The organism is Jiella endophytica, from assembly GCF_004519335.1.
Taxonomy (GTDB): domain Bacteria; phylum Pseudomonadota; class Alphaproteobacteria; order Rhizobiales; family Rhizobiaceae; genus Jiella; species Jiella endophytica.
The window spans coordinates 452,814-634,990 of the sequence record NZ_SOZD01000004.1 but is presented as its reverse complement, the minus strand read 5'-3'; the positions used below and the strand labels follow the sequence as shown (position 1 = coordinate 634,990).

141 protein-coding genes, 1 tRNA gene, 3 pseudogenes and 1 riboswitch (1 of these 146 only partly in view) are annotated in these 182,177 nt (G+C 66.5%); of the genes and pseudogenes, 73 read left to right on the top strand and 72 right to left on the bottom strand.

Features of this window, described 5'->3' with window-relative positions:
* The first annotated feature begins 442 nt into the window (after window positions 1–442).
* From E3C22_RS15875 to E3C22_RS15855, 5 genes are all read left to right on the top strand, one after another.
* Window positions 443–721, top strand: coding sequence for a type II toxin-antitoxin system TacA family antitoxin (locus E3C22_RS15875; protein ID WP_134762992.1), 279 nt, complete (start codon window positions 443–445; stop codon window positions 719–721).
* Between the two features lies 1 nt (window position 722).
* A complete protein-coding gene (locus tag E3C22_RS15870) occupies window positions 723–1,214 on the top strand; it encodes a GNAT family N-acetyltransferase (protein WP_134762991.1) in 492 nt (163 codons plus the stop codon).
* Between the two features lie 270 nt (window positions 1,215–1,484).
* Window positions 1,485–3,020 (top strand): M16 family metallopeptidase, encoded by a 1,536-nt coding sequence (locus E3C22_RS15865; protein ID WP_134762990.1) that lies wholly within the window; start codon window positions 1,485–1,487, stop codon window positions 3,018–3,020.
* Window positions 3,021–3,043: 23 nt separating this feature from the next.
* A complete protein-coding gene (locus E3C22_RS15860; RefSeq protein ID WP_134762989.1) occupies window positions 3,044–4,375 on the top strand; it encodes a M16 family metallopeptidase in 1,332 nt (443 codons plus the stop codon).
* A 10-nt stretch (window positions 4,376–4,385) separates the two neighbouring features.
* Window positions 4,386–5,267, top strand: a complete 882-nt coding sequence (locus tag E3C22_RS15855; RefSeq protein WP_134762988.1) for a patatin-like phospholipase family protein — start codon at window positions 4,386–4,388, stop codon at window positions 5,265–5,267.
* A gap of 116 nt (window positions 5,268–5,383) precedes the next feature.
* On the opposite strand, the gene E3C22_RS15850 is transcribed toward E3C22_RS15855, so the two are convergent.
* The 4 genes from E3C22_RS15850 to E3C22_RS15835 all read right to left on the bottom strand — a co-directional run bounded on the left by E3C22_RS15850 (window position 5,384) and on the right by E3C22_RS15835 (window position 9,067).
* Entirely contained in the window at window positions 5,384–6,799 is a 1,416-nt protein-coding gene (locus E3C22_RS15850; protein WP_342635629.1) for an MFS transporter, read from the bottom strand.
* Between the two features lie 78 nt (window positions 6,800–6,877).
* Window positions 6,878–7,186, bottom strand: coding sequence for a HigA family addiction module antitoxin (locus E3C22_RS15845; RefSeq protein ID WP_134762987.1), 309 nt, complete (start codon window positions 7,184–7,186; stop codon window positions 6,878–6,880).
* Between the two features lie 12 nt (window positions 7,187–7,198).
* Window positions 7,199–7,477 (bottom strand): type II toxin-antitoxin system RelE/ParE family toxin, encoded by a 279-nt coding sequence (locus E3C22_RS15840; RefSeq protein ID WP_134762986.1) that lies wholly within the window; start codon window positions 7,475–7,477, stop codon window positions 7,199–7,201.
* 387 nt (window positions 7,478–7,864) lie between these two features.
* A complete protein-coding gene (locus tag E3C22_RS15835; protein ID WP_134762985.1) occupies window positions 7,865–9,067 on the bottom strand; it encodes a hypothetical protein in 1,203 nt (400 codons plus the stop codon).
* A 207-nt stretch (window positions 9,068–9,274) separates the two neighbouring features.
* Here E3C22_RS15835 and E3C22_RS15830 point away from each other — a divergent pair, with 207 nt between their 5' ends.
* From E3C22_RS15830 to E3C22_RS24905, 4 genes are all read left to right on the top strand, one after another.
* A complete protein-coding gene (locus E3C22_RS15830) occupies window positions 9,275–9,619 on the top strand; it encodes a DMT family transporter (RefSeq protein ID WP_134762984.1) in 345 nt (114 codons plus the stop codon).
* Between the two features lie 2 nt (window positions 9,620–9,621).
* On the top strand, window positions 9,622–10,173 hold the full coding sequence (locus E3C22_RS15825) for a TetR/AcrR family transcriptional regulator (protein WP_134762983.1): 552 nt from the start codon (window positions 9,622–9,624) through the stop codon (window positions 10,171–10,173).
* 252 nt (window positions 10,174–10,425) lie between these two features.
* Window positions 10,426–10,848, top strand: a complete 423-nt coding sequence (locus tag E3C22_RS15820; protein WP_134762982.1) for a VOC family protein — start codon at window positions 10,426–10,428, stop codon at window positions 10,846–10,848.
* Between the two features lie 413 nt (window positions 10,849–11,261).
* Entirely contained in the window at window positions 11,262–11,393 is a 132-nt protein-coding gene (locus E3C22_RS24905) for a hypothetical protein (protein WP_280987888.1), read from the top strand.
* A gap of 411 nt (window positions 11,394–11,804) precedes the next feature.
* On the opposite strand, the gene E3C22_RS15815 is transcribed toward E3C22_RS24905, so the two are convergent.
* Complete coding sequence (locus E3C22_RS15815; RefSeq protein WP_134763048.1) at window positions 11,805–16,655, bottom strand: NAD-glutamate dehydrogenase; 4,851 nt, start codon at window positions 16,653–16,655, stop codon at window positions 11,805–11,807.
* Between the two features lie 212 nt (window positions 16,656–16,867).
* On the opposite strand from E3C22_RS15815, the gene E3C22_RS15810 reads away from it, so the two are divergent.
* The gene (locus tag E3C22_RS15810) at window positions 16,868–17,446 is read left to right on the top strand and encodes a peroxidase-related enzyme (protein ID WP_134762981.1); all 579 of its coding nucleotides are present in this window, start codon (window positions 16,868–16,870) and stop codon (window positions 17,444–17,446) included.
* A gap of 76 nt (window positions 17,447–17,522) precedes the next feature.
* On the opposite strand, the gene E3C22_RS15805 is transcribed toward E3C22_RS15810, so the two are convergent.
* The gene (locus E3C22_RS15805; protein WP_134762980.1) at window positions 17,523–18,101 is read right to left on the bottom strand and encodes a flavodoxin family protein; all 579 of its coding nucleotides are present in this window, start codon (window positions 18,099–18,101) and stop codon (window positions 17,523–17,525) included.
* Window positions 18,102–18,131: 30 nt separating this feature from the next.
* Entirely contained in the window at window positions 18,132–18,482 is a 351-nt protein-coding gene (locus E3C22_RS15800; protein WP_134762979.1) for a DoxX family protein, read from the bottom strand.
* Window positions 18,483–18,620: 138 nt separating this feature from the next.
* On the opposite strand from E3C22_RS15800, the gene E3C22_RS15795 reads away from it, so the two are divergent.
* From E3C22_RS15795 to zapE, 8 genes and pseudogenes are all read left to right on the top strand, one after another.
* Window positions 18,621–19,214, top strand: a complete 594-nt coding sequence (locus tag E3C22_RS15795; RefSeq protein WP_134763047.1) for a TetR/AcrR family transcriptional regulator — start codon at window positions 18,621–18,623, stop codon at window positions 19,212–19,214.
* 245 nt (window positions 19,215–19,459) lie between these two features.
* Window positions 19,460–19,879: an antitoxin Xre/MbcA/ParS toxin-binding domain-containing protein gene (locus E3C22_RS15790; RefSeq protein WP_245515018.1), complete on the top strand. Its 420-nt coding sequence runs from the start codon at window positions 19,460–19,462 to the stop codon at window positions 19,877–19,879.
* Window positions 19,876–20,353: pseudogene (locus E3C22_RS15785) on the top strand (RES family NAD+ phosphorylase). Before E3C22_RS15790 ends, E3C22_RS15785 begins: the two are co-directional and overlap by 4 nt.
* Window positions 20,354–20,996: 643 nt before the next feature.
* A complete protein-coding gene (locus E3C22_RS15780) occupies window positions 20,997–21,248 on the top strand; it encodes a hypothetical protein (protein ID WP_134762978.1) in 252 nt (83 codons plus the stop codon).
* A 6-nt stretch (window positions 21,249–21,254) separates the two neighbouring features.
* Entirely contained in the window at window positions 21,255–22,145 is an 891-nt protein-coding gene (gene pdxY, locus E3C22_RS15775; RefSeq protein WP_134762977.1) for a pyridoxal kinase PdxY, read from the top strand.
* Between the two features lie 131 nt (window positions 22,146–22,276).
* Window positions 22,277–22,924: a carbonic anhydrase gene (locus tag E3C22_RS15770; protein WP_134762976.1), complete on the top strand. Its 648-nt coding sequence runs from the start codon at window positions 22,277–22,279 to the stop codon at window positions 22,922–22,924.
* Between the two features lie 240 nt (window positions 22,925–23,164).
* Window positions 23,165–23,737, top strand: a complete 573-nt coding sequence (locus tag E3C22_RS15765) for a protease inhibitor Inh/omp19 family protein (RefSeq protein WP_134762975.1) — start codon at window positions 23,165–23,167, stop codon at window positions 23,735–23,737.
* A gap of 306 nt (window positions 23,738–24,043) precedes the next feature.
* Window positions 24,044–25,222: a cell division protein ZapE gene (zapE, locus tag E3C22_RS15760; protein ID WP_134762974.1), complete on the top strand. Its 1,179-nt coding sequence runs from the start codon at window positions 24,044–24,046 to the stop codon at window positions 25,220–25,222.
* Between the two features lie 85 nt (window positions 25,223–25,307).
* Here the strand turns inward: zapE and E3C22_RS15755 are convergent, their stop codons facing one another.
* From E3C22_RS15755 to E3C22_RS15735, 4 genes are all read right to left on the bottom strand, one after another.
* Entirely contained in the window at window positions 25,308–25,472 is a 165-nt protein-coding gene (locus tag E3C22_RS15755; RefSeq protein ID WP_083592076.1) for a DUF1328 domain-containing protein, read from the bottom strand.
* 716 nt (window positions 25,473–26,188) lie between these two features.
* Window positions 26,189–28,015: an NAD(P)/FAD-dependent oxidoreductase gene (locus E3C22_RS15745; RefSeq protein ID WP_134762973.1), complete on the bottom strand. Its 1,827-nt coding sequence runs from the start codon at window positions 28,013–28,015 to the stop codon at window positions 26,189–26,191.
* Window positions 28,016–28,305: 290 nt separating this feature from the next.
* Entirely contained in the window at window positions 28,306–28,587 is a 282-nt protein-coding gene (locus tag E3C22_RS15740) for a hypothetical protein (protein WP_134762972.1), read from the bottom strand.
* A 326-nt stretch (window positions 28,588–28,913) separates the two neighbouring features.
* Window positions 28,914–29,303, bottom strand: coding sequence for a septal ring lytic transglycosylase RlpA family protein (locus E3C22_RS15735; protein ID WP_134762971.1), 390 nt, complete (start codon window positions 29,301–29,303; stop codon window positions 28,914–28,916).
* Between the two features lie 415 nt (window positions 29,304–29,718).
* Between E3C22_RS15735 and E3C22_RS15730 the strand changes: the two genes are divergently transcribed.
* From E3C22_RS15730 to E3C22_RS15720, 3 genes are all read left to right on the top strand, one after another.
* Window positions 29,719–30,894, top strand: coding sequence for a phosphoserine transaminase (locus E3C22_RS15730; RefSeq protein WP_134762970.1), 1,176 nt, complete (start codon window positions 29,719–29,721; stop codon window positions 30,892–30,894).
* A 469-nt stretch (window positions 30,895–31,363) separates the two neighbouring features.
* Window positions 31,364–32,971 (top strand): phosphoglycerate dehydrogenase, encoded by a 1,608-nt coding sequence (gene serA / locus E3C22_RS15725; RefSeq protein ID WP_134762969.1) that lies wholly within the window; start codon window positions 31,364–31,366, stop codon window positions 32,969–32,971.
* A 275-nt stretch (window positions 32,972–33,246) separates the two neighbouring features.
* On the top strand, window positions 33,247–33,921 hold the full coding sequence (locus E3C22_RS15720; protein WP_134762968.1) for a GNAT family N-acetyltransferase: 675 nt from the start codon (window positions 33,247–33,249) through the stop codon (window positions 33,919–33,921).
* Between the two features lie 204 nt (window positions 33,922–34,125).
* Here E3C22_RS15720 and E3C22_RS24665 read toward each other — a convergent pair whose 3' ends face one another.
* Entirely contained in the window at window positions 34,126–34,551 is a 426-nt protein-coding gene (locus tag E3C22_RS24665) for a hypothetical protein (protein WP_206026974.1), read from the bottom strand.
* A 173-nt stretch (window positions 34,552–34,724) separates the two neighbouring features.
* Complete coding sequence (locus E3C22_RS15710) at window positions 34,725–34,934, bottom strand: cold-shock protein (RefSeq protein WP_134762967.1); 210 nt, start codon at window positions 34,932–34,934, stop codon at window positions 34,725–34,727.
* A gap of 547 nt (window positions 34,935–35,481) precedes the next feature.
* On the opposite strand from E3C22_RS15710, the gene E3C22_RS15705 reads away from it, so the two are divergent.
* Window positions 35,482–36,708: an ABC transporter substrate-binding protein gene (locus E3C22_RS15705; protein ID WP_134762966.1), complete on the top strand. Its 1,227-nt coding sequence runs from the start codon at window positions 35,482–35,484 to the stop codon at window positions 36,706–36,708.
* Window positions 36,709–36,986: 278 nt separating this feature from the next.
* Here the strand turns inward: E3C22_RS15705 and E3C22_RS15700 are convergent, their stop codons facing one another.
* Window positions 36,987–38,201, bottom strand: a complete 1,215-nt coding sequence (locus tag E3C22_RS15700; RefSeq protein ID WP_134763045.1) for a ubiquinone biosynthesis hydroxylase — start codon at window positions 38,199–38,201, stop codon at window positions 36,987–36,989.
* Window positions 38,202–38,431: 230 nt separating this feature from the next.
* Here E3C22_RS15700 and tesB point away from each other — a divergent pair, with 230 nt between their 5' ends.
* The 16 genes from tesB to glgB all read left to right on the top strand — a co-directional run bounded on the left by tesB (window position 38,432) and on the right by glgB (window position 61,576).
* Window positions 38,432–39,301: an acyl-CoA thioesterase II gene (gene tesB, locus E3C22_RS15695; RefSeq protein ID WP_134762965.1), complete on the top strand. Its 870-nt coding sequence runs from the start codon at window positions 38,432–38,434 to the stop codon at window positions 39,299–39,301.
* Between the two features lie 256 nt (window positions 39,302–39,557).
* Window positions 39,558–39,917: a hydroxyisourate hydrolase gene (uraH, locus tag E3C22_RS15690; RefSeq protein ID WP_134762964.1), complete on the top strand. Its 360-nt coding sequence runs from the start codon at window positions 39,558–39,560 to the stop codon at window positions 39,915–39,917.
* Window positions 39,917–41,419 (top strand): xanthine dehydrogenase small subunit, encoded by a 1,503-nt coding sequence (gene xdhA / locus E3C22_RS15685; RefSeq protein ID WP_134762963.1) that lies wholly within the window; start codon window positions 39,917–39,919, stop codon window positions 41,417–41,419. Before uraH ends, xdhA begins: the two co-directional genes overlap by 1 nt.
* On the top strand, window positions 41,419–43,833 hold the full coding sequence (xdhB, locus tag E3C22_RS15680) for a xanthine dehydrogenase molybdopterin binding subunit (RefSeq protein WP_134762962.1): 2,415 nt from the start codon (window positions 41,419–41,421) through the stop codon (window positions 43,831–43,833). The genes xdhA and xdhB overlap by 1 nt, the downstream gene beginning before the upstream one ends.
* An 83-nt stretch (window positions 43,834–43,916) precedes the next feature.
* Complete coding sequence (locus E3C22_RS15675) at window positions 43,917–44,174, top strand: type II toxin-antitoxin system HicA family toxin (RefSeq protein ID WP_134762961.1); 258 nt, start codon at window positions 43,917–43,919, stop codon at window positions 44,172–44,174.
* Window positions 44,171–44,509 (top strand): type II toxin-antitoxin system HicB family antitoxin, encoded by a 339-nt coding sequence (locus E3C22_RS15670; protein ID WP_134762960.1) that lies wholly within the window; start codon window positions 44,171–44,173, stop codon window positions 44,507–44,509. The genes E3C22_RS15675 and E3C22_RS15670 overlap by 4 nt, the downstream gene beginning before the upstream one ends.
* Before the next feature lie 358 nt (window positions 44,510–44,867).
* Window positions 44,868–45,689 (top strand): xanthine dehydrogenase accessory protein XdhC, encoded by an 822-nt coding sequence (xdhC, locus tag E3C22_RS15660; RefSeq protein ID WP_134762959.1) that lies wholly within the window; start codon window positions 44,868–44,870, stop codon window positions 45,687–45,689.
* Between the two features lie 70 nt (window positions 45,690–45,759).
* Entirely contained in the window at window positions 45,760–47,346 is a 1,587-nt protein-coding gene (locus E3C22_RS15655) for an ABC transporter ATP-binding protein (RefSeq protein WP_134762958.1), read from the top strand.
* A 41-nt stretch (window positions 47,347–47,387) separates the two neighbouring features.
* Window positions 47,388–48,473 carry an ABC transporter permease gene (locus tag E3C22_RS15650; RefSeq protein ID WP_134763044.1) on the top strand — a complete coding sequence of 362 codons (1,086 nt, stop codon included), beginning with the start codon at window positions 47,388–47,390 and terminating at the stop codon, window positions 48,471–48,473.
* Window positions 48,470–49,393: an ABC transporter permease gene (locus E3C22_RS15645; RefSeq protein WP_134762957.1), complete on the top strand. Its 924-nt coding sequence runs from the start codon at window positions 48,470–48,472 to the stop codon at window positions 49,391–49,393. Before E3C22_RS15650 ends, E3C22_RS15645 begins: the two co-directional genes overlap by 4 nt.
* Window positions 49,394–49,430: 37 nt before the next feature.
* A complete protein-coding gene (locus E3C22_RS15640; protein ID WP_134762956.1) occupies window positions 49,431–50,513 on the top strand; it encodes a BMP family ABC transporter substrate-binding protein in 1,083 nt (360 codons plus the stop codon).
* Between the two features lie 426 nt (window positions 50,514–50,939).
* Window positions 50,940–52,202 carry a urate hydroxylase PuuD gene (locus E3C22_RS15635; RefSeq protein WP_134762955.1) on the top strand — a complete coding sequence of 421 codons (1,263 nt, stop codon included), beginning with the start codon at window positions 50,940–50,942 and terminating at the stop codon, window positions 52,200–52,202.
* Window positions 52,203–52,292: 90 nt separating this feature from the next.
* Entirely contained in the window at window positions 52,293–53,687 is a 1,395-nt protein-coding gene (guaD, locus tag E3C22_RS15630; RefSeq protein ID WP_134762954.1) for a guanine deaminase, read from the top strand.
* Window positions 53,688–53,953: 266 nt separating this feature from the next.
* The gene (locus tag E3C22_RS15625) at window positions 53,954–55,996 is read left to right on the top strand and encodes an alpha-1,4-glucan--maltose-1-phosphate maltosyltransferase (protein WP_134762953.1); all 2,043 of its coding nucleotides are present in this window, start codon (window positions 53,954–53,956) and stop codon (window positions 55,994–55,996) included.
* 28 nt (window positions 55,997–56,024) lie between these two features.
* Window positions 56,025–59,357, top strand: coding sequence for a maltose alpha-D-glucosyltransferase (treS, locus tag E3C22_RS15620; RefSeq protein WP_134762952.1), 3,333 nt, complete (start codon window positions 56,025–56,027; stop codon window positions 59,355–59,357).
* Window positions 59,354–61,576, top strand: coding sequence for a 1,4-alpha-glucan branching protein GlgB (glgB, locus tag E3C22_RS15615; protein WP_134762951.1), 2,223 nt, complete (start codon window positions 59,354–59,356; stop codon window positions 61,574–61,576). The genes treS and glgB overlap by 4 nt, the downstream gene beginning before the upstream one ends.
* 46 nt (window positions 61,577–61,622) lie before the next feature.
* Here the strand turns inward: glgB and E3C22_RS15610 are convergent, their stop codons facing one another.
* The 3 genes from E3C22_RS15610 to E3C22_RS15600 all read right to left on the bottom strand — a co-directional run bounded on the left by E3C22_RS15610 (window position 61,623) and on the right by E3C22_RS15600 (window position 66,403).
* Window positions 61,623–62,810: a GGDEF domain-containing protein gene (locus E3C22_RS15610; RefSeq protein WP_134762950.1), complete on the bottom strand. Its 1,188-nt coding sequence runs from the start codon at window positions 62,808–62,810 to the stop codon at window positions 61,623–61,625.
* A 318-nt stretch (window positions 62,811–63,128) separates the two neighbouring features.
* Window positions 63,129–64,001 carry a transglutaminase family protein gene (locus E3C22_RS15605; protein ID WP_134762949.1) on the bottom strand — a complete coding sequence of 291 codons (873 nt, stop codon included), beginning with the start codon at window positions 63,999–64,001 and terminating at the stop codon, window positions 63,129–63,131.
* Entirely contained in the window at window positions 63,998–66,403 is a 2,406-nt protein-coding gene (locus E3C22_RS15600; RefSeq protein WP_245515017.1) for a circularly permuted type 2 ATP-grasp protein, read from the bottom strand. The genes E3C22_RS15605 and E3C22_RS15600 overlap by 4 nt, the downstream gene beginning before the upstream one ends.
* Before the next feature lie 393 nt (window positions 66,404–66,796).
* Here E3C22_RS15600 and E3C22_RS15595 point away from each other — a divergent pair, with 393 nt between their 5' ends.
* Entirely contained in the window at window positions 66,797–68,710 is a 1,914-nt protein-coding gene (locus tag E3C22_RS15595) for a PhoX family protein (protein WP_206026973.1), read from the top strand.
* A gap of 76 nt (window positions 68,711–68,786) precedes the next feature.
* Here the strand turns inward: E3C22_RS15595 and E3C22_RS15590 are convergent, their stop codons facing one another.
* Window positions 68,787–69,722: a polyprenyl synthetase family protein gene (locus tag E3C22_RS15590; protein ID WP_134763042.1), complete on the bottom strand. Its 936-nt coding sequence runs from the start codon at window positions 69,720–69,722 to the stop codon at window positions 68,787–68,789.
* A gap of 457 nt (window positions 69,723–70,179) precedes the next feature.
* Between E3C22_RS15590 and E3C22_RS15585 the strand changes: the two genes are divergently transcribed.
* From E3C22_RS15585 to E3C22_RS15570, 4 genes are all read left to right on the top strand, one after another.
* Window positions 70,180–70,407, top strand: coding sequence for a putative signal transducing protein (locus tag E3C22_RS15585; RefSeq protein WP_134762947.1), 228 nt, complete (start codon window positions 70,180–70,182; stop codon window positions 70,405–70,407).
* Window positions 70,408–70,411: 4 nt separating this feature from the next.
* Window positions 70,412–71,248: a tRNA1(Val) (adenine(37)-N6)-methyltransferase gene (locus tag E3C22_RS15580; RefSeq protein WP_167591791.1), complete on the top strand. Its 837-nt coding sequence runs from the start codon at window positions 70,412–70,414 to the stop codon at window positions 71,246–71,248.
* 68 nt (window positions 71,249–71,316) lie between these two features.
* The gene (locus tag E3C22_RS15575; RefSeq protein WP_134762945.1) at window positions 71,317–72,228 is read left to right on the top strand and encodes a S49 family peptidase; all 912 of its coding nucleotides are present in this window, start codon (window positions 71,317–71,319) and stop codon (window positions 72,226–72,228) included.
* A 127-nt stretch (window positions 72,229–72,355) separates the two neighbouring features.
* On the top strand, window positions 72,356–72,550 hold the full coding sequence (locus E3C22_RS15570; protein WP_425364989.1) for a hypothetical protein: 195 nt from the start codon (window positions 72,356–72,358) through the stop codon (window positions 72,548–72,550).
* A 37-nt stretch (window positions 72,551–72,587) separates the two neighbouring features.
* Here the strand turns inward: E3C22_RS15570 and E3C22_RS15565 are convergent, their stop codons facing one another.
* Window positions 72,588–72,950 carry an Mpo1-like protein gene (locus tag E3C22_RS15565; RefSeq protein WP_134762944.1) on the bottom strand — a complete coding sequence of 121 codons (363 nt, stop codon included), beginning with the start codon at window positions 72,948–72,950 and terminating at the stop codon, window positions 72,588–72,590.
* A 178-nt stretch (window positions 72,951–73,128) separates the two neighbouring features.
* On the opposite strand from E3C22_RS15565, the gene E3C22_RS15560 reads away from it, so the two are divergent.
* Window positions 73,129–74,118 carry a glycine--tRNA ligase subunit alpha gene (locus E3C22_RS15560; RefSeq protein WP_134762943.1) on the top strand — a complete coding sequence of 330 codons (990 nt, stop codon included), beginning with the start codon at window positions 73,129–73,131 and terminating at the stop codon, window positions 74,116–74,118.
* 153 nt (window positions 74,119–74,271) lie between these two features.
* Here the strand turns inward: E3C22_RS15560 and E3C22_RS15555 are convergent, their stop codons facing one another.
* Window positions 74,272–74,685 carry a type II toxin-antitoxin system VapC family toxin gene (locus E3C22_RS15555; RefSeq protein ID WP_280987910.1) on the bottom strand — a complete coding sequence of 138 codons (414 nt, stop codon included), beginning with the start codon at window positions 74,683–74,685 and terminating at the stop codon, window positions 74,272–74,274.
* An 11-nt stretch (window positions 74,686–74,696) separates the two neighbouring features.
* On the bottom strand, window positions 74,697–74,948 hold the full coding sequence (locus tag E3C22_RS15550) for a type II toxin-antitoxin system prevent-host-death family antitoxin (RefSeq protein ID WP_134762941.1): 252 nt from the start codon (window positions 74,946–74,948) through the stop codon (window positions 74,697–74,699).
* Window positions 74,949–75,525: 577 nt separating this feature from the next.
* Between E3C22_RS15550 and E3C22_RS15545 the strand changes: the two genes are divergently transcribed.
* The 5 genes from E3C22_RS15545 (at window position 75,526) to E3C22_RS15525 (ending at window position 82,187) form a co-directional block, all read left to right on the top strand.
* The gene (locus E3C22_RS15545) at window positions 75,526–78,942 is read left to right on the top strand and encodes a helicase-related protein (protein WP_134762940.1); all 3,417 of its coding nucleotides are present in this window, start codon (window positions 75,526–75,528) and stop codon (window positions 78,940–78,942) included.
* Window positions 78,932–79,372, top strand: a complete 441-nt coding sequence (locus tag E3C22_RS15540) for an RNA-binding S4 domain-containing protein (RefSeq protein ID WP_134762939.1) — start codon at window positions 78,932–78,934, stop codon at window positions 79,370–79,372. Before E3C22_RS15545 ends, E3C22_RS15540 begins: the two co-directional genes overlap by 11 nt.
* 247 nt (window positions 79,373–79,619) lie before the next feature.
* A complete protein-coding gene (gene fdxA / locus E3C22_RS15535; RefSeq protein ID WP_134762938.1) occupies window positions 79,620–79,958 on the top strand; it encodes a ferredoxin FdxA in 339 nt (112 codons plus the stop codon).
* A 465-nt stretch (window positions 79,959–80,423) separates the two neighbouring features.
* Window positions 80,424–81,035 (top strand): CarD family transcriptional regulator, encoded by a 612-nt coding sequence (locus E3C22_RS15530; RefSeq protein ID WP_134762937.1) that lies wholly within the window; start codon window positions 80,424–80,426, stop codon window positions 81,033–81,035.
* Window positions 81,036–81,320: 285 nt separating this feature from the next.
* A complete protein-coding gene (locus tag E3C22_RS15525; protein WP_134762936.1) occupies window positions 81,321–82,187 on the top strand; it encodes an RNA polymerase factor sigma-32 in 867 nt (288 codons plus the stop codon).
* Between the two features lie 184 nt (window positions 82,188–82,371).
* Here E3C22_RS15525 and E3C22_RS15520 read toward each other — a convergent pair whose 3' ends face one another.
* Entirely contained in the window at window positions 82,372–82,803 is a 432-nt protein-coding gene (locus E3C22_RS15520) for a pentapeptide MXKDX repeat protein (protein WP_134762935.1), read from the bottom strand.
* A gap of 355 nt (window positions 82,804–83,158) precedes the next feature.
* Between E3C22_RS15520 and E3C22_RS15515 the strand changes: the two are divergent.
* From E3C22_RS15515 to E3C22_RS15485, 7 genes and pseudogenes are all read left to right on the top strand, one after another.
* Window positions 83,159–84,747: pseudogene (locus E3C22_RS15515) on the top strand (sodium:solute symporter).
* A 419-nt stretch (window positions 84,748–85,166) separates the two neighbouring features.
* A pseudogene (gene gltB, locus E3C22_RS15510) lies at window positions 85,167–89,804 on the top strand (glutamate synthase large subunit); the annotation flags it as partial.
* Between the two features lie 503 nt (window positions 89,805–90,307).
* A tRNA-Ser gene (locus E3C22_RS15505) sits at window positions 90,308–90,397 on the top strand.
* 491 nt (window positions 90,398–90,888) lie between these two features.
* Entirely contained in the window at window positions 90,889–91,941 is a 1,053-nt protein-coding gene (locus tag E3C22_RS15500) for an ABC transporter substrate-binding protein (RefSeq protein WP_134762933.1), read from the top strand.
* Window positions 91,942–91,946: 5 nt separating this feature from the next.
* Window positions 91,947–92,771: an ABC transporter permease gene (locus tag E3C22_RS15495; RefSeq protein ID WP_134762932.1), complete on the top strand. Its 825-nt coding sequence runs from the start codon at window positions 91,947–91,949 to the stop codon at window positions 92,769–92,771.
* The gene (locus E3C22_RS15490) at window positions 92,768–93,559 is read left to right on the top strand and encodes an ABC transporter ATP-binding protein (protein WP_206026971.1); all 792 of its coding nucleotides are present in this window, start codon (window positions 92,768–92,770) and stop codon (window positions 93,557–93,559) included. Before E3C22_RS15495 ends, E3C22_RS15490 begins: the two co-directional genes overlap by 4 nt.
* A complete protein-coding gene (locus tag E3C22_RS15485; RefSeq protein ID WP_134762930.1) occupies window positions 93,556–93,846 on the top strand; it encodes a DsrE family protein in 291 nt (96 codons plus the stop codon). The genes E3C22_RS15490 and E3C22_RS15485 overlap by 4 nt, the downstream gene beginning before the upstream one ends.
* A gap of 105 nt (window positions 93,847–93,951) precedes the next feature.
* Here the strand turns inward: E3C22_RS15485 and E3C22_RS15480 are convergent, their stop codons facing one another.
* From E3C22_RS15480 to E3C22_RS15435, 10 genes are all read right to left on the bottom strand, one after another.
* Window positions 93,952–94,722, bottom strand: a complete 771-nt coding sequence (locus E3C22_RS15480) for a short-chain dehydrogenase/reductase (protein ID WP_134762929.1) — start codon at window positions 94,720–94,722, stop codon at window positions 93,952–93,954.
* Entirely contained in the window at window positions 94,722–95,618 is an 897-nt protein-coding gene (locus E3C22_RS15475) for a polysaccharide deacetylase family protein (protein ID WP_134762928.1), read from the bottom strand. Before E3C22_RS15475 ends, E3C22_RS15480 begins: the two co-directional genes overlap by 1 nt.
* A complete protein-coding gene (locus E3C22_RS15470) occupies window positions 95,615–96,388 on the bottom strand; it encodes an ABC transporter ATP-binding protein (RefSeq protein ID WP_134762927.1) in 774 nt (257 codons plus the stop codon). The genes E3C22_RS15475 and E3C22_RS15470 overlap by 4 nt, the downstream gene beginning before the upstream one ends.
* A gap of 11 nt (window positions 96,389–96,399) precedes the next feature.
* Window positions 96,400–97,293, bottom strand: coding sequence for an ABC transporter permease (locus E3C22_RS15465; protein WP_134762926.1), 894 nt, complete (start codon window positions 97,291–97,293; stop codon window positions 96,400–96,402).
* 90 nt (window positions 97,294–97,383) lie between these two features.
* Window positions 97,384–98,385, bottom strand: a complete 1,002-nt coding sequence (locus E3C22_RS15460) for an ABC transporter substrate-binding protein (RefSeq protein WP_206026970.1) — start codon at window positions 98,383–98,385, stop codon at window positions 97,384–97,386.
* A gap of 4 nt (window positions 98,386–98,389) precedes the next feature.
* Entirely contained in the window at window positions 98,390–99,217 is an 828-nt protein-coding gene (locus E3C22_RS15455; RefSeq protein ID WP_134762925.1) for an enoyl-CoA hydratase, read from the bottom strand.
* 2 nt (window positions 99,218–99,219) lie between these two features.
* Entirely contained in the window at window positions 99,220–100,401 is a 1,182-nt protein-coding gene (locus E3C22_RS15450; RefSeq protein ID WP_134762924.1) for a CaiB/BaiF CoA transferase family protein, read from the bottom strand.
* Complete coding sequence (locus E3C22_RS15445; protein WP_134762923.1) at window positions 100,398–101,759, bottom strand: amidase; 1,362 nt, start codon at window positions 101,757–101,759, stop codon at window positions 100,398–100,400. Before E3C22_RS15445 ends, E3C22_RS15450 begins: the two co-directional genes overlap by 4 nt.
* A 144-nt stretch (window positions 101,760–101,903) precedes the next feature.
* Window positions 101,904–102,818, bottom strand: a complete 915-nt coding sequence (locus tag E3C22_RS15440; RefSeq protein ID WP_134762922.1) for a LysR family transcriptional regulator — start codon at window positions 102,816–102,818, stop codon at window positions 101,904–101,906.
* Window positions 102,819–102,942: 124 nt separating this feature from the next.
* On the bottom strand, window positions 102,943–104,076 hold the full coding sequence (locus E3C22_RS15435; protein WP_134762921.1) for a CaiB/BaiF CoA transferase family protein: 1,134 nt from the start codon (window positions 104,074–104,076) through the stop codon (window positions 102,943–102,945).
* A gap of 118 nt (window positions 104,077–104,194) precedes the next feature.
* Here E3C22_RS15435 and E3C22_RS15430 point away from each other — a divergent pair, with 118 nt between their 5' ends.
* Complete coding sequence (locus E3C22_RS15430) at window positions 104,195–105,139, top strand: LysR substrate-binding domain-containing protein (protein WP_134762920.1); 945 nt, start codon at window positions 104,195–104,197, stop codon at window positions 105,137–105,139.
* 98 nt (window positions 105,140–105,237) lie between these two features.
* Complete coding sequence (locus E3C22_RS15425) at window positions 105,238–106,086, top strand: HTD2 family dehydratase (RefSeq protein ID WP_167591790.1); 849 nt, start codon at window positions 105,238–105,240, stop codon at window positions 106,084–106,086.
* A 25-nt stretch (window positions 106,087–106,111) separates the two neighbouring features.
* Here the strand turns inward: E3C22_RS15425 and E3C22_RS15420 are convergent, their stop codons facing one another.
* On the bottom strand, window positions 106,112–106,900 hold the full coding sequence (locus E3C22_RS15420) for an HpcH/HpaI aldolase/citrate lyase family protein (protein ID WP_134762918.1): 789 nt from the start codon (window positions 106,898–106,900) through the stop codon (window positions 106,112–106,114).
* A gap of 238 nt (window positions 106,901–107,138) precedes the next feature.
* On the opposite strand from E3C22_RS15420, the gene E3C22_RS15415 reads away from it, so the two are divergent.
* Both E3C22_RS15415 and E3C22_RS15410 read left to right on the top strand, forming a co-directional pair.
* The gene (locus tag E3C22_RS15415; protein WP_134762917.1) at window positions 107,139–108,296 is read left to right on the top strand and encodes an acyl-CoA dehydrogenase family protein; all 1,158 of its coding nucleotides are present in this window, start codon (window positions 107,139–107,141) and stop codon (window positions 108,294–108,296) included.
* Complete coding sequence (locus E3C22_RS15410) at window positions 108,296–109,612, top strand: MmgE/PrpD family protein (RefSeq protein ID WP_134762916.1); 1,317 nt, start codon at window positions 108,296–108,298, stop codon at window positions 109,610–109,612. The genes E3C22_RS15415 and E3C22_RS15410 overlap by 1 nt, the downstream gene beginning before the upstream one ends.
* A 219-nt stretch (window positions 109,613–109,831) precedes the next feature.
* Here the strand turns inward: E3C22_RS15410 and E3C22_RS15405 are convergent, their stop codons facing one another.
* The 5 genes from E3C22_RS15405 to E3C22_RS15385 all read right to left on the bottom strand — a co-directional run bounded on the left by E3C22_RS15405 (window position 109,832) and on the right by E3C22_RS15385 (window position 115,212).
* Window positions 109,832–111,337 carry an AMP-binding protein gene (locus E3C22_RS15405; protein ID WP_134762915.1) on the bottom strand — a complete coding sequence of 502 codons (1,506 nt, stop codon included), beginning with the start codon at window positions 111,335–111,337 and terminating at the stop codon, window positions 109,832–109,834.
* A 66-nt stretch (window positions 111,338–111,403) separates the two neighbouring features.
* Window positions 111,404–112,690 carry a TRAP transporter large permease gene (locus E3C22_RS15400; RefSeq protein WP_134762914.1) on the bottom strand — a complete coding sequence of 429 codons (1,287 nt, stop codon included), beginning with the start codon at window positions 112,688–112,690 and terminating at the stop codon, window positions 111,404–111,406.
* Window positions 112,690–113,205, bottom strand: a complete 516-nt coding sequence (locus E3C22_RS15395; protein ID WP_134762913.1) for a TRAP transporter small permease — start codon at window positions 113,203–113,205, stop codon at window positions 112,690–112,692. The genes E3C22_RS15400 and E3C22_RS15395 overlap by 1 nt, the downstream gene beginning before the upstream one ends.
* 78 nt (window positions 113,206–113,283) lie before the next feature.
* The gene (locus E3C22_RS15390) at window positions 113,284–114,267 is read right to left on the bottom strand and encodes a TRAP transporter substrate-binding protein (RefSeq protein ID WP_134762912.1); all 984 of its coding nucleotides are present in this window, start codon (window positions 114,265–114,267) and stop codon (window positions 113,284–113,286) included.
* Between the two features lie 57 nt (window positions 114,268–114,324).
* Window positions 114,325–115,212, bottom strand: coding sequence for a dihydrodipicolinate synthase family protein (locus tag E3C22_RS15385; RefSeq protein ID WP_245515014.1), 888 nt, complete (start codon window positions 115,210–115,212; stop codon window positions 114,325–114,327).
* A gap of 157 nt (window positions 115,213–115,369) precedes the next feature.
* Between E3C22_RS15385 and E3C22_RS15380 the strand changes: the two genes are divergently transcribed.
* The 5 genes from E3C22_RS15380 (at window position 115,370) to E3C22_RS15360 (ending at window position 119,740) form a co-directional block, all read left to right on the top strand.
* Window positions 115,370–115,735, top strand: a complete 366-nt coding sequence (locus E3C22_RS15380) for a tautomerase family protein (protein WP_134762910.1) — start codon at window positions 115,370–115,372, stop codon at window positions 115,733–115,735.
* A gap of 83 nt (window positions 115,736–115,818) precedes the next feature.
* Window positions 115,819–116,961, top strand: coding sequence for an acyl-CoA dehydrogenase family protein (locus E3C22_RS15375; protein WP_134762909.1), 1,143 nt, complete (start codon window positions 115,819–115,821; stop codon window positions 116,959–116,961).
* Window positions 116,958–118,523, top strand: coding sequence for an acyl CoA:acetate/3-ketoacid CoA transferase (locus E3C22_RS15370; protein ID WP_134762908.1), 1,566 nt, complete (start codon window positions 116,958–116,960; stop codon window positions 118,521–118,523). Before E3C22_RS15375 ends, E3C22_RS15370 begins: the two co-directional genes overlap by 4 nt.
* Entirely contained in the window at window positions 118,520–118,981 is a 462-nt protein-coding gene (locus tag E3C22_RS15365) for a MaoC family dehydratase (protein ID WP_245515013.1), read from the top strand. The genes E3C22_RS15370 and E3C22_RS15365 overlap by 4 nt, the downstream gene beginning before the upstream one ends.
* Before the next feature lie 81 nt (window positions 118,982–119,062).
* Window positions 119,063–119,740, top strand: a complete 678-nt coding sequence (locus E3C22_RS15360; protein WP_134762907.1) for a GntR family transcriptional regulator — start codon at window positions 119,063–119,065, stop codon at window positions 119,738–119,740.
* Between the two features lie 72 nt (window positions 119,741–119,812).
* Here E3C22_RS15360 and E3C22_RS15355 read toward each other — a convergent pair whose 3' ends face one another.
* The 3 genes from E3C22_RS15355 to E3C22_RS15345 are packed head-to-tail and all read right to left on the bottom strand — an operon-like array spanning window position 119,813 to window position 122,642.
* Window positions 119,813–120,787 carry a TRAP transporter substrate-binding protein gene (locus E3C22_RS15355; protein ID WP_134762906.1) on the bottom strand — a complete coding sequence of 325 codons (975 nt, stop codon included), beginning with the start codon at window positions 120,785–120,787 and terminating at the stop codon, window positions 119,813–119,815.
* A gap of 53 nt (window positions 120,788–120,840) precedes the next feature.
* A complete protein-coding gene (locus tag E3C22_RS15350; protein WP_134762905.1) occupies window positions 120,841–122,121 on the bottom strand; it encodes a TRAP transporter large permease in 1,281 nt (426 codons plus the stop codon).
* The gene (locus tag E3C22_RS15345) at window positions 122,118–122,642 is read right to left on the bottom strand and encodes a TRAP transporter small permease (RefSeq protein WP_206026969.1); all 525 of its coding nucleotides are present in this window, start codon (window positions 122,640–122,642) and stop codon (window positions 122,118–122,120) included. The genes E3C22_RS15350 and E3C22_RS15345 overlap by 4 nt, the downstream gene beginning before the upstream one ends.
* 412 nt (window positions 122,643–123,054) lie before the next feature.
* Between E3C22_RS15345 and E3C22_RS15340 the strand changes: the two genes are divergently transcribed.
* Window positions 123,055–123,759, top strand: coding sequence for an HpcH/HpaI aldolase family protein (locus E3C22_RS15340; RefSeq protein WP_206026968.1), 705 nt, complete (start codon window positions 123,055–123,057; stop codon window positions 123,757–123,759).
* Window positions 123,760–123,800: 41 nt separating this feature from the next.
* On the opposite strand, the gene E3C22_RS15335 is transcribed toward E3C22_RS15340, so the two are convergent.
* The 8 genes from E3C22_RS15335 to E3C22_RS15300 all read right to left on the bottom strand — a co-directional run bounded on the left by E3C22_RS15335 (window position 123,801) and on the right by E3C22_RS15300 (window position 130,530).
* On the bottom strand, window positions 123,801–124,721 hold the full coding sequence (locus E3C22_RS15335; RefSeq protein ID WP_134762903.1) for a LysR family transcriptional regulator: 921 nt from the start codon (window positions 124,719–124,721) through the stop codon (window positions 123,801–123,803).
* A 27-nt stretch (window positions 124,722–124,748) separates the two neighbouring features.
* Complete coding sequence (locus E3C22_RS15330) at window positions 124,749–125,042, bottom strand: DUF4286 family protein (RefSeq protein ID WP_134762902.1); 294 nt, start codon at window positions 125,040–125,042, stop codon at window positions 124,749–124,751.
* 82 nt (window positions 125,043–125,124) lie between these two features.
* Window positions 125,125–126,054 carry a dihydrodipicolinate synthase family protein gene (locus E3C22_RS15325; RefSeq protein ID WP_134762901.1) on the bottom strand — a complete coding sequence of 310 codons (930 nt, stop codon included), beginning with the start codon at window positions 126,052–126,054 and terminating at the stop codon, window positions 125,125–125,127.
* Window positions 126,051–126,491 carry a MaoC family dehydratase gene (locus E3C22_RS15320; RefSeq protein ID WP_134762900.1) on the bottom strand — a complete coding sequence of 147 codons (441 nt, stop codon included), beginning with the start codon at window positions 126,489–126,491 and terminating at the stop codon, window positions 126,051–126,053. The genes E3C22_RS15325 and E3C22_RS15320 overlap by 4 nt, the downstream gene beginning before the upstream one ends.
* A 5-nt stretch (window positions 126,492–126,496) precedes the next feature.
* The gene (locus tag E3C22_RS15315) at window positions 126,497–126,901 is read right to left on the bottom strand and encodes an acyl dehydratase (RefSeq protein WP_134762899.1); all 405 of its coding nucleotides are present in this window, start codon (window positions 126,899–126,901) and stop codon (window positions 126,497–126,499) included.
* A 22-nt stretch (window positions 126,902–126,923) separates the two neighbouring features.
* Entirely contained in the window at window positions 126,924–128,084 is a 1,161-nt protein-coding gene (locus E3C22_RS15310; RefSeq protein WP_134762898.1) for an acyl-CoA dehydrogenase family protein, read from the bottom strand.
* Between the two features lie 81 nt (window positions 128,085–128,165).
* On the bottom strand, window positions 128,166–129,368 hold the full coding sequence (locus E3C22_RS15305; protein WP_134762897.1) for a CaiB/BaiF CoA transferase family protein: 1,203 nt from the start codon (window positions 129,366–129,368) through the stop codon (window positions 128,166–128,168).
* 184 nt (window positions 129,369–129,552) lie between these two features.
* Window positions 129,553–130,530, bottom strand: a complete 978-nt coding sequence (locus E3C22_RS15300) for a GlxA family transcriptional regulator (protein WP_134762896.1) — start codon at window positions 130,528–130,530, stop codon at window positions 129,553–129,555.
* Between the two features lie 281 nt (window positions 130,531–130,811).
* Here E3C22_RS15300 and E3C22_RS15295 point away from each other — a divergent pair, with 281 nt between their 5' ends.
* From E3C22_RS15295 to E3C22_RS15280, 4 genes are all read left to right on the top strand, one after another.
* Window positions 130,812–131,717: a beta-keto acid cleavage family enzyme gene (locus E3C22_RS15295; protein ID WP_134762895.1), complete on the top strand. Its 906-nt coding sequence runs from the start codon at window positions 130,812–130,814 to the stop codon at window positions 131,715–131,717.
* A gap of 5 nt (window positions 131,718–131,722) precedes the next feature.
* On the top strand, window positions 131,723–133,315 hold the full coding sequence (locus tag E3C22_RS15290) for a carnitine 3-dehydrogenase (protein WP_134762894.1): 1,593 nt from the start codon (window positions 131,723–131,725) through the stop codon (window positions 133,313–133,315).
* Between the two features lie 41 nt (window positions 133,316–133,356).
* Window positions 133,357–134,295 (top strand): choline ABC transporter substrate-binding protein, encoded by a 939-nt coding sequence (gene choX, locus E3C22_RS15285; protein ID WP_134762893.1) that lies wholly within the window; start codon window positions 133,357–133,359, stop codon window positions 134,293–134,295.
* A gap of 198 nt (window positions 134,296–134,493) precedes the next feature.
* Window positions 134,494–134,919, top strand: a complete 426-nt coding sequence (locus E3C22_RS15280) for a nuclear transport factor 2 family protein (RefSeq protein WP_167591789.1) — start codon at window positions 134,494–134,496, stop codon at window positions 134,917–134,919.
* Window positions 134,920–135,033: 114 nt separating this feature from the next.
* On the opposite strand, the gene E3C22_RS15275 is transcribed toward E3C22_RS15280, so the two are convergent.
* From E3C22_RS15275 to E3C22_RS15175, 21 genes are all read right to left on the bottom strand, one after another.
* Window positions 135,034–136,377 carry an HlyD family type I secretion periplasmic adaptor subunit gene (locus E3C22_RS15275; RefSeq protein ID WP_134762891.1) on the bottom strand — a complete coding sequence of 448 codons (1,344 nt, stop codon included), beginning with the start codon at window positions 136,375–136,377 and terminating at the stop codon, window positions 135,034–135,036.
* 57 nt (window positions 136,378–136,434) lie between these two features.
* Complete coding sequence (locus E3C22_RS15270; protein ID WP_134762890.1) at window positions 136,435–138,252, bottom strand: type I secretion system permease/ATPase; 1,818 nt, start codon at window positions 138,250–138,252, stop codon at window positions 136,435–136,437.
* A gap of 380 nt (window positions 138,253–138,632) precedes the next feature.
* On the bottom strand, window positions 138,633–143,774 hold the full coding sequence (locus tag E3C22_RS15265) for a beta strand repeat-containing protein (protein WP_280987908.1): 5,142 nt from the start codon (window positions 143,772–143,774) through the stop codon (window positions 138,633–138,635).
* Window positions 143,775–144,342: 568 nt separating this feature from the next.
* A complete protein-coding gene (locus E3C22_RS15260; protein ID WP_134762888.1) occupies window positions 144,343–151,437 on the bottom strand; it encodes a calcium-binding protein in 7,095 nt (2,364 codons plus the stop codon).
* A gap of 393 nt (window positions 151,438–151,830) precedes the next feature.
* On the bottom strand, window positions 151,831–152,295 hold the full coding sequence (locus E3C22_RS15255) for a hypothetical protein (RefSeq protein ID WP_167591788.1): 465 nt from the start codon (window positions 152,293–152,295) through the stop codon (window positions 151,831–151,833).
* 104 nt (window positions 152,296–152,399) lie between these two features.
* On the bottom strand, window positions 152,400–156,344 hold the full coding sequence (locus E3C22_RS15250) for a S8 family serine peptidase (protein ID WP_134762886.1): 3,945 nt from the start codon (window positions 156,342–156,344) through the stop codon (window positions 152,400–152,402).
* A 126-nt stretch (window positions 156,345–156,470) separates the two neighbouring features.
* Window positions 156,471–156,785 (bottom strand): hypothetical protein, encoded by a 315-nt coding sequence (locus tag E3C22_RS15245; RefSeq protein ID WP_167591787.1) that lies wholly within the window; start codon window positions 156,783–156,785, stop codon window positions 156,471–156,473.
* Window positions 156,786–157,197: 412 nt separating this feature from the next.
* Window positions 157,198–158,691: a M48 family metalloprotease gene (locus E3C22_RS15240; RefSeq protein WP_134763037.1), complete on the bottom strand. Its 1,494-nt coding sequence runs from the start codon at window positions 158,689–158,691 to the stop codon at window positions 157,198–157,200.
* 224 nt (window positions 158,692–158,915) lie between these two features.
* On the bottom strand, window positions 158,916–159,593 hold the full coding sequence (locus E3C22_RS15235) for a thiamine ABC transporter ATP-binding protein (protein WP_134763036.1): 678 nt from the start codon (window positions 159,591–159,593) through the stop codon (window positions 158,916–158,918).
* Between the two features lie 86 nt (window positions 159,594–159,679).
* A complete protein-coding gene (locus tag E3C22_RS15230) occupies window positions 159,680–161,305 on the bottom strand; it encodes a thiamine/thiamine pyrophosphate ABC transporter permease ThiP (protein WP_134762884.1) in 1,626 nt (541 codons plus the stop codon).
* 262 nt (window positions 161,306–161,567) lie between these two features.
* Window positions 161,568–162,605, bottom strand: a complete 1,038-nt coding sequence (gene thiB / locus E3C22_RS15225) for a thiamine ABC transporter substrate binding subunit (RefSeq protein WP_134762883.1) — start codon at window positions 162,603–162,605, stop codon at window positions 161,568–161,570.
* Window positions 162,606–162,658: 53 nt separating this feature from the next.
* A riboswitch (TPP riboswitch) is annotated at window positions 162,659–162,758 on the bottom strand.
* A gap of 292 nt (window positions 162,759–163,050) precedes the next feature.
* Window positions 163,051–164,868, bottom strand: a complete 1,818-nt coding sequence (gene edd / locus E3C22_RS15220; protein WP_134762882.1) for a phosphogluconate dehydratase — start codon at window positions 164,866–164,868, stop codon at window positions 163,051–163,053.
* A gap of 193 nt (window positions 164,869–165,061) precedes the next feature.
* Window positions 165,062–165,766: a 6-phosphogluconolactonase gene (pgl, locus tag E3C22_RS15215; RefSeq protein WP_134762881.1), complete on the bottom strand. Its 705-nt coding sequence runs from the start codon at window positions 165,764–165,766 to the stop codon at window positions 165,062–165,064.
* An 81-nt stretch (window positions 165,767–165,847) separates the two neighbouring features.
* The gene (gene zwf, locus E3C22_RS15210; protein WP_134762880.1) at window positions 165,848–167,326 is read right to left on the bottom strand and encodes a glucose-6-phosphate dehydrogenase; all 1,479 of its coding nucleotides are present in this window, start codon (window positions 167,324–167,326) and stop codon (window positions 165,848–165,850) included.
* A gap of 244 nt (window positions 167,327–167,570) precedes the next feature.
* Window positions 167,571–170,183: an HWE histidine kinase domain-containing protein gene (locus E3C22_RS15205; protein WP_134762879.1), complete on the bottom strand. Its 2,613-nt coding sequence runs from the start codon at window positions 170,181–170,183 to the stop codon at window positions 167,571–167,573.
* Complete coding sequence (locus E3C22_RS15200) at window positions 170,180–170,827, bottom strand: heme oxygenase-like domain-containing protein (protein ID WP_134762878.1); 648 nt, start codon at window positions 170,825–170,827, stop codon at window positions 170,180–170,182. The genes E3C22_RS15205 and E3C22_RS15200 overlap by 4 nt, the downstream gene beginning before the upstream one ends.
* 361 nt (window positions 170,828–171,188) lie before the next feature.
* Window positions 171,189–172,475 carry an NAD(P)/FAD-dependent oxidoreductase gene (locus tag E3C22_RS15195; protein ID WP_134762877.1) on the bottom strand — a complete coding sequence of 429 codons (1,287 nt, stop codon included), beginning with the start codon at window positions 172,473–172,475 and terminating at the stop codon, window positions 171,189–171,191.
* A gap of 15 nt (window positions 172,476–172,490) precedes the next feature.
* The gene (locus tag E3C22_RS15190) at window positions 172,491–173,921 is read right to left on the bottom strand and encodes a glutamine synthetase family protein (RefSeq protein WP_134763035.1); all 1,431 of its coding nucleotides are present in this window, start codon (window positions 173,919–173,921) and stop codon (window positions 172,491–172,493) included.
* Window positions 173,922–174,220: 299 nt separating this feature from the next.
* On the bottom strand, window positions 174,221–174,445 hold the full coding sequence (locus tag E3C22_RS15185) for a ribosome modulation factor (protein WP_134762876.1): 225 nt from the start codon (window positions 174,443–174,445) through the stop codon (window positions 174,221–174,223).
* 396 nt (window positions 174,446–174,841) lie between these two features.
* Entirely contained in the window at window positions 174,842–175,891 is a 1,050-nt protein-coding gene (locus E3C22_RS15180) for a threonine aldolase family protein (protein WP_134762875.1), read from the bottom strand.
* A 79-nt stretch (window positions 175,892–175,970) separates the two neighbouring features.
* On the bottom strand, window positions 175,971–176,657 hold the full coding sequence (locus tag E3C22_RS15175) for a pentapeptide repeat-containing protein (protein ID WP_134762874.1): 687 nt from the start codon (window positions 176,655–176,657) through the stop codon (window positions 175,971–175,973).
* Window positions 176,658–177,031: 374 nt separating this feature from the next.
* Between E3C22_RS15175 and pyrC the strand changes: the two genes are divergently transcribed.
* The 3 genes from pyrC to E3C22_RS15160 all read left to right on the top strand — a co-directional run bounded on the left by pyrC (window position 177,032) and on the right by E3C22_RS15160 (window position 178,883).
* Complete coding sequence (pyrC, locus tag E3C22_RS15170) at window positions 177,032–178,081, top strand: dihydroorotase (protein WP_134762873.1); 1,050 nt, start codon at window positions 177,032–177,034, stop codon at window positions 178,079–178,081.
* Window positions 178,082–178,227: 146 nt separating this feature from the next.
* Window positions 178,228–178,437, top strand: a complete 210-nt coding sequence (locus tag E3C22_RS15165; RefSeq protein ID WP_134762872.1) for a hypothetical protein — start codon at window positions 178,228–178,230, stop codon at window positions 178,435–178,437.
* Complete coding sequence (locus E3C22_RS15160) at window positions 178,434–178,883, top strand: hypothetical protein (RefSeq protein WP_134762871.1); 450 nt, start codon at window positions 178,434–178,436, stop codon at window positions 178,881–178,883. The genes E3C22_RS15165 and E3C22_RS15160 overlap by 4 nt, the downstream gene beginning before the upstream one ends.
* A gap of 102 nt (window positions 178,884–178,985) precedes the next feature.
* Here the strand turns inward: E3C22_RS15160 and E3C22_RS15155 are convergent, their stop codons facing one another.
* Window positions 178,986–179,993 carry a DUF4424 domain-containing protein gene (locus E3C22_RS15155; RefSeq protein ID WP_134762870.1) on the bottom strand — a complete coding sequence of 336 codons (1,008 nt, stop codon included), beginning with the start codon at window positions 179,991–179,993 and terminating at the stop codon, window positions 178,986–178,988.
* A gap of 247 nt (window positions 179,994–180,240) precedes the next feature.
* Window positions 180,241–182,177, bottom strand: the 3' portion of a protein-coding gene (locus E3C22_RS15150; RefSeq protein WP_134762869.1) for a TRAP transporter large permease. The gene runs 142 nt beyond the window's last position; 1,937 of the gene's 2,079 nt are visible here — the last part of the coding sequence; its start codon lies beyond the right edge, outside the window; its stop codon occupies window positions 180,241–180,243.

The following is a 182,177-nucleotide window of genomic DNA, read 5'->3' as shown; positions in this document are numbered from 1 at the left end:
CCATCTTCGCCTCCACGGGACATCTCCATGGATGCTTCCAGAATCAATCAGAGCCAAAACCGCAAGCCCGATCAGCTTCAAATCACCGCCGGCCATATGCGATTCGCCTGCCCTTGAGGGGGAGATGGGTGGCAACCCAGAGGGGGGTGCAGCGCCGACATCGCAAAAGCCTGGCGCCCGTCGCGCCCCTCTGCCTCGTGAGCCTGTCGAAGGGCGGCATCTCCCCCGCAAGAGGGGAGATCAGGCCAATCGCGAATGCGGCCACCCGCTGCAAGCGATCGCCCTTTACACGGGCCGGGCGGGTTTGATGGGATGCGGCTTGACCGCAGGTTAACCCGTAATGCGCTCCCGTGAGCGCGGGCGGATTGCGCGGTTTTCGTTGAAAAACCCCACGTTCGTCGGCACAATCTTTGGATCGAGGCAGCATTCAACGGACCGGACGATGACGAACACGGAGGGTAAGGGCGACACGCTGAAGGTTCGCATGGACGCGGTGACGCTCTCCATGATGGACACCGCGCGCGCCTATCTCAAACTCGACAAGAGCAAATTCATCCGGGAGAGCGTCCGCGAGAAGGCAGAATCGGTCATCGCCGAGCACCAGAAGACGCGCTTTTCCGCTGAGGACTGGACGGCGTTCTTCGGCGCGCTCGATGCGCAGGCCGCACCGACGCCGCGCATGAAAAGGGCGGCTGCAATGTTCCGCGACATACAGAAATAGCGTGGAGTTTGTCGCGCTCGATCCGAAGGGCCACGACCGCAAATCATTCGATTGCGGCGTCCCGGCGCTCGACCTCTATCTCCAGCGCTACGCCAACCAGGATTTGAAGCGCAGCCTGACGCGCATCTACGTCCTCGCCGACGGTCCCGCCATCATCGGCTACTATTCGATCGGCGCCCATTCCGTCCGCCGCGATCACCTGCCCGAAGACCTCAAGGCCGGCCCGTACGAAGAAATCCCGTTTCTCCTGCTCGGACGGCTCGCCGTCGATACACGCTGGCAAGGCCAGGGCTATGGCGACGCGCTCATCGTCCATGCCTTCCACACCACCCGGCAAGCGGCGACGCAGATCGGCATCCTCGGCATGATCGTCGAGGCGAAGGACGAGACCGCCGCCGTCTTCTATGAGGGGTTCGGCTTCCGGCGTCTCATCGGCACGGCCCACCGCCTCGTGCTGCCGATCACGGCCATGGATGCGCTGTTGGATACGTGATCGTCTGGCGTGAAACGTGGGTCCCGCGCCTTCCCACTCACGGCAAACCCGACGGGATGAAGGCTATTTTCTGGAAAAGCGTCACGAGGCCGCCTCTGCTTCCTGCGACCTGAGCGCCCATAAACTCGCCATTCTCCCTCGTCATACCGTGCGTCCGGCGCTTCGCGGCTCGATCCGTTTTCGATCTGACGAAACCGTAAGTGGCCAGCGAGCTGCCGCTTCGGCATAGTTGCGCAGACTGCATTCCAGAAGACGAGGATCATCGACCACATGACCAAGGCGATGCGGGCCCTTTCGGCCACTGCCCTTGCGGGCGCTCTCGCTTTCACCCCGATTTTCGGCGCCTTTGCCGAGACCGCGACGAAGACCGGCAGCGAGGCGAAGGCCGACGCGCCGGCCACCGCCAGGTCCGACGCGGTCGCCGGAACGCCGGCCGATCACGAGACGGTCGAGGAGCGCATCACCGAGTTCTCCCTCGATAACGGCCTGCAGGTGGTTGTCCTGCCGGATCACCGCGCCCCCGTCGTCACCCAGATGGTCTATTATCATGTCGGTGCGGCGGACGAGGCGCCGGGCGAGAGCGGCATCGCCCACTTCCTCGAACATCTGATGTTCAAGGGGACCAAGACCCATCCGGAGGGCGAGTTTTCCCGCGCCGTCGCCGATATCGGCGGCCAGGAGAACGCCTTCACCACCGACGACTATACCGGCTACTACCAGCAGGTCCCGGCGTCGGCGCTGGAGATGGTGATGGGCTACGAGGCCGACCGCATGGCCAACCTCGTCCTGACGGACGCGGTGGTGAAGCCCGAGCGTGACGTCATCCTCGAGGAGCGCCGCATGCGGATCGACAACGATCCGGGCTCGCAGCTGCAGGAGGCGGTGCAGGCGGCGCTGTTCCAGAACAGCCCCTACGGTATCCCGGTGATCGGCTGGCGCCGCGAGATGGAAGAGCTGTCGCGGGCCGATGCCATCGCCTTCTACGACAAGTACTACACCCCCAACAATGCGACGCTGCTGGTGGCCGGCGACGTGACGGCGAAGGAGGTCAAGGACCTCGCCGAGGCGACCTACGGCAAGGTCAAGCGCCGGGCCGATCCCGGCGACCGCGCCCGGGCGCTGGAGCCCGAGCCGCTCGCGGCCCGCACGGTGACGCTGGCCGACGAGAAGGTGACGCAGCCTTCCATGCAGCGGACCTATCTCGTCCCCGGCGAGACCATCGCGGCGCCGGGCGAGGCGGAAGCGCTCGACGTCCTCTCCGACATTCTCGGCGGCGGCACCACCTCGCGGCTCTATCGTTCGCTGGTGGTCGAGAAGGGCATCGCCGCCGGCACCGGCGCCTATTATTCCGGCACGGCGCTCAAGGAGGGCCAGTTCGGCGTCTATGGCATGCCGCGCGGCGAGGCGAGCATCGCCGACATCGAGACGGCGATCGACGCCGAGATCGCCGAGATCGTCAGGAAGGGCGTCACCGAGGCCGAGCTCGAGCGGGCGAAGAACCGAGTGCGCAAGAACATGATCTATCTGCGCGACAGCCAGACGGCGATGGCAAGGCGCGTCGGCGCGGCGCTGTCAACCGGCCGGACGCTGAAGGACGTCGAGACCTGGCCGGACCGCATCGAGGCGGTCACCGTCGCCGAAGTCAATGCCGTGGCGCGCAAGTATCTGACGCCTGAGCGCTCGGTCACCGGCTATCTGAAGCCGAAGGAGGCCGTGACGGCCGCCGCCGAGACGGGCGAGGCGAAGCCTGCCGGCGACGTCGAGGGCGAGAAGCCCGCCGCCGCCGCCGCTCCGTCGCGCTCGTAACCGCCCGTTCCCGAAAGATCGTCATGACCATCGCAAGCCTCTCCCCGCGCGTCCGTGGCCTCGTCGCCGGCCTGTCCTTCGGCCTCCTCGCCTTTTCGGCGGCGCCCGCGGCCGCCGTCGACATCCAGGAGGTCGTCAGCCCCGGCGGCATCAAGGCGCTCCTCGTCGAGGACCATTCCAACCCGCTGATCGCCGTCAACTTCGCCTTCAAGGGCGGCGGCTCGACCCAGGATCCCGAGGGCAAGGAGGGGCTTGCCAACCTTCTCACCGGCCTCCTCGACGAGGGCGCCGGCGATATCAAGAGCGCCGACTTCCAGGCCAGGCTCGACGATCTCGGCGTCTCGATGAGCTACGACACGAGCTACGACAACTTCACCGGCTCGTTCCGCACCATCACCGATTTTGAGGACCAGGCCTTCGATCTCCTGCATCTGGCGCTGACGGAGCCGCGCTTCGACGAGGAACCGGTGAACCGCATCCGCGGCCAGATCGTCACCGGCATCCTCGCCAACCGCAACGATCCCGACGAGATCGCCTCCAAGGCCTTCCGCGAGACGGTCTTTGCCGGCCATCCCTATTCGCGGCCGACCGACGGCACGCCCGAAGCGCTGGCGAAGGTGACCGCCGCCGATCTGGAAAGTTTCCGCAAGAAGGTCTTCGCCAAGGACGATCTCGTCGTCGGCGTCGTCGGCGACATCACGCCGGAAGATCTGAAGACCCGCCTCGACCAGGTGTTCGGCGATCTTGCCGCCAGGGCAGAGCTGACGAAGGTGCCGATGGCCGAGCCGGTCCTCGGCAAGACCGTTTCCGTCGACCTTGCCGTGCCGCAGACCAACATCCGCGTCGCGATGCCGGGCGTCCTGCGCTCCGACAAGGATTTTTTCGCAGCCTACCTGATGAATCACGTCCTCGGGGGTGGTTCCTTCACCTCCTGGCTCTATGAAGAGATCAGGGAGAAGCGCGGCCTCGCCTACGGCGCGTCCAGCTATCTCGCCACCTACGACCACGCCGGCATCCTCGGCATCGCGACGGCGACGCGGGCGGATGCGGCACCGCAGACCGTCGACATCATCCGCAAGGAGATCGAGCGCATGGCCAAGGATGGTCCGACCGAACAGGAACTCGAAAAGGCCAAGGCCTATGTCAAGGGCTCCTATGCGGTGCGCAATCTCGACTCCTCGCTTGCCGTCGCCCAGACCCTCGTCGGCATCCAGCTCGACGATCTCGGCACGGACTATATCGACAAGCGTCAGGCGATCATCGACGCGGTGACCCTCGACGACGTCAAGGCGGCGGCAAAAAAGCTCCTCGACGCCAAGCCGACCGTCGTGACGGTCGGGTCCGCCGGCGCCTGAGGCGGGCGGCATGCGGCTCGGCCTCGCACTCGGCGGCGGCGGCGCGCGCGGCCTTGCCCACATCCACGTCCTCGAGGCGCTGGACGACCTCGGCCTTCGTCCGGTGCGCATCACCGGCTCGTCGATCGGCGCGATCATCGGCGCCGGCTACGCCGCCGGCATGCCGGCGCGGGACATTCGCTCCTACATGCTCGACTGTTTCGTCAGCCCGCGCATCGTCATCGGCCGGCTGTGGCAGACGCGGCCGGTGTCGCTGCAGGAATTCCTGAGCGACGGCGGCTTCCGCATCGGCCAGCTGAATGCCCGCCGGGTGATCATGGCCTTCATGCCGCCGGACGTGCCGCTGACATTCGAGGAACTGCAGATCCCGCTCGGGGTGATGGCGACGGATTACTTCGCCAGGGCCGAATGCGAACTCGACAGCGGCGACCTGCGCAGCGCCATCGCCGCCTCGGCGGCGATCCCGGCGGTATTCCGCCCGGTGCGCCGAGACGGCCGGGTGCTGGTCGACGGCGGCATCTACAATCCCTTGCCCTTCGACCGGCTGAAGGGGGTCGCCGACTTCACTATCGCCGTCGACGTCAATGGCGGGCCGGATGGCGACGGCAGCCGCATGCCCACCCCCGTTCAGGCGATGATCGGCGCCTCGCAGTTGACCATGCAGTCGATCATCGACACCAAGCTGACGATCTCGCCGCCCGATCTCCTCTTCCGCCCCGCGGTGTCGCGCTACGGCGTCCTCGACTTCCTGCGCTCGCGGGAGATCCTCGCCGCCACCGAGAGCGTGCGCGACGAGGCCAAGCGGGCCATCGAGCGCCATGTCGAGCACCGGCTGAAGGGCCACCGCATGCCGATGCCGCGGATCGAGGCGGCGGCCGGGCCCTCGCGCTGAGGGCGGAGCGTCATGGCTGTGCGGTCCCGCGAGCACTGCCGATCCCCTCATCCTGAGGTGCGAGCGCAGCGAGCCTCGAAGGGCGATGGGAGCGGCGAGTGACGCCGCCCGCTGTCCTATGCCTGCCTCGTCTCCCGCGGCCCCCTCGTCCGCAGCACCAGCACCAGCCCGACGACGAAGAAGGCGATCAGGCTCGCCATGCCGATGCGCGAGGCGGTGACCGGATGGAAGCTTCCTGCCGCGACCTGCGTCGCCCCGGCGACGACCGCCGGTGCGAGGAAGGACGTCGCCCGGCCGATGAAGGCGTAGAAGCCGAAATAGCGGCCGGCCTCTTCCGGGGTGACGGATTTCGCCATCCAGGAGCGCGACGAGGCCTGGATCGGCCCGAAGGCGAGGCCGATGAGGAGGCCGAAGACGATGTAGCTCCGCTCCGCCCCGCTGGCGAAGACGCCGCGGCCCTCGGCCGGCGGATCGAAGCCGAGGAGGCCGAAGAGCGTTGCGTCCGGACTGGTCGAGATGATCCCGATCGTGGCGATCGACAGGGAGAGGATGGCCATCACCACGACGGCCTTGGACCCGAAGCGCCTGTCGAGCATGCCGGCAACGAAGCAGCTCGGAATGGCGACGACGTTGAGGATGATGCCGAACAGCCCGCTCTGGATCAGCGTCCAGCCGAACATGCCGGCGGCGAAGGAGCCGCCGAGGACGATGAGGGCGTTGACGCCGTCCTGATAGATCATTCGGGCAAGCAGGAACTGAAACAGCGGCCGGCGGGTGCGGATCTCCCGGAAGGTCGCGGCAAGGTCGCCGAGCCCCTGGCGCATCGCTGCCGAGACCCTTTCGCCCTTCGGCCGGTCCGGCGTCAGGAAAAACATCGGCAGGATGAAGACGAGATACCAGAGCGCCGCCAGCGGCGCCGTCGCCCGCGCGCCTTCGCCCGCCGCCGGATCGAGGCCGAAGGCTGGGGGCAGGCCGAGAAGGGTGAGGCCGGTGTCCTTCGAGCCGGCGAGAAAGGCCAGCGCCGCGATCAGGAAGACGATGCCGCCGGCATAGCCGAGGCCCCAGGCGATGTTGGAGATCCGGCCGATCTCCTCGTTCTTCAGGAGCCGCGGGATCATCGCGTCGTTGAAGACGATGGAAAATTCCGCCGCGGCGGTCGCGACGACGATGAAGAGCGTCGCGACGAACAGCGATGATCCGGGGGCCGAGAACCACAACAGGCAGAGCGCCGCGATCTTGAACGCGGCAAAGCCGCCGATCCAGGGCTTGCGCGGGCCGGCGCGGTCGGCGACGGCGCCGAGAAAGGGCGAGCCGACGGCGACGAGGACGCCGGCGATCGCCGCGGACAGGCCCCACCAGGCCTGACCCGTCGCCGGGTCCGGCGCCAGTTGCGAGACGAAATAGGGGCCGAAGACGAAGGTGAGGACGACGGTGAAGAAGGGCTGGGCGGCAAAGTCGAAGGCCATCCAGCCCCAGACGCCGGGCCGCTTGAGGGCGGGGCGCGCCTCGCGCGTCAGATCATCCGATGTCACGTGGCAAGCCCCCGGCTGTCGGTGCGGGGCGGTCGCAGCCGCCCCGATCTGCGAGGTAGAGGGTCGCCCGGCCGGCGGTCAAGCGACGCCGAGTTTCTTGACCCGGCTGACATCCACGTCCCGTTCGGCATGCCAGGCATCGTGGGCCGCCTGCATGCGCAACCACACCCCGGCGCCGTCGCCGAAGAATGTTCCGAGCCTTGCCGCGACATTCGGGGTCACGGGCTTGGACTCGTTGAGGATGTCGTAGAGATGCTGCCTCGAAATATCGAGGGACCGAGCAATCTCGGCCTTGCTCTGGCCGATGTCCGCCAGAAGATCGGCCAGAAGCGCTCCGGGATGGGAGGGACAGCGGTTCGCCCCCCTGACGGCATTGTATTCGGCCATACCATCCTCCGATCAGTGGTATTGTTCGAAATCCACGCGGTAGGCGTCACCGCCCTCAAATTCAAATGTCACGCACCACGGACCATTGATGTGGACGGAGTAGCGCGTCGGCGAAAATCCCAGCAGTGGATGAAAGTTGAAGCCGGGCAGGTTCATCTCGTCGAGGGACGATATGGCCTCCAGTCGATCGAGCCGGAGCAGCAGGCGCTTGTGCATCTTCTTGTCGATCTTGGCAGTCGTTCCACGCGACCACAACTCTGCCAGTCCCTTGCTGCGAAACGTCCTGATCATCGATAGCATCCGGGCGGGCAACGGCTTCGGTCGACGAAAGAGATGTAAGCGAACCGTTGACATGCGTCAACTGATCGCTGACAGCGACTTTCCGACGTCTTTGCCGGAAACATAACCTCACCCCGGTGGATGCTCTCCGATGACTCGTGCCATGGCGATGCGAGTGTGCCGGGGCAGACGACGACGCGATCGCTGACGCAGGAAATTTTAAGCGACGCGCGTCCATTCGGTCGCGCAAACCACGCTCCAACTTGTTGAATCTCCGCGTCGCGCTTTCCGAAAGTCGATTCCGATCTGCGGGCCGATGCTGGTGGGAGCATACGAGGCGACGCTCGACTGACGACGGGTCGCATTTCTGCCGGCCATCCGCCCCCTCCGCCAACCCCGTCACTGCGCGGTGGCGCGGCTCGCAAGCGTGAACACCACCTTCTCGGCCATGTCCCTGGCGAGGCGCTTCAACGTGTTGGCGACGAAGCGTCTGACGCAGGCCGGCTGCGCCGGCACGCTGCCGATCGAGGCAGCGCAACCGGTGAACATCTCGCCGGAGGTCTCGAACTTGCCATCGGCCACCATTTCGCCGGCGGCCACGTCGAAGAGCTTGAATTTGATCGCCGCCTCGAGCTGCATCACCTGGGTGAAGTCGTCGGGCCCAGCTTTTGCCGTCGGCGTATAGACGAGCAGGTAGTCGGCCTTGCCCGCAAGCCTTGCAGCGGCTTTTCCGATATCCGCCTCTTCGGTCTCGCCGCCGCCGGAAAACCGCTTCGCGACGTCGTCGTCGGCTTGGCGGAACGCCTGTTTCGGATAGGTCGATGGCAGGGAAGCGACGACCTCGCGCAGGCCCTCGAGCACGGCTATTTCGTTGTATGGCGAGCGAAGTGCGGCCTCCGGCCTGCGGTCGACCGCGACGATGATGCCCGGGCCATTGAAGATCGGCGGGCAGGCGGCCGCGCCGACGATCTTTGCCGGCAGACTGTCGACCAGGTGCGGATAGGCGCTGCCGAGCGCAGCCTCGAAACAGGCGATCGCCGCCTTCCGGTCGGCCTCCGCGGCCTTGCCGGACAGATCGTCGGCATTGCAGCGTCCGCCATCGAGTTGCGCGGCGGCTTCCGAGCCCTGGAGAAGAACGGTTTCGCTGGCCGGGTCGAGCAGCCTGTAGCGGATTTCGGCGGCCATTCGCGGCTTGCCCGTATAGGGGTCGGGATAGCCCGTCCCCGAGAACGAGTGGACCAGCAGCAGCCCGTCTGCCGAGGCGGCGACCTCGGCGATCTCCGCCTCGCTGATCTCGTTCGCCGACTGCAGCGTCCTTGCCGTCACGAGCTGCGACTCGCCAGCCGTCACCAGGCGGGTGACCCTGTCCGGGCAGGTCATCCTGCGGCCCTTCGCGATCTTTCGAAGGGCGCCCAGCATCGCGCCGGAAACATCCGGCGAAAGGGTGTCCGGCTCGCCCGCAAGCTGCACCGGGAAGAGCGCAATCACCGCGGCCGCACCGTCCTCGGCCGAAGCCTCGCCCCATGCCAGGCAGAGACCGACCGCCAGCGCGGCCCGCCGCAACTGCGATGCGACCGTACCGGCAGACCTCGCATGCAGCATCGGCTTTCACTCCAATCTTCCGCAAGGGAAGATCACTATAGCCGGCAGGTCCGATGCCGCAAGTTCGCCCCAGCCCCAGCCCCAGCCCCAGCCCCAGGCCCAGCCGCGGCCGCCCGCGGCCGTCCGCACACCACTCCTCCACTTGACGGGAAACATACCGCGTGGTTGGTATCTGGCTCCACTTCATTCTTCCGATCGGTGACGGCGATGACCTCGGCCTTCCTCGCATATGGCTATCTCGCCTTCGCCATCATCTGCGAGGTGACCGGCACGTTCTTCCTGCAGCGGTCGGCGCAGTTCACCCGGCCGCTGCCGACGCTGGCGATGGCCATCCTCTACACGGCGGCATTCTTCTTTCTCGCCCAGGCGCTCCGGGGGATGCCGCTCGGCGTCGCCTATGCCATCTGGGCCGGGCTCGGCATCGTGCTGACAGCGGTCGTCGGATGGGCGGTCTTCCATCAGGCTCTCGACGCAGCCGCGATGGTCGGCATCGCGATGATCGTCGGTGGCGTCGTCGTGATGCAGGCCTTCTCCCAGGCCGCGACCCACTGACGATGAGCAACGCCCGCCGCAAACAGCCGGAGGTCGTGCGGCGCCGGCTGCTCGATTGTGCGGAGGCGCTGGCGGTGGAGAGGGGGCTTGCCGGCATCACGGTGCAGGCCGTGGCCGATGCCGCCGGGGTGACCAAGGGCGGGCTGTTCCACCATTTCCCCACCAAGCAGGCCCTCGTCGAAGGCATGGTCGCCGATCTTCTCCACCGTCTGGACAGGGAGATAGACGCGGCGATCGAAAAGGATCCCGAACCGCGGGGAAGCTTCACGCGGGCCTATGTCGACAGCGTCTTCGTCGGTCGCGAGTTCGGTTTCGATACGCCCTGGGCCGCCCTCTCGGTGGCGATGGTCGCAGAGCCGCATCTGCGGCGGCTCTGGGCAGGCTGGCTCGACGAGCGCCAGCATCGGCATCAGGACACCGACGACGACCCGATGCTGGAGGTCGTGCGGCTGGCAGTCGATGGCGCCTGGCTCAGCGTCACGATCCGCGAAGGCGAAGCCGCTTCGGACATCGCGGAACTGCGCCAAAGGCTCATCGGCCTGACCCGCCGATAGGCCTCTCAGCCGGTTTCGCATGCCCGATCCCGAAGGACAGGTCGATCCGCCCTTGTCCGGCTTTCCGGCCCGCGCCTTCGTCGCGTCTTGATCGCGGCGGCAAGATGAACGAGGATGGGGGCGTCTGAAACAGGTTAGGTCGGTGCGGTTGGCCCGGCCCCCGCCCAAGCGGGTCCTTCCGTCGCGATGGCGACGGCCCAAGACCTTCAATGTCCGACGCAACCCTGCGCGGACAAGCGAAAGGGCTTGGATATGCAACAACAGATCTCCGTCGTCACACTCGGCGTCGCATCGCTCCCTCGGTCCCGTGACTTCTATGTCGGGGGCTTCGGATGGTCGCCGGTCTTCGAGAACGATGAAATCGCCTTCTATCAGATGAACGGCCTGATGTTTGCCACCTGGACAAATCCGGGCCTCGATGGCGACATGCAGCGCGAGAGCGCATCGGCGCCGAGCGCCTTCGCCCTCGGTCACAATGTTGAAAGCGAGGCCGAGGTGCGCGCCGTTCTGCAGCGGCTCGTCGAGGCGGGCGGAACGCTCCTCAGGGAGGCGGGCGCGCCGCCGCATGGCGGCTATCGCGGCTATGTCGCCGATCCGGACGGCCATGCCTGGGAGATCGCCTGGAATCCCGCCTGGCCGATCGACGAACGCGGCCTGGTGACCTTCGGGGTCTGAGACCGAGTCGGGCAGCCGGCGGACACTACGAGGCGGGAGCAGCAGCCGAAAGAAATCTCCCGCCTTTCGTCAGACGGCATGCTACAGAATCGGTCCGAAAATCGGATTCGATTTTCGGTGAGCTCGATACATGAAATCAGGGTGTTACGGCACGGCGCGTCCTGTCCAGCCGACCCGAAGATCGCAGCGGATTTTCGGCAGGCGCAGGATCGAAGTGCCGGCGCGTCGCATGCCCCCGGAAGCGCCGTGCGTCCGAATGGACGCACAAAAGACGCTCTCTGTTATTGGATCACCGCATCGTGCTTTCCGAAAATCGAATCCGATTTTCAGGCCGATGCGGTAGGCCGGACGGCGCTCTGAAATTCCGTGTCGCGCTCCGACATTCACCATCGCAACCTCGAAGGACCACAGCCATGGCTAAGGGCCAGATGCGCAGCAACAAGGAAGTCCGCAAGCCGAAGGCCGACAAGAAGGCCAAGGCAGCGGCGCCCGCCACCGTGCCCGGCAAGTTCGCCGCGCCGCAGTCGGGCGACAAGAAGAAGTGAGCTTTCGCCGGCTCCAAATAGCGCCGGCAAGCTGGGCCTTAAAGGCCGGAGGCCGCAAAGCAGGGGAGAGGCGTTGATCGGACGCTTCGGTTTGTGTCTTCCGGATTAGGCCTTTCCGCATTCGCCCATCCCCTCCCGGTCCGGCGATCAGCGGATCGCGCGGCTCATCGACCTTGCAGAATGGGTGACGGCATCAACACCTCGTCATCCCGGGCTTGCCCCGGGATCCATTCCAAATCGTTGCCGTCTTTGCGGCGGTCGTTTGCGAAGCACTGTTTTGCCTTCACCAAACAGGCCGCTTCACCGCTGAGGAATGGATCCCGGCTCAGGGGCCGGGATGACGAAGCTTCAAGCTTGGCGACCATTCTTCCATGCCGAGGAAGTCCGCCCAAAGGTGTGAAGCTTGCAGGATCACACCTGCGCCGCGAGATCCGACAGGAGGCCGGCGGCGACGGTGAGCCGCGCCACCGACGTCTCGCCGGAGCCCGCCAGCGCCACGAGCTGGCTGCGGATGCGGTCCACCGCGGCATGGCGATCCCTGGCCCAGCTCTCGGCGTCCTGGCCGCTCTTCAAGGTTGCGGCCGTCAGCTGGCGCCGTGCCCTGGCGATCTGGCTCTCGGCCCGCTGCAGAGCCAGCGTCTCGAAATAGTCGCTGGAATCGAGGCGGAACAGCGCCGCCTCCAGACGCCCGACCTCGAACAGCCGGGTGATCTCGAAATAGCTCTCCACCGTCTCTTCGAGCGGCCGGCCCGTCTCCCTCGAGACGGCCGCTATGTCGGGGATCAGCGCCACCAGCGGCAGCATGGCGACGGCCTCGGCGAGATCCTGCGGCACGCCCTGGCGCGCCCAGTCGGCAATCCGCTGCTCGGCCTCCTGCCGGGCGGCGTCGGAGGCGATCTCGCCGAGCCGGTCCTTCAGCTGGCCGAGGGCGTCGCGGCTCTCGATGGCGACGCTGGTCAGGCCCGCCTCGAAGCTCTCATTGAGGACGTACCAGTTGGTAAGCCGGCGCAAGAACCAGCCGACCTGGCGGTAGAGGGCGTTCTGCAGCCGGCCCGGCAGCTTGGCGTCGAGGGCGTCGATGCGTTCGTAGAGATCGCGGATGTCGAAGCCGTCCTTGGCGGCGACGAAGGCCTGGACCACCGAGGCAGGCGGCGCGCCGGACGATTCCTCGACGGTGGTGACGAAGGTCGGTCCGGTGCGGTTCACCACCTCGTTGGCGAGCACCGTCGCGATGATCTCGCGGGCCAGCCGGTGGCCCTTGATGTCCCGCGAGTAGTCGCGGCGCATCGGCGCCGGGAAATAGTCGTGCAGCCGGTCTTCCAGATAGGGATCGTCCGGCAGCCCGCTGGCGACGATGTCGTCGAAGAGGGTGATCTTGGCATAGGCGAGAAGGACGCCGATCTCCGGCCGCGTCAGGCCCTGGCCGGTGCTTCGAAGGTCGGCGATGGCGGCCTCCGACGGCAGCGTCTCCACCGCCCGGTCGAGCAGGCCGGCGCCTTCGAGAACGCTCATGAAGCGCGACTGCAGCGCCAGCGCCGAGACGCCGTCGCGCTGCTCCAGCGAGATCGCCAGGGTCTGTTCGTAATTGTTGGCGAGGACGAGGTCGGCGACCTCGTCGGTCATCGAGGCGAGCAGCCGGTCGCGTTCCTGCCGCTCCAGCCTGCCGCCGCTCATCGCTCCCTTGAGGGCGATCTTGATGTTCACCTCGACGTCCGAGGTGTTGACGCCGGCGGAGTTGTCGATGGCGTCGGAGTTGATCCGTCCGCCGCGTCGGGCGAACTCGATGCGGCCCTTCTGGGTGACGCCGAGATTGGCGCCTTCGCCGATCACCTTCGCCCGGACGTCGAGGCCGGTGACGCGCACCGCATCGTTGGAGCGGTCGCCGACATCGACATTGCTTTCGCTCGAGGCGCGCACATAGGTGCCGATGCCGCCGAACCAGAGGAGATCGACCGGGGCCTTGAGGATCGCGGTGATGATCTCCGGCGGCGTGCCCTCGTTGCGGTCGAGGCCGATGGCGGCAGCCGCCTCGTCCGACAGGTGGATCACCTTCTCGCGCCGCGAGAAGATGCCGCCGCCATGGGAGATCCTGGTGGCGTCGTAGTCCTGCCAGGAGGAGCGCGGCAGCTGGAACAGCCGTTTGCGCTCGGCAAAGGCGCTCGCCGCATCGGGGTTCGGATCGATGAAGATGTCCCGGTGGTCGAAGGCGGCGATCAGCCGGGTCTTGTCGGACAACAGCATGCCGTTGCCGAAGACGTCGCCCGACATGTCGCCGCAGCCGGCGGCCGTGAAGCTCTCGGCCTGGATGTCCCAGGCGCCGTCCTCGTCGCGGCCGTCGCGCTCGATCTCGCGGAAATGCCGCTTGACCGCCTCCCAGGCGCCCCTCGCGGTGATGCCCATGGCCTTGTGGTCATAGCCGGCCGAGCCCCCGGAAGCGAAAGCGTCGTCGAGCCAGAAATCCTCCGACTGGGCGATGGCGTTGGCGGTATCGGAGAAGGTTGCCGTCCCCTTGTCGGCGGCGACGACGAAATAGGGGTCGTCGCCGTCGTGGCAGCGCACGCGATCCGGCGTCACCACGTCGTCGCCGACGATGTTGTCGGTCACCGACAGGAGCGAGGCGATGAAGACCACATAGGCCGAGCGGCCGGCGGCGAACCACTGGTCGCGCTGCGAGGCGTCCGGCAGGCGTTTGGGATAGAAGCCACCCTTGGCGCCGACCGGCACGATGACGGCATTCTTCACCTGCTGCGCCTTGACGAGGCCGAGCACCTCGGTGCGGAAGTCCTGGGCCCGGTCGGACCATCGAAGGCCGCCGCGCGCCACCGGCCCGAAGCGCAGATGCACGCCCTCGACGCGGGCGTCGAAGACGAAGATCTCGCGAAACGGCACCGGCGCCGGCAGGCCCTCGACGGCGCGGGAATCGAACTTGAAGGCCAGCGCCGGCTGGACCCGGCCTGGCTCGGAATCGGCCTCGGCACTGATCCCGTCGACGGCGAAGTAGTTGGTGCGCAGCGTCGAAAGGATGGCGTTGAGGAAGCGCCTGACGATGCGGTCCTCGTCGGCCGAATCGACGTCGTCGAGCGCCTCGAGGATCTCGTGAAGGATCGGCGCGACGCCGCGCGCCCTGGCGCGGCGCTCCTCCCGGTCTTCCGGCTCGTCGGAGTCCTCCGGTGCTGTATCTCCCGCGCTGCCCGCCCGCTCGGGATCGAAGGCGGTCTCGAACATCTGCCACAGCGCCTTGGTGATCCCCGCATGGCGGATCAGCGCATTGGCGAGATAGTCCGGCGAATAGGCGAGCCCCACCTGACGCAGATAGCGCGAATAGGCGCGCAGGACGTTGGCCTTGCGGAAATCGAGCCCGGCCTCGAGGACGAGGGCGTTGAAGCCGTCATTCTCGATCTGCCCGCGCCAGACCGCGCCGAACACGTCCTCCAGCGCCTTGCCGTCGTCGTCGAGGCCGATTGGCTTGCCGCCGCCGGCGCGCACGAGGTCCATGTCGTGGAGATGCACGGCGTCGCCGTCCGGCCGGGCGAGCCGGAAGGTCCGCTCGGAGACGACGGAAAAGCCCATGTTTTCGAGGATCGGCACCCTGGTCGACAGGGCGACTGCCCGGCCGAGATGGTAGATCTTCAGCCGCACCGTATCGGCGGTGTCGCCGTCGCGGCGGTAGAAGTCGACGAAAAGCGGCGCCTCCTCGGACAGCTTCTCGATGACGGCGACGTCCCGCACCGCTTCGGCCGGCGAGACGCTGTCGCGGTAGGTGCCCGGCAGGCCGCTGGCAAAGCGCCGGTGGTGGACCGGCGCGCCGGCATGGCCGAGGGCGGCGATATACTCGTCCTCCCAGTTCTTCGCCATTTCGGCGATGCGCGCCTCGAGCCTTGGGATGTCGACGTTGGGCGTCGGATCGCCGGCCCGCCCGACGATGATGTGGACGCGGGCCAGCAGCCCCTCCGGAAAGGCCGGATAATAGGCCGAGACATGGCCGTCATAGGTCTCGGCGAGAAGCTGGCCGATCCGCTCGCGGAGCCTCGAATCATACCGGTCGCGCGGCACATAGACGATGATCGAGGCGAAGCGGTCGAACTTGTCGACCCGCGGCAGCACCCGCACCCGCGGCCGCTCGCCGAGCTCGACCACCGTCGCGGCGTAGCGCTCCAGAAGCTCGGCGTCGATCTGGAAGACCTCGTCGCGCGGATAGGATTCGAGCGCGTTGAGAAGCGCCTTGGCCGAATGCGAGCCCGGCCGGAAGCCGGACTTGTCGATCACCGTCTCGGCCTTCTGCCGGACATAGGGGATCGTCAGGATCGAGCGGGTATAGGCGGTCGAGGTGAACAGGCCGACGATGCGGAGTTCGCCGGTCAGCCGACCGTCATCGTCATATTGCTTGACCCCGACATAGTCCATGTAGGCCCGGCGGTGCACCCGCGAGCGGGCATTCGCCTTGGTGACGATCAGCGGCGCCGGCGCCTTCAGGAAGTCGCGGATTTCCGGCGTCGTCACGAGGGGGCGGCCCGGCCGGCCGAGAATGCGGATGTCGGGGTCGGAGAGGATGCCGAGCGCGTCGCTCTGGCGCCGCTCCAGCATCTCGCCGTCGCGCTCGCCGTGATAGTCGTAGTCGCAGGTGCCGAGGAAGATGAAGTTGTCGTCGCGCAGCCACTCGAGCAGCCGCGCCGCCTCTTCGGCAGCCTGGCGCTCGCTTTCGGGAAGGCTTGCCGCCCGCCGCGTCAGGTCCTCGACCGCCCGGTTGACCCGCTCGCGCATCGGCACGAAATCGCGGTTGGCATGGGTCACCTGGGCAAGGATCGTCGCCAGCGCCTCGGAAAGGCCAGAGCCCGGGTCGCCGCCGGCCAGCGGGTCGACGGCGAACTGGATGAGGCTGGTGCGGGTCGTCCCCGCCCGCGTCTCCTCGCCCACCCTCGAGGCGGCGAAATCGGCGAGGCTGCCGTCCTCGCCGCGGCTGACGTCGAGGATCGGATGGGAGATGTAGTGGATCTCGTTCGCCCGCTCGGCGATCTCGGCGGTCAGCGAATCGAACAGGAATGCCATGTCGTCACAGGCGATGGTGACGAGTTCCTGCGGCTCACCCTTGTGGCGGAAGTCATCCGGCCGATCGATCCACACCAGCGGCCTGCCCGGCCGGTGGGCGGCCAGCGCCTCGGCGCCGGTGCGGGCGGCGGCGGCGAGAGCCGCGGTGTCGAAGGCCTCGAGATCCTCCACCGGCGGGCGGGCAAACAGCAGCGGCGCGAGCTTTGCCCCCGGCATGTCCTCGCCGATCGCCCTTGCGACGGCGCCGACGACCTCGATCTTCTTCGGGTTGCTATCCTCGCTCACGTCGCCGACCCTCCTCGCGCGCCCCTGTCTGTGGCATCAATCATAGGTCAGGACGCCCAGACTGCGAGGCTCGGTCTGCCCGGCAAGGGCGGCCGGATGCCGCAGGACGCGACGTCAGCTGCGGCGTCAAAGGGAGGAAAACGATGAGCGAAAAACCCGACCGGCCGGTGACGGCCCTCGATCTCGGCCTTGCCGAGCCGCTGTCGGAGCGCACGAGGGCCTATTTCGACAAATGCGAGGAGAAGCTCGGTCTCGTCCCGAACGTCCTTCTCGCCTACGCCTTCGACGAGGCCAAGCTCGAAGCCTTTTCGCGCTTCTACAACGAGGTGATGCTGGCCGACAGCGACCTTTCCAAGCTCGACCGTGAGATCATCGCCGTCGCCGTCTCGGCGATCAATCACTGCCATTACTGCCTCGCCGCGCACGGCGCCGCGGTGCGCGAACTTTCCGGCGATCCGATCCTCGGCGAGACGATCGCCCAGAACTGGCGCGCCGCCGGCCTCGACGAAAGGCGGACGGCGATGCTGGATTTCGTGACGACGCTTACCGAGCGTCCCGACCTGATCACCGAGGCCGACCGCGAGGCGCTGAGGAGGGCCGGCTTCTCCAATCGGGCGATCTTCGACATCGCGCAAGTCGCCGGCTTCTTCGCCATGTCGAACCGCGTCGCCGCGGCGAGCGACATGCGCCCGAACGCGGCGTATCACGGCATGGGAAGATGAAAGGAGGAGACGGCGGAACGGCTCGGAAGCGATGTGGAAGCTTCCGCGATCGGCGCCTTTCGACGCGGTTTTCCGATCAGCTGCGCCGCTCGGCGTCGAACCGCCGCGCCGTCTGCGCGATGCGCGCACCGTAGAGACGCGCCGTCTCGAGATCGCCTTCAGACATCTCCTCCGGCGCGGCGTCGGCATCCGACTGGGCCATCGGCGCAAGGTAGGAGCCCATCCGGTTGATGTCGTCGCGCACCGCGGCCTTGGTGTTGGCCGGCTTCAACGCCAGCGACACCCACAGGCCGCCATGCTGCCCGGCGAGCAGCACGAAGTAGTTCAGCGTGTTGAGCTTGTCGCCGTTGAGGCTCGCACTGTTGGTGAAGCCGCCGAAGACCTTGTCCTGCCATTTCCCTTCGAACCACGCGCCCGAAGAGGCATCGGCGAATTTTTTGAACTGCCAGCTTGGCCCGCCCATGTAGGTCGGCGAACCGAAGACGATGGCATCGGCGGCATGCAAGGTCGCCCATTGCTCGTCCGAAAGATTGCCCTCAGCGTCAATCGGCAACAGGGCGGCATTCGCCCCCTTTGCGATCGCTTCGGCCATGCGTTGCGTGTGGCCGTAGCCGGAATGGTAGACGACAGCGGTCTTAACGGCGGTGTCGGACATGAGACATTTCCTTTGTGGGATGGAGCTTTTTCAGGCGGTCTGGCCGAGAGCGGCCAAGGCAAGGAGAAGCAGGAACAGGATCGGCGGCGGCAGGTGGCCGTAAAGCCGCCGCGAGAGGATCGCCCACACTGCGGCGGCCATGATGCAGGTGCCGAGGGCGACGCCGAAGACGCGGGTTGCCGGCAAGAGCAGCAGCATGGCGACTATGAGTTCGAGAACGGCCGTGACCCGGCACCACCAGCCGGGAAAGCCGAGATTGGTGAAACTCGCGCGAATTTTGGGATGACCGGTGGCATTGGCGATGCCGCCCGCCGCGAAGGCTGCAGCGGCAAGCCAGGCCGCAAGCGGTTCGCCCGACGCGGTAACGATGGAATCGAACATTCGAAACTCCCTGCAGAGCGGTCGACTCTTGCGATCCTTGTTACGCTACATATTCTAGCATCGCTAGATTAACAAGGGTCCATAGAAAATTTCCGTGCGTTGACGATATCCTGCGCGATCGATCAGGAAGGGCCGGCTTTGGGCATCACCGAACGCAGGCTCCGCGAAAAGGCGGAGCGGGAAAGCCGCATCGTTGCGACCGCTCGCCACATTGCCGAGGAGGAGGGCTGGCCGGCGGTGACCATCCGGCGCCTCGCGCAGGACATCGAATACAGCCAGCCGGTGGTTTATTCCCACTTCGCCAGCCGCGATGCCATCGTCGGCGCGGTGGCGCTCGAGGGCTTTGCCGATCTCGCCGAGACCCTGCGCGCAGCGGCCCACACGACCGCGTCGCCCCGCAAGGCTCTCGAAGCCGTGGCGACGGGCTTTTTGGATTTCGCCTTCGCGCGGCCCGCGATCTACGAAGCGATGTTCGTTCTGCCGACCGGCCTGCGTTTTGCCAAATCGGATACGCCGCCGCCTTTGCGGACGACGTTCGGGGCGCTGATGGCGGTGATCGCCCCGTTTTGCGACGATCCGGAGCTTGCGACGGAGACCTTCTGGGGCGCCCTGCACGGCCTGGCGGAACTCGACCGACACGGCCGCATCCGGCCGGCCTTCAGGGCTCAACGCATTGCGCTCGTCGTCGACGCCATTTGTCATGGGCCGGACAACGGACCGGCGGGCGCCTGAGAGTGAGCCGCCCCATGCAGGGTGTTTGCGCTATGTTCCGATTTCAAGCGCCACTTGCGGCGAACGGCGCCGGGAAAGCGACCCGAGCGTGGCCGAACGGTTCAAGGCAGGCGGAGCAGATCGGCGAAGGCGCACGGCCAAGGCGCCGGAGCGATTTCCCCTGTAGAGGTTCCACCATGCGGGGTCGCGTTGCAGTCAGTCCATCTGAAGCATATATTTGCCTCGACCGAGGCAGGGGGCGTAAGGTGACAGTATCGATCGAGGCTCTGCTCGGCATCGAGCGTGGACACTCTGCCATTTCCTTTCTCGCGGCGATCGAGGAGGGCCTGCCCGTCACGGCCCTCGACCGGCTGGCCGAGACTGTCGCGCCGGATGACGTCCGGATCAAGGTCCGCCTGATTCCGAAGGCGACGCTCGAACGGCGTCGCAGATCTGCGAGCAAGCGCCTGACCCGCGAAGAAGGCGATCGCCTGGCGCGGCTCGCCAAGGTGTTCAGCTTCGCGCTCGAGGTCTACAAAAGCCCTGAGAAGGCCCGCGAGTTCCTTGGCCGGCCGCATCCGATGCTCGACGGCAAGCCGCCGCTCGACATCGCACTCGGCACCAGCCCGGGCGCGGACCTCGTCGTCAATCTCATCGGACGCACGGCCTATGGTGGCGGGGTGTGAGGGGAGGTCGAACCGACAGGGTTCTCACCGCCTATCGCATCGGCGATCCGGACGGTGCCCATCCGATCTATGGTGCCGACGGCGCGCGCCTTTATCCGGGGCGGTGGAACACGTCGGCGAGCCCGGTAATCTACACGTCCCAACACTACTCGACCGCAATGCTGGAAAAGCTGGTCCACGCCAATTCGGTACTGCCGCCCAATCAGCATTATATTCGGATCACCATTCCGAACGGCACCAGCTACGATCTTCCAGCCTGAAGCGCATCCGGGCTGGGACGGCGCGGACGAGCGCATCTGCAAGGCTGTGGGAAATGAGTGGTACGAGGAAGCACGCAGCGCCCTCCTTCTCGTCCCCTCGATCCCCGCCCGGATCGAGCGCAACATCCTGATCAACCCTCGCCACCCGGATGCCGGCGGGATCACCCATGAGCTGCCCGAGCCGGTATGGTGGGACGAACGATTGTACGGTTGAAGGCCGGTCGGCAGCGCGCTTGTGAAGTCCCTGTTTTAGGCCCTCCGCCATCCGGCAAAAAACTTATCCCCGCCCCCTGACACCGCCCGTACAATCTCGGCACCGTCTCCCCGAAGGGACACGAATGATCGCCGGGATCGTTCGGGGAGGCGGGCGGTGTCCGCGGCGTGGCCCCTTCCGGAGGGTGTCCGCGTCCCGGACGGGTTCGAGGCTCCGCTGGCCCCTCGCGTAATACGGCGCGGGTGCGGATCGGTCCGCTTGAGGTCGCCGCGCTGAAAAGGTGCGGCGGGCGAAGAGCCAGCAGCCGGTGTTGCCTGCCCGAGGTCGGCGTTTCGGCTTGAAAAGGCCGAGGCGCAAGACAGGGCGGATGAGCCGAGAAGACCCCGAAAAGACACCGCGCGGAGCGCCGGAGGCGAGCCGTTGAAATACCAACCTACGGAGGCTCGCCTCCGGCGTTCCGCTGTCCGCCTGTCGGGCGGAAAAGACCCGGCTCCTCAGGGAGAGGGGTGCATCGCATGGGCGAAAACCGGGGCGCGCCGCGCCGCCGGGCGCCTGCGCTTGCCCATCAGGGGCCGCGCGCGCCTTGAAGCGGTCGACCTTTGCCCCTGTTGCCCTCGGCGGTCAGATCGGCGACAAGATTTCCATGAGCGGCAACGAAAGCGAAGACCAGCGCGAAGCCCAGCGGATCCTCGAGCGCGTGCGCCAGGAGACCGATCCGCAGATCGGCGCCCACACCCAGGCGATCTTCACCCGCACCGGCGATCACTTCATGGCCCGCGACGTCGACCAGTCGGACCGGATCGAGGTGATCGGCAGCCGAATCGGCCGCATCGCCAGCGTCGCCGGCTTCGTCGTCCTGGCGCTGCTCCTTGCCAGTCAACTTCTTCAGGGCTGAGGCGTGATGGCCAAAGAGAGCATTGCCGCGGCCGACCGGCCGGCCGTCATCTCGATCTCCAGCCACGTCGTGCGTGGCACCGTCGGCAACCGCGCCGCCGCCTTCGCGCTGGAATCCCTCGGCTTTCCGGTCTGGTCGGTGCCGACGGTGACGCTCGCCTGGCATCCGGGCCACGGCCCGGCGACGCGCATCGTGCCGCCGCCGGAAGCCTTCGCCGCGATGATGGCCGAACTTGCCGCCGCGCCCTGGCTCGGCGAGGTCGGTGCGGTGCTCACCGGCTATTTCGGCGCGCCCGACCAGATCGAACCGGCGGCGAGACTGATCGAGGCGGTGCGCGCGAAGAACCCGAAGGCCGTCGTCCTCTGCGATCCGGCGACCGCCGATGGTGGCCGGCTCTACCAGCCGCGCGAGATGCTCGAGGCGATTTCCGGCCGGCTTCTGCCGCTCGCCGATATCGCGACGCCCAACCGCTTCGAGCTGGAATTTTTGACCGGCCTCGAACTCACCGACAATCGCGAGCTGATCGAGGCGGCGAGCGCGCTCGGGCCGCGCACGGTCGTCGTCACCTCGGCCTTTCCGATGCTGAGGGGCGGCACCGGCAATCTGCTCGTCGACGACCGCGAGACCATGCTCGCCGAGCACCGTCTGGTGGAGAACGGGCCGAAGGGCGTCGGTGATCTCACCTCGGCGGTGTTCCTTGCCCGCATCCTTGCCGGGGCGACGCTCGAAAAGGCGCTGCAGTCGACGACGGCGACGGTGTTCGAGCTCATCGCCCGCACCGCCAAGCGCGGCGCCGACGAACTGACCATCGAGACCGATCTCGACAGCCTGAAGCATCCGATGGCGATGGTGCAGATGCGCCGGCTCGGCCGCTCGCAGCCCAAGCAGCCGGCCTGAGATCTGGTTGCCCTTGCCGTGTCGGCTGACCTACCGGAGCGTGAAAGAGGCCAGCCTCTTTTCATTTTGCCGGGACTGTGCCAGCAGAAAGATCCAGCGTGCGATGCAGCAAGACGTTGGAAGGAAACCCCATGTCCAGCCTACTTCCCGATCATCTGCTTGATGGCTACCGGTCTTTCATCGAAAAGCGCCTGCCCGGCGAGCGCCAGCTGTTTCGCCAGCTCGCCGACGAGGGCCAGCACCCGAAGACCATGGTAATTGCCTGCTGCGATTCGCGCACGGCCCCGGAAACGCTGTTCGACTGCGCACCGGGCGACATCTTCGTCGTGCGCAACGTCGCCAATCTCGTCCCGCCCTACGAGCCTGACGGCGAATATCACTCGACCTCGGCGGCGCTCGAATTTGCCGTCAATTCGTTGAAGGTCGAGCACATCGTCATTCTCGGCCACGGCAATTGCGGCGGCATCCACGCCGCGCTGTCGCCCTCGGCCGAGCCGCTGTCTGCCGGCGACTTCATCGGCAAGTGGATGAGCCTGCTCGACCCCGCCGCCAAGGCGGTCGGCGCCAACGAGCTGATGACCGGGCGCGAGCGCCAGTCGGCGCTGGAGCGCATCGCCATCCGCTATTCGCTGCGCAATCTGCGCAGCTTTCCCTTCATCGCTGCGCTCGAGGCGGAGGGGCAGATCACCCTGCACGGCGCCTGGGTGGATATTTCCTCGGGCGAACTCTGGGCGATGAGCCCGGATAGCGGCGACTTCAGGAAGACGATCGACGAATAGTCCCGAAGCTCCGACGTCCCCGGAGCGGCCGAGCTCGGCGAGCGGTCCGTCGATGGCCAATAAGGATCGCCGCCGCCTCGAAATTGCGGCGGTTATCGTGGATTGCCGGGTCAAATCACGGATTTCTGCCGGGTTTTGACGCAATGATGCCTTGCCTTGCCCCTAGTCCCTCCGCTTTATGGGCAGGAAGAAGATCCGAAGGTCCCGCCGGACCGGATCGTATTGGGGGAATGAATTTCGATGCTACATCCCATCAGGATCGGTGCCGTGACGGCCGCGCTGCTTGTGGCAGCCGGCTGTTCGCGCTCGATGTCGCCTTATTCCGACAACGGCCCGCCGCCGCTGGCGCCGGTTCCGACCGGCCAGGTGGCAGCCAACCAGCTGCCGCCGCCCCCGCCGCCACCGCCCCCGGGAGACGGCTTCGGCAACGGTGAGACGATGAGCAGCGACGCGGAGATGTCGCCGGGTGGCAATCAGGGCGACCTGTCGGCCTCGCCCGACCAGAATACCCAGGTGGCCAGCGCCAGCCGGCCGGCACTGTCACGGAATTCCGTGCTCGGCGCCTACAAGGTGACGACCGACGGCGGCAACTGCCAGATCATCCTGTCTCTGACCAAATGGTCGGGCGGCTATCGCGCCGCTTCGCGCGGCTGCCCCGGCAAGGTCGCCGACGTCTCGGCCTGGGACGTCTCGGGCAGCCAGGTGGTGCTGAAGGATTCGGCCGGAACGAACGTCGCCAATTTGAACTCGTCGGGCGATGCCCGCTACGAGGGGCGGACCACCGGCGGCCAGAGCATCACCCTCTACCGCTGACGTTTCGGCCCGCATGGGCCGACGGTACGGGGAACGAGCAGAGGAGCCGCCGGCGATCGATCCCGGCGGCTTCTTTTTTGGCCCCAGCCACCACGCTTGCCGACAGACGTGGATTGGGTGATTCAAGGAGGTAGAGCGTCATTTGTGCGTCCGTTGGGGCGCGCGGCGCTCAAAGACCATTTCGCCTGCGATGGTTGTCGTCTCGCCGCGAAGGACGATAATGCTGCGATGCGGCAAGGCTCTGCCGGTCGGGGTGGGCTTCTGCGACGCGACTGAACGACGCGTGAAAAGGGAACGACAGCACCGATGGCCCCCAGCGCAACCGTCGAGCCGAAGTCGCGGCCGGGCCCGGTCCGCTCCGCTTTGGAGCGGCTGATCACCTCAGGCGAGATCGAGGCCGATCCCCTGCAGCGCCGGCTCGCCGACCGGCTCGACGCCCTCGATCGGCGGCTCTCCGCCGAGATTGGCGCCTCGAAGAAGAGCGCGCTTGGCTGGCTTTTCGGCCAGAAGCGCGAGGCGGAGCGTGTCAAGGGCCTCTACGTCTTCGGCGATGTCGGCCGCGGCAAGACCATGCTGATGGACATGTTCTTCCGCCAGAGTTCCGTGGCGGCCAAGCGGCGGGTGCATTTCCACGCCTTCATGGGCGAGGTGCACGAGCGGATCGGCGAGCACCGGCGCGCCCACAAGAAGGGCGAGGCGAAGGGCGACGACCCGATCCCGCCCGTCGCGGAAGCCATCGCGGCAGAATCGCGCCTGCTCTGCTTCGACGAATTCACCGTCACCGACATTGCCGACGCGATGATCCTGTCGCGCCTGTTCAAGGCGCTTTTCGCCAGGGGTCTGGTGCTCGTCGCGACGTCGAATGTCGCGCCGGACGATCTCTATCCGAACGGCCTCAACCGGCCGCTCTTTCTGCCCTTCGTCGCGGTGCTGAAACAGCATGCCGAGATCTTCGAGCTCGCCGGCGAGGAGGACTATCGGCTCGCCTTCCTCGGCGAGGAAGACATCTATGTCGAGACCAGCGATTCCGGGGCGGACGGGCGGATCGACGCCGCCTGGGAGCGGCTTCTCGACGGTGCCAGGGAGACGACGGCGTCGCTTTCGGTCAAGGGCCGGACGATCCCGGTGCCGCGGGCCGGCAACGGCGCCGCGAGATTCTCCTTCGACGACCTGATGAAGCGGCCGCTCGGGGCGCAGGACTATCTGGCTCTGGCCCGGCGGTTCCACACCGTCGTCGTGGAGGACGTTCCGGTCATGGCCGAGGCCGAGCGCAACGAGGCCAAGCGCTTCATCACCCTCGTCGATGCGCTCTATGACTGCGGCCGCCGGCTGGTCGTCTCTGCCGAGGCACCGGCGAACGAGATCTATCGTGCGAGGAACGGCACCGAGGCCTTCGAATTCGACCGGACGGTGTCGCGCCTCTTCGAGATGCGTTCCAAGGATTACCTGGAAAAGGCGGCATCTGCCGAGGCCCGCGACGACTGAGGATCGTGGGAGTTGTCACTGCGCAAAAAAAGCCGCCCCGTTCGAAGACGAGGCGGCTTTGGTAGCAGCGTTCAGCAGCTGAGCGTCAGAGCGCGCGGCGGCGACCGAAGATCAGCGACAGCACGAACAGAACGATCGCCACGAAGAAGATGATCTTGGCGATGCCGACCGCGGTGCCGGCGATACCACCGAAGCCAAGAACCGCCGCGATCAGGGCGATGACGAGGAAAGTAATAGCCCAACCGATCATGGCTGGTACTCCTTTTCACTAAGATGTTGGTTGCCAAGAGAACGGCCCGGCCTCGGGAAAGTTGCAAAGGCTGCAATGATTCTTTTTCGCGCCGGCAGGCTACTGCGGTCGCAGAGAGTGGTTTTAAAGAATACGACCGGAAATTGCTGAAGGTGAGCCGTGGGCATAGCGACCGAACGCGTCGGGCACTGGCAGGGGTCGTCTCGCCGCTCGGCCGAGGATCAGATTTGCAGCGTAGGCGCGGCTGCCGCTTTCCGGCGAGCGGATGCGCCTGCCCACCCCCCTCTGTCCTGCCGGACATCTCCCTCTCAAGGGGGGAGATTATTCCTGCATCGACGCTTTGCCCTTCCACAGACGATAGCCGTTTGCATGATCGTTGAAAGGGTGCTGAGCGGCACTGACGCAGCCGATCTCCCCCCTTGAGGGGGAGATGTCCGGCAGGACAGAGGGGGGTATCCGACTTTCGACTAGCGAAAGAGCAGGTGAACCTTTCACCTCACCATGCCGCACGAAACAGCGGAAAGCGGCGCTGCGATGGGTGGGGGCATTTCCTCCTCAAGGCGGAAATGCCCGCTCTTCGACCGGCTTGAGGCTGGGGTATCGCTGGAAAATTTCCGCCGGCTCGCGGGCCATGCGAAAATCGACATCCGCAGCGAGGCAGCCACCGCGTCCGGCCCGTGGTCAGGGCAGTTCGCGGCAGGCTCGCCCCGCGTCGGTCAGCGGCCGAGATGGTGGGTCTGCTGCAACCCCCAGACCGGCGTCGGGATCCCCTCCATCCGCGCCTTGAGCTGGAGCGCGAGATAGAGCGAATAATGCCTGGACTGGTGGAGATTGCCGCCGTGGAACCACAGGTGCTCGATCTGGGTCGGCTTCCACATGTTGCGCTGTTCGCCTTCCCAGGGCCCCGGGTCCTTCGGCGTTTCCGAGCCGAGGCCCCAGACCTTGCCGACCTTGTCCGCCGCGTCCTGGCCGACGAGATCGGCGACCCAGCCGTTCATCGAGCCGTAGCCGGTGGCATAGACGATGAGGTCGGCGGGAAGCTCGGTGCCGTCGGCGAGCCTCACCCCCGTCTCGGTGATCTCTTCGACCTGGCCTGCCTTCAGCTTGATCTTGCCGTCGATGATCAGCTGCGAGGCGCCGACGTCGATATAGTAGCCTGAGCCCCGCCGGAGGTATTTCATGAAGAGGCCGGAGCCGTCCGGCCCCCAGTCGAGCTGGAAGCCGGCCTTTTCCAGCGCCGCGTAGAAGGCTTCGTCGACCTCTCGGATCTTGTCGTAGATCGGGATCTGGAACTCGTGCAGGATCTTGTAGGGGATCGAGGCGAAGATCATGTCCGCCTTGTGGGTGTCGATCCCGGATTTCAGCGCCCGCTCGGAATAGAGATCGCCGAGGCCGTATTCCATCAGCGGCTCGGACCGGACGATATGGGTGGTCGAGCGCTGCACCATGGTGACGTCGGCACCGCCTTCGTAGAGCGCGGCGCAGATGTCGTGGGCCGAGTTGTTCGAGCCGATGACGACGACCTTTTTGCCCCTGTAGGCGTCGGGGCCGGGATGCTGCGAGGAATGCTGCTGCTCGCCCTTGAACCGGTCCTTCCCGGGAAAGGCGGGAATGTTCGGCTTGCCCGACATGCCGGTGGCAAAGACCAGTTCCTTCGGCCGGAGCGTGACTTCCTCGCCGTCCCGCTCGACGACGACCTCCCATTCGCCCTTGTCCTCGTCGTAGCGGGCGCTCCTGGCGGTCGTCTTTGCCCAGTAGTTCAGCTCCATCACCCGGGCGTACATTTCCAGCCAGTCGCCGATCTTGTCCTTCGGCGAAAACACCGGCCAGTTCTTCGGGAACTGCAGATAGGGGAGGTGGTCGTACCAGACCGGATCGTGCAGGCAGAGCGACTTGTAGCGCTTGCGCCAGGAATCGCCCGGCCTGTCGTTCTTCTCGACGATGATCGTCGGGACGCCGAGCTGGCGCAGCCGCGCGCCGAGGGCGATACCGCCCTGGCCGCCGCCGATGATCACAGTGTAGGGCTGGGTACCGTAGCCGAGATCGCGCGCCTCTTCCTCGCGCTTTTCGAGCCAGCTCCTGCGATGGGTATCCGAGCCGTGCTCGGCGCCCATCGGGCGGCGCTCGCTCATCGGCTCCTCGAAACCTTTCAGCTCGGTCATCGCCGTCAGGAAGGTCCAGGCCTTGCCGTCCTTCAGCCGAACGACCCCTTCGCCGCGGGCGACGGCGGTCTCGAAGGTGAAGAAGCCGGTGACGAGACCGCCGGCCTCGCTCGGCTCTTCACTCAGCCTGAAGTTTCGCGGATTGACGCTGGAGAGAACCGCCGAGAGCATCTCGCGGACGCCTGCGGGGTTTTCGACCGTCCTGACGTTCCAGGTGAAGGCGACGAGATCGCGCCAGTAGCTCGTCGCGGCAAACAGCGATGCCGCCGTTTCGGCGTCGTTTGCGACGAGCGCGTTCTCGAAGTCGTTGAGCCAGGCTTCGGCCTTGGCGCGTGCGGGATTTGCCGCCGCTTCGGACGGACGCTCCAGTGTCTCGCTCATATTTCCTCCCAGGTGACTGACGCTGGCGCGAGAAGACGCGCCGATCATCGGCCGGTGCCCTTCTGACCATCGTCGGACCGTCCGCCTATTCTGGCGGTTTCAAAGGGTCCGGGGTCCTCCGGCCGAAAGTCTTAAGACTATGGGAGTGTGCGCCCGGCAATCGACGGACGCAAGCGGCACTGCGTGGCGCCGGTTTCGATGGGCTGCCCGAGGGGAAACGGGGCAGGCGCGGTTCCGGCGGGAGATCGGCCGCGGTCGCTCCTTGCCGAAACTTGCGGGGAGAATGCGGATTATTTGTTGCGGTCTTCGGGGAAGAAGACCGGGCCGACCATGCGGATTCCGCTCGAGGTGCGCCGGATCTTCGGTGCCGTCTTGGTCTCGACCGGCTCGCCGAGCGCCTTTTCGCGGGAGGTGGGGATTGGCAGGTCTGCAAGATGAAGTGATGAAACTTCGAAGCTCTTTTGAGAAGAATTGTCTTGAGCGAGCGCCGGAAGCGGCGCAAAGCCGATCGCTGCTGAAATGACGGCACACCTGAATGCTGGCGAAATCACGGGCTGCTCCTCGATGATCATGATGATCGCGCTCGATCGACTTGCAACATAAAGGCGGGCCCGGCGCCTCCGGTTCCCGCGAAATTTGAAATGAGGCTGATTTTTGACGCGCTCACAGGCGCCCGAGCGCGGCGTCGCGGGCGCTGCAGGCCTGAAAAAAATTTCGATAGTCCGGTCTGGCAGAAGCGGCGCGAAGAGGACTGGCGCTCGCTGGAAAATGCCTGGCCGCAGAACGGCTTGATGAAACTGGCTGAAAAATTTGGGTGGGAGAGCCTCTGCTCACCCATCCCCCTCGCTGATCGAGACGACGATGCCGTCTCTCCCCCTGTTCGTTCTTTCGGCGGTCCTTAGAGGACGTCGATCTTCACCGGTGCGGTGCCGGAGTTCAGCATCCCGATGCGGGAGGCGGCCGCCCGCGACAGGTCGATCACCCGGCCATGGGCATAGGGCCCGCGATCGTTGATCCGCACCACCACCGACTTGCCGTTGCGCCGGTTGGTGACTCGCACCTTCGTGCCGAAGGGCAGGGACTTATGGGCGGCGGTCATGGCGTTCATGTTGAAGCGTTCGCCATTGGCGGTGCGCCGTCCGTGAAAGCGCTTGCCATAGTAGGATGCGTTGCCGGCACGGGCCTGCTTGGCACCGGCAAAAGCCTCGGCGGAAACGAGCGGCGCCTGGGTGAGCGCCGGCGCTGCGAGAAGGGCAACCGCCAGGGCGATGGTCTTCGTGATGTTCATCAAGTCTCTTTCGCTGATGTCGTCGGGTTTTGGCTGGCCGCTCTGTCGTCAACGGATTTGACCAAACAATGATCAGAAATCGGCGAGAGGAAGATTTTTTCCGGGCAGGCGGAACCTTTTCCAGTTTGCCGCAACCTTCTGGCCGCGAAGTGGAAAATTATGATCGTGCGGCGGCTGGAATGCGACATCGGTGTCGCATTTGCGCGAATTGCGGCAGCCGTCACGCGTGACGAGCGAGCGTCCGGCGAGACCCCGCAAAGCCCTGCCGTGCCAGGCAATACCGCCCGTCCGGCGGCCGCGGCAGGTTGCCGCCCGGCATTGGTCGGCGCTTGCGGCGGGGTCGGCTTTGAGCTATCAGCCGCGGCGGGACACCTCTCCCCAACGAGAGGCGCCTATCTGAAAGGGTAGCTACAAGATGGCACAGACTTTGAAGCCGGACCTGCGTCCGGCCAATCCCCGCTTTTCGTCCGGACCCTGCGTGAAACGACCCGGCTGGTCGCTTCAGGCGCTGGAAGATGCCGCGCTTGGGCGCTCGCATCGCGCCAAGATCGGCAAGTCGAAACTTGCCAAGGCGATCGACGGAACCCGCGAAATCCTCGGCGTTCCCGCCGACTATCGGATCGGCATCGTGCCGGCGTCGGACACCGGCGCGGTCGAGATGGCGATGTGGTCGCTGCTCGGGGCGCGCGGCACCGACGTCCTCGCCTGGGAATCCTTCGGCTCGGGCTGGGTGACCGATGCGGTCAAGCAGCTGAAGCTGTCCGACGTGCGCAAGTTCGAGGCGCCCTATGGCGAGATCGTCGACTTCGCCGACGTCGACTTCGACCGTGACGTCGTCTTCACCTGGAACGGCACGACGTCGGGCGTGAAGGTGCCGAATGGCGACAAGATCCCTGCCGATCGCGCTGGCCTCACCATCTGCGACGCCACCTCGGCGGCTTTCGCCCAGGACCTTCCCTGGCAGAAGCTCGATGTCGTTACCTTCTCCTGGCAGAAGGTGATGGGCGGCGAGGCGGCCCACGGCATGCTGATCCTCTCGCCGAGAGCCGTCGAGCGGCTGGAGAGCTACAGCCCGGCCTGGCCGCTGCCGAAGATCTTCCGCATGACCAAGGGCGGCAAGCTGATCGAGGGCATCTTCAAGGGCGAGACGATCAACACCCCCTCGATGCTGGCGACCGAGGACTATCTCGACGCGCTTGCCTGGGGCAAGCAGATCGGCGGGCTCGAGGCGCTGAAGGCCCGCGCGAACGCCAATCTGAAGGTGATCGAGGACTTCGTCGCCGCCAATGACTGGATCGGTTTCCTCGCCCAGCGGCCGGAGATCCGCTCCAACACCTCGGTGTGCCTGACCTTCACCGATCCCGACCTCGTCGCCGAGAGCGAAGACGCCCAGAACGCCTTTGCCAAGGGCGTCGCCTCGCTGCTCGAGAAGGAGGGCGTCGCCCTCGACATCGGCGCCTATCGCGACGCTCCGGCCGGCCTCAGGATCTGGTGCGGCGCGACCGTCGAGGCCACCGACCTCGAAGCGCTGATGCCCTGGCTCGCCTGGGCCTATCAGACGCAGAAGGGCGAGCTGAAGAAGGCGGCCTGAGGGCCGGCGTCTCCTTATCCCTCGTCCTGAGGTGCCACCATTGGTGGCGTCAACGGGCGAGGGATGACGGGCGCTCCGCCCCTCGCCCTTCGAGGCTCGCTTCGCTCGCACCTCAGGATGAGGGGCTCGGGACGGTCGCCGCTCGCATCAGGTCTCATGCGTCGTCATCCCGGGCGTGAGCCGAGTTCGACGCTGCGAGATCCAATTCTTCGGTCGGCTCGTCCGCCCGGCATTTCCGGGCTCTGGCCGAACCCCAACGCTTCGTCATCCCGGGCTTGACCCGGGATCCATGCTTCGCCGTTTCGGCGGCAGTCCGGTCGAGGACGAGCCTCGACCCGATCAGTTCAGGTTCTGCGGTTTGGAATGGATCCCGGCTCAAGGCCGGGATGACGAACCTTCCAAGATCCGCGTCTTTCATCCTCACGGCGCAGGCCACGTCGCCGGCGCCGCACCGTAAAGGACCAACCCCATGGCACCTCGCGTTCTCGTTTCCGACGCGCTTTCCGAAACCGCCGTCCAGATCTTCAAGGACCGCGGCATCGAAGTCGACTTCCAGCCGCAGCTCGGCAAGGACAAGGACAAGCTGCTCGAGATCATCGGCAACTATGACGGCCTCGCCATCCGTTCGGCCACCAAGGTCACCGAGAAGATCATCGACGCGGCGACTAATCTGAAGGTCGTCGGGCGCGCCGGCATCGGCGTCGACAACGTCGACATCCCGGCGGCCAGCCGCAAGGGTATCATCGTGATGAACACGCCCTTCGGCAATTCGATCACCACCGCCGAACACGCCATCGGCCTGATGTTCGCCGTCGCCCGCGAGCTGCCCGCCGCCGACGCCTCCACCCAGGCCGGCAAGTGGGAGAAGAACCGCTTCATGGGCGTCGAGATCACCGGCAAGACGCTCGGCGTCGTCGGCTGCGGCAATATCGGCTCGATCGTCGCCTCAAGAGGCGTCGGCCTGAAGATGCGCGTCGTCGCCTTCGATCCGTTCCTGTCGACCGAGCGGGCCGCCCAGCTCGGCATCGAGAAGGTCGAGCTCGACGAACTGTTCAAGCGCGCCGACTTCATCACCCTCCACACGCCGATGACTGACAAGACCCGCGGCATCATCAACGCGGCGGCGATCGCCAAGATGAAGGACGGCGTCAGGATCATCAACTGCGCCAGGGGCGGCCTGATCGTCGAGGCGGACCTTGCCGAAGCTTTGAAGAGCGGCAAGGTGGCGGGCGCCGGCGTCGACGTCTTCGAGACCGAACCGGCCAAGGAGAGCGTCCTCTTCGGCCTGCCGGGCGTCGTCTGCACGCCGCATCTCGGCGCCTCGACCTCCGAGGCCCAGGAGAACGTCGCGCTGCAGGTGGCCGAGCAGATGTCGGACTATCTCCTGCGCGGCGCAGTCTCGAATGCGATCAACATGCCGTCGATCACCGCCGAGGAGGCGCCGATCCTCACCCCCTTCGTCAAGCTCGCCGAATGCCTCGGCGCTTTCGTCGGCCAGGTGACGGAAGAGCCGATCAAGTCGGTCGAGATCGTCTATGACGGCACGGTCGCGACGATGAACACCAAGGCGCTCACCTCGGCGGCGCTCGCCGGGCTGATGAAGAGCCAGACGCCCGACGTCAACATGGTCTCGGCGCCGGTGATGGCGAAGGAGCGCGGCATCCAGGTGACGGAATCGCGGCGCGACCAGTCCGGCGTCTTCGAGACCTATATCAAGCTGACGATCACCACCGAGAAGCAGACCCGCGACGTCGCCGGCACCGTCTTCTCGGACGGAAAGCCGCGCTTCATCCAGATCAAGGGGATCAATCTCGACGCCGAGATCGGCCGCTACATGGTCTACACCACCAACAACGACGCGCCGGGCATCATCGGCCTGCTCGGAACGACCTTCGGCCAGGCGAATGTCAACATCGCCAACTTCCAGCTCGGCCGCAACCGGCCGGGCGGCGACGCCATTGCGCTGCTCTATGTCGATTCGCCGGTGCCGGAGGAGGTGCTCGACGCGGTGCGCGCCCACAAGGCGATCGCCAGCGCCAAGCCGCTGACCTTCGACGTCGCGGAAGTCACGGCCTGAGGGCGAAGCATCTGCCCGGTCTCCCGGCAGCGTGATGTGAGAAACCGGATGTGCCGGCGACCTTCGTGTCGCCGGCACATTTTTTCGTGTGCGGGCTGACGACACCGCTGGTATCGACGATGGGCGGCCAGAGGCATTGACCCGAAGATCGGCACCGGTCCCCGCCGGGCACGACGATAGGGGGAGGGTCCCTCTTGCGTCCAATCGCACAAACGGCGCTCCAGCCCCGGCGCGCCAGGTGAGCATGGTGCAGAGCGTCACGCAGAGAGATACAGATGAGCCAGTCAGAGACCGTTTCGATCCGCGTTCCAGCCGGCCTGCCGGAGCGGACCGTTCTCGAAGGACGTTATGTCCGGCTCGAGCCCCTCGACGCGGAGAGGCATGCGGGCGACCTCTTCGACGCCGTCGCTGCCAATGCCGATGCGAGGCATCGCTGGCTGTTCGAACATGCGCCGGCCGACCGACCGGCGATGCGGCAATGGGCGGAAAGGGCCGCCGCGTCGAAGGATCCGCTGTTCTCGGCGGTGGTCGACAGGGCGACGGGCCGGGCCGGCGGGCGCCAGTCGCTGATGCGGATCACCCCCGATCATGGCGTCGTCGAGATCGGCAATATCCTCTGGGGCGAGGGGATTGCCGGCACGCGGCTTGCCACCGAGGCGCTCTATCTTTCGGCCGTCTACGTCTTCGAGACGCTCGGCTATCGCCGCTTCGAATGGAAATGCAACGACCTCAACGAGCCGTCGAAGCGCGCGGCCAGCCGCTTCGGCTTCAGTTTCGAGGGCGTCTTCCGCCAGCACATGGTGGTAAAGGGCGAAAACCGCGACACGGCGTGGTTCGCCATGCTCGACCGGGATTGGGCGGATCTGAAGGTCGGCTACGAGGCCTGGCTCGATCCCGCCAATTTCGACGCCAAGGGGCGGCAACAGCAGAAATTGAGCCTGCCGCGCTGATACCGGCCGTCTGGCGACGGACCATCGATCGCAGGCACAGGGCGGCGCTGACGCTTTGGCCGCGCTCGTCGCACCGGCGGACGTCCGCTGCCGCCTTTTGGGGGCATGTTGTGAAGCAGGCCCGCAGGGCCGCGGCGTCGTTTCGATAAGTTAGAGTGTCAGTGGCGCGTCCGGTTGGACGCTCGACGCTCTGCTCAGAGCGGCTCAGCTGCGGCCGCGCTTGACGGTCCTCTTCGCAGCGGCGCGCGGGGCGGGCGGAGCCGCTTTCACCTCTTCGGCCTCGCGTGCCAGCCGCAATGCCCTGAGCTTTGCCGACTTCTCGCGCTGGGCGTCGGATTCCTGACGGATCAGCGTCATCGCCGATCCCTTTTCATGGCGGTCGACCGGCGCGCCGAAGACGCGTTCGGCCCGTGCCAGGACTTTTTCGTTCATGATTGTCTCGCTTTTGGTCGTCGGGTGCCCGCGCATCCATCGGTGGTGCAGCGAGGCCCCGAAATCAGCCCGCCGCGTGATTGTCGCGCGATCCGTGTCGGATGGTCGGGCTTGGTTTGTAAGATAGGGCGACGAACCGATCCGAACAATCGTTCCGGCAATTTGTCCGGTTTTAGACCCGGCGCCTGTCGCGGCCATTCTCGGCGGGCGCTCGCGGCGCTACGGCGCCTTTCCCACAAGAGTGGGAGCAGCGGAACGGCCGTCATCTTTGCCATCCGCCGAAACGAAAAAAGGCCGGGCGGGCCCGACCTTCCTCTTCTACCCGTCGACGCTGCCAGTACATCCGTGGTCAGCGTGTCGGAGCAAGTGGCTTAGACAGCCTGCAGATTGTCGGCCGAGGAACGGCCGGTGCGGCGGTCGGTGACCACCTCGAACTGCAGCTTCTGCCCCTCGACGATGGTGCCGAGGCCGGCGCGCTCGACGGCGGTGGCGTGGACGAACACGTCCTGCGAGCCACCCTCCGGCGCGATGAAGCCGAAACCCTTCTGGGTATTGAAAAACTTGACGGTACCAACAGGCATGACGATCTCCTTCGTATCGACATATTGATCGGATCGAGCCGAGTGCCCGAGCCTTGTTTTCGATTTTGAAGAGAAGATCAGTCGGTGCGCCCCTGTCCCTTGGTGGTGATGACTCACCTGATGCCGAAGCGGCGGGCGCGGAACCGAAATTTTACAAGCAAGATCGATGACTTGAATATGGACTTTTATTGTGTTCGCCGCAAGGCGGCGGGCAAATTTTAGTTTTCGCGGGCAGCCGATGCGACGAATGCGGCCAGGCGCCCGTTCGATCCCGGGACCGGAAAGGTGACCGCGATGGTCGCGGACGGCAACTCTTCTCGGGATTCCGCTCGTCCCGCATCCGGAAGGCTGCCGATCAGGCCGCGAGCTGATGCCTTTTCGAAGATCGGCCGCTCCGGCAATCTCCGTTTGCCCTTTCGGCAGGACTCCGCCACTCTGTCGGCCGGGCACTGCGGCGGGCCGGCGATCGGCCCGCGCCAATGCGGCTGGGAGGCCGTTGCGGTTCGGCGCATTGCTCCTGAGAGTTTCGTTCCGGGAGGAGACACGCATGCAATTTCTGAAGACGATGCTTCTGGCAGGCGCTGCCACAGCGCTCGCCACCGCGGCGATGGCGCAGGATGGCAAGGGGATCAGCGACGACGCCGTGAAGATCGGCATGATCCTCGACATGTCCGGCGCCTATTCCGCCCTCGACGGCCAGGGCTCGGTCGCCGCCGTCCAGATGGCGATCGACGAGATGGGCGGCAAGGTCGCCGGCAAGCCGATCGAGCTGATGTCGGGCGATCACCAGAACAAGGCCGATATCGGCTCCAACATCGCCCGCCAGTGGGCCGACCAGGAGCATGTCGACCTGATCCTCGGCGGTGCCAATTCCGGCGTCGGCATCGCGCTGCAGGGGATCACCGCGGAGAAGAACGTCGCCTATATCAACAATGGCGGTGCCACCAACGCGCTGACCAACGAGAATTGCGCGCCGGAGACCGGGCTCCACTGGACCTACGACACCGACGCTCTCGCCAACGGCACCGCCGTCGCGATGGTGAAGGAGGGCAACAAGTCCTGGTACTTCATCACCGCCGACTACACCTTCGGTCACAATCTCGAAAAGACCGCCGCCAACGCCGTGAAGGCCAACGGCGGCGAGGTCGTCGGCGACGTCGCGGCGCCATTCCCGACGCCTGACTTTTCGTCCTTCCTCCTGCAGGCCCAGGGCTCCGGCGCGCAGGTGATCGGCCTTGCCAACGCCGGCACCGACACCCAGAACTCGGTCAAGCAGGCGCAGGAATTCGGCATCGTCCAGGGCGGCCAGAAGCTCGCCTCGCTGCTGCTCTTCATCACCGACGTCGACGCCCTCGGTCTCGACGCGGCGCAAGGCCTGACGCTAACCACCGGCTTCTACTGGGACTTCGACGAGAAGTCCCGCGAGTGGAGCGCCAAATACGAGGAGAAGACCGGCCAGAAGCCCTCGATGGTGCAGGCCGGCATGTATTCCTCGGCGCTGCAGTATCTGAAGGCGGTCGACGCGGCCGGCACCGACGATCCGAAGACGGTGGTTGCGAAGCTGAAGGAAATGCCCATCGAGGACGCCTTCGCCCGCAACGGCAAGGTCCGCGCCGACGGGCTGATGGTCCACGACATGTATCTCGCCCAGGTGAAGACGCCGGACGAGAGCAAGGAGAAGTGGGACTACTACAAGATCATCCGCACGATCCCCGGCGACGACGCCTTCCAGCCGCTCGACAAGGGCAGCTGCGAAGCGGCGAAGAAGATGTGATGGACTGACGGCAATGGTCCGCGGGCCTTTGGCTCGCGGACGACGGGGCCCTGCCCATCGGCGCTGGCCAGGATGCAAGGCCCATCGACGCTTCGTCATCCCGGCCCCCGAGCCGGGATCCATTCCTCGGCGGCGAAGCGTCGATCCGGTTCAGGATGCGTGCTCGGGTCGGATGCGACTTGGCGGCTCGAACGATTTGGAATGGATCCCGGGTCAAGCCCGGGATGACGAGGCGTCGAGGGGTTTGGCGGACCTGAGCGGTCGCACTGCTGTCACGCTCAGATCGCCTCGCCCCTCAACAGGCGCGGGCTCGGCCCCTTGGTCAGCCCGGCGGCCTGGCCGATGAAGAAATCCTTCAGCGCAGGCGCGCGGTCGACCAGCGACAGGCCGAAGGAGCGGGCCATGCGCAGCACCGAATTGTCGTTGGAGAAAAGCCTGTTCAGAACGTCCGTGGTGACGCCCATCTGGACGGTGTCGAATCTCCGCCAGCGCTGATAGCCCTCCAGAACGTCGAGCGCGCCGATGTCGAGGCCGCGGCGCTCGGCGTCGACGACGGTTTCGGCCAGCGCCGCCGCGTCCTTGAAGCCGAGATTGAGCCCCTGGCCGGCGATCGGATGGATCCCGTGGGCGGCATCGCCGGCGAGCGCAATGCGCGGCTTGACGAAGTCGCGGGCGAGCGTCAGCCCCAGTGGAAACGCGCGGCGCGGCCCCTCGACGGTGAGCGCGCCGAGCTTGTGGCCAAAGCGCTGCTCGAGCTCCAGTTCGAACACCATGTCGTCGGCATCGACGAGGCGCTCGGCCTCGCGGGTCGGCTCGGTCCAGACCAGCGAGGAGCGATTGCCCTTCAAAGGCAGGATGGCGAAGGGGCCCGAGGGAAGGAAATGCTCCTCGGCCCGGCCCTCATGTGGGCGCTCGTGGCCGACCGTCGCGACGATGCCGGACTGGCCGTAGTCCCAGTGCAGGGTGCGGATGCCGGCCATGTCACGGATCGCCGACTTCACGCCGTCGCAGGCGACCAGCAGCCGGGCGGCGAGCGTCGAGCCGTCCGAAAGGCGCACGTCGACATGGCCGACGGCCTCGGAGATGCCGGAGACGGCGATGCCCTGGCGGATGGCGATGCCGAGCTCGCCGGCGCGCTGCCTCAGGGCGCCGTTGAGCGCCACATTCGGCATCATGTGAGCGAAGGGCTCGCCCGGCTGCGCCTCACCGCCGAAGGTCAAAAAAACCGGGCGGATGGCGTCGCCGGTCCTGGAATCGGTGACGATCATCTCGGTGATCGGCTGGGCCTCGTCGCGGATCTGAGTCCAGATCCCCAGCTGTTCGAGCATGCGCACGGCGGCGGCGGCAACCGCCGACGCGCGGCCGTCCTTTTCCCAGACACCTTCCGGCGCTGCGTCCGCAATGGCGATATTCAGATGCGGCGCGGCCTGCTTGATCGCGACAGCGGTCGTCAACCCGACATAGCCGGCGCCGGCGACGAGGATGTCGACCATCCCGGTCGGCGTTTCGAAGGGTGTCTCGCTCATCGTCTCGTCTCCGATCTGCACCGGCCCCCGGAGGAGCGCGCAGGATTTCGTCTGGCTGCGGCGCCGGAGCGGGAGGCGGCCTTGCGGCTCTCTCCTCCATCTGCGACGTCCCCCAAGAGGGATCGACCCCGCAAGCCTTTGCGATCTCATTGAGCGCATTGTAGGAACCACAGCGCACCCGCCTGGAGTATCTATGGATGAGCGACCCGGTTGAACAGCTTCTGGCGATCCTCGACCTCGAAAAACTCGAGGAGGATCTCTATCGCGGCGTCAGCCCGGACAATGGCTGGCAGCGGGTCTTCGGCGGCCAGGTGATCGCCCAGGCGCTGTCAGCCGCCATCCGCACCGTTCCCGAAGAGCGCGGCTGCCACTCGCTGCACGCCTATTTCATGCGGCCGGGCGATCCGGCGATCCCGATCGTCTATGCCGTCGACCGGATCCGCGACGGCCGCTCCTTCACCACCCGGCGCGTGGTGGCGATGCAGCACGGCGCGGCGATCTTTTCGCTGTCCGCTTCGTTCCAGAGGCACGAGGCAGGCTTCGAGCACCAGCTGGCGATGCCGGACATCCCCAAGCCGGACGAACTGCCCGACGCCAAGGCGCTGGAGGAGACGCTGCTCCAGAACGCCTCGCCGGCGGTCAGGCGCTACTTTCAGCGGCAGCGGGCGATCGAGTTCCGGCCGATCTTCATGGAACACTACCTGTCCGACGACCGGCTGGAGCCCTATCAGCACGTCTGGGTGCGCTGCCGCGGCGAGATCGGCGACGATCCGATGCTGAACACCGTCATCCTCGCCTATCTTTCCGACATGACGCTGCTCGACACCGCGCTGTTCGCCCATGGCCTGTCGGTCTTCGACGAGCGGGTGCAGGCGGCGAGCCTCGACCACGCCATGTGGTTCCATCGGCCAGCGAGGGTCTCGGAGTGGATGCTATATACGCAGGATTCCCCATCCTCCTCCGGCGGGCGCGGTCTCACCCGCGGCTCGCTCTACGGGCTCGACGGCACGTTGATCGCCTCCGTCGCGCAGGAGGGGCTGATCCGCCCGCGGCGCGGGGAGACATAGCCTGTCGAGACGGCGCGCGGCGTATCCGTTGCCGTTGTGTCGTCGGCAGCCACGCCGAAAGGGTAGGACCCTCACGCCACCCGCCGCGCAATCCTGCGACCTCACCGCGTGACCATTCCGCCGATCGGTGATGCGCCGGGGACGATCGCAACGCAGGGACCGTTTGCGGCGCGTGCTGAACCGGCGCGCTTGCACTGGCCTCGCCCGACGTTGCACATTGCCTGACCAGATGGTCAAAAAATCGGGAAGGCTCATCATGCCGGATGCGGCGCGGCTCACGACCCATGTCCTCGACACCATGCATGGCCGGCCGGCCGCGGGTATCCGCATCGAGCTCGCGCGATACGAGGGCGCCGGCACCGCGACCCTGAAGACCGTCTCGACCAATGACGACGGGCGCGTCGACGCGCCGCTGTTGTCCGGGGAGGACCTGCGGCCCGGCGAATACGGGCTGACATTCTTCGTCGCGGAGTATTTCCGCAAGGCTGGGGTCGATCTTCCCGAACCGCCCTTTCTGAACGTCGTGCCGATCCGCTTCGGCATCGCAGGGCCGGCGCACTATCACGTGCCGCTGCTGATCAGCCCCTATGCCTACTCGACCTATCGGGGAAGCTGATGCCGCAAGCGCCGAACCTCTCTCCCCGGCCGATCCGCTTCCTGCTCAATGGCGAGAAGCGCGAGGTGACCGGCGAGACACCGACGACCACGCTGCTCGACTATCTGCGCGGACCCGAGCGCCTGACCGGCACCAAGGAAGGCTGCGCCGAGGGCGACTGCGGTGCCTGCACCGTGCTGGTTTCGGAGCCGGACGGCTCCGGCGGCATTTCCCGCCGCTCGGCCAATGCCTGTATCCAGTTCCTGCCGGCCATGAACGGCCGGGCGATCGAGACCATCGAGCATCTCGGCCGCGATGGCCTGACGCCGCTGCAGACGGCGATGGTGGAAAACCACGCCAGCCAGTGCGGCTTCTGCACCCCCGGCTTCGTCATGCAGCTGCATGCCGGCTGGCTCACCGGCGCGCTCACCGACCGCCAGTCGGTGAAGGACGCGATCTCCGGCAATCTGTGCCGCTGCACCGGCTACGGCCCGATCGTCGAGGCCGGGCTCGAGATCGCCGGCGAGCCCGTGCCCGATACGGCTGCGGAGGACGCTGCGCTGTCGGCGGGGCTGGCGGAAATGGAGGGCGAGGGGGTCTTTGCCTATGAGGCGAGAGGCCACCGGTGGTACGCCCCGACCAATGTCGACGATCTCGCCGACACCTATGCCGCCAATCCCGACGCCGTCCTCGTCGCCGGGGCGACCGATGTCGGCCTCTGGGTGACAAAACAGTATCGCGAGCTGCCGGTGATGATCGACGTCAGCCATGTGCGCGACCTGAAGGTGATCGAGGAGGCGGCGGGCCGGGTCTATTTCGGCGCGGCGATCACCCATCGCGAGGCGCGCGACGTGCTCGCAGGCATCCATCCTGATCTCGGCGAAATGCTGCGGCGCTTCGCTGGGGCGCAGATCCGCAATGCCGGCACGATCGGCGGCAACATCGCCAACGGTTCGCCGATCGGCGACCTGCCGCCCTGTTTCATCGCCCTCGGCAGCCGGTTGTTCCTGAGGAAGGGCGACGACCTGCGGATCGTACCGCTCGAGGATTTCTTCATCGACTACGGCAGGCAGGACCGGGGCAAGGGCGAATTCGTCGCCGCCGTAGAGGTGCCGCGGCTTGCCGACAACCAGCGCTTCTTCGCCCACAAGATCTCCAAGCGCTTCGACTCGGACATCTCGGCGGTGATGGCGGCTTTCTGCCTGACCTTTGACGGCGATGTGGTGAGCGAGGCGCGGCTTGCCTTCGGCGGCATGGCCGGCATTCCGAAGCGGGCGAAGGCGGCCGAGGCGGCGCTGATCGGCCGGCCCTTCGACGGCGTCGCGGCGAGGGATGCGATGGCGGCGATGGCGGAGGATTTTTCGCCGCTGACTGACATGCGGGCATCGAGCGACTACCGGCTGAAGACGGCGCAGAACCTTCTGAAGCGCTTCCAGCTGGAGCTTTCCGGCGCGGCGAGCGCCCGCATCGCCGTAGTCGGCCCGGACGCCCTTGACCTCGCCGCGATCGGGGGAGCGGCGTGATGGACCAGACGAGGATCCAGGACCGCTCCGGCGCCGGCGAGCCGGGGCTCGCCGAGCTGAACGAGCGCCCGCCGAGCCACGAGACCCGCATCAAGGGTGGGGTGGCGACGCCGACCGCCCATGACAGCGGGATCAAGCATGTCACCGGCGCCGCCCGCTACACGGATGACGAACTTGAACTGCCGGGCACGTTACAGGTCTTCATTGCCATGTCGGCCCGCGCCCATGCGCGGATCACCCGGCTCGACCTTGCGGCCGTCAAAGGCGCACCCGGTGTCGCCGTCGTGCTGACGGCGGCCGACATTCCCGGCCAGAACGACTATTCGCCGGTCTTCGGCGACGATCCGATCTTCCCGGCGCTCGAGGGAGAAGCTGCCGTCGTCCAATATGTCGGCCAGCCGCTCTTTGCCGTCGCCGCCGAGACCGAGCTGCAAGCACGGGCGGCGGCGAAGCTCGCGGCGGTGGAATATCAGGATCTGCCGGCGGCGATCTCGATCGACGAGGCGATCGCCCATGCCGACGAGGCCGGCGAAGACCTCTTGCCGGCCTACGAGATGCGGCTCGGCGATGCGGAGGCCGCGCTCGAATCGGCGCAGATGCGCGCGAAGGGCCGCGTCGAGGTCGGCGGCCAGGATCACTTCTATCTGGAAGGCCAGATCGCTTATGCGGTGCCCCAGGAGGACGGCGACATCTTTGTCCGCTCCTCCACCCAGCATCCGTCCGAGGTTCAGCACAACGTCGCCAAGATGCTGGGTGTGCCGGACCATGCGGTGACGGTGGAGTTGAGGCGCATGGGCGGCGGCTTTGGCGGCAAGGAAAGCCAGCCGGCGCTGTTTGCCGCCGTCGCGGCGCTCGCCGCGACGAAGACCGGGCGGCCGGCGAAATGCCGGCTCGACCGCGACGACGACATGGAGATGACCGGCAAGCGCCACGAAACGCGCATCAACTACGATCTCGGCTTCGCCGCGGACGGGACGATCATCGCCGCCGATTTCGAGCAGGTCGTGCGCTGCGGCTATTCCCGCGATCTTTCCGCGGCGATCGCCGACCGGGCGATGTTTCATGCCGACAACGCCTATGACCTGAAAGCCGCGCGGATCCTGTCGCGGCGGCTGAAGACGCACACCGTTTCCAACACCGCCTTCAGGGGCTTCGGCGGGCCGCAGGGCATGGTCGGCATCGAGCGGGCGATGGACGAGATTGCCTTTCTGACCGGGCTCGATCCCCTCGACGTCAGGAAGCGGAACTTCTATCCGGCCATCGGCGAAGAGCCGGCGGCGACGCCCTACCACATGAAGGTCACCGACAGCGTCATCGCCGAGATCGTCGAGGCGCTGGAAGCCTCCTCGGACTACCGGGTCCGACGCGAGGCGGTGCAGGCCTTCAATGCGAAGAGCCCGATCCTGAAGAAGGGCCTTGCCCTGACGCCGGTGAAGTTCGGCATCTCCTTCACGACCACCCATCTCAACCAGGCCGGCGCCCTCGTCCATGTCTATAAGGACGGTTCGGTGCATCTCAATCACGGCGGCACCGAGATGGGCCAGGGGCTGTTCGTCAAGGTGGCGCAGGTGGTCGCCGAAGAGTTCCAGATCGATCTCGCCCGGGTGAAGATCACCGCGACCACCACCGCCAAGGTGCCGAACACCTCGGCGACGGCGGCCTCCTCCGGCTCCGACCTCAACGGCATGGCGGCGCTGAACGCCGCCCGCACGATCAAGGACCGGCTCATCGGCTTTGCTTCGGAGCGCTACCACGTGCCGCCCGAGCAGGTGGTGTTCCAGGCAAACCGGGTCTTGATCGGCAACATGGAGAAGCGCTTTTCCGATCTCGTCGGCGAGGCCTATCTCGCCCGCATCTCGCTGTCCTCGACGGGCTTCTACGCCACTCCGGAGATCGAATACGACCGGGAGAAGGCGAGCGGCCGACCCTTTTACTATTTCGCCTATGGGGCGGCCTGTTCGGAAGTCGTCATCGACACGCTGACGGGTGAATATCGGCTGCTGCGTGCGGACATTCTGCACGACGTCGGCAAGTCGCTGAACCCGGCGATCGACATGGGCCAGATCGAAGGCGGCTTCATGCAAGGGGTTGGCTGGCTGACCACCGAGGAGCTCTGGTGGAACGACAAGGGCCGGCTGATGACCCACGCCCCCTCGACCTACAAGATCCCGACCGCCAACGACCGGCCGGACGACTTCAGGATCGCCATCTGGGAGAAGGGCGAGAACCGCGCCGAGACCGTCTATCGCTCGAAAGCCGTCGGCGAGCCGCCCTTCATGCTGGCGATCTCGGTGTTCTCGGCCCTGACTGACGCGCTGATCGCGGCGGGAGAGGGCAGGGCGTTTCCGCGGCTCGACGCCCCGGCGACGCCGGAGCGTGTGTTGAAGGCGGTGGAGGATGTGCGGGGTGGATAGCCGAATGTCCACCCGGCTGCAAACGCCTCAAAGTTCGGCCGGATTATCTTGTCGATGGTACTAATTAATGGTACTAAATTGAGATGAGGAGGCGACATCGGCGGACGCTTCATGCGATCTTCGCACGGCCCGTTAGCGGTACGATCCGCTGGGACGACATTGAAGCACTGCTGATTGATCTCGGTGGTCGGCTCGAAGAGCGGGCAGGGTCGAGGGTCGGCGTGATCCTGTTTGGCGAAATCCGTGTCTTTCATCGTCCGCACCCTCTCCCGGAAACCGACAAAGGTGCGGTCGTGTCGATCAGGAAATGGCTCGAATCGAACGGGGTAAGGCCGTCATGAACAATGTGATGGAAATCGATGGTCAGAAGGCGGTCGTCACGTTCGATCCAGAAATCGGGATGTTTCGCGGCGAATTCGTGAACCTGAATGGCGGAGCGGATTTTTACGCCACGAGCGTCGATGGATTGAAGGAGGAGGGACATCTCTCCCTCAAGACTTATCTCGAGATGTGCACCGAGAACGGTATCGAGCCGTTTCGCGGCTTTTCGGGAAAATTCAACGTCCGGATCGAAGCGGGGCTGCATGAGGCAGCCGTAACCGCCGCGAGAGCACAGCAGAAGAGCCTCAATGAGTGGGTCGGAGAGGCGATCGAACGTGCGACGCAGGATGGATGAGTGGCAGGCTTGAGTGAAATGACAAGTCTCTCGGCTCGCCAATGCCACTCTCGAGCAGTCCGAGGCGATGCGGGGAAGGGTCGTTTGACGTAATGGCGCCGCGGCACCCCCCTCTGTCCTGCCGGACATCTCCTCAAGGGGGGAGATTGGAGGCGGCGCGGCTTTCACCTTTTCCAGAAACGTGGCTGCCGCGACGAACGCCGGATTTGAGGCAGCGGCGTCGGCGCGAGATCGATCTCCCCCCTTGCGGGGGAGATGTCCGGCAGGACAGAGGGGGGCGCGACAGGCTGCAGACGTCTGATCGGCTCGCAAGCGTCAATAGCCGCAGCGGTCCGGGATGCAATCTGGCGCGCACGGAATGACCCGTCTCCTCGCCGCTGCCCATGCAGCCCAAGAACGTGCCGATCCCGCCTTTCTCGTCACCGTCGAGACGGCTCTCGGCTCGACGCCCCGCGAGGCCGGGGCGCGGATGCTGGTGACCGCGCAAGAGGTCGCCGGCACGATCGGCGGCGGCCGGCTTGAATTCGACGCAATCGACCAGGCAAGGGCGATGATCGCCGCCGGCGAGACGGAAGCGGCGATCGACGTGCCGCTCGGGCCAGAGATCGGCCAGTGCTGCGGCGGCCGGGTGGGACTGTCCTTCCAACGGCTCGATGCGGCGCTGCTTGCGGCGATCGCGGCGGATGACGAGCGGGCGAGGGCAAGGCTTCCGGCCGTCATGATCTTCGGTGCGGGGCATACCGGCCGGGCGCTGGCGACGGCGATGGCGCCGCTGCCGCTTGCCGTCGGCCTCGTCGATTCGCGGCCGGAAACGCTTCGCGGTCTGCCGCAGGCCGTGCGAGCGGTCGCCGCCGCGATGCCGGAAGCGCTGGTCGAGGACGCGCCGCCCGGCGCCGCCTTCGTCGTGATGACCCACGAGCATTCCCTGGACTTCCTCATCGCCGCCGCCGCGCTCGCCCGGGGCGATGCCGCCTATGTCGGCATGATCGGCTCGGCCACCAAGCGCGAGCGGTTTCGCCGCCATCTGGCCGAAGAGCGGCGCGAGGCCGATGCCGCCCGCCTCACTTTGCCGATCGGCGGGGCGGGCCTGCGCGACAAGCGGCCCGAGGTGATCGCCGCGCTCGCCGCCGCGGAGATCGCCACTTGCCTGTTAAAACATCAGGGAGAAACGCTGCCGTGAAGCTTGGCATGAGCCGGTTGCGGATGCCATAGTGAAGCGGCGTCGAACGGTTGGGCAGGGATCGGGGTTGATGACAGCGACGGCGGTCTCGCCACGTCTGGAACTGAAGGGAATTTCCAAGCGCTTTCCCGGCGTCGTCGCCAACGACCACGTCTCGTTCCAGGTGCCGGCCGGGGCGATCCATGCGCTGCTCGGCGAGAACGGCGCCGGCAAGTCCACCCTCGTCAAGATCATCTACGGCGTGCAGCAGGCGGACGAGGGCGAGATCGTCTTTGACGGCAAGCCGGTTCGCATCGGCTCGCCGCGCGAGGCGCGCAGCCTCGGCATTGGCATGGTATTCCAGCACTTCTCGCTGTTCGAGGCGATGACCGTGCTGGAGAACATTGCGCTCGGCATGGACAATCCGCCGCCCCGGCGCGAGCTGGAGGCGCGGGTGCGCGAGGTGCTCGCCTCCTACGGGCTTTCCCTCGACCCCCACCGCCATGTCCATACGCTGTCGGTCGGCGAGCGCCAGCGCATCGAGATCGTCCGCGCGCTCCTGCAGCAGCCGAAGCTCCTGATCATGGACGAGCCGACCTCGGTGCTGACGCCGCAGGAAGTGGAGCAGCTCTTCGAAACGCTGCGGCGCCTGGCGAGCGAAGGCTGCTCGATCCTCTACATTTCCCACAAGCTCCACGAGATCAAGGCGCTCTGCGAATCCGCCACCATCCTTCGCGGCGGCAAGGTGGTGGCGAGCTGCGATCCGCGCGAGGAATCGGCACGCTCGATGGCCGAGCTGATGATCGGCGGCAGCCTCAAGGACCTGTCGCAGAAATCCTCCGGCGCGGCCGGCAAGGAGCGCTTCGTCGTCTCCGCGCTGTCGGCGCCGGGCGAGCCGCCTTTCGGCACCAGCCTGAAGGAGGTTTCGTTCGCGGTTCGCTCGGGCGAGATCTTCGGCATCGCCGGGGTCGCCGGCAACGGCCAGAACGAGCTCCTCGCCGTTATTTCGGGCGAGGACGCCGCCGGCATTTCGGGCTCGATCCGGCTCGACGGGACGGAACTTGCCGGCCTGTCGGTCGGCGCCCGGCGCCGGGCGGGGCTCGCCAGCTCTCCGGAAGAGCGCAACGGCCACGCCGCCGTGCCGGGAATGAGCCTTGCCGACAACGCGCTGCTTTCGGCGCGAAGCCGCATGGGCCTTGCCTCCGGCGGCGTCATCCGGGCGAAGGCGGCGCGCGACTATGCCGGGCGGGTGATCGAGGCCTTCTCGGTCAAGGCGACCGGACCGGGCGCTGCCGCAGGGAGTCTTTCGGGCGGCAACCTGCAGAAATTCGTCATGGGCCGGGAGATCATGCAGGACCCGGCAGTGCTCGTCGTCTCGCAGCCGACCTGGGGCGTCGATGCGGGGGCCGCCTCCTTCATCCGCCAGTCGATGATCGATCTCGCCAGACAAGGCGCCGCCGTCGTCGTCGTCAGCCAGGATCTCGACGAGCTGCTCGAGCTTTGCGATCGCCTGGCGGTGATCAACGAGGGACGGCTGTCCGAGCCGATGGACGTCAAGGGCATTTCCATCGAGCGGGTCGGGCTCCTGATGGGCGGCATCCATGGCGGCCAGGCGGCCGAAACGAGGGTCGGGGCGAAGGCCGAGGCCCACGAAAGACGACCGGAGCCTGCCCTGTGAGCCTGTTGCGTCTGGAGCCGAGGCGGCAGGAAAGCCGTGCGATGATGCTGGCGGCGCCGGTCATCGCCGTCGTCCTGACGCTCATCGTCGGGGCGGTGCTCTTCACGCTGCTCGGCCATGACGGGTTCGGCGCCGTCGTCGAGATCTTCGTCAAGCCGCTGTTCAATCTCTATCGCTGGCAGGACCTCCTGGTGAAGGCGGCGCCCTTGGCGATGATCGCCACCGGCCTTGCCATCGGCTTTCGCGCCAATGTCTGGAACATCGGCGCCGAGGGCCAGTACATCCTCGGCGGCCTCGCCGGCACCGGCGTCGCGCTGGCAACGCTCGACATGTCCGGCTCGTGGATCCTGCCGCTGATGCTTGTCTGCGGCATTCTCGGCGGCATGGTCTGGGCAGCGGTCCCGGCGATCCTCAAGACGACGCTCGGGGTCAACGAGATCCTGACCAGCCTGATGCTCAACTACGTCGCCATCCAGCTGCTGTTCTATCTAATGCGCGGTCCCTGGAAGGACCCCGAGGGCTTCAATTTCCCGCAGACGGCGATGTTCTCCGCCGACCAGACACTGCCGATGATCGTTCCCGGCACGCTCATCCATCTCGGCGTACCGCTGGCGGCGGCGGTTGCGCTCACCGCCTTTGCGGTGATGACCCGTACGATCACCGGCTTCCAGATCAAGGTCGTGGGCCTTGCCCCGAAGGCGGCCGCCTTCGGCGGCTTCGGGGCCGCCTCGACGGTGTGGATCGCGCTGATGGCCGGCGGCGGGCTCGCCGGTTTCGCCGGTATCCTCGAAGCGTCGGGCCCGTTCGGCCAGATGGTGCCGCAGTTTCCCACCGGCTACGGCTACACCGCCATCATCGTCGCCTTTCTCGGCCGGCTGAACCCGCTCGGCATCCTCGCCGCCGCCCTCGTCCTGGCGCTGACCTATGTCGGCGGCGAAAGCGCCCAGACGACGATCGGCCTGCCCTCCGCGGCGACCGGCGTCTTCCAGGCGATGATGCTGTTCTTCCTGCTCGCGACCGACATTCTGGTTCGCTACCGGGTGGTCTCCGGCCGTGCCGCGCCGGCGCCGAAGGCGGCTGCGGCGAAGGAGGCGGAGCCCGCCAAGGGCAAGGCGGTGGCGGCATGAATCTCGACCTTCTCGTCGCCATCCTGATGACCGTCGCCGGCGCCGCGACGCCGCTCCTGATCGCCGGACTCGGCGAACTCGTCGTCGAGAAATCCGGCGTCCTCAATCTCGGCGTCGAGGGGATGATGCTGATCGGCGCGGTCACCGGCTTTGCCGTCGCCACCTCCACCGGCATCCCCGTGCTGGGCGCACTGGCGGCGATGGGAGCGGCGGCGGCGGCCTCGATGATCTTCGCCGTCCTCGTCCTGACGCTGATGGCCAATCAGGTGGCGACGGGCCTTGCCCTGACGATCTTCGGCACCGGCGTCTCGGCGCTGATCGGCGCGCCCTTCGTCGGCATCACCACGCCGACCTTCGGGACGATCTTCCCCGAGGCGCTGACCGCCTCGCCGCTTCTGCGCCTCGTCTTCGGCCATTCGCCGCTGGTCTATTTCGGGCTGATCCTCACCGTCGCGGTCGCCTGGTTCCTCAACCGCTCGCGCGCCGGGTTGATTCTTCGGGCGGTCGGCGAATCCGATTCCGCCGCCCACGCCATCGGCTATCCGGTGCTGAAGGTGCGCTATCTCGCCATCCTGTTCGGCGGGGCGATGGCCGGGCTCGCCGGCTCCTACTATTCGCTGGTGCTGACGCCGATGTGGGCCGAGCGGCTGACGGCGGGCCGCGGCTGGATCGCCATCGCCCTCGTGGTCTTCGCCTCCTGGCGGCCGGGCCGCATGCTGGCCGGCGCCTATCTTTTCGGCCTCGTCATCACCATGGAGCTGCAGGCGAAGGCCGCCGGCTTCAACATGTTCGCGCCCGAGCTTCTGGCGGCGCTCCCCTATCTCGCGACGATCGCCGTCCTCGCGATCATCTCCGCCGCCAAGCGCGGCGGCGCAAACGCTCCGGCCTGCCTCGGAAAGCCCTTCCGGGCGGCGGCCTGAACCGATCCTTCGACGATTTACAACAGGAGATCCCGTGATGTTCGAAACCAACCGCCGCCGCCTTCTCGCCGGTGCCGCGACGCTTGCCGCGACCTCCGTCGTCGGCCTTCCGGCGCGCGCCCAGGGCAAGGACAAGGTGAAGGCCGCCTTCGTCTATGTCGGCCCGGTCGGCGACTACGGCTATTCCTTCGCCCACGACCAGGGGCGGAAGTTCCTCGAGAAGGAACTCGGCGACAAGGTGGAGACGAGCTTCGTCGAGAACGTCGCCGAGGGGCCGGATGCCGAGCGCGTCATCCGCCAGCTGGCGCAGGGCGGCAACGACATCGTCTTCACCACCTCCTTCGGCTTCATGAACCCGACGCTGAAGGTCGCCAAGCAGTTTCCAAACGTCGCCTTCGACCATGCCACCGGCTACAAGACGGCCGACAACATGGGGGCGTACAATTCGCGCTTCTATCAGGGCCGCGCCGTGCTCGGCACCATCGCCGGCATGATGTCGAAGGCCGGCCAGGGCGGCTACATCGCCTCCTTCCCGATCCCCGAGGTGGTGATGGGCATCAACGCCTTCACCCTCGCCGCAAGGGCGGTCAATCCGGACTTCGTCACCAAGGTCGTCTGGGTGAACTCCTGGTACGATCCCGCCAAGGAAGCCGACGCCGCCAAGGCGCTGCTCTCCCAGGGTGTCGACGTGATCAGCCAGCACACCGACTCGCCTGCGCCGCTGCAGGCGGCCGAGGAGGCGGGCGTCATCGCCTTCGGCCAGGCCTGGGACATGTCGAGCTTCGCGCCGAAGGCCCACATGACGGCGATCGTCGATCACTGGGGGCCGTATTACGTCGACGAGGTGAAGAAGCTCCTTGCCGGCGACTGGAAGCCGCGCGACATCTGGTGGGGCATGCAGGAGGACATCCTCGAAATGGCGCCGTTCAACGACGCCATGCCCGACGACGTGAAGGCTGCGGCCCAGAAGATCGTCGACGAGACCAAGGCCGGCACCTACGAGGTCTTCACCGGGCCGATCAAGAACCAGGCGGGCGAGGAGAAGGTCGCGGACGGCGAGAAGATCCCCGACGGCGACCTCCTCAAGATGGACTGGTACGTCGAGGGCGTGCAGAGCTGAGGAGCGGGGCGTAAGACCTCGGCCCCGCCGGTCCCGGGACACTCAGCCGGCCAAAAGGCCGGCTGAGCTCGAAGGGTCGCTGAGCGGTGTGCAGGGGGCTTCTCTGACGGTTGTGCCGAGGCACCCCCCTCTGTCCTGCCGGACATCTCCCCCTCAAGGGGGGAGATCACCAGCTTCGCCCAATCTGCCTCGTCGTCCTAGTTGCTGGTGCCGGCTTCGACGCTGAAGGTCAGCCGCGAGGGCATATGCAGGGTCGATCTCCCCGTTTGAGGGGGAGATGCCCGCCCTTCGACAGGCTCAGGAGGGCAGACGGGAGCGAGCAGCGCCGGCGCGTTTATTGGCCGGAAAAGGTGGCTGTTCGGGCGCGAGCCGTCCCGGCGTCCGGCCCGATCCGATGTCGCGCAAATCCAAGGACCCGATCCCTCGATGTGGACATACCTCTCCGAATGGCTGCAGTTCGCGGTGCGCTGGGTGCATGTGATCACCGCTGTCGCCTGGGTCGGCTCGTCCTTCTATTTCATCGCCCTCGATCTCGGCCTGAGGCGTCGCCGCGAGCTGCCGCAGGGGGTGGCCGGCGAAGCGTGGCAGGTGCATGGCGGCGGCTTCTACAACATGCAGAAATACATGGTGGCGCCGGACGAGATGCCGGACGAGCTCACCTGGTTCAAATGGGAGAGCTATTCCACCTGGCTGTCCGGCGCGGCGCTGCTGTTCCTCGTCTACTACCTCCACGCCGACCTCTTCCTGATCGATCCTCAGGTCGCCGACCTGCCGGTCTGGGGCGCCAGCCTGATTGGCATTGCCGGCCTCGCCCTCGGCTGGATCGTCTACGACCTTCTCTGCAAGTCGCCGCTGAAGAACAACGACACGGCGCTGCTCGCCATTCTCTTCGTCTATGTGGTCGCCTCGAGCTTCCTGTTCAGCCAAGTCTTCTCAGGCCGCGGCGCGATGCTCCACACCGGCGCGCTGATCGCGACGATCATGACCGCCAACGTCTTCTTCACCATCATTCCCAACCAGAAGATCGTCGTCGCCGACCTGATGGCCGGCCGCAGCCCGGATCCCGCTCTCGGCAAGGCGGCCAAGCAGCGTTCGCTGCACAACAACTACCTGACGCTGCCGGTGATCTTCCTGATGCTCTCCAACCATTATCCGCTCGCCTTCGCGACGGAATGGAACTGGGTCATCGCCGGGCTGGTGCTGCTCATCGGCGCGGTGGTCAGGCACTTCTTCAACACCATGCATGCCACCGGCGAGAAGCTCTGGTGGTGCTGGCCGCTCGCCGGGATCTTCTTCATCATCGTCATCACGCTGTCCGGCGCGCCCGGCTGGCGCAGCAACGCGAGCGATGACGCGAGCGAGACGGCGAAACGCCAATGGTCGGGCGACCCGCAATATGCCCTCGCCAATTCGCCGCATTTCGAGGAGGCCGAGGCGATCGTCCTGTCGCGCTGTTCCATGTGCCACGCCAGGGAGCCGCTCTGGCCGGGAATGATCCATGCGCCGAAGGACATCCGCCTCGAGACCGGCGACGAGATGATCCACTACGCCTCGCTGATCGAGCGGCAGGCGGTGCGCAGCCATGCGATGCCCCCCGGCAACGTCTCCGGCCTCGAACCCGCCGAGCGCGAGCTCCTCGCCCGCTGGCTTGCCGACGGCAAGGCGCCGGGGCTCGCCAAGGGACTGTGAAGCCAGGGGAAATCTGACAAACGGGCTTTGACGGCGTGGCCGCAAGCGGGGGGCTGTGAGGGACGGCGCGGCGGCGCTATCATCGCGGCGATGACTTCGAGACCCGGCACCCTGGCGATTCGTGCGCGGCTTCTCTCCTTCGATGCCGATCCGGCCGTCGACGGCGAGGCGGCCGCCATCCGCTATGTCGAGGACGGCATCCTCGTCATCAGGGACGGGATCATCACCGAGATCGGCGAGGGGCCGAGCCTCGCCCGCCGGCTCGAGCCGGGCGTGCCGCTCATCGACCACCGGCCGCATCTCGTCATGCCGGGCTTCATCGACCCGCATCTCCACCTGCCGCAGACCCAGGTGATCGCCTCCTATGGCGCCGAACTGATGGAGTGGCTGGCGAAATACACCTTCCCCGAAGAGCTGCGCTACGGCGATTCCGGCGTCGCGGGAGAGGCCTCGCGCTTCCTGCTCGACACGCTGGCGGCGAACGGCACCACCACGGCGGCCGTCTATTGCACCACCCATCAGGTCAGCGCCGAGGCGTTCTTCCACGAAGCCGGGCGACGGAACCTGAGGATGATCGCCGGCAAGGTGATGATGGACCGCAACGCCCCGCCGGGCCTCCTCGATACGCCGCAGTCCGGCTATGACGAGACGAAGGAACTGATCTCGGCCTGGCACGGCCACGGGCGGCTGGAGGTGGCGATCACGCCGCGCTTTGCGCCCACCTCGACCGAGGCGCAGCTGGAGGCGGCCGGCGCACTCGCGTCCGAATTCCCGGATCTGCCGATCCAGACGCATCTTTCGGAGAACCACGCCGAGATCGCCTATGTTGCCGAGGCCTTTCCCTGGTCGAAGGACTACACCGACGTCTATGAACGCTACGGCCTCGTGCGGCCCCGGGCGCTCTATGGCCACTGCGTCCATCTGTCAGGGCGCGAACGCGAGGCTCTCGCCGAACAGGGCGCCTCGGCGATCTTCTGCCCGACGTCGAACCTCTTTCTCGGCTCGGGGCTCTACGATCTCGCGGCCTCGCGCGCTCTCGGGCTGAAGACCGGCATCGCCACCGACATCGGCGGCGGCACCTCCTATTCGATGCTGACGACGGCGGCCGAGGGCTACAAGGTGCTGGCGCTGAAGGGCCAGAAGCTGCCGGCCTTCGAGGCCTTCCACATGCTGACGGCGGGCAATGCCGCGGCGATGGGCATCGAGACGCGGGTCGGCCGGCTGGCGCCGGGATTGGAAGCCGATGTCGTCGTCCTCGACAGCCATGCCACCGCGCCGCTGCGCCGCCGCATGGAGCGGGTGGAGACCCTCGCCGAGGAGCTGTTCGCGCTGATGGTGCTCGGCGACGAGCGGGCGACGGTCGCGACCTATGCGATGGGCCGCAAGATCCACGACCGCTATCACGCCGGCCAGCGCGGCCTTGCGCCGAAGCTCGACCAGCCGGCGATGCCACGCCAGCCCCAGGGCGGCGAGTCGGCGCAGTAAAGGCCGGGCGGCCGAGGGGCGCGACCAGCGTAAAGACTTCGGCCCGTCTTGACGGTGCCCCGGTCGCCTCGGCGCGGAAGTGGCGCCGGGTGATCGTCGAAGCGCGCGGTTTTTTCCCTTTCCCCGGCTGAACTTCCCGCCGCCCTCCGGCGTTGCGACTGGAAATGCAACCCAGCCCGCCTATCCCTTTAACCGAGTGCTGACCGGCCGCCGTGCCAGCCGCGGTGGCTTCCATCCGACCGGATACCTCTCAAGAAGGTTCGTTCATGGCCGACCTCGAACTGCAGCCGAAAAAGGCGAAGAAGTCCGCGAAAGCGAAGAACGCCGAGAGCGAGGCGCTGCTCTTCGCCCTCGCCGAGAACCGCGTCGCGATCGAAGGCGTCGAGCCGGAGATCGACGCCGGACGCTTCGCCGTGAAGCGGATCGTCGGCGAGCCGTTGACCGTTTCGGCCGACATCTTCTGCGACGGCCACGACAAGATCGACGCGGCGCTGATCTACGGCCCGGCCGAGGTCGATCCGTCGCAATGGTCGGAGGTGAAGTTCCAATTCGTCGAGAACGACCGCTGGCAGGCGACCGTCAGCTTCGACGAGCCCGGGCCCTATCGCTACTCGATCGTCGCCTGGCGTGATCTCTATGCGTCTTGGCGCGACGAGGCGAAGAAGAAGCGCGACGCCGGCAAGCTGACCGACCTCGAACTCATCGAGGCGCGCGATCTGATCAAGAAGGCCGCCGATTCGGGCCGCGGCTCCAAGCAGGACCAGCGTGCCCTCGCCAAGCTCGTCGAACGCCTGGAAAAACTCGCCGAGAAGGGCGATCAGGACGGCCAGTACGTGCTGATGGAATCCGAAGAAGCGACCCTGATCCTCCAGGCCGCCGGCCACCGGACCCATCTGTCGCGCTACCCGATCGACGTTCCGGTCTGGGTCGATCGCGAGCGGGCGGCCTTCTCGGCCTGGTACGAGCTGTTTCCGCGCTCCCAGTCCGGCGACGTCAACCGCCACGGCACCTTCGACGATGTCATCGCCCGGTTGCCGGACATTCAGGAGATGGGTTTCGACGTCCTTTATTTCCCGCCGATCCATCCGATCGGCTCGACCAACAAGAAGGGCAAGAACAACTCGCTGACGCCGGAGCCGACCGATCCCGGCAGCCCCTATGCGATCGGCTCGAAAGATGGCGGCCACCTCGCCATCCATCCCGAACTCGGCAGCTTCGACGACTTCCACCGGCTGATCGCCGAGGCGAAGAAGCACGGCCTCGAGATCGCCCTCGACATCGCCCTCAACGCCTCGCCCGACCATCCCTGGATCAAGGAGCATCCGGAATGGTTCGACTGGCGGCCGGACGGCACGATCAAATATGCCGAGAACCCGCCGAAGCGCTACGAGGACATCGTCAACTTCCACTTCTATCGCGGCGCATTGCCGTCGCTCTGGTATGCGATGCGCGACATGTTCCTGCACTGGATGGAGCATGGCGTCCGGATCTTCCGCATCGACAACCCCCACACCAAGGCCTACCCGTTCTGGGAATGGGTGATCGGCGAAGCGCGCAAGGTCGACCCCGGCGTCATCTTCCTCGCCGAGGCATTCACCCGGCCGAAGGTGATGAAGCGCCTTGCCAAGGTCGGCTACAACCAATCCTATTCCTACTTCACCTGGCGGAACGAGAAGTGGGAGCTGCAGGAATATCTGACCGAGCTGACCACCGAGGAATGCGCCGAATACATGCGGCCGAATTTCTTCGTGAATACGCCGGACATCAATCCGATCTACCTGCAGACCTCGGGACGGCCCGGCTTTCGCAGCCGCCTCGCGCTGGCCGCCTCGCTCGGCGGCAATTACGGCGTCTATTCGGGCTTCGAGCTCTGCGAATTCCTGCCGATCCCCGGCAAGGAGGAGTATCTCAACTCGGAGAAATACGAGATCCGCGCCTTCGACTGGCATGCCGAAGGCAACATCCGTGACGACATCGCCTTCTTCAACAGGCTGCGCAACGACGAGGCGGCGATGAAGGATTTCCGCTCGCTCGCCTTCTTCAATTTCTGGAACGACCAGGTCCTCTATTACGGCAAGCGGACGAAGGACCTCTCGTCGTATCTTCTCTTCATGGTCAATCTCGATCCGCACCACGATCAGGGCGGCCATTTCGAAGTGCCGCTCTGGGAGTTCGGCCTTCCGGACGACGGGACCATCCACGCGACCGACATGGCGAGCGGCAACAGCCTCGCCTGGACCGGAAAGATCCAGCACTGGTGGCTGAATCCGCAGGACAGGCCATATGCCGTCTTCAAGCTCACGCGATAAGAACCAGAACGCCGAAAGCGCCCGCTTCATGAACGAGATTGCCGCCATCGTCACGCCGGAGACCACCTCCGGGCCGGACCTCAACGCCCCCGACTGGTACAAGGACGCGATCATCTATCAGGTCCACGTCAAGACCTTCGTCGATTCGAACGGCGACGGGGTCGGGGACTTCGCGGGGCTTCTGTCGCGGCTCGACTACATCCAGGAACTCGGCGTCACGGCGATCTGGCTCCTGCCGTTCTATCCTTCGCCGCTGCGCGACGACGGCTACGACATCTCCGACTACCGCTCGGTCAACCCGTCCTACGGCAATCTCGAAGATGTCGAGAAGCTGATCGACGAGGCGCACAAGCGCGGCATGCGGGTGATCACCGAGCTGGTCATCAACCACACCTCCGACCAGCACCCCTGGTTCCAGGCGGCCCGGCGCGCGCCGAAGGGAAGCCCCGAGCGGGACTTCTACGTCTGGGCCGACGACGACAAGGGCTACGATCTCACCCGCATCATCTTCACCGACACCGAGACTTCCAACTGGACCTGGGACCCGGTGGCGCAGCAATATTTCTGGCACCGGTTCTTCTCCCACCAGCCGGACCTCAACTTCGACAATCCGAAGGTGATGGAGGAAGTGCTCGCCACCATGCACTTCTGGCTCGACAAGGGCGTCGACGGGCTGCGGCTCGACGCGATCCCCTATCTCGTCGAGCGCGAGGGGACGAACAACGAGAACCTCCCCGAAACCCACGATGTCCTGAAGACGATCCGGGCCGATCTCGACAAGCATTATCCGGACAAGATGCTGCTCGCCGAGGCGAACCAGTGGCCGGAGGACACGCGGCCCTATTTCGGCGAGGGCGACGAATGCCACATGGCGTTCCACTTCCCGCTGATGCCGCGCATGTACATGGCGCTGGCCCAGGAAGACCGGCATCCGATCACCGACATCATGCGCCAGACGCCGGACATTCCGGAGAATTGCCAATGGGCGATCTTCCTCAGGAACCATGACGAGCTGACGCTGGAAATGGTCACCGAGGAGGAGCGCGACTATCTCTGGTCGACCTATGCCGCCGACACCCGCGCGCGCATCAATCTCGGCATCCGCCGGAGGCTGGCGCCGCTGATGGGCAACGACCGGCGCAAGGTGGAGCTTCTCAACGCGCTGCTGATGTCGATGCCCGGCACGCCCGTCGTCTATTACGGCGACGAGATCGGCATGGGCGACAACTACTATCTCGGCGACCGCGACGGGGTGCGCACGCCGATGCAGTGGTCGGCGGACCGCAATGGCGGCTTCTCGCGCGCCGATCCGCAGCGGCTGTACCTGCCCGTCATCCAGGACGCCGTCTTCGGCTACCAGGCCGTCAATGTCGAGGCCCAGTCGAACAACCCGGCCTCGCAGCTCAACTGGATGCGCCGGCTGATCCAGGTCCGCCGCACCAAGGAAGCCTTCGGCCGCGGCGAGATCACCTTCCTTTTACCGTCGAACCGCAAGATCCTCGTCTATCTGCGCGAATATGCCGATGAGCGGGTGCTGTGTGTTGCCAACCTTTCCGGCTCCGCCCAGGCGGTCGAGCTCGACCTCTCCGCCTATGCCGGCTGCGTGCCGATCGAAATGCTCGGCCTGTCGCAGTTCCCGCCGATCGGGCTCAACCCGTACATCCTGACCCTGCCGGCCTACGGTTTCTTCTGGTTCGACCTCGCCGACGGCAACGCCGCTGTTCAGCGCTATCCGGCGACGCCGACGCCACTGCCGGCCTTTTCGACGCTGGTGGCCCAGGGCGATCTGCGGGCCACCATCGGCGGGCGCAATCTCACCGAGCTGAAGTCGGTACTGCCGGCCTATGCCGCCGGCCAGCGCTGGTATGCCGGCAAGTCGGCACGGCCGCGCTCCCTCGACGTCACCGTCCTCGGGACGCCGACGCCCGAGAGCCGCCGCCACCTCTTCACCGAGCTGAAGGTCGAGACCGCCGAGGGCGAGCAGAACTATCTCCTGCCGCTGGCGGTGCGCTGGGGCGAACAGCATCTGTCGACCCAGGATCCGGACCTTCCCTACACCATCGCCAAGGTGCGCCAGGGGCCGCGGATCGGCGCCCTGATCGACGGCACCCGCAGCGCCGAATTCGCCAAGCTGATGATCGCGCTGATCGCGGCGGACGTGAACGTCTCGCTCGCCGCCGGCGACCTCGTCGTCGAGGCGTCGGCGAGCGAACGCGAGGGTCTCGCCAAGACGCTTCTCGTCGAGGAGGAGGGCATCCGCGTCCTTTCGGGCGAGCAGTCCAACACCTCGCTGCTGATCGGCTCGGACGCGATCCTGAAATATTATCGCCGCCTGCGTGACGGCATCCAGCCGGAGCTGGAGGTCACGCGGTTCCTGACCGAGAAGACCGACTTCGAGGCGGCGCCGGCGCTCTATGGCTCGATCGAACTGGTCCGGCCCGACGGCAGCCGCACCGCCATCGCGGCGCTGTTCGAGCAGGTGCAGAACCAGGGCGACGCCTGGACGGTGATCGTCGAGGCGCTCGCCCGCTATCTGCGCGATCACGCCTATGCCCAGCAGCCGCTCGCCGACGAGAACCTCGAGGTCGGCGCCCTCAGCGAGCCCAAGCTGCAGATCCAGATCGATCCGGCCGAGGTGCTCGGCCGGCGGACCGGCGAGATGCATGCGGCGCTCGCCACGAAGACCGGCGATGCCGCCTTCGATCCCGAGCCGCTCGACGACGACAGCTACATGGCGATCGTCGGCGAGGCCAAGAAGGACGTCGGTGACGCGCTGGCGGTTCTCGCCAAGTCGAAGCCGAACCTGCCGCCGGAAGAGCTCGACAATGTCGAGCGCCTGCTCGGTGCGGAAAAGGACATCCTCACCTGGTTCGACCGGTTCGGCGGGCTGAAGGTCGACACCCACCGCACGCGGATCCATGGCGACTATCACCTCGGCCAGGTTCTCGTCGCCAAGAACGACGTCGTCATCCTCGACTTCGAGGGCGAGCCGGGGCGTTCGCTGGAAGAGCGGCGTGCCAAGACCTCGCCGCTGCGCGACGTCGCCGGGATGATCCGCTCCTTCGACTATGCCGCCTTCGCCGCCCGCGACAGGGCGGGACCCGTCGACGAGACCACCGCCGAGCGGCTGCGCGACATGGCCGTCGGCTGGCGCGACGAGGTGACGGAGGCGTTCCTTTCCTATTGGAGCGCGGCGTCGGGGATCGCCTTCGACGAGCCGACCCGCCAGCTGCTCGACCTCTTCGTCCTGCAGAAGGCGTTCTACGAGCTTCGCTACGAGGCCGCGATGCGGCCGGCATGGTTGTCGATTCCCCTGCGCGGCATCGTCTCACTTCTCGAGAAACGACAGGTTCTGAAATGACATTGACCCCCGCAACACCCCCCGCCGGCGTCGAGCATTGGCCCGAAGAGCACCAGGCCTGGGAGATCGGGCGCGGTGTCCATGGCGATCCTTTCTCGGTCCTCGGACGATTTGCGACCGAAGGCGGAGCGATCGTGCGCGTCTATCGGCCGGGTGCGCACTACGCCAAGGTGATCGACGGCGCCGGCAAGGAGCTCGCGATCCTCGAAAGCTTCGGTCCGGAAGGCTTCTTCACCGGCTATGTGCCGGGCCTCGACGGAGCCTCCGCCTACCGCATGCGCTACAGCCATGGCGGCGGCCAGGAGTGGGACGAGGAAGACCCCTATCGCTTCGGTCCGATCCTCGGCGATCAGGACGTCTATCTGCTCGCCGAGGGCAGCCACTACCGCTTCTACGAGAAGCTCGGCGCCCATCCGGCGACGATGGACGGGACCGACGGCGTCGCCTTCGCCGTCTGGGCGCCGAGCGCCCGGCGGGTTTCGGTGGTCGGCCACTTCAATTCCTGGGACGGTCGTCGCTCGGTCATGCGCAAGCGCCACGAATGCGGCGTCTGGGAACTGTTCATCCCGGGGCTCGGCCGCGGCGAGGTCTACAAGTTCGAGGTGATCGGCCCCGACGGCAACATTCAGCCGCTGAAGGCCGATCCGGTCGGCTTCCGGCAGGAGGCTGCGCCGTCCACCGCCTCGATCGTCGACGGGCTCGTCGATCACGAGTGGCAGGACGGGGAGTTCCAGTCGCATTCCGCCGAGTGGCAGAACCGCGAGAAGCCGATCGCCATCTACGAGGTGCATCTCGGCTCCTGGCGCCGCGGCGCCGACAACGCGATGCTCGACTTCGACGAGATCGCCCGCGAGCTGGTGCCTTACGTCAAGGACATGGGCTTCACCCATGTCGAGTTTCTCCCCGTGTCCGAGCATCCGTTCTACGGTTCCTGGGGCTATCAGCCGATCGGCCTCTTCGCGCCGACCTCGCGCTGGGGTTCGCCGGAGGCCTTTGCCCGCCTCGTCGACGCGCTGCACCAGGAAGGCATCGGCGTGCTGCTCGACTGGGTGCCGGGGCATTTCCCGACCGACGTCCACGGCCTCGTGCGCTTCGACGGCACGGCGATCTACGAGCATCCCGATCCGCGGCGCGGCTTCCACAAGGACTGGAACACGCTGATCTACGACTACGGGCGGCCGCAGGTCAGGAATTTCCTGGTCGCCAACGGCATGTACTGGCTCGACCAGTTCCACATCGACGGGCTGCGCGTCGATGCCGTCGCCTCGATGCTCTATCTCGACTATTCGCGCAATCACGGCGAATGGGAGCCGAACATCTATGGCGGACGGGAAAACCTCGAGGCGATCGCCTTCCTGAAGGACGCCAACGAGCGGATAGGCGAGTATTTCCCCAAGACCACCACCCATGCCGAGGAATCCACGGCCTTTCCGGACGTCTCGAAGCCGACCTATGCCGGCGGCCTCGGCTTTCACTTCAAGTGGAACATGGGCTGGATGCACGACACCCTGCATTACATGCAGGAGGACCCGGTCAACCGGCGCTACCACCACCACCACATGACCTTCGGCATGGTCTATGCCTATTCGGAGAACTTCGTGCTGCCCCTCTCACATGACGAGGTGGTGTACGGAAAGGGCTCGCTGCTCGGCAAGATGCCCGGCGACGAGTGGCAGAAATTCGCCAATCTCAGAGCCTATTTCGGCTTCATGTGGACCCATCCGGGCAAGAAGCTCCTGTTCATGGGCGGCGAGTTCGGCCAGTGGGCCGAGTGGAACCACGACCAGTCGCTCGACTGGCATCTCCTGGAGTCGCCCGCCCATGCCGGCGTCCAGCGGCTGGTGCGCGACCTCAACACGCTCTACCGCGAGGTGCCGGCGCTGCATCAGCTCGACTGTGATCCGGGCGGTTTCGAGTGGGTCGATACCGCCAATGTCGAGGAGAGCGTCATCGCTTTCCTACGCAAGGATCGCGACGGCCGGCAGGTGCTGATCGTCTCGAACTTCACGCCGATCCCGCGCCACGACTACCGCGTCGGCGTCGCCAAGGAAGGCACCTGGACCGAGCGGCTGAACACCGACGCCGAGATCTATGGCGGTTCCAATGTCGGCAATCTCGGCGCCAAGATCGCCGAGGACCATTCGGTGCACGGCCGGCCCTATTCGATCTCGCTGACGCTGCCACCGCTCGGAACCGTCGTGATGGTTCACGAGGGATAGTCGACCCGCCAGCACCCGTCGGGCGGGTCCGGCCGGGTGGGGGAGGCTAAGCGGACAGCCGGTAGACGGCGGCCTCAGCCGTCGCCGGCTCCTTGCCGAGATCGACGCATTCGACCCGGTTGCGGCCATTTGCCTTCGCCCGGTAGAGCGCCTCGTCGGCAAGGTCCAGCAGCCGGACGAGCGCCCGGCCGTGGCGCGTCGTGACGAGGCCGATGCTGACCGTCGCCCGGGCGGCCGACTCCTCGTCGCCGATCCGGGTCGCCGCAAGGGCGATGCGGATGGCTTCGGCGGCGCGCAGACCCTCGGCTTCGTCACGGTCGGGCAGCACCAGCGCGAATTCCTCGCCGCCGAGCCGGGCAAAGGTGTCGGCCGGGCCGAGCTGCGCCATGACGATGTCGGCGAAATGCTTCAGCACCGTGTCGCCGAAGCCGTGGCCATAGGCGTCGTTGATCCGCTTGAAGTGATCGAGGTCGAGGACCATCAGCGTCGTCACCCGCCGCTCCGACGCATGGCGGACGGCCATCTCAGCCTTCATCTGGAAGGCCCGGCGGTTGTCCGCGCCGGTGAGGAAGTCGGTCTCGGCGAGCTTGATTAGCGAGGACTCGCGCTTCTCGCGCAGCAGCGCCAGCATCAGATAGCCGAGCAGCACCGAGGTCCAAAGGCCTTCGATGATGACCACCTGGAAGCCGAAGGACCTCGCCGCGTCGCTGATCGGCCCGAAGGCGCCCGCCGCCCACACCGTCCTGACGCAGAAGAAGCCGGCGCGCAGCGCCATCACCACCGCAAGCGCCCTTGCCAGCCGGTTGATCCTGCTGGTGAAGCCGATCCAGGCGCTGACGCCGGAAATGAAGGCGGTGGCGACCGACATGGCGATGACGCGGGCGTCGAAATCGGCGGCGATCGGCACGAAGCCCCAGAACAGCAGCCAGACGAGACCTGGAACCAGTGCGAGAGGAAGGCTCGGGCGGCGCCCGGCGAACTCGCCGATGCCGGCGCAGATGACGCTGTAGGAGGCGAGAAACAGGGCGTTGGACAGGCCGATCGACAGGATGTCGAGGCCGGGATATTCGCGGAACGGGAACAGGCAGGCGCCGACGGCGCTGAGCAGGAAGCCCGCGCTCCACCAGGCAGCCGCGGGATCGCGAAAATTCCGCCATTCGGAAAGCATCGCGACGCCGGCGATGAGGCAGGTCCCCATGGCCAGAAACAGGACCAGCTGGATGTTGACGCTCATGGTCTTTTCACCGCCGAAACGCTGCGGGGACTAGTGGATTGAACTTGACATTCGACTCCCGTCCGTTTCGATCGCCGTATCGAATGTCAAATTCGAAAAATCCACCAGCAACAATAATTTAGATCGTGGTGTTTCGACCAAGACATTGGGTTCGGCGCCTGACATATCCGGGGATCAAATGTCTTGATCACACCACTCCGGCGTTGTGACCGTAACTGACGAAATCTTTCAGTCTCGTTGATAATATAATCGAGATTGTCGCACGACTGGCATCTTCGTGAACGGCGCGTCGTCGGTCCGCCGGCGCGGCTTCAACCGTCAGCCGATCGGGATGACATCGACGAAATGGTCGGTCTCCTGCGGGCCGGCGGTGACGAAGGTGCCGCCGATCGGCAGCGCGTCGGAATAGTCGCGGCCGACGGCGACGACGATATGGTCGTCGCCGGCGAGGATGCCGTTGGTCGGGTCGAAACCGACCCAGCCGAGTTCGCCCCCCAGCCAGACGTCGACCCAGGCATGCATCGCATCGGCGCCCTCGAGGCGCGGCTGGCCCTTGGGCGGCTCGGTGCGCAGGAAGCCGCTGACATAGCGGGCCGGGATGCCGTTCGCCCTGAGGCCGGCGATCATCACATGGGAGAAGTCCTGGCAGACGCCGCGCCGGGCGGCGAAGGCTTCGGCAACGCTCGTTCCGACGCTGGTGGCGCCGGGAACGTAAGCGAAATCGTCGCGGATCCGCCGGGTCAGTGCCATCACCGCCTCTCCGGCGAGGCCGTCGCCGAGCGTCTCGGCGACATAGGCGGTGAGCGGCGCGACGGGTGCGATCAGCCGGCTCGCGCCCAGATGATTGAGCGGCGAGGTGCCGTCCGCCGTCGCCACGGCGAGCGCCTCCTCGGCGAGGGAAGGCGCGCTCGGCGAAAGCTCGAGGGCCGGCACCGGGCGTTCGACGGCCACCTCGGCCTCCATCAGCACGGCGAGCTCGGTATGCGGGGCGAAAAAGGCGATCGCGTCGACGTCGTTGCCGAAGAAGTCCCGCTCGCGGGCGTGCTCGTCGGGCCGCGGGGTGATCGCCAGCCTGACGTTGCGCGGCGCCTGGCCGGCATCGGCGTGCGGCCGCACCCGCAACAGATGGCGGGCATCGGTGACGGCGGCGGGGTAGTCGTAGGTGATCTTCAGCCGGATCGCGTATCTCATTCCGGCCCCCCGCTCCATTCGGCCGCCGCCCGCGGGCTCGATAGCAGGTAGCGCTGGGTGAGAAGATCGGAGATCAGCGCCAGATCGGCGGCGACCCGGTCGAGAAACGCCGTGTCGACCTCCAGGGCGTCGGCGGTCTGGAGCCGCACCCGCAGACGCGCGAGCCGGCGCAGCAGGAGATCCGGCGTCTCGCCGAGATGGACGCCCGGCAGGGCGGCGGTGACCTCGGCGAGCGTGTTCACCTGGAAGGCCAGGGATCGCGGATTGAGCGGATCGAGGACGGTGAGGTCGACGACCGTCTGCTGCGACAGGTCCACCGAATAGCGCCGGCGATAGGTGACGGAGGAATCGGTGAAGGTGAGGAGCGCCTCGAGGGCGCCGACCGGCGGCGCCTCGGCGACCAGCGCGGACGCCACCGCCGCCGTCGCCTGGCCGCGCTCGAGCGCCCGGCCGCACTGCATGAACCGCCAGCCGGTGAACTGGTACATGTTTTCGTGGGCGAGTCCGGCAAAGCCCGACAGATGGGTGAGGATGGCGCTGGTGAGCTCGACGATGTCCTCCTCCTCCTCGGCGATCGCCTCGAGGATCAGCGCGACGATATCTTCGAGCGTGCGCCAGGCATCGGGCGAGAAGCGCTCGCGGATGCGCGAGGCAGTGTCCGCCGACTGGCGGCCGAGGGCGAGGAGCCCGCGCTGGGGATGGCCGTCCTCGATCTCGACGCCGTATTCCCGCAACAGGACGGCGAGCCGGGCCTCCAGCTCGCCGGCGCTCCAGCCCTCGCTGTTGCGGGCGGCATGGAGGCGCAGGAGCCGCGTCGCCGCCTCGCAGCGCTCGGCATAGCGGCCGAGCCAGAAGAGATTGTCGGCGGCCCGGGCGGGAAGTGCGCCGGGCAGGCGGCGGGAGAAGCGGTCGCCTTTCGGGCCGAGCAGTGTGACCGGCTTGGCGGCCGTCGTCGATGGCACCCAGACGTCGATCGAGCCGCCACCTCGCTGCATCGAGATGACGCGGGCGTCGCGGGAATCGGCGACCCGGGCAAAGCCGCCCGGCATGACGTGCCAGCCGTCCTCGTCGCGCATCAGGAAGGCCCGCAGCGTCACCGGCCGTGGCTCCAGTCCCGCCTTGCCGTAGACCGGCGTCGTCGAGAGCGCAGCGATCTCCTGGCCGACGATGCCGATTCCCTCGCGCGCCGTGGCGGGCACGTCGCGGTGGCGCTCGCCCGGCCGCGCCGCCGTCTCGCCCATCACCGGAAAGGCCGGAGCGCCGGCAAAGGCCGGCCCGAGCTGCAGCCGCGAAGCATTTTCGGCGACGTAGCGGCGGATCTTCTCCTCGCCGCACCACCAGGTGGCGATCGTCGGCAGCGACAGCTCTTCGCCGAGAAGCCGCGCCGCCAGCGGCTTCTGGAAGGCGAGAAGGGCCGGCGTCTCGAGAATGCCGGAGCCGAGGGCGTTGACGAGGGCGAGCGCTCCCGAGCGGACTGCCCTGACGAGGCCGGGCGTGCCGATCCGCGAGCCGCCGAAGAGCTCCAGCGGGTCGCAGAAATCGGCATCGAGGCGCCGCCACAAGACGCTGATCGGCTGGAAACCGTCGACGGTGCGGACCTCCGCCCGGTCGCCATGGACGACGAGGTCGCCGCCCTCGAGGAGGAGCAGGCCGAGATAGCGGGCGAGATAGGCGTGTTCGTAATAGGTCTCGTTATGGGGACCGGGGGTGAGAAGGCCGATGCGGGTATGCTCCGGGCCGCCGAGGGCGAACAGCATCTCGCGGAACTTCCGGAAGAAGCCGGCGAGCCGCTCGACATTGAGGTCGCGCGAGACGTCCGGAAAGGCCTTCGACGTCGCCACCCGGTTCTCCAGCGCGAAGCCGGCGCCGGAGGGGGCCTGGGTGCGGTCGCCGAGCACCCACCAGCGCCCGTCCGGCCCGCGGCCGAGATCGACGGCGATGAAGGACAGGAGCGGCGCGCTGCCGCCGGCCTGGCCCGCAAGCGGGTGCAGGAATTCCGGATTCCGTCCGACCAGAATGCCCGGCAGGAGCCTTTCGCCGATCACGAGCTGCGGGCCGTAAAGGTCGGCGAGCAGGGCTTCGAGGAAGCGGGCGCGCTGGACGAGCCCGGCGCAGAGCTCCGCCCACTCCGCCCGGTCGAGGACGAGGGCCGGGTGGCCGAGCGGCCATTCGTGGCTCTGCTCGACGCCTTCGCCATAGACCTGGTGGAAGACGCCGGCCTCGGAAAGATACTGCCGCGCCGAGACGAAGCGCCGCCCGAGCTCGCCCTCAGACATCTTCCCGAGCCGCGCCATCAGCGGCGCGTAATGCGGCCGCACCGCTCCGTCCGGCGCGATCATCTCGTCGCGGGACTTTTCGGCGATGGCGGCGTAGCGGCGCAGGATGTCGGGGTGGATGGCCACGTCTTTCCGGAAGCGGGTGTCGTCGGTGTTGACGCTATAGCACTTTCGCCCCGCCGTGGCGTGCCGGCTGGGGATAAACGCCGCCGCGCCGGCCTGATCGGGCCGGCGACGGTCCGCTTGCGGCGAGACGTGACGATTCGCTCATGGAACGGTCGCCGGGATGGCCATTGCCCTATGGGCAGGATGCCCACGCACCTTGCCGGTCATCTGCTCCAGAAGACGCAATATTGCGAAAGATATCATGGTGTTGCGGTCAACCCGCGACTGTCATCGGAGTGCAAAGACCCTGGAATAATTCTAGTCGGTAACGTCATCCGACATTACGAAATTGTAATATTCAGAGAAGGGGTATTCTCTATGAGCGAAAACCTTTCGCTTTCGCGGCGGTCCGTCATGAAAGTCCTCGGCGGGACTTTCATTGCTCTTCCGATCGCCAGGCTGGCTGGCGCCGAAGCCTTCGTCGGCACGGCCCATGCGGCGGCGGCCGGCATGCCCGGCACGGCGAAGTTCGAGGGCATGGCTGCGCCGGCCCTGAGCGATCCCGAGGCCATGGCCCGCGTGACGGTGGGCTCCAAGCTGACGCTCAAGGGCGCCGACGGGGCCGCCAAGTCCGCCGACCTTTCCTACCAGGCGTTCTTCAAGACCGGCGACAAGGTGCCGTCGAAGGACGGCGAGATGGTGGTCGCCGGCGGCTATTACGACATCCACGGCCAGCCGATCATGGACACTTCCGAGGCCGGCACCTCGCGCCAGATGTTCTCGGACTGCCCGGACGGCATGACCCTGCTGCAGCCGATCGAGGGCGCCGACAAGGCCGCTCTCGGCGTCACCGGCAACCCGGTCTTCGCCGTCGTGCAGTTCGAATATACCAGCCGCAACCTCGCCAAGGAGGACATGTACGGCCGCCTGCCTTCGCCGATCGCGGTCATGACCTTCGACCAGGATCCCGACACCGGCCATCTCAAGCTGGTTCGCTATGACAATGTCGACACCGCGCCCTCGCACGGCCTGTGGATCACCTGCGGCGCCTCGCGCTCGCCCTGGAACACCCATCTGTCGTCGGAGGAATACCCGACCAACGCCTTTGCCTGGGACGAGGACGAGCAGTTCCTCGCCTATATCGCCAATCTCTACGGTGATCCGGAGGCCGCCAAGGATCCGGCCAAGGCCAACCCCTATCTCTACAACCACATCCCCGAGGTGAAGGTCGCGGCCGACGGCACCGGCACCGTCACCAAGCACTACTGCCTCGGCCGGATCTCCCACGAGCTGGTGCAGGTCTGCCCGGACAGCCGCACCGTCCTGATGGGCGACGACTTCACCAATGGCGGCGCCTTCATGTTCGTTGCCGACAATGCCGAGGATCTTTCCTCCGGCAATCTCTATGCCGGCAAGTGGCACCAGACCGACGGCAAGGGCCCCGGCGCGGCGGATCTCACCTGGATCCATCTCGGCCACGCCACCAGCGACGAGGTCGAGACATTCGCCAAGACCCTCAAGGCCACCGACATCATGGAGCGCGTGACCGAGGATCCGAAGGACGCCTCCTTCACCAAGATCCCCTATTCGGGCAAGACCGAATGGGTGAAGCTGAAGCCGGGCATGGAACAGGCCGCGGCCTTCCTCGAGACCCATCGCTACGCCGCGCTCAAGGGCGCGACGCTCGGCTTCACCAAGTGGGAAGGCACCACCGTCAATGCGGCCGACAAGAAGGCCTATGTGGCGATGAGCTACATCTACAAGACGATGACCGACGGCTCGACCGACATCAAGGTCGAGGGCCCGGCGGCCGGCTCGGTCTACCAGCTCGACCTTGCGGACGGCGTCAAGGACGACGCCGGCAAGGCGATCGATTCCGAATGGGTTCCGGTCCACATGGCCGGCCTGCCCGGCGTGACGGGCGAGGACCTCAAGGAAGCCGACGCCCTCGGCAACAAGGCCAATCCCGACAAGGTCTCCAACCCGGACAACATCAAATATTCCGAGGACATGCGCACCCTCTTCGTCGGCGAGGACAGCGGCATGCACGTCAACAACTTCCTGTGGGCCTACAATGTCGACACCGGCGAGACCGCCCGCATCCTTTCCACCCCGTCGGGGGCGGAATCCACCGGCCTGCAGTCCGTCGACAACATCAATGGCTGGACCTACATCATGTCCAACTTCCAGCACCCCGGCGACTGGGAAAAGGGCCTGCACGACAAGGTCAAGGATGTGCTCGAGCCGCTGATCAACGCCAACTATGCCGACCGCTACGCCGCGCAGGTCGGCTATGTCGCCGGCATGCCGCAGGCCAAGGGCGTCTGAGCAGCACCCGACTGGCCAAAAAATGCCGCCGCCCCGATGAAGGGGCGGCGGCACCGGCCGGGAAGTGGGGCTGCCGTCAGTTCAGCCGGTCGACGCAGAAATCGACGACGCCGAGCATGGCGTCGCGGGCCGGCGAATGCGGCAGCGTTTCGGCCGCCGCGAATGCCGTCTCGCCATAGTCGCGGGCCCGCTCGATGGTCGTCTCGAGGGCGCCGTGGCGCTGCATCAGCTCCTTGGCCCTTGCGAGTGCCGCATCGTCGTTTTCGCCGGATTCCATCGCCGCGCGCCAGAACGCCTTCTCTCCGGCATCGCCCCGCTCATAGGCGAGGATCACCGGCAGCGTGATCTTGCCCTCGCGGAAATCGTCGCCGGTGTTCTTGCCGAGATCGGCGAGGCTGCTGCGATAGTCGAGGACGTCGTCGACCAGCTGGAAGGCCAGGCCGAGATTGCGGCCGTAGTCACGCATCGCCTTGCGCTCCGCCTCGCCCTTGCCGGCGAGCACCGGGCCGACTTCGGTCGCGGCGGAAAACAGCGCCGCGGTCTTGGCGTCGATCACCGCGACGTAGTCCGCTTCGCTGGTGGTCATCTGCTTGGCGGCGGCGAGCTGCCAGACCTCGCCCTCGGCGATCACCGCGGAGGCCGCCGAAAGGATCGCCAGGGCGTCGAGCGAGCCGACCTCGACCATCATCTTGAAGGCCTGGCCGAGCAGGAAGTCGCCGACGAGGACGCTCGCCTGGTTGCCCCAGATGGTGCGGGCTGTGCTCTTGCCGCGGCGCATGTCGCTTTCGTCGACGACGTCGTCGTGAAGGAGCGTTGCTGTGTGCATGAACTCGACGCTGGCGGCGAGCTTGACGTGAAGGTCGCCCTGATAGCCGTGGGCAAGCGCCGAGGCGATGGTCAGCATCGGCCTGAGCCGCTTGCCGCCCGAGGAGATCAGATGCTCGGCGATCTCGGGAATCAGCGTGACGTTCGAGCCGGCCATCGACAGGATGAGATCGTTGACCCGGCCCATGTCGTCCCTGGTCAGCGCCAGTATCGGGTCGATCGACCCTTTGGTCTGCCGCTTCGCGGCGCGGATGGCCAGGCTCAAGATGCTTCTCCGTTGATTCGAACTCTCGGCACTGTCGCGCTGCAATAGGACTTCAAACGCCGCTCGGGCAAGGCCGCTCCGGCCGGAGGGTCGGATCGGGCGCGGAACCGGCGATCGGGAGCGCTGTCACCCTGCCGTCCTCATGACCGCAGAAGCCGACGCGGCGCACCCTCCGCCTTCCCCGGCAAGATGGCACGGCGACGGCGCGCGTCCATCGGCGGCCGGGACGGGGCGAGGGCTTTTCGCATCCCCTGGCGCTGCACCGCCCGGCCGGCCGCGGCAGTTTCTTCCCGCCCGGCCTCGACAAGCGGCCGCGCCATGCCGGAAAATGGCCGCGGCCCCGCTTCTTGGCGCGGCGAACAGCGGGAGAGAATGCACCATGAAGGAACTCGTGCGGTCCAACGACGCGGTTCTCATATCCTTCGTCGATGCGCTGCTCAAGGACGCCGACATACCGCATTTCGTCGCCGATTCGCATATGAGCATCCTCGACGGCTCGATCGGCGTGCTGCCAAGACGCATCCTCGTCGATCCCGACCATCTCGACCAGGCACGGCGGATCCTGCGCGATGCCGATCTCGGCCACGAGATCTCGGCGGCGGGCTGAACCGGTGACCGGCGTGCCCGGAGACCCGCCGGCGGAGGGTGCCAGCGAGAGGCCGGCCGTCGCGGCGCCCGAGACGATCGACGGCCGCGAGGTCCGGCGCGACGGCTTTTATGGCGGCCGCTTCACGGTGTTCCAGCCGAAGGGCTGGGGCTATCGCTCCGGCCTCGACGCTCTTCTGCTGGCCGCCTGCTTTGCGCCTGCGACCAGTGGCCGGATCGTCGATCTCGGCGCCGGCTCGGGCGTCGTCGGCATGGCTGCGGCGGAGCGCGCGGCGGAAGCCACCGTGACGCTGGTCGAGGCCGAGCCGGTCATGGCGTCGCTCTGCCGGCACTCCCTCGCAATGGCGGAAAACTCTGCGCTCGCTGCGCGGCTTTCCGTCGCCGAGATCGACATTTCGGCAAGGCGCGCCGAGCGGGAAGCGGCTGGCCTCATGGACTGCGCCTTCGACCTCGTTCTCACCAATCCGCCCTTCCACCCGGCGAACCACCGCCGCTCGCCGGATCCGGTCCGCGAGCGGGCGCTGTCCGCCGGAATGCCGCTCGAGCGCTGGCTCGCGGTGGCTGCGGCGCTGCTCGCGCCGAAGGGCAGGCTCGTCACGGTGCTGCGCGCCGATCTCCTCGGCGGGGCGATCGCCGCTCTGGAGCCCCGCCTCGGCGGGCTCGCCGTCGTGCCGGTCCACACCAGGATGGGCGCGCCGGCCGAGCGCATCCTGATTGCCGGCACCAGGGGTTCGAAAGCGCCGCTGCGGCTTCTGCCGGGGATTGCGCTCGGCGATGCCGACGGCGCCTCGACGCCGCTGTCGCGGGAGATCGCCGCCGGCACGGCGGAGATCGCCATCTGAGCGGGCACTCCGCTCGGCATACGAGGATGTGTCCAGCCGACATTTGCGAAGCCGTGCCGAGTGCTTACATGCCTTTGCAACGACATTCGACCGCATCAAAGGCGACCTCCTTGGCCAACCTCCTCAAGAAACTTCTCCCCAAGCGCTTTCGCAAGGAGGGCGTCACCATCCCGGTGGTGAAGCTCTCCGGCACCATCATGGCCGGCGGCTCGGCGCTGAGGCAGGGGCTGTCGATCGCCGCCGTGGCGCCGCTCCTTGAAAAGGCTTTCGGCGAGAAGAGCGCCCCGGCGGTCGCCATCGTCGTCAATTCGCCCGGCGGCTCGCCGGTGCAGTCGCGGCTGATCTACAAGCGCATCCGCGACCTCGCCGAGGAAAAGGAAAAGACCGTTCTCGTCTTCGTCGAGGACGTCGCGGCCTCCGGCGGATACATGATCGCCTGCGCCGGCGACGAGATCATCGCCGATCCGTCCTCCATCGTCGGCTCGATCGGCGTCGTCTCGGGCTCCTTCGGCTTCGTCGAGGCGATCCAGAAACTCGGCATCGAACGGCGCGTCCACACCGCCGGGCAGAACAAGGCGACGCTCGACCCCTTCCAGCCGGAAAAGCCGGAGGATGTCGCGCATCTGAAGTCGCTGCAGCTGGAAGTCCACGACACCTTCATCGATCTGGTGAAGGCGCGGCGAGGCGCCCGCCTTCAGGAGGACGACCAGCTGTTTTCCGGCCTGTTCTGGTCCGGCAAGCGGGGCCTCGATCTCGGCCTCGTCGACGCGCTCGGCGACATCCGCGAGACGTTGCGGCTTCGCTATGGCGACAGCGTCAAGCTCGAGCTGATCAGCCAGGGGCGCTCGCTCTTCGGCCGCAAGCCGAAGGGCATCAGCGCCGGCTTCGAGCCGGACCTTGCGAGCGTCGGCGCCGGCTTTGCCGACCGGCTGGTCGCCATTGCCGAGGAGCGGGCGCTGTGGGGCCGCTTCGGGCTTTGAGCGTGGCAGGCGATCATCGCCCTTGGGTGTCCTACTCTCGGAGCGCCGGAGCGGGGCGCGCCGCAGATGGTGAATTGCCGCAACCGTCTTCAGGGCGCATAATGCTTTGCGAAGGTGTCTCTTGGAGATGATGGAAGCGATGCCCCAGTTGATCCTCCTGGGCCTCGTCGGCGCGGCTGCCTGGCTTGGCTACAAGCAGATGGCCAAGGATGCCGAGGCGGTTTCCCAGCGCAACCGCCAAGCCGAAGCGGAAGTGCGCAACGGCGCGCAGGGCACCCTGGTGCGCGGCCCCGACGGGATCTATCGCGTCCGCAAGGATTAGTGCCGAACGCATCGCCGCGACCGGTCGAGGCGTCGGCTCAGCGGGCTTCGTCGATCCGGTGGCCTGGACCTGACGAAACGCCCGCGGCCTTCAGATGCGGGCCGAGGCGGCCGGAGATCCAGAGGAAGAACATCCGAAAATCCGAGAGGAGCGACCAGAGCGGATAGGTGAAGGTCGCCGGCCGGTTCTTCTCGATCGCCATATGGCCGATCCAGGCGAAGAGATAGCCGCAGACGATTGCGGCGAGGATCAGCCAGGGTCTTCCCGCGAGTAGCGCAATGACCAGAAGGCACAGCGCCATCGCCGTGCCGGTATAGTGCAGGATGCGCGTCTGCTCCGAGGCATGTTCGCGCAGATAGTGGTGCCAGAAGGCCGGATAGGTGGTGATCCTGTCTGCCATCGTCTCCTCCCAGAGCTCCGTCGTCCTCTCCCGTCGGACGACCACCCGGAATTGTGGGCCGCGGCCTGCCCCGCGGCAAGTGCCGCCTTGACCGGCCGCGCGCCGGCATGGCAACTCGCGTCCGACCCCTTTTCGCCCGCCCGCAATGCCGGTGGGCTCATGCCGGACCGCTTCGATCATGTCGGATATGCCTCCACACATGGACCCGCGCCGCTCCTTCCAGGCGCTGATCCTGACGCTCCACCGCTACTGGGCCGATTACGGCTGCGTGGTGCTGCAACCCTACGACATGGAGGTCGGTGCCGGCACCTTCCATCCGGCGACGACGCTCAGGGCGCTCGGGCCGCGGCGGTGGAACGCCGCATACGTTCAGCCGTCGCGGCGGCCGAAGGACGGGCGCTATGGCGAGAACCCCAATCGGCTGCAGCATTACTACCAGTATCAGGTGATCCTGAAGCCGAACCCGTCGAACCTGCAGGAGCTCTATCTCGGCTCGCTGAAGGCGATCGGCATCGACACCGGCCTCCACGACATCCGCTTCGTCGAGGACGACTGGGAGAGCCCGACGCTCGGCGCCTGGGGGCTCGGCTGGGAATGCTGGTGCGACGGCATGGAGGTCTCGCAGTTCACCTATTTCCAGCAGGTCTGCGGCATCGAATGCGCCCCCGTCGCGGGCGAGCTGACCTACGGGCTCGAGCGGCTGGCGATGTACGTCCAGAACGTCGACAACGTCTACGACCTCAATTTCAACGGCCGCGAGGGGGCCGAGAAGGTCACCTATGGCGACGTCTTCCTGCAGGCCGAGCAGGAATATTCCCGCTACAATTTCGAGATGGCCGACACGAAGATCCTGCATCAGCACTTCATCGATGCGGAACACGAGTGCAAGGCCATCCTCGCGGCGGGTGACCCTTCGAGGCCGCCTTCGGCGGTACCTCAGGGTGAGGGGGGCGAGGCAACCAGCGGGGCCGCGCAGCTGCATCGCTGCGTCCTGCCGGCCTACGACCAGTGCATCAAGGCCTCCCACGTCTTCAACCTGCTCGACGCCCGCGGCGTGATCTCGGTGACCGAGCGCCAGAGCTACATCCTGCGCGTCCGCAACCTGGCGAAGGCCTGCGGCGAGGCGTTTCTGCTCACCGACGCCGGCGGGGCGAATTGGCGGGGCTGATCCGCTTTCCCGGCGTTGCGGCCAGACAGTGTTTTGGCAGCGAAGGTCGCCGAGAGCATCGGCCCGAAAATCGGAATCGCTTTTCGGCAAGCACGATGCACTGATTCTCGAAGTTGGAGCGTCCTTTGCGCGTCCGAATGACCGCGTGTCGCTCTAGCCCGGACCCTGCGCGAATGGATCGATGACCGTAATCTCGGGAAAGCGGAAATCCCGCGTGTTCCTGGTGAGCACCACGAGGCCATGGACGGCGGCGGTCGCCGCCAGCAGGCTGTCATAGCTCTCGGTGCCTGCCTCGGCCTGCATGGCGCCGCAAAGCATCGCCTGCGCGGCGCCGAACGGCAGGATGCGGCCGTCATAGGCAGGCAGGACCCTGCCGGAGAGCCAGCGGTCCAGGACGGCCGCATCGTCGGGGGCGCGGCGCTGAAGGCGCAGGATGCCCCGGCGGATCTCGAGAATGGTGATCGCCGACAGGAAGAAGGCGCGCTGCGGCACCTCCACGAACCACCGCTGCACGAGCGGATCGGCCCGACGGCCCTTGCGCGCTTCCGAAAGGACGTTGGTGTCGATGAGGTAAGTGGTCAGAACGTGACCTTTCGGCCATCAAGGGCCGGGCGCTCGAAGTCGATGTCGATGCCGGCGGCGTCGTCGCTGGCGAGGAGATCGAGCATGGTGGGGCCGGCGGTCTCGCCGCTCATCCGCCGGAAGTCCTCGTAGCTCATGAGGACGAAGGCAGCCTTGCCCCGATCGGTGACGACCACTGGCGCGACGGCGGCGGCGCGCTTTGCCGCCCCGATGTCCTGATTGAGTTCACGCGACGAGATCGTGACCATAGGCGCTCCACTGTAGTAACAAGAAAATATGTTACTACATCGAGCAGGTCAAGCGGGCAACAGGGCGATCGTTCGGGGCAGGGGCAGCGCTTGCTATTGGCGTGATCTCCAACACTTGCGGGGGAGATGCCGCCCTTCGACAGGCTTATAAGGCAAATGGGGTACGACAGGTGCCAAGCGCATGCGATGTCGGCGCCGCACCCCCCTCTGAGTTGCCACCCATCTCCCTCGCAAGGGGGGAGATCGAAGCGTCAGCGGCGGCGCATGCCTTCAGACGATCGCCCTGAAACAGGCAGGCTCGGGATTTCGCAGCCCTTGCGTTCCCGATCCCCGACGACAAGGCGGGCTCGGCCCGCGGATCGCCGGCCGAGCTTGCGGTGCCAGGAAGGACATCGTCGCCTGCCGCCGCAGCGGCGGGCGGGCTTGGGCCGGGTGATGCCGCGTCCCATGCGGTAGCCGCATTCTCGCTTCGTGTCATAGCCGAGGCTTTTGCATTGCATGCCAACGCACTACGTTAGCGCAACAACAGCGAGATCCTTGTGCTCGCTTCCCGCCGCGATCCGCAATCGACGGGCTCATGAGCCGACTGACCTTCGCTTCCCATCCAGGCCCCGCCGCAACCCGTTCCGCCGAAAGCGCCGTCACCGCGGTGCTCGGGCCGACCAACACCGGCAAGACCCATCTCGCCATCGAGCGGATGATCGCCCATGGCTCTGGCACCATCGGCCTGCCGCTGAGGCTTCTGGCGCGTGAGGTCTATCAGAAGGTCTGCGACCGGGTCGGCGTCGGTGCCGTGGCGCTGATCACCGGCGAGGAGAAGATCCGCCCGCCGAAGGCCCGCTATTTCGTCTGCACCGTCGAGGCGATGCCTCGCAATCCCGGCACCGCCTTCGTCGCCATCGACGAGGTGCAGCTTGCCGGCGATCTCGAACGTGGCCACGTCTTCACCGACCGCATCCTGACCGCCCGCGGCTTCCAGGAGACGCTGCTGCTCGGCGCCTCGACCATGCAGGGGGTGCTGAAGCAGCTGATCCCGGGCCTTTCCACCCAGACCCGGCCGCGGCTGTCGAACCTCGTCTATGCCGGTTCGAAGAAGATCACGCGGCTGCCGCGCCGCTCGGCGATCGTCGCCTTCTCGGCCGACGAGGTCTATGCCATCGCCGAGCTGATCCGCCGCCAGCGCGGCGGTGCTGCCGTGGTCCTCGGGGCGCTCAGCCCGCGCACCCGCAACGCCCAGGTCGAGCTCTACCAGAACGGCGAGGTCGACTATCTCGTCGCCACCGACGCCATCGGCATGGGCCTCAATCTCGATGTCGACCACGTCGCCTTCGCCCAGGACTGGAAGTTCGACGGCTTCCAGTACCGCCAGCTGACCGCGGCCGAATATGGCCAGATCGCCGGACGGGCCGGGCGGCATGTCCGCGACGGCACTTTTGGCGTCACCGGGCAGGTCTCGCCGCTGCCGGACGAGCTGGTCGAGGCGCTGGAGGCGCATGCGTTCACCTCGGTCAAGGTGCTGCAGTGGCGGAGCGGCGACCACGACTTTTCCTCCCTCGACGCCCTCAAGGCCAGCCTCGAGCGGCTGCCGGACAGCGATGCCCTGACCAAGGCGCTGCCCGCCGTCGACCAGCGGGCGCTGGAGTTCCTCTCGAAGGTCCCGGACGTTGCCGAACGGGCCCGCGGGGCGAAGCGGGTCGAGCTTCTGTGGGAGACCTGCAAGCTGCCGGACTACCGGCGCATCGCCCCCGCCCAGCATGCCGAGATCATCGCCTCGATCTATACCGACGTCGTCGAGAACGGCCGGGTCTCGGAGGACTACATGGCGGCGCAGGTCCGCCGGGCGGACCGGACCGAAGGCGATCTCGACACGCTGTCCCAGCGCATCGCCGAGATCCGCACCTGGACCTATATTTCCCACCGGCCAGACTGGCTTGCCGATCCGACACACTGGCAGGAAAAGACACGCGATATCGAAAATCGCCTGTCCGACGCTTTGCACGAGCGGTTGACGAAACGGTTCGTAGACCGCAGGACAAGCGTCTTGATGAAGCGGCTGAGAGAGAACGCGTTCATGGAAGCAGAGATCGCCAGCGATGGGACGGTGTCGGTCGAAGGCCACGCCGTCGGCGAACTGCAGGGTTTCCGTTTCTCCGCCGACAGCAAGGCGGACGGCGCCGATGGCCGTGCGGTGCGCACGGCTGCGCAGAAGGCTCTCGCCGGCGAGTTCGAGAAGCGGGCGGAGCGTTTCGCCAATTCGCCGAACGGCGATCTGGCGCTCGGCTCCGACGGCCTGGTGCGCTGGCTCGGCGCGCCGGTGGCGATGCTGACGGCGGGCGAGGATCCCCTAAAGCCCCATGTCGTGCTGCTTGCCGACGAGCAGCTCACCGGCCCGATGCGCGACATGGTCGCCCAGAGGCTCGATCGCTATGTCACCTATCAGGTCTCGACCGTCCTGAAGCCGCTCGCCGATCTGAAGCAGGCCGAGGGCCTGGAAGGCGTCGCGCGCGGGCTCGCCTATCGCCTCGTCGAGGAATACGGCATCCTGCAGCGCCGCGACGTCTCCGAGGAGGTGCGGGCGCTCGACCAGGGTGCGCGGGCGGCGCTGCGCCGCTACGGCGTGCGCTTCGGCGCCTACCACATCTTCGTGCCGACGCTGATCAAGCCGGCACCGGCCAGCCTTCTGACGCTGCTCTTTGCGGTGAAGAACGACGCCCGCGACAAGCCGGGCTTCGGCGACGTCACCCATCTCCTGTCGACCGGCCGCACCTCGGCCGTCGCCGACACCACATACGATCCGATCTTCTACAAGCTCGCCGGCTACCGGCTGCTCGGGCGCCGCGCGGTTCGCGTCGACATTCTGGAGCGGCTCGCCGATCTGATCCGCCCGGCGCTGTCGTGGAAGCCCGGCGCCGGCAGGCGGCCGGACGGCGGCTTCAACGGCTCGCAGTTCCTGGTCACTCCGGCGATGATGTCGATCCTCGGCGCCACCGCCGACGACATGGAAGAGATCCTGAAGGGTCTCGGCTACCGCTCGCAGCCGATGCAGGCGGAGACCGTCGAGACCGAGCTTTCCCGCCTCGACGAGGAGGCGCTCGCGAAAGAAGCCGCCGCGAAGGCCGAGGCCGAGAAGAAGGTGGCGGAAGCTGCCGCCAGCGCCGAGGCGCCGCAGGTGCCCGAGGCAGCAGCGGAGATTTCCGGAAGCGAGATTGGCGGAAGCGAGACTGCCAGCACTGCGGCCGCAGCGCCCGAGGGCACGGAAGCCGCCGCCGAACCGGCTCCGGCCGGGATGGCCGGGCCGCCCGCGGCGAGCGAAGAACCGGCGGTCGCGGCCGGCGACGCCGACGAGAGCCTCGGTGCAGCTTCGGATGCAGCCGTTGCCGCCGAGGATTCCGAGATCATCGCAGCGGAGACCCACGCCGCAGAGGCCGCAGCCCCGGAGACCGCTGAGGCTCCGGAGGACGCTGCCTCAGGGTCGGCTGCGGAAGACATGGCTGCTGCAGCATCCTCGGATGCCAACCCCTCCGCATCGCAGGCCCCGACCGCGGAAACGGCAGAGGCAGCACCCGCCGGAGCCGAGGCGGCCGCTGCCGAGGCGGCAGAACCGCGGGTCATTCAGGTCTGGCGGCCGAGCCGCAGCGACCATTCCGGTCAGAACCGCCAGGGCCGACGCGGCCGGCGTCACGGCTCGGGCGAGAGCCATCGCGGCGAGGCGCGGCAGAATTTCGGGGCCGGCGAGGGCGGTGGCGAAAGGCAGCAACGCTACGTTGGCGGCGAGGGTCGCGGCGAAGGATCGGAGCGCCAGCAGCGTCACGGCAAGGGCGGCCCGAAAGGCAAGAAGCGCCACGGCAAGGACTTCGGCGAGCGCGAGAACCAGGGTTCGAACCGCCCGCCGCGGGACGACGGCGGCAGCCGGCGGGACCGGGGACCGCAGCGCATCGACCCGGATTCGCCCTTCGCCAAGCTCGCCGCGCTGAAGGAAAAGCTTGGCCGCTGACGGCAAGGAGACGGGCGAGGGAGCCGCGTCCGCCGGCGCCCAGCGCGTCGACAAGTGGCTGTTCTTCGCCCGGGTGGTGAAATCCCGGACCCTTGCCCAGAAGCTCGTCCTGTCCGGCGGCGTCCGGGTCAATCGCGACAAGATCGATGATCCGGCGCGGCGACTGCGCGTCGGCGACACGCTGACGATCTCCTATGCCCGCGCTGTCCGCGTCCTGAAGATCCTTCATCCAGGCGAGCGGCGCGGTCCGGCGAGCGAGGCGGTGCTGCTCTACGAGGATCTGACCGGACCGTCCGAGGGGCAGGCGGGCACCGCTGGCGCTGCGCCGGAGCCGTCGCTCCGGCCGGACGCGCCGGAAAAAGGCGCCCCGCGACCGTCGAAGAAGGATCGCCGCGCGCTGGCGAGGCTGAAGGGCGGCGATCAGCCGTAACGGTCGGCCGGCGCTCTGCCGGAGATCTGCGCCGGGCGGAGTGAGCGGGCCAAGTGGGCGGCCGAGGTCGCCAGCGAAGTGGAATGACTTTGCCGAAACGGCCGATCCGACGACAAGCTTTGCGCTTGCAAGCGAAATGGCGAGTGGCTAGGTCCTGAGGAAAATTGGTGACGCCCCTGCCGCGATGCAAAAGAGCGGGCGAGACTGCGGCCGCTGCCGATCGACCGGCCGCCGAAAAGGATGACAGATGACCTACGTCGTGACCGACAATTGCATTCGCTGCAAATATATGGACTGCGTCGAAGTGTGTCCGGTCGACTGTTTCTACGAAGGCGACAACATGCTCGTCATCCATCCGGACGAGTGCATCGACTGCGGCGTCTGCGAACCCGAATGCCCGGCCGAGGCGATCAAGCCGGACACCGAGCCGGGCCTCGACACCTGGCTGACGCTGAACGCCGAATATGCGGACAAGTGGCCGAACATCACGATCAAGCGTGACGGCCCGGCGGACGGCGAGAAATTTGACGGCGAGGAAGGCAAGCTGGAGAAATATTTCTCCGCCGAGCCCGGCCAGGGCGACTGAACCGCCCCCCTTGTAACATCCGGCGAGCCAGAGGAGTTATCTGGCGGCTTTGCCGGACGTGGTTAAGATCGGCATTGATGCCAGTGGCTGAAGCGTCCTGAATCCGGGCGATTCGGCCGCTGCGTTGCACAATTGCGGCATCCCCCCGAATTCCTTGAATTTTCCGCCGGAATATTGTAAGCTCTAAAACACAGTCGGGTGCCAAGGCACTGCAACGTCCCGTACCGATCCGATGGTACTGGGCGGTTTCCGAAAGGACGTTTCCCCCACAGCAGCCATGACGTCGGTCCCCGCAACGGATCGGCATCGATCATGCGGCCTGCAAGATGGTGGGTGTCCCGGCCGAACCGCGGCTGCGATCAGTCGATCCTGCTGGAGGGATCGTCGCAAACCGGTGGCTTCCGAGCCACCGCCCGTGTCTAGCGGCTGTTTCGGCCCGGCACAACAGGGAGTTAGAAAAAGCGTATGAGCAGTCAGAAGAAGGCAACGGTCAGCCAGGGCTTTCGGACCGGTGAAAGCATCGTCTACCCTGCGCACGGTGTCGGCCAGATCGTCGCGATCGAGGAACAGGTGGTTGCGGGCATGACGCTCGAGCTGTTCGTCATCGACTTCGAGAAGGACAAGATGCGGCTCAAGGTTCCCGTTGCGAAGGCGAAGTCCGTCGGCATGCGCAAGCTGTCCGAGACCGATTTCGTCGAACGCGCGCTGAAGGTGGTCCAGGGCCGCGCGCGTGTGAAGAAGACGATGTGGAGCCGCCGGGCTCAGGAATACGACGCCAAGATCAATTCCGGCGACCTGATCCAGATCGCCGAAGTGGTGCGTGACCTGTATCGTGCCGAGAGCCAGCCCGAGCAGTCCTATTCCGAACGCCAGCTCTACGAGGCGGCGCTCGGCCGCATGGCCCGCGAGCTCGCCGCCGTCAACGAGGTTTCCGAGACTGAGGCCGTCCGGCTGATCGAGGTCAATCTCAACAAGGGGCCGAAGCGCGGACCGAAGGGCGCCGCGGAAGCCGACGCCGATGCCGACGACGCGGACGATTCCGACGACGCCGGCGCGACGCAGGAAGAGGCCGCCTGAGCTTTTTCGCCGGCCCGAAAGGGCGGGTGACCCGAGACATTCGCCACCAGGACCGGCCGCTTTCGCAGCGGCCGGTCTTTTTTTTGTCGTCGCGCGATGTTACAAAAGCTGAAGAAAGCGTTATCGCAATGAAACGCTTGCCTTTTTCCCCTCCCTTTCTACATCGCTCCAAAAAGTTTGCCCTTTTGGGAACGTTAGCCCGTCTGGCGCGTTTCATCAGGACCCGGAGCGTGCGTTCCGTACGCCAGAGGCATCAAAAGCCGTTCTGACCGACCGGAGGGTCCCATGAAGTCACAGTCTGCTCGTCGCACCATGATCCGCGCTGCGATGGCCGCGCCTTATCTGCAGCGGGAGGAAGAGTACGAGCTGGCCGTCCGCTGGAAGGAGAACGGCGATCAGGAGGCCCTCCACAAGATCACCTCGGCGCATATGCGGCTGGTGATTTCCATGGCTTCGAAATTCCGGCACTTCGGCCTGGCGATGAGCGATCTCATCCAGGAGGGCCATGTCGGCCTGCTCGAGGCGGCCGCCCGTTTCGAGCCGGAGCGCGAGGTCCGCTTCTCCACCTATGCCACCTGGTGGATCCGCGCCTCGATCCAGGACTACATCCTGCGCAACTGGTCGATCGTCCGCGGCGGCACTTCTTCGGCCCAGAAGGCGCTGTTCTTCAATCTGCGCCGCCTGCGCGCCCGCCTCAGCCAGGGCTCCGAGAGCCTTTCCGGCACCGCGATGTACCGCGAGATCGCCACCGCCCTGAAGGTTTCCGAAGGCGACGTGGCGCTGATGGACTCCCGCCTTTCCGGCCCGGACTCCTCGCTCAACGCCCCCCTCATCGAAGACGAATCCGGCTCTGCCGACCGGCAGGATTTTCTCGTTTCCGACGCGCCGCTTCCCGACGAGATGGTGTCGAGCTCGATCGACGACGAGCGCCGGGTCACCTGGCTGAACAGTGCGCTCGACGTTCTGTCCGAGCGCGAGCTGAAGATCATCCGCGAGCGCCGGCTGCAGGACGACGGTGCGACTTTGGAGGCGCTCGGCACCAAGCTCGGCATTTCCAAGGAGCGGGTCCGCCAGATTGAGACCCGGGCGCTGGAGAAGCTGCGGGTCGCCCTGCTCGAGACGAATGGCGACCGCGCTGCCTATGTGAGCTGACACCGGTCACGCATTCTCAAGAACGAAAAAGCGGAAGGGCCCGACGGTCCCTCCGCTTTTTTCTTTTGCCGGGCGGGCCGATCCGGCGGCCGAGGCCTCTCTCGCGGGCGGCTGCCGATCTTGCTGCGCCCGCCGGGAGGTCGACGCCTTGCCGGCGAGCCCGAACGCGCGTGCGCTTTCCGAACTACTTCGCGATCTTTTCGCATTCCGCCATGGTCGAGGAAGCGGTCGCCTCCATCATCATGGTCTTGCCGTCCTCGCCGGTCATGAAGAGCATGCAGTGGCTCACCGCCGTGCCGTGCTTCATCATGTTGTCCATCATCATCTTGTCGTCCATCATGGCGGTGCCCATGTGGCCGTCCGGCATGACGGCCATGACCTCGCCAGGCTTCATCATCGTCATCATGGCGCCGGACGACATGGCATCCGACTTCATGCCGTCGGAGCCCATCGCGTCGGACTTCATGGTGTCCGACGACATGCTGTCCGAGGACATCGTGTCGGACTTCATGGTGTCGGATTTCATCGTATCGGACTTCATCGTGTCCTGGGCGAAGGCAGGAGCAGCGAAAGCGGCGACGGCGAGGGCGGCGGCTGTCAGGGTGAGATTGCGCATGGTGTGATCCTCCTGTGAGAACGCCGGGATGGCGCTCGCAGAAGGCTTCGGCCCGGGCCGGGCCGGCGTTACGCTGCGCGAGCCTGAAGCTATGACTTGTCCGTGAGCAAGCGATGCGGCGGCCGCGCCGGCCCGCTGAAGAGCCGTCGGCAGATTCTCCCGAGCGCCGGGCGTCCGAATGGACGCTGCAAGTAATTGAATCACCGCATCGTGCTTGCCGACAATCGATGCCGATCTTCGGGCCGATACCGTCGGCCGCCCGCGACGCTGAGGGGGTTGACGGCAGGACCGACGCATCAACTTAAAATCATGAAAACAAAAGACGACAACCCGAATCTTGGGAGGGACATCGGGGATGGAGGAAGCACGCTACAGCCTGCATTGGCTCGACTATCTGATCGTCGCCATCTATTTCGCCGGCATCATCGCCCACGGCGTCTACATCTCGCGCAGGCAGAAGGAGGGCGCCGACGGCTATTTCCTCGCCGGCCGCAGCCTGCCCTGGTATCTCATCGGCTTTTCGCTGTTTGCATCGAACATGTCCGGCTCGAGCTTCGTCGGGCTGATGGGCGGCGCCTACGAGAACGGCGTCGTCATCTTCAACTACGAATGGACGGCCGCCTTCGTCCTGATCATCTTCGCGATCTTCATCCTGCCGTCCTATCTGCGCGCCAGGGTCGCGACCGTGCCGGAATATCTCGAGGAGCGCTACGACGTGCGCTCGCGCCGGGCCTTCTCGCCATCCTGTTCATCGACACCGCCGGGGCGCTCTATGCCGGCGGCCTCGTCATCTCCAACACCTTCGGTTTCCTCAACCTCTGGACCGCCGTCGCCGTCCTCGCGCTGGTCGCCGGCCTCTACACGATACTCGGCGGGCTTTCCGCGGTGGTGGTCACCGACACGGTGCAGGCGGTGCTACTGATCGTCGGCGCCGCGGTGCTGTTCTGGATCGGTCTCGACGAGATCGGCGGCTGGAGCCAGCTCTTCGAGGGGCTCGACGAAAGCAAGACCCGGCTGATCCTGCCGCTGGACAACGATTTCCTGCCGTGGGCGGGCCTGTGGGGTGTCGTTCTCCTCGGCTTCTACTACTGGACCATTAACCAGTTCGTCGTGCAGCGCACCCTCGGCGCGAAGGACCTGCGGGAGGGCCAGGACGGGGCGTTCTTCGCCGGCTTCCTGAAAATCCCCAACCTGTTCCTGATGGTGCTGCCGGGGCTCATCGCCCTGAAGCTCTATCCGGACCTCGAGACCCCGGATCTCGCCTTTCCGACGCTCGCCTTCGAACTGATGCCGATCGGGGTACGGGGACTGATCATGGCGGCGCTGATCGCCGCGATCATGTCCAGCCTCGACAGCGCGCTGAACTCCGCCGCGACCCTGGTTACGCTAGACTTCGTCAAGCCGCTGAAACCGGACATCTCGGACGAGACCATGGTCAAGCTCGGCCGTATCGTCACCGGCATCGCCATGGTCGTCGGGGCGGTCTACGCGCCGTCGATCGCCGGCTTCGAGAGCCTGTTCGGCTATTTCCAGTCGTCGCTGAGCTATGTCGTGCCGCCGATCGTGGTGGTCTACGTTTTCGGCCTCTTCGTTCCCTGGCTGAACGGCAACGGCGCCTTCTGGACGATCATCCTCGGCCTTCTCGTCGGTGTCCCGCTGTTCGTCTCCAAGGAAGTCACCGACCTTTGGGGCGATGCCGGCCTGCCGGACATTCACTACACGATCATGTCGAGCCTGATCATGCTCGCCGCCATCGTCACCCATGTCGCGATCAGCGCCGCGACCCGTCGGCCGACGAAGGAGAATATCGGCGATCTCGTCTGGGACAGCGGCGACACTGCCCGGACCTTCTTCCATTGGGAAAGCCCGATCTGGCTCGACCGCACGGTGCTCGCCATGGCGCTCACCCTCGCCATGACGGCGATGGTCGTCTGGCTGTGGTGATGCAGGAGACGGCACTCTGACGCCGCGGCAGACCTCGGCCCGGAGACGTGGCTAAGACGGCTTCCGGCTCGTCTTGCCGCCGCCCCCGACATCTGCCATATTGCATCGGATAGGACAGGGGTACTGCCATATTGCAGCCCTCCACGCGAGAAAGCGCAATGCTCTGCGTCGATTGGCGCGGCGTGGTTCTATCCTGACAGAGCCGGGCATGGCAAAAGGCCAGTCCGAGACATGACGATCCGGCAATCTCGAGCTCGCGGCAGTGCCGCCACGGAGCGGGAGATCTGCGGCGGGTCCAGTTCGCGCGGCCAAATTTCCGGCTGCGCCCGATGGGAGACGACGAGATGACGCATGCAAAGCGCGAGCTGACGCCATCTGACGCCAATCTTTCGGCTGCCGCGGCCGAGCCTCGCCGGATCGGCCTGCCGAAGAAGCAGGGCCTCTACGATCCGAGGAACGAGCACGACGCCTGCGGCGTCGGCTTCATCGCGCATATGAAGAACGAAAATTCCCACGCGATCGTCGAGAAGGGCATCGAGATCGTCCAGAACCTCACCCATCGCGGCGCCGTCGGCGCCGATCCGCTGATGGGCGACGGCGCGGGAATGCTCGTCCAGATTCCCCATCGCTTCTTCGCCGAGGAGATGGCCGGGCAGGGGATTACCTTGCCGGAACCCGGCCATTACGGCGTCGGCCACATCTTCATGCCGCAGGACGCCGAGAAGCGCGCCCATATCGAACAGGTGTTCGAGGAGGCGACGCGCGAGGAGGGGCAGACCGTGCTCGGCTGGCGCGACGTGCCGGTGTCCAACGAGAGCCTCTCCAAGGCGCCGGAGATCGTCGCGACCGAGCCCGTCCACCGGCAGATCTTCATCGGCCGCTCGGCCTCGATCGCCAGCGAGGACGATTTCGAGCGGCGGCTCTACATCCTGCGCAAGGTCGTCTCGAACCGCATCCAGGCCGAGACCGAGGGCGAGGACATCGGCTTCTACGTCGTCTCGCTGTCGGCGCGGACCATCGTCTACAAGGGGATGTTCCTCTCCTACCAGCTCGGCGCCTACTACAAGGATCTGGCCGACGAGCGCTTCGAATCGGCGCTCGCCCTCGTCCACCAGCGCTTTTCGACCAACACCTTTCCGTCCTGGAAGCTCGCCCACCCTTACCGGATGGTCGCCCATAACGGTGAGATCAACACGCTGCGCGGCAACGTCAACTGGATGGCGGCGCGCCAGGCCTCGGTCGATTCCGAGCTCTTCGGCAACGACATCTCCAAGCTCTGGCCGATCTCCTACGAGGGCCAGTCCGACACCGCCTGCTTCGACAATGCGCTCGAATTCCTCGTCGAGGGCGGATACTCGCTGACCCATGCGATGATGATGCTGATCCCCGAGGCCTGGGCCGGCAACAAGCAGATGGCGGCCGAGACCAAGGCCTTCTACGAATACCACGCGGCGCTGATGGAGCCGTGGGACGGGCCGGCCGCCGTCGCCTTCACCGACGGCAGGCAGATCGGCGCGACCCTCGACCGCAACGGCCTCCGCCCGGCCCGCTACATCGTCACCGACGACGATCTCGTCATCATGGCCTCGGAGGCGGGCACGCTCGCCGTCGACGAGAGCCGCATCGTCAAGAAGTGGCGGCTGCAGCCGGGCCGCATGCTTTTGATCGACCTCGAAAAGGGCCGGATCATCGACGACGGCGAGATCAAGCACGAGATCGCCGGGGCGAACCCCTATCGCGACTGGCTGAAGAACACCCAGATCATCCTGGAGGATCTGAAGCCCGTGGCGCCGCGCGCCTCGCGCTCGGACGTCTCGCTGCTCGATCGCCAGCAGGCCTTCGGCTACACCATCGAGGACACCCGCACGCTGATGGCGCCAATGGCGACCACCGGCCAGGAGGCGATCGGATCGATGGGAACCGACACGCCGATCTCGGCGATGTCGCAGCAGTCGAAGCTGCTCTACACCTATTTCAAGCAGAACTTCGCCCAGGTCACCAACCCGCCGATCGATCCGATCCGCGAGGAACTGGTGATGTCGCTGGTCTCCTTCATCGGGCCGCGGCCGAACATCTTCGATCTGGAAGGCTCCTCCCGCAAGAAGCGGCTGGAGGTGCGCCAGCCGATCCTGACCAATGGCGATCTCGAGAAGATCCGCAATATCGGCCATACCGAGGATCGCTTCGACACCAAGACGATCGACATGACCTATCCGTCCGAACAGGGCGCGGCGGGCATGGCGGGCGCGCTCGACCGGCTGTGCGAACGGGCGGAAGCCGCCGTCGTCGGCGGCTACAACATCATCATCCTCTCCGACCGCCAGGTCGGTCCGGACCGGCTGCCGATCCCGGCGCTGCTCGCCTGCGCGGCGGTGCACCATCACCTGATCCGCAAGGGGCTGAGGACCGCCGCCGGCCTCGTCGTGGAATCCGGCGAGCCCCGCGAGGTGCACCACTTCGCCTGCCTCGCCGGCTACGGCGCCGAGGCGATCAACCCCTATCTCGCCTTCGACACGCTGCTCGAGATGCATCGCAAGGGCGAGTTCCCGCCGGAGGTCGACCCGACCGAGGTCGTCACCCGCTACATCAAGTCGATCGGCAAGGGCATCCTCAAGGTCATGTCCAAGATGGGCATCTCGACCTACCAGTCCTATTGCGGCGCCCAGATCTTCGACATCGTCGGGCTGAAGAGCGAATTCGTGAACCGCTATTTCACCGGCACCGCGACGACCATCGAGGGCGTCGGCCTCGACGAGGTCGCCCGCGAGAGCGCCGAGCGCCATCTCCTCGCCTTCTCGGACGATCCGGTGCTGAAGCGCTCGCTCGCCGTCGGCGGCGAATATGTCTACCGCATGCGCGGCGAGAGCCACATGTGGTCGCCGGATGCCGTCGCCACCCTGCAGCATGCCGTGCGCACCGGGTCCTTCGAGAAATACGAGGACTATGCCAGGCAGGTGAACGAGGCGGCGGTCGAGACTTCGACCATCCGCGGCCTGTTCCGCATCAGGTCGGCTAAGGAGGCCGGCCGCCAGCCTGTGCCGCTCGACGAGGTCGAGCCGGCCAGCGAGATCGTCAAGCGCTTCTGCACCGGGGCGATGAGCTTCGGCTCGATCTCCCGCGAGGCCCATACGACCCTGGCACGGGCGATGAACGCCATTGGCGGCAAGTCGAACACCGGCGAGGGCGGCGAGGAGTCCGATCGCTTCCTGCCCCAGCGCGACGGTTCGGCCAATCCCGAGCGCTCGGCGATCAAGCAGATCGCGTCGGGACGGTTCGGCGTGACGACGGAATATCTCGTCAATGCCGACATGCTGCAGATCAAGGTGGCGCAAGGGGCCAAGCCCGGCGAGGGCGGCCAGCTGCCCGGCCACAAGGTGGATGCGACCATCGCCAAGACCCGCCATTCGACGCCGGGCGTCGGGCTGATCTCGCCGCCGCCGCACCATGACATCTATTCGATCGAGGATCTCGCCCAGCTGATCTACGATCTGAAGAACGTCAATCCGGCCGCCGACATCTCGGTGAAGCTCGTCTCCGAGGTCGGTGTCGGCACGGTGGCGGCGGGCGTCGCCAAGGCGCGAGCCGACCACATCATCGTCGCCGGCTATGACGGCGGCACCGGCGCCTCGCCGCTGACCTCGATCAAGCATGCCGGCAGCCCCTGGGAAATGGGCCTGGCCGAGACCCAGCAGACGCTGGTGCTCAATGGGCTGCGCTCGCGGGTGTGCCTGCAGGTCGACGGAGGTCTGAGGACCGGGCGCGACGTCGTCATCGGCGCGCTGCTCGGCGCCGACGAGTTCGGCTTTGCCACCGCGCCGCTGATCGCCGCCGGCTGCATCATGATGCGCAAGTGCCACCTCAATACCTGTCCGGTCGGCGTCGCCACCCAGGACCCGGTGTTGAGGAAGCGCTTCAAGGGCACGCCCGAGCACGTCGTCAACTATTTCTTCTACGTCGCCGAGGAGGTCCGCCAGATCATGGCCGGGCTCGGCGTCACCCATCTCGCCGACCTCATCGGCGAGACCCAGCTCCTCGACAAGAAGGAGCTGATCGAGCACTGGAAGGCGAAGGGCCTCGACTTTTCCGGCATCTTCTTCAAGCCGAAGGGCGAGCCGGCGCGGCTGCGCTGGACCGAGCGCCAGAAGCATCCGATCGACGACATCCTCGACCGCAGGCTGATCGCCGAGGCCGAGCCGGCACTGACCGCCCGCCAGAAGGTCGAGATCGAGACCAAGATCATCAATGTCGACCGTTCCGCCGGCGCGATGCTCTCGGGCGAGCTTTCCAAGCGCTTCGGCCTGAAAGGCCTTCGCGACGACACCATCACGGTGAAACTCACCGGCACCGCCGGCCAGAGCTTCGGCGCGTTTCTCGCCCGCGGCATCACCTTCGAGCTCACCGGCGAGGCCAACGACTATGTCGGCAAGGGGCTTTCCGGCGGCAAGCTGATCGTCCGGCCGAAGCCCGAGGCGCGCATCGTGCCGGAGGAATCGATCATCGTCGGCAACACCGTCCTTTACGGTGCGATCTCCGGCGAGTGCTATTTCCGCGGTGTCGCCGGCGAGCGCTTCGCGGTGAGGAATTCCGGGGCTGTTGCCGTCGTCGAGGGCGCCGGCGACCATGGCTGCGAATACATGACCGGCGGCGTCGTCGTCATTCTCGGCAAGACCGGCCGCAACTTTGCCGCCGGAATGTCTGGCGGCGTTGCCTATGTCTATGACGAGCTCGGCGATTTCGCCGAGCGCTGCAACATGGCGATGGTCGATCTGGAGCCTGTCCCGGAGGAGGACGATCTTCTGGAAAAGCTCCACCACCATGGCGGCGATCTGCAGCACAAGGGCCGGGTGGACGTTTCCTCCGACATGACCCGCCACGACGACGAGCGGCTGTTCCAGCTGATCTCCAATCATTTCCACTACACCGGCTCGACCCGGGCGAAGGAGATGATCGACAATTGGGAGAGTTTCCGCCCGCGCTTCGTCAAGGTGATGCCGGTGGAATATCGCCGGGCGCTGCAGGAGATGGAAAAGATGCGCATGGGCGTCGCCGCGGAGTGACGGCGGCGGAGCTTGGCCTCGCAGGCGGGGCCCGAGCGCCGTGCCGGGCCGCATTGCTCCCGCCGCTTTGCAGCGCCTTACGCGCCATGTCTCGATGACGTCGATTGGGTCGTCAGCGAGAAGGCCCGATGGGGTTCGATCGTGCCGATTGAGAGCGCCGTACGTCCGAATGGACGCACGGCGCTCTGAGTGATTGGATCACCGCATGGTGCTTTTCCGAAAATCGATTCCGATTTTCGGGCCGGTGCTGTAATGCGCTTCGTCCCGCCCACGCCGCTTCGGCCCGAGAAAACGCCGAAGGGCGACGGTTTTGGCTTGTCACGGGAAAGGTTGCGCTGATAAGAGACGCCTCGCGCCGGCGACGTCGACCCCGTCCCGGCAACACCGTTGGCACGCCTCAGGCGCGCCCGGCATGGTGATCCGCCATTTGGCAGATCATCCCGTCCATATGCTGTGCGGCCATGCGCGACGAGCGGCCGGCCGCCCGGTTCGGACGCCCCTTTGGAGAGGTGGCAGAGTGGTCGAATGCACCGCACTCGAAATGCGGCATACGGGCAACCGTATCGGGGGTTCGAATCCCCCCCTCTCCGCCATTCTTACCATGTCCGGCCCGGAGACATGGGTAACAGATCGTTCCTGAGACATGGGTGACAATCTCGTGCCGAACGGATTGTCGATGGCTTGCAGGATGCTCTGAACCGGGTCGAAATATCCAGATCGTCTGCGTGAGCTAACAAGTCAGATGCCGTCGCCGGCTTACCTGATTTCGAGCCTCTGACCAGGGCCATGACGGTCGAGGCGCAGATCTTCTCCTGTGCATGCAGGCGTAACCGCATGTGGTGACGAGGACGTCATTATCGTGGGGACAGGCATTTGACCCGATAACACAGCGCGTGAGAGCCTGGCGGTCACGAGCCGGGACATCGGGGTCGCCGATCCCGACTGCGACGCCGAGCCATGGTTTCGGTATCAGCATAATTTCCCAATCATCGACCGCAATTCGAACGCTCGTTGCTCGCTTCTTGCCCTTCGACGCCGCAGATACCGGCCAATCGAAACGTCCTGTTCGAAAGACGAAGTCCTCATGAACCGCATTCTCCAGATCGTCGCGCTCACCGCGGGCCTTTTTGTTGCCGGCGCGGCTCAGGCCCAGGACGAGGTTCCGGTCGAGATCGGCTATCTCCCGATCCTTCCGGATGCCCAGCTGTTCGTTTCGCTGGAGAACGGCGCCTTTGCGAAAGCCGGGATCAAGCCGGATCTGGTCGAGTTCCAGGAAGGGCCGGCGATGGTGCAGGCGCTGCTCTCGGGGCAGCTCGACGCGGCCTATTTCGGCATCGGACCGGCCATGGTCGCTTCGGCGCGGGGCGCCGACATCAAGGTCGTCGCATCCAACATCGTCGAGCAGATCAGCTTTATCGCCGTCGGCGACCTCGCCGGTTTCGCCGCCGATGGTGTAAAGAAGCAGACCTTTGCCGACTTCGCCGCGAAATACGGCCGCAAGGCCAAGATCTCGACCTTCCCGACCGGCTCGGTGCCGGACACCGTCCTGAAATACTGGCTGACGAAGCAGCTCGGCGCTTCCGTGGGCGACATCGATATCATCCATCAGGGCGCGGCGCAGGTGCAGCAGGCCCTTTTGACCGGCGCCGTGGACGGAGCGGCCATCCTGGAGCCGGCGGTGTCGCTCGCCTTGTCTCGTGATGCGGACGCCACGGTTCTGGCGTCGGGGTCCGAGATGTTTCTCGGTCAGCCCGGGGCCGTCCTCGCGGTTCGCGGGGCGCTGATCAAGGAGCATCCCGAGCTGGTTGAAGCCATGGTCGCTGCGCAGCGCGATGCGACCGAGGCGCTTCGCGACAAGGCTCCGGGCGCCGCCGAGGCCGTGGCGAAGTATGTCGGTGGCGGGCGGTTGCCGCTGGATGTCGTGCGCAAGGCGCTCGAACGCTCGCGCCAATCCTTCGTCGCGGATCCCAACAAGATTGTCGAAGGGACCGTCGCGATGCGCGATTTCCAGAAGGCGCAAGGCACGTTGCGGGAAGATGTCGATGTCGAGAAGCTGATCGATACGTCGTTCTATGATCGGCTTACGGCGGCGGACGGTCAGGAGGCGCCCGCAGAGCCTGAAGCCGCGGCGCAATGAAACGCATGGCGTTGATCAACGTCCCGGCGGACAAGACGGCAGGGCGCGAGTCCTCTATCCAGGCAGGCGATCTACTCATCCACGCCCGGCGGATCGGTCTCGGTCTGGCCGGGGTGATCGTCTTCGTCGGCATATGGAAGCTCGCCTTCGACTTCGACTGGGCGCCGCGCGGAACCCTGCCGGATCCCTCCGCCATCTTTCCCGCTTTGCGCGGCGAGATCGAGAGTGGGCGGCTGTTTCCGGCGGTCGGATCGAGCCTGATCCACTATGCCTGGGGCCTGTCGATGGGGACGGGTCTCGGCCTCGTCGTCGGTCTCCTGGCCGCCGTCAACCGCGTCTTCGACGACATGCAGAGGCTGCTCGCCCGGATCCTTCGTCCGATCCCGCCGCTCGCCTGGGTGGTCTTCGCCATCGCCTGGTTTCAGGTCAGCCACGCCGGCGCGGCCTTCGTCATTTCGATCGGCGTCTTCTGGGTGAACTATTTCGCGACCTATTCCGCGGTCCGCAATGTCGATCCGCGCTTTTACGAGCTGGCGCGCGCCTTCGGCCGCAACCGGTTTATCGACGTGACATTCGCCATCACCCTGCCGGGCGCGGCCTCCGGAATTCTGGCCGGTGTCAGGACCGGCGTCGGGCAGGCCTGGATGACGCTGATCGCCGCCGAGCTGCTGGGCGTTCCAGGCATCGGCCAGGAGATGAACGCGGCAGCCGGCGTCGGTGCCTATGACGCGGTCGTCGTCTACATGCTGATCATCTCCCTGATCTACGGGCTGATGGACTTCGCCTTTTCGCTGGGCGAGGGATGGCTTCTCAGATGGAGGCCGGCTTGAACCCGCAAACCGTGAAGGAACAGCCCGCGCGTCCCATCGTCCTTGGCGTCGAGAATGCGAGCTACAGCTATCGCAAGGACGCCGCGCCGGTGTTTTCGGGACTCGATCTGTCGCTGCGGGCGGGCGAGTTCGTCTCGCTCGTCGGCGGATCGGGGGTCGGCAAGTCGACCGTGCTGCGCTGCCTGGCCGGCCTGTTGCCGCTCGACGGCGGGCGCCTTCACCTCGACGTCGAGCAGGTCGAAGGAAGTCGGCGACGCTCCGTCGTCTTCCAGGACAGCCGGCTCCTGCCTTGGCGTACGGTGGGCGAGAACATTGCTTACGGGATCGAGGGGCTCGGCCTGTCGAAAGGCGAGCGGTCCGACCGGATCGATGAGGTTCTGTCGCTGGTCAACATGCTGGGCTATCGCGACCGCTGGCCGTCGGACCTGTCAGGCGGTCAGAGCCAGCGCGTCGGCATCGCCAGGGCTCTCGCGGTGCGGCCGAAAATCGTCCTGATGGACGAGCCGTTTTCCGCGGTGGACGCCCTGACACGGAGGCATCTGCAGGAAGAGTTGTTGGGTATCTGGTCAGAGAGGGAACTCGCCGTCCTCTTCGTGACCCACGACATTCGCGAAGCGACCTATCTCTCGGATCGCGTCCTCGTCATGAGCGGATCGCCGGCAATGGTCGTGCATGACGAGCCGATGGGCCGGCGCAGCCGCAATCGCATCCATGAGGACAAGGCCCAGGAGGCAGCTGCGGGACGGATCTCGGCGGCGATGGGCGGCACTGACGGCGAGGGAATATGAAAGTCCTGATCCATGCAGCGGATGCAGCTTCGCTCGAAAGGGCGCGTTCGAACGCCAGGAACCTGATCCGCGAGGGGCCGGACGCCGAGATCGAGATCGTCGTCAATGCCGGCGCGGTCGCCGCTGCCCTCGACGCGCCCGACGAGACGGACGACCATCTCGTCCTCTGCTCGAACACGCTGAAGAGGCTGGGCCGCGAGCCCCGCGAGGGGCTCGTTCGCGTGCCTGCCGCCATCGTTCATCTCGTCCGCAGACAGGAAGAGGGCTGGGCGTATGTGAGAGCGTGATCGGCGGCGAGCGGGCGCCGACGGGACGGGTGAAATGGTCTCGATGAACTGCGGGGCTCTCGGCGCGCATTCCGCGATCTGGAGGGCACTCCCGCGCCTGCCGCCTCACTTCCGGTGCCGCAGCCCCGCATCGACGTCGACGACGGTGCCTGACAGATAGCCTGCCAGCGGCGAGGCCAGCATCACGACCATGCGGGCGATTTCCTCCGGTTCCGCAAGACGGCCGAAGGGGAGGTTCGCGAGGATCTCGGGCCAGCGCTCCGGGTCTCCCATCGCGCTCTCCGCTCTCTTGCGTGCCACCTGGACCACCCGATCGGTCTTCGTGCCGGAGGGGTTCACCCCGAAGACCCGGACGTTCCAGTCGGTGCTCTTCGCCCCGACCGCCTCGGTGAAGGCGATGAGCGCGGCATTGGCGGTGGAGCCGCAGACATAGTCGAAACGCGGCGAGCGGCCGAGATCGCCGATGATGTTGACGATCGTGCCGGAACCGCGCGCCTTCATGCCTTCCAGCGCGAGCCGCGTCATGTCGATATAGCCGAAGACCTTGAGCTGCCAGGACTCCTGCCAGGTCTCGATCGGCAGGGCGAAGAGATCGCCGCCGGGGATCGCCCCGGCACAATTGACGAGGACGTCGATCTCGCCGGCCGTCTCGATCAGGCTCTTGCGGGCAGATGCGTCGCCGATGTCGCAGGCATGGGCGGTGATCGCGGTTCCAAGGGTGGCAAGGCGGTCTTTCGCGGCGGCGAGCCGCGCCTCGTCACGGCCGACGATCATGATGTCGGCGCCTTCCGCGGCAAAGAGTTCTGCAATGGCGAAGCCGATGCCCTTCGAGCCGCCGGTGACAAGAATGCGCTGCCCGGCAAGCTGAAGGTCCATCAGGCCCCTCCGTCAGCGTGACCGGAGGCCGGCTCCACAGAGCCATACCAGTCGGCGATCGCCGAGCCTGTCGTGAACAGCACGTCGTCGCAGGCGGAGAGGAGATCCAGCATGTCGGCGAGTTCCGAATGCCGGTGCGGCACGCCCTGCAGATGCGGATGGAGACCGATCGCCAGGACGCGCGGATTGTCGTCGGCCTCGGCCCGGAACAGATCGAGCGTCCGCGTCAGACGGTTCAGCATCTCGCCTGTCGCGTGCTTCTCGATGGCGTAGACGATGGAATCGTTGATCTCGAGATTGTAGGGCATGGCCATCAGCGGCCCGTCCTTCGTCGTGATCCAGGAGGGCAGGTCGTCGACCACCCAGTCGAAGACGTGGTCGACGCCGTTCGCCTTGAGGATCTCCGGCGTTTCCAGGCTCTCCCGCAAGCCGGGGCTCAGCCAGCCGCGCACCGGCGCGCCGGTGAAGTCGCGGATCAGCCGGATCGTCTCGGCGACGAGTTCCGCCTCGCCGGAGCCGGCATGGTTGAGGGCGCGCTGGTGGAGACCGTGGCCGATGAATTCGAAGCCGGCCTCGCGCATCGCCTCGGCGGCCTGGGGATAGGCGGCGATGACGCCGGCATTGATCGAGGTCGAGGCCGGCAGGCCGCGCTCGGCGAACAGCTTCAGCATGCGCGGCAGGCCGGCACGCATGCCGTAGTCGGCCCAGGAGAAGTTCGGGACGTCCGGCACCGTCTCGCGGCCGTGCGGCGGGGTGATGATTGTCCTCGGCATCGGCTGGTCGAACTGCCAGTTCTCGACGTTGACGACGAGATTGACGAGGATGCGCTTGCCCTCCATCGCCGGCAGGGGCGGCCGCTCGGAGGACAGGCGGTAGGGAATGCGGGGGTTGCTCATGCGGTCTCCGCCTGATGGTGGGCGCTGCGCATCTCGGCCATGATCTCGGCCTTGTAGCGGGTGAATTCGGGGCTCGTCAGATCGTCGATCGAGCGGGGGCGGGGCAGCGTGATGGCGATCTCGCGGCCGATGCGGGCCGGCCGCGCCGTCATCACGAAGACCCGGTCGGCGAGGAGGATCGCCTCGTCGATGTCGTGGGTGACGAAGACCACCGTCGTGTTGAGCTTCTCCCAGACGGTGAGAAGCAGCTCCTGCATCGCCATGCGGGTCTGGGCGTCGAGGGCGCCGAAGGGCTCGTCCATCAAAAGCGCGCGGGGCTGCATGACCAGCACCCGTGCGATGCCGACGCGCTGGCGCATGCCGCCGGAGAGCTGCGCCGGATAGGACTGGGCGAAGTCCTTCAGCCCGACGGTCGCCAGCAACTCCCTGGCGCGGCCCTCGTATTCGGATTTCGGAAGGCCCTGCATCTTCGGTCCGAAAACGACGTTCTCCCAGACCGTCAGCCAGGGAAACAGCGCTGCCTCCTGGAAGACGACGCCGCGGTCCGGGCCGGGCCTGCCGATGGCGCCGCCGTCGATCAGCGCCGAGCCTTCGCTCGAGCCCTCGAAGCCGGCGAGGATGTTGAGGAGCGTCGATTTCCCGCAGCCGGACGGGCCGAGCAGTGCCACGAACTCGCCCTCGGCGATGTCGAGGTCGACGCTCTCGAGGGCGCGGACGGGCGTTGCCGAGAAATAGGTCTTGGCGACCTTTCGAAGGGCGATTTCAGCCATGGTCGTCTCCCTCAGCGGGCACCGGCGAGACGCCAGGAGAGCGCCCAGCGTTCGGCAAGCAGGATCAGCTGGTCCGACAGGAGGCCCATCACGCCGATCGACACCATGTCGGCGATGACGACGTCCATGCGGCCGACGTAATAGGCGTCCCACAGCACGTAGCCGAGGCCGGATTTGACCGCGATCATCTCCGACACGATGACGGCGGTCCAGCCGATGCCGAGGCCGATCCGGAGGCCGGTGAAGATCGCGGGCAGGGCGGCCGGCAGCACCACCCGGCGCAGGATGTCGAGCCGGCCGGCGCCCATCATCAGGGCGGCGCGCACGAGGTTGCGCTCGACATGGCGGGCGCCTTGGGTGGTGTTGATGACGATCGGATAGAAGGCGCCGAGCGCGATGAGGAAGATCGCGCTGAAGCCGGAAATGCCGAAGACGGCCAGCGAGAAGGGCAGCCAGGCGGTGATCGGGATCGGCCGCAGCATCTGCACCGTCGGATCGAGGATCTGGGCCCCGAGGCGGCTCCAGCCGATCCAGATGCCGGCGGGGACGCCGACCAGGATCGCGACGAGAAAACCCTCGGCGACGCGCTCGGTGGAAAAGATCACATTGGCGAGCCAGGTGCCGCTATAGGGATTGAGCCCCATGCCCTTGGCGCCGAAGGCCCAGGTCCACCAGGCCGAGACCACCCGGTCCGGTGTCGGCAGAACGCCGCCGAACAGCGATCCGTTGGTTCCGGCAAGCTGCCAGATCGTCACGATCGCCACCGGCAGGACGAGAGCGATGAGGATCTGGGCGAGACCACTGTTCATCAGGATGCGGGGCAGCGCGCTGCCGAGTGCGCGACTGCCGGGCGCGGCCATGCCGGCGGGACGGCTACCAGCCTCTTTGACGGAGGTGTCTGTCATCGCATCGCTCCTTGCGCGCGTCGTGTCTGGGCGTGCGTCGGACCTTGACGGCACTCCCCCGGCGCCGAAGCGCCGGGGAAAAGACAAGTGTTACTTTCCTTCGGCCTCATCGACGAGGGAAGCGTCCCAGTGCTCGGCGATGTCGCCCGAGACGTCCTTCTGGATGACCCCGAGATCGGCGAAGGCCTTGGCCTGGTTCTCGATCTGCTCCGGCGTGACAACCGAACCGAGGGTGATCGGCTTGGCGGCCTCCTTGGCGACATCGGGCGCAAGGCCGGTCAGCTTGGCATAGGCGGCGGCGAAGGCCTCGGGATCCTTGGCAAGCTTCTCCTGCGCGTCGAGATAGGCCCAGACGAAGCGCTCGACGGCGTCGCGCTTGTTCTCGACCGCATCCTTGGTCGCGACCAGCATGCCGAGTTCTGCGCCGACGGCCTTGGACTGGCTGTATTCGAGGTTCTTGGCGAAGAAGCCATAGCCTTCGATGACCGGCACGGATTCGAACGGCTCCCAGGTGACGATGGCGTCGACCTCGCCCTTCTTCAGCGCCTGGTCGAAATTTGCCCCGCCACCCTGGATGTTGACCGCCTTGAAGCTGTCATAGGGAACGCCCGCCTCGATCAGCGTGGCGGCGAACTGGAACCAGACGGCCGAGCCAGGCGCAATGGCGACGGTCTTGCCCTTCAGGTCATCCCAGCTGTCGAGCTTCACGCCCTTGCGGCCGATGACGTATTTCTTCGACGAGCCGACGCCCATGATGCCGACGACGTTGGTCGCCCCCTGCGACAGGGCGATGGCGAGATCGGCCGGGCCGACCGTCGCCATGTCGAGCGAACCGGACAGAAGCGCCGTGCGGGCGTCGGCATAGCGGGCGAACTCGACCGTCTTCAGCTTCACGCCGAGCTTGTCGAGTTCGTCCGAGATCAGTGTGATCGGGGCGAGGTGGCCGACCTTCTGATAGCCGACTGTCAGCTCCACGGGCTGGTCGAGCGGTTTCGGCTCCGGCCCGACGGCATAGGCCCGCATCGGGAGCATGGCGGCGGCAAGGACGGCGGCTGCCGCGAGCGAATGGCGAAGAATGCTGCGTCTCATCATGGCGTCACCTTTTCACACCGGGGTCGGATTGCACTCTCAATTCGGCCGTCCCGGCAGCGGCCTTGAAGAGCGGTTGGCGTTTTTCGGCGAAGGCCGCGCGTCCCTCGGCGTAGTCGGGGCTGGCGAAGCAGGCCGCGACGAGAGCGTCGACGGTCGCCTTGTCGCGCTCGGCATGGGGGCGCGACAGCTCGATCAGGGCGCGCTTGGCGGCCAGCAATGTCAGAGGCGCATTGGTCGAAATCGTTTCGACGAGGGTGTTCCGTTCCGCCTCGAAGGCCGACGTCTCGAAGACTTTCTGCACGACGCCGAGCCGTAGGGCGGCGACGACATCGAATGGCTCGCCGGTGAAGAGGATTTCGGCGGTGGCCGCCTGGCCGAGCCGGGCGACGAACATCTCGACGGCCGAATAGGCATAGCCGAGCCCGAGCCGGGTGCCGGGCATGCGGAATGTCGATCCCTCCGCGGCGATCCTGAGGTCGCAGGCGAGCGCCAGTTCGAACCCGCCGCCGAAGCAGATGCCGCGGATCGCCGCGATGGTCGGTTTGGGACAATTCGCGACGGCTTCGAGCGCCGCTTCGACCGCGTGCTCGTAGGCGGCGACGTTCTGCGGGGTGGAGCGGACCGTGGCGAATTCGGAAATGTCGGCGCCGGCCGAAAATGCGAGCGGTCCCGCGCCCTCGAGGACGACGACGCGGATGTCCGGGTCTGCCGACGCTTCAGCGATGCGCTCGGGGATCGCCTGCCACATCGCAAGCCCCAGCGCATTGCGACGGCGCTCGTTGTCGATGGTGAGCGTCGCCGCGTGACCCTGTTTGCGAAGATCGATCGCCATGGTCAGATCGCTCCCTTCGCTCTGAGATCGCCGATCTCGCCGGTCGACAGCCCGGCCTCGCCGAGAATCTGGTCGGTGTGTTCGCCGGGATCGGGGGACGGCGTGCGGATGGACGAGGGTGTGCGGCTCATCGTGATCGGGGTCGCGACGACCTCGATCGGGCCGCGGGCCCTATGCGTGAGAGGCCGTGCGACACCCAGATGCCGCACCTGCGGATCGGCGAAGACGGCGTCGATGCCGTTGATCGGGCCGCAGGGAACGCCGTGCCCTTCGAGGATCGCAAGCCAATCCTCGGAGCGCTTCGCAACGAAGATGTCCTTCAAAAGCGCCGTCAGGACGGGGCGGTTGGCGAAGCGGTCGGCCTGTGTGGCGAAACGTTCGTCTTCCGCCAGTTCGGGGCGCTCGATCGCCCGGCAGAACGGCGCCCACTGGCTCTCGCCGCCGACGGCGATGTTGATGTGACCATCGGCGGTTTCGACGACGCCCATCGGCGTCGAATAGGGGTGGTCGTTGCCCGCCTGTCCCGGCACCTCGCCGTCGATCAGATAGCGCGCGGCCTGGAAATCCATCATCGCGATCATCGATTCCAGGAGCGATGTGTGCAGCCACTGGCCTTCGCCCGATCGCTCCCGCTCGGCCAGTGCGACGAGAATGCCGCAGGCGGCATAGATGCCGGCGGTGGAATCCGCGACGGCGATGCCGGCGCGCACCGGGCCTTGGCCGGGCAGGCCGGTGACGCCCATCAGGCCGCCCATCCCCTGCGCGATCTGGTCGAAGCCGGCGCGCATCCGATAGGGGCCGGACTGGCCGAAGCCGGAGATCGAGGCGAGGATGACGCGGGGGTTTTCGGCCTTCAAATCGTCATAGGCGATGCCGAGCCGCTCCTTCACGTCGGGGCGGAAATTCTCGACCACGACGTCGGCGCCGCGCACCAGCCGCAGGAACAGGGCGCGGCCCTCGGGTTTCTTCAGGTTGAGCGTCAGCGAGCGTTTGTTGCGGTGGAGGTTGAGCATGTCGTAGCCATGCCGCTCGCCGCTCATCTTGGCATTGGGGTCGACGCCGGCGGGCGCCTCGACCTTGATCACGTCGGCGCCGAAATCGGCGAGGATGCGGCAACAGGTCGGGCCGGCCCGCACGCGGGTGAGGTCGAGGACGCGGAGATTGGACAGGGCGGCGGAGCTCATGGGGCGAGGCTCTCCGTGGCTTCGAGGATGGGGCGGGCCAGTGGCGGCACGCGGCCGTGCCAGGCCGACTGCGCCTGGAACGCCGCGCCGAGTTCGAGGAGGGCGCGATCTTCGCCCGGCCTGCCGATGATCTGCAGGCCGACCGGCATGGCGCGGTCGTCGAAGCCGGTCGGGACCACGAGGGCGGGCAGGCCGAGATAGTTGGCAAAGCGCGTGAAGGCGCTGAGCGCATAGAGCGTCCGCCCGGAAAAACCCTCGGCGGACGGATCGACGTCGCACAGCCGCGGCGTGCGGATCGCCATGGCCGGGGTGACGAGAACATCCGCGTCGCCGAAGACGGTATCGAGCAAGCCCGCGCGTGCGGTGCTTCTGGCATCGAGGTCCCGGCGGAGCGCGTCGTCGTCGACTGGAAACCCGCTGGCGATGCGTCGGGCGAGGGTCGGTTCCCTCGCGGCGAGATCGGGGATGGAGCCGAGGTTTCTCGCCGCCTCCGCGCCGAGGACGCGCAGCGCAGCCGCGCCGTTTTCGTCGATCGCCGGTCCCGCAGCCGAGGCGATGGTCGGCATGCCGAGGGTCCGGAAGAGCGCGATCCCGTCCTCGCAGGCAGCGCGCACCGACGTTTCGCACCGTTCCAGAAGGTCTGTCGCGACGGCGATGCTCCTGCTGCCGCCGTCGCGCGGCTTTACGTCGCCGGCTTGATCTGTGTCGAAAAGCGCGATGCCGGAAACGACCAGCAGGATATCGGCCGCGCCGCGGGCCAAGAGCCCGATCGTGTCGAGGCTGGGGCTCAGCGCCATCGCGCCATCGTCGGAAACGAAGCCGGTGGAGGGCTTCCACCCGGTGACGCCGCAGCAGCTGGCGGGAATGCGGACGGAGCCCGCCGTGTCCGATCCGACGGCGACGAAGGCTGCGCCGCTGGCGACTGCCGCGCCCGAACCGGAGGACGAACCACCCGGCGCGAAATCCGGGTTCCAGGGGTTGAGCGCTGTGCCGATGCCGGATGGCTCGAAGGCGAGCTTCGTCATGCGCGTCAGGCCGACCCGCGCCGCGCCGGCCGCATCCATCCGGCGAAGCATCGCGGCGGTCTGGCCAGGCGGTGGGGAGAATGCCGTCTCGAGCCCGCAGGATGGAGCACGTCCGGCGAGATCGAACATGTCCTTTGCGGCATAGGGGAGCCCGGCGAGCGGGCGGCGCGAGACCGAGGCGGCCTGCGAAGATTCATCCTCCGCTTCGCCAGGGTCGACGAACAGTCGGAAGGCGGCGTCGAGGTCGGCTCCCGCATCACGGCAACCCGTTGCCGCCACGACTCTCTGGTCAGGCGTCAGATCCGTCCATTGCGGGAGCATGGCGAGCGGCATGAAGCAAGGCACCTTCGGCTGCCTGTTTCTTGAGCCTGTTCAGCGTATGGGCAAATGCGAACTCTGGGAATGAGAATTCAGCGTCATCAGATTTCTCCAACGGAGAAACCGGAGCTTTCCTTCCGACGTCGCATGAAACCGTCGTCAGCCGTGGGCGCGCGTGTGTTGGGTGGCCCGGTCCCGCAGGAACGCGATCAGCCGGGCGGTCGAGGCGTTGGGCGCTTCGGCTTCCTGGACGCAGATGATGAAGCGGCGCTCGGCCCATGGTTCGGCAAGCGGGACAAGCGAGAGACCGAGGGCGGTGGCAAGCGGCCCGATGGCCCGTCGCGGCAAAATGCCGATGCCGAGCCCCTGGCCGATCAACTGGCACATCACCTCGAAGCTGCGCACCTGCACGCGAACCCGGGGCCCGCGCCCATGGGCCCGCGACTGATCGGCGAGCAGGCGGTGGACCGCGGTGCCGGGCTCCAGCGCGATGTGGTCGTCGTCGAACAACTCGTCGAAGCGGACCTCGCTCCGGCCGGCAAGGTCATGATCGAAGGGCATGGCCACGGCCAGGACGTCGTGGGCATAGGAATGGGTCGCAAGGCCGTCGGTATCGCTGCCGGCGACGACGACACCGACATCGGCCTGCTTGCGGTAGAGCGCTTCGAGCGTATCGGCGCTCGGTCGCTCCTCCAGGTCGATCTTGATGGCGGGCTGCTCTTTGGCAAAGGCCGCGAGATCGGCGGCGAGGCATTCAACCAGCACGGAACTCGAGGCATAGACCCGGATCGTTCCACTCGCCCCCGAGCGATGGTCGTCGAGTTCCGCCTCGACCTTCTGCCCGAGATGCATCACGTCGCGGGCATAGCGCAGGACGATGAGCCCGGCAGATGTCGGCTCGACACCGTGCGGGCGGCGGGTCAAAAGGGGAAGTCCCGCCTCGTGTTCGAGCAGACCGACGCGCCGGCTCGCCGCCGAGGCGACGATGTTCATCCGCTCGGCGGCGCGGCTGATGCTGCGGGTCTCGCAGATGGCGACGAAGAGCGAGAGCGAAAACAGGTCGAGATTGCGCATGGTGCGATCATAGCATCCGCGCCTCGCGCGGTTTCAATGCCGGTTGCCCTGAACGTCACGGGATTGGCCCTCCCGCGTGATCCCGCCGAAGAGGCGTTCGCTGTGGGCCTGCCGTCCGGTTCTCTCACTTCCGGTCGGAAAGGCCGAGTTCGGCGCGGATCGAAACGCCGTGCTCGTCCGTCTCCGGCACCTTGCCATAGGCCACGGCTTGCCCGCCGCGCACGACGGCGCCCGGGGCGAGAAGCTGCAGGGAACCGGTCGGGGTCGGCACCTCGACGAAGCGGTTCTGCGGATGCTTCACGACGTCCTCCATGTCGGACAGCCGACCGATGGCGATGCCCGCTTCGGTGAGAAGCGCAATGTTCGCCTCCCGGTCGCGTTTGGCGAGTTCCCTTGCGACGAAGCCGTCGGTCTCGGGGCGGTTCCTCACCCGCTCGTCATTGGTTGCAAAGCCCTGCTTCTTCGCCATCTCCTGCGCACCGAACGCTTCGCAGAGCGTCGCCCATTCCCGGTCGTTCTGGACCGACAGGAGCAACGCCTTGCCGTCGGCGCAGTCGAAGACGCCGTAGGGAGCAATCGTCGGGTGCTGCAGACCCTGTCGCCGGGGCGTCTTGCCGCCGTAGCGGTGCTGCAGATACGGCACGTTCATCCAGTCGGCCATCGCATGGTAGAGCGACACCTCGATGTGCCGGCCCTTGCCGTTGAAGGCCCGGCCGATCAGCGCCTCGAGGATCGCCTGATAGGCGGTCATGCCCGCCGCGATGTCGCAGACCGAGACGCCGACGCGGGCCGGCCCCTCCGGCGTGCCGTTGATCGCCGACAGGCCGCTTTCGGCCTGGATCAGCAGGTCGTAGGCCTTCTGCGAGGCGCGCGGGCCTTCCGAGCCGTAGCCGGAGATCGAACAGGCGATCAGGCTGGGGTGGCGTTCGATCAACGCGTCGATGCCGAAGCCGAGGCGCTCCATGACCCCCGGACCGAGATTTTGAATGAGGATGTCGGCCTTTTCGATCAGCGCCGCCAGCACCGCCTTGTCGGCCTCATCCTTCAGGTCGAGGGCGATCGATTCCTTGCCGCGATTGAGCCAGACGAAATAGGCGCTGTTGCCAGCCGCGAGCCTGTCGTAGCCGCGCGCGAAATCGCCCTCCGGCCGCTCCACCTTGATGACGCGCGCCCCGGCATCGGCGAGCTTCACCGAGGCGTAGGGCGCCGCCACCGCATGCTCCACCGACACCACGGTCAGGCCTTCGAGATCGCCCATGGTCTTCCTCTCGTTTCCGTCCTCTCGTGACTGCCCGAGAATGCCGAAAGACCGAGCGACTGTACAAATAGCTTCGCCGCCCTCTACCAATAGGGTCATCCTATCACCGGAAAGCGTCATGGATTCGCGCCAGCTCGCCTATTTCCGCCAGATCGTCGAAAGCGGCTCGATGAGCGAGGCGGCGCGCGTCCTCGGCGTCGCCCAGCCTTCGCTGTCCCAGCAGACCCGCAATCTCGAAGGCTATCTCGGCACCGAACTCCTGACGCGTACCGCCCGCGGCGTCGTGCCCACCGAGGCGGGGCAGCGGCTCTACGAACACGCCTGCCGCATCGCCGATCTGTTCGAAAAGGCCGAGGCGGAGGTGCGGGCCGTTGCCAGCGAGCCCTCGGGACGGGTCGAGTTCGGTCTGCCGGCCTCGGTCTCGATGGCCCTGTCGATCCCGCTCGCCGAGACCGTCAGAGTCGAGATGCCACGCGTCCATTTCTGCGCCACAGAGGCGATGAGCGGCCACATCAAGGAATGGGTGAAGTCCGGCGAGATCGATCTTGCGCTCCTCTATGACGAGGACGGCATCGGCGACTGTGCGTCCGAGTTGATCCTGCGGGAAGACCTGTGGTTCTACGCCGCCCCCGACGACTGGCCCTTCGAGACGCCGCCGGGCGAGCCGGTGCCGCTCGCCGCCGTCATGGCGCTCGACCTCGTGCTGCCCTCGGGCCGCCATGGTCTGAGGACGCTCATCGACCGCGTCGCCAAAGGCGCGCGGCTGGAGCCGCGGGTCGTCACCGAGATGGATTCGCTCCAGCAGATCAAGGCGCTGGTCGCCCGCGGCAGCGGTCACACCATCCTGTCGCCCGCCTCCGTCCACGACCTCGTCGAGATGGGCCGTCTGGTCGGCAGCCAGATCATCGAGCCGCGTATGCGCCGGCCGGTCTATCTCGTCCGCTCGGCAAGGACTCGGGCCACCACCGCGACACGCGCGATCGAGACCTATTGCCGGCAGGTGATCGCCGATCTCGTGCGCCGGGGCATCTGGCAGGCGGAGTTTCCTGCGGGGCCAGAGTAGCCGCCTATGCCGCAGCGGCGGTTCGCCTATTGGACAGCCGACGGCCGGGAAGCCTACCGTCGCCCGCCAGATGGCAGAATCTGATGGAGAACCTGCGCATGAATCAAGCGGTCCGCGCCGAGTGCGAAAGCTATGTCGGCCGCGAACGGGTGGTTGCCGATACCATCGCGCCGGAGACGGCGAGCAAACTCGCGACGCTGCTCGGACGCCGGATGCCCGCCGAAGGGCTGCCGCCGACCTGGCACTGGGCGTATTTCAACCACGGCTATCCCGTCACCGATGCCGGCGAGGACGGCCATGAGCGCCTCGGCCTGTTCCTGCCGCCGGCGCCGTTTCACCGGCGCATGTGGGCGGCAGGCGACGTGACGATCCACCGGCCGCTGCAACTCGGCTTACAAGCGACACGGCGCTCCATCATCACCGCCGTCGACTTCAAGACCGGCAAGAGCGGCGACCTCTGCTTCGTCACCGTGGAACATTCCATCACGCAAGGCGGGGACAGTGCGATCGACGAGATCCACACCGTCGTCTACCGGGATCGCGGCCTCGCCGAAAAGGCCCTGCGCGGGCAGGACGATCCGGTGCCGGAAGGCTTCTTCGTCCATCCGGACATGGAACTCTATTTCTACTCGGCACTCACCCATAATGGCCACCGGATCCATTGGGACCGGGGATTCTGCCGCACGGTCGAGGGCTATCCGGGCCTTGTCGTCCACGGCCCATTGATGGCGACGAAGCTCTGCCACAGCATGATGGACGAGGCGGAGGCCGACGGCTCCGGCGAGGCGACGCTCCACCGCTTCGCCTTCCGGGCGCAAGCACCGGTCTTCGAGACCACGCCGATTCGCCTCGTCGTCGAGGCGGGTGGCGGGGAGGCTGCTCGCAAGGGGCGCGTCGAGCGTTCCGACGGCGTCACCGCCATGACCGCGACGCTGGGCCTCACCTGAGACGGCGAGACTTCTGGATGCCGGTTCAGGCCCGCGCCAGCAAAGCGCGGGCCCGAAGGACCACCGGGGCGTCGATCATCTCGCCGGAAAGACGGATCGCTCCGCCGCCGGACGCCTCCGCCGCCGCAACGATGGTCTTGGCGCGGGCAATCTCGTCCTCGGATGGGCGCATTGCGTCGTGAATCGGCGCGATCTGCCGCGGATGGATCGCCAGGCGCGCCTGAAAGCCGAAGGCCAGCGCCCGCCGCGTCTCCGCGGCGATCAGCGCGCCGTCGTCGATCGCGGCCGTGATGCCGTCGATCGGCGGTGCGATGCCCGCGAGGCGGGAGGCGAGGGCAAGTTCGGCGCGGTAGACCACCATCGCCTCGCCATCCTCGGTCAGCCCGAGATCCGCCATGAAGTCGATCGTCCCGAAAGCGAGGCGAACGACGCCGCGCGCCGCAGCAATCGTCCGCGCCGCCGCAAGTCCCCGCGCCGTCTCGATCAGCGCGATGACGGGCTTGCCCAGCGCCTCGATTTCTTCGGCGCTCTCGGCCTTGGCCAGCATGACGGCGGCGATGCCCGGATGGGCGGCGAGGCGGGTGTCGTCCGCATGCCAAAGCGTTCCGGCCGCATTGATGCGCAGCACGATCCCGGCATCGTCCGGCAGCGCCTCCAGACCCGCACGCGCCGCCGCCTTGTCCTGCGGCGGGACGGCGTCCTCGAGATCGACGACCACTGCGTCGGCGCCGCTGGCGCGGGCCTTGACGATCCGCTCCGGGCGGGTCGCCGGCACGAAGAGAAAGCTGCGCGCGGTGGACAGATCTCGTTGCATGGGCACCTCCTCCAGGTATTGGGTGTCTACGGTTGGGCATCGCCGCCGCTGACGGGCGTCTTCTGACCATCAGATAGCCCCATCGCCGGCGCCGCCGAAAGCGCCGACCGATCCATGGCGACGGGTGGAATGCTTCCGGCAGGGGCGATCATAGCCGCAGCCTATGGAATGCATTCCGATTGCACCCTCCAGTCCGGCCGCTCCGCGCGTTAAGGTCGGCCGAGCATTGGAGACGACCATGACAACAATCGACACCCACGACGAGATCCGCGAGGCCGTCGGCCGCCTCTGCCAGGATTTTCCCGGCAGCTACTGGCGCGAGCTCGACGAGCGGCGGGCCTATCCGACGGAATTCGTGAAGGCCCTGACCGAGGCGGGCTTCCTCTCGGCGCTGATCCCGGAAGAATACGGCGGCTCGGGCCTGCCCTTGTCGGCGGCCGCGGTGATCCTCGAGGAGATCCACCGCCAGGGCGGCAATGCCGGCGCATGCCACGCCCAGATGTACACGATGGGGACGTTGCTTCGGCACGGCTCCGAAGAGCAGAAGGCCGCCTATCTGCCGAAGATCGCCGACGGCTCGCTCCGGCTCCAGTCCTTCGGCGTCACCGAGCCGACCAGCGGAACCGATACCGGGTCGCTGCGCACGACCGCCCGACGGGAGGGCGACCAGTTCATCGTCAACGGCCAGAAGATCTGGATCTCGCGCTCGGAACATTCCGACCTGATGATCCTTCTCTGCCGCACGACGCCGCTGGAACAGGTCGAGAAGAAGACCCAAGGCCTCTCCGTCTTTCTCGTCGACATGGTGGAGGCGAAGAAGAACGGCCTCACCATCCGGCCGATCCGCACGATGATGAACCACGCAACGACGGAGCTGTTCTTCGACGCGGTGCCCGTGCCGGCCGAGAACATGATCGGCGAGGAGGGCAAGGGTTTCCGCTACATCCTCTCCGGCATGAATGCCGAGCGCATCCTGATCGCGGCGGAATGCATCGGCGACGCCAAGTGGTTCATCGACAAGGCCTCCGCCTATGCCACAGAGCGCGTCGTCTTCGGCCGGCCGATCGGCCAGAACCAGGGCATCCAGTTCCCGATCGCCAGGGCCTATGCCCGGATGCGCGCCGCCGAGCTGATGCTGCACGAGGCGATCCGCCTCTACGAGGCCGGCGAGAACCCCGGCGCCGAGGCGAACATGGCGAAGATGCTGGCCGCCGAGGCAAGCTGGGAGGCGGCGGAAGCCTGCGTCCAGACCCATGGCGGCTTCGGCTTTGCCGAGGAATACGACGTCGAGAGGAAGTTCCGGGAGACGCGGCTCTACCAGGTGGCGCCGATCTCCACCAACCTCATCCTCTCCTATCTCGCCGAGCATGTCCTCGGCATGCCGCGGAGCTACTGATGACGATCGCCGCAGATCTCGCCCGCTTCACCCTTTCGCAGGAGCCCGCCAGCGAGGCGGCCAGTCGCTTCACCGCGCTGTCGCTGTTCGACTGGGCGACCGCCGGCCTCGCAGGCCGCGACGAACCGGTGTCGCGGGCAGCGCGGGCGATGGCGCTGGGCGAGGGGGCGGCGGGCGGTGCCACTCTGATCGGTGGCGGCAAGGCCCATCCGCGTGCCGCTGCCCTTGCCAATGGCGCGATCAGCCACGCGCTCGACTATGACGACACGCATTTCCTTCACATCGGCCATCCAAGCGTCGTCGTGATGTCGGCGGCGCTCGCCGTCGCCGAAGTCGAGGGTTCAAGCGGTCCCGCCTTTCGCGCGGCGCTCACGCGCGGCCTCGAACTCACTTGCCGCGTCGGCGACTGGCTCGGCCGCTCGCATTACGAGGCCGGTTTCCACCAGACCGGCACCGCCGGTGCCTTCGGCGCGACGGCAGCTGCAGGGCGCCTCCTCGGTCTCGGCGAAGATGCCATGACCTCCGCCCTCGGCCTCGCGACGACCCGCGCGGCGGGATTGAAGAGCCAGATGGGAACCATGGCGAAGCCGCTGAATGCCGGCTTTGCCGCCGAGGTCGGCGTCACCTGCGCCTTGCTCGCGCGCCACGGCGTCGTCTCCAACCCCGAGGCCTTCGAGGACGCGCAGGGCTTCGGCCCCACCCATGCCGGGTCCGACCGCCGCCAGGCCTTCGACGGCATGGGCCGGGAATGGGTCTTCCCCGGGATCTCCTACAAGCACCACGCCTGCTGCCATGGCCTCCACGCGATGCTCGAATGCCTGGCGGAGATCAAGGCCGGCGGCGTCGATCCCGGATCGGTCGAGCGGATCGCCATTTCGACCAATCCGCGCTGGTTCGCCGTCTGCAACAAGCCAGAGCCCGTGACCGGGCTCGAGGCGAAGTTCAGTTACCGGCTGACGGCGGCGATGGCGCTTCACGGCGTCGACACGGCGGATCTCGGCGCCTACACCGAAGCGACCTGCCGGCGGGCGGATCTCGTCGCCCTGCGCGACAGGGTCGTGGTCGAGGCGGACGCCGAATTGGCCGATACGGCGTCGCGGGTCGTCGTCGAACTCAAAGATGGAACGCGGCGGTCCGCATCGCACGATCTCGCCGCGAGGCCGGATCCGGAGCGGACCGCGCTGCGGCTCAAGGCAAAATCGGCGACGCTTCTCGGCGATGCGCGGTCCGAGGCGCTGTGGCAGGTGGTCTCGACGCTGGACCAGGATGCCGTCGGCCTTGCCGGCCTGGCCGAACTGCTGGGGGAAACCCGCTAGAGCCGCAAGGCGCGCGCAGTTCTCGGGCGCCGGGACGTCTTCAGCGCCGGAACAGCTCTTCCTTCGCGGCGTGACAGGGTGAGATGTCGGGTTCACGTGTCGATTGTATATGCTTTGCACCGCTGACCATGTTCGCGCGATATCTCGGTGCCCCAATCGTCCCCGTCAGCCGATCCTCCATCTCAGCCGACCGGCCATGGGTCCGCAGCGGTGTCAGGCCTACGAGCGGGCCTTTGCGGCAGAGGCAGCATAGTCGGCCTGAAGCGCCCGGCGGCGGATCTTGCCGAAGCCGTCGCGGGGCAGTCCGTCGACGATCTCCACATGCTTCGGGACCTCCGGCCGCGTCAGACCTTCGGCGCAATAGGCGCGCAGATCATCGGCCGAGAGCGACGAGCCCGGCTTGGTCCTGACAAGCGCCACCACGGACTGGCCCCATTCGCGATCCTCGGCCCCGAAGACCACGGCGTCGAGGATTTCGGAATGGCGCATGAGTTCGGTCTCGACGCGCTCGGGATTCACCTTGACGCCGCCGGTGTTGATGACGTCGTCGCGGCGACCGGCAAGATAGAGATAGCCGTCCTGGTCGAGCCGGCCGGTGTCGCCGATGCTCTGGAAACCGTCCGCGTCGGTGCGCGGCTCGGGGGCGTTGGGGCCGATGTAGCGGCTGCGGCTGCCGAGATCGTCGGGCCGCATGAAGATCTCGCCGATCTTGCCCGGCCCGAGTAGCCTTCCGGTCTCGTCGCGGATGCGGATCTCGGTCTCGAAGCCGCGGCCGACCGAGCCTTCGCGCATCAGCCATTCCGGCCCCGAGATCACCGTCTGGCCGGTGTTCTCGCCGGAGCCGTACATCTCGAAGATCCGCTCGGGCCCCAGCCGCTCGATCCATGCCCGCTTGAGCCAGACCGGGCAGGGCGCCGCCGTGTGATAGAGGGCGTGCAGGCTGTCCAGCCTGGCGCCGCTCTCCGGCAACTCCGCCAGCATGCGGACCATCATCGTCGGCACGAGCATCGCGAAGCCGACGGCGAAGCGGTCGATGGCCGCGAGCGCCCGTTTGGCGTCGAATTTTTCCATCAGGACGAGGGTGTTGCCCTCGAACAGGCCGTTCTGGGCCCAAGTGAGCGGCGCATTGTGCGACATCGCCCCGCAGACCAGCTGCACCTGATCGCTGCGAAAGCCGAGCGCCGGCGCGACCCTGCCCCAGCTCTTGCCGGGCACCCGGACGAAGGGCCGCTCGTCGGCCATCAGCTTCGGCAGGCCGGTCGAGCCGCCGGACATGACGATCTTGCCCGGTTTCGAGACGCGATCCTCGAGAGGGGCATCGGACTGGCGAGCCGCCAGATCCTCGAGCGTCGCGACGGCGAGGTCGCCGCGCCCCTCCGCCTGGTGAAGGCGCAGCCTCGCGCCGATCCGGCGGCAGAGCGCGTCCGCCGTCGCCTCGTCGAGGCTCGGATCGAGGACCATGGTGGTGGCGCCGAGCCGCCAGATCGCGAGAGCGACGACGAGATGGGCCGGCGTGTTGGGGAGCCCGAAGGCAACGACGTCACCTTCTGACACTCCCTTGGCGGCCAGCGCGCGGGCGGTCCGGTGCACTCGCCTGTCGAGCGCCCGCCAGCCGATCGCCTCCTCATGGCCGTCGGCGGCCAGGAAATGCACCGCCGTCGCCTCGCCCCTCTCGGCCGCAAGATCGGCAAGGCGGGCGCCGTAGGTGACGGGGACGTCGCTCATGGGGAGCCTCTCACTTTGTCGATCCCGGGCCGGTTCTGTCACGCGGGTGGACCGCAGTCGAAGCGGTCAGTCGATCAGCCCGGCCAGGCGCGGCAGAAACAGCGACAGGTCGGGCACGAAGGTGACGAGCATGAGGATCGCGAACATTCCGATCAGCGGAAAGGCGAGCCTGCGCGAGACCTGGACCACCGATCGGCCAGCGACGCTTGAGGCGACGAAGAGCGAGACGCCATAGGGTGGCGTAACCGTGCCGAGCGCGCAGTTGAGAATGATCAAGAGCCCGAAATGGATGGGGTCGATGCCGATGTCGCGGGCGATCGGCGTCAGCACCGGCACGACGATGAGAATTGCGGCGATCGTCTCGAGGAACATGCCGATGACCAGAAAGAGCGCATTGGCGATGAGCAGGAAGACGACCTGGCTGCTCGATACGTCGCGGATCCATGCGCCGATGATCTGCGGCACGTTGGCGTTGGCGATCAGCCAGGCAAAGACGCTGGCCGTGCCGATTATCAGCATAACGGCGGCCGACAGCGAGGCGGTCTTGAGGATGAGGTCGGGCAGGGCGGCGGGCTTCAGCTCGCGATAGACCAGCATGCCCACCAAGAGGCCGTAGAAGCCCGACACGGCGGCGGCCTCTGTCGGTGTGAAGACGCCGCCGAGAATGCCGCCGAGGATCAGCACGGGCATGCCCGCGGCGGGCAGCGCCGCCCAGCCGGTGCGCAGCAACCGCGAGACGGTGAAGGCTTCGCTCTCGCGGTATTGCGGACCGCCCTTGCGGGCATGGAGCCAGGCGATCACCATCAGCACGAGAATGCACAGAAGCCCGGGAACGACCCCCGACAGAAACAGTGCGCCGATCGAGACATTGGAGACGACCGCGAGGATCACCATGGTGAGGCTCGGCGGGATCACCTGGGCGATCGAGCCGGCGCAGGCGATCAGCGCGGCACCGAAGTCGACGTCGTAGTTGCGGCGCCTCAGCTGCGGCTGCATGATCGCCGAGATCGCGGCGGTGTCGGCCGAACCCGAGCCGGAAATCGCCGCCAGGCCCGCCGCCGCAAGGCAGGAGACCTGCAGCAGGCTGCCGACCATCCAGCCGATGATCGCGGACGCGAAGTCGACGATCCGCCTCGAGATGCCGCCGGCATCCATGATCACGCCGGCGAAGACGAAGAACGGGATCGACATCAGGGTGAAGGAGTTCAGCCCGGCGAAGACGCGCTGGCTGACGATGGCGACGGGCACATGCGTCGTCGTCACCAGCGCCAGAACCGCCGACGTGCCGAGCACGAAGACCACCGGTACCCCGAGTGCCAGCAGCGCCACGAAGGCGATCGCGATAATGGCCATCAGATCGCTTCTTCGATGCCGTCGGCGACGGGCTCTGGAAACGGATCGTTCCAGCGCCTTGCGACCGACAGGACGAGTTCGATCGCGATGTAGGCGGCGCCGACCGGCAGGCAGAGATAGATCCATTTCATCGGCAGGCCGAGGGCGGGTGAGGACTGGAACGCGCCGAGCTTCAGCAGGGGCAGGGTGCCATAGGCAAGCACCGCGAGGAAGGCGATGGTGACCGCAGCGATGGCAAGCAGCGCGATCCGGGCAAGGCGGAGCGGCAGCATGGCCGGGAGCATGTCGATCGCCACATGCTGGTTGCGCGCCATGGCGACCCCGGCACCTAGCAGCACCAGCCAGATCTGGCTGAAGGTGGCGATCTCGGTGGCCGAGGCGATCGAATAGTTCAACAGATAGCGCCCGACGACCTGCGCGAGGACGGCGATCATCATCACCGAAAAGAGCAGGATCACCGCGCCTGAGGCGAGGCGGCGCAGGATGAGACAGAGCCGTTCCAGAAGCGCAAGCATCGCGTCATTTCCTTGCCAGAGACCGCCGATGCCCGGCCTGGCCGCAAGCGGGCCGGGCCGGATCATTCCAAGGAAAGCCTATTTGACCGCTTCGATCAGCTCGTAGAGCTTCTTCTGCTCGTCGGACTGGACGTATTTGTCCATGATCGGGCCGGCGGCTGCCCGGAACGGGGCGATGTCGGGATGGGTGACCTTGACACCCTCGGCCTCGATGTCGGCCAGCCGGGCCTGATCGCTCTCTCGATAGAGCTTGCGCTGATAAGTGCCGGCCTCGAGGCCGGCTTCGTCGAGGGCCTTCTGGACGTCGGCCGGAAGCGCTTCATAGGCGTCCTCGCCCATGATCACCGGTGCGACCAGTTCCAGCCAGGCGACGGTCGCCCAGTCGGGCGCGACCTCGTAGAACTTCTTGGCGTAGTAGTTCGTGTTGGCGGCTTCGGCGCCGTCGACGACGCCGGTCTCCAGCGCGCCGTAGAGCTCGGTATAGGCAAGCGGGGTCGGATTGGCGCCGAAGGCCTTGAAGGTGTCGAGATGCGCCTCGTTCTGCATGGTGCGGATCTTCAGACCCTTCAGGTCGTCGATCGAGGCGATCGGCTTCTTCGTCATGATGTGGCGGGTGCCGGCCGAAAACAGGCTGACGAGATGGAAGCCCTTCTCCTTCAGGATGTCCTGGATTTCGGCAACGACCTTCGGATCGGACAGAGCGCGATCCATCTGGTCGGAATCCTTGAACAGGAACGGCAGGCTGAAGACGCTGAGTTCCGGAACGAAGTTGACGAGGGTCTCGTTGGCCGTCACCGCGATGTCGACGGTGCCCATCTGGGTGCCCTGGATGCTTTCCATCTCGTCGCCGAGCTGGGCATTGGGAAAGACCTGGATGGTCGCCTTGCCACCGCTCTTGTCTTCCAGAAGGTCGCTCATCTTTTCCATGCCGAGACCGTAGGGCTCGTCGGCATTGGCATTGTGGCTGGCCTTCAGCGTGATTTCCTGGGCAAGGGCTGCCGACGACATCTGCGTGCTGGCGAAAGCGAGCGAAAGCGCAACGGCTATGGGTCCAAATCTCATCTGCGAAACCTTCTGGTTGGGTGGGCTGTGGAGGGTGGCGGATAGGCCCGGGGCGCCTTACGAGGCGGGAAGCAGGCGCAGTTCCTGCAGGACGGCGCCGAGTTGCGCCTGCCGCTTGTCCGGCAGCGGCAGGCGCGGGGGGCGCGGATCGCCCATGCCCCGTCCGATCATCGCCATCGCGGCCTTGGTCGCGGAGACGTAGAGATCACCGGCCAGCATGTTGATGAGCGGCAGCGCGCGCAGATAGATCTCGCGCCCTTTCGCTTCGCCGCCCGGCTTCGTCGTCTCCTCGAACATCGCGGCCGAGAGCTTCGGGGCGATATTGGCGAAGACCGAACTGTAGCCCTCAGCTCCGGCGAGATAGCTTTCCCAAGGGTAGTAGCCGGCAAAGACGGTCATCCGGTCACCGCAGCGCGCCAGAATCTCGGTGACGCGGTGGACGTTCTTCGAGGTGTCCTTGATGTAAGAGATGTTGTCGATCTGCGAGAGACGCGCGACGAGATCGGCGCCGAGATCGACATTGGCCGTGAACGGGTTGTTGTAGAGCATCACTGGGATCGAGATGGCCTCGGCCACCCGCCGGAAATGGACGAACAACTCTTCCTCGGTCGGCGAGGAATAGTAGGGCGGCACCAGCATCACGCCGTCCGCGCCCAGCGCTTCGGCCTCGCGGCTGAGGGCGACCGCCTCGTCCGTCCATTCGGCGGCCGTGCCGATCAGGACCGGCACGCGTCCGTCCGCCTGCCGGATCACCGTTTCGGCGACAGCCGTCCGCTCGTCGCGGGTCAGCGACAGGAACTCCCCCGTGCTGCCGAGCGGAATGAGGCCGTGGGACCCTTCGGCGATCTGCCAGTCGACATAGCTGCGCAGGCGATCGAGATCGACCCGGCCTTCGGCATCGAACGCGGTGACGCAAACGGTGTAGCTGCCTCGGAAGGTCGTCACGCTGGATCCTTGTGTTTCTGGCCGCGGCAGAATTTTATCAACTGCCCCCATATACAGTTGAGATGTGATCTTATAATCCGTCAAGTCCCAATTTGTGGGCAGGCTCAAAAAAGAGGCTTTCGCCTCGGCCGCCTTTCACGTCTGGACAGTGAGACCCATGCCATTCATCGAGCTCTACGACTTCGAACCGGCCCCTGAAGTGCGAGCCGTCGCCACCCGTCGGATCACCGATGGTCTCTGTTCGGCTTTTGGAATCAAGCCGGAAATCGTGACCATCTATTATCTTTCGACCCCGCACTATTCCTACGGGCATGCCGCGAAACACGGCACTTCTGCCGAGAAATTCCGCATCTTCGCCAAGGTCCATGCATTCCCGCGTGACCAGGCGATGAAACAGCAGGCAGCATGCGAAATCACCGACGCGATCAGCGCGGCCTATGGCGCGTCGCCGGACGACGTGGTCGTCTACTTCTTCGATCGTTCACCCGCCGACGCGTTCCATGCGGGCAAGCCGGCGGGATAGCAGGCGCGGCATTCCACGAGATCGCATCTTGCGCAAATGATCGAAATTCGATCAAATATCGTCTGATGCAGAAAGGAGGGTCCGTGGAGCGTTTCTACAACGAGGACCAGCGGATGGTGCGCGACAGCGCCCGCCGGTTCAGCGACGAGGTCCTGGCCCCGCAGGCGGCGGCGATCGACCGCGAGGACCAATTCCCGCGCGAAGTCTATGCCGGCCTCGCGGATCAGGGGTTCTTCGGCGTTGCCCTGCCGGAGGCGGCCGGCGGCGCCGGGCTGGATGCGCTTGCGGCCTGTATCGTGATGGAGGAGATCGCCCGCGGTTCGGGCGCGGTGGGCAATGCATTTGCGATCCCCGTTGAGGCGGCTTCGTTTCTCCATCACCACGGCAGCGACGAGCACAAGGCGCTGATCCCGGGCATTCTCGACGGATCGGTCATTCCGGCGACCGCCGTCACCGAGCCCGACCACGGCTCCGACGTCGCAGGAATGCGGACGACTGCGCGGCGGGAGGGGAACGACTATGTCATCGACGGCACCAAGGCCTGGGTGACGTTCGGCCGGATCGCCGATGTCGTCATGGTGTTTGCCAAGACCGACCCGTCCGCCGGCCATCGCGGCGTCAGCTGCATTCTGGTGGAAACCGGGCGCAAGGGCGTTTCGCGCGGCAAGTCCGAAGAGCTTCTCGGCATGCATGGCCTTGCCGAATGCCAGATCGGCTTCGACGCGGTCCGGGTGCCGGTGTCGAACCGGATTGGTCCGGAACACGGCGCCTTCAAGATGGCGATGGTGAATTTCGACTTCTCGCGGCTGATGATGTCGTCGATGGCGCTCGGCATGACCCAGGCGGCGATGGAAGACGCGATCGCCTATGCCCGGACGCGCAAGCAGTTCGGCAAGGAGATCTTCGAGTTCCAGGCGGTCCAGTTCATGATCGCCGACATGGCCAAGGATATCGCCGCGGCCCGTCTGCTGATCCACCACGCGGCCCGCCTCTACGACGCCGGCGAGCCGATCGCCCTCGAGGCGGCCCAGGCCAAGCTGTTCACGACGGACATGGCCCAGACCCATGTCTCGAACGCGCTGCAGATCCATGGCGGCAACGGCTACAGCCGCGAATATCGCATCGAGCGGCTGTTCCGCGATGTCCGGCTGTCGCCGATCTACGAAGGCACCAACCAGATCCAGCGGATGATCATCGCCCGCCAGATCGCGAAACGCTACGCATGAGTCCCAGCATCATCGGTCCCGACGAAGCCGCGGCGCTCGTGGGTGACGGCGCGACCCTGGTGGTCGGGGGCAATGGCGGCACCGGCGTCGCCGAGCGGCTCCTGGAGGCGCTGGAGTCGCGCTACCACACGACGCATTCACCGTCGGGTCTGACGCTGATCCATGTCACCGGCGTCGGCGCCGTCACCGAAAAGGGGCTCTGCAGGCTGGCCCATGAAGGCCTCGTCGCGCGTGTCCTAGGCAGCAATTTCGGCCTGCAGCTGCCGCTGATGCGGCTGATCGTCGAAAACCGGATCGCCGGCTACAATCTGCCTCAGGGTGTGATGGCCCAGATGTTCCGCGCCCAGGCAGCAGGGCAGCCCGGCATCGTCACCCATGTCGGCCTCGGCACCTATATGGAGCCCGAACAAGATGGCGGGCGGATGAACGCGCTGGCGACGGAGACCTTTGTCGAGCGGCTGAACCTTCGCGAGCGGGACTATCTCTTCTACCGGATGCCGGTGCCCGACATCTGTTTCATTCGCGGGACGTCCGCCGACGAGGACGGCTATGTCGCGATGGAGCACGAGGCGACGACGCGCGAGGATCTGTCGATCGCCCAGGCCGTCCACAACGCAGGCGGCACGGTGATCTGCCAGGTCAAACGGATCGTCAAGGCGGGCAGCCTGCACCCGCAGATGGTCAAGATCCCCGGTTTCCTCGTCGATCATGTCGTGGTCGACCCGGATCAGACCCAGACCTATACGACCGGCTACGATCCGTCCCGTTCGGGCGAGGTCCGCATGCCCGTCGCGAGGCATGCCCCCGATCCCCTGACCGAGCGGCGGGTGATCGCCCGTCGCGCGGCGATGGAATTGCGCGCCGGCGAAGCCGTCAATCTCGGCGTCGGCATATCCGCGATGATCCCCAATGTCGCGGCCGAGGAGGGGATCGAGGACCTGATCACGCTGACGGTCGAGGCCGGCGTCATCGGCGGCGTTCCCGGATACGCCCGAGAATTCGGGACCGCCTACAATCCGCGCGCCATCATCGACCAGCCTTACCAGTTCGATTTCTATGACGGCGGCGGTCTGGGCTGCGCCTTCGTCTCCTTCGCGGAGATCGACGCCGAGGGCCACGTCAACGTCACCCGCTTCGGCGACCGCTACGACGGCGCCGGAGGCTTCATCAACATCACCCAGAACACCCGGCGGCTGGTCTTCAGCGGCACGCTGACCGGCGGCGGCCTGTCGTGCAGCTTCGACGCGGGGCGGCTGAAGATCGACCGCGAGGGGCGGACGCGCAAATTCGTCGAGCGGGTCGGTCAGGTCAGCTTCAACGGCGAGATGGCGCGCCAGCGTGGCCAGGACGTCACCGTCGTTACCGAGCGGGCGGTGTTCAGGCTGGCAGCCGAAGGCCTCGTTTTGACGGAGATCGCCCCGGGCGTGCGTCTGCGGGAAGACGTCCTCGATCGGATCGGTTTCGCCCTGCGCGTCGCGGACGATCTCAAGGAGATGGACGCGCGGCTGTTTCGCCAGGGGCCCATGGGCATCGCAGCAGATCTGAAGGGAGACGCATCGTGACGAGGGCCGAGAACCTCTACTATGAAGATGTCGAGATCGGTGCCGTCTTCAAGACGGCGGAGCATACGATCAGCGAGGCCGACATCATCGACTTCGCCAGACTGACGCGGGACAACCATCCGCTTCACCGCGACGCCGACTATGCGCGCCGGGCCGGCTTCCCGAGCCTGATTGCCCACGGCCTTTTCGGCCTGTCGCTGATGGAGGGGCTGAAGAGCGAGTTGAAGCTCTACGAGGATACCTCGATCGCCTCGCTCGGCTGGAATGCCGTGCGCTTCGTCAAACCGCTGCTGGTCGGCGACGTTCTCCATGTCGAGATGACCTTCACCGCCAAGCGCGCCAGCCGAAGCCGGCCCGCGGGCGTCATCACCGAGGCCGTCAAGCTCGTCGATGCTTCGAAAGATCTGCGCATCGACGCCGAACATATCTCCTTGATCCAGATGCGGCCGGCACAGTAGCCATCGTCTCCCGCAAAAGGCCGCGGCCCGCTGCGACCTGATCCGGCACCCGCCCATGAACGAGGCATCGCGAAGCAAGCCATGACCAAGCCGAAAAAGGGCGACGAAGCGATCGAGCCGGCGGGCAATTCGGTGGATCTTGCGACCCGCCTCGTTCGCGAAGCGATCCTCGATGGCGGGTTCGGGCCCGGCGAGCGGCTGAAGATCGGCGAACTGGCGACCCGGTTCGGCCTCAGCCCGATGCCGCTGCGCGAGGCCCTGCGCAAGCTCGAAGGCGAGGGGCTCGTCGAGATCGAGCAGAACAAGGGTGCGACGGTGCGCCGGCTCGACCGGGAGTATGTCTCCGACCTCTTCGAGCTCAACACGGATCTTCGGATCATCGCGATCCGGCGGGGCGTCCGGCAGTTGACGCTGGCCCGCATCGAGACCCTCGAAGGGCTCGCCGAGGCCTATGCCCAGGCGGTGGAGACCGGCGACGACGCGGAGGCGCTCGAGCTCAATCGCCGCTTCAACACCTGCCTCGTCGAGTTCGGCGGCAATCGCGAGGCGCTGCGGATCTTCCAGCGCGGCTGGGAGATGATCGGCGCCTTCCGGCGCAGCTTCGGCTATGGCGAGGGCCGGCGCCGGGGGCTCGGCGACGAGATGAAGCTGCTCGTCGGCGCGCTGCGCCGCCACGATCTCGAATATGCGGAGGCGATCCTGCGCATGCAGAACGCCGCCGTGATGGAAGATCTTATGGCGCAGATCGACCTGCCCTGAGCGCGGCGCTCCAGCCAGAAAAGCATCGGGCGGAGGGCCCGCCCGATGCTTTCATCTGCGGCCGGCTGAGGGTTATTCGGCGGTCAGCGCGTCGAACAGCGCCTTCTGGCTGTCGCTCTTCAGCATCTCCTTGTAGAGCGGGATCGAGGCTTCCCGGAACGGGGCGGGATCCGGCTTTGTGATCTTGACGCCCTTTTTCTTGAGAGCGTCGAGCAGCGGCGTTTCCTGGTCCTCGACATAGCTGCGCTGCCATTCGGCCGATTCATGGGCCGATTCCAGAAGCGCCGTCTGGATCTTTTCCGGAAGGGCGTCGAACGCGCTCTTCTGCATGACGACGACCGCCGTCATGTTCAGCCAGCCGACCAGCGCGAAATCCGGCGCGACCTCGTAGAGCTTCTGGCCGGTATAGTTGGTGGCCGCACCCTCGGCCCCATCGACGACGCCCGACTGCAGCGCGCCATAGAGTTCGCTGTAGGCCATCGGCGTCGGGTTCGCGCCATAGGCCTTGAAGGCCTCGATATGGACCGGGTTCTGCATGGTGCGGATCTTCAGGCCGTTGAGGTCTGCGATGGTTTGCACCGGCTTCGACGTCATCAGATGCCGGATGCCGGAGGAATAGACGCCGAGCAGCTCGAAGCCCGACTGGTTTGCGCTGTCCTGCATCATCGTGGCGATCTTCGGCTCGTCGAGCTTTGCGCCGAGTTCGGAGATGGAGGGAAACAGGAAGGGCAGGTCGAAGACCTGATAGTCCTCGATATAGTTCGAGAGCATCGAGTTGGAGCTCATCGCAATGTCCAGCGATCCCAGCATGACGCTTTCGATCAGCTGGGACTCGTCGCCGAGCTGACCGGCCGGAAAGATCTCGATCGTTGCCGCGCCGTCGGTCTTGGCCTCGAGCAGCTCGCGCATCCGCTGCAGGCCCTTGTCCTGCACCTCGTCGGCGGCATTGGTGTGGGCGACTCGGAAGGTATATTCGGCAGCGAGCGCCGGCTGGCACAGAAGACCGACGCCAAGCGCCAGCGCGACGATAAGAGACCGCTTGGACATGAAGAGACCTTTCTTGGACAGGGTTTGCGATTGTTTCAGAGGGACGGCGGCGATCAGTCGAAGACGAGCCCTGGCAGCCACAGCGTGACCGCCGGGACGAAGGTCGTCAGGATCAGTGCGACGAGCATGCAGCCGAGCGGCAGCCAGACCTGGCGCGAGACCTCTTCGATCTTGCGGCCCGCCACCGACGAGGCGACGTAAAGACAGATGCCATAGGGCGGGGTAATCAGGCCTATGGCCAGGTTGAGGCCGGTGATGACGCCGAACTGCACCAGATCGATGCCATAGCTCGCGGCGATCGGCGCGAGGATCGGCAACAGGATGAGCACCGCCGAGATGCTCTCCATGAACATGCCGATGACGAGCAGCAGGACGTTGACGATGAGCAGGAAACCGACCGGGCTCGTGGTCACCCCCGCGAGCCACTCGCGCAGCATCGCCGGGAAGCCCTGGGTGGCGATGATCCAGGTAAAGACGCTGGCGGTGGAGATGATGATCAGAACCGTGGCCGAGAGGCTGATCGCCCGCAGGATCAGCGGCGGCAGGTCCGCCGGCTTCAGCTCGCGATAGATCCCCATGCTGACGACGAGCGTCGTGAACAGCGCCACGCAGGCGGCCTCGGTCGCGGTGAAGACGCCACCGACGATGCCGCCGACGATCACCACCGGCACGACGAGGCCGGGCAGCGCCTCGAGAAAGGCGCGGCCGAGACGCGGCAGGGTGAAGGCGGCGCCGTCGCGGTAGACCGGGCCGCCGCGCTTGGCATAGACGAAGGTGCCGATCATCAGCCCGGCCATCACGAGCAGCCCCGGCACGACGCCGCCGAGGAAGACGGCACCGATCGACTGGTTGGCCGTCAGGGCGATGACGATCATCACGATCGACGGCGGAATGATCGAGGCGAGCGACCCGCAGGCCGCGATGACAGCGGCCGCCATGTCGACGTCGTAGCCGCGCCTGCGCATCTCCGGGATCATCACCGAGCTGATCGCCGCCGTGTCCGCCGAGCCGGAGCCGGAGATCGCGGCAAGGCCCGTGCCGGTGACGATCGCGACCATATAGAGGCTGCCAGTGATCCAGCCGACGAGGGCGGTTGCGAGATTGACGAAGCGCCTGGCGATGCCGCCGGCCTCCATCAGCAGGCCGGAGGCGACGAAGAACGGGATCGCCATCAAGGTGAAGGAGTTGATGCCGCCATAGACGCGCTGGGCGACGATGGAGATCGGGGCGTTGGTTCCGAGCTCTATGGCGACCAGCGCGGCGATGCCGAGCGCGAGGACGATGGGCAGGCCGGATACGAGCAGGAACAGGAAACCGCCGACCGCCGCAATCATATCGCCTGGTCCTCCTGATGCTCGATCGCCCGTTCGTCCGCTGCTGCGGGACGGACGAGCCTCGGCAGGCTGACGATGGCGAATTCGAGGAGGAAGTAGCCGAAGCCGACCGGCAGGGCGGAATAGGGAATGGCCAGAGGAATGCGCAGGGCGGAAGACTTCACCATCATGCCGATCGCCACCAACGACAGCGACCCGACGACGACGACGCCGAGAAACCAGAGGCCCAGCGCGAAGGCGGCCACCCCGACGATGCGCTGGACGACGGCCGGCGCCTTGAGGATGAGGAAGTCGACGCCGACATGCTGGCTGTGGCGCATCGCGATTCCGGCGCCGATCAGCGCCAGCCAGACCTGCGCGAAGGTCGCCGTCTCCTCGGTCCAAGCAATCGAATAGTTGAAAACGTACCGGCCGAGGATCTGGATGAGGATGGCGAAAGCCATGTAGGCGAACAGGCAAAGGGCGAGACCGTCGGCCAGCCGTCTTACCGCAAGGAGGACTATCCGCAGGAGACGGATCATCGGCGCGACAAAACCCGACCGGCGTTTGTGCGAACCCTGCGTGGCGAATGCGGATACTCCTGCCCGTGCCATGCTTGCATTGACCTTCGTAAGACCATCCCTGTTACAGGCCGCATCATTCGGCGATCGAATGCTATCGCACCCACCGGCGCATAGGTTTCGATCGTTTCCGGGAGACTATCAGCAAATCGATTAGCCGGCAGAGCCGGGGCTATAAAATTCCCAGCCTTTACTATTCGCCGGCGCAGTTATGCGAATATTTCGATCATTTTTCGGATACAAAGGATCATCGTTGACCACAATGAACAGTAATTGTGCGTCATGGACCGATTAAAGGACAATTCTTGTGCAGAAAAATGCGTGGAGGAAGCCGGCGCTCGGCCTGGCCCTGTGTGTTCTGGGCCGCCCGGAGGTGGTTCCGCTGGCCCGGATGGCGGGCTTCGATTTCCTCGTCGTCGACATGGAGCACGGGCCGCTCGGCATCCATGATCTCGGAGCGATCGCTTCGGCCGGCCTGATGGGAGGCTTCCCCGTCTACGGACGGGTCACCGGCCCTTCGACAGGCGATATCGCCAGGGTGCTGGACTGCGGTGCGACAGGCGTGATCGTGCCCCATGTCGACAGCGTCCTCGACGCCCGGAAGATCGTGAAGACCTGCCGTTTCTCTCCGGTCGGAACGCGCGCGCTGCCCGGGCCGCTGCCGCTGCTCGGCTATCGGAGTGCGCAACCGGCGGAATTGTGCGAGGCGGCCGATCGGGCAGCCAGGATCGTCGCGATGATCGAGAGCCGGAGCGCCCTGGAGGAGGTGGAAACGATCGCGGCGGTGGAAGGTCTCGACGGGCTGATCATCGGGTCGAACGATCTTGCCGATTCCCTCGGCCGGCGCGGCCAGCTCGACCATCCGGACGTCGCAGCGGCCTTTCGGCGCATTGCCGCAGCAGCGCATGACAACGGCCTCGACTTCGGCGCCATGGGCCTGCCGCCGGCGCTGACCTTCTCCTACGGGGTCGATCTCGGTGCCACGCTGCTCGTCGTCACCAACGACACCAACCTGTTGGCCGATGGCGGAGCCGCGGCCGTCGCGGCGGTTCACCCTGATGCGGCCGAGCGGGCCTGAAGCTGTGCGCGGCCGCTGCCCCGGCCAGTTCGTCGAAGCCTCTATCCGCCGGAAATGCTGGCTCTCAGATCCTCCAGTCGCCGGCCGACATGGACCTCGAACGCGCTGATGAAGTGCTGGGCCTGGCGCGAGGGCACCTTGCCGCGCGGCAGGGCGGCGGAGAGGTCGAAGGTGAGGGCGGGCTCGAAGGGGACGACGACGAGGCCGGGCCGCATTGCGGTCATCGCCGTCAGCTCGTCGACGAGGGTGATGCCCCAGCCTTCGCGCACGATCCGCGCGGCCGCATTCATGAACCGTGTCTCGACATTCGGCCGGTAGTCGTAGCCGCTGGCGCGGAATGCTTCCGAGATCATCAGGCCGATCCGGTTGGTGATCTGAGGGCCGACCATCGGCCGCTCCACCAGGCGGCGCGCGGTTACCGCCGACATCCTGGCCAGCGGATCGTCCTTGCTGCACAGACACACGGCACGCAGTGTCGCCAGCGTCTGATAGTTCAGCGCGTTCCGCTCATAGGCGGCGATGACGAACGCGACGTCCGCCAGGCCGTTCTCCACCGTCTGGAGAACGCTGTCGAGCGGCCGCGTCTCGAGCGCCAGCTGCACCTGCGGATGGCGCGTCATGTAGTCCGCGATGACCCGCGGCAGGATCGCCTCGGACAGCTCGGCGGTGGATGCGACGCGCACGCGTCCGATGCGTCCGGCCTTGAGATCCGCGGCCCGCTGGTTCACCGCGTCCCGCAGGTGAAAAAGCGGCTCGCTCTCCTCGAGCAAGATCAGCGCCTCGTCGGTGGGCACGAGCCGGTTGCTGACCCGCTCGAACAGCTTGAAGCCGAGCACCGTCTCGATATGGCGCACCGCAGTGCTGATGCTCGGCTGCGACATGCCGAGCCGTTCTGCCGCGCCGATCGTGGTGCGGTACTGAACGACGGCTCTGAGGATTTCCAGCTGTCTGAGATTGAGCATGTCGCGTCCGGGTGTTCGGAGAGTGGACTACGACGTGGTCAGACGCACCCGCCTGAAATTCCTGACCTTGTCGCTGAACGGGCCGAACCCCTTTATCGCGTTGAACTCCGGAGTTTCATAGGCCTCAGGCCCGCTCACCGTATAGATTGCGACATGTTTCGGCGCGCCTTCGAGGCAGATCTCGCGTCTGGCGTCGAGCCAGCCGGGGCAGGCGAGAATTTCCGGCACATGCACCGTCTCGTACCACCGGTTGAACGCATCCTCGTGCTCCTCGTCGATGTCGACGAAGACGATGTGGGTCTGGGGCTTTCGCTCGGTCATTGCGTTCGTCCGTTGCAGTCGGAAGGCTCTCGCGGAGGGACGGGCCTCCTACAGCATCGGCCCGAAAATCGGCATCGAACCACTACAGGAGCCCTGCATCCACCAAAGCGAGGCGCACGCCCTCGATGACCTCCGGCGACTGCGGCAGCAGCGGCAGCCGCGGCGCGGCGTTCTCGATGACGCCGAGGAGCTTCAGGCCCTCCTTCATCCGGGTATGCATGTCGATCACCGGTGCCGGGCCGTAGATCGAGCGAACGATCGGATGGAGCCGGTCGGAAGCGACGCGCATCGCCGCAAGGTCCATCGCCTCGCAAGCCCGCCAGAGATCGGCGAGAAGGCCGGGAGCAAGGCTCGCCAGCCCCGAGAGAATGCCGTCGCCGCCGACCGCGAGCTGGGCGAGGAACCAGTTGAAGTTGGAGGGCAGTACGGCGCAATCGGGCGCCGCCTTCTTCACTGCACGCCAGTTCTCCTCGTAGGCGAGCATGGTGGCGCTGCCTTCCTTGATGGCGATCACCTGCGGGATCTGCGCGATTTCGGCGAGCGCCATCGTCGAGAAGCCGTATCCGGAGGCGAGGGGAAACTGGAACACCGACAGCGGCATCTGCAGGTCGCCGGCAAGCTTTTCCATGAACCGCACTGGTGCCGCGGTCGAGGCGTTGCCGCCGCCGAGCGCTTCTGCCGGAAAGATCACCGCCACGTCGGCGCCGGCCTCGCGGGCCATTTCGGCCTGGCGTATCGCGTCGGGATAGCCGGTCGGCACCACCCCGGCCAGCAAGGGGCGATCCTTGCCGATCTGGTCGCGGGTCCTGCGGATCACCTCGATCCGCTCGCCGTCGCTCAGCGCGGTCGCCTCGCCGGCATGGCCGTTGACGAAGACGCAATCGGTCGTCTCCGGCCGGGCGCAGTGATCGAGCACGGCCTCGTAGCCGGCCCAGTCGACGGCACCCTCGAAATCGAAGGGCAGGACGGTCGCGACGGTGATGCCGCCAAGATCTTTTCCGGTCAGGGTCATTTCGGGTCGGGTGCTTTCTTGCGCGGGAATTTCAGGGTGGCGTCGGCCTTCAGAACCTCGAGGCCGGCCTCGTTTCTGGCCGCGGCCTGCCAGTCGACGGTGCGGTTTTCTTCGTCCTTGCCGCTGATCCATATGTCGAAGGTGATCGTGTCGCCATAGCGCACCGCGCCGGTGAACCAGAAGCAGTCCCGGATCGATACGCCGACGGTGCCGACGAGTTCGGCCGTCAGGACCGAAGTGCAGATGCCGGCAACGAGGATCCCCGGTGCCAGCCGCTCGCCGAAGCGGGTGGTGGAGGCATAGCCGTCATCGACATGGACGGGGCCGAAATCGCCGGTGGAGGCGATATACATGGCGCCGTCCGCCTCGGTGATGGTCTTCGACACGCTGACCCGGTCGCCGACGCGCAGCTCGTCGATGCTCTTGAGGTCGTACATCGAATTCAGCCCGCCGGGTCGACGGGGACGAGACGCGCCGAGCCGGTCACCACGGTTTCGGCGTCCACCGTGCCGGTGAGATCGAAGCCGAGCGCCTCCGGCGAGGCGTCCGCGACCGTGACGGTGGCGGCGAGCGAGCTTCCGAGCGGCAGCGCACGGGAGAAGGCGAAGCTGATCGAGGCAATCCGGAAGCTGCTGCCGGCGAGCCGGGCGAGGCCCGTCGAAAACAGCGCCCCGGCCGCCAGTTCGAAAACCGCCATGTCGGCGAGACCCTCGCTGCGTGCCCTCGTGCGGTCGACGTAGAGGCCGCCGAGATTGCCGGAAATGCCGGTGAAGAAGCCCTGTTCGGCGACCGTCATCGTCTTGCGGAAGGTGATCGACTGGCCGGCATGGGGCAGGGGATCGGTCATGGGCGCAGTGTCCTCCGTGGGTTCACAACGACAGTCCGCGCTTGATCACCGAGCGGGCGATCAGCATGCGGTGCACCTCGGAGGTGCCGTCATAGATGCGGGTGACGCGGGCGTCGCGATAGATCCGCTCGAGCGGCAGCTCCTTGGTGAAGCCATAGCCGCCGAAGACCTGGATTCCCCGGTCGGCGACCCGTCCCAGCATCTCGGACGCCGCGACCTTGACCATCGAGACCTTGTCGCGCGGGTCGAAGCCCTGATCCATCTCCCAGGCGGTGTTCAGCACCATCATGCGGGTCGCGAAGATCTCAATGGCGCTGTCGGCGATCATCTGCTGGACCATCTGGAACTCGCCGATCTTCTGGCCGAACTGCGAGCGTGTCGTCGCGTGGTCGCGCATCAGATCGAGGACCCGCGAGGCCATGCCGACCGCCCGCGCGCCGATATGGCCGAGCCGAATGCCTCCGACATTGGCCATCATCACCTTGAAGCCCTCGCCGATCTCGCCGAGGACATGGGTCTTCGGAACCTTGACGGCATCGAAGTTCAGCTCCGCATGGCCGTAGCCGCGATGTCCCATCATCGGCTGGGTCCTGGTGACGGAAAAGCCCGGCGTCCCCCTGTCGACGAGAAACAGGGTGATTCCCCCCCGCGCCCGCTTTGCGGCGTCGGTCACCGCCATGACGACGATATAGTCGGCGATGTCGCCATCGGAGATGAAGTGCTTGGTTCCGTCGAGCACCCAATGGTCGCCGTCGAGCCTTGCCGAGGTGCTGATCGCCGCCGCATCGGAGCCGGCCCCCGGCTCGGTGATCGCCATGGCGCAGATCTTCTCGCCCCTGACGGTCGGGTAGAGATGGGTCTCGCGCAGCGCCCCGGTCAGCTGGTCGAGCATCGGATAGACCTGGCCGAAGATCCGCCGGATCAGGGCGTCCGAGGTCTGGCCGAGCTTTTCCTCGACGAGGCACATGTCGAGGACGCCCAATCCCCCGCCGCCGGCGGCCTCCGGCATGTTCAGGGCGAAGAAGCCGAGCGCCTGCGCCTCGGCCTGGACGGCGGCAAGCCGGCCCTTCGGGATTCTGCCCGCCTCCTCGGTCTCGACCTCCAGCGGCTGGACCTTTTCGCGCACGAAGCGATCCACCGCCTCGGTGACCATGCGCATCTCGTCGGAGATCGTGAAATCCATCTGCGTCCTTCAAGCGTTGGGTTCGGGGGCTGGGACCTGCTCGGGACGACCCCGAGCGGCAGGCACGGCGTCGGGACCGGCTCAGCCGCGGATGCGCGACGACGCGGCGACGGCTCGCGAAGCGACGAGAGCCTCGATCTCGTCGCCCGAATAGCCGATCTCGGCGAGCACCTCGCGGGTCTGGCCGCCGAGCGGCTGGGGAGGAAGCCGCATCGCCGGGGCCTCGCCGTCGTAGCGGATCGGATGGGCGAGGACCGTCATTGCCGAGCCGCCCTGCGTCCTCGCCTCGAGGAAGGCGGACAGGTGTCGGAGCTGCGGGTTGTCCTTCAGGCTGTCATAGTCCCGCACCACCTCATGCCAGACGCCGGCCACTTCGAGCCTCGGCAGCCAGAACGCAAGCGTTTCCTGCTCGAGGCGCGCGGCGACGAGGCGATTGATCTCGCCGCTCTTCGAAAAACAGTCCTCGGCGGAATAGTCGGCAAGTTCCGGCATCTCCAGAGCCTCGGCGAGAGCCTGAGGGCTGGCCATCGACAGGATCAGATGCCCGTCGCCGGCGGCATGGAGACCGTAAGGCGCCGGGCTGAACCAGGCGGCCAGCCCATCGCCGCCGCGCGGGGATTTGCGGGGGGCTCCGTTCATCCAGGCGACGATCGATTCCGCCTGGAGATCCAGCGCCGCCTGCAGCATGTTGACCTCGACCCGGCGGGCGATGCCGGTGCGCTCGCGCTCGAACAGCGCCGCGAGGATCGCCGAGGCGTAGATCGTCGCCGTGTGCTGATCGATCGGCACCGTGCCGACCGCGACCGGGCCGCCCTCGGCCGGGCCGGTATGGGCCGCCAGTCCCGACATCGCCTGGATGAGGACATCCTGGCCCGGTCGGTCGCGATAGGGCCCGTCCGGGCCGAAGCCCGTGCTGACGGCGATGATCAGCCGCGGATTTTCCGCCCGCATCGCAGCGTCCGACAGGCCGAGACGGTCGAGGGTTCCAGGGCGGAAATTTTCCATCACCACGTCCGCCTGCCGGATCAGCCGCTTGATCACGGCAATCCCCTCCGGCGACTTCAGATCGACGGCGATCGAGCGCTTGTTGCGCCCGGTGGTCATGTGGTTGACGGAGGTATCGTCGACGAAGTGGTTGGCCACCGCCCAGTTGCGCTGGAAGGCACCATTGAGGGGTTCGACGGCGATCACGTCGGCTCCCATGTCGCCGAGAAACTGGGCTGCGGCGGGACCCGACAGGAAATGGTTCAAGCTGACGATCCTGATCCCGTCGAGGGCGCCCATCGAAGTCTCCGTCGCAATCGCCAGCAAAATTCGTCCGTCGACAGCGTTCACTTGCCGACAAAATTCCACGCTCCGGCAAAAATTACGCCCTCGGACCGGCCTCGTGAATATCGGCCGCTATGGGAATGAGGGGCGAGACAATTGGAATTGACTATAGTCGGATCCGCCGTGAAACGGTGTGCGATCACCTGAAAGGCCGGCGGGGGCTGCCGAGACGCGCTGCCGTCGGAGACTGTGCGAAGCGTTGCTTGAAGCTGCGGGACAGCGAGGAGAGCGACGAAAAGCCTGTCCTCACCGCGATCTCGGCGATGGCGATGTCGGTGTCGACGATCAGCCGGCGGGCGGCGTTGAGGCGGAGTGCCAGGTAGAAGGCGCCGGGCGCCTCGCCTGTCAGCCGTCGAAAGGCGGTTTCGAGATTGCGCCGCGAGACGCCGACCCGTTCCGCGATCTCCCCGATGCCCAGCGCCTCGTCGAGATGCGCCTCCATGATGCGGACCGCGGCCGCGAGCCGGGGATCGCGCGAGGCGATGCGGCCGAGGGCGACCGGCGACTGGTTCTGGCTGCCGGCCGTCAGACCGTCATAGACATAGAGGCCGGCGACCTCGAGCGACAGCGCATGGCCCTGCCGCTGCCGGATCAGCTCGAGGAGGAGGTCGAGCGCCGGCGCTGCGGCCCCGGTGGTGAAGAACCGGCCGTCCATCACCCAGCGATCGGAGACCGTGCGGACCTCGGGGAACGCCGCTGCGAAGTCCTCGAGGTCCTCCCAATGGGTGGTCGCCACCCGGCCGTCGAGGAGGCCGCAGAGCGCGAGGACCCAGGGACCCGCCTCGATGCCTCCGACGTGACCGGCATGACGCGCCGCCGCCACCAGCTTGCGACGGAAGGCCTGGCCGGCGTGGCGATGGACGTTGAAGGCGGCGAGCACGATGAGGAGGTCGCAGCGCGCCTCGGGATCGAGCGCCCCGTCCACTTTGACGACGAGGCCGCAGCTCGTCGCCGGGTCGGAGCCGTCGGGAGAGACCACCTTCCACCGATAGCAGGGCCGGCCGGAAATCCGGTTGGCACCGCGCAGCGGGTCGAGCGTTGCGGCAAGCGACATCAGCGAGGTGTCCGGCAGGACCACCAGGGTGACGTCGAGGGTGGGGTTGGACGATGCGACCATCTCTTGCGCAAAGTGTCAAACAGACGCCGGAAAACGTCAAGCGTCCATGCCGCCGTTTCGCCAGACTGCATCGAACGTCCCGAGACAGCCCGTCGACGATGGCCGCGGCTGCATGCATGCCGGACCGACCCGCCGCGGTGTTTGGCGACTGTGCCGACACCGGCCCCGGACCTGCCGCAGCATGCGAGACGGCGTCCCGAGGCACCGCATTCGGGCATTCCGCCGACCAAGCGCCGATGGCGGCCTTCGGCCGATGCCATGACAGACAGGAGCAGACAAAAATGCCGCTTCGCCCCAGCCGAGACGTCTTCATCACCTGCGCCGTCACGGGCGCGGGGGACACCACCCACCGCTCGGACAAGGTGCCGGTCACCCCTGCTGAGATCGCCACGGCGGCGATCGAAGCCGCCAGGGCCGGCGCCGCCATCGCCCATATCCATGTGCGAGATCCCGAGACCGGCAAGCCCTCGCGCGATCTCGCGCTCTACCGCGAAACCGTCCGGCTGATCGCCGAGTCCGGCACCGACGTCGTCCTCAACCTCACTGCCGGCGCCGGCGGCGATCTCGTCCTCGGATCGCCCGAGGCGCCGCTGCCGCCGGATCCTGCCGGAACCGACATGGCCGGCGCCGAGGAGCGTCTCGCCCATGTCGCCGAGCTGAAGCCCGAAATCTGCACCCTCGACTGCGGCACGATGAATTTCGGCGAGGGCGATTACGTGATGACCAACACGCCGGCCATGCTCAAGGTAATGGCCGCGCGGATCAAGGCGCTCGGCGTCAGGCCGGAGATCGAGATCTTCGACACCGGCCATCTCGTCCTCGCCAAATGGCTGAAGGACCAGGGTCTGATCGACGATCCGGTGATGGTGCAGCTCTGCATGGGGGTTCCCTGGGGGGCGCCGGACGATCTGGCCTCGCTCTTGGCAATGACGGCGAACCTGCCGGAAGACTGGACCTTCTCGGCCTTTTCTATCGGCCGCAACCAGCTTCCCTATGCGGCGCTTGCGCTCGCCGCTGGCGGCAATATCCGCGTCGGGCTGGAGGACAATATCTGGCTGAAGAAGGGCGTTCTGGCGACCAATCGCGACCTCGTCGAGCAGGCGGTGCAGATCGCCGGGGGCATGGGCAGCCGGGTGATGACGCCGGCCGAGGTGCGCGCAAAGCTCAAGCTCGAGCGCCGGTGGTGACGGCGATGGACGCGACAAACCAGAACACTGCTCCGGCCCCGGCTCGCCCGCAGCTTCAGCGCGCCGCCTGCATCGGCGGCGGCGTCATCGGCGGCGGCTGGGTCGCCCGCTTCCTTCTCGCCGGCATCGACGTCGCGGTCTTCGATCCGCATCCGGAGGCCGAGCGCATCGTCGGCGAAGTGCTCGCCAACGCCCGTGCCGCTTACGGCCGGCTCACCGATGCGCCGCTGCCGGATGAGGGGCGGCTGAGCTTCCACGAGACGCTGGAGGCGGCCGTGGCGGAGGCCGACTGGATCCAGGAAAGCGTGCCCGAACGCATCGAACTGAAGCGCAAGGTTCTGGCGCAGATCGACGCGGCGGCGCGGCCCGACGCGCTGATCGGCTCCTCGACCTCGGGCCTGTTGCCGAGCGATCTTCAGGAAGGGCTGAGACATCCCGGGCGCTTCTTCGTCGCCCATCCCTATAACCCGGTCTATCTCCTGCCGCTGGTCGAGATCGTCGGGGGAATCGGCACGGCGCCGGAGACGGTGGAGGACGCGGTGCGGCTTCTCGAACCGACAGGCATGAAGGGAGTGCCGATCGCCAGGGAGATCGACGCCTTCGTCGGCGATCGGCTGCTCGAGGCGCTGTGGCGCGAGGCGCTGTGGCTGATCAAGGACGGGATCTGCGACGTCGAGACCCTCGACGACGTCATCCGCTATTCCTTCGGCATGCGCTGGGCGCAGATGGGCCTCTTCCAGACCTACCGGATCGCCGGCGGCGAAGCCGGCATGCGGCATTTCCTCGGCCAGTTCGGCCCGGCGCTGAAATGGCCGTGGACGAAGCTGACCGACGTCGTCGATCTCGACGATCAGCTCGTCGATCGGATTGCCGCCCAGTCCGACGCCCAGAACGAAGGGCTCTCGATCCGCCGGCTGGAACAGATCCGCGACGACAATCTCGTCGGCATCCTGCAGGCGCTGAAGTCCGGCGACGGCGGCAAGGGCTGGGGCGCCGGCAGGCTGCTCGCCGAGTTCGAGGCGGGCTTGCGGCGGCGCGCCGCCGAGGCGGACGAGAAAGTTGACGGCGATCAGAACGAGGGGCTGAAGCCGCTGGCCGTGCGGGTCTCGCCCGCCTGGATCGACTATAACGGCCACATGACCGAGCACCGCTATCTGCAGGTGCTCGGCGACGCGACGGACCATGTGTTGCAAGCGATCGGCGCCGATCTCGCCTATGTCAAGGCCGGCGCGAGCTACTACACCGTCGAGAGCCATCTGCGCCATCTCGGCGAGGCGAAGCTCGGCGACACCCTGACCGTCACGAGTCGGATCGTCTCCTTCGACGACAAGCGCCTGCATCTCTTCCACCGCCTGACCCGCGCTCAGGACGGCGCCGAGGTCGCGACCGGCGAGCACATGCTGCTGCATGTTGACCGGGCGAGCGGCAAGGCGTCGCCGGCTCCCGCCGCCATTCTGTCGCGGGTCGCCGCGCTTGCATCGGGTGACGCACCAGACGGCGAGGATGACGGCATTGGCCGCGCTATCCGCCCGGCAGCCGGACCCGATCGAATGGCTTTAGCCCAAGGACCGGGAGCGACGCCCTCCACTCGCCGCTGACGCCGATCGCAATACCCCCAACCCCAACCAAAGGAACCGGAATGATCAAGCTTCTGCAGACCACCGCCGCCCTCTCGCTCGTCTTAGCTGGGACCGCCTTTGCCGAGGAGCCGGCATCCTGCCAGACCGTGCGCTATTCGGATCCGGGCTGGACCGACATCTCCTCCACCAACGCGCTTCTGAAGACCGTGCTCGGCCCGCTCGGCTATACGGCCGACATCAAGACCCTGTCTGTGCCGATCACCTATCGCGGCCTTGCCAATGACGAGCTCGACATCTTCCTCGGCAACTGGATGCCGACCCAGACCCAGATTGTCGATCCGATGGTCGAGAAGGGCGAACTGGAGGTACTGAAGGTCAATCTGTCCGGCAACCGCTTCACCCTCGCCGTGCCGGACTATGTCGCCGAGGCGGGTGTCACCAGCTTCGACGATCTCGCCAAGAATGCCGACAAGTTCGATCACAAGATCTACGGCATCGAGGCCGGCGCCTCGGTCAACCAGAACATGCTGCGGATGATCAAGGACGACGCTTTCGGCCTCGGCGACTGGCAGCTGGTCGAATCCTCCGAGCAGGGGATGCTGTCCCAGGTGCAGCGCGCCGAGCGGGCCGACAAGTGGGTGGTCTTCCCGGCCTGGGAGCCGCATCCGATGAACACCGAATACAAGCTCACCTATCTGAAGGGCGGCGACAAGTATTTCGGGCCGAACATGGGTTCGGCAAAGGTCCGCACCGTTTCGCGGCCGGGCTTTGCCGAGGAATGCCCGAACCTCACCGCGCTTTTGAAGAACATGACCTTTTCCGTCGATCTCGAAAACGCGATGATGGCGAAGATCCTCAATGACGGCATTTCGGCCGATCAGGCGGCGAAGGAAGCGATCGAGAAGAACCCCGGGCTTCTCGACGGCTGGCTCGATGGCGTGACGACCCGAGACGGCAAGCCGGCGCTTGCAGCGGTGAAGGGCGAACTCGGCCTCTGAGCGTCGGGCGAGCCTCGCCTTTCTCTCATGAGGAAACCCGGAGCGCCGGGCGTCGGCTTCGACGTCCGGCGCTTTCTCTTAGATCGATCCTCGAAAGGCAGCGCGTGTCCGTGCCCCGGGCGCATGGTTTTGAAAATCCCGTGGCGGAGAAGTCCGCGTGGTTGTACCCTCACCGGAAAACAAGCTCGGGAGGATATGATGGCCGACAGCGAACGCGTCGCGATCCTGAGGCACGCCTATCGATGCTGGGAGGGCTGTTGCGGTGCGGACCGCAATGTCTGGCTTGATCTCGCCAATGACGACGCGGTGTTCCACTCGCTGGTCTCGGAAAAGGCCGCGCACCCGCTGGCGCTGGCGAATGTCTATCGCGGCCGCGACGAGATCGGCGCCTATTTCGATGCGATGGAAAAGGACTGGGAGCTGCTCTCCTTCGACCCGCAGACCTTCATCGAGCAGGGCGACGAAATCGCCGTCTTTGCCATCGTGAAGGTGCGCGCCAAGACCACCGGCAAGATCGCCCATACCTGGATCAGCCACTGGTGGAGCTTCGAGGGCAACCGCTTTGCCAAAGCGGTCGAGGTCTTCGACGGAACTCAGGCCATGATGGCGATGACGCCGGACTGACGCGGCTCGTTACTGTCGATCGCGGGCCTTCACTCCGGCGGCAAGGTCCACCGGACATCGCCGGCCGGCCCGCTGTTCTGCTGCCGATTGCAGGGCGGCGGCGGCCGCTCACCCTCACTCGCGGAAGGCGCGGGCGAAACTGTCGGTGATCGGCTGGCTCAAATAGGAAAAGAAGCTGCGATCGCCGGTCTCGATATAGGCCTCGACCGGCATGCCCGGCGTGATTGCCTCCGGCGACAGCCCCTGGGGCAGCGGATCGACGAGCTTCAGCCGCGCCGTATAGAAACTCTCCTGGCTCTTCTGGTCGATTAGCCGGTCGGCCGAGACATAGGTCACCGTGGCGTCCGCCGTCGGCGTCGTGCGGGCGTTGAGCGAGGTGAAGCGCAGTCGCGCCGCTTGGCCAGGGCGCACCGAGTCGATCGTCTGCGGGCTGAGGCGCACCTCGACGAGAAGGTCCGCGGCCGTCGGCAGAAGCTGCATCAGCGTCTCGCCCGGACGCACCACCGAGCCGATGGTGTTGACCGCCTTGGTGACGATGATGCCGTCGGCGGGGGCGCGGATCACCACACGGTCGAGGACGTTCTCGGCGGCGCGCAACTGCTCGGAGCTGTCGGACATCGCGGTCCTGACGTCGTTGAGCGCACTCACCGCCGTCTCGACGCGCTGGGTCTCGAGGCGCGCGGCCTCCTGCTCGGCCTGGGCGATCTGGGTGTTCGAGGCAAGAAGGCTCGAGACGATCTGGCCAAGCTGGCCGACGAGTTCGGCTTCGGCGCGCACCAGCGCGGTGTATTCGGAACGGTTGGTGAGGCCCTTGTCGAGAAGCGCGCTCTTGCGGGCCTCCTCGTCCCGCACCACCTCGATCTGCTTTTCCAGCGCCACCTTCTGGGCGCTCATGCCCTCGGCCTGCTCGCGCAGCGCCTTGACCCGCTGGGTCATGATCGCCTGTTCCTGGCGGTGGCGGGCCAGTCTTGCGGAAAACTCCCGCTCCTGCTCGTCGAGAAGCTCGGTGACGTCGGCGGCTCTCGCCTTGACGACGAGGTTCGGGTCGAAGCTCAGCGTCGCCAGGCCGTCGCGCTCGGCCGAAAGCCGCGCCGCCCGCGCCTTCAGGCCGATCAGCTCGTTGTTCAGCCGGTCGCGCTGAGCATTGGCGACGGTCGGATCGAGCTCGATCAGGGGATCGCCCGCCTTCACCCGCTCGCCTTCGACGACGTCGATCGCCTTGACGATGCCGCCTTCCAGATGCTGGATCGAGAGGTTCTGGCCAGCGGCGGCGACGACGCCCTGGCTGACCGCCGCCCCGGCGATCGGCGCAAGGCCGGCCCAGGCGCCGAAGCTGCCGAGAAAGACGACGCCGAGAAGAACGCCGACGACGGCCAGAAGCCGCGTCTCGGTGGGGACCTCCGACGTCCATCCGCCCGGCCTGACGGCCGATGCTGATTCGATCGCCAATTTGGTCATCGGATCTCTCCCTGGCGCGCAAGCGCCGCGTCTTGTCTTGCCGGCCCGCTCATCGTCTCACTCCGACGGCTGCGGGGGCTTGCCGCCATCGCCGCTGATCGTCGGGAAGCGGCCGCGCACCGGGGTGACCATGCGACCGGCATTGGCGGCGAAGGCGGACTGCGCCGCCACCACCGTTCCGCCGGCCTGGTTTCTGCGGGCTGCCTCCTTGGCGGCGTTGATCTTCTCGGCCTGGCGGCGGAACACGTCGTCGCGCCGGCCGAAGTCGTCGATGCCGCCGTCCCGCAGGACGACGATGCAGTCGGCCTGTTCGGCGACCTGCCGGCGCTGGGTGACGAGGATCACCGTCACGCCGTTCTCGCGGGCATGGCGGAGCGCCCGGTCAAGCGCCACGTCGCCATCGGAATCGAGGCTGGCATTCGGCTCGTCGAGGACGAGGATCTTCGGTGCCCCGAAGAAGGCGCGGGCAAGCCCCACCCGCTGGCGCTGGCCGCCGGAGAACTTCATGCCAGCCGGCCCTATGACGGTGTCGTATCCCCTCGGCAGGCCGAGGATGAGTTCGTGCACTTCGGCCATCTTCGCCGCGGCGATCACCGCTTCGTCGGAAGCTGCGACATCGAAGCGGGCGATGTTCTCGGCAACGGTGCCGGGGAGGATCTCGACGTCCTGGGAGAGATAGCCGATGTGGCGGCCGAGGATCTCGCCGTCCCAGTTGCGGATGTCGGCCCCGTCGATGCGCACCGCGCCGGAGCGCAGATCGACGCCGCCGACGAGCGCGCGCATGAGCGTCGACTTGCCGGCGCCGGAGGGCCCGATCACCACGCAGCATTCGCCGGCGGGGACCTGGAAAGAGATGCGCTTCAGGATCGGGTCGATGCCGCCGCCCTGGGGCATGACGACCACCTGGTCGAAGGTCACGTCGCCCCGCGGGGCAGGCAGGGCGGTCTTGCCGGCCCGGCCGGCGCGTACGCTTTCCAGCGCCTTCACCAGCCGCGACAGCGCCCGGCGGGTGTCGACGAAGCCCTTCCAGCCGCCGATCACCTGGTCGATCGGCTGCAGCGCCCGGCCGGAGATCAGCGAGGAGGCGAAAATCATTCCGGCGGTCATCTCGCCGGCCAGCACCAGATGGCCGCCATAGCCGAGAATGGCGATCTGCAGGCCGAGGCGCAGGAAACGCGACAGGCCGGTGAAGAAGGCGTTGCGGCCGTTCAGCCGGTCGAGTGCCCGGAGCGCCCGGGCGTGGCTGCGGCCCCAGTGTTCGACCGCGCTGCCGATCATCCCCATGGCGACGACGCTCTCGCTCGACCGCACGAAGGCCTGGGCGGAGAGGGTCGCGGCCATCGAGGCCTCGCCGGTCTCGGCGGCGAGACGTGTCGTCGCCGCCTGGTTGGCGAGGGCGACGAGAGCGAGCACCGTCGCGCCGCCAAGCGTCAGCCAGAACAGGTTGGGATGGATGAGGTAGAGCATGCCGATGAACAGTGGCATGAAGGGCAGATCGAGATAGGCGATCATCGCCCGGCCGCCGACGAAGCTGCGCACCGTCGACAGATCGCGCAACGGCTGCACGTCGCCGAGACTGGCACGGGGCGAGCGGAGCGAGGCGATCAGCGCCTCGCCGCCGTTCTCGGTCTCGAGCCTTGCGGCAAGGCGCGCCGCGATCATCGAGCGCAGGGCGTCGAAGGCGCCGAGCAGCACGAGTGCCACCGCGGCGATCAGCGAGATGTAGACGAGCGTGTCGGTGGAGGCGGAGACCAGCACCCGGTCGTAGATCTGCAGCATGTAGATCGGCTGCACGAGGAGCAGAAGATTGACGACGAAGGTGAAGACGACGAGGATCGCGAGCGTTCCCGCCGCCCGTCGGAACATCTTATCCATCGCTTCCTCGATCCGGCCACAATTTCCCCGGCTGCATCCCTATCGGCTGCAACCTGACAGTCAAGGCGACATTACACTTGCGCGGGCGGCAAGGTCGATTCTTGCGCATCGACCCCGCCGTGCCCCGTGACCGGGCGCGTCCGCCCCGGTCGTCGATGTCCCCACATTCGCATGCAAACGTTGTGCCGAGCGTTGTAAAGAGCGCGGTATTTTGCCACGCAAACCCGCAATGAGCGTGGTATTTTCGCCGGAAAGCGTTGTATTTTCCGCTCGCCCTCCTTTCGGAGAGTACGGGCGCTGCCGCCCGCCCTTTCGATGGGTGTGGATGCGTCAGGCCGGGAGGCAGCCGCCGCAACTCACACCGACCGGACCCTCACGCCTCAGACCACCAGGAAATCGTCGGCGGTCAGGTTGAGGCCCGGATCCAGCGTGGCGAAGTGGATCGCCGCACCGGCGCCGTTGCCGTCGGCGTCGTAGAGGAGATGGCCGGTCGCCTGGTCGTAGATGATCCGGTCGTCGGCATCCGTCGCTGCCGTGCCGATGGTGAAGGCGTCGTCGGACAGGGCGCCGGCGGCGAGCGCCGTGAAGACCGCATCGTCGAGATGGATCGTGTCGTTGCCGGTGCCGAAGTCGGTGATGGTGTCGACATTGTTCGTCCCGAGCGCCGTCGAAAACACGAAGACGTCGTCGCCGGCGCCGCCGGTGAGCGTGTCGTTACCGAGGCCGCCATTGATGACATTGGCGCCGGAATTGCCGACGATGGTGTTGTCGAGCGTGTTGCCGGTGGCGTCGATATCGCCCGAGCCGCCGAGGCTCAGCCGCTCGACATTGACTCCGAGCGCGAAGGAGACGAAGGCGCGCACCTCGTCGGTGCCCTGGTTCGCTCCCTCGATCACCGTGTCGCCGGCCTCGGTGACGACATAGAAGTCGTCGCCGGCGCCGCCGCGCATGTCGTCGGCCCCACCGCCGCCCCGCAGCATGTCGTTGCCGGCCCCGCCGACCAGCGTATCGTTGCCGGCGGCACCGTTCAGCGTGTCGTCGCCGGCAGCCCCGTAAAGGGTGTTGTCGCCGGAATTGCCGGTGATCGTATTGGCGAGATTGTTGCCGGTGCCGATGAAATCGGCGGTGCCGCCAAGGCTCAAATTCTCGACATTTGCAGCCAGCGTATAGGAGTAGAGCGCCCGCACTTCGTCGGTGCCCTGACCGGAAAGTTCGATCACCCGGTCACTCGCGTCGGTGACGACGTAGAAGTCATCGCCGGTGCCGCCATGCATCTCGTCGGCGCCGCCACCGCCGCGCAGCGTGTCGCTGCCGGCGCCGCCATTGAGCGTGTCGTCGCCGGCGCTGCCGATCAGGTCGTTGTCGCCGGAATTGCCGATGATCGTGTTGGCGAGCTCGTTGCCGGTGCCTGACAGATCGGCGGTGCCGCCGAGGCTGAGCGTCTCGAGATTGGCGCCGAGCGTGTACGAGACCAGCGCCCGGACCTCGTCGATGCCTTCGCCAATATTTTCGACGACGCTGTCGCCGGTGCTCGTCACGACATACATGTCGTTGCCGGTGCCGCCGTTGAGCGTGTCGCTTCCGCCGCCGCCGCGCAGCGTGTCGTCGCCGGCACCGCCATTGAGCACATCATCCCCCGAGGCGCCCTCCAGGAGGTCGTCGCCGCCATTGCCGTCGAGCGTGTCGGCGCCGACGCCGCCATTGAGCGTGTCGGCGCCGGACGTACCGGCGAGCACGTCTCCCTCGCCGTCGATGCCGCTGACGGTGACGGTGACCGTTGCCGTGTCGACCACTGCTATCCAGACCTGGCGGCCGTAGACGATATAGGTGGATCCGCTATCGGTGTAGGGATTGTCGGCCCTGGGGGCGCCGACGATGAGGTCGTCGATGCCATCGCCATTGACGTCGCCAGCGGCAGAGACGGAGGAGCCTGAAGTGTCGGAGGCAGCGCCGCCATCCAGGCGAAAGCCGTTGCTGCCGTCGAGGGCGGCGAAGTCAAGCGTCGCGTCGAAGCCGGTATTCGTGCCGAACACCACGTAGCTTGAGCCGGAACTGGTCCCGTTGTTGCTCGCATGGGGAGCGCTGACGATGAGGTCGTCGATACCGTCACCATTGATGTCGCCTGCGGAGGAGACGGACCAGCCGGCGTAGTCGTACGCGGCGGCGCCATCCAGACGGAAACCGTTGCTGCCGTCGAGATCGGCGAGGCTCAGCGCAGCGTTGAAGCCCGCCGTCTTGCCGAACACCACATAAGCCGAACCAGAATCGCTGCCCATGTTGTCCGCGTGGCGTGCGCTGACCGCGAGATCGTCGATGCCGTCGCCATTGACGTCGCCTGCGGCAGAAACTGGTATGCCGGCGCTGTCGCCTGCGGTGACGCCATCCAGACGGAAACCGTTGCTGCCGTCGAGATCGGCAAGATTCAGCGTGGCGTCGAAGCCGGCCGTCGTCCCGAACACCACATAGGCCGAGCCGGAACCGCTGCCCATGTTGTCCGCACCGGGGGCGCCGACGATGAAATCGTCGATGCCGTCGCCATTGACATCACCGGCCGAAGAAACCGAATATCCGGCGCCGTCGCCTGCGGTGACGCCATCCAGACGGAAACCGTCGGTGCCGTCGAGATCGGCGAGGTCCAGCGTGGCGTCGAAGCCGGCCGTCGTCCCGAACACCACATAGGCCGAGCCGGAACCGCTGCCCATGTTGTCCGCATAGGGAGCCCCGACGATGATGTCGTCGATGCCGTCGCCATTGACGTCGCCTGCGGAGGAGACGGACCAAAGTGAAGAGTCGGAGGCCGCCGCGTCGTCGATGCGAAAGCCGTCGGTGCCGTCGAGATCGGCGAGGTCCAGCGTCGCGTCGAAGCCGGTATTCGTGCCGAACACCACGTAGCTTGAGCCGGAACTGGTCCCGTTGTTGCTCGCATTGGGAGCGCTGACGATGAGGTCGTCGATGCCGTCGCCATTGACGTCGCCGGCGGAGGAGACCGAATTGCCGGCATGGTCACCCGCGACGCCATCCAGACGGAAACCGTCGGTGCCGTCGAGATCGGCGAGGTCTAGCGTGGCGCCGAAGCCGGCTGTCGTGCCGAACACCACATAGGCCGAGCCGGAACCGCTGCCCATGTTGTCCGCATAGGGAGCCCCGACGATGATGTCGTCGATGCCGTCGCCATTGACGTCGCCTGCCGATGAGACCGAGTAGCCGCTCTCGTCACTGTCGGTGGCGCCGTCCAGGCGAAAACCGGTCGTTCCGTCCAGCGAGGACAATTCGACGACCGCGGCGAACTCGTCCTCCCCGGTGGCGCGATGCCCGTCGGAGATCGTATAGGTGAAGCTGTCGGTCGCCGCGGTGTTGGAAGCGCCGGAGGCGGCGCCCGGCAGATGATCGAAGGCGCCGTTCGGATCATAGCTGAACGTGCCGTCGGCGTTGATCGTCAGCAGCGCGCCGGACGGCAGCGTGATCGTGGTGCCGACCGCTGCAGCGACGCCGTTCACCGCGACGACGGTGAGCGCGTCGCCATCGCCGTCTGTATCGGCACCGTTGTCGTTGTCGGCGAGGACGCTGCCGGTGACGACGCTCGCCTCATCGGTGGTGACGGCATCGTCTGCTGCAACCGGCGGCGTGTCGGCGGTGACGGTGACGGTCGCGCTCGCCGTGTCCACCGTCGCGGCCCAGGTCTGGCGACCGTAGACGACATAGGCCGAGCCGGTACTGGTGGCGCCATTGTCCGCGTAGCGTGCGCCGACCGTGAGATCGTCGATGCCGTCGCCATTGACGTCGCCGACCGCGGAGACTCGAAGGGCAGCATTGTCGCCATCGGCGACGCCATCCAGACGGAACCCGTTGCTGCCGTCGAGATCGGCGAGGTCGAGCGTGGCGTCGAAGCCGGCCGTGGTGCCGAACACCACATAGGCCGAACCGGAAGACGAACCGTTATTGTCTGCATAGGGGGCGCCGACGATGAGATCGTCGATGCCGTCGCCATTGACGTCGCCGGCGGAGGAGACCGAATAGCCGGCGTTGTCGCCTGCGGCCACACCGTCGAGTCGAAAGCCGTCGGTACCGTCGAGATCGGCGAGGTCCAGCGTGGCGTCGAAGCCGACCGTCGTCCCGAAGACGACATAGGCCGAGCCGGAAGACGAACCGTTGTTGTCAGCATTGGCGGCGCTGACGACAAGATCATCGATGCCGTCGCCATTGACGTCGCCGGCAGAAGCGATGGACCAGCCGAAACCGTCGCCCGCCACGGCGCCATCCAGACGGAAACCGTTGCTGCCGTCGAGATCGGCGAGGTTCAGCGTCGCGTCGAAGCCGGCGGTCGTGCCAAACACCACATAGGCCGAACCGGACTGGTTGCCGCTATTGTCCGCATAGGGAGCACCGACGATGAGATCGTCGATGCCGTCACCATTGACGTCACCGGCCGAAGAAACCGGATATCCGGTGAAGTCGTCCGCGGCAGCGCCATCCAGGCGGAAGCCGTTGCTGCCGTCGAGGTCGGCCAGATTGAGCGTGGCGTCGAAGCCGGCCGTGGTGCCGAACACCACATAGGCCGAGCCGGAGTAGCTGCCGTTGTTGTCCGCAGCATAGGCGCCGACGATGAGATCGTCGATGCCGTCGCCATTGACGTCGCCGGCGGAGGAAATCGACCGGCCGGTGAAGTCACTCGCCGCGGCGCCGTCGAGACGAAAGCCATTGCTGCCGTCGAGATCGGCAAGGTTCAGCGTGGCGTCGAAGCCGGCCGTGGTGCCGAACACCACATAGGTCGAGCCGGAAAGGCCACCGTTGTTGCCGGCATTGGGGGCGCTGACGATGAGGTCGTCGATGCCGTCGCCATTGACGTCGCCGGCCGAAGATACCGAAGAACCCGCAGAGTCGCCGGCGGCGACGCCATCGATGCGGAAGCCGTTGCCGCCGTCGAGATCGGCAAGGTTCAGCGTGGCGTCGAAGCCCGTCGTCGTGCCAAACACCACATAGGTCGAGCCGGACTGGCTGCCGTTGTTGTCCGCGGCATAGGCGCCGACGATGAGATCGTCGATGCCGTCGCCATTGACGTCGCCGGCCGAAGAAACCGAATATCCGGCATAGTCGCCTTCGGCGACGCCGTCGATGCGAAAGCCGGTCGTCCCGTCGAGGGAGGACAACTGGATGACCGCGGCAAAGTCTTCTCCCACGACTTGCCCGTCGGAAATCGTGTAGGTGAAACTGTCGCTGGCGCTCTGACCCGCCGGGAGGTTATCGAAGGCGCCGTTCGGATCATAGCGGTAACTGCCGTCGGCGTTCACCGTCAGCAGCGCGCCGGAGGCGAGCGTCACCACCGTGCCGACCGCCGCTGCGACGCCGTTCACCGCCACCACCGTCAGCGTGTCGCCGTCGGCATCGCTATCGGCACCATGGCCGTTGTCGGCAAGCAGGCTGCCGGTGACGACGGCGTAGGGATCGGTCGCCAGATCATCGTCTGCTGCTACCGGCGGCGTGTTTAGGGTTGCGAGAGCGGCTGCGAATGCGAGCGTGTCTATCGGCGCGACGGTCCTTTGGGCAGGGCGCCGGTCGCAGATGCGTTAGACGAGCCGGCGCGTCGGTTCAGAGATGGCTGGGCATGCACTTCCACCCGCGCCGTCCGGGCCTCCGTGAGGAGAATCACCCGGCGACGGTCGGAGATCGTGATTTCCGCATAAGTGACGAAAATAAGATCGTCAATCAATCATCTTTACATACGGTATGATTTTGAGACGGCTCGCGCGGGCAGGAACGCCTTGCGGCCCCAACGCAGAGAAGGCGGGCTTTGCCGCCCGCTCTTGATGAGCGCCGAATGCCTTCAGAGCGCCGTGCGTCCAGCTGAAGTGCCAAGGACGCTCCAAGTTATTGAATCTGCGCATCGGGCTTTTGGGAAAATCGCATCCGATTTTCGGGCCGACGCCGTAGGAGCGGGGAGTGCGGTGCCGCACGGTGTGATGATGGAGCGAGCGCCTTCACCGTGGCCGGACGCGCGAAAGGGCGGGCGTTGCCGCCCGCCCTTTCGATGGGTGTGGATGCGTCAGGCCGGGAGGCAGCCGCCGCAACTCACACCAACCGGACCCTCACGCCTCAGACCACCAGGAAGTCGTCGGCGGTCAGGTTGAGGCCCGGATCCAGCGTGGCGAAGTGGATCGCCGCACCGGCGCCGTTGCCGTCGGCGTCGTAGAGGAGATGGCCGGTCGCCTGGTCGTAGATGATCCGGTCATTGGCATCCGTCGCTGCCGTGCCGATGGTGAAGGCGTCGTCGGACAGGGCGCCGGCGGCGAGCGCCGTGAAGATCGCATCGTCGAGATGGATCGTGTCGTTGCCGGTGCCGAAGTCGGTGATGGTATCGACATTGTTCGCCCCGAGCGCCGTCGAGAACACGAAGACGTCGTCGCCGGCGCCGCCGGTCAGCGTGTCGTTGCCGAGGCCGCCGTCGATCGTGTCGCGACCGGCGGCCCCATCGAGCGCGTTGGCGCCGGAGTTGCCGATGAGGGTGTTGGCGATGCCGTTGCCGGTACCGTTGATGGCGCCCGAGCCGCCGAGGCTCAGCGTCTCGATGTTGTCGCCGAGAGTGAATGAGACGAAGGCGCGGACCTCGTCGGCCCCCTGGTTCGCCCCCTCGATCACGGTGTCGCCGGCCTCGGTGACGACATAGAAGTCGTTGCCGGCGCCGCCGCGAAGCTCGTCGGCCCCGCCACCGCCTCTCAGCGTGTCGTTGCCCGCCCCACCGAACAGCGTGTCGTTGCCGGCCGCACCGTTCAGATCGTTGTTGCCGCCATTGCCGATCAACGTGTTGTCGAGCTCGTTGCCGGTGCCGTTCAGATTGTCGCTGCCCCCGAAGCTCAGGATCTCGACATTCTGGCCGAGGGTGAAGTCGGAGAAGGTGCGGATCTCGTCGGTACCTTCCCCGGCCAGTTCGACGACGGTGTCGTTGCTTTCGGTGACGATGTAGAAGTCGTCGCCGGTGCCGCCGCGCATCACGTCGGCGTCGCCGCCGCCGCGCAGCGTGTCGTTGCCGGCGCCGCCGATGAGGGTGTCGTTGCCGGCCGCCCCCGAGAGATCGTTGTCGCCGGCATTGCCGGTGATGGTGTTGGCGAGCTCGTTGCCGGTGCCGGCAAAGTTGTCCGAGCCGCTGAAGCTCAGATTCTCAACGTTGCGGCCAAGGGTGTATGACATGAAGGCGCGCACCTCGTCGGTGCCTTCGCCGGCATTTTCGACGACGATGTCGGTGGCGTCGGTGACGACATAGAAGTCGTTGCCGGTTCCGCCCTGCATATTGTCGGCACCGCTTCCGCCTCTCAGCGTATCGTTGCCTGCGCCACCGATGAGGGTGTCGTTGCCGGCCGCCCCCGAAAGGTCGTTGTTGCCGGAATTGCCGGTGATGGTGTTGGCGAGTTCGTTGCCAATGCCGGTGAGGTTGCCGCTGCCGCTGAGTGTCAGCTTCTCGAGATTGGCGCCGAGCGTGTAGTCGATGGAGGCAATCACCTCGTCGGTGCCTTCGTCCTCCAACTCCACCACCGTGTCGCCGGCCTGGGTGACGACAAAGATGTCGTCGCCGGCGCCGCCCCGCATCTCATCGTCGCCGCCGCCGCCGCGCAGGAAATCGTTGCCGGAGCCGCCGTCGAGCGTGTCGTTGCCGGCGCCGCCCTCCAGCACGTCGTCGTCGCTCCCGCCCTCGAGACTGTCATCGCCGCCGCCGCCGTTCAGCGTGTCGTTGCCGCTATTGCCGAATAGCCCGTTGCCGCCGCCGTCACCGGTCAGATTGTCGGCGCCGATGGTGCCTTGGAGGTTCTCGATCGAGACATAGGTGTCGCCGGCCGCCTCGCCGGTGTTCTGCGAGGAATCCGCAAGATTGGCGGTGATGCCGTCCAAAAGCAGGTTGTACTGGACGGTATCGACGCCGTCGCCGCCCTCGAGGACGTCGGCGCCGCCGCCGCCCTTGAGCGTATCGTTGCCGGCGCCACCCTGAAGCGTGTCGTCGCCGTCGCCACCGTCGAGCGAATCGTTGCCGCCGCCACCGGACAGGAGGTTGTCGCCGCCGTCGCCGCCCAGCGTGTCGTCGAAGGCCGAGCCCTCAACGTTCTCGATTTCGATCAGCACGTCGCCCTCGGCATCGCCGCCGAAGCCGGTGCCGTCGGCGAGGGAGACGCTGACGCCCTCCGACGAGCCGGCGTAGCTGGCCGTGTCGGTGCCGGCGCCGCCGAGAAGCGTGTCGGCCCCAGCGCCGCCTTCCAGGAGATCGTCGCCGATCGCCTCGTCGACGGGATCCTCCGTGCCCAGCGGCGCCCCTTCGAGCGACACCTGCAGTTCGAAGGTTCCGCCGGCGGGAATGTCGCTCAGGTCGGAGAAAGAGCCGACGGCGAAGTAATAGGTTCCCGGCTCGGCGATGGTGGTCCGCAGGAAGGAATCGAGGCTGCTCTCGCTGCCGCCGGCGCCGTCGCTGGTGCTGCTGTCGTCGTCGAGTAAGATGAGGTTGCCCTCGGAGTCGTAGAGCTCGACCCAGCTGTCGAAACCGCCAGGCTCGAAGTTCTCGTCTTCGTCGAAGGCGGCTGCGAAGTCGATGTCGAGCGTCAGCAGCGAGTTCGGCTCGGTCACCGTCACGGCGTAGAACTTCACGCTGCCGTCGCCGGTGCCGACGACCGTAACGTGGGGGACGGTCGTCGCATCCTCGATGTCGGCGTCGTCGTCGAGGGAGAACAGACCGTCCAGCGAGATCGCATTCTCGATCGAGTTGTTGCCGCTGCCCGCAGGGTCGATCACCGTGCCGACAGAGCGGCTCACCGGGTCGTCGCCCTGCAGGACGTCGTTGCCGTCCCCGCCCCGGAGCGTGTCGTCGCCTGCGCCGCCCTGGACCAGGTCGTCGCCGCCGCCGCCATCGAGCGCATCGCCTTCTTCACCGCCGATGAGCCTGTCGGCGAAGCCCGAGCCCTCGACACGCTCCACCGAAGTGTAGACGTCGCCGGCAGCGTCGCCGGTGTTGTTCGCCATGTCCGACAGGTCGACGGTGACGCCGGCCGAGGCGTTCGCATAGCTCGCCGTGTCGGTCCCGTCGCCGCCGTCGATCGTATCGGCGCCGGCGCCGCCTTCGAAGACGTCGTCGCCATCGTCGCCGGTGAGCGCGTCGTCAAAAGCCGAGCCCCGGACACCCTCGATGCTCGTGAAGCTGTCACCGGCCGCGTCGCCGGTGTTGTTCGAGGCGTCGGACAGATCGACCGTCACGCCGGCACTGGCGTCGGCATAGGAGGCGAGGTCGAAGCCTGCGCCGCCATCGAGCGCGTCGGCTCCCGCGCCGCCCTCGAGGATGTTGTCGCCGTCATCGCCTATCAGGGTGTCGTCGAAGCTCGTGCCGACGACACCCTCGATCGAGACGAAGGTGTCCGCGGCCGCGTCGCCGGTGTTGTTGGAGGTGTCGGCGAGGTCGACGACGAGGCCCGTCTCGGAGGATGCGTAGGACGCAAAGTCCGTGCCCTGGCCGCCATCCAGCGTGTCGGCACCGTGGCCCCCGATGAGCGTGTCGTTGCCGTCACCGCCCTCAAGCGTGTCGGCGCCTTCGTCCCCGAACAGGACGTCGTTGCCCGCCCCGCCCATGAGCAGGTCGTCGCCGTCGCCGCTGGCGATGGTGTCATTGCCGTCGCCGCCGTCGACGACCACGCCGGCGTCGCCGGTCTGTGACCCGGCAATGGTGTCGTCACCGGTTCTGATCTGGTCGTCGCCGTCGCCGCCTTCGATCGTGCTGGCGCCGCTGCCAGTGATCAAAAGATCGTCGCCGTCGCCGCCCGTGAGCGAGTGGTCGCCATTGCCGAGCTCGATGAAGTCGTCGCCTGCGCCGCCGTCGACCGTGTCGTTGCCGGATCTGCTGGCACCGAGGATAATGTCGTCCCCTGCGCCGCCATCGATCGAGTCGTCACCGCCACCACCGTCGATCGTGTCGCTACCGGCGCCGCCGAGAAGCGTCTCGTCTGCGGCGCTGCCGGTGAGGCGGTCATCATGGGCCGAGCCCTCGACCGCCTCGATGTCGATATACGTGTCGCCTTGCGCATCGCCGGTGTTGTTGCCCGGATTGGCGAGATCGACCGTGACCCCACTCGCGGCGTTGGAGTAGGAGACGAGGTCGTTGCCCTCGCCGCCGTCGTGCAGATCCGCGCCCGCGCCGCCCAGCAGCGTGTCGTCGCCTGCGCCGCCCAGCAGCGTGTCGTCGCCGTCGCCGCCATTCAGTTCGTCATTGCCGCCGCCGCCGGCGACGGTGTCGTTGCCCGCCTCGCCGCGAAGGGTATCGTCGCCGCCGGCGCCGTTCAGGCTGTCGGCGCCGTCGCCGCCTCTGAGTTCGTTGGCCGCTCCGTTGCCGATCAATGTGTCGTCGAATGCGGAACCCTGGATCGACTCGACGCCGGTGAAGGTGTCTCCGGCGGCATCGCCCGCATTGTTCGAGCCGTCCCTCAGATCGACCGTCAAGCCTGCCGAGGCCGACGCATAGGTTACGGTGTCGTTGCCCGTGCCGCCGTCGAAGACATCCGCACCGGCGCCCCCGACGAGCGTGTCGTTGCCGTCGCCGCCACGGATCGTGTCGTCGCCCGTACCGCCGTCGAGCGAGTCATTGCCGGCGCCGCCTTCGAGCGTGTCGGCGCCGTCTCCCCCGCTCAAGTCGTTCGAACCCCCGTTGCCCCTCAGGACGTCGTCGAAGTCGGACCCGACGAAGCGCTCGATGCTGATGAACACGTCACCGGCCGCGTCGCCGGTATTGTTCGAGCCGTCGGCAAGGTCGACCGTCACGCCGCTCGTCGCGGTTTCATACGAGGCGGTGTCGTTACCGTCGCCGCCATTCATCGTGTCCGCACCGGCCCCGCCGGTCATCAGGTCGGTGTTGGTCCCCCCGACCATGGAGTCGTCGCCGTCGCCGCCATCGAACACGCAACGATTGCTGTTGGTGCCCAGGAGGGTGTCGTCACCGTCGCCGCCGATCAGCGTCGCCTTGTTGTTGGTCCTGGCGTCGAGCAGGTCGTCGCCGGCGCCGCCGTCGAGGAATTCGTCGTTGCCGGTGGCGACCAGCGTGTCGTTGCCGTCCTCGCCATACATCCGGTTGAGGCTGCCGCCGCCGGCGATGTAGTCGTCGCCGGCGCCGCCATAGAGGCTGTCCTGATCGCCGCCGCCCTCGAGCGAGTCGTTGCCGTCGCCGCCATAGAGCGTGTCGCGACCGTTGCCGCCGCTCAGCGTGTCGTCGCCGTCGCCGCCCTCGAGCACGTTGGCACCGCCATTGCCGGTCAGATCGTCCGCGAAGGCAGAACCTCTCAGGTTTTCGATGCCGGCGAACACGTCGCCCTCGGCGTCGCCGCCGCTGGCGGTTCCGTCCTGCAGCGAGACGGTGACGCCGGAAGAGGAATGCTCGTAGCTCGCCGTATCGTTGCCGCTGCCGCCGGTCAGCGTATCGGCGCCGCCGCCGCCCTCGAGCACGTTGTTGCCGCCATTGCCGGTCAGGGCGTCGGAAAAGGCCGAGCCCCTGAGGTTTTCGATGCTGGTCAGAACGTCGCCCGCGGCGTCGCCGCCGGTGGCGGTGCCGTCGGCGAGCGAGACGGTGACGGCCGCGGACGAGCTCTCGTAGCTCGCCGTGTCGCTGCCCGCCCCGCCATTGATTGTATCGGCGCCGCCGCCGCCCTCGATCACGTTGTCGCCGGCGTCGCCGGTCAGCACGTCGGCCTGGCCGGTACCGACGATGTTCTCGATGCCGACGAGCACGTCGCCGGCGCCTTCAAAGAGGCCCGTGGCCGTCCCCAGCGACAGGTCGACGGTCACGCCGCCGGAGAGGGAGTAGTAGCCGACATTGGCATAGGACGCCGTGTCGATGCCGGCCCCGCCGACCAGCGTGTCGGCGCCGTCACGTCCCGTCAGCACGTTGTCGCCGTCGTCGCCGACGAGGCTGTCGTTACCCAAAGAGCCTTCGAGGTTCTCGATCGAGATCAGGACGTCGCCGACGGCATCGCCGGTGTTGTTGGCCGAGTTGGAGAGATCGACGGTCACGCCACCGGCCTCACGGTAGGACGCCGTATCCGATCCCTCGCCGCCGTTGATCGTGTCGGCGCCGGCGCCGCCTTCGATCGTGTCGTCGCCGGTGCCGCCCTCGACGAGGTCTGCCGCGTCGGCACCGGAGATGGAGCTGGTCAGTCCGGCGACGATAGCGTCGTCGCCCGCCCCGCCGAGAATCGTGTCGGCGCCGCTGCCGCCGATGATGAAGTCGTTGCCATCGCCGCCGTCGAGGGAATCGTCGCCCAGATTGTCGGAGATGAAGTCGTTGCCGGCACCGCCCAGAACGGTGTCGTTCCCGTCGGCTTCCTCATAGTCGAGAAAGATGGTGTCGTTGCCGTCGCCGAGATCGACGAACTTGTCGCCGGCACCCTGGACGTGGACGACGTCGTCGTCGGCGCCGCCCTCGACGGTGTCGGCTCCGGCTCGAAGATGAATGGTATCCGCGCCGCCGCCGCCGCTGAGGGCGTCGTTGCCGTCGCTGCCGTCGAGGGTGTCGTTGAAGGCCGAGCCTTCGATCTTCTCGATATTGGCAAAGACGTCGCCGGCAGCGTCGCCGGTATTGTTGGTGCCATTGGCAAGATCGACCTTCACGCCGCTCGTCGCGCTGGCATAGGAGGCCGTGTCGAAGCCGGCACCGCCGTTCATGGTGTCGGCGCCGCTGCCGCCATCCAGCGTGTCGTCGCCTGCGCGGCCACTCAGCGTATCGGCGCCGGCACCTCCCGAAAGCACATTCGCGCCGGCGTCGCCGAACAGGATGTCGGCGTGAGCCGAGCCCGTCAGGTTCTCGATATTGCTGAGCACGTCGCCCTCGGCGTCGCCGCCGGTGGCGGTATGGTCGATGAGGGAGACGGCGACGCCAGCCGAGGAACTCGCGTAGCTTGACGTGTCGATGCCGGCTCCGCCGTCGATCGTGTCGGCCCCGCCGCGACCCTCGATCACGTTGTCGCCGTCGTCGCCGGTCAGCACTTCGGCCGCGTTTGTGCCGACGATGGGTTCGCCGGCGAGGAGAGCGTCGCCGGCGCTTTCCTCGGCTATCGATTCGATCGTCGCTGCACCCGCGAGGCTGTCGTCCTCGAACGAGCTGACAAAGCCTGCGAGCTGAAGCTCTTCGCCGGCATCGGCCATGGTGAGATCGGCGAGCCCAAGGGTCGGTGTCGGCATGATCGGATCCTCTTTGTCGATTGGGCGCCGGGCAGGCTCATGCTGCCGCAGGGCGCTCGTCTCCGCTTTCGGCAAGGCGGGCGCCGCTCGGGACGCGCACCTTGCCGACGGTTCAGGCTGAACTAAGCCCGTCAGTCAATCAGTTTGACGTAGCGTTGTCAGGGGTCCGGGCGTGATTCGCAGCGGCGTGCGTCGCCCCGGACCGGGATATCGTGGGGCGGAGACTCGCACGGGATCGTTGTAGCCAGCGTTGTAACGAGCGGCGATCCCGGCCCGAAAAGGCGCTGTCTACCGTGGTAATTTGTAAATGAACCGTTGTATTTTGACCTGACGGCCGGTTTTTCGCCGTCCGCCAGCGCTGCTGCCAGCCTTCCGGGCCGCTGCGTTCAAAGTCTACATCGCTCGCTCAGAGGAGGGCGTGGCGGCAAATCGGGGAGCGGTGATCCGCACCGGCCGGATCCGCCCGTCGGCATAGAAGCGGCGGGCGTAGAGATGGGTCGCGTCGGCGAGCCGCCGCCGCAACTCCCGGGAGATCGCGGCGTTGACCTCGGGCCCCGAGGACTTCCACATGTTGACGATGCAGGCCTCGCCGTCCGGGACGGGATGCGGCTCGGGCTGCCTGCCGGTGACCCAGGCTTCGCCGTCCGCCGCCGTGCAGCGCATCCAGCCGCAATAGCCATGGACGACGCCATCCTCCATCAGGAAGAAATATTGCGAGCGGTTGACCTGGCCGATGATCAGCCGGGCGATCGCCCTGAGGGGCATCTGGCCGAAGACGTCGTCGGTCATGCAATAGGCGAGGGCGCGCCCCACCGCCGCATGACGATTGACATCGACGGCGGGCCGGCAACACGACATCCACGCATATCCCGATCGGCGACCGCCGCAGACTACCGCACCGGCCCGTACATAGGAATCGATATTCGGGCCGATGCTGTCGTGACGAGGACGCCGCCGTCCGATCAGACCACCAGGAAGTCGTCTGCAGTCAGGTTGAGGCCCGCGTCCAGAGTGGCGAAGTGGATCGCCGCGCCGCCACCGGTGCCGTCCGCATCGTAGAGGAGGCGCCCGTTCGTCTGATCGTAGATGATCCGATCGCTTGCATCCGCTGCCATTGCTCCGATGGTGAACGCTGCCGAGGACAATGCGCCGACGGACAGCGCCGTGAATACCACGTCGTCGAGCCAGATCGCGTCGTCCTCGACGAGACTGAAGTCGGTGACCGTATCGACATTGTTCGCACCGAGGGTGGAGGAGAAGGCGAAGACGTCGCTGCCGCGGCCGCCGGTCAGCATGTCGTTGCCGAGCCCGCCGTCGATCGTGTCGCGGCCGGCGGCGCCGTCGAGGGCGTTGTCGCCGGAATTGCCGGTGATGGTGTTGGCGATGCCGTTGCCTGTGCCGTCGAGATCCGCGCTGCCGCCAAGGCTCAGCGTCTCGAGATTGTATCCCAGCGTGTAGGAGATCAGCGCCCGCACTTCATCAACGCCTTCATGCACCGCCTCGATCACCGTGTCGGTGGTCTCGGTGACGACATAGAAGTCGTCGCCGGCCTCACCGCGCATCTCGTCGGCTCCGGAGCCACCCCTCAGCGTGTCGTTGCCCGCCCCGCCGATCAGCGTGTCGTTGCCATAGGCGCCATTGAGGTCGTTGTCGCCGGAATTGCCGGTGATCGTGTTGGCGAGGCTGTTGCCGGTGCCGGCGAGGTTGCCGGCGCCGCCGAGGCTGAGATCTTCGACATTGGCGCCGAGGGTGCAGGAGATCAGCGCACGCACCTCGTCGGTGCCTTCGCCGGCGTTCTCGATCACGCTGTCGGTGGTGTCGGTCACGACATAGAAGTCGTCGCCGAAGCCGCCGCGCATCTCGTCGTCGCCGGCACCGCCCCTGAGGGTGTCGTTACCGGCGCCGCCATTCAGCGTGTCGTTCCCGTAGGCGCCGTTGAGGTCGTTGTCGCCGGAATTGCCGGTGATCGTATTGGCAAGGTCGTTGCCGGTGCCATCGATGTCGCCGGTGCCGCCGAGGCTGAGGATCTCGACATCGTCGGACAGCGAATAGGAGACGAGGGTGCGCACTTCGTCGGTGCCTTCGCCGGCGTCCTCGACTACGGTGTCGGTCGTCTCGGTGACGACGTAGAAGTCGTTGCCGGTTCCGCCGCGCATCTCATCGGCGCCGGCGCCCCCTCTGAGGGTGTCGTTGCCGGCGCCGCCGATCAGCGTGTCGTCGCCATAGGCGCCGTTGAGGTCGTTGTTGCCGGCATTGCCAATCAGCGTGTTGGCGAGCTCATTGCCGGTACCAACGTAGTTGCCGATGCCGCCGAAGCTGAGGGTCTCGAGGTTCTGGCCCAGCGTGTAGGACATGTAGGTGCGCACCTCGTCGATGCCTTCGCCGGCCTCCTCGATCACCGTGTCGGCGGTTTCGGTCACCACATAGAAGTCGTTGCCGGTGCCGCCGCGCATCTCGTCGGCATCGCCGCCGCCCCTGAGGGTGTCGTTGCCGGCGCCGCCGATCAGCGTGTCGTTGCCGGCCGCGCCGTTGAGATCGTTGTTGCCGGCGTTGCCGATCAGCGTGTTGGCGAGTTCGTTGCCGGTGCCTGCGAGATTGCCGGTGCCGCCAAAGCTCAGGATCTCGAGATTACGGCCGAGGGTGTAGGCCATGTAGGTGCGCACCTCGTCGATGCCTTCGCCGGCCCCCTCGATCACCGTGTCCCCTGCCTCGGTGACGACGTAGAAGTCGTCGCCGATGCTGCCGCGCATCTCATCATTGCCGCCGCCACCGCGCAGCGTGTCGTTGCCGTCGCCGCCATAGATCGTGTCGTTGCCGGCCGCGCCGTTGAGATCGTTGTTGCCGGCGTTGCCGATCAGCGTATTGGCAGTGGCGTTGCCGGTCCCGTTGATGTTGCCGGTCCCGCCGAGGCTAAGGGTTTCGACATTGGCCGAAAGAGTGAAGGAGACGAGGGCCCGCACTTCATCCATGCCTTCGCCGGCGGTTTCGATCACGGTATCGCCGGCGTCGGTCGCGACATAGAAGTCGTTGCCGGTGCCGCCCCGCATCTCGTCATTGCCGGAGCCGCCACGCAGCGTGTCCATGCCGGCTCCGCCATCGAGCGTGTCGTCGTCGCCATACCCAGTGATGAGATCGTTGCCTCGGTTGCCGACGAGGTGATTGGCGGAGTCGTTGCCTTCCAGCGTGTCTTCGCCGTCGCCGCCAACGGCGTTCTCGATGCCCGCGAACGTGATGTAGGTGCTGTCGATCAGCGAGACTGCGCCCTCCCTGAGGTCGATCAGCGAGTTCGTCGCCAGTGCCGCAGCATTCGCCCAGTCGGTGCCACCGTCGGTGTCCTCGATCGTGGCGCGTCCGTTTTCGCGCGACACCGACTCGCTGAGCTCGTCGGTGAAGTGGTAGACGTCGTCGATGCTGGACCCGGGACTGTTGGTATCGTTGATGCCAAAGGCTTCGATCGTGAAGGCGTTCAACGTGCCGGTGTTGCCGGCGACCGTGTCCGTCACGCGGATCGTCCAGTTGCCCTGGAGATTCTCGCCCCGAAAGGCGTTGGCCCCGAAGGTCCAGCTCAGATAGCCGCCGGGAAGATCGTCGCCGTCACCCTTTGCCCCATCGAACAGCTCGACCGACGTGCCGTCGGGAGAGATCAACTCGATGAGAAGTTCGGACAAGTCGCTGTGCGTCACGTCGAGCGTCACATCGACATATTCGACGGAAAAGCCCGGCGGCGAGAAAGTGGCGAGGACACTCGTCACCGAGTTGTCGGTGAGAGCGACGTTGGGCGTGCTCGAAATCGAGTAGAAATCCTCGTTGGCGCTGGTCTGCGCATCGCTGAAGAGGTGCCAGACCTCGGCCAGGCGCACCGCGTTGTAGGCGTTGATCCCGCCAAAGCCGTAGTCCTCGGAGAAGTGCAGCCCGCCGCCGTTCCAGTTGTCGGCACCGTTGTAGAACCAGTCGTGCTCCTCGTCTGTGGTCAGCGCGCCGCCGACACCGCTGCCGACCTCCATGGCCGAATAGGCGAGGATCGTCTGGACGTCGCGCCAGCCGAGGTCGGGGTTGGCCTCGAGCATCAGCGCGACGACTCCGGCGGCGATCGGCGTCGCGCCTGAGGTGCCGCCGAAGCTGTCGGTGTAGTCGCCCGGATCGTAGCCGTTGCTGCCGGTCTCGTCGGTGGTGACGAGGCCTTGATAACCGCCGTTCGAGAGTGAAGAGATCAGGAGGTTGGCGCCGTAGTTGGAATAGTAGGACGCGTCGCCGGTATCGTCATAGGCGCCGACCGAGATCGTCGCCCGGGTGGCGTTGATCACCGTCTCGCCATTGGCGTTGGCGTTGTCGTTGCCGGCGGCCTTGAGGTTGATCGTGCCGAGCCCGTCGCGACCGGTTGACAGCGAGGCGTCGAACGCTGCTGCGCGATCCTGATCGTAGGTCGAGTTCTGGAAGTTGTAGCCCCAGCCCCAGCTGAGATTGGTCACGTCGAAGTGGTCGAGCTGATCGAACGCCTCCTGGTAGTAGTCCGAACCGCCTGCCGCAAACAGTGTGCGCAGGTTCACGCCCGCGAGCGTTGCGCCAAAGGCGACGCCGACTGATCCCGTCCCGTCGGCTTCCGAGGCGATGAGCCCGGCGACGGAGGTGCCGTGCGGCTCGGAAACCGGCATCGGGTCATGCACCGATCCGTCGATCGTCAGGTGGAGGCTCGGGTCGTAATTTCCGTCGAGATCGGCGTGAGTGTATTCGATGCCGGAATCGTAGACGCCGACCGTGACGCCGTTGCCGTTATATTCGTCCCAGATCGTCTCGATGTCGCCGAGAAAGTCGAAGTGCCACTGGTCATCGTAGAGATCGTCGGAGGGGATGAATGTTCCCTGCCCAGCTGCAGGCGTGGTGTCGCCGTCGTTCTCGAAGTCGGTCATGCTGGAGCTCCCGGGTTCGGGTGATGCGATCTGGTCGCTGGGATGGAAGACGAAGAGCCGAGCGGCCCGGCCTAGAAGGTCGTTCGTCACCGGCGCGGTTCTGCTCGCCGGCACGGAGGAGCCGGCCTATGCCGGATCGAGTTCCAGGGATTCCAGTTGCAGCGTCGTGCCGCTGCACGGGCTGCCGCCCCCGCCTGCGGGCCGGCCCACGAGCCTGACACGAGTGCCGGGCTTGAGCTTCCATTGCGGCACGGGCGAGCCCTGTAAAGAGAAGACACGGCCATCGTCGAGCCGCACCTGAGGGCAGACGACGCCGGGTTCGATCCGGCCTTCGCCGGACACCCTGCCATCATTGCCGTTTGTCGAAATGTCTCGCGCGGCAGTGCCGGCATCGGCTTTCGCCGCCTTGCTGCCGCCGGGAAGGGGGCTGCAGACCGCCATGGTTCCGGCGAGAACGGGAACGAGGCTTCCCCGCATGCGACAGCCGACCATGTGCGTCCCCGTTTGCGTCCAGGCGAGGCGGAAAGATCATGGCCGCACCACGACCAAAGTCTTCCGCCGCTATCCAAGGCGACCGGGATCGACTGTCAGCGCCGATCGTCAGGCCAATTCATGACGTAGCGTCATTCACGGAGACCATAAGTGCGGAAGTTACGTTACGCAATGGTTTCTCACGGCGAGATATTTGGCCGGCTGCCTTTTGCAGTCGGCCTTGGTCTCGCCGAATACGCCGCTCACATGCGAAGAGGCTGGCCAGCGGGACGCTGCCTCTGACGAGAACGGAACGTGGGAAGATGCGAAGAGAGGGCCTGCCATCCGCGGCGACCGGCGGAATGGCTAGCCGGGCGGTCGGCTATTCCGCGACGATCTTGTATTTCTCGCCGCTCTTCACCGCGTCGTCGGTGCCGAGCTCGTTGAGCAGGCGGAACATCCGCTCGCGGCTTTCGACACCGACCATGCGGGCCGACATGGTCTCGGCGGTATCGCCGGGACGCGCCTCGACGATGCGGATGCGCAGCGGCTTCAGCGCCGCCTGCTCCTGCGGCGAGAGCTGGTGGAAGGTTTCCGAAACCCGCGAGGCGATCTCGCCCGCATCGAGCGCGGCCTTCGCCGGCACGGCGGTGAGGAAGCGGTAGACCTGGCCGCCGAGGCGCACCACGGTGACGTCGAAATTGTATTCGCCGCCGCGCGCCTTGGCGGAAACCGCCTCGAGGCCGTGGATCCGGCCCTGCCGGACGCTGCCGGGCTCCAGCCCGCCGATCCAGCCGGAATTGACGTATTCGACGAGGCTGCGATTGGGCGGCAGGGCGACGCCGTCGAAGCGGATCGCCGTGTCGTCCGGCCCGGTCGCCATCACCGCCTCGGCGGTGTTGTCGAGCACGAAGCCCTTCGGCACGGTGAAGGAGATGCCGAGGCCGGGATGCAGGAAGGTGCGCTCGCGGACATAGCCCTCGACGGCGGAATCGCCGAACAGCATGCCGTCGATGCCGGCGAGATAGCGGTCGCGGTCGCGCGTCCCGGTGCCAGGAGGGCCCTCCCTGCGGGCGAGCTGCTCGGCGAGATCGATCCGCTGCGGGGCGGAGGGATGCGAGGCGAGGAAGTCGAGATTGGGATCCTTCGCCTGGAAGGCGTTGCGCATCTTCGAATAGGTGTCCATCGCCTTCAGGAACCGCGAGGCGGCGAAGGGATCGTAGCCGGCGCGGGCGATGTGGCGGATGCCGAGCGCGTCGGCCTGCAGCTCCTGCTGGCGGGAGAACTGGGCGAGGCTGAGCTTGCCCTTGGCGAGGGCGATCTGCCCGGCCGACTCGTTGTCGAGCACTTCCGAGACGACGCGGCTCGCCAGCTCTGCCGCCTGCTCGCGCTGCTGGCGCTGGATGCCGTGATTGGCGGTGATGTGGCCCATCTCGTGGCCGATCACTGCGGCGACTTCGGAGGAATCATTGGCGAGCGCCAGCAGGCCGCGGGTGATGTAGACATAGCCGCCGGGCAGGGCGAAGGCGTTGATGTTGGGCGAATTGAGGATGGTGATCCGGTAGGCGCGGTTCGGATCGTCGGTCGCTGCCGCCAGCTTGCCGACGATACCGGCGAGCGTCTGCTCGAGCTTCGGGTCGGAATAGGCGCCGCCATAGGCCGCCAGAATCTTCGGATGCTGGCTGCGGCCGATGACCGACTGGGGGTCGCCCTCCTGCGCCGTCTCGAAGGTGATCGGCTGGCGCGTCGAGGTATAGCCGGCCTGCATGCTGCCGGAATTCTGGTCGGAGAAGCTGTCGAGACCTGCCTCGATTGTCGTGCAGCCGGAGGCGACGACGAGCGCGCCGACGGCGGCGGAGCGCAGCAGCGCCCGCATCGTCGGACCGAACCCAGAATCAAGCCATGGTGATGTCATCGACGCGATTGACGCCTCGTCCGTCCCGACCGCGACTTTTGATCTCGCCGCCTTACCAGTTGCAACTAACCGAATCGGCTGCCCTTGCGATAGCGCCGCAAGGCAACATCGCCGATCAATTCCCTGAAAGGAATCCCCTCGATCCCCCGATCTTGCCACTAGACAGGAAATCCGCCGGAAATGCGTCACACGTTTTGTCTCGCAAGGCCGAGATAATGTGAGACCCGCGGGTCGCCGGCGCCGGACAGCATCGCTCCGGCGGGGCCGATCGCGGCGATCTCGCCGGCTTCGAGATAGGCCACCCGGTCGGCGTGGGAGGCGGCATCCTCCGGGTGGTGGGTGACCATGAAGATGGTGGCCGGCGCGCCGCCGTCGCGTCTGCGCAGTCCGGCGAGCAGTTCCAGCATGTCGCGCCTCAGCGCCGGCCCGAGGGCGGCGAAGGGCTCGTCGAGTAGGATCAGCGGCCGCTCGCGCAGGAATGCCCGCGCCAGCGCCACACGCTGGCGCTCGCCACCCGACATTTCGGCGGGCCGCCTGTCGCCGAAGCCCTCAAGCCCGACCGAGGCGAGGGCTGCCTCGACCAAGGCGCGCTGCGCCCTGTCGACCCTCAGCTTCGGCGTGATGCCGAGGGCGACGTTGCGAAAGGCGCTGAGTTGCGGAAACAGGTTGTTCTCCTGAAACAGCATGGAGAGCGGCCGCTCGGCCGGCGAAAGCCGCGTCATGTCGATGCCGGCGATGAGGACGCGGCCGGCCTTGGGCGTCAGAAAGCCGGCAGCAAGATCGAGCAGGGTCGACTTGCCGGCGCCGCTCGGGCCGATCAGCGCCAGCCATTCGCCGCTTTCGACGGACAGGTCGAAGCGCATCGAGAATTCGCCATGGGTGAAGCGCACGTCGTCGAGCCGCAGCGCCGCCGTTGCACCCGTATTGCCTCTGATCGCCGCACCGCCCGTCAAACTGCGATGTCCCTTCGTTCGATAAAGCCGCGCTCGACGATCGCCATCAGGGCGATGGTGATCAGCCCGAGAAGCAGCGCCAGGCCGGCGGCGTCGGCGGTGCGGTAGCTGCCCATCCGCTGCAGCAGGAGATAGGGCAGCGTGACGAAATCGTTCGAGCCGAACAGCGCGATCGCCCCGAGATCGCCGAAGGACAAGGCGATCGCGAAGGCGAAGGCGAGGGCCATTGGCCGGCGCAGCACCGGCCATTCGACAAAGACGAGGCGGGCAAGGCCGGTGAGGCCGAGGCTCTCGGCGAGCCTGCCGGTTCCGGCATTGGCCTCCCGCAGCGCCGGGCCGACGATCCGCACGATGAAGGGCATCGCCATCACCGCATTGGTCGCGACCACGACATAAGGCCCGGCGGCGAGGACGTCGGTGAAACCGCGCAGGAGCAGGAACCAGCCGGCGCCGACGATCACCGGCGAGACGACGAGGACGAGGCTCGTGGCGAGTTCGAGGAGATTTCGCGCGGAGCGCGCGGCGACCCCCTGCCGCGGCCCCCGGCCGAGGGCTTCGATCGCCATCAGGACCAGGGTCGAGACAAGGAGGGACAGGCAGGCGGCGGCAAGCGAGACGGCAAGGCTGGTTGCCGCCGCATCGATGACGGCGGGCTCGGTGACGAGGCGCGACAGGTCGGCGGCGAGGCCCGAGACGAGGATGGCGACGAAGGGGCTGACCACGAACAGCGTGCCTGCGGCGACGACGAGCGGGTCGAGGAGACCGCGGAGCGGGCCCGCGGCATCGAAGCGCCTCGCCTTGCCGCCGAGGCCGAAGCCGCCGGCGGGATCGCGCCCGAACCGCAGCGTCACCGAGAGCACGGCGGCGGTCAGGACGATCTGGATCAGCGACAGGCCGATGGCGCGGGCGGGATCGAAATCGTAGCGCAGCGCCTGATAGACGGCGACCTCGAGGGTCGTTGCGGCCGGCCCGCCGCCGAGGACGAGGACAATGGTGAAGCTCGTCACGCAGAGCATGAAGATCAGCGCCGCGGCACCGGGAAGGGCGCTCTTCAGCGCCGGCCATTCGACCAGGCGGAACACCGTCGTCGAGGGGAGGGCGAGCTGGCCGGAGAGCTTCCAGGCCTCGGCCGGCACGCGGTCGAGGGCGGAGACGAACAGCCGTGCGGCGAGCGGCATATTGAAGAAGACATGGGCAACGAGAATGCCGGAAAGGCCATAGATCTCCAGCCGCGGCAGGCCGAGCGATGCCATTGCCTCGGAGACGACGCCGTTGCGGCCCCAGATGGTGATCACTGCCAGGGCGCCGACGAGGACGGGCAGCGCCTGGGGCAGGAGGAACAGCCGCAGGATCAGCCGCCGCCCGGGAAAGCGCAGGCGATGGAGCGCCAGCGCGAAGGGGATCGCGAGGAGGACAGACAACAGCGTCGAAAGCCCGGCCTGCAACAAGGTGAAGCCGAAGATCGCGCGGACATAGGGATCGAGGGCGAGGCTTTCGAAATCCGGCGCCTGGCCGCCGGCGGTGAGCAGCACGACGAAGCCGCCGAGGAGAAACGCGATGGCGAGAAGGGCGGCGCCGATTCCCGCGCCGATTCGGATCCGGCGATCGGTGCGGGTGTTCATGGGACGTCGCGGTCCGCAGGTCGGGTCGGCGCTCTACGAGATACCCCCCTCTGCCTGCCGGCATCTCCCCCACAAGGGGGGAGATCGAAGCGGGAGTGGCGGCGCCTCCTCGGCAGCGTTTTTGCCGCCGCAACCGTTGACGGATTGGAGCTGCGCCCGACGCTGCCTGATCTCCCCCCTGGCGGGGGAGATGCCGGCAGGCAGAGGGGGGCGCCCAGCCGCACCGGCACAGGCTTCCCTCCGCACACCAACACGCCCGCTCTCACCTCGCCCCGACCGCCTGCAGCCATTCGTTCGTCCAGGCCCGGCGGTTCTTCGCCACGGTGTCGGCGTCGATCAGCAGCGGCTTGGCGACCGTGACGAGATGCGAGAATGCCGCCGGCAGTTCGACGTCGCCGCGGACCGGCAGCGTCCAGTTGGTGGTCGGCAGCACCGACTGGGCATCCTTGCCGACGAGGAAGGCCAGGAATTCCGAGGCGAGTTCGGCATGCGGGCTGTCCTTCAGGATGCCGGCGACCTCGATCTGCAGATACTGGCCCTCCGAGAAGCCCGCCGCCTTGTAGCGTTCGGTGCCCTCCTCGATCTCGTGATAGGCGGGCGAGGTCGTATAGGAGAGGACGATCGGCACCTCGCCCTTGGTGAACAGGCCATAGGCCTCGCTCCAGCCGGGGGTGACGGTGAGGATGCGGGGCTGCAGCGCTTTCCATTTCGCCGCGGCCTCGTCGCCATAGACCGCCTTCATCCATAGGAGGAAACCGAGGCCGGGGGTCGAGGTGCGCGGGTCCTCGATGACGATCTTCTGCCCGGGATCGCCCGAGACGAGATCGTCAAGGCTCTTCGGCGGCGTCTTGACCGTCTCGGTGTCGTAGACGAAGGCGAGATAGGAATAGTCGTAGGGCACGAAGACGTCGTCGGAAAAGCCGGTCGGCACCGTCAGCCCGGAGGTGTCGATGCCGCTCTTGGCAAACATCCCCGTCGCCTTGGCTTCCGGGATGAGATCGGAGGTGAGGCCGAGGGCGATGTCGGCCTTGGTCGAGGGGCCCTCGAGCTTCAGGCGGTTGAGAATCGCGACGCCGTCCTCCAGCCCGACGAAATCGAGCGTGCAGCCGCAGGTCTTCTCGAAGGCGGCCTTCAGCTGCGGCCCGGGACCCCAGTCGGCGGAGAAACTGTCATAGGTGTAGACGGTGAGCGTCGGCTTTTCCTCGGCTACGGCCGGATCGGCAAGGAGACCCGTCGCAAGGATGCCGGCGGCCGCGACGATCGCGGGAAGGGTTCGGCGAATGCGGGGAAGGGCAGGCATCGGCGCGGCTTTCGTTTCGCCGGCGGCTGTCGATGCGATGCGTCCAAGGTGGTCCCGAGCCGCGCCCGCAATCCCTCCGCCGGCATGATCCGGATCAGGTTCGACGGGTTGGCTTCTCGCCTCTCAGCCTCTGCGGCACCCCGTGTGAGCTGGGCGGAAAGGTAACGGCTGATCGGGCGAATGCAAGGGGATGGAAGACTGGCGAAGATATCAACGCCTCGTCATCCCGGACTTGATCCGGGATCCATTCCAAATCGATGACGCGGTCGCGCCTTGCGACCGCCATCAGTTTGTTATTATGGGCTGAAGAGACATTGCAATGCAGAGGAATGGATCCCGGCTCGGGGGCCGGGATGACGACGTATCAGATGCTTTAGCCATTTTGTAATCCGACCTGCCTTGAAGTCCGACGATAAGCCACCGCCCCGTGCGGCGCAGTCGATCCTCAAAACACGCTCGCGCCATGCTCCGCGTCGCCGACCGCCAAGCGGAACGCCGCAAAGAGCTCGCGGCCGAGGCCGAACTCGTTGGCGGACAGGTCCGGCGTCTCGGGCGCGCGGGCCGAAAGCGTCGCTGCGTCGACCAGGACTTCCAGCGTGCCGGTCTCGCCGTCGAGGCGGATCATGTCGCCATCCTTCACCCGGGCGATCGGTCCGCCGGTCTTCGCCTCGGGAGTGACGTGGATCGCCGCGGGCACCTTTCCCGATGCGCCGGACATCCGCCCGTCGGTGACGAGGGCGACCTTGTGGCCGCGATCCTGCAGCACGCCGAGGAGGGGCGTCAGCTTGTGGAGTTCCGGCATGCCGTTCGACTTCGGCCCCTGGAAGCGGACGACGGCGACGAAGTCGCGGTCGAGCTCGCCGGCATCGAAGGCGACCTTCAGCTCGTTCTGGTCATGAAAGACCTTCGCCGGCGCCTCGACGACGCGGCGCTCCGGCTTGACAGCCGAGACCTTGATCACCGCCTTGCCGAGATTGCCGTTCAGCATCCTGAGGCCGCCATTGTTGGAGAACGGCCGGTCGGCGGTGGTGAGAACCTTGGGATCGCCGCTCTCCTTTGGCGCGTCGTGGCGCACCACCTGATCGCCGTCGGCCGAGAGCTTCGCCTCTATCGCATAGGCCCTGAGGCCGCGGCCCCAGGCGGTGCGCACGTCCTCGTGCAGGAGGCCGCGATCGAGCAGTTCGCGGATCAAAAAGCCCATGCCGCCGGCAGCGGCGAAGTGGTTCACGTCGGCAAGGCCGTTCGGATAGACCCTGGCGAGCAGCGGCGTAACGTCCGACAGGTCGGAAATGTCCTGCCAGGTGAGCTTGATGCCGGCGGCCGCGGCGATCGCCACGAGATGCATCGTGTGGTTGGTCGAGCCGCCGGTGGCATGCAGGCCGACGACGCCGTTGACGACGGCCCGCTCGTCGACGACGAGGCCGGCGGGCGTGTACTCGTTGCCGAGTGCGGTGATCGCCAGGGCCCGGCGGGTCGCCTCCCTGGTCATCGCGTCGCGTAGGGGCGTGTTCGGATTGACGAAGGACGAGCCCGGCGTGTGGAGGCCCATGATCTCCATCAGCATCTGGTTGGAGTTGGCCGTGCCGTAGAAGGTGCAGGTGCCCGGCCCGTGATAGGACTGGGACTCGGCCTCCAGAAGCTTGTCGCGACCGACCTTGCCTTCCGCGTAGAGCTGGCGGATGCGGCTCTTCTCGTCGTTTGGCAGACCGGACGTCATCGGCCCGGCCGGAACGAAGATCGCCGGCAGATGGCCGAAGGTCAGGGCCGCGATGGCAAGCCCCGGCACGATCTTGTCGCAGATGCCGAGATAGACGGCGGCATCGAACATGTCGTGGGAGAGGCCGACGGCCGCGGCCATGGCGATGACGTCGCGCGAGAACAGCGACATCTCCATGCCGGTTTGCCCTTGCGTGACGCCGTCGCACATCGCCGGAACGCCGGAGGCGACCTGCGCCGTCGCGCCGATCTCGCGCGCCGCCTCGCGGATCAGCTCGGGGTAGCGCTCATAGGGCTGGTGGGCCGAGAGCATGTCGTTATAGGCGGTGATGATGCCGAGATTGGGGGTGTGGTCGTCGGCCAGCCGCTCCTTGTCGAGCGGGCCGCAGGCGGCGAAACCGTGGGCGAGGTTGCCGCAGGTGAGCGTCGTGCGCTTCGGACCCTCGGCGCCCTTGGCCCGGATGCGCTGGAGATAGGGCTCGCGCGTCGGCGCCGACCGCTCGCGGATGCGATCGGTGATCTCTTCGATACGGCGGTCTGCAGTCATGCTTCGTCCCCTTGTCGAATGGTGGAAGCGCGGCGGGCGCCTCAGGCGCCCGGGGCTTCGACGTTGTTCGCCGCGCCGGGCACGAACCGGAAAGGCGGCAACCGGATTTTCGAGCTCGTGCCCGAATGATGCTGTCGGCGGAGCAGGGGTTGCAGCCGCCGGCCGGAACCGGATCGGCTGCCCCTTCAATCTGTCACGGCGCCCAGAAGACGTCGAGAGGCCCGGGCCTTGCGGCACCGAAAACCGCCCGCACCGGCATCGCCTCGACCGCGCCGGCGGCCCGCGCCGCCTCCAGCGTCTTCAGCTTCTCCTCGCCCTCGATGTGGATCGCGAGGAACCGCGCGTCGGCAATCATCGGGAAGGTGAGCGTCACCCGCGCCTCGTCCTGATCGAGCGGATGGACGATGGCAACGGCGTCGTCGGTGTTCGGGTCGAGGCAGCCGGCAAGCCCCGGCGCATGCGGAAACCAGGAGGCGGTGTGACCGTCATTGCCCATGCCAAGGATCACCGCGTCGAAATTGCGGCCGATCCGGTGGAAGCGGTCGTTCAGCGTGTCGAGAACCTCTTCCGGCATGTCGCTCGGCTCGTAGAAGGGAACGAAGTGGGCCGCCGCGGCCCGGCCGGTGAGGAGGTGGCGCCGCAGCATTGCGGCGTTGGAGCGGGCGTTCTCCTCGGGCACCCAGCGCTCGTCGACCAGCGTGACCGTCACCTCGTGCCAGTCGATCTCGGCCCCCGACAGCTTTTCGAAGAAAAGCTTCGGCGTCGAGCCGCCGGAGACGGCCAGCCGCGCCTCGCCCTCCGTCGCGATGGCGCCTGCGAGCACGGCGGCGACGCCGGCGGCCAGCGCCTCGGCGAGCGCTTCACGGGTTTCGTAGCGATGGAACGCCGGTTCGGCCATCTGGCACCCCTCGATCCCTTGGCTGGCGCGGCCCCTTTCCGGCCAGCACAGGCGGGCCGGCGGGACGGCGTGTTGCTGCGGTCAGTCCGGCTCGTGCCAGGTGCGGCCGTCCCGCTCGATCAGCGCGACCGAGGCGGACGGGCCCCAGGTGCCGGCGGTGTAGCCCTGCGGCTTGACCGATTTCTCGGCCCAGGCCTTCAGGATCGGATCGACCCATTCCCAGGCGGCCTCGACCTCGTCGCGCCGCATGAAGAGGGTCTGGTTGCCGCGAATGACGTCCATCAGCAGCCGCTCATAGGCGTCCGGATTGCGGGTCCGGAACGATTCGGCGAAGGTCATGTCCAGCGGAACATGCTTCAGCCGCATGCCGCCGGGGCCGGGATCCTTGATCATCAGCCACTGCTTGACGCCCTCGTCGGGCTGCAGCCGCATGACCAGCTGGTTCTGGGCGATCTTGCCGGCGGCGCTTTCGAACATCGAATGCGGGATCGGCCGGAAGGTGACGACGATCTCCGACATGCGCTCGGACAGGCGCTTGCCGGTCCTCAGGTAGAACGGCACGCCGGCCCAGCGCCAGTTGCCGATCTCGGCCTTGATGGCGACGAAGGTCTCGGTGTCGCTGTCGCCATTGCCGAGATCGTCGAGATAGCTCTTCACGGCATTGCCGCCGGACGCGCCGGCCTTGTACTGGCCGCGCACCGTGTTCGTCTCGACATTCGAGCTGTCGATGGACTTCAGCGCCCGCAGGACCTTCAGCTTCTCGTCACGCAGCGCGTCGGCATCCATCGCCGAAGGCGGCTCGAGCGCGACGAGGCAGAGCAGCTGGACGATGTGGTTCTGCACCATGTCGCGCAGCGCGCCGGCCTTGTCGTAGTAGCCGGCGCGGCCCTCGAGGCCGACCGACTCGGCGACGGTGATCTGTACGTGGTCGATATGGGTGGAATTCCAGATCGGCTCGTAGAGGGCGTTGGCAAAGCGCAGCGCCATCAGGTTCTGCACCGTCTCCTTGCCGAGATAGTGGTCGATGCGGAAGATCTGGTCTTCGCGGAAATGCCGGCCGATCGTGGCGTTGAGCTCGCGGGCCGAATCGAGGTCGCGGCCGACCGGCTTCTCGACGACGAGGCGCGAATGCTCGTTGGAAAGGCCCTTGCCGCTGATCCGCTCGGCGATCGGCGCGAAGAGCGATGGTCCGACGGCGAGGTAGAAGGCACGGATACGCGAATGGCCTTCCTCGTCGAGAAGCGCCCGCAGCTCGTCCCAGCCGCCATCGGCCTGGGCGTCGACGGTGCGGTAGTGCAGCCGCGACAGGAACCGGCCGAGCGAGGTCTCGTGGATGTCTTCCGGCTTGACGTGCTTGGTCAGCGCCTCGCGGGCGAATTCACGATAGGCCTCGTCGGAGAATTCCGAGCGCGAGGCGCCGATGATCCGCGATTCGGGCGGGATCTGGCCGTCATGGTCGCGGTGATAGAGCGCCGGGAGCAGCTTGCGCTCGGCAAGGTCGCCATTGCCGCCGAACACGACGTAGTCGAACGGGTCGACCGGGATGATCTGGCTGGACATCGGTCACTTCCTGATCCGGTTTTCGGGCAGCTCTTGCGCCAAGATGCCGCGGCGACAGGCTGCTCCGTGGCGAGGCACTAGTCTAATCGATTGAATTTTTCCAGTGCCAATAAAAACTCTTCGACGCAGCCCCGATCGTCAAGCGGCAGCAGCCAGGCATGGGTGTCGGAGGCGCGTCCAGGGATCAGCATCTATCGCGTGCCGCCCGCCGAGCAACCGCCGGGGGCATAGGCGCGGCAAATGGTCAGTCCGGCCGGCGCGCCAGCGCGCGCTCGAGGGCGGCGATCAGCTGGTCGGTGGCGAACGGTTTCTTGATCGCCTCGACGCCGTCATTGGCCGATTGCGGCAGCTCGACCTTCTCGCCGTACCCGGTGACGAAGACGAAGGGGATGTTCTTTTCGTCGAGCAGCGGCACCAGCGCAAAGCTCGTCTCGCTGCCGAGATTGACGTCGAGCAGCGCCACGTCGACCGCCTCGCTCTCGACGATCCGCCGCGCCTCGGCGACGTTGGTGGCGGTGAGGACGCGGGCGGCGCCGTTGTCGAGCAGCATCTGCTCGGCGTCGAGCGAGATGATCATGTTGTCTTCGACGATGAGGCCCGATTTGCCGCTGAGGCTCATGGGTGCGGCGATTTCCGCCGTCATTGCGTTCACTTGACTACTTTCTTTGGCAGGATTTTCCGGCGCTGCGGCCTCGGGCGTCTCGTCGAGCCAGAAGACCTGCGGCGGCAGCAGGAAGCGCGCCCGCACGCCGGCAAGGTGATAGTCGACCGTGACCTCGCCGCCGAGGTCGTGCGGGATCGAGCGTTCGATGATGGTCGAGCCGAAGCCGCGGCGGGTCGGCGACTGCACGGGCGGCCCGTCGCTCTCGCGCCAGAGGATCTCGCAGCACTCGTTCTCGTCGATCCGCCAGCTGACCTCGATCCGCCCGCGCGAATCCGACAGGGCCCCGTATTTGGCGGAGTTCGTCACCATCTCGTGGAAGACCAGAGCGAGCGTCGAGAAGGCCCGCGCCTCGACGAGGATCGGCGGACCGTCGAGCCGAACACGGCTGACCTTGTGGCCGATATAGGCCTCGATCTCGGTCTGGATGATCGATCCGAGGCTCTGCGGCTGGTAGTGGTCGTTGGTGATCTGGTCGTGCGCCCGCGCCAGCGCCTGGATACGGCCGCCGATGATCGCCGCGAATTCGTCGGCAGTCTTGGCGCCGGCCCGGCTCTGGACGACAAGCGCCCGCATCAGGCTGAGGATGTTGCGGACCCGGTGGTTCAGCTCGGCGATCAGCAGTTCCTGGTTCTGGGTCGCCCGCTGCTGCTGACGCTCGCTCTCCTCGTTAAAGCGCAAGAGCACCTCGAGGATCGAGACGCGCAGCGCCTCGGCCGCCTTGAGATCGGAAATCGACCACGGCGCCGACTTGTCGCGCACCGTTTCCTGCCAGGCCTCGAAGCTCTTGCGCGGGGTGAGGCGTGGACCATTGGGCCCGTATTCGACGGGCTTCTCGTCCGGCCGGCCGGCCCAGGTGACCGTCTCGATGATTTCCCGCCGGAAGAAGATCAGATAGTCGCGGGGCGAGCGCGAGATCGGGATGGCGAGGAGGCCCGCGGCGCGATCGGGAAATTCCTGCGCCTTCGGATAGACGGCGGAAAGCTGCTCCGTCGCGTAGACGCGGCTCGCCGCGGCGCGGTTGAGGAAGCGCGCAATGCCCGGCATGTCGTCCGGGAACGGGCAGCGCCCCACCGTCCGAACGACGTCCTTCGCCCAGACCGCGAATCCGTCGCAGGGGATCAGCTCGCGGAAGTCGTCGGCGAAGTCGACCAGTTCCTCCATCGTCGGCGAGGTGGCGACGAGACGCCCGACCACCCGGTCGTGCAGGTCGCGGGCCTCTTCCTCGACCTTGCGCATCTCCTTGGCCAGCCGGCCCTCGATGACCAGCGAGACCATCTCGCCGAACAGTTCCATGGTGCTGCGGGTTTCCATGGAGAGCTGACGCGGCGCGTAGTGATGCAGGGCGAACAGCCCCCACAGCTTGTCGTCGATGACGATCGAGATCGAGAAGGACGCGCCGACGCCCATGTTCTTGAGATACTCGACATGGATCGGCGAAACCGCCCGCGTGACCGACAGGGACAGATCGAGCGGCGCGCCGTTCGGATTGGTCGGCGGGACGATGTCGACATCCTGTGAATTGATGTCGGCGATGATCCGGATGCGGTTTTTCAGATAGAGGCGGCGGGCCTGACGCGGAATGTCGGTGGCCGGATAGCTGAGCCCCATGAAGGGCTCGATGCCACGATTGAGCGCCTCGGCGACGACGCTGCCGGCGCCGTTGTCGTTGAAGCGGTAGAGCATGACGCGGTCGAAACCGGTCACCGCGCGCAACTGACGCACACATTCCCGATAGACGCCATCCATCGTCTCGCAGCGCTGGATGCGGGCGATCATCGACTTGATCAGCGAGCCGGGATTGCCGACGCCGTTCGCATCGACATTCGATACCTCGATCTCGACGACGATCGACACGTCGGACATGTGGATGGCGATATCGAAGCGCCGGCCGTCCTCGAACAGATCGACGCCGAAGACGCGTTCCGACCCGTCGTTGGGGGAGAGAAGCTGGAGCTTGCCTCGGATAGCATGAAGGGCCGAGGAGGGCAGGATTTCCGCCAGCGGCGCACCGAGAAGATCATCGGGCCCGCGCCCGAACACCTCGCCGATATTTGCCGAGATGTGCTGAATGATCCAGTCCGTCGACATGGCAACGAGATAGCCGAAGGTCTGGATCCGCCCGAGAATATGGATCGGTTCGCGATCGCAGTTCGACAGATCGAGCTCGTCGGAAGAGGGCCCGGAAAAATTCATCGCGATAAATGCTCCTCTCTGCGAGCCGCGACGACCCGATCGAGGGAACGTTCAAACAGGGCGAATGTTGCAAGAGCGGCTTCCGCCGCGCTCTCGTAGGCCCCCGCTACTGCGGCGAGGGCGTCCGACGATGTTCCCATGGCAGGTGCATCGAAGGCCGCACCGAGAAATTCCGTCGAAATGCCGCTCCGGGGTGCGATCATGCCGGCCATTTCCAGGCGGCGATGGATGAACCTGGCACCGAGCTTCGAGCCGTCGAGAACATAGGTAACCCCGGCCGCTTCGGTCGGACCATAGGGCGCAAGGACGAAGTCGGCCGTTGCCGTACCATCGAGCCCCATCGCTGCTGCATCGGTCTCAAGGCGCTGCAGGTCGGCATCCACGGATGTCTTGAGGTCCGGAGCCGTTTCGATGGATTGCGCCGCAAGAAACGCCGAGAGCCCGCGATAGGCCGTCAGGTTCATCAGGACGAAGCGATGGTAGTCGGACGCCTCGGGCCTCGCGGCAATCGACGCAAAGCGGGCATCGAGCTGCGCATGCGCCTTCGCCGTCCGCGAACGCAGATAGCTCCGCAGCCCGTCTGCGGCAGGGCCGCCCCGGGTCTTTGCATCGCCATTCGTGGTGAAAACCGATATTTCGTTCATTAATGTCCGAATTGTATGTCTTTTTATGCACTTACAAGGGTGGTCAAGCGGCGCGAAACGGTCGCACCAGCAGCCTTTTGCGGTATTTGCCGTTGAAAAGTCTGGCAGATCACGGCTTGCGTCACAGCCAGATTTTCTTCGCTGCGGCAGCGACGCTCTGATCCCCGGCCGGTTCCCCTGACCAGTGGAGAAAAAGTCCCCGCGGAGATGGCCCGAATTCTGTTGCTGATAAGTGGAGCGATTCCAGAAAACGCTGCGCAACGGCTGAATTATTCGTAGCCGGCAATGAGAGCTGTTGTCTTTGGTGAATGACTTCCTACCGCAGGGCGTGGCGACAGGATCCTGCAACTTTGTACTTGCGCTACAATTTGTCGCGTAAAGAAAACCACGTCATTGCCAGGAAAAGCAGCGACGCCCTGAGGCGGCGGCCACCGGGGAAGGCCGGAATATCGAGCGCCTCGAACTCCGCCAGCCGGTCGCGGTTGCCTGCGACCCTTTCGGCATAGAGCCGGCCGGCAAAATTGGCGAGCATCACGCCGTGGCCGGAAAAGCCGCCGATCGTGGTCACGCCCGGCGACAGCGTGCGCACGAAGGGCAGGCGCTGCATGGTGATGCCGACATTGCCGCCCCAGGCATGGGTGAGGCGGACCCCTTTGAGATGCGGATAGACCTCGGCGATCTGCTTGCGGATGTGGCGGGTGATGTCGCCGGCCTCGGAGGTATAGGCCTCGCGGCCGCCGAACAGCAGGCGGTTGTCGATGCTCTTGCGGAAGTAGCGCACCACGAAGCGGGAATCGTCGCAGGCTTCGCCGCCCGGCAGGACGGGGGTGCCTTCCGGCAGCGGCTCGGTGGCGCCGATGAAGGAGCCGATCGGCATCACATGGGAGTCGATCGCCCGATCGAGGTCGGGGCCATAGGCGTTGACGGCATAGAGCACGCGCTCGGCGGCGATCTCGCCATGACCGGTGACCGCGACGACACGGCCGTTCTCGCGGCGGGTCGAGAGGACGGAGGTTTCCTCGAACAGTTTCGCACCGCTGGAGGCCGCGACCTTGGCAAGGCCGACCAGAAGCTTCAGCGGATTGACGTGGCCGGTGCCGGTGTCGCGGATGCCGCCGAAATAGCGCGTCGAGCCGAGCCGCTCGGCGGTCTCATCGCCGTCCATGTAGCTGACGCTGTGATAGCCGTAGCGGCTCTTCAGCGTCTCGACCTGGCCGCGATATTCCGGCAGGTATTTGCGCTTGTGGGCGACCGAGAGCTGACCCATCCTCAGATCCGCGTCGATGTCGTTCGCGGCGATGAACTCGAAGAGATGGGCTTTCGCTTCCTCGGCGAGATCGAACAGCGCTTTGGAGCGCTCGAAGCCGTAGAGGGCCTCTACTTCGCCCGGCCACAGCCGCTGGCCGGTCCCCATCTGGCCGCCATTCCTGCCCGATGCCCCGTCGCCGAAGCGGTGCGCCTCGACGAGGGCGACGTCGACGCCGCTGCGGGCCAGATGGATTGCCGCCGACAGGCCGGTGAAGCCGCCGCCGACGACGAGGACGTCGACCTTCTCGGCGCCTTCGAGCCGCGCAAAGCGCGGCCGCTCGACCGTGTCCTGGTAGTAGCTGCGGCCGGGCGCGATCGGCGAGACGTAGCTGTCAGTCATCGTGCGGTCCCGGCGTCAGACCTGAAGCAGCAGGAATTCGCGCTCCCAGGGGCTGATCACCTGCATGAAGGTCTCGTGCTCGCCGCGCTTCACGCCGGCATAGGTACCGACGAACTCCTGGCTGAAGACGTCCCGGAAGTGGGTCTCCGCCTCGAAGGCGGCGACCGCCTCGAGCAGGCCGCGCGGCAGCTCGATCTCGCCATCCTCGTTGACGGTCAGGTCGGTCGGTTCCTCCGGCTCGACCTTGCCGGTCATGCCGAGCCAGCCGCAGGCGAGCGAGGCGGCGATGGCGAGATAGGGGTTGGCGTCGGAGGAGGGCAGGCGGTTCTCCACCCGCCGGCCGGCCGGGTCGGAATTCGGCACCCGGAAAGCCGTCGTGCGGTTGTCGTAGCCCCAGGCGGTGTTGGTGGGCGCGCCCATGCCGTAGGTCAGCCGACGATAGGAGTTGACGTAGGGCGCCATCATCAGGAGCGCCTTCGGCACGTAATGCTGCATGCCGCCGAGGAAGTGGCGGAACAGGTCCGACGCGGTGCCGTCTTCGTTGGAGAAGACGTTGCGGCCGGTGCGCGCATCGACCACCGACTGGTGGATGTGCATCGCCGAGCCCGGCTGGCCCTGGATCGGCTTGGCCATGAAGGTCGCGTAGATGTCCTGGCCGAGCGCCGCCTCGCGGATCGTCCGCTTGAACATGAAGACCTGGTCGGCGAGCTCCAGCGGATTGCCGTGGCGAAGATTGATCTCGAGCTGGGCAGCGCCCTCCTCGTGGATCAGCGTGTCGATCTCCAGCCCTTGCGCGTCGGAGAAGTCGTAGATGTCGTCGATCAGCTCGTCGAACTCGTTGACCCCGCCGATCGAATAGGACTGGCCGGACTGGATCTGCCGCCCGGAGCGGCCGATCGGCGGTACCAGCGGATAGTCGGGATCGACATTCTTGGAGACGAGGTAGAACTCGATCTCCGGCGCGACGACCGGCTTCCAGCCCATGTTCTCGTAAAGGTCGAGAACCCGCTTCAGCACATTGCGCGGCGTATAGCCGACGGCGGCGCCGGAATGGTCGACGAGATCGCAGATCACCTGGGCGGTCGGGTCGTTCTCCCAGGGGACGAGGCAGAGCGTCGAGAGATCCGGCACGAGCTTCAGGTCGCCGTCATTCGGCGAATAGCGGAACTCGCCGCTCTCTTCCGGATATTCCCCGGAGATCGTGTGCATGAACAGCGCCGAAGGCAGCGCCAGCGAGGTGTTGGCGGTGAACTTCTTCGCCGGCATCATCTTGCCGCGGGCAACGCCGGCAAGATCCGGGGTGATGCATTCGAGATCGTCGATGCCGCGCAGCTGCAGCCACTCGCGTGCCTCGTCCATGGAGCGAACGCCGCGCTTCGATTCGAGGAAGGCGCGGGTTTCCTCCGGCGAGAGCTTCAGATGGGCGAGATCGCGCTTCACCGGCATCGGCGCGCCCTTGATCGGGCTCGCCTCGTTGCCGCCGGACCGGCGCCTGGAGTCGATCCGCTCGGGCGTCAGGGGACGCGAGGATTTCGGCTTTTGAGGTGTGGACATGAATGCCTGTCTGAAGGGCCTTGAAGGGGCTGACAGCCAGGATACAGGCTTGTGAAGGGCGAGGAAAGGCCGGTCCCGGAGCGGCAATCGGCCCACCACTTCCGGCAGGGCCCGCGCTGAAAGCTCGCCGGCGGCGCGAAGCCTTGCCGCGCCGCTGCCATCCTGTTGCAAATCAATGCGGATCGGCCGGATCAGGACTCGTGGGCTGCCGGCCGTCCGAGATCGCCGACCCGGCGCGCGTCCGACATCATGCCGGGATGGGCGCTTCCGTCGCCGCCGGGTGCGGCATTTCGCGCCGTGTTCCATCCGGCCATCCATTGCGCGCGAAGGTCCGAGCCGACCGGATATCGGCAGGCCGACATCGGATGGTTGTGGCGGAAGGCTAGGCGGCCCTGTTCGAAGGCATCGGTGACCATGTTTCATCTCCCTTTGGTCTTTTGCCGGGTATCGCTTCTGTGGCGTTGCACCGTTTGCGCAGGCCAGCTTCGGCCCGAGCGTGCGGTCTTCTCCCGGCATTGTCGCGGAAGCCGGCGCGGCGCTGATGGGAGCGGCGAGCGGGCTATCGCACCGCCGATGTGGTGACGGTCCCGGGCGGAAATCAACGGCGCGAGGGAAAACGTGATGATGAACTTGCGAAACTTCGGCGCTGATCCGTGCAACCCGCGATCGGCGGACTTCGAGGCAACTGACGGCCAGACAGCGTAAACGGTGTCGGACCGACCCGCGGCAGGAGCGCTGGTTTCGAGCGCCGATCACGTCGAGTGCCAGCGCTATCGGCTCGGGACTGGAGGCTTCTCAAGACGGATGAAAAGCTACCGCAGGAACGCGGCGAACCCCTCGACGTCCGCTTGCGTGGTCGACCAGCTGGTGACCAGCCGCGCCAGCGTCTCGTCCTCGGAGGTCAGCTCCGGCATCGAATGGGGTGCGTTCCAGTCGTAGAACACCGCGCCGGCCTCGCGCATGCGGGCTGCGAGGTCCTTCGGCAGGACGGCGAAGACCTCGTTGCTTGCCGTCGGCCAGGCCTGGCGCGCCGCGTTGCTCTTGTCGAGCGCCTCGCGCAACAGCCCCGCCATGCGGTTGGCATGGCCGGCCATGTCCAGCCACAGACCGCCCTCGAAATAGGCCATGAACTGCGCCGCGACAAAGCGCGTCTTGGAGAACAGCTGGGCGCCGCGCTTGCGGATATAGGGAAACTGCGAGGCCTTGTCGGGATCAAAGACGACGATCGCCTCGGCGCACCAGCAGCCGTTCTTCGTCGCGCCGAAGGAGAGGATGTCGACGCCTCGCTTCCAGCTCATCTCGGCCGGCGACAGGCCGGTGGCGACGAGGCCGTTGGCAAAGCGCGCGCCGTCCATGTGCAGCGTCAGGTCGCGGCCGTGAGCGATCGAGGCGATCGCCTCGATCTCGTCGGCGCTATAGAGCGTGCCGGCCTCGCCGGGCTGGCTGATCGACACCGCCATCGGCTGGCCGGTATGGACGTGGCCCGGCTTGAAGCGGGCGAGCTCGCGCCTGAGATTCGCCGGATCGATCCGGCCGTCCGGACCGTCGACGGCAGCAAGCCGCGCACCATGGGTGAAGAACTCCGGGGCGCCGCACTCGTCCTCGATGATATGCGCTTCGCGGTGGCACAGGACGACGCCGCCCGGCCGGTTGACCGAGGCGAGCGCCAGCGAGTTCGCCGCGGTGCCGGTGCCGACGAAGAATACGGCGACCTCGCGCTCGAAGATCTCGTTGAAGCGCTGCTCGACGGCCTTGTCGAGGTCGCTGCTGCCATAGGCGCTCGCCATGCCCTCGCTGTGCCTTGCGAGAGCGGCGTTGACGGCGGGGTGGGCGCCGGACCAGTTGTCGGAAGCAAAGATCATGGCGGCTGGCCTATACCGCACTGCGAGACAACGCAAGCGGCCGGCAAGGCGGCTCCCGCGCTGCGGCCGGGCGCCAGCTTCAGTCGGCGCCGCAGGGCCATTTTGCCGGGCGTGTCAGGCCTTCCGGCAGCTTTGTCCTGGTGTCGCCGCAGGCGATGTCGATCTGGCTCTGGACGAGACCCTTCGTCGAAGAGAGGTCGACGCCCTCGAAGCGAGTGAGGAACAGATAGGCGCCGCCGAGATCGAGCGGGCCGTCGATCTTGGCACCGGCGAACTCGGCCCTGGCGAGATTGGCAAAGGCGAAGCTGTTGTTGCCGAGGGTGGCGCCGGCAAAATGCGCCCGGCCGAGTTCCGCCTTGCCGAAATCGGCGCCCTCGACATTTGCGTCGGCAAAATCCGCCCGCTGCAGCTCGGCGCTCTGGAAGGAGGCCTTTTGGGCTGAAACGCCGGAAAAATCGGTCCTGTAGCCTTCCGCCTTGGAGAAATCCGCAGCGTCGGCCGTTGCGCCGGCGAGGGATGCGCGCACCAGCTTGGCGTCGGTCAGTCTGGCCGAGGAGAGGTCGGCATTTCGCAGGTCGGTGAGGGTGAAGTCGACGTCGCGCAGATCGGCTCCGGCAAGGTCGGCCGCGTGCAGCATGAGGTTCTGGCGGTTGCAGTGATGCCAGTCGATCGACGCATGGGCCGGGGCGGTGCAGTCGGCCGCCAACGCTTTAGATCCCGCACCGGCGAGCAAGACCAGTGGCAAGGTGGCGAGGAGAGCGCCCATGGCTGAAACGCCAGACCCGCGGCGAAACGGCCGTGTATTCGTCGGGTCTGTCCGTCCTGCCCGGTCGCTCGATGGGCCCTGGCCGACAGCCGTCGGCAACGCGTCCTTCGTCATGGTGCCGTCGGTCTCCAGGTTGCGGTCGCACCGGCGAGATGTGGGAGGAGGGGCTGCGTTCGGCAATGCCGGACGATGCGGCCTGAAGCCGCGCGGGACGCGATGCGTATCAAGCCGCGGGATACGGCCGGGCGTCTGGACAGGGCGGGGCAGGTCTGCTCAAACCGCCGTCGCACCGGCGGGTGCGGCGCGTAGGCGCAACGACGCAAGGACATCTGCCGGAGCGGCCGACGCGCGGCGGCTCGGCAAGGATCGAAACGATGGTCGAACAGATCGAAATCACCCGTCCAGACGACTGGCATCTCCATCTGCGCGACGGCGCGATGCTGAAGGCGGTGGCGCCGGTCAGCGCGGCGCGCTTTGCCCGCGCCATCATCATGCCGAACCTCGTGCCGCCGGTCCGGACCCTTGAAGACCTGCGCGCCTATCGCGGCCGCATCGCGGCGGCGCTGCCCGCCGGCGCGCGGTTCCGACCGCTGATGACGCTCTACCTCACCGAGACGACCGATCCTCAGACGATCACCCAAGGAGCGGCGAGCGGCGAACTGACCGCGGTAAAACTCTATCCGGCCGGCGCGACGACGAATTCCGACGCGGGCGTCAAGGATCTCTCCAAGGTCCACACGGTGCTGGAAGCGATGCAGGAGGCCGGCGTGCCGCTGCTCGTCCATGGCGAGGTGACCGATCCCGAGGTCGACATCTTCGACCGCGAGGCGGTGTTCATCGAGCGTGTGCTCACCCCCCTGCGCAAGGACTTTCCGGCCCTTCGCATCGTGATGGAGCACATCACCACCGAGGAGGGCGCATCCTATGTCGGCGAGGCCGACGACAATCTCGCCGCGACGATCACCCCGCAGCATCTGATCATCAACCGCACCGACATCTTCAAGGGCGGCATCCGTCCGCATTTCTACTGCCTGCCGATCGCCAAGCGGGAAAACCATCGCCAGGCGCTGCGCAAGGCCGCGACGTCTGGCAGTGCCAAGTTCTTCCTCGGCACGGATTCGGCGCCGCATCTGTCGTCGCTGAAGGAATGCGCCTGCGGCTGCGCCGGCATCTTCAACGCGCCGGTGGCCATTCCTTACGTCGCGCAGGTCTTCGACGAGGAAGGCGCGCTCGACAGGCTCGAAGCCTTCGTCTCGCTGAACGGCGCGGCCTTCTACCGGCTGCCGGTCAATGAGGACAAGATCACCCTGCGCAAGGCCGCGCCGGACGAAGCGATCTTCCGCCCCGTCGATGCCGGCGAGGACGGCAGCGTCGTAGTGTTTCGGGCGGACAAGCCGCTGATGTGGTCGGTGGCCGAGGGGTGATCGGACTGGTCGCCAGGTCAGACGTCGCGATACGACGGGCGGTTGCCCGAGAAATGTTTGCATCCCATTTATAGGCAGGCAAAGGCTTCAGTGGTAACGTCGGGGCGAGCCGCTCTGAGACTTTCGCGGGGAAGGAAGCCTATTCGATGAAGGCCATGAAAACATCCGGTCGAACTCATGGCGTCCTCCTTCAGGGCCCAGGCAAGGCGAGCCAATACGGCAAAAAAGTTAGCGTGCCCGGGATGGGTTATGTGCGCGTTGTCAGCGACAACACGTTCACCTCGGCGAAGACGGCCGCCGCGAGCCGCCTGAAAGTGGCGATCGCGACCACAGGCGAGCCGAAGGTCGTTGAGTGAGTGAGCCGCGGGCCCCTCGCTACAATCCCTTATTCGAGCGCTTCGTCGACGCCAGCCAGCCGGATCCCGAGATGCTTCCCGGCATGGTTGCGTACTGTCTCTACAAATTAGCGAAACGTGAGTGGGCGACCGACTTCTTCGAGAGGAACGGCCGCAAACCAAACGATGACGAGCTGCAGGAGTATATCCGGACCTGGACGCCCACGCGTGTGTCCGGTGCAGAAAAGGAAGCCGAGGCTGTCCTGCTGGCCTTTGCAGGTTCGGTGATCGAGAACAACGCCCCGCAAATTCGCGAAGAGGCACTGAGGGGCACGTTCTGGAAGTCGGTCTGGACGTCATGCGTGGCAGCAGGGATCTACACGCTCTTTCTGATATTCGTAGCGGTGGTGCTTCGATCCGTCGGCATAGACCTGCTATCGACGGTACAGGCCGTCGGGGGTCGATGAAACCGATGATTTTCACCGGTCGAAGACCGTTGTGACGAGCTCGACGACCTCTTTGGAACGTCCAAAGGGCGGTGCGATGGGAATCGCCGAACAATCGGCAGGCTATTCGGTCCCGAAGGCCCTCAGGATCAAGACGTGCAGGTCGTCCTTCGGGGTGAAGTCCCGGTAGACCACCTCGAATTGCGTCGGCGCGATCTTCTTCACGCCGCTGGCGCAGAAGCTGACGAGGTTCTTCGGCGAACCCTTGTCGACGATCAGGTGGAAGCTCCCGATCGGCTTCGCCCAGTTGGCTCCGGTCGTCAGCACATAGTCGATGTAGCGGTCCTGGAAACCGCCGCCTTCGACGCCTGCTTTCGCCCCGGCCCGCTTCACCGCAGCCACGATGTCGTCGTCAACGCAGTAGCGGGCGCGAAACTCTCGTGCCTCCTCCGGACTCTGATAGCTGGCGCTGACCGCCGTCGAGACAAAGCTGCCGACCGAGGGCTTGTAGCTGTGGCTGACCTTGACGACCGTCTTCGGCGGAAAGGTCTGCTGCCAGTGATAGGCAAGGCGCAGCGACCAGTTCGGTGCGAGATGCCTCCCCCGGCCCTTGCCGGCGTCGTATTCGTTGAGGACGGCGATCTCTTCGCCGAGCAGCGATTGCTGCTCCGCCTCTGGCAGCCTGTCGAGGACGTCGACGGCATCCCCGGCAAAGGGCGCGAGGGGGACGCCGAGCTTTTCCAGCCGCCGGGTGATATTGGCGCCGTCGTGATAAGCGGCGCGGTCGATGGTCATCGCCACCGGTCTGCCGTCGACCGTCGTCTTGAACAGAAACGGATCGTCCGGATTGGCCGAGGGCAGGTCGATGTTGCCGTCAAACGGATCGATCTCGATCTCCGGCAGGGGAAAGGCGACCGTGGTCGTCACCGGCTGGTCGGTGGCGTTGACGAACTCATAGTCGACCGCGATGCGGTCCATCGCGATCGACAGGTCTTCCCGGCGCATCTCGATCGCGTCGGTGGTCGTCAGCGTCAGTCCGCCGACGGCAAGATTGGCGGTGGAATCATTGGCGAGGGCCGGCGAGGCGGCGGCGAAAGCGAGCATGGCCGAAAGCAGGGCGCGGGAGAGCAAGGTCGACCCCCTCGTTGGGCTGGCGGGGTCGGAAATGACCGAGCGTCAGGTGGCGCCAAGATTGCCTGCGCGTGGGTCTGCCCGCAAGAGGCCTTTCTAGAGCCCAAGAGGCAGCCGACGGTGGCCAAGACGATTGCCGGAGATTCCCGCCAGTTCAGGCTCTACCCCGGATTACGGGCCGGGCCTGACGAGCGAAGCCCGAAGAGCAGGGTGAGAAGAGCAGGGCCCGGCGGGCGGGATCCGCTGATCAGTTGAAGGCCGGCGGTTTCGACAGGTCGACGCCGCCTGGCGCGTTGCTGCCGCTCGCCGGCGGGCTGTCCTGCGGCTGCGCGCCATTCCCCGCCGGCTGGCCGGGCGCCGAGGCATCGCCGCTTCCGGATGGAGCGGTTTCGCCTGTCGCGGGCGGCAGGCTTTCCGCCGGCCCGTTGCCGAGCTGCAGCGGCGGCAGGCCGAAGCTCGGGGCCTGGCCGTTCTGATTGCTCTGGCCGGACGCGCCGCCGGTTCCGCTCCCCACACCCGCTCCGCCCGGCGCCGGCTGGCTGCCCGGAAAGCTCAGAGGCGGCAGGCCGAAGCCGCCATTGCCGGAATTCCCCGTGCCGCCGGAGCTGCCATTGCCGTTCTGGCCGCCGGCTCCGGGCTGGCCGAAGGAGGGTGCGCCGCCAAGCGGCGGCAGGCCGAAGGACGGTGCGCTGCCATTGCCGCCGCCGCCGTTCTCGCCGAAGCCCGGCACCTTGAAGTCCGTGCTGCTCGCCTTCGGCACTTCGGTCTTGTAGCGCATCACCATGCCAGGGAAGGCGATCGTCAGGCCGACCATCACCACCTGGATGCAGACGAAGGGCACCGCGCCCCAGTAGATCTGTCCGGTGGTCACCGGCTCCATGCGCTTGCCGGTGATCCGGTCGAGATAGGGCACCCTGGCCGCCACCGAGCGCAGGTAGAACAGCGCGAAGCCGAAGGGCGGGTGCATGAAGCTCGTCTGCATGTTGATGCCGAGCAAAACGCCGAACCAGATCAGGTCGATGCCGAGCTTGTCGGCCACCGGCGCGAGCAGCGGCACGATGATGAAGGCGAGCTCGAAGAAGTCGAGGAAGAAGGCGAGGAAGAACACCAGAAGGTTGACGACGATAAGGAAGCCGGTCTCGCCGCCCGGCACGGAGGTCAACAGGTGCTCGACCCAGACATGGCCGTTGACGCCGTAGAAGGTCAGCGAGAACACCCGCGCGCCGATCAGGATGAACAGGACGAAGGCGGAGAGCTTGGTCGTCGCCTCCATCGCCTGGACCATCAGGGTGGTGTTCAGCCGGCGCTTGGAAAAGGCGAGGATCAGCGCGCCGACCGCGCCCATCGCGCCGCCTTCGGTCGGCGTCGCGACGCCGAGAAAGATGGTGCCGAGGACGAGGAAGATCAGCGCCAGCGGCGGCACCATGACGATGATCACCTGCTGGGTCAGATAGGAGAGGAGGTTGAGCTTCAGCGCCTTGTTGACGACCGCGGCGGTGTAGACGACCGCGACGCCGACGACGGCGCCCCAGATCGCGGCGCCCTGCTGCACCCGGCCTTCGAAATAGACGGTCGCGGCATAGGAGATGGCGACCGCCGCGACGATCGACAGGAGCAGCGAGAGGACGCCGCCACCAAGGGTGCGCGCCTCCGGGGGAAGCGCCGGCGCGGCCTTGGCGTTCAGCATGGTCACGCCGAACATGTAGAGGAGATAGAGGCCGGTCAGCACCAGCGCCGGGACGAGGGCGCCGGAATACATGTCGCCGACCGAGCGGCCGAGCTGATCGGCAAGAACGATCAGGACGAGCGAGGGCGGGACGATCTGGGCCAGCGTGCCCGACGCGACGATGACGCCCGAGGCGAGCCGCCGGTCGTAGCCGTAGCGCAGCATGATCGGCAGCGAGATGAGGCCCATGGCGATCACCGAGGCGGCGACCACGCCGGTGGTCGCGGCGAGCAACGCGCCGACGAAGATCACCGCATAGGCGAGGCCGCCGCGCAGCGGGCCGAAGAGCTGACCGACGGTCTCGAGCAGATCCTCTGCCATGCCCGAGCGCTCGAGGATCAGCCCCATGAAGGTGAAGAAGGGGATGGCGAGCAGCGTGTCGTTCGACATCACCCCGCCGAAGAAACGGTCGGGCAACGCCTTCAGGAGCGGCCAGAAGAGGTTGATGTCGGACGACA

Excerpts from the sequence above, each read along its gene's own strand:
- E3C22_RS15875 (WP_134762992.1), top strand. The coding sequence starts at position 443 with ATGACGAACACGGAGGGTAAGGGCGACACGCTGAAGGTTCGCATGGAC.
- E3C22_RS15865 (WP_134762990.1), top strand. The coding sequence starts at position 1,485 with ATGACCAAGGCGATGCGGGCCCTTTCGGCCACTGCCCTTGCGGGCGCT.
- E3C22_RS15860 (WP_134762989.1), top strand. The coding sequence starts at position 3,044 with ATGACCATCGCAAGCCTCTCCCCGCGCGTCCGTGGCCTCGTCGCCGGC.
- E3C22_RS15855 (WP_134762988.1), top strand. The coding sequence starts at position 4,386 with ATGCGGCTCGGCCTCGCACTCGGCGGCGGCGGCGCGCGCGGCCTTGCC.
- E3C22_RS15845 (WP_134762987.1), bottom strand. The coding sequence starts at position 7,186 with ATGGCCGAATACAATGCCGTCAGGGGGGCGAACCGCTGTCCCTCCCAT.
- E3C22_RS15840 (WP_134762986.1), bottom strand. The coding sequence starts at position 7,477 with ATGATCAGGACGTTTCGCAGCAAGGGACTGGCAGAGTTGTGGTCGCGT.
- E3C22_RS15835 (WP_134762985.1), bottom strand. The coding sequence starts at position 9,067 with ATGCTGCATGCGAGGTCTGCCGGTACGGTCGCATCGCAGTTGCGGCGG.
- E3C22_RS15830 (WP_134762984.1), top strand. The coding sequence starts at position 9,275 with ATGACCTCGGCCTTCCTCGCATATGGCTATCTCGCCTTCGCCATCATC.
- E3C22_RS15825 (WP_134762983.1), top strand. The coding sequence starts at position 9,622 with ATGAGCAACGCCCGCCGCAAACAGCCGGAGGTCGTGCGGCGCCGGCTG.
- E3C22_RS15820 (WP_134762982.1), top strand. The coding sequence starts at position 10,426 with ATGCAACAACAGATCTCCGTCGTCACACTCGGCGTCGCATCGCTCCCT.
- E3C22_RS24905 (WP_280987888.1), top strand. The coding sequence starts at position 11,262 with ATGGCTAAGGGCCAGATGCGCAGCAACAAGGAAGTCCGCAAGCCGAAG.
- E3C22_RS15815 (WP_134763048.1), bottom strand. The coding sequence starts at position 16,655 with ATGCCGGGGGCAAAGCTCGCGCCGCTGCTGTTTGCCCGCCCGCCGGTG.
- E3C22_RS15810 (WP_134762981.1), top strand. The coding sequence starts at position 16,868 with ATGAGCGAAAAACCCGACCGGCCGGTGACGGCCCTCGATCTCGGCCTT.
- E3C22_RS15805 (WP_134762980.1), bottom strand. The coding sequence starts at position 18,101 with ATGTCCGACACCGCCGTTAAGACCGCTGTCGTCTACCATTCCGGCTAC.
- E3C22_RS15800 (WP_134762979.1), bottom strand. The coding sequence starts at position 18,482 with ATGTTCGATTCCATCGTTACCGCGTCGGGCGAACCGCTTGCGGCCTGG.
- E3C22_RS15780 (WP_134762978.1), top strand. The coding sequence starts at position 20,997 with ATGAGCGGCAACGAAAGCGAAGACCAGCGCGAAGCCCAGCGGATCCTC.
- pdxY (WP_134762977.1), top strand. The coding sequence starts at position 21,255 with ATGGCCAAAGAGAGCATTGCCGCGGCCGACCGGCCGGCCGTCATCTCG.
- E3C22_RS15770 (WP_134762976.1), top strand. The coding sequence starts at position 22,277 with ATGTCCAGCCTACTTCCCGATCATCTGCTTGATGGCTACCGGTCTTTC.
- E3C22_RS15765 (WP_134762975.1), top strand. The coding sequence starts at position 23,165 with ATGCTACATCCCATCAGGATCGGTGCCGTGACGGCCGCGCTGCTTGTG.
- zapE (WP_134762974.1), top strand. The coding sequence starts at position 24,044 with ATGGCCCCCAGCGCAACCGTCGAGCCGAAGTCGCGGCCGGGCCCGGTC.
- E3C22_RS15755 (WP_083592076.1), bottom strand. The coding sequence starts at position 25,472 with ATGATCGGTTGGGCTATTACTTTCCTCGTCATCGCCCTGATCGCGGCG.
- E3C22_RS15745 (WP_134762973.1), bottom strand. The coding sequence starts at position 28,015 with ATGAGCGAGACACTGGAGCGTCCGTCCGAAGCGGCGGCAAATCCCGCA.
- E3C22_RS15740 (WP_134762972.1), bottom strand. The coding sequence starts at position 28,587 with ATGATCATCGAGGAGCAGCCCGTGATTTCGCCAGCATTCAGGTGTGCC.
- E3C22_RS15735 (WP_134762971.1), bottom strand. The coding sequence starts at position 29,303 with ATGAACATCACGAAGACCATCGCCCTGGCGGTTGCCCTTCTCGCAGCG.
- E3C22_RS15730 (WP_134762970.1), top strand. The coding sequence starts at position 29,719 with ATGGCACAGACTTTGAAGCCGGACCTGCGTCCGGCCAATCCCCGCTTT.
- serA (WP_134762969.1), top strand. The coding sequence starts at position 31,364 with ATGGCACCTCGCGTTCTCGTTTCCGACGCGCTTTCCGAAACCGCCGTC.
- E3C22_RS15720 (WP_134762968.1), top strand. The coding sequence starts at position 33,247 with ATGAGCCAGTCAGAGACCGTTTCGATCCGCGTTCCAGCCGGCCTGCCG.
- E3C22_RS24665 (WP_206026974.1), bottom strand. The coding sequence starts at position 34,551 with ATGGCCGCGACAGGCGCCGGGTCTAAAACCGGACAAATTGCCGGAACG.
- E3C22_RS15710 (WP_134762967.1), bottom strand. The coding sequence starts at position 34,934 with ATGCCTGTTGGTACCGTCAAGTTTTTCAATACCCAGAAGGGTTTCGGC.
- E3C22_RS15705 (WP_134762966.1), top strand. The coding sequence starts at position 35,482 with ATGCAATTTCTGAAGACGATGCTTCTGGCAGGCGCTGCCACAGCGCTC.
- E3C22_RS15700 (WP_134763045.1), bottom strand. The coding sequence starts at position 38,201 with ATGGTCGACATCCTCGTCGCCGGCGCCGGCTATGTCGGGTTGACGACC.
- tesB (WP_134762965.1), top strand. The coding sequence starts at position 38,432 with ATGAGCGACCCGGTTGAACAGCTTCTGGCGATCCTCGACCTCGAAAAA.
- uraH (WP_134762964.1), top strand. The coding sequence starts at position 39,558 with ATGCCGGATGCGGCGCGGCTCACGACCCATGTCCTCGACACCATGCAT.
- xdhA (WP_134762963.1), top strand. The coding sequence starts at position 39,917 with ATGCCGCAAGCGCCGAACCTCTCTCCCCGGCCGATCCGCTTCCTGCTC.
- xdhB (WP_134762962.1), top strand. The coding sequence starts at position 41,419 with ATGGACCAGACGAGGATCCAGGACCGCTCCGGCGCCGGCGAGCCGGGG.
- E3C22_RS15675 (WP_134762961.1), top strand. The coding sequence starts at position 43,917 with ATGAGGAGGCGACATCGGCGGACGCTTCATGCGATCTTCGCACGGCCC.
- E3C22_RS15670 (WP_134762960.1), top strand. The coding sequence starts at position 44,171 with ATGAACAATGTGATGGAAATCGATGGTCAGAAGGCGGTCGTCACGTTC.
- xdhC (WP_134762959.1), top strand. The coding sequence starts at position 44,868 with ATGACCCGTCTCCTCGCCGCTGCCCATGCAGCCCAAGAACGTGCCGAT.
- E3C22_RS15655 (WP_134762958.1), top strand. The coding sequence starts at position 45,760 with ATGACAGCGACGGCGGTCTCGCCACGTCTGGAACTGAAGGGAATTTCC.
- E3C22_RS15650 (WP_134763044.1), top strand. The coding sequence starts at position 47,388 with ATGATGCTGGCGGCGCCGGTCATCGCCGTCGTCCTGACGCTCATCGTC.
- E3C22_RS15645 (WP_134762957.1), top strand. The coding sequence starts at position 48,470 with ATGAATCTCGACCTTCTCGTCGCCATCCTGATGACCGTCGCCGGCGCC.
- E3C22_RS15640 (WP_134762956.1), top strand. The coding sequence starts at position 49,431 with ATGTTCGAAACCAACCGCCGCCGCCTTCTCGCCGGTGCCGCGACGCTT.
- E3C22_RS15635 (WP_134762955.1), top strand. The coding sequence starts at position 50,940 with ATGTGGACATACCTCTCCGAATGGCTGCAGTTCGCGGTGCGCTGGGTG.
- guaD (WP_134762954.1), top strand. The coding sequence starts at position 52,293 with ATGACTTCGAGACCCGGCACCCTGGCGATTCGTGCGCGGCTTCTCTCC.
- E3C22_RS15625 (WP_134762953.1), top strand. The coding sequence starts at position 53,954 with ATGGCCGACCTCGAACTGCAGCCGAAAAAGGCGAAGAAGTCCGCGAAA.
- treS (WP_134762952.1), top strand. The coding sequence starts at position 56,025 with ATGAACGAGATTGCCGCCATCGTCACGCCGGAGACCACCTCCGGGCCG.
- glgB (WP_134762951.1), top strand. The coding sequence starts at position 59,354 with ATGACATTGACCCCCGCAACACCCCCCGCCGGCGTCGAGCATTGGCCC.
- E3C22_RS15610 (WP_134762950.1), bottom strand. The coding sequence starts at position 62,810 with ATGAGCGTCAACATCCAGCTGGTCCTGTTTCTGGCCATGGGGACCTGC.
- E3C22_RS15605 (WP_134762949.1), bottom strand. The coding sequence starts at position 64,001 with ATGAGATACGCGATCCGGCTGAAGATCACCTACGACTACCCCGCCGCC.
- E3C22_RS15595 (WP_206026973.1), top strand. The coding sequence starts at position 66,797 with ATGAAAGTCCTCGGCGGGACTTTCATTGCTCTTCCGATCGCCAGGCTG.
- E3C22_RS15590 (WP_134763042.1), bottom strand. The coding sequence starts at position 69,722 with ATGGGCCGGGTCAACGATCTCATCCTGTCGATGGCCGGCTCGAACGTC.
- E3C22_RS15585 (WP_134762947.1), top strand. The coding sequence starts at position 70,180 with ATGAAGGAACTCGTGCGGTCCAACGACGCGGTTCTCATATCCTTCGTC.
- E3C22_RS15575 (WP_134762945.1), top strand. The coding sequence starts at position 71,317 with ATGCCTTTGCAACGACATTCGACCGCATCAAAGGCGACCTCCTTGGCC.
- E3C22_RS15570 (WP_425364989.1), top strand. The coding sequence starts at position 72,356 with ATGATGGAAGCGATGCCCCAGTTGATCCTCCTGGGCCTCGTCGGCGCG.
- E3C22_RS15565 (WP_134762944.1), bottom strand. The coding sequence starts at position 72,950 with ATGGCAGACAGGATCACCACCTATCCGGCCTTCTGGCACCACTATCTG.
- E3C22_RS15560 (WP_134762943.1), top strand. The coding sequence starts at position 73,129 with ATGTCGGATATGCCTCCACACATGGACCCGCGCCGCTCCTTCCAGGCG.
- E3C22_RS15550 (WP_134762941.1), bottom strand. The coding sequence starts at position 74,948 with ATGGTCACGATCTCGTCGCGTGAACTCAATCAGGACATCGGGGCGGCA.
- E3C22_RS15545 (WP_134762940.1), top strand. The coding sequence starts at position 75,526 with ATGAGCCGACTGACCTTCGCTTCCCATCCAGGCCCCGCCGCAACCCGT.
- fdxA (WP_134762938.1), top strand. The coding sequence starts at position 79,620 with ATGACCTACGTCGTGACCGACAATTGCATTCGCTGCAAATATATGGAC.
- E3C22_RS15530 (WP_134762937.1), top strand. The coding sequence starts at position 80,424 with ATGAGCAGTCAGAAGAAGGCAACGGTCAGCCAGGGCTTTCGGACCGGT.
- E3C22_RS15525 (WP_134762936.1), top strand. The coding sequence starts at position 81,321 with ATGAAGTCACAGTCTGCTCGTCGCACCATGATCCGCGCTGCGATGGCC.
- E3C22_RS15520 (WP_134762935.1), bottom strand. The coding sequence starts at position 82,803 with ATGCGCAATCTCACCCTGACAGCCGCCGCCCTCGCCGTCGCCGCTTTC.
- E3C22_RS15500 (WP_134762933.1), top strand. The coding sequence starts at position 90,889 with ATGAACCGCATTCTCCAGATCGTCGCGCTCACCGCGGGCCTTTTTGTT.
- E3C22_RS15495 (WP_134762932.1), top strand. The coding sequence starts at position 91,947 with ATGGCGTTGATCAACGTCCCGGCGGACAAGACGGCAGGGCGCGAGTCC.
- E3C22_RS15485 (WP_134762930.1), top strand. The coding sequence starts at position 93,556 with ATGAAAGTCCTGATCCATGCAGCGGATGCAGCTTCGCTCGAAAGGGCG.
- E3C22_RS15480 (WP_134762929.1), bottom strand. The coding sequence starts at position 94,722 with ATGGACCTTCAGCTTGCCGGGCAGCGCATTCTTGTCACCGGCGGCTCG.
- E3C22_RS15475 (WP_134762928.1), bottom strand. The coding sequence starts at position 95,618 with ATGAGCAACCCCCGCATTCCCTACCGCCTGTCCTCCGAGCGGCCGCCC.
- E3C22_RS15470 (WP_134762927.1), bottom strand. The coding sequence starts at position 96,388 with ATGGCTGAAATCGCCCTTCGAAAGGTCGCCAAGACCTATTTCTCGGCA.
- E3C22_RS15465 (WP_134762926.1), bottom strand. The coding sequence starts at position 97,293 with ATGACAGACACCTCCGTCAAAGAGGCTGGTAGCCGTCCCGCCGGCATG.
- E3C22_RS15460 (WP_206026970.1), bottom strand. The coding sequence starts at position 98,385 with ATGATGAGACGCAGCATTCTTCGCCATTCGCTCGCGGCAGCCGCCGTC.
- E3C22_RS15455 (WP_134762925.1), bottom strand. The coding sequence starts at position 99,217 with ATGGCGATCGATCTTCGCAAACAGGGTCACGCGGCGACGCTCACCATC.
- E3C22_RS15450 (WP_134762924.1), bottom strand. The coding sequence starts at position 100,401 with ATGAGCTCCGCCGCCCTGTCCAATCTCCGCGTCCTCGACCTCACCCGC.
- E3C22_RS15445 (WP_134762923.1), bottom strand. The coding sequence starts at position 101,759 with ATGCCGCTCGCCATGCTCCCGCAATGGACGGATCTGACGCCTGACCAG.
- E3C22_RS15440 (WP_134762922.1), bottom strand. The coding sequence starts at position 102,818 with ATGCGCAATCTCGACCTGTTTTCGCTCTCGCTCTTCGTCGCCATCTGC.
- E3C22_RS15435 (WP_134762921.1), bottom strand. The coding sequence starts at position 104,076 with ATGGGCGATCTCGAAGGCCTGACCGTGGTGTCGGTGGAGCATGCGGTG.
- E3C22_RS15430 (WP_134762920.1), top strand. The coding sequence starts at position 104,195 with ATGGATTCGCGCCAGCTCGCCTATTTCCGCCAGATCGTCGAAAGCGGC.
- E3C22_RS15425 (WP_167591790.1), top strand. The coding sequence starts at position 105,238 with ATGAATCAAGCGGTCCGCGCCGAGTGCGAAAGCTATGTCGGCCGCGAA.
- E3C22_RS15420 (WP_134762918.1), bottom strand. The coding sequence starts at position 106,900 with ATGCAACGAGATCTGTCCACCGCGCGCAGCTTTCTCTTCGTGCCGGCG.
- E3C22_RS15415 (WP_134762917.1), top strand. The coding sequence starts at position 107,139 with ATGACAACAATCGACACCCACGACGAGATCCGCGAGGCCGTCGGCCGC.
- E3C22_RS15410 (WP_134762916.1), top strand. The coding sequence starts at position 108,296 with ATGACGATCGCCGCAGATCTCGCCCGCTTCACCCTTTCGCAGGAGCCC.
- E3C22_RS15405 (WP_134762915.1), bottom strand. The coding sequence starts at position 111,337 with ATGAGCGACGTCCCCGTCACCTACGGCGCCCGCCTTGCCGATCTTGCG.
- E3C22_RS15400 (WP_134762914.1), bottom strand. The coding sequence starts at position 112,690 with ATGGCCATTATCGCGATCGCCTTCGTGGCGCTGCTGGCACTCGGGGTA.
- E3C22_RS15395 (WP_134762913.1), bottom strand. The coding sequence starts at position 113,205 with ATGCTTGCGCTTCTGGAACGGCTCTGTCTCATCCTGCGCCGCCTCGCC.
- E3C22_RS15390 (WP_134762912.1), bottom strand. The coding sequence starts at position 114,267 with ATGAGATTTGGACCCATAGCCGTTGCGCTTTCGCTCGCTTTCGCCAGC.
- E3C22_RS15380 (WP_134762910.1), top strand. The coding sequence starts at position 115,370 with ATGCCATTCATCGAGCTCTACGACTTCGAACCGGCCCCTGAAGTGCGA.
- E3C22_RS15370 (WP_134762908.1), top strand. The coding sequence starts at position 116,958 with ATGAGTCCCAGCATCATCGGTCCCGACGAAGCCGCGGCGCTCGTGGGT.
- E3C22_RS15360 (WP_134762907.1), top strand. The coding sequence starts at position 119,063 with ATGACCAAGCCGAAAAAGGGCGACGAAGCGATCGAGCCGGCGGGCAAT.
- E3C22_RS15355 (WP_134762906.1), bottom strand. The coding sequence starts at position 120,787 with ATGTCCAAGCGGTCTCTTATCGTCGCGCTGGCGCTTGGCGTCGGTCTT.
- E3C22_RS15350 (WP_134762905.1), bottom strand. The coding sequence starts at position 122,121 with ATGATTGCGGCGGTCGGCGGTTTCCTGTTCCTGCTCGTATCCGGCCTG.
- E3C22_RS15345 (WP_206026969.1), bottom strand. The coding sequence starts at position 122,642 with ATGATCCGTCTCCTGCGGATAGTCCTCCTTGCGGTAAGACGGCTGGCC.
- E3C22_RS15335 (WP_134762903.1), bottom strand. The coding sequence starts at position 124,721 with ATGCTCAATCTCAGACAGCTGGAAATCCTCAGAGCCGTCGTTCAGTAC.
- E3C22_RS15330 (WP_134762902.1), bottom strand. The coding sequence starts at position 125,042 with ATGACCGAGCGAAAGCCCCAGACCCACATCGTCTTCGTCGACATCGAC.
- E3C22_RS15325 (WP_134762901.1), bottom strand. The coding sequence starts at position 126,054 with ATGACCCTGACCGGAAAAGATCTTGGCGGCATCACCGTCGCGACCGTC.
- E3C22_RS15320 (WP_134762900.1), bottom strand. The coding sequence starts at position 126,491 with ATGTACGACCTCAAGAGCATCGACGAGCTGCGCGTCGGCGACCGGGTC.
- E3C22_RS15315 (WP_134762899.1), bottom strand. The coding sequence starts at position 126,901 with ATGACCGATCCCCTGCCCCATGCCGGCCAGTCGATCACCTTCCGCAAG.
- E3C22_RS15310 (WP_134762898.1), bottom strand. The coding sequence starts at position 128,084 with ATGGATTTCACGATCTCCGACGAGATGCGCATGGTCACCGAGGCGGTG.
- E3C22_RS15305 (WP_134762897.1), bottom strand. The coding sequence starts at position 129,368 with ATGGGCGCCCTCGACGGGATCAGGATCGTCAGCTTGAACCATTTCCTG.
- E3C22_RS15300 (WP_134762896.1), bottom strand. The coding sequence starts at position 130,530 with ATGGTCGCATCGTCCAACCCCACCCTCGACGTCACCCTGGTGGTCCTG.
- E3C22_RS15295 (WP_134762895.1), top strand. The coding sequence starts at position 130,812 with ATGCCGCTTCGCCCCAGCCGAGACGTCTTCATCACCTGCGCCGTCACG.
- E3C22_RS15290 (WP_134762894.1), top strand. The coding sequence starts at position 131,723 with ATGGACGCGACAAACCAGAACACTGCTCCGGCCCCGGCTCGCCCGCAG.
- choX (WP_134762893.1), top strand. The coding sequence starts at position 133,357 with ATGATCAAGCTTCTGCAGACCACCGCCGCCCTCTCGCTCGTCTTAGCT.
- E3C22_RS15280 (WP_167591789.1), top strand. The coding sequence starts at position 134,494 with ATGGCCGACAGCGAACGCGTCGCGATCCTGAGGCACGCCTATCGATGC.
- E3C22_RS15275 (WP_134762891.1), bottom strand. The coding sequence starts at position 136,377 with ATGACCAAATTGGCGATCGAATCAGCATCGGCCGTCAGGCCGGGCGGA.
- E3C22_RS15270 (WP_134762890.1), bottom strand. The coding sequence starts at position 138,252 with ATGGATAAGATGTTCCGACGGGCGGCGGGAACGCTCGCGATCCTCGTC.
- E3C22_RS15260 (WP_134762888.1), bottom strand. The coding sequence starts at position 151,437 with ATGCCGACACCGACCCTTGGGCTCGCCGATCTCACCATGGCCGATGCC.
- E3C22_RS15255 (WP_167591788.1), bottom strand. The coding sequence starts at position 152,295 with ATGTCGTGTTGCCGGCCCGCCGTCGATGTCAATCGTCATGCGGCGGTG.
- E3C22_RS15250 (WP_134762886.1), bottom strand. The coding sequence starts at position 156,344 with ATGACCGACTTCGAGAACGACGGCGACACCACGCCTGCAGCTGGGCAG.
- E3C22_RS15245 (WP_167591787.1), bottom strand. The coding sequence starts at position 156,785 with ATGGCGGTCTGCAGCCCCCTTCCCGGCGGCAGCAAGGCGGCGAAAGCC.
- E3C22_RS15240 (WP_134763037.1), bottom strand. The coding sequence starts at position 158,691 with ATGCGGGCGCTGCTGCGCTCCGCCGCCGTCGGCGCGCTCGTCGTCGCC.
- E3C22_RS15235 (WP_134763036.1), bottom strand. The coding sequence starts at position 159,593 with ATGCGCTTCGACCTGTCCGTCGAAAGCGGCGAATGGCTGGCGCTGATC.
- E3C22_RS15230 (WP_134762884.1), bottom strand. The coding sequence starts at position 161,305 with ATGAACACCCGCACCGATCGCCGGATCCGAATCGGCGCGGGAATCGGC.
- thiB (WP_134762883.1), bottom strand. The coding sequence starts at position 162,605 with ATGCCTGCCCTTCCCCGCATTCGCCGAACCCTTCCCGCGATCGTCGCG.
- edd (WP_134762882.1), bottom strand. The coding sequence starts at position 164,868 with ATGACTGCAGACCGCCGTATCGAAGAGATCACCGATCGCATCCGCGAG.
- pgl (WP_134762881.1), bottom strand. The coding sequence starts at position 165,766 with ATGGCCGAACCGGCGTTCCATCGCTACGAAACCCGTGAAGCGCTCGCC.
- zwf (WP_134762880.1), bottom strand. The coding sequence starts at position 167,326 with ATGTCCAGCCAGATCATCCCGGTCGACCCGTTCGACTACGTCGTGTTC.
- E3C22_RS15205 (WP_134762879.1), bottom strand. The coding sequence starts at position 170,183 with ATGAATTTTTCCGGGCCCTCTTCCGACGAGCTCGATCTGTCGAACTGC.
- E3C22_RS15200 (WP_134762878.1), bottom strand. The coding sequence starts at position 170,827 with ATGAACGAAATATCGGTTTTCACCACGAATGGCGATGCAAAGACCCGG.
- E3C22_RS15195 (WP_134762877.1), bottom strand. The coding sequence starts at position 172,475 with ATGACTGACAGCTACGTCTCGCCGATCGCGCCCGGCCGCAGCTACTAC.
- E3C22_RS15190 (WP_134763035.1), bottom strand. The coding sequence starts at position 173,921 with ATGCCGGTGAAGCGCGATCTCGCCCATCTGAAGCTCTCGCCGGAGGAA.
- E3C22_RS15185 (WP_134762876.1), bottom strand. The coding sequence starts at position 174,445 with ATGGTCACCGATGCCTTCGAACAGGGCCGCCTAGCCTTCCGCCACAAC.
- E3C22_RS15180 (WP_134762875.1), bottom strand. The coding sequence starts at position 175,891 with ATGATCTTTGCTTCCGACAACTGGTCCGGCGCCCACCCCGCCGTCAAC.
- E3C22_RS15175 (WP_134762874.1), bottom strand. The coding sequence starts at position 176,657 with ATGGGCGCTCTCCTCGCCACCTTGCCACTGGTCTTGCTCGCCGGTGCG.
- pyrC (WP_134762873.1), top strand. The coding sequence starts at position 177,032 with ATGGTCGAACAGATCGAAATCACCCGTCCAGACGACTGGCATCTCCAT.
- E3C22_RS15165 (WP_134762872.1), top strand. The coding sequence starts at position 178,228 with ATGAAGGCCATGAAAACATCCGGTCGAACTCATGGCGTCCTCCTTCAG.